Source organism: Flavobacterium helocola (assembly GCF_038289885.1).
GTDB lineage: Bacteria > Bacteroidota > Bacteroidia > Flavobacteriales > Flavobacteriaceae > Flavobacterium > Flavobacterium cheniae.
Genome location: NZ_JBBYHT010000001.1, coordinates 173,015 through 403,700 on the forward strand (window position 1 = coordinate 173,015; position 230,686 = coordinate 403,700).

A 230,686-nucleotide genomic window follows, 5' to 3' on the forward strand; every position below is an offset into this window, starting at 1 on the left:
TCGAACAATTTAAAAACAATAAAATCACAATAGTCATTGGAAGTTCTTGGCCAAAAGATGAAAGTTTATTGGTGAAATACATCAATCAGAGTTCAGATGAAGTGAAATTTATTATTGCGCCACATAATATTAAGTCAGAACAAATTCAGGAATTGAAAAATGTTATTACTAAAAAAACGATTTTGTTTTCCGAAAAAGATAATGTTGATTTATCAAATTCTAACGTTTTCATTATCGACACTATCGGAATTTTAACCAAAATTTATTCCTACGCCGATATTGCTTATGTAGGTGGTGGTTTTGGAAATCCTGGCGTTCATAATATTTTAGAACCTGCGACTTTTGGAGTTCCAGTTGTGATTGGCCCAAATTACTCGCATTTTGCTGAAGCTACCGCATTAGTAAATATGGAAGGATGTATTTCGATTCAGAATCAAACCCAATTAAATGAAGCTTTTGATTTATTACTTCACAACGAAGACGAACGATTAGAAAAAGGGCACATTTGCAGCACATTTGTTCAAATGAATAAAGGAGCGACTAAAACGATTATGAATCATATTTCAGACTAATGACAACCTTCAAACCATTAGAAATAACAGACATTTCAACCATCACTCAAATGATGCAGGATTTTTATGCAATTGATAATTATCCAATGAATGTTGAAGTAACTAAAAATTTGTTTCGGGAATTTATTTCGAATGAACATCTTGGAAAATCTTGGCTGATTTATTCCGAAAATGAAATTGTAGGTTACATCATTCTAACATTTATTTTCAGTTTCGAATATGGTGGAAAAATTGCTTTTGTAGACGAATTATTCATCAAAGAAACCGCTCGTGGAAAAGGAATTGGGAAAGAAGCTATTCAGTTTGTTCAGAAAGAAGTTCCTAAATTATCGTTAAAATTACTGTATTTAGAAGTCGAACCACATAACGAAAACGCACAAAAATTGTATCTTGCACACGATTTTGAACTTCACAATCGAAAATTAATGAAGTATAAAGTCACTAAATAAAATTATACCTATGAAATTTTTAAAATTACTACTTGTTTTAGTTGTTTTCCAAGTTCAAGCGCAACAAGGAGGCATGTGGATTCCTTCTCTATTGAAAGGAACCAACGAAAAAGAAATGAAAGCTTTGGGAATGAAAATTAGTGCCGATGATATTTATTCGGTAAATAATTCCAGCTTAAAAGATGCCGTTCCTCATTTTGATGGCGGTTGTACAGCGGAAATGATTTCGCCAAAAGGACTTTTATTAACCAATCACCATTGTGGTTATGACAACATTCAAAGTCATTCTACTGTAGAAAACGATTATTTAACGAATGGTTTTTGGGCTTACAAAATGGATGAAGAATTACCAAACAAAGATTTAACGGTAACCTTCATTATTAAAATTGAAGATGTAACTACTAAAATTTTTGAAGGTGTTTTAAATCTTCCTTCGGAAAGTGATAAACAAAAGAAAATCCAACAAAATATTGCGGCTTTAAATAAAAGCTATGCCAGAGAAGCTTGGCAAGAAACAATGATTCGTGCTTTTTACGATGGAAATCAATACTTATTATTTGTAACCGAAACCTTTAAAGATGTTCGTTTAGTAGGAGCACCACCAAGTTCAATTGGGAAATTTGGTTCGGATACTGATAACTGGGTTTGGCCTCGTCACACAGGAGATTTCTCATTATTCAGAATTTATGCTGATAAAAACAATCGTCCTGCTGACTATTCAAAAGACAATGTTCCGTATAAACCAAAACACTTTTTCCCAGTTTCTGCAAAAGGAATTCAGGAAAACGATTTCACCATGGTAATGGGTTATCCGGGAAGAACACAAGAATATTTGCCATCATTCGCAGTGGAACAAATTGTAAATGATTTAAATCCAGCAAAAATTGAAATTCGTGATGCCGCTTTAAAAGTACAAGATGGTTTCATGAGAAAAGACAATGCAATTAAAATTCAGTACGCTTCAAAATACGCAGGTGTTGCGAACTATTGGAAAAAATGGATTGGTGAAACTAAAGGTTTAAAAAAATCAAATGCGGTTGCTGTTAAAAAAGATTTTGAAAAGAAATTCCAAGAAAGAGTTAACAAGGCTGGAAAACAAGCTGAATACGGAACTATTTTAGCTGATTTCGAGAAGAACTATAAAGACATTAGAGAATACGCTATTGCAAGAGATTACTTTACTGAAGTTGTTTTGCGTAATTCAGAAATTTTATCTTTTGGATACCGTTTGTATCAATTGGAGCAAGTTTATAACACAAAAGGTGAGCAAGCTTTCAATGATAGAAAAAACAATTTAATTTCGGGATTTGAAGGTTTATATAAAGATTACAGCGCTCAAGTTGATGAGAAAGTTTTTGAACAATTGATCAATTTGTATGCTACAAAATCACCAAAACAGTTTTTACCTGAAAGTTTAAACAATATTAATGCTTCAGCTTTAACTGCTAGTGTTTTTGGTTCTTCAAAATTAACTAACTTGAATAGTTTGAAAGAATTACTAAATGGTGATGCTAAATCGGTTTTAGAAAGATTAAATCAAGATAAAGGCTATCAATTGGTAAAATCGATTGCAGATAGTTACCAAAAAAATGTAGCTCCTAAGTTTGATGAAATTAACTTGAAAAACATTGCATTACAAAGAACCTACATGAAAGGTATTATGGAATTCTTCCCTAACGATAGAATTTTTCCTGATGCGAACAGTACATTACGTGTAACTTATGGAAAAGTAAAAGGCTACAAACCTAGCGACGCTGTAATTTACGAACCTGTAAGTTATTTAGATGGAGTTATCGAAAAATATATTCCTGGCGATTACGAATTTGACGTTCCAAAAAAATTAATCGATTTGTATAATGCGAAAGATTACGGAAGATATGCCGATAAAAACGGGAAAATGCCTTTAGCTTTTATAGCAACAAATCATACTACAGGAGGAAACTCAGGAAGTCCAGCTTTAGATGCAAAAGGAAACCTTATCGGATTGAACTTTGATAGAGTTTGGGAAGGCACAATGAGTGACATTTATTATAGTCCTGAAATATGCAGAAACATTATGGTTGATGCTCGTTATATTCTATTTGTGATTGATAAATTTGCAGGTGCGAAAAACCTTATAGAGGAGATGACGATAGTATATCCTAAGTCTCAAAAAGCCAAATAATTACAAATATTTTTAAAAATAAAAAGTTTGGCACGCCATTTGAAATAAAGCATTTCGGAATCCAGAGAAAAAAAATGAAAAAAAATGTCTAAAAATATTTTGACATGTTAAAAAATTTATATCTTTGCTCCGAATTAATAATTAACCTTTATAATTTAGTAAGATGAAAAAAGTTGTTTTAAGTTTAGCAATTGTTGCTGCTATGTTCGTATCATGTAAAGAAAATGCTGCTGAAGAAACTCCAGCTGTTGACTCAACTGTAGTTGAAACTCCTGCTGTTGAAGAAGCTCCTGTAGCTGATTCTACTGCTGTAGTTGCTGATTCTGCTGCTACTGCTGCACCTGCTGCTGAAGCTGCACCTGCTAAGTAATTTATTGCTGACAGAAAAAATCAAGCTCCACAATGTGGGGCTTTTTTTTAAATATAAAAAAATACAGGATAGTGAAATTCTATTCAAAAAAATTTTAACCTTTTATAATTAAAACAAAATGAAAAAAGTTGTATTAAGTTTAGCAGTTGTTGCTGCTATGTTCGTTTCTTGTAAAGAAGCTGCTGCTGAAGCAGAAACTATGGTTGATTCTACTGCTACTGAAGTAACTGAAACTATTGAAACTGTTGCTGACTCTACTGCTGTAGTTGCTGATTCTGCTGCTGCTAAAGTTGAAGGAGCTGCTGACGCTGCTGTTGAAGCTGTAAAAGAAGAAGTAAAAAAATAATTTTTAATTATTTTTACAATAAAAAGTCCCGAATTTCGGGACTTTTTTTATTCTGATTGCCCAAATATATCTTCAGCAGAAGAAAAGTCTAAAAACTCCGCTTTATCTGCATACTTAATGATTTCATCAATCCCTTTTTGAAGCAACAATTGTGTAGTATATCTTCTACTTACTGCCACCTCATGCTCATCCAATATCAATCGGAAGAAAAACTTCCCGCTAGACGATTTAAAACGCATAAAAACACAACGCTCTAAAGAACATTTAAGTTTTTCTATCTCTTCTTCACATTCAAAACGCAATTCAAAATCGTTGCTTGTAAAAATAGTTTTCCCTTTTCTGGAAACAAACTCATATTTATAAACTCCACTTAATCGTTGTGCGATTACAAATGTACCCATAGCTGTGATTGATAATTTTATAAAGAATTCTTTAAAGATAACAGAAAATTCTAAATGGAGAATTTTATAAACAAAAAAAGCTCCGAACAATGTTCGGAGCTTTTGTACTCAAGGCGGGACTTGAACCCGCACGGGCATTACTACCCACTGGATTTTAAGTCCAGCGTGTCTACCAATTCCACCACTCAAGCAAATATTTTGGTATAGAGCGAAAAACGGGGTTCGAACCCGCGACCTCGACCTTGGCAAGGTCGCGCTCTACCAACTGAGCTATTTTCGCGTTTCGTATTGTAATCTCTTAAAGAACGTCGCCATACTTGTTCCGTATTGCGAGTGCAAATATAGTACATATTTTTATTCTTGCAAGTACTTTTTAAATAAAAATTGAAACTTTTTCATAACCTTTTGATAACGAATATTTTATTTTGAAATTATTTTTTAACCAACATTCGTTTTATTTCGTTTAGCTTCATTAAAGCTTCGACTGGCGTTAAAGTATTAATGTCGATATTCATGATTTCTTCTTTAATATCTTCCAAAAGTGGATCATCTAAATTGAAAAAACTCAATTGCAATTCATCATTAGCCGATTTAATTCCGGATAATTCTTCGCTGGAATGTCTTTTTTCTAATTGCTTCAATAGTTTTTGTGCTTTTTGAATCACAATCTGAGGCATTCCCGCCATTTTTGCTACGTGAATACCAAAACTATGTGCGCTTCCGCCTTTCACTAATTTACGAATGAATAAAACGGTATCTTTTAATTCCTTTACCGAAACATTGAAATTCTGAATTCTGTCAAACGTAACTTCCATTTCATTTAACTCGTGATAATGTGTAGCGAAAAGTGTTTTCGGCTTATTTGGATGTTCGTGCAAATATTCTGAAATCGCCCAAGCAATTGAAATTCCGTCATAGGTTGACGTTCCTCTTCCAATTTCATCTAACAAAACCAAACTTCTTTCAGAAATATTATTCAAAATGGAAGCGGTCTCGTTCATTTCCACCATAAAAGTTGATTCACCCATCGAAATATTATCGCTTGCTCCTACTCTGGTGAAAATTTTATCCACAACACCCATTCTCACGCTTTCTGCTGGAACAAAACTTCCCATTTGTGCCATTAACACAATTAAAGCCGTTTGACGCAAAATAGCTGACTTCCCCGACATATTCGGACCGGTAATCATGATGATTTGCTGGGTTTCTCTATCCAAATAAACGTCATTAGAAATATACGGCACACCAACAGGCAACTGCTTTTCAATAACAGGATGACGTCCTTCTTTAATTTCTAAATCGAAACTTTCATCTAAATCAGGACAAACATATTTATTATCAATCGCTAATTGAGTGAAAGAAGTCAAACAATCCAATTGTGCAATTAAATTCGCATTCAACTGAACGTGTTTCATATAAGTCGCAATCCAATTCACCAACTGCTCAAACAACTGTGATTCTAATTGATGGATTTTTTCCTCAGCGCCTAAAATTTTAGATTCGTATTCTTTTAATTCTTCCGTAATGTATCGCTCTGCATTCACTAAGGTTTGCTTACGAATCCATTCCGCTGGAACTTTATCTTTATGTGTATTTCTAACTTCTATATAATAACCAAAAACATTGTTGAACGATATTTTCAACGAAGGAATACCCGAAGCAGCGCTTTCGCGTTGTTCTAATTCTTCCAAATAACCTTTTCCAGTTGAAGAAATCGCTCTTAATTCATCTAATTCGGAATGAACTCCAACAGCAATTGCGTTTCCTTTATTAACACTTACTGGTGCATCTTCTTGAATGGTCGTTTTGATTTTTTCGCGTAACAACTCGCAAGCGTGTAAACTATCACCAATAACTCTTAAAGCTTCATTTGAACTTTCTAAAGCCAATGTTTTAATCGGAATAATCGCATCTAACGAATCTTTTAAGAAATTAACTTCTCTTGGCGAAATTTTTCCAGTAGCAACTTTTGAAATCAAACGTTCTAAATCGGAAATTTGTTTGATTTGATATTGAATTTGCTGTAAAACTTCTGGATTGGTTTTCAAATACGAAATCACTTCATGACGACTTCTTATTTTTGAAATATCTTTCAACGGAAGCGCCAACCAACGTTTTAAAAGTCTTGCTCCCATTGGCGAAAGCGTTTTATCAATCACATCTAAAAGCGTTACTGCATTTGGATTATAACTGTGATATAATTCTAAATTTCGAATGGTAAATTTATCCATCCACACGTAAGCATCTTCGGCAATACGTTGGATATTGGTAATATGTTGAATCTTGTTATGTTGTGTTTCCGACAAATAATACAAAATCGCACCTGAAGCAATCAAACCTTCAGTTAATTCTTCAACACCAAAGCCTTTTAGCGAATTGGTTTGAAAATGTTTGGTCAAACTTTCTAACGCATAATCTTCTTTGTACACCCAATCTTCCAAAAAGAACGTATGAAAATCATCACCAAAAACCGAATTAAACTGATTTTTAAATTGTTTCGGGATTAAAATTTCACTCGGACGAAAGTTTTGCAATAATTTGTCGATGTATTCTTCATTGCCTTGCGAAACCAAGAATTCACCTGTAGAAACATCTAAAAATGCTACACCAAGTGTTTTCTTCCCAAAATGAACCGCAGCTAAAAAGTTGTTTGACTTGGATTGCAATACCTCATCATTCATCGAAACTCCAGGCGTAACCAATTCCGTAACACCACGTTTCACGATCGTTTTAGTCATTTTTGGATCTTCTAATTGGTCGCAAATAGCAACTCGAAGTCCGGCTTTGACTAATTTGGGTAAATAGGTATTTATGGAATGATGCGGAAATCCCGCCAACGCCGTTTCGGTTTCAGAACCTGCACCACGCTTGGTTAAGGTAATGCCTAAAATTCCAGCTGCACGCACTGCATCTTCTCCAAAAGTTTCATAAAAATCGCCCACACGAAACAACAAACAGGCATCGGGATATTTGTTTTTTATCTCGTTGTATTGCTTCATTAAAGGCGTTTCCTTGGGTGCTTTATCGGGAGTTGCTGCAGATTTTTTAGCCACAATTTCAAATTTTAAGTATGATTGCGAAGGTAATAATTTCAAAGACAATGACAATATCAATTTCAAAAATCAAGTTTTAAAGTTTTATAATTAATCTTTACTTTTGCAGCATGAGAAAATTAGCCAACGCAGAATTAGAACGCAAAAACATCGACGAGTTTAAAGAAGCTCAAAAAACACCCATTATTGTAATCTTAGACGATATTAGAAGTTTACACAACATTGGTTCGGTTTTTAGAACTTCGGATGCTTTTTTGATTGAAAAGATTTATTTGTGCGGCATCACGGCTACTCCACCCAACAAAGAAATTCACAAAACAGCTCTAGGCGCTACTGAAACCGTGACTTGGGAACATGCAAAAGACGTTTTATCTGTAGTGAATCAATTGAAACAAGAAAATGTAAAAGTGTATTCGGTGGAACAAACCGAAAATGCGATTATGTTGGACAATTTTAATCCTGAAACGAATACAAAATATGCTTTAATTTTTGGAAACGAAGTAAAAGGTGTTTCACAAGAAGCTATTAATTTAAGTGACGGCGTGATTGAAATTCCGCAATTAGGAAGTAAACATTCGTTGAATATTTCGGTGAGTGCTGGAATTGTAATTTGGGATTTGTTTCAAAAGCTTCGCTAGAAAAAAGAACAAAGAATAAAGAGAAAAGACTCATAATTTGTCATGCTGAACTCGTTTCAGCATCTCGACTTTTAGAAGCTGAAATAAATTCAGCTTGACAAGACTAGATTTTAATACTTTCTAATCTTAGTATTTATCTCATTCAGCAAAAAAACATAATCCTCCTGTTTTTTCACAAAATCTAAATCCGAAACATCAATAATCAACACATTCAAATCCGTTTGTGTTTTAATGTAATCTAAGTAGCCTTGATTGATTTTTTCTAAATAATCTGCTGGAATTTCTTGTTCGTAACTTCTGCCACGCTTTTTGATGTTTTCCAAAAGACGGTCGGTGTTTTGATACAAATACACATACAAATCAGGTTTTGGCATTTCTTTGTGGATGATGTCAAACATGGTTTTGTACAAACGAAATTCGTCTTCTTGAAGTGTGACTTTGGCAAAAATCAATGATTTAAAGATATGATAATCGGCCACTACAAAATCTTTGAACAAATCAAATTGCGCTAAATCATCGGATAATTGTTGATATCTATCGGCTAAAAACGACATTTCTAAAGGAAACGCGTAGCGACTTTGATCTTTATAAAACTTTGGTAAAAACGGATTGTCTGCAAAGCGTTCTAAAACTAATTTAGCATTACAATCTTCTGCTAACTTGGTTGATAAAGTGGTTTTTCCGGCGCCAATATTTCCTTCAATAGCAATATAATTGAATTGTTGTAATTGGAGTTTTTCAATTGGAGAAATTATAGAATGAACAGCTTTTATTTCGCTTTTGTCTTCTGTTTGAAGTAATAGTTGCGCGATAGATTTCTTTAAAGTTGGATGTTCCCAATTCAATCCCAAGTCCATCATCGGTTGTAACACAAATTTTCTGTTTTGCATTAATGGATGCGGAATTTGTAAGGTTTCGGTAGATATAATTTCTTCATCAAAAGCGATGATATCAATATCTATATTTCGAGCTTGATAACCTGAATCTTTGGAACGAACTCTTCCTAACTTCTTCTCTACTTTTAAAACCTGCTTCAAAATTTTTTGAGCTGATTTTGATGTGTGAATTAGAATCGCAGCGTTATAAAAAGGTTCGCTTTCAAAACCCCAAGCTGGTGTTTCATAAATTTTAGAAACCTTTATAACTGTTGCTACTTCATTATGAATCAAATCAATACAAGACTGAATCGTTTCTAATCGATTGCCTTGGTTACTTCCTAATGATAAAATGACTTGATGCTGACTCATATTGGCAAAATAACAAACAATTTTAGACTTATAATTTACCTTTCTTGTTTTTTTATGAACATGTAACAATTTTATGATTTTAACTACTAATTAGGTAATTAATAAATAAATTGAAATGAGATTTTTAGGAAATGTATTAGCTACAATTGTAGGTATATTTATTTTTTGCATGATTTTTTTCTTCGGAATTATAATCATTGGTGCCATTGCGGGAAGTGGCGAAGATACTGTTAGTGTAAAAAAGAATTCGGTTATTGAATTGGATTTATCAAAAGTATCTTTAGACTACGCAGGAAAAACAAATTACAAAGACTTCAATTACTTTGAAGCGCATCATGATGGTGTTACCGATATTTTAAATGCTATTGAAGCAGCTAAAACCGATGACAAAATAAAAGGAATTTCTATTTTAAATAATCAATCACAGTTAGGATTAGCGCAAAGCAAAGCCGTTCGTGATAAATTAGAAGAGTTTAAAAAATCGGGCAAATTCGTTTATGCTTATGCAAATTATTATACGCAAGGCGAATATTACTTGAATTCGGTAGCCGACCAAGTGTATTTGAATCCAATGGGAGAAGTTGATTTCAAAGGACTGTCTTCTGAAATTATATACATGAAAGATTTACAAGAGAAATCGGGTGTAAAAATGGAAGTTATTCGTCATGGAAAATACAAAAGTGCAGTAGAACCATTCTTAGCACAAGAAATGAGTCCGGAAAATCGCGAACAAATGACGGTTTTATTGAACTCTGTTTGGAATACAATTGTTGCCGATATTTCTAAAAGTAGAAAATTATCAGTTGCTCAATTGAATGCTATAGCCAATACTCTAGGGGCAAGAACTCCAGAATTAGCTCTAGCTAATAAATTAGTCGACAAAGTAGCTTATGAAGATGAGTATCATGATATGATTAGAGCGAAATTGAAAGTAGACAAAAAAGAAAAATACGATATTGTTAGCATTACTGATTATGCTAAAAAAGCATCTTCTACAGTTGAAGATTACTCTAAAAATGACATTATTGCTGTAATTTATGCTCAAGGTGAAATTGCAGGTGGTGAAGGCGATGTAAATGTAATTGGCGAAGGTTCAATCAAACGTTCTTTACAAGAAGCTCGTGGTGATAAAGATGTAAAAGCGATTGTTTTACGTGTAAATAGTCCCGGAGGAAGCGCTTTAACTTCTGAATTGATTTGGAGAGAAATCGAAATCACTAAAAAAGTAAAACCCGTTGTAGTTTCTATGGGAAATTATGCGGCTTCAGGCGGTTATTATATTGCAGCTAATGCGGATAGAATTTTCGCTGAACCAAATACGATTACAGGTTCAATTGGAGTTTTTGGTATGTTACCCAACATGAACCAATTAGGTAAAAACATCGGAATCAATGCCGAACAAGTAAAAACACATGAAAACGCAAGCGGATACAGTGTTTTTGAGCCAATAGACGAAAATTTCAAAGGATTTGTTTTAGAAAGCATTGAAAAAACATACGCTACTTTCTTAAAACGTGTAGCAGATGGCAGAAAAATGACAACAGAACAAGTTGACGCTATTGCACAAGGAAGAGTTTGGACTGGTGTTGATGCTCACAAACTTGGTTTAGTTGATGAAATCGGAGGTTTAGATGCAGCAATCAAATACGCAGCTAAACTTGGAAAAACGTCTTCTTACAGAACAGAAAACTATCCAGAATACGAAAAGAGTTTTGAAGATATGTTAGCTAATTTTACCGGAATGGCGATGTTTAAAACCAAAGAACAATTACTAAAAGAACAATTAGGCGAAGAAGGTTTCCAAATGCTAGAACAAATCAAACGTGTTAAAAGCAGAAAAGGTATTCAAGCCATAATGCCTTATGAAATTGTAATAAACTAATTAAAATTGAAACTTATAAAAATCCCAAAAGCAATTTGTTTTTGGGATTTTTTTTATAAGTTTCACACAAAATTAATAGATTTTAAGGCAATTGGTATTAATTTTGTAAGGCTTAAATCAAATTCACTTCAAAAAATACAATTATGTTAAAGAAAGTTTTAAAAGGACTTGGGATATTTCTTTTGGTAACCATCATCGCATTGGCAGCTGCGCCTTTTTTATTCAAAGATAAAATCAAGGAAATGATTGCTAAAACTTTGAACGAAAATGTAAATGCCAACATCGCGTTTGAAGATGTAGATTTAAGTTTATTCAAAAGTTTCCCGCAAGCCAATGTTACGATTGAAAAATTGAGCATTATTACAAAAGCACCTTTTGAAAAAGACACCCTTTTATATGCTGGTGAAACCAACGTAACCATGAGTGTAAAAGAACTTTTTAAAGGTGATGGCGAAGCAATGAATTTAGAAAGTTTTAGTGTAGTTGACGGAATTGTAAACATCATTTTTAATAAAGATGGTTTAGGAAATTTTGACATTGCATTAAAAGAAGATGAAGAAAAAAAACCTTCTGATAGCAAACCTTTTGCTTTAGATATTCAGAATTATGAAGTAGAAAATTTAAAATTCACTTACATCGATGAAGGTTCTAAAATGAAAATGGTTTTAGACAGCATCAATCATGAAGGAAAAGGAAATTTTGCTGCTCAAAAATTAGATTTAGAAACTAAAACCACAGCAAAACTATCTTTTGATATGGACAAAATGAACTACATGAACAATGTTGCCATTTCATTAGATGCCATTTTAGGAATCGATTTAGAAAAAAGTAAATACGAATTCAAAGACAACAAAGCCTTAATCAATCAATTGCCATTAGAATTCAACGGATTTATTCAAATGGTGGAAGCGGGTCAAACGTATGACTTGACATTTAAAACCCCAACATCTGATTTCAAAAACTTCTTGGGATTAATTCCAGCAGCTTATTCAGGCGATATCAACAAAGTAAAAACAACCGGACAATTTTCGGTAGACGGAAAAGTAAAAGGTAATTTAACCGAAACCACGATTCCTGCTTTTGATGTAAAAATTGCTTCCAATAATGCGTCTTTCCAATATCCAGATTTACCAAAATCGGTTAAAAACATCGTAATTGATACTCATATTATCAACGAAACTGGTTTAATGAACGACACGTATGTGAATTTGAACAAACTTTCGTTTTCAATAGACCAAGATGTGTTTAATGCAAAAGCGAATATTAGAAACATCGCAACAAATGCTTTAGTTGATGCCGAATTAAAAGGGACTATCAATTTAGCGAATGTTACCAAAGCCTATCCAGTAAAATTAGACAAACCGTTAACCGGAATTTTAAAAGCCGATGTAAAAACGAAGTTTGATATGAAATCAGTTGAAACTTCTCAATATCAAAACATTCAAAACTCTGGAATTGTAAGTTTAACAGGATTCAATTACGAAGGTCCAGAAATGGCGAAACCTTTCAAAATCAATCAAGCTGCCGTTGCATTTAATCCGAGTCAAATCCGTTTGAATCAATTTGATGCCAAAACAGGAACATCCGATTTACAAGTAACAGGAACGTTAGATAACTTTTATGGATTTGTATTCAAAAACCAAATCTTGAAAGGAAATTTCAATATGAATTCGACAAAATTAGTAGTTTCTGACTTCATGGCACCAACTACGACCACTACAGAAGAAGGTAAAAAAACTACTGAAGCTGTTAAAATTCCTTCATTCTTAGATTGTAGCATTACAGCTAAAGCAAAAACTGTAGTTTATGATAATTTAAATCTAAAAGATGTTTCGGGAAACATGGTAATTCGTGATGAAGCGGTAACCTTAAATAATTTAAAAATGAGCATTTTTGGTGGAAATATCGGTTTAACTGGAACGGTTTCAACTAAAGGAAAAACACCAACATTTAACATGAATTTAGGTTTAGACAAATTAAATATTGCTGAATCTTTCACACAACTAGACATGCTAAAATCGATTGCTCCTATTGCTGGTGTGATTAACGGAAAATTGAATTCGACCATTAAATTATCGGGTGATTTACAACAAGACATGACACCAAATTTAAAAACTATTTCGGGTGATTTATTTGGGCAGTTACTTTCAACTACGGTTAATGATAAAAACTCAGCAATGTTGACTGCATTGAGTTCAAACATGAAATTCATTGATATGAGTAAAGTAAACTTAAACGATGTAAAAGCAGCTTTATCTTTTAAAGATGGAAAAGTGAATGTTAAACCATTTGATATCAAATACCAAGATATAACAGTAAATGTTGGCGGAACGCATGGATTTGATCAAAGCATGAATTACAATTTAAAATTTGATGTTCCTGTGAAATATTTAGGAAAAGACGTAACTAATTTAATTGCAAAATTAACGCCTGCCGACCAAAAACAAATCACAAGTATTCCAGTAAATGGATTAATGACAGGTAACTTTTCGCAACCTAAATTCAATACTGATTTAAAACAATCAACTACGAATTTGACTACACAATTGGTTAAAATGCAGAAAGATAAATTGGTAAATCAAGGAACAAGTGCGTTAGGTAATTTAATTGGCGGAACTAAGAATAATGCATCTGGAACTACAACAGCAACAGATACTACAAAACCAAAAACTACTCCAAAAGAAGAAATCAAAAACACGGTTAAGGATAAAGCAACTGGCGCTATAAAAGATTTATTTGGCGGAAAAAAGAAAAAAGAATAAATACAAAGTTGTAAATTATAAAAAGAAACCCTTTCAAATTTGAAAGGGTTTTGTTTTACAAACTCATTTTCACTACATATCCTTCATACGTCCTTACATTAAAAACGGTTCCGTCTTCAAAAAGTAGATATTGTCCTTTAATTCCAGCTAATTTTCCTGAGAAATTTGGGGTTTTATCTAAATTCAAACTTGTTACTTTTTTAGGATATTGTAAAACTGGAAAATCGAGTTGAATGATTTTTTCTTCTTTTGGGAAATAGTCTTTCACTTCATTGGGTAGCCAATCCAATACTTTATTTCGTTCTGAAATCAAGTCCATGTTAGGTACTTCGTTTTTTAGCATTTTTTGCCAATTGGTTTTATCTGCAAAATGGTTTTTCAATGCTACTTCTGTAATTCCAGCTAAATATCTATTTGGCACTTCTACAATTGGAATAGCTTGCACAGCACCTTGGTCAATCCATCGCGTTGGCACTTGGGTTTTTCTTGTAACTCCTACTTTTACTTCACTCGATAAAGCTAAATACACTACATGCGGTTGTAATTGCACACGCTTTTCGTATGCTAAATCTCTATCTTCAATATCTAAATGAGCGGTGCTTAATTCGGGTTTCATAATCCAATCGCCTACTGCTGGGCTGCTCATAAAACAATCGTAACAAAATCCTTGACGAAAAATCTTTTTGGCTTTTCCGCAATTTAAACATTGATAGCCTTGAAACTCAATTTCGATGTCTTTTCCTAAAAGTTGGTTGATGTTTAAAAAACTATTTTCAAAAACCAAATAATACTGAATTGGGTTACCAAATTCGGTTTGCATTTTTGAAAGTGTGCCTTGATATATCATTTCGTGTAAAGATTTTCTTTTTTGTACAATTATTTGAAAAAAATACTATTTTTGGTAAAGTTATTATTCCAATTTAATAATTCAAAATTAGCAATAGGTAAATGCCATTACAAATAATAAATTCTTTTGCCACTTGGATTTTAAAAAAGCGAATTCATCAAATGGAATTGTTTTTAAAATATCCGCATGAAGTGCAAGAAGAGTTACTTTTCAGCCTTATAAAATCATCCGAAAATACACAAATAGGAAAAAAACACGACTTTTCTTCTATGAAGAGTTATACTACTTTTTCAGAAAGAATTCCTGTTTCTAGCTATGAAGAATTAGAACCTCTTATTGAAAAAACCAGACAAGGCGAACAAAATGTTTTTTGGCATTCCAATATTAAATGGTTTGCAAAATCGAGCGGAACAACTAATGCAAAAAGCAAGTTTATTCCCGTAAGTTCAGAAGCATTAGAAAATTGCCATTACAAAGCCAGTAAAGACTTATTATGTTTGTACTTGAACAACAACGAAGAGTCGCAAATGTTTACTGGAAAGAGTTTGCGTTTGGGCGGAAGCAAACAATTATACGAAAACAACAATACTTTTTTTGGTGATTTATCAGCAATTTTGATTGATAACATGCCCATCTGGGCCGAATTTAGCTCTACACCAAGCAGTAAAATATCGTTAATGGGCGATTGGGAAACCAAACTTCCAGCAATTATCAATGAAACCATAAACGAAAACGTTACGAGTTTGGCAGGCGTTCCAAGTTGGATGTTGGTTTTACTTCAAAAAGCATTAGAAACCACTGGAAAATCTAACTTATTAGAGCTTTGGCCAAATGCAGAAGTGTATTTTCATGGTGGTGTAAATTTTGACCCGTATAGAGAACAATACAAGAAATTATTTCCAAAAGAGAGTTTCAAGTATTACGAAATTTATAATGCTTCGGAAGGATTTTTTGCCATTCAAGACCAAAATGATTCTAACGAATTATTATTGATGTTAGATTACGGAATTTTCTACGAATTTATTCCGATGGATACTTTTGGTACATTAAACCAACGCGTTATTCGATTAAATCAAGTAGAATTGAACAAGAATTATGCTTTAGTAATCACTACAAATTCAGGTTTATGGCGCTATTTAATTGGCGATACGATTCGATTTACTTCATTAAGTCCGTACCGAATTAAAGTTACCGGAAGAACCAAACATCACATCAATGTTTTTGGAGAAGAGTTAATGGTTGAAAATACCGATGCTGCTATTACTAAAACTTGTAAAGAATTTAATTGCGAAATCACTGATTATACCGTTGCTCCTATTTTCATGACTGAGAAAAAGAAAGGAGCTCACGAGTGGATCATTGAATTTAAGACCAAGCCAGAAAACATAGAAAATTTCAGAAAAGTTTTAGATGAAAACCTTCAGCAAGTAAATTCAGATTACGAGGCAAAACGCTACAACAATATGACACTAAATCCGTTAGTATTAAATGTTGCGAGAGAACAATTGTTTTATGATTGGTTAAAACAGCAAGATAAATTAGGTGGTCAACACAAAATCCCTAGACTTTCAAATGAAAGATTGTATTTAGAAAGTCTATTAGCTTTACAATAAAATTGTATGAAAAATAAAACCTTACTTTTATCCTTATTGATTTTACTTGTTACGACTCTTTCGTGCGGGCCAAGACGCTATAAATGTGGACCATACAGAAAATGTGAGAATTCTAAAGAAAAAATCAAAAACAACTCAATTCATAAAGAATTTGATAAAACACACTGCTGTTAAACGGATATAATTACAGAATTCATAACAAAATCGATTTACACATAATGCAGTAAATCGATTTTTTTTGCATTTTATCGAAAAAAAGGAAGGGAATATAACAAAAAAGTATTTTTTTGTGTTTGCTTAATAAAAATAACACTAATTTTGCACGCGTTTTAACGAATCATTAACTAATTATTATTTAAGCAATTAAATTTATGAGACTACCCCAAATCCTTACAATAATTTTACTTTTAGGAAGCTTTTTATCTTTTGGACAAGAACCAAAACGTTCAGAAGGAGCTGAAGCAATTGTAAATGCTATTAACAAAAACACAAAAGGAATTAGTTTCATTATTAGTGATACAGGTATCAATTCAGAGTTAAACGAAATAGGTACTACTTTCTTTAAAAACAAATATATCATTTTGTCTAACAAAAAAAGAAGACATGCTGATGTAACAGTTAATCCAATAACTAATACCCCAAACAATAATTTATATTGTGTAGATGTAAAAGAAGACGGAAACTTATCATTCCCGTTACTTTTCTCTCAAGCATTAGATTCTGAAAATGATGAAGGTTCAATTGGATTTTCTTCTGATCAAAGAACAATTTTCTATACTCAAGAAAACCCAAACAACAAACAATTATTTACCTTACATAAAGCAACTCTTAACGAAAAAGATGCTAAAAAATGGACAAACATTACTAATTTAAATGTAGTTCCAGAGCAATATTCAGCTGAAACTCCAAGTGTTTCTCCTGACGGTAAGAAAATTTATATTGCATCAAATATTCCTGGTGGATTTGGAGGATTTGACATTTACGAAGCTACAATAGCTGAAGACGGAACAGTTGGTAAATTAGTAAATTTAGGTCCAAATGTAAACACAGCTGATGATGAAAAATACCCATATATGTCTTCTGACAACAAGTATTTATATTTTTCTTCAAAAGGTCACTTAAATTTAGGTGGTTATGATGTATTTAGATCGGCTTACGTTGATAATTCATTCTTAACCGCAATGAATTTAGGAACTGATTTAAATTCTAGAAGAGACGATGTTGCTTTTGTAATGACGTCGCCTTCTAAAGGTTATATTTCTACTGATAAAAAACAATCTGGTAATTTTGATATTTTAAAATTCGAAATTAAAAAACAAGAAAACTTACATTTCAACTACACAATTGTTGAAGAAGTTACTAAAACAGCTTTACCAAACGCTATTGTAGTAGTTACAGATGAATTTGGAACTAAATTAACAGAGACACAATCTGATAACAATGGTAAAATCAAATTAACTTTAGAACCATTAACTTTTTATAACGTTGAAGTTATGAAAGATGGTTACGAAACTAAGAAAACAAACATTGCGACTGGTGATACAGATAAAAATATTGCTTTAACTCAGAAGAAAGCTGTAGTTACTGATGATGCGATTGTAATTGAAAACATCTATTTTGATTTTAATAAATCTAGTGTTAAAAAAGAATCAGAATTGTCTTTGAACAAAATTGTTGAAGTTTTAAAAAACAATCCTAATATGAGTATTACAATCAATGCTCACACGGATAGTAAAGGCTCTGAAACTTATAACCAAACATTATCTGAAAGCAGAGCAAAGTCAGCTTACCAATATTTGATTAAAAAAGGAATTCCTGCATCTCAGTTAACCTACAAAGGTTTTGGAGAAAGCGAATTATTAGAAAAATGCGAGAAATGTTCAGCTAAACAAGACCAAACGAATAGAAGGGTTGAATTCAAAATCGTTAAATAAAAAAGTACACTCACAATTAAAAACAAATAAAAAAATGAAAAAAATCTCTTTAGTATTAGCCTTATCAACAGTAGTATTATTAACATCATGTTCAAGCGGATGGAGTTGTCAAAAAAGATATTGCAACGCCAAACAAACAAAAACAATAGAGCAAAAGAAAAATGCTTAATCACAAAAAAAGGTCGCCAATTGGCGACCTTTTTGTTTCTATTACTTTCATTAAGAAACTGCTTTCAAACGTTGTAATAAGTTTTTACTCAAACTGTTTTCTGCATATTCTTTTGTGACTTGTAAATGTTTATCTTCAGAACTTGGTAATTCGTACATAGCATCGGTTAAAATGGCTTCACATAACGAACGCAAACCTCTGGCTCCTAATTTATATTCTAAAGCTTTTGCTACAATGTAATTCAAAGCTTCTTCCTCAATTTCCAAGGTAACTTCATCCATTTCAAACAACTTCTTGTATTGTTTTACTAAAGCGTTTTTAGGCTCAGTTAAAATAGCTCTTAATGTTTCAGCATCCAAAGGATCCATATGAGTTAGAACTGGTAAACGACCAATAATTTCTGGAATTAATCCAAAATCCTTCACGTCTTTCGGAATCAAATACTGTAGCAAATTATCTTTATCGATTTGGTCTGTTCCAATAGAAGAACTATAACCAACTGCTTGTCTGTTTAAACGTTTTGAAATAATTCTTTCAATTCCGTCGAAAGCACCACCTGCAATGAATAAGATATTTTGTGTATTAACTTCGACAAATTTTTGGTCGGGATGTTTTCTTCCTCCTTTTGGTGGTACGTTTACAACCGTACCTTCTAACAATTTCAACAACGCTTGTTGTACTCCTTCACCGGAAACATCACGCGTAATTGATGGATTATCACTTTTACGAGCAATTTTATCAATTTCGTCAATAAATACAATTCCTCTTTCGGCTTTAGCCACATCGTAATCTGCTGCTTGTAACAAACGAGTTAAGATACTTTCAACATCTTCACCTACATAACCCGCTTCGGTTAAAACGGTTGCATCCACAATAGCCAATGGAACATTCAACATTTTAGCAATGGTTTTTGCTACCAATGTTTTTCCAGTTCCAGTTTGACCCACCATTAAGATGTTACTTTTTTCAATCTCAACTTCGTCTTCTAATTGAATTTGCATCAAACGTTTGTAGTGATTGTAAACAGCCACACTCATTACTTTTTTAGTTTGATCTTGTCCAATAACGTAATCATCTAAAAACGCACGAATTTCTTTTGGTTTCAACAGAATCAAATCGGCAACCAAATTGGAATTACCCGATTGTTTTAATTCTTCCAATACAATTCCGTGGGCTTGTTCGATACATTTGTCGCAAATATGCGCATTAATCCCTGCAATTAATAAATTGGTTTCAGGCTTTTTCCTTCCGCAGAATGAACACTCTAATACTTCTTTAGCCATTTTTTGTTTCTGGTTTCAAGTTTCAAGTTTCAAGTTATAAAACCTGAAACTTGAAACTTGAAACTTTAAATTAATTATCTTGTTAAAACCTCATCAATCATTCCGTATTCTTTTGCTTCAGCAGCAATCATCCAATAATCGCGCTCAGAATCTTTGTGCACTTTTTCGAACGATTGTCCAGAATGTTTAGAAATGATTTCATACAATTCATCTTTTAATTTCAACATTTCTTTCAAGTTGATTTCCATATCTGTTGCTACACCTTGTGCACCTCCAGATGGTTGGTGAATCATGACTCTTGAATGCGGTAAAGCCGAACGTTTTCCTTCTGCTCCAGCACATAATAAAACAGCACCCATTGAAGCCGCCATTCCTGTACAAATTGTAGCTACATCAGGTTTTACGAATTGCATTGTATCATAAATTCCTAATCCAGCATACACACTTCCTCCTGGAGAATTGATATAAATACTGATATCTTTGGAAGCATCAACACTTTCTAAAAACAATAATTGTGCTTGAATAATATTTGCCACATAATCATCAACTCCAGTTCCTAAGAAAATGATTCTATCCATCATTAAACGAGAGAAAACGTCCATTGAAGCTACGTTTAATTGGCGTTCTTCAATAATATACGGAGTCATACTTCCAACAATTTTATCGTAATATAAACTGTTTACTCCGTGATGCTTAGTAGCATATTTTTTAAATTCTTTTCCGTAGTTCATAATTTTTTGTTTAAATGTTTAAGCGTTTAAAAGTTTAAATGGGTTGAACTAAAAAACATTATAATTTTAAAAGGTTATCTTTTATTTTATGAAAGAAATGTCTTCAATAAAAAAGCGCCAAAACTAGTCTGACGCTCAAAGATAATTATTTTTTGTGAGATATTATTCTCCGTACATTTCTTTAATGAATTGCTCGTAATTAACTTCTTTAGTTTTCGTTTTTACTTTTTCTTTGTAAAGACCTAACATTTTTTCGCTCATTACTTGCTCTGATAAACGTTTTACCTCATCTTGGTTAGACATTACACGAGCAACTATTCCATCAATTTCCTCTTCTGAAGGATTTAACTGACCAAATTGCGCCATTTGTTTCTTGATTAATTCAGCAGTATGTGCCTTTAAATCTTCGAAAGTAATTTGTAAATTATTATCGGCCATTACTTTTCCTTCGATTAATTGGAAACGTAATCCTTTTTCAGCTTTTGCATATTCTTCTTCCGCTTGTTCAGCAGTTAAAGGAGTTTCACCTACATTTTGAATCCATCTTTTTAAGAAAGCTTCTGGCAAATCAAATTTTGTAGTTTCAATTAAGAAATCAGTAACATCATTTAAGAATTTTTGATCCGCTTGTTGAGCAAATTGTGCCTCAGCGTCTTCTTTGATTTTAGCTTTAATTTCTTCTACAGACGAAACAACTCCAGGTCCGAATAATTTATCGAATAATTCTTGGTTTAATTCAGCTTTTTCAATTTCATTAATTTCTTCAATTGTAAAATCAACATTGATATCTAAACCATGAACATCATCATGACCTACTTTTAAGTAATCCATTAATTTGTGATCGTCATCGAATAAACCTTTAGTTCCGATAGTTACAACATCACCAACTTTTTTACCAATGAATGCTTTTGCAGCTTTTTTATCAGCAAAAATATCTAAACCAAAGTTTGCTGGAGCATTGATTCCTTTTTCTTCGTTTGTAAAAGTTCCTCTAACTTCAAAGTCAGCTTTTACTTCTGCTTGAGAAATTAATTTTCCGTATTGTTTTTGGATTCTTTCTACTTGATCATTCAACATTTTATCATCTGCAATAACGTTGAATTTTGTAACGTTGTTTTTAGCTGTTAAATCAACTGAAAACTGAGGTGCTAAACCTAACTCAAAATCAAAAGAAAAATTTTCCGCATCCCAATCGATACTATCTGTTACTTTTGGAAGTGGATTTCCAAGAATATCTAATTTTTCAGTAGTTAAATAGTTATTAAGAGAAGTTTGTAATACTTTGTTTACTTCTTCTAACAAAACAGCTTTACCATATTGTTTTTGGATTAAACTCATTGGAACAGCTCCTTTTCTGAAACCAGAAATAGCAGCATTTTTTCTATAGTCAGCTAATACTTTTTCTACTTTATCCGAATAATCTTCTTTAGTGATTGCTACTGTTACAATAGCATTTAATGCATCAACTTGCGTTTTTGTAATGTTCATTATCTGTTTATTTAAGTACCATAAAATTTGGGTTGCAAAATTATAGAATTTTTACAACCCAAACAAGTTTTTAATTTATTGAAATTCAATTCGCTATAAATTTATTTTTCGTCGATAAAGATTTTATTCAAAATTGATTGAGTAATTGACAATAAAATACTAAATAACAAGGCATCTAAAAAACCATCAACACTAAATTCGACTATAAAATAATCGCAAATTATAATGATAATTGCGTTAATTACTAATAAAAAAAGGCCTAATGTAAAAAAGGTAACTGGGATAGTAAGTAGCACGAGTATTGGTTTTAGAAAAGTATTTAATAAACCTAACACGACAGCTACCATTAAAGCCCCTGTTAAACTAGTGACATGCACACCTGGTAAAAAATATGAAAGTACAAAAACTACAACTGTACTAATAAAAAGTTTAATTATTAAATTCATTTTTATCTTTTTTAGAAATTTAAAGTTACAAAAAAAGGCATCAATAATGATGCCTTTTTTAAATATTTATATCAAACTTAGTTTGAAGGCACAATATTAATACCTGGAAAACTAGCTGCAGAATATATTGGTAAATTTGCATTATAATGACTGTTAATCACTTTAATAATTTCATTTGTTATAACTGCATATCCACGTGGATTCGGATGAACACCATCTAAAGAGAATAAAACAGTACTAGCAGTAGCTGAAGAGAAATAATTTGCAGTATAGATAGTTCCATCTTCAACTCTTAAACCACTAATCAACTGATTCATAATCGCATTCATATCAGCTACTGCTAAATCATTAGCATTAGCAATTGAAACAATAGCAGCATTATATGCAGCAGTAGCATTTGCAACTTTTGTTTTTTCATTAGATGTTAAAACCCATTTATTAGCTAACGGCACACTAACACCATTAATCATTGCAGGATTCCCTCCTACAACGGTACCAATTACAGATCTTGCAGGTAGCACTATCAAATCTTGTGCAGTAGTCATTCTGTATGATGGTAATCCAAGCCCAGACAAATTAGTTAAATCACTATCAACAATCACAACAGGGTTTTGTCCAGCAACAAAATTAATTTTTCTTTGCAATCTCTCTACATTAGTGATTAAACCATTTGAGAAAGCTAAATCTAAACCACCATTATAACTTGCATATCCACCAGCACCATTTAACTGAGAAGCTGTAGCATTATCTAAAGGAACTGGGTTATAAGGAATTGTTGTAAAATACGGAATAGATGTTACACTTGGAACTGTCGCTACAACTCCTTTAGCTCCACCTGAAATTAAAGTGTTAATTATAGTAGAATAAACACTTGCAAAAGCACTTGAATTCGTAATATCATTTCCACCATAAGTAGCAGGATCCATATTACCTGTCGTGTTGTGATCTAAAGCTGGAGTCACTCCATCTGACTGCGCGCCACCATTAGTTGCATACGCTAGAACATCATTTGCTCCAATCCAATTCGTAAAGAATGTTGGGTTTTTAGACATAGCATCGCCTAAAACTGTTGCTGTTGGTAAAGTTGCATGTCTTACAAAATAAGGATTTGCTGTTCCAGGTACAACACCAGCAACATCTCCATAAGTGTTAGATAATAAATGGAATGATTTTGCTCCAGGCACTCCCATATTATTATATGCAGTTCTTTGAAAGTTAGTAACTTGAATTGTTGGGGTACCCACTATATTTTCTGGTCTTTGTTGCCCTGCATCAATAACCAATCTTGTACTTCCAATTTGAACTCCTGATAACATTAACCCTCCTAAATTTTCTGTATCCTCAGCATAAGAAGGTTGTGTAAATTCTCCCCCACCCACTAATGCAAATTGTTGTGCTAATAGATTAGGAAATGAATAAGTTTGTCCTACACGAGAAACTGTTCCATCCATGTAACCTGCTGTTAAAGAATTTCCAACAGCCACATAAGTTGTGAAATCCGCGTCACCTGCAGTATAATTTGCACCTACTTCGTTTTCAAATTCTGGCTCACATGAAGCGAAACCAACAGCTAAAATAGCTAAGTATATAAATTTATTTTTCATCTTTCAAATATTAAAAATTAAAACCCGTAAGTGATACCAATTCCTGGTGAAAATACAACTGATTTATATGTACCACCAAAACTACTTCCGTCGCTAACATAATCATAAGAATTGTCAACCTCATCAAAATGTAAATAAAGGAATGAAAAATCAACACCTAATTTGCTATTTACTTGATACGTTAAACCTCCAGTATATCCCATAGAATCGTTTCTAGGAGTTTCTGGTGCAAAATAACCATCTTGTACTGGACTTTCGTCAAAATACCAACCTGCTCTGAAAGTAAATTTATCATTTGCAGCATACTGCATACCTACTCTGTAAGTACTTGCATCTTTGTAATTTCTAGCATTAAAAGAAGTAGGAGTATTGTTAGCAAAATCAACAACCAATGCATCATATGCACTCCACATTGCTCTGTTATAATCAAAAGCTACTAAAAATTTATCAGTAAATTCATAAGATAAACCTACTGTTAACTCTGCAGGTAATGGTAAATCTGCATCAAATTGTGTGTCTGAATAAGGAAATCCAACTGGCTCATGAGTAAAAGTAGCATCTCCATCTCTAGCTTCCATAATAATTTCAGAACGATAATTCATTCCTAAACGTAATTTTTCAGTTGGATTAAACATAAAACCTGCAGTATACCCCCAAGCTGTAATTCCTTTTGATTCAATAGTCAAATCTGTTCTTTCTCCATCCAAATTTGTAGTTGATCTATCCACATTTCTATTAAAATTAACCGAACCTGTAGCGAAAATTGGACCACCTCCTACGCTAAAATGTTCTCCAACTCTAATAGAAACAGAAGGCTGAACAAAGATAGCCTGTAAATCGATGTTGTTTACTAAATGAGAACCCTGCCAATCTTGATCCCATTCTACAGCACTACCATAAGGAGTATAAACCGCTAAACCAGCCGTAAACCAATCATTTAATCTATAAGTTGCATAAACACTAAATGGAGTTCCAACGTTTTTAGTTTCTGCTTCCCAATTGTATTGAGAGTTTTGAAATTTTGTGTTTGCAAATAATCCGTTTCCACCTACTGATAAGTTGAATTTTTTATCTAAGTAAGCCATCCCTGCCGGATTGAAAAAAGCAACCTCTGCACTATTCACCACAGCAACACCCGTGTGCCCCATAGCCAATTGCTTTTGTCCTTGAATGCTTACTCTATATCCACCTGCAAAAGCAGTAGAGCCAGCCAAAGCCAATAATGTTAAAGAAAGTAATTTTTTCATAATGTAAAAATGTGTTAGTTTTTTTCTTTGTTTGTTATAATCAATACTTCAAAATTATAACAAAATATGAATTTTACAATTTTTTTAACTAAAAAATTATGCATGCATAATTTTTTAGGTGTTTTATTTAATAAAATCTAGTACGAATGAATAAAAATCTTTTGGATTTTCAGCATGCAGCCAATGTCCTGCATTTTTAACTGTTTCAATCCTCGCCATTGGAAAATGATGGTAAATAGTTTCAAAATCACTATCTAAAATATAATCTGATTTATCGCCTCTTAAAAACAATGTTGCTTTTGAAAAAACATTTTCAAATGGTAAAGCCGTTCCAATAGTTTCTATTTTTTCATTGAAAACTTTTAAATTAAATCGGAATGCCAATTGCTCTGGAGTTTCCCAGTATAAGTTCTTAAGTAAAAACTGTCTTGTTCCAAAGTCTTTAATATAACCTGAAACTAGTTCTTCCACTTCAGCTCTACTTGGTTTTTTTGAAAAATCGACTGCATTTAATGCTGTTAAAATCGTTTGGTGATGTGGCGCATAATATTTTGGACCAATATCAGCCACAATTAATTTGGAAACCAATTCGGGATAAGTTGTAGCTAAAAGCATCGCAACCTTTCCGCCCATAGAATGCCCAATTATTGTGATATCTTTTAATTGATGAAATTCGCAATATTGTTTGACATCTTCAACCATGATTTCATATGAAAAATCTTCAGAATGGAAACTTTTTCCATGATTCCTTAAATCTAAAGCATGTACTTGAAAACCTTCATTAGCAAATTGCGTTCCTAATGTTTTCCAGTTATCAGACATTCCTAAAAAACCGTGAATAATTACTAGTGGCTTGCCTTCGCCTTCTATTCTTGAGTACAACAACATCTTATTTTAATTTTTGAAGATACATATTCACTACATTTTCTAAACCTAAATATAACGACTCAGCAATTAAAGCATGCCCAATTGAAACCTCAAGCAATTCTGGAATATTATCTTTAAAAAATTTAATATTATCCAAACTTAAATCATGACCAGCATTGATTCCTAATCCTAATTCATTCGCTTTGATAGCTGCTTTTACATAAGGTTCAATTCCGCTTTTGTTTCCCAAACCATATTCATGAGCGAATGATTCGGTATATAATTCGATACGTTCAGTGCCAGTTGCTTTTGCTCCTTCAATCATTTTTTCATCAGCGTCTACAAAAATGGAAGTTCTAATTCCGTTTCTTTGAAATTCTTGAATTACTTCTAATAAATACGATTGATGTTTAACTGTATCCCAACCTGCATTTGAAGTCAAAGCACCAATAGCATCAGGCACCAAAGTAACTTGAGTTGGCTTACATTCTAAAACCAAATCAATAAAATTGTGTTGCGGATTTCCTTCAATATTATATTCGGTATACACAACCGATTTTAAATCGCGTGCATCTTGATAACGAATGTGTCTTTCATCTGGTCTTGGATGAATGGTAATTCCATCTGCTCCAAATTGCTGAATGTCTTTTGCAACTTTCAATAAATCAGGCACATTACCTCCTCTTGAATTACGAAGTGTAGCTATTTTATTAATATTTACTGATAACTTTGTCATAATAATTTTTAATTTATACAAAAATACAAAGTATAAGTTAGCTAGCATGTGGTATTTTTTGATTATTTTGCGATATATTTTCATCACATCCACAATGAATAATCTTACAAGCTACATAAATAACGAAATAAAACCTCTAAAGCACACCGATTCTATCGCTGAAGCTCAGGATTTGTTTTTGGAATTTCCATACACACATTTCCCAGTTACAGAAGACGGTGTATATATAGGATGCGTGAGTAAAGAGAACGTTGAACTTTTAAATAGCGATGCCATTGTAAACGAAACTCGCTTTCATTTTGAACGCTTTTTTGTTCGCACTTCCACGATTTGGCTTGATGTGTTGGAAATTTTTGCTAAAAATGAAAGTAATTTGATTCCGGTTTTAGACGACAAAAACACCTATTTAGGTTATTATGAATTAGAAGATGTTATTCGATTTTTCCATGAAACTCCTTTCTTAAAAGAAGAAGGTGGCATTATCGTCGTAGAAAAAGAAACAGATAAATTTTCTATGAGTCAAGTGGCTCAAATTATCGAGAGTAATAATGCGAAGATCTTAGGTTTATTTATTTCGAATGTAGTAGGAAATAAAGTAGAAATTACTGTAAAAATTAGCCAAAGCGGTTTAAACGATATTATCCAAACTTTCAGACGTTATGAATATGAAATTATTTCGGAACATCAAGATGATTCTTACTTAAACAGTTTAAAAGAACGCTCTGATTATTTAGATAAATACTTGAACATTTAAAAGAGACAACAATGAAAATAGCGTTATTTGGCCAATATTACCAAAACAGTACCGCTGAAATCGTACAAAAAGTAGTTACTTTTTTAGAATCAAATGCTATTACAATTGCTTTTGAAGCGAGTTTTTTAGCTAGTCTTAAAGAAAAAAATATCATTTTAAAAGAGTACGAAACCTATTCCAATTACAATAATTTAGATGCCGATTTCAAAGCGTTAATTAGTATTGGCGGAGATGGAACTATTCTAAAAGCAGCAACTTTTGTTAGAGATAAAAACATTCCGATTATTGGAATAAATGCTGGAAGATTAGGGTTTTTAGCAACTATTCAATTTGAAAATATTGAAACGCTTTTGCAAAAATTACTTAATGATGATTATGCAATTTCAAAAAGAACACTATTAAGCATTGAAACTACACCAGAATATGATAATTTTAGCGAATTAGATTTTGCCTTAAACGAAGTTACTGTCGCTAGAAAAGATACTACTTCGATGATAACGATTGTCACCTATTTAAATGGAGAATATCTTACTTCATATTGGGCAGATGGTTTGATTGTTTCAACTCCAACAGGCTCAACAGGATATTCACTTAGTTGCGGCGGACCAGTTCTTACGCCAAACGTAGAAAGCTTAGTTATAACTCCAATGGCACCACACAACTTAAACGCAAGGCCTTTAGTTATAACAGATGACATGGAAATTGAACTTCGAATTTCTGGAAGAGAAGAACAATTTTTAATTTCATTAGATTCGAGAATTTCTGCGGTTTCAAAAGATACGATTGTTCGAATTAAAAAATCACCTTTTACCATTTCGATAATTGAATTTAAGGAAGAATCTTTCCTAAATACTATCAGAAAAAAATTACTTTGGGGAGAAGACAAAAGAAATTAATAGTACAAATTATATTATTTTTCATTTTTTAGCGTTTTCAAGTACAATTAAACAACAAAAAAAATCCTTAAAATAGGGATAAGTAGTCAATATTGTTATATTTGCAAACTATTTCAAAAAATGAAGCACTTTTTATTCTATATTGTATTGATTTTCTGCGGAATTAATTCACAAGCTCAGATTAATGAACTTGGTGTTTTTGTTGGCGGAACCAATTACATAGGTGATATTGGTCCTACTGATTATATTGCTCCGAATGAGCCTTCAATTGGAATAGTATATAAGTGGAACAGAAGTCCAAGACACGCATATAGATTTTCTTACACTCAAGGAAAACTATCTGCAAAAGACATTGATAGCGATGTCCCAAGCAGATATCTAAGAGGAAATTCATTTGAAAATAGTGTAAAAGAGTTTTCTGCCGGTTTAGAATTCAGTTTTATGGATTTTGACTTACATGATGGAGATCCAAAATTTTCTCCTTATGTTTATTCAGGATTGAGTTACTTCATATATGATGAAATTTTCATTTTAGACAATAATAGCAGAGAAGACTATCAAAGCAGTACATTTGCAATTCCAATGGTTTTAGGATTAAAAGCTAGATTATTTCAAAATTTTATTATAGGTGCTGAAGTAGGATTTAGATATACTTTTACAGATAATTTAGATGGAAGTAATCCAGAGAACGATAACTTTGAAAGCTTACGCTTTGGAAATAAAAACAGTAACGATTGGTATGTATTTACTGGTTTAACATTAACTTATACATTTGGGCAAAACCCATGTTTTTGCGCAGAATAAAATGGAATTATTACAAAATATAAATACTGATTATTTACCTAGCCATTTAGCAATTATAATGGATGGCAACGGAAGATGGGCAAAACAAAAAGGATTGCTTAGAGCGCTTGGACACGAAAGCGGCACAAAATCAGTAAGAAAAACAGTTGAAGCATGTGCTAAATTAGGAATTAAAAACTTGACTTTGTATGCTTTTTCAACTGAAAACTGGAATCGACCAAAACTTGAAGTTGATACCTTAATGAAGCTTTTAGTATCTTCTTTGAAGAAAGAAATTAAGACTTTACAGACCAATAATATAAAATTAAACGCCATTGGAAATTTAACAAATTTACCTGATGGTGTACAAAAAGAATTACAAGAAGTAATTGACAAAACAGCCGAAAACACTAGAATGACACTCACATTGGCACTTAGTTATGGCGCTCGTGAAGAACTTATTCAAGCTGTTAAAAAAATCTCGAACAAAGTTAAAAATAATATAATTTCTGAAGAGGCTATTGACGAATCAATTATTAATCAGCATCTTTACACACACAATTTACCTGATGTAGATTTAGTGATTAGAACCAGTGGCGAACATAGGATAAGTAATTTCCTGTTGTGGCAAATAGCATATGCCGAGTTTTATTTCACAGATGTACTTTGGCCAGATTTTTCAGAAGACCATTTATATGAAGCAATTATTAGTTATCAAAAAAGAGAACGCCGATTTGGAAAAACAAGCGAACAAATTATACCTTAAAAAGATGTTTAAAAAAGGATTACAATTATTTACACTATTTACAATACTATATAGCTCTTCACTTTTTGCTCAAGACACAAAACTAGAAAGTGGTAAAGAATATATCTTAGCCAAAATTGATGTTACAGGAAAAATAAGTTATAACGAACAAACCGTAACCACGTTTACTGGATTAGAAAAAGGACAACAAATAATTGTCCCTGGACAAGACATTAGTACTGCCATCAAAAAACTATGGAAATTAGGTTTATTTTCAGATGTAAATTTTTATGTAAATAAAATCGAAGGAGACAGTATCTTTTTAGAACTTAATATTAATGAGTTACCTAAACTATCTGATATAAAAATACAAGGTGTAAAAAAAGGTAAAATTGAAGAATTAACTAAAGAAGCCGATTTAAAAAAAGGAAAAATAGTTAACGAAAATTTAATTACTACTACAAAAAACTACTTTGAGAATAAATACAAAAAGGAAGGATATTATCAAGCCAAAGTAAGCATAAACACAATTCCTGACAGTTTGGCTACCGAAGTTAAAATGGTTATAAACATTGACAAAGGTGACAAAGTTAAAGTAAAAAACATTGATTTTGAAGGAAATAGTCAAATTAGTGATGCTAAACTAAAAAAAGCTTTCAAGAACACAAAACAACGTAATCCAATCCGATTTTACAAAAAATCAAAGTATATCAAAGAAAAATACAAGGAAGATTTAACCGCTGTAATTGATAAATATAAAGAAAAAGGGAATCGAGATGCGAGAATCATATCTGATTCTGTTACCTACGATAAAAATTCAAATACTGTTTCTATCAAAGTAAAATTAGAAGAAGGAAGAAAATATTATTTTGGTGATATTAGATACCTTGGAAACACCGTTTATACAGAACGTCAGCTTAATTCAATTTTAGGGATTAAAAAAGGAGACGTTTACAATGGTACTATTCTTCAAAAAAGAATAGCAGACCAAACTAAACCTGACGGGGAAGACTTAACAAACTTATACCAAAATAATGGTTATTTATTTTCTAGCATTAACCCTGTTGAAGTTAGAACAGCAAACGACACTATCGATTTTGAGATAAGAATTACTGAAGGTCCAATTGCCTACTTTAATAAAATTACAGTGGTTGGAAATGATAAAACAAACGACCATGTAATTTACAGAGAGCTTAGAACAAAACCGGGACAAAAATACAGCAAAGAAGATTTAATTCGTTCTATTCGTGAAATTGGCCAATTAGGATTTTTCGACGCTGAAGCAATTAAACCCGATTTTAAAAATGTCGACCCACAAGCTGGAACAGTTGATATTGAATATAACGTAGTTGAAAAAGGTTCTAGTCAAATTGAATTGCAAGGAGGTTATGGAGGTGGAGGATTTATTGGAACGTTAGGTTTATCGTTCAATAATTTCTCAGCTAGAAAAATGTTCAAAAAAGACGCCTACAAGCCACTTCCTATGGGAGATGGTCAAAAAATGTCATTACGTTTACAAGGAAGTTCGTTTTTTCAAACTTATAGTTTATCATTCTCTGAACCTTGGTTTGGTGGAAAAAAACCAGTTAGCTTCTCAACATCATTATCCCATAGTAAACAATACCTATTCAACGGAAGATCGAGAGATGTAAATAGAGATCAAAGTTTCAATATTACTTCGTTATCGGTTGGTTTAGCTAAAAGACTTACTGTTCCGGATGATTATTTTGTTTTATCTCAATCAGTATCATTTCAATACTATGATTTGAATAATTATAACACGGGATTATTTACATTCGGAGATGGAGCTTCAAGAAACTTAGCTTATACAATTGGTTTATCAAGAAACAGTAAAGGTGTAAATCCAATTTTCCCTACAACAGGTTCTGAATTTAGTATTTCGGGTAAATTTACTTTACCATATTCTTTATTCAATGGTATTGATTATGGAAATTTAAAAAATTTAAATGAATATAAATTACGTTACGTTGAAGGAGTATACACAACACAGGAAGTTGATGGACGATTACCAATTCCAGGCGATTATATTGGCGCAAACTACAATCCTAATGGCAGTATTGCTAGTGTTTTTGTAGTAGATGATCCAGCCGATGCAGCAGTAGACCAAGGAAAAGTAGATCAAAAGAGATTTAATTGGTTGGAATACTATAAAATTAAATTCAAAGCAGATTTATATACTAGAGTCTATGAAAAATTAGTATTAAGAACTAATGCTGAATTTGGCTTCATGGGAGCATACAATTCAGATAGAGGTTTAGTTCCATTTGAAAGATTCTTCTTAGGTGGAGATGGTCTAGCAAACTTTGCTTTAGATGGAAGAGAAGTAATTCAATTAAGAGGATATCCAAATAATTCACTATCATCATTAGATGGTGGTACCATTTATAATAAATTTTCACTGGAGTTAAGATATCCTATTACAATGAATCAGTCAGCTTCTATTTACGCGTTAAGTTTCTTAGAAGCAGGTTCTGCATTTGATACGTTTAAACAATACAACCCGTTTAAACTTCAACGTTCGGCGGGAGTTGGCTTACGAGTATTTATGCCGGCATTTGGATTGTTAGGAATTGATTTTGCTCATGGTTTTGATGCCATTCCAGGAGAAACTATTAAAAGTGGTTGGCAAACACACTTTATTATTGGACAACAATTTTAAGGTTTGTTAGTACTTTTTTGTTAAATTCGTAAAAATATTTTACTATTTATTACGTTTGACATTTATAAAAGTTGAATCCAAACAGATTCAACCACTAAACAAAATTAAATTGAAAATGAAAAAACTGTTATTTATACTTGCCTTAATCTCTTTTTCTTCTAACGCTCAAACCGCTAGAGGAGTTAAAATTGGTTATATAGATATGGAATATATCTTAGAAAAGGTACCAGATTATGCAGAAGCAAATAATCAATTAGAGCAAAAAGCTCAAAAGTGGAAGCAAGAAATAGAAGTTAAAAAAACAGAAATAACGAAGTTAAAAGACGCTTTAAAAACAGAAAGAGTTTTATTAACAAAAGAATTAATTGAAGAACGAGAAGAAGAAATTGCTCATTTAGACAAAGAACTTCTTGACTATCAAGAAAAACGTTTTGGACCAAAAGGAGATTTAATCATTCAAAAATCGGTATTGGTTAAACCTATTCAAGATCAGATTTTTACTATCGTACAAGATGTTGCTGAACAAAGAAAATACGATTTTATTTTTGATAAATCTTCAGATTTAACCATGTTATTTGCTGCTCAAAAATATGATATTAGTGATTTTGTTGTAAAAAAACTAACTGCTTCTCAAAAAAGAGAAGAAATGTCTAAAAAGCAACTTAAAGCTTTAGAAGCAAAAGAGGCTTTAGAAGAAGGTATTGAAGAAAATCCAGCATTTACAGAAAGACAACGAATCTTAGAAGAAAAAAAATTAGCAAGAGAAAAACTTATTGAAGAACGCAAATTAGCTAACGAACAAAAGAAAGCTGATGCAGCAGAAAAAAGAAAAAAATTACTTGAAGAACGCGATGCTAAAAAAAATGGCACAGTAATTGAAAATAAAACTTCTGAAGACAAAAAAGAGTCAGATAAAAAAGAAGACGTAAAAGATAGTGATGAAGAAAAAGTTACTACTGAAGAAAAAAAACCTACGCCTGCAGAAATAAGACAAAAAGCAATTGACGAAAGAAACAAAAAATTAGAAGAGCGTAAAAAAGCATTAGAAGAGAAAAAGAAAAAAATAGCTGAAGATAAAGAAGCAGCTAAAAAAGCAAAAGAAACCAAAACAGAAACAGAGAATAAAGATTAAATAACTTAAATTTTAAAATTAAAAATGAAACAATTAAAAACATTAGCAATCGCAATCGTACTTTTCATTGGAACGCAAGTTTCAGCTCAATCAAAAGTTGCTCATATAGATGTTCAAGCATTAATGACAACTATGCCAGAAATGAAAACAGCGCAAGATCAAATGAAGAAAATTCAAGAAACTTACGACAAAGATTACAAAAACATGGTAACTGAATACCAAACAAAATTACAAAAATACGAACAAGAAGCTCCTACTGCAGGCGATGCTTTAAACGATACTCGTTCTAAAGAAATGCAGGATATGGGAAGCCGTATTCAACAATTTGAACAAACAGCTAAAAAAGAATTAGGTCAAAAAGAATTAGACTTAATCAAACCAATCATGGAAAAAGCTCAAAAAGCAATTCAAAAAGTAGCAAAAGCTAAAGGTGTAAACTATGTGTTAGATGCTACAACTGGATCAGGAGTTTTATTTGCTGAAGGAGGAATCGATTTACTAGCTGATGTTAAAAAAGAACTTGGTTTCTAATTAATTCAACTTAATAATTTAAAAACTGCTCAATCAAAATTTAGATTGAGCAGTTTTTTTTTATTTTTGTTCTTATGAAAAATGAAAATCCTATAGGTTTATTTGATTCTGGTATTGGCGGCACGTCTATTTGGAAAGAAGTGCATGCGTTAATGCCTTATGAAAACACTATCTATCTTGCAGATAGTAAGAATGCCCCTTACGGATTAAAATCTAAAGATGAAATCGTAGCACTAAGTTGTAAAAACACAGAATTTCTATTAGAAAACAATTGCAAAATTATTGTTGTAGCATGCAATACTGCCACAACAAACGCTATAAAAGAATTAAGAGCAAAATACGATGTCCCTTTTATTGGAATTGAACCAGCTATAAAACCAGCTGCTCTCCATTCAAAAACACAAACAATTGGAATTCTTGCCACAAAAGGAACCCTTAATAGTGAGTTATTCCATAAAAGTGTAGAAAACCATCCAGATGTCAAAATCATTGAGCAAATAGGTCACGGATTAGTTCAGTTAATTGAGAATGGCGATATCAATTCCCCTGAAATGGAAGAATTATTAAAAAGCTATCTAAATCCGATGGTGGAAAAAAACATTGATTATTTGGTTTTAGGATGCAGCCACTACCCGTATCTAATTCCTCAGATTCAAAAAATCATTCCATCCCATATTAAAATTATCGATTCTGGTGAAGCTGTTGCTAAACAAACTCAAAAGATAATAGAACAAAATCATTTACTTAATTCGTCAAAAGAAAAAAGCTCGCAAATATTCTATACGAACAGCGAGCCTGAAGTTTTAGAAACCATCTTAAATCATAATGAAAAAGTGATTTATAAGAATTTTTAATTATTCTTCTTTAAACCAACCCGAATACATTACGTAATTATTTGAAATACGTTCAATTTCACCAGCAAAATCGCTTTGATCAATATCTTTTACTTTCTTAGCTGGAACACCTGCATAAATACAACCTGATTCTACAACCGTGTTTTGTGTAATTACTGAACCAGCCGCTACGATTGAATTACTTTCGATTACGCAATTATCCATTACAATAGCTCCCATTCCAATTAGAACATTATCTTTAATGGTACAACCATGTACAATGGCATTATGCCCTATTGAAACATTATTTCCAATAACAGTAGGATGTTTTTGATAAGTACAATGAACCACTGCTCCATCTTGAATGTTTACTTTGTTTCCGATTGCAATAGAATTAACATCACCTCTAATTACTGCATTAAACCAAACACTACAATTTGATCCGAAAGAAACATCACCAACAATAGTTGCATTTTCAGCAACATAACAATCATCTGGAATTTGAGGAAATTTTCCGTTTACTTCTCTAATTAACATATTTATTCTTTTAAAAAAAATGTCCCGATAAAATCGGGACAAATATAATTGAAATTTTTATTTTTAATTAACAGCTGGACAGTTACAATCCCAAGCTTTGTCTTTACAGAAGATATTCATACCTATAGTAATTTGATGAAAACCTCCATTATCAAACTTCACATCACCCATAATATGAGAATAAGTGTATGAGAACATGAATTTATCATAATTTAAACCTACAATAGGAGTAATCCACTGTAGTTTTTGTTCTTCTAAAGAGCCATCAGAAGCATATTGTGCTCCATCAAAACTTCTACGGTAAGACAAACCTCCCCATAATCTTCCGAATTCTAATTGTTTATAAACCTTTAAGTTTAAATCAATTGCTTTTTCTTTTGTTTCTGAAGTATATTGAAACATAAAAGATGGTTCAAATAATAAATCATTCTCATTTCCAAAAACAGCACCAGCACTCCAAAGGTATTTACTTAAATTATCAGACTCTACATCTGTGTATAACTCTCTTTTGTTTGCTAAAAAGTTTTTGATTGTAAAATGAGTAAAGAAATCCATATAATGGTAAGAAACTCCTAAATCAACATTAAAATAAGCATCTTTAGTTATTACTCCTTGAACTATATTAGGATCAAATCCAGTAAACTCAGTTCCATCTAACGTACTTTGCACAAATGCAGCACTTAAACCAAAAGATAACTGATTTAAATCTAATGTTCCTCTTGAAAATCTTAAGTGATGTGCATAGGTTAATTTAGCTCCTTTTTGAGAATGATATCCGTTTTTATCATTAAACAAAATCATACCAACACCAGAAACTCCATCTTCGTCTAGTGCAGTATTAAAACTAATTGTTTGTAAAGATGGTGCGTCTTCCTGGCCAAACCATTGTTGACGACCTGTTAATCTGATTTTTCCACAATTAGCAGCTCCTGCCATTGAAGGGTGAATCAAATAATAATTATCCGACAAATAATCCGAATAAACAGCTACTCCTTCTTGGGCAAATGAAAATTGTGCCAATAAAAACGCTAAAATAAAATAACTCTTTTTAAAATTCATTGTAGTTATTGTTTAATGAAAACATACATCTTACTATTCTAATCAATCTTCTAGATTTTAAAATTAGAACATTGCTGGTAAAAAACAATTAAAAATATGGTTTTTTACTACGAACTTGCCAAAGATATAAATTTTTAAGTTTCTTTTACAATTCACTTAAAATATTCTTAAGTTAAATTTACATTTTTTTAATGATTAGAATACAAAAAACGTTTCTAACTTTCTAATTCATCAAAATCTAATAAAAAGTTAAATAAAAAAGTCTATATCCAAAACAAACCGCAAGTCTTTTGAACTTTGTATCTTTGCAAAAAAATAAATTATTATGCAAGTAATCGCAACTAAAATAACTCAAAATCCAGCTATTGTAAAATTTGAATTGGATGAAATAATAGTTAGAACAGAAAACTTTGAATTTAAAAACATTGACGAAACTCAAAATTCACCTTTAGCAAAACAATTATTCTTTTTACCTTTTGTAAAAACAGTTTATATCTCTGGAAATTTTATTGCTATTGAAAAATTTTCAATTGTAGAATGGGAAGATGTTCAAGAAGATGTCGCAAATCAAATTAATGAGTTTATTTCAAATGGTGGTGTTATCATACAAATTGATGAAAACAAAGCTAAAAAACAACCTATAACCGTTTATGCTGAAACCACTCCTAACCCATCAGTTTTAAAATTTGTTTGCAATAAACTTTTAACAAAAACAGCTTTAGAATGTAAAAACATTGATGAAACAAGTGCTTCTCCTTTAGCAAAAGAATTATTTAAGTTTCCTTTTGTAAAAGAAATTTTTATTGACGAAAATTATATATCAGTTACCAAATTTGCAGTAACAGAATGGGATGAAATTACTTTAGAGTTAAGAACTTTCATTAAAGAATACATTGAAAACGGAAACACTGTAATTGACGAAACAGCAATCGTAAAAACAGAAATCCACCAAAAACAACAAGAAGCTTATTTTGATACGCTTGACGTAACTTCACAGCAAATCATCAACATTATTGAAGAATACGTAAAACCTGCTGTTCAGAGCGATGGAGGAAATATTATGTTTGAATCTTTTGACCCAATAGAAAAGAGAGTTAAGGTAGTTTTACAAGGTGCTTGTAGTGGTTGTCCATCGTCTACCTTTACTTTGAAAAACGGAATTGAAAACATGTTGAAAGATATGTTAAAAGACGAAGCTATTAAAGTAGAAGCTATTAACGGATAATTTCTAAAGTATATTAAACAAAAAAGAGCCTTTCGGCTCTTTTTTTATTTCTTATTGTTTTGCTGATTAAACTCTTTAAACAACTCTAACAAATTCATGATTGATTTTATCAAATCGTTTGTTTCAAGAAGTAAAGAGAAATACAACTTACTGTTTTTTGGACTCGTTTCAGTTGTTCTAATTCTAGTAATCTGTTTTGTGATTAATTCCGATACTGTATCTAAGAACACTTTTTTATCTCTTAAAATTTCATCTAATTTAGAGAAATCTTCTGTTTTAAAACTTTCCTCTAAACGGCTAAACAATTCTTGCAATTGCGTATCAACTATTTTAAGATCGCGAATTTGATTGAATTTTAATTTCTTATGATTATTATTTACATGCGAATGACTGCTTGATGTAATGTAATCAATCGACTGCACCATGTCTTGTAAATAACCTAAAATTAAGATATAAAATTTACTTGCTTCAACTGAATTCTCATCTAAGTTTCTAATAAAATAGAAAACATTACTTTTTAACTCATCGATTTCTTTTTCAAGTTTTTTAAGCGATTTCTTATTTTCTTTAAGCTTAGCTAAATCTTGTAAGCCTAAATTATCAACCACATTAGAATACAATGTACTTGTTTTTCTTAAAACTTTAGAAATTTGAGAAGAACTTTCTGTAATCATTTCTTTTAACGTTACAATATCTTCTTTTCTTAAGCTTTTAATTTCTTCTTCTTCTTTAACTTTCTTTTTGTGAATTTGGTTACTTCTGTAAAAGAAAATTGCTACAATAATCATAAATGCAAAGAATGCAAATACTTCCCCAACAAATAAGATGTAGGCAATGATAGCAGAAGATAAGAAAGCTGCTAAAGCTGTTACAAACCAACCTCCAATTACATTAAATACACCAGCCACACGATATACAGCACTTTCTCTATCCCAAGCTCTGTCAGCAAAAGACGAACCCATTGCCACCATAAAAGTTACATAAGTTGTAGATAATGGTAATTTCATTGAAGTTCCAATAGAAATCAGAATCGAAGCTACAATTAAGTTTACAGAAGCACGTACCATGTCAAACATAGGTTGCTCATCTCTTTTTCCGGTGTATTCTGGCTGAACAAACTGCGCATCTAATTTTGCTTGTAATGATTTTGGTAAAATAAAGCTAATAATATTACCAAGATACATAAATCCTCTTACTATGTTTCTTGAAAGTGTATTGGCATTATATTTTTCGTTTCCTTCACCTTGTCTTGATAAGTTCTGCTCTGTTTCAATTACAGATTTAGCTTTTTTAGATGTCCATAATGTATAAACCATTACTAATCCAGCTAATGCTAAAAAGATGAAAGGTGCTGGTAAATTTTCCTTTTCTAAACCAGACATCATAAATTCAGTTGCTCCAACAGTTTGTCCAGGTGCAGCCCAAATTTCAAAAGCTTGATAAGCAGCAATTGGAACACCAATAAAGTTTACCAAATCATTTCCTGCAAAAGCAAGTGCTAATCCAAAAGTACCAACTATAATAATAAATTTAAAAACACTGTATTTAAAAACACTTATTAATAATTGACAAACGATTGTCCATAAAATCAATGAATATGCAATAATTGTAAACGGACTTTCTTTAATGAAATCTTTTATTTCTGACGGCACAAATGTTATTGATTTTAATCCTTTTACCAAAATGAAAAAAGTAATAGCTGTCATGGCAACTCCACCAAAAAGTGCCGCAACATATTTATATCTTTTTTCGATATGGAACGTAAAAATTAACCTTGATACATATTGTACTAACGAACCTAATGCAAAAGATAATGCCACAGAAAGTAAAATACTATAAACAATTTCTGAAGCTTTCTCAGTGTTGATATATTTCCCTAACGTACTAAAACTATCATTACTTACATATACTTTATAAACAGCTAATGCTACAGAAGCTCCTAATAAAGAGAAAATCACAGAAACAGTTGTTGAAGTAGGTAATCCTAAAGTATTAAAAACATCGAGTAATAATACATCGGTAATCATTACCGCTAAAAATATGATAATCACATCATTAAAGCTAAACATACTAGGCGTAAAAATACCATTTCTGGCAATTTCCATCATCCCGTTTGAATAAAGTGCTCCAACTGCAACACCTAAACTCGCAACAATCATAATCGTTTTAAACGAAACCGCTTTAGAACCAATTGCCGAATTTAAAAAATTAACCGCATCATTACTTACTCCTACCATTAAATCGGTAACCGCAAGGATTGCTAATGCAATTAACATAATAATATAAATCTGCTCCATTTTTTTATGAATTAATTTGGTGCAAAAGTCCTCCAAGATTTTTAATCTAACGTTAATTTAATGTTATCAATTTTAACAAAAAAGTGTTCTTAGAAAAAAATCCTTAACTTTAATTTAAAATTAAATCTATTCTTATGGCAGTATTAAAAGTAATTGAAGTTCTGTCTAGCTCAACTGTAAGTTGGGAAGACGCAACAAGAAAAGCAGTAGCTCAAGCAGCAAAATCATTAAAGAACATTCGTTCTGTTTATGTACAAGATCAAAGTGCTTCGGTAAAAGATAACGAAGTAACCGAATTTAGAGTAAATCTAAAACTAACTTTTGAAATTGAATAATCATAAAAAAATTAAGTAAGCGTTCAAAATAGAACGCTTTTTTTATGACTTTTTTTAGCTCCCAGTAAAATCTCTGAATATCTTTGCAAAAAAATAAAGAATGACAGCTCTAGAAGTTCAAAGTTACATCGAAACCCTGAAAAAATTGGTTTTAGAATATTCGCCAAAATTTGTAGTGGCAATCTTAATTCTTGTAGTTGGTTTATGGGCTACTAGCTTTATAACCAAAACTGCCAAAAAAATCATGATAAAACGAAATGTAGAATTAACACTTTCTAATTTTATAGGAAACTTAATTTTTTGGACATTACGTGTTTTACTTTTTGTAACCGTAATCTCAAAATTAGGCATTGAAACATCTGCATTTGTAACCATTTTGGGTGCAGCTGGTTTAGCGATTGGTTTATCATTACAAGGTTCGCTTTCTAATTTTGCTGGTGGAATTTTAATTATTTTATTCAAGCCATTTAGATTAGGAGACACTATTGAAGCACATGGAGAAACAGGAAAAGTGGATGAAATTTTAATTTTTTCCACAAGATTAATCACCGCAACTAATCAAGTAATTTATATTCCAAACGGAATTTTATCCAACGGAAAAATCAAAAATTATTCGCAATTAGGAATTAGAAGAGCCGATTTAGTTTTAAAAACAAACTATGATTCTAATTTTTCTAAAATTAAAACTAGCATTATAAATTTTGCTTCTTCTCACTACTTAGTTTTACAAGATCCAAAACCAGAAATTTTAGTCACTGATTTGTCTGAAACTACAATTGTATTTACAGTAAAAGTTTGGACAAACAATAACGATTACCTAAAGGCAACTTCTGATATTTTAGAATTTAGTAAAAGTGAAATATCGCTTTAACTATTTACTCAAAACGAAATCTTTCAAATAATAAGGTTCAAAATAAGCGACATCAACAAAGTCTCTTATTTGATATTTATCAAACGATAACTGACTCATTTCGTTAGCCGAAGGAAAAACCACATCCGAATGAAAAACAAATTTAGTGTAAATTAAAGTGTTTTTGAATTTTTCTGTTCCATCGCCTACTAAATGAATTGTTTCTGTAATTTCTTGATAAGAAGTTTCATCAATAATTTCCGCCTGAGTATTTCTAATTTGATTGTGATTTTTATCGTAAAATGCTGAGAAAACTTCCATTCTGCGAGCGTCAATCATTGGAATAATAATTCCGTCTTCAATTTGAATTTGTTTTGCTAAAAGTTGCAATGTATCAATAGCAATCATTGGAATATTCAATGCATAGCATAATCCTTTTGCTGAAGAAACACCAATTCGTAAACCTGTATAAGAACCAGGTCCTTGACTTACAGCAATAGCATTCAAGTCAGAAAACTGCAAATTATTTTCAGCAAGTAATTCTTCTATAAAAACGTGTAATTTTTCGGCATGAGAAAAATTTTGCTCAGCAATTTCTTTGCATGCTATCGTTTTTCCTTCATTTGCTAAAGCTACAGAACAATTTTTTGTTGCCGTTTCTATGTTTAGAATAATTGACATAATCAGATTTTTGAAATGCAAAGTTAAGAAGATAAACCCGTAAAAAAAATAAGGCGCAGTTACCTACGCCTTATCTACCCAAATTAACTAATAAGAAATCTATTTCTTACTTTCTTTTTTATCTTTTTCGGTTTCCACTCTAATTTTATCATTAGAAACTAAATCTTTGGAAACAGTTGTATAAGGTCCGATAATGATTTCTTCACCCGATTTTAATCCTGAAATAATTTCAATATTAGTATCATCTTGAATTCCAGTTTTAACAACTCTCAATTTTGCTTTATCACCCACTTTCACAAAAACACACTCGTATTTTTTATCACTTTTAGGAGCCGTTCCTTTTTGCTCTTGCTCCTTTTTCTCTAACTCAGCAACAATATCTTTTTTAACTGAAGTGGTATCATCTTTAATCACAACTGCGCTAATTGGCACAGCTACAATATTTTCTTTACGTTTCGTAATAATATCAACTGTAGCAGTCATTCCTGGTCTGAATGGCGAGAAATTAGCTGGTTTTCCTTCTAATAAATCTTGGTATGATTCTTTTAAAATTCTAACCTTTACTTTGAAATTCGTAACCTGATCAGCTGTTAAAGTTGAACTTGCTGAATTAGAAATACTCGTAACAATTCCCTTAAACTCTCTTTTTAAATACGCATCTACTTCAATATTAGCTGAATCTCCAATGCTAACTTTTACAATATCATTTTCATTTACATCAACTTCTACTTCCATATTGTTTAGGTTAGCAATTCTAAGAATTTCTGTTCCCGTCATTTGTTGCGTTCCTAAAACTCTTTCTCCTAACTCAATATTTAATTGCGAAATAGTTCCATCTGCTGGAGCGTAAATTGTGGTTCTACCTAAGTTATCTTTTGCCTCAGTAACTGTTGCAGAAGCACTTTGTACTTGATAATAAGCCGATTGTTTGCTTGCAACTGCAACTTCATAAGCCGATACAATTCTGTCCCATTCTGATTTTGAAATAATTCCTTTATCGAACAATTTTTTATTTCGGTCGTAATTGGCTTTTGCTTCTTTAACCTGAGCATCAGCTTGACTTAATCCTGCTTTTGTAGTTGACATAGAAGCCACAGAACGATTTACTCCAGACTCATATAAATCAGGATTGATTCGCACTAATAAATCGCCTTTTTTTACTTGCTGCCCTTCTTTAATTGGTAAAGCGATAACTTCTCCTGAAACTTCAGATGAAATTTTCACTTCAATTTCGGGTTGGATTTTTCCAGTTGCCGAAACCGTTTCTACAATGGTAGTTTGAGCAACTTTTGATAATTCAACAATTTTTGAATCATCATTATTTCCGATAACGCCACCTTTTTTAAGTCCAACTAATAACAAGATTAATCCGATTGCACTTCCTAATAAAATGAATATGGTTTTCTTTGACATGACTAGGTATTTATGTTTTATTATTGTTTTTTAATTAATGGAATTCCGAAATAGAATTCTAATATTTTGGTTCTAAAAATATAATCGTATTTGGTTCTTAACACGTCTGATTGCGCGTTTACATACAATGTTTGCGCTTGATTAAAATCAAAAACATTGATTAATCCAACTTCGTATCTTGCTTTTGCATATTCAAATGATAATTTTCGTGCTTCTAAAGTTGTTTCTGCTGCTTCATAACTTTCTTTAGCTGAATTTGCATCTGTATAAGCCGTGAAAACAGTTCTTTCGATATCTAACTCTTGCTGTCCAAAATTTAATTTAGCTCTTTCTAATGCTACTTTACTTCTTTGAACATTGTTTCTTGTTGCAAATCCATTAAAAATAGGAATCGATATTTGCAAACCAAAATTTTGCCCTTTATTATTACTAAACTGATCAAAAACTGGTTCTGGTTTTCCTAAAATTGGCGAAAAATTTGGTTGAAGTACAGACTGTCCAGTTCCATCAACATAACCAATTACAGATGTTGGATTATCAGCATCTGGTTGAATCCCTACAACTCTATCACTATAAGCTGCTCTGGTACTAAAACTATAAAAACCTGAAATTGTTGGTTGATAAGCTCCTCTTGCAATTGCAACATCTTTTTCTGCTAACTCTACATTTGATTGTGCTATTTTCAACTCAGTTCTTGTTTCTTTTGCTTTTTGCATAATATCTTGAGACGATTGCAATAAGATTTCCGAATTTAAAGCTGGAATCTGATTTTCATCAATATCAAAATTTTCAAAATCTTCTAATCGTAGCAATTGTGCTAAACTTAATTTAGAAATTAATAAAGCATTTTGAGCGGCAATTACTCTTTGTGTATCCGATGCAACCGTTGCTTTAATGTCTAATAAATCTCCGTTTGGAACAACTCCTGCTTCAACTAACTCTTTAGTTCTTTCCAACTGTTGTAAATTATATTGTTTCTGTTGTAATTGAACTTTTAAATTTTCCTTGTTAAACAAAATTTGCAAATAAGCATTCGCTACATTCAAAGCAATGTCCTCTTGCATTTTTGTTAGTTGATATTGAGAAGCAATAATTTGTAAGTTTGATTTTCGAAGTTGTAATTGATTTCTTAAACCATTATAGATGTCAACACCAACATTTAATCCCGCAGAAGTAAACTGAGTGGTTTGATTTTCTAATAAACCCGTAGTTATATTTTGATTCAAACCAATATTCCATGAGTGGGAAGCATTACCATTGATGTTTGGCAAAAATGCACCAACAGCATCTTTTTTATTAATACTTGCGTTTTTTAAATCTAACTCTGACTGCTGAACAGAAATATTATTTTTAATAGCATAATCTACGCACTCTTCTAAAGTCCATTTCTTATCCTGTGCCGATAGTTGAAAACCAATCAACAATAGAAAAAGAACTATTTTTTTTGTTATCATTTTATGTGCTTTAATTCTCATTTCTTATAAGACCTCTTTTTTATTATTTTGTTACAGCATATCGATTAAAATTTTACTTTTACATCGAAAAAAACCGAACTTATATTTTGCTGTAATGAAAACAATTATTGCTTTTACTCTTATTTTTAGCTTGTTTTTTGTAGTGATTTCTTGTGGAACCACTAGTAAAATTGAGGCATTAAAACCTTTGCCGTCAAACAATTCACCAGTAGTTTATAAAAACAAAACTTCGTTTGTGGCCATGCCTGTTGAAGTTACATTAAAAGAAATTGAAAGCCAGTTGAACAAAAATTTAACTGGACTAATTTATAACGATTCGATTTTGAGCGACGATAAAACCGAAATGAAAATTTGGAAAACAGCTCCTATCAAATTAACTGAAAAAGACGGAAATATTGTTTCGGTTATCCCAATGAAAATTTGGGCAAAATTCAAATACGGAACCGATTTTATGGGTTTGAATGACACTAGAGAGGTAAATTTAAACGGAACCATCACGCTAAACAGCAAAACACATTTAACCAATTGGAAACTTACTACGGTTTCTAAATTAGAAGATTTTGAATGGAGCGAAAGTCCAAGTATTTTAGTTGCAGGAAAAAATGTTCCGATTACTTACATTATCAATCCAACACTGAGTATTTTTAAATCGAAAATTGCAAAAAAAATTGATAAAGCTATTGACGAAACTTGCGATTTTAAACCTCAAGTATTATCGGTTTTAGAAAAATTAAGCACGCCTTTTTTAACCAGCGAGCAATATGAAACGTGGTTTAAAATGGTTCCAATGGAATTGTATGTTACCGAAGCCAAGCTATCAAAATCAAAAATCACCTTGAACATGGGTTTAAAATGCAACATGCAAACCATGGTGGGACAAGAACCTAAAAATAGTTTTGATGCTGCAAAAATTGTATTAAAACCTGTAACTTCAATTCCAGAAAATACGACGGCTTCTGTGGTGGCAGTTTCTACCTATGAAAGTGCGAGTAAAATTGTAACTAAAAATTTTCAAGGTCAAGAATTTGCATCAGGAAGTAGAAAGATTGTTGTTCAAAAAGTAGATTTATGGCATAAAGATGGCAAAATGATTATTGCTTTAGATATTTTAGGAAGTATTAACGGCACCATTTACTTGTCGGGAATTCCAAATTACAATCCAATCACAAAAGAGATTTACTTTGACCAAATGGATTATGTGTTAAATACAAAAGGAATTTTGACTAAATCGGCAAATTGGCTTTTACAAGGAACCATTTTAAGAAAAATTCAAGAAAACTGCCGCTACTCGATAAAAGGAAATTTAGAAGAAGGTAAGAAAAGCATGAATCCATATTTATCAAATTATTCACCTATGAAAGGTGTTTTTGTAAATGGAACTTTAAACGATTTCGAATTTGAAAAAGTAGAATTAACGGATAAGGCAATAATTGCGTTCATAACCACTTCTGGAAAAATGAGCATTAGTATTGACGGAATGGAATAAAAAAAGGCGTTTCAGTTGAAACGCCTTTTTTATTTAAAGTTCTTTCTTCTTTCCGTATTTCAATCGGTAAATGGCGTAACCTAAAATACCAACTAATATGTATGGAATTGCCATTAAATATACAATTCCGTCGTTAACGGCTTCTGCTTTTACTCCGCCCTCTTCGCTTTCAAGAGCCGCACGACACATGGCGCATTGGGCACTTGAGATATTAGAAAAAAGAGAAAAGGCTATAGTAAAAACTACTATTTTTAAACTTTTGAATTTAGTTTGCATAATACGGCGAAATCATTAAATACACAATTACACCAGTAACAGCAACATATAACCAAATTGGGAATGTAATTTTTGCAATCTTTTTGTGTTTATCAAATCGTTGTGACCAAGCTTTTACATACGTAGTTAAAACCAATGGAATAATAATAATTGACAATAAAATATGAGTAATCAATATAAAATAGTAGACATATTTAATCGCTCCTTCTCCACCAAATTTTGTAGAATCAGAAGTCATGTGATATGCCACATACATAACTAAAAAAGCAACCGAACATGCGATGGCAACCTTCATTAAATTTTCGTGTAATTTTCTGTTCCCATTTTTGATGGCGATAACTGCAGCCACCAAAACAACAGCTGTTAATCCATTGATAGTTGCATAAATTGGTGGTAAAAATGATAGTGGTTGCACATCATAACCTAATTTTCTTAGATTAACTCCAAAAAGCAAAGCTACAACAGCCGGAATAGCAACTGACAATACTACAATTAGTTTGTTATATTTTGTTTCTTTATTCGTTTCCATATTATTCATCTAATAATTTTTTGATATCTTCTTTTATAGCTTCAACTCCAGAAGCCTCTAACCCATCATAATACAAAATTGGATTTCCTTGAGCATCTTTTCTGCATCTGATTTTTCCATTCTTATCTACTAAAGCAAATAAACCTGAGTGCTCAAATCCACCAGCTACTTTGTTGTTTTCACCGGCATATAAGTTAAAACCTTTGTTTGCCAAGCTATAGATATACTCTTTATCACCAGTTAAAAAATGCCAATTATAATGTTTTACCCCTAATAGATTAGCATGTTCTTTCAAAACTTGAGGCGTATCTTTTGCCGGATCAATCGTAATGGAAGCTATTCCGAAATTAGGATTCCCATAAAATTCTTCTTGCAATTGCAACATGCTTTGATTCATTTTTGGACAAATCGTAGGACAAGTTGAAAAGAAAAATTCCACCACATATACTTTTCCTAAATAATCTTTGTCGGAAATAGATTTATTATCTTGATTCGTTAATTTGAATGCTGGAACAGGACCAATTTCTACTAAATCTGATTTTTGAAATTTTGCAATAATTTTAGGCACAGCCCAAATCCCGAAAATCAAAACGATGAATGAAATTCCGATATATGATTTATTCTTCATTACTATTTATTTTGTTTTTCAATGTTTTCTTTGATATTATCTCTAAAAGCATCTTTTCTTTCGTTTTTATTCTTTTTTAAAGCCAAACGGTATTCGCGTAAGATAATCTTTATATCATCTGTCATTTCGTTATGTAAATCGGCAGCTGAAATGGTGTTATAACTTTCTTTATACTCGTTCTCACCATTTCGATTTTTTCCGTTTCTACCGCGATGATTCAATTCTTTATCAACAATAATAACCGCTGGAGTTCCTTTGTTATCATCTAACTGACCGTTCAATTTGTAACTATCATAGAATTCCTGAATTTTTTCTGGAGTTGAAAAAACAAACTTCCAACCACTCATATCTCCTGTAATGGGAGCTAATTCATCAATGATTTGTTGACATTCTGTTTCCTTTCCAGAAGGAACCACCATAATCATTTGGAAATCTTTAAACCCTTTGTATTTATTATAAATCTTCTGATTCAGATTGAAAAAGTTACCGCGATTTGTAATTACTTCTGTACCTACAAAGCCTAAAACAGTAATTTTTCCTTTCATTGCCTGTTTTGTTCCGTCTAAACTTGACCAATCGGAAGGAATTTCTTGATTGTTCTTAGAAATCGTTGGTAAAAAAAGAGAATTATGAGATGCCGTAGAAAACACCAAATAAATGGCAATAGGCAATATAAAAAGAGATATGAGGACTAATTTATTTTTCATTAGATGAAACTAATTTTGTTCATACAAAAGTAAAAAAAATCCCGATGTAAATCGGGATTATATATTAGAAACAAGTGTTAAAATATCCACTTTAAGTGACCTGTTTTGAAAACTTCGTAAACGTAATCTCCTTCAACTAACAAAATAAAGCATAAGTAAAGGATTAAGAACGTAACTGTCCAAACAATTGATCTTCTAAACCATTTTTTTTCACCTTCCATGTGCATGAATGCCCAAGTAATGTAATATGCTTTTACAATAGTTAAGATGATGAACAACCAGTTCAATAAGTTCATTCCTAAAAAATTAGTAAAAAATAATGATTTAGGTTTATAGATTCCGAATAAAACCTCTACGATAGTAATTACAGATAGAATTCCAAAAACTATCCAAATTCTCTTTGTATTTGATTCGTGTGCGTGTGCCATGATATACTTTTATTATATAATTATACTAAATAGAAGAAAGTAAATACGAATACCCACACTAAATCGACAAAGTGCCAGTATAATCCAACTTTTTCAACCATTTCGTAGCTTTTTCTCTTTTCGTAAGTACCTAATAACACATTAAAGAAAATGATGATATTAATTAATACTCCTGTAAATACGTGGAAACCGTGGAAACCTGTAATAAAGAAGAAGAAATTAGCAAATAATTTATGACCGTATTCGTTTCTAACTAAGTTAGCACCTTCAACTACATATTTAGCGTCTGCTAATCTTTTTAAAGACTCTTCTCTTGATAAAACTGTTTTATGTTTTTCAGCATTCAAAAATTCAGAACGAATTAAAATCGACTCATCAGCTTTGAAACCTTCTACTACTTCGTTAACAGAATAGGTTGGCAAAGTAGCTTCGTCCATGAACCAAACTCCATTATTTCTTTCGTGTTGTGTTCTTTCTTCATGTAATGTAACAGAAAAATCAGCAAGAGCTACTCTTTTAAAAGTACCATCTTCTTGTTTTTTAACAAACTGTAAGATTGAACCTCCTTTAGTTTCTACTGCACCATATTCTCCTTTGATGAAGTTTTTCCATTCCCAAGCTTGAGAACCTAAGAAGATAAAACCTCCGATAATAGTTAAAAACATGTAGAACGCTACTTTTGATTTTTTCATGTGATGACCAGCATCAACAGCTAAAACCATAGTAACTGAAGAGAAAATTAAGATAAAAGTCATTAACGCTACATAATACATTGGCGCATTTACACCATGTAAAAATGGAAAGTGGTTAAAAACTTCATCGGCGATAGGCCAAGTTTCAATAAATTTAAATCTTGAAAAACCATACGCGGCTAAGAAACCAGAAAAAGTTAATGCATCTGACAAGATGAAAAACCACATCATCATTTTACCATAGGTTGCTCCTAATGGTCCTGGACCTCCGTCTAAAGCGTGTTCGTCTGAAATAACTGTCGCTCCCATAAATTTTTTAATTGTTAAAAAGTTCCCAAATTTATTATTTTTTTTCTATTTGAAAAAATAGAAAAATAAAAACAAATAAACCCAAATAAAATCCATAAAGTGCCAATACATCGCACTTAGCTCTATACCAAGGGTTTGAGCCGAATTGTATTTTTGTTTATAATGATTATAAATTACTACTAAAAGCGAAATAATACCTCCCAAAAGGTGAGCAATGTGAACCAAAACAGCAATATACAAGAATGAAGTCGTTACATTACTTTCACTTCCTGTAAAGAAATAACCATTTTCGATTACTTGTCCAAATCCTTTAAATTGTAATACTATAAACGCAATTCCAAGCGCTAAAGTAAGCAATAAAAAGGTTGTAGCCATATTTCTGTTATCTTTTTTTGTTGCTTGTAATGCTAAATAAAAAGTAAAACTACTTACTAACATAGCTACTGTACTGATTACAAAAGCAGAAGGCAATACAAAATCTTTTAACCAATCTGGTCTTGACTTACTTACTACGTAAGCACTAGTTAATCCTGCGAAAATCATACAAATGCTAATCATTCCAAACCACAACAACAATTTGTAGGTTTTGCCTTTGCGAGCTTGTTCTTCTTCCAATGTCATTCTATTTTCCATAACTATCGTAAAAATTTATCTATCACATATATTATTTGCAACAAAGAGATATAAGATACACTTACTATCATTAATTTTCTTGCTGCTTTTTCATCCATTTGTTTATGTAACTGCACCGCATAAAACAACATCCATAATCCTAATAAAAATACGATTACCGCTGTAGTTTTAGACAAAATTAAATTCCCTGTAAATCCAAAAGCTGGAATTATGGAGGCTAAAATCATCCAAATGGTGTATAGTATCGTTTGAAGAGCGGTTTTTTTGTCTTTTTTACCTGTTGGTAACATGAAAAAACCTGCTTTTTTGTAATCGTCGTATAAAAACCAACCAATTGCCCAAAAGTGTGGAAATTGCCAAAAGAATTGAATGATAAACAATGTTCCTGCTTCAATACCAAAATGACCTGTAGCCGCTACCCAACCTAACATGAAAGGAATAGCTCCAGGAAAAGCACCTACAAAAACAGAAAGCGGTGTTAATGTCTTAAGTGGCGTATATAAACTCACGTACATGAAAATCGAAATTGCACCAAACATTGCAGTTTTAGGATTTACGTTGTATAGAATAGCTAATCCTAAAACGGTTAAAACGCAACCTAAAATAAAAGCATTTTGTTTTGTAATTCGACCAGAAGGTAATGGACGATTTTTAGTTCGGTCCATCTTGGCGTCTAATTCAATCTCTATGATTTGATTAAAAACATTGGAAGCACCAACCATGCAATAACCTCCAACGATTAATAGCACTAAAACTAGCCATTGAAAAGGTTGTTCCTCATTAAATCCTAACAAATAACCTGCAATGGTTGAAACCACTACACTAATAGATAAGCGCGCCTTTGTAATTTCTACAAAGTCTTTGTAAAGAGATTTTTTAATTTGAGGTTGTGTATTCGTGTCCACTTTAGTGTTTTTCGCTGTGAAATTGCGTGCAAAGATACAAATAAGATTATTGATTTCCTTTTAACAAATTACAGAAAATAGTTAAATCTACTAATAATCAAAATACCAGTTAAATAAATCGCTTCTTAACCCAATGGAAAACCAAGTAGTATTCGATTGAACTGTTGCCACAGTTTCCGCTGTTGGGTCAAAATTTCTTAACATTACATTTCCAAAAACTTTCAGGTTGTAGGCTGGATTTACTAGGTATCCAACTTGCAAATCAGCAATCATAACAGTAGTTTTATTTCCTTGAGCAATAGAAACTCCTGTGTCATACGGACGATTTTCGTCGTAATCTAAATAGATATTTCCTCCGTAGTTGAAATTATCGGTTCCGTTGTTGAAATCAAATCCGCGTTGGCCGTAAATTAATTTGGCATCAGCAAAATATCTTCCTCTGTAATAACGAGCAATTGCGACAAACTCTCTAAAATTTGCTCCCCATAAATGCCCCATACTTTGATTGTTATGACCGTAATTTGTAATTGGGTTACTATGCGAATAGACATAAGGACGCACTTGATTGTATTCAACCTGAAGTAATAAATTCTTTATTTTGAATGCATCGTAATATTTAGCCCCAACTTGGTAAGCAAATTTATTTCTCCAACTTTGATTACTTTCTTTTACATCTCCAATAGCAAATTCATCAATTAAGAACTGACCGTAAAAGTTAATACTGTTATTCCATTTGTACTTTGAAGAAACTCCTAATAAAGCATTTCCTGTTTTAGATGACGAACCAAACTCAACCGTTCTGTAAAAAATTAGTGGATTTACAAAGTTGAAATCGAAACCTCTTTCGTTAGTGTCAGTCCAAACCACATTTTCAAAGAAACCTAAATTCCATTTTTTGGTCACATTCCAACTCAAATAATGACTTGCCATGTATTTTGTAGCGTAAGTACCTTCAACTGTTGCTAAATCACGTACATCTTTTAACCACATGTAGGTATTCGTATATTTAATTTTCCAAAAAGTGGTATTGATTTTAAAATACGGATACGGACTAGCACCATCACTTTGCAATAAAGAACGATAACCATCACCTAAGAAATTTCTACCATAACCTAACTGAAGATTTACAAACTTACTAGGCTGGTATTTGATGTTTGCTTCCGCCAATGGAAAATCATAAGCGTCTTCTTTGAATCGTTTTGCTATTCCAATTCCCGGAATAATTGCCGGATTTCCTCCTGAAGGGCGAATACTTTCGGCATAAGCATTGTAATAATCTGCAAACCTTCCTTGACTTTCATAAATGGAAGTTGTAAAAGTTAATTGCGAACCCAAACCTCCATTTACGATTAAACCTCTTGTGTTTACAAATGTATTCGAAGATTCACTTTCGGTATCTTTTCCTACTCTAAAATCGAAAATTGGATTTAAAGTAAACCAATACTCCTCCCCTTGAATAGCTACTAGGTTTTCATTCCATAATTTTCTTCCCCACCAAGATTCTTTTTGCTTTAAAAAGGCTTTATTTACGGTTTCAAAATCATAATATTTTGCTACTTCATCATACGAATAAGGTTTTGAAGCAGTATGATTATTAGCTCCAACTTGATTCATTAATGCATCAAAAACACCATAATTTTGATGTGAAAATGGCACAACTCCAGAACTTTTAAATTGTGGATTTTCGAATGGTTTATAAACTATATCATCATATTCAGATAATTCTTTTTTGTTATCAATTAAAACTGTATTTGTTTTAGCATATTTTGTAGCCAAATCTTCTTGTGCATTTGGCGCTATTAACGGAATATTGATTTTAATCGAAAACTTTGAATAAGTAGGCTTTCCTGAATAAGTAGCAGGTTTTATTTTGGGTAACGATTCAAAAACGCGGTTAGCCTCTTTTTTTAATGATTCGTGTGCAGCATCTGTATAGATAACTTTGAAATTCCCAATAGTATCTACTTCAAAAACTGCAATTACAGTTCCTTTAAAATTTTGCTCTTGAAGTTCTTGTGAAACTTTAAAATTATTGTAAAAATAATTCTGAATCGTATTGTAAAAACACGTCTCTTGTTGTTTTCCGACAGCATTTTCGCATTCTGAAAATACTGGAAATTGTTCGTTATTTGAACTTTGAGCAAAAGTTGTAAATCCTAAAACTAACAACAGAAAACTATATATTTTTCTCATAAGATATTTTTAATAATCGCTATTTGAAATTTCGCCAGTTGCAATTGCTTTTGCTGCCGATGTACCAATTCTTTTGACACCTAATTGCACCATTTCAACCGCTTCTTCATACGTTCTAACTCCGCCAGCTGCTTTTACAGGTAATGGAAATGAATTTTCTAGCATTAATTTTATCGTTGCAACAGTTGCTCCGTTTGGAACACCTTCTGGCGTTTTATAAAAACCTGTTGATGATTTAACAAATACTTTATCATATTCTTTTTCGGCAAAATTAGCAATTACCACATTCTTTATTAATGTAGAAAGCTGCACAATTTGATGATTATCTAAAGCTGCAACTTCAATAATCCATTTTACAATTTTATTATGTGCTAAACCTAATTTTGTTCCTTGTAAAACTTGCTCTTTCACTGCATCAACTTCACCTCTTTTGAATGCTTCATAATCTAACACGAAGTCTAAATCATCAGCACCATTTTCGATAGCTTGTTTGGCTTCAACTAATTTATCTTCTAAAGTTCCGTTTCCTAAAGGGAAATCGATAACTGTTCCAATGGTAACTTTAGATTTTGCATCTTGAATCATTTTTTTTGCCAAAGCTACTTTGTCTGGACGAATCATGATTAATTTAAAATCATTATCGATGGCTTCTTGAATACAATTCACCACAACTTGAGTGTTCTCTTTTTCAGAAAGATTCGCCTGAGCTGCTGTTTTAAGATAAGTAGAATCTAAATAGTGCTTAATGTTCATTTTACATTGGATTATGAAAGTGTAAAAATAAAAAAATCCCATCGAAATGGGACTTTTTATAGTAATAATATTTTATTATCTTATTTTGAAGACTACAGGGATTGAATATTTGATTTTTACTGCTTTATCTCCTTGCTTTGCAGGAATTAATTTAGGTATTCTTTTTACCGCTTTTTCCGCTGCTTTTTGCATTTCAATTGTAGCTCTTTTATTGTCTAAAGCTTTTACACTTGTTATAGTTCCTTTTTCATCAATAACAAATTCAACTTGCGCCACCCCTTGTTTACCATCTTCTAAATCGCTTTCAGGATAAGTTAAATGTTTTACTATAGCTTTTGATAATTGCTCATCAAAGCAAGCTTTTTGTTCACTTCTACTTAAGCCTTTACAAGCTTCAAACATTGGCAACTGTTCAACTGTAAAAACATTTGGAGCTTCAGGAGTTTCTCCTCCATTACCACTATCTTTTGGATTATCTACTGGAGTTATGTCTGTTTTAGGGTTATCCGTTGGATTATCTTGCGTTGCAATTGGCGCTTTATCTTCGTCTTTTTTTGGTTCGTCTTTAGTCGCTTTAAAAACATGAGCTACTTTAGGAACTTTAACCACTACAGGTTTTGTAGCTGACTGAGGTTTAGTTACTGGCGCAGGGTTATAAACAAATGTTGGCTCGGAACTAATTTCAATAGGAGGCACATAACCAATAGATTTTGATGTGTCTTTAAAATTAAATTCAAGAATAAAAAGCACCACTAACATAGTAGCAATTAAACCAACTTGGAAATAGATAAAACTATTTTTTACTCTTTTCGGGAAATCAACATTTGCTTTCATAATATATAGATTAATAGTTAACGCTTTGTTAATTAATCTATACAATTTATATGCCAAAAAAAATCCCAACTAAAAAGTTGGGATTAAATATTATTGTAACTTGAATGTAATTGGCTGACTGTATTTAACTTTTACAGGTTTACCTCTTTGCATTCCAGGTTTAAACTTTGGTAATTTTTCGATAACTCTTTTTGCTTCTTTTTCTAAAAGTTCTCCACCTTTAGGTCCTCTAACTTGTACATTTGAGATACCACCGTCTTTATCAATTACGAATAAAACAGAAACTCTACCTTGAATACCATCTTCCATAGCTTTTTCAGGATATTGTTGGTTTTTCTTAATATGTTTAGCCATTTGCTCCATAAAACAATCTAAACGTTTGTTTTTTGCAACACCTTCACATCCAGGAAAAACAGGAACATCCTCGATAACTGCAAAAGGTACCTCTTCATCAATATCTTCAGCAGTTCCACCTTCTTCACCATAAGAAGATGCTGTATTAACAACAACTGCTTTATTTTCATCTACTTCAGTAGTTTCAATTTTTTTATCTTCAATAACCTGTTTGTTATCTACAATTTGAATTACTTCAGGAGCTGGTGGTGGTGGTGGTGGTAATTTTTGTACAGGAGGCATAGTTAAAATAACTTCTTCATCCTCTCCCATCATATTATCAGCAATTTCAAGTTTTTCAACTTCAACTCTTGGATCTTCCGATTTTAGCTCTATGCTGACGTAAGTTAACATTAAAACAGCTGTAAGACCTACAAGAAAATATAGAGAACTATTTCTTTTAGGGTCTACACTAGGATTTTTCTTTACTTCCATAATTTTAATTTTGAGGTGCTAATATAGTTAATATTAGAAATGTTTTAAAAAAATTTATTAAAAATTTTATTTTTTACACAAAACAAAGCCAAACATCCTACAATTGCCCCTAACGAATTAGCGACTACATCATAAAAATCAGCCTGTCTGGTTTTGGTCAATACGCCTTGTGAAATCTCAATAATTATGCCAAATACTATTGCTATAGCAACAATTAACAAACTATAATTTATTTTAAAATAAGATTGTTTTTTTGCTAAGCTCCAGAATATAACAAATACTAAGTAAAATAAAAAGTGTACTACCTTATCGCTTCCGACTACTTTTACTTTTGGAACCGAATTAAAACTTACCAAACTTGCAACAACAACAAAAACCGTCCAAGTTATAGCAAGAAATAAAAACTTACGCTCCGATAAGTGCTTTATAATCTTCACTTGATAAAAGTGATGCTACTTCTGATGCATCAGAAAATTTTACTTTTACCATCCAACCATCTCCGTAAGGATCAGTGTTTACTTTTTCTGGATCTGACTCTAAAGAATCGTTAAATTCGATAATTTCTCCTGATAATGGTAAAAATAAATCTGAAACTGTTTTAACTGCTTCAACCGTTCCAAACACTTCGTCTTTATCTAAAGTTTGATCTAAAGTTTCAACTTCAACATACACGATGTCACCCAATTCTTTTTGAGCAAAATCTGTAATCCCTACTGTTGCAACATCTCCTTCAATTGAAACCCACTCGTGGTCTTTAGTGTATTTTAAATTAGTTGGTATATTCATTTGGTTATAATTTTTTGACGTACAAATGTAATTGTATTTATTGAATTGAAAAAAAGGTTTTTGTTATTTTTTTGTATAAAAAAAACAACCGTACAATAATTGATTTTGGACGGTTGTTTTTACTTTCTTTTTGTATTTATTAGTTTCCGAAATTGTATCTTAAAGTAAATCCACCTCTAATATTTGTAATAGGGAAAGAAGTTGAAATAACTGCTTGCGAGAACTGATGATCGTAGAAGAAAATAGCAGTTAAATTTTTACTAAACGAATAATCGGCAGTTAATCTAATGGACCATAAATCTTGCCCTCCACCCAATTGATTGTTATCATAATCTAAATAACGTACAATTGTATTGTTTTTTCTTAGAGAAAAATCGGCTTTAATATTAATATCACTCTTTATAACTCCTGATACATTATCTGCTAATGCTGAATTTATAGTTACATCTTTAATTCGATACCCTAAACCAATTATATATTCATTACCACTAACTTCTGTAAGCAAGTTGTTATCAAAACTCATATTTAATGTTCTGTCTTTTTTAATTTCGGCAAGCACTTTAATTGAATTTTTCATTTCAAATTCAACTTTAACTAATGGATTAAACTGCTCAGCAAGATTAACATTTGAAATAATCTTAGAAGCAAAGAAATTTCCATTTGCATCTACAGGCGCTGTATTCAAATTAGAACGGAATGCATTTACGTTGTAACTTGCTCTGTAACCGTGTTGTAATGAAAAACGTTTGAAATTATCTTTGAACCATTTATAACGCATAAGTCCAGTATACTTTAATGTCCAGTTTGGCAATGGTACATTTCTAAATACACCTGTTGAAACTTTTTCAGCATCTTGACCTGAATAGGCTGCTAAGAAAGAAGGCAACAATACTTGCTGACTGTTTTTACCGAAACCTACCGGATAACCTTCAGCATCTCTAAGAAATGGCCCTCCATTATAATAACCCTCTGCTAACCTATTAGCAACAAGTAGTCTATTGTCTCTAAAATCTTGAAATGTTTGAGAAAAATTAACATCACTTTGAGCAAATGCTGTTGATATTAAAATGGTTGAAATATTGAAATTACCAAAATCATAAGGCGCTCTCGAATTATATTGCCCTCCCGAAACATCAAATTGCTCAGAGAAATTATAGGCATATGTTCTGTCAGCAGTTAAATCAATTGTTAAATCCGGAAACACTTCAAGTTTAGCAGTTAAATTTAATTTCTTGTTTTCAACTTGAGTGAAATTTTGATTAAACTCTGGAAATGATGTTAACCAACCATTTCTTGCAGCTTCATATCGAACGTCTGACTGACTTCCGAAAACAAACCCTAATGTTGGCTTAGAAGAACCAAAGAACCCTAATCCAGGTAAATATCCAGGTAAAACAGTTCCGTTATTTTCTGAATAATTTATCTGAATATTTTTAACACTCGTAATTACTCCTATTAAGCCACTTGCAAAAATACTTCGTTCTGAAGTTATATTATTTTTTGGCGCTGTTATTTGCTGTCCTGGTTTTGGAGCAACACTTTTATCTTTATTTGCAACTGGTTTTTTCTTATTATTTTTTGTTTTGGTTAATCCAATATATTTATAAAACATATCCATATTTAAAGTTGTATTCAACTTATGTGAATTTGCGTTTTGAATTGTATTACCCAAAGCATAAATATTTCCATCTTCTCCTGTAATTGTTGAAAATGCATCTGAAGCACGTTGCCAATTATAATCTCCTGTGTAAGTATAAGTAGATTTTACAAAACTTAGTATCGGAATTTTATTAATTGGCAAATCGTAATTAACAACTAATTGTTGGTTGTGTTGATTTGATTCTCCAACATTCCAATAATCATCCCAAATATCTAAACCATCAATTGGCAAATCATTTTCATCTAAATAATTACGCACAATATTATTAGACGAAGCCGTATAATTTAAACGAAGTGATTTTGTTAAATTGTAATTAAAGCCATACGTATAGTTAAAGAAATAATTTCTTCTATACAAATCACCTAAGCCAATTCCTTGCACTTCAACCAATCTAAAACGTTGACGATTGAACTGTCTAATAATATTAGAACTAAAGGAAACATTCGTTGGTAAAAAGTTGAAATTAAAATCGCTCAACATTTTATAATAACCACTTTTCTTAAATAATTTGGTGTTTTTAAAAGGCTCAACCGATTTTGGCTTAAATGTATAAGCGTAATCAACCGTTGTTCTGTTTTGTTTATCAATTAAATTTTCGATTTCATAATCGTGATGTTCTGTTTCATTTAATGAATAAGACAACGTTAAATTCTCTACATCATAAAAATGAGCCTTCTTTTCTGGATTTTTTTCTTTTTTAACTCCAATTAAATTAAAACTCGTTCTTTTCGTGTAATCGATAGCTCTTTGCTCAATATTTGCTCTTTCTGTAGCGTCAGTTGTAATATCTAATAACTGATCTAACTCGATATCTTGATAAAAAGGATCAAATCTTGGCGTGATAGTTTCTTCACCTACTGCATAGTTAAATGGTAAATTTATACCCCATTTTTTTGGCAATAACTTTCCTAAATTAAGATTAGTTACAATGTCATATTGAAAAACATCTTCTCTACTTCTTTCATTTGGACCTTGTTCTAACGCACCAAAACCAATAGTACTTACTCTTGTTGTCGCAGAAACATTTGCAAAGTCAGCAAAGTTGGTATCTAAATTAGCAACCGCTGCATAACCTCCTTTATTGTCCATGTCTGACATACGAAGTTCGTTAAACCAAACTTCTCCTCGTTGAATATCGCCAGATTTATTTTTAATACCAATCATTAAGGTACGAACCAATCCAAAGTTTGGATTACCTTTAATTCCAAGAGTTAATCTGTTGTCTGAAGAACCAATTGCTTCCTCTTCTACATATCCAATTCCATTTGGCTCAACTGTAATGATAGGGTCGTTTTGAAGATTTAAAATTTTTAACTTCGTTAACAAATCTAACGGAAGTTCAATTTCATTTTCTAAAGGCCATACTTCCTCTGGAGTTGAAGCACCAAAAGGTGTAACTTTCAAAGGCATTTCAACTTGGTAAAAGTTATCTGTAAAGTCGTTTCCGAAACGAATGAAAGCAATTAATTCATCGTCTTGTAAATCATTATCTTGAACAGCTTCTGCGTGTAAAAACATACGAAGTTTTTTAAACTGACGCATATCAACATTCACATTTTTGAAAACTGCTCTCGCGTCATCTGACTCTAAACCATTAACTGTTCCTCCTAATTTATCATAAACACGCAAAGAAAGCGATTGTTCATTTTGGTTGATTACGGTGTTGTTATTATACAATTGTTCTCTAACAACTCCAGGAGGTGTTACATATCTGATAGGACTTCTTTGTCCATTTTCTTGAATATTTAAAGCTACAACATCAAAACCTGTATTTTCATCATCAGGATCAGTATCTAATTCATCGAAATTACCTGTATAACGTCTCCATTCTCCTCTAACTAAATCTAGTGCTCCAAAACGTAAAGTTACTTCATCTTTAAATCCACTCATGTACATTCTCATGAAACGTATAGAACGAAAATCAGAAATTGGACCTACTTTATTTGCATCGGTAAACTCTAAAATTGGAATTTTATATAATATCCATCTAACTTTTCCAATATCTCCATTAGGTAAATCAACATTATTTACTTCTCTAACATCCGCTATATAATTTTGTCCCACAGGAACTCCGCCATCAGGATAAGGCTGAAATGGTACTTCAAATTTAAAATACGCATTGATGGTGTTCATCGTATTGTCACGATTTACATCTTCTACATCTGGAAAAGTCGTATTTCCTCTGTTATCGTTTGTAACCGTAACAGGTGAATTTCCTTCAAATCCATTATAATTTTTATATCGTGTAACTATATCACCTGAAGTCTCTAAATAGAATCGGTAATTATCAGCAGCAGGGTCAGGATACGATGCAAAATCGGTGAATTTAGCAATTTCTTCCGCATCAGTTAATCCATCAAAACCAGCATCTTGAACTGCTCTGTTTCCTTCGTTTGTATCAAATGCATAAATTAATGATTGTGACGCTGGAACTTCACCCCAAGCAGTACTGATTGTAGGTTGTACCGAACCAACTTCTGGCAACCCATTTTCATATAATTTTCTACCATCTGGCAATATATCTTCCGATATTTCACCTAAATTGAAAACTAATTTTCCTGTATTGGTAGGATCTGTAACATCACCTGTATTTCCAAAATAGGGATCCATTACCCAAAACTGAATATATTCTACATTTGATTGTTCAAAATTGGTTGAATTAATGGAACGCATGATTCCTCCCCAAGTTTCGGGAGCTTCTAAATCGGAAAACTGATTGGTTGCACTTAGACTTGGATTAAAATTATAAGGACCTCTATCCTTAGGAAAATAACTTAAATCAAGTGTAGAAATTACAGATGTTTCTCCTTGAGCAATATCAGTAACAGGATACAATTCGCGACTAAAAACACGTCTAGTTTTATTGAATGATAAATCATCATCATCAATTCCAGATGGTGTTTGTGTATAAAAAACAGGGTCAATTGTATACCAAGAAAGTTTACTTCTTTTATTTCCTACATTTAAATCATTCACTGGAGGTTCAACTGCACCAGTTGTTCCATCATAATTATCCTCTAATGGCACACTTGATAATGTCCAAGCTAGCGGCGAACGCATATCAATAGTTGTTTGAGAACCTTCAAAATCATCTATATAAGTTGTAGCCTCTCCATTAAATTGATCTGCTTTAGAACTACCAGGTTTTAAATAGGCAATTTCTCCTCTAAATGATAAATTTGAAGGCACATCAGTATCAATATTTGGTAACTTGTTTACTAATCTTGTAAAGAATGGTACTTCTGTTGAGTAGTTTGTATTAAACCCAAAAATCGTATTATTCACTGATTCCTGACCATAATTTGATTTAGTAGTAAATGGTCTTTCAGACATGTTTAAAATAGTGGCTCCCATTAAAAACTTGTCATTAAATTTATGTTCTACATTTAAACCCCAAAATCTTCTTGTTTGCTGACCAAAAACTGAATTATTTTCAACAGAAACCTCGATTGGAGTATTAGATGCTTGTAATGAAGGATCTAAAATATTCACCTTCCCCATTTGGTAATTTACCGTATAATCAACTCCTTCTACTAAAACTCTTCCTCCAGCCGTTACCACAACAGAACCTTGTGGTACATTAAAAGCACCAATAGAAATTCCATCGCCACCCATAGATTTAAAACGTCCTTTTAACTGGAACTTATTTTTAGCACTTTCCTGTAAAGCAGCCGCTTGTGTATTTTTATATAAGTTTCTAAAAACGTATTTTACTTGATTCGTGTTGTACGTTAATGGATCATCATAATTTTCAACTAGAGCTGGCACATCTAATTTTTCAAATAAATGCTTACCAAATGGCTCAACTTTTGGAAAAATAATTTTTCCACGTTGCGTATCCACTGTTAAACCTGGATAGAAATCGAAGAAACCATCACCACCTTCTTGTGGGTCATTTGTATAATTTAACTGATCTAAATTAAATACTTTTAACAAAGGTGTCTGCTCAACATCAGCTGGTAGTGGATCGATGCCTGATTGTGAAATATAGTTTAAAGGAGAAGGATCTGTGTAAAGAATATTTAATTTAAAATCTTCTTGTTGCAATTGATACCCTCCAGGAATTTGATAAATATTTTTCATCATCAAGTTCCAAGTTGGCATAGTATAATCAACTCCTGCTAATTCATATTCATTAATAGTTAAATTACTTTTCAATAATTTTAATATTAGTGCTTGTGAATTTGGAATACCTGTTCCTCCAACATTTGTTGCATCAACTCCATCAGTACCAAATTCACCCACTTGATACACATCACTTCCAATGGTATATTGATAAGAAACCGCTAAAACTTCATCGTTTGCTAATCTTTGGTTTAACGAAATATATCCTAATTGTGGATGATACGTATATTCTGAAGGTGTTAGTTTTCTTGCATTTTCAAGTTTTGCAAAATCAATTCCTTCAGAAGCACCAATAGTAGGACTAAAACCATTCGACGCTAAAGAAACATCTCTAATTGAACTATTTAAAAAATTACTTCCAATACCATTTGGATCATATTTATTGTTGGCATTATTAGAAGGCGTATTGGCCGGAACATTATAAAAGTTAGGATGAGACGTTAAATTTATATGAACCGTTTCTTGTGGTAAAACACCCGTTAATGGTGCTTCTCCTAAATCTTGAAGTGCCACGATGTTTCTAAGATTATTTTCTGTAGAATTTACGCGGTTTTGTTTATTGGTTATCCAAACTTCAATTCTATTAATTTGTACTCGAGAGTTAATGTAAGGGAATGTTTCTAAAGCTTTATCATAGTTGTTTCTAAAATATTGCGACAAGAAATAGTGACGATCAGCATCGTAATCCAAGGCAAAAATTTCGAAATCTTGAAGTGTTCCTCCACCTTGAGCTGTTACTGATTTTGTTTGTGATTTTTGCTCCGAAAAAACTCCTGTAAATGTTGTTTTTCCAAACTGTAATTGTGCCTTAACTCCAAATAAACTTTGCGCACCTCTAACTAAAGAATTAGACAACGGAAAACTCACATTACCAACTTCAATTTTTTGAATTATATCATCTTCTGTTGGTGTATATTCTAATTTTATTAAGTTTTGAAACGCAAAAGTAGATTGTGTGTCATAATTTACGTTTACATTCAAACGCGTTCCTACTTTTCCTTGTAAACCAACGCTAATTCGCTGATCAAAATCAAAACTGGTGGTTTGTCTGTTTCTTGGAGAAAAAGAAGGATTATCTTGTTTTGTGAAACGAACTCCTAAATCAATTTCTACCGAACCTGTTGGCTTTACATCTATAGTGTTACCTCCAAAAACAGTTTCAAAAAACTTAGAATTCACATAATATCTTGGTAATAAATCTTTCTTCGCTTCTTCTGAACCTGCTTTTTTACCATCCATAGCCGCAGATTTCTCTTGATAATACTTTCGCATTTGCTCACGCAAAACAAGTTCTTGGTACTGTTTTGGCGTAAGCATCAATGGATAATTTATATTAAATCCGTCTACAGAACTTGTATAAATATAACGATCAGAAGCAGCATCGTAGGTATATTTGTCTAAAATACTCACAGGATTAGGCATTGTTAACTTACCTAAATCAACACCCGTTTTTACAGTATCTTGTGCTTCTTCATCTACTTGTGCTTGTAGCGAAAAAGAAAAGAGCATACATAATAATGCAAGACTATATTGTAATTTATTAATTGCTTTTATGTTGATATTTTTCAAGTTTTATAAATTTTTTAAAGCTTGTTTTATTAAGTTTTCTACAGAGGCATTTGGGGTTTCTCTAATAATTTTATCGATGACTTTTTCGGCAGCTTTTCTAGCAAAACCTAAAACTTCTAAAGCAGATAACGCTTCATCTTTATTTGTATTGCTTTCAATGACCGAAACTTCATCTAAATTGTACACTTTTAACACTTTTTCTTTTAAATCTAAGATAATTCGTTGGGCTGTTTTAGCTCCAATTCCTTTCATAGATTGCATCATTCCTACATCATTTGAAGCAATTGCCTGAATAATTTGACTAGGCGCTAACGAAGACAACATAGTTCTAGCAGTACTAGCTCCAACTCCAGAAACCGAAAGTAATAATTTGAATAATTCGCGTTCTTGTTTTTCTACAAATCCATACAAAGTATGTGCATCTTCTTTGATTTGTAAAAAAGTGAATAATTTCAGACTTTCAGAATCGGGTAATAATGAATAAGTGTGTAATGAAATATTGATATGATAGCCCACACCATTACAGTCAATAATGACTTCGGTAGGTGTTTTTTCAACTAATCTTCCTTGAATGTGCGCTATCATATTTGTATTATTTGTTAAGCTTTCTTCCTTTTTCTTGAGCGTCTACAACAGCTACTGCTGCCATATTTACCATTTCTTCCACGCTTGCTCCTAATTGAAATACGTGAACTGGTTTGTCTAATCCTAAAATAATTGGACCGATTGATTCAGCCTTATTCAGCTCTTTCAATAATTTGTAAGTAATATTTGCTGAATCTAAGTTAGGAAAAATAAGTGTATTCACTTTTTTATTTACCAATTTTGAAAACGGAAACTTACTTTTTAGCATGTCTGGATTCAAAGCAAAGTCCGTTTGAATTTCTCCGTCTACCACTAAATCTGGGAAATTTTCATGTAAATAGGCTACTGCTTGACTTACTTTACTTGGTCCTTCATTGTGTGATGAACCAAAATTTGAGTAAGACACCATTGCAATTACAGGCTCCATTCCAAACATTCTTACGGTTTTAGCTGTCATTAAAGCAATTCTAGCTAAATCATCAGCTGAAGGATTTGGATTAATCGCTGTATCCGATAAGAAAATTGGACCTCTCGCGGTCATCATCATATTGGTTGTAGCAATTTTAGAAACACCTGGCGCTTTATCAATTAATTGAATAACGGGCTTAATTGTTGAAGGATAACTTCTTGAATATCCAGTTACCAAAGCATCTGCTTCTCCTGTGTTTACCATCATTAAACCAAAATAGTTACGCTCACGCATCCATTTTTCAGCATCTAATAAGGTAATTCCTTTGCGTTTTCTAGTTTCCCAAAAATGCTTCGCATATTCTAATCTTTTAGCTTCAGATTCTTTAGTTTTTGGGTCAAAAACCGGCACTTCAGTATCAAAACCAATTTCTTCTTTTAATTCTTTGATAATTTCTTGGTTTCCTAATAAAATTGGGAATCCAATACCTTCTTCATGTACAATTTGCGCTGCTTTCAACACATCAATTTGATCTGCTTCTGCGAAAATGATACGTTTTGGATTCGTTCTTGCTCTGTTGGTTAACAAACGAATCATTTTGTTATCAGAACCCATACGTTCTAATAATTCGTCTTTATATTTTTCCCAATCGGTAATTGGAGCTGTCGCTACACCTGAATCCATTGCTGCTTTTGCAACTGCTGGTGGTACTTCGGCAATTAATCTTGGGTCAAAAGGTTTCGGAATAATATAATCGCGACCAAACGTTAATTTGGTTTCGCCATATGCAATATTTACTTGTTCTGGAACTGATGCTTTTGCCAAATTAGCTAAGGCAACTACAGCAGCTTTCTTCATTTCCTCATTAATTTTAGTCGCTCTAACATCTAAAGCGCCTCTAAAAATAAATGGGAAACCAAGTACATTATTTACCTGATTAGGATGATCAGAACGGCCTGTTGCCATAATGATATCTTTTCTGGTAGCAATTGCTAAATTGTAATTGATTTCAGGAGTTGGATTTGCCATCGCAAAAACGATAGGATTATCCGCCATTCCTAACAACATTTCAGGCGTAACAATATCTCCTGAAGACAATCCGATAAATACGTCAGCATCTTTCATCGCGTGAGCTAAATCATCGAAATGTTTATCTGTTGCATAAGGGCGTTGCATGTCGGTAACTCTCGGGTCGTCTTTACGTAATGCTCCTTTACTGTTGAACATTACAACGTTTTCAGGTTTAACACCAAAAGAAACATATAAATTAGCACAAGCAATGGCAGCAGAACCTGCTCCAGAAATGACCATTTTCACATCTTCCATTTTCTTTCCAGCTAACTCAACTGCGTTCAATAAAGCCGCTGATGAAATGATAGCGGTTCCGTGTTGGTCATCGTGCATTACTGGAATATTCAATTCCTCTACCAAACGTCTTTCAATTTCGAAAGATTCTGGTGCTTTGATGTCTTCTAGGTTAATTCCTCCGAAAGTTGGAGAAATATTTTTTACCGTTGCAATGAATTCTTCAATGTCTTTTGTTCCAACTTCGATATCAAAAACATCAATATCAGCGAAGATTTTGAACAACAAACCTTTACCTTCCATTACAGGTTTTGAAGCTTCTGGACCAATATCTCCTAAACCTAAAACTGCGGTTCCGTTTGATATTACAGCTACTAAATTTCCTTTTGCGGTATATTTATAAACGTTATTAACGTCTTTTTCAATTTCTAAACAAGGCTCTGCAACTCCTGGAGAATAAGCCAAAGCTAAATCTCTTTGTGTTGCATATTTTTTTGTGGGAACTACCTGAATTTTACCAGGTGTAGGTTTTGCGTGATATAATAAGGCTTCTCTACGTTTACTATCTTTATGCATGGTTTTTTATTTTACTAACTTACAAATATAAGGGTATACGTATAAAATGAGAAATTATTTTGGCATTCTTTTGAAAAAATAAATGGATTATCTGGTATAGTTATTTGAATTCAGGCTCGAATGGATATTTTACATAGCACAAAAAATTAATTTGAATCCAAAATTTTTACAGGTATTTTTTTATCAAATTTTATTACTCCATCAAAGATTTTACAATTGTTAGTTTTAATATTTTCTTTTACATCCCAAGGTAATATTTCTATTGCTCTAGAGGTTTTTGCATCTATGAAAAATTGTGCATAATATTTTTTGTTTTTTTTGATATCAGCACTAACACTATTAATATGTTGGATTCCAATATTTTGGTCAGTTATTTTTACATATCCAATAAAATATTTTTTCTCTTTGGGATGCAGTATAAAACCAGCGCTTACGTCAGGTGATTTCTTTATATAATCGTATTCAATTCTTTGATTCGCTGAATTTCTACTGTCATCACAATCAAAGGAATTTACAAAATCAGTAATTGTTAATCCACAGTTTACAATCTTATTGTCATTTGTGATATTTAACTCTAATAATTTATCATTTAATATTAAACTTTTACTATGATCAAATATTGTAGCAAAATTATTATTAATATATATAGCTTTATCTGAATTATTTTCAAGAGAATACTTAATTATATTAGCAGTGTCTTTTGTTGAATTTAATGAATAAGTTACTAAAGTATCATTTAAGACATTTAAAATAATACTCTCTTTTTTGTTACTGTTACATGAAAGAAGAAAAAAAATTGAAATGGCACATATAAATTTCATAAAGACGATGTTTAAATTATTGAATTATTACTTTTTAACCAAACCCTTCACCTTTTTAAACCCCGTCATCAACAAAACAGCTACCAACCCAAATGCGATTCCAACGCCAAATTCAGCTACCGTTGATGGAATACTAGGTGGTACTAAATGATGAATATATTCGATATTATGAAGAAAAATACCTCCTGAAACTAAGATAAGCGCGATAGTTCCTACGACAGCAAGGAATTTAATAACAAGTGGCAATGCTTTAATCAAAATACCACCTAAAGAAGACAAAAATCCTTTATCATTGCCTTTTTTCATTAAATAAAATCCTGCATCGTCCATACGTACAATTAAAGCTACGATTCCGTAAACTCCAACGGTAGCAATAATAGCTACAAAAGTTACACTTAAAATTTGGGTAATCAATGGATGTTCTTTTTCCATTGCTGTTCCTAAGGCGATGATGACAATTTCAAGCGAAAGAATAAAATCGGTTTTAATAGCGGAACTCACTTTTGCTTTTTCTGAATTTTCGTCTTCTTCCTCAAGCTTACTTTCTTTGATAACTTCTTCACCTTTTTTAGCACGATGAAAAAGATATTCGATAATTTTCTCCACACCTTCGTAGGCTAAGTAAACTCCTCCAATGATTAAAGCGGCTTTAATGGCTGGCGGATACAACCAATTCAAAACAAAAACTACCGGCAGAATAATTAATTTATTGATAAACGAGCCTTTTGTAATCGCCCACAACACCGGAATTTCTCTTGAAGCTAAAAATCCAGTTGCTTTTTCGGCATTAACTGCTAAGTCATCTCCTAAAATTCCTGCTGTTTTTTTGGTTGCTAATTTACTAGTCATTGCTACATCGTCCATCAATGCAGCGATATCGTCTAAGATTGCGAAAAATCCTGATGCCATAATTTTAAATTTTCTATTTAATAACCCTCAAAGCTACGTCAAAGTTTTCTTTTGGAAAATATTTTTTGTGTGAAAAAGTTATACAATTTTATTTCTTCAAAAAATTGATATTACGAAGTAAGCCATCGTATTTGGTTCGTTTCACAGCAGAATTTTTAAATACTTTCTGAAATGTATCCACCGTAATTTCTTCCCAATCCGATTTTGAGAAATTTAAAATATCTGAATTCGCTTGAAAAAGCGGTTCATTATGAGGTTTTGAGAAACGATTCCACGGACAAACATCTTGGCAAATATCACAACCGAACATCCAATCGTCAAATTTACCTTTCATTTCTTGTGGTAAATTATCTTTCAATTCAATGGTGAAATAAGAAATACATTTGCTTCCATCCACAACATACGGAGCCACAATAGCTTCCGTGGGACAAGCATCTAAGCAAGCCGTACAACTTCCGCAATGATCTGTTGTAGGTGTGTCGTATTCCAATTTCAAATCAATAATTAATTCGGCAATAAAATAAAATGAACCGACTTTTTGGGTAATTAAATTGCTGTTTTTTCCAACCCAACCCAAGCCACTTTTTGCCGCCCAAGCTTTGTCTAAAACCGGTGCCGAATCTACAAAAGCCCTGCCTGAAACTTCTCCAATTTCAGTTTGAATGAAATGTAATAATTCCTTTAACTTCTCTTTTATGACATGATGATAATCTTGTCCGTAAGCGTATTTGGAAATCTTATACGAATCATGATTTTGAAGTTCGGAAGGATAATAATTCAATAATAACGAAATCACGCTTTTAGCATCATCTACCAATAAAGTTGGATTTAAACGTTTGTCAAAATGGTTTTCCATGTAACTCATTTGACCGTTCATTTGATTGTTTAACCAGTTTTCTAAACGAGGCGCTTCCTCTTCAAGAAAACCTGCTTTGGAAATACCACAAGACAAAAAGCCGAGTCTTTTGGATTCGGCTTTTATCAACTGTGTGTATTTTTCTTTATTGTTTATCAAACTAAAATAAACCTCCTTGAATATTATTTTTAATTTTCCCTAAATGCTTATAAGCTTTTTCGGTTACTTCTCTTCCTCTTGGTGTTCTCATAATAAAACCTTCTTGAATTAAGAAGGGTTCGTACACTTCTTCAATAGTTTCACCACTTTCGGAAACAGCGGTAGCCAAGGTTGATAATCCAACTGGTCCGCCTTTGAATTTTTCTATTATAGTTAACAGAATTTTATTATCCATTTCGTCTAATCCGTGCGCATCTACATTTAAAGCTTTCAAAGCAAATTTTGCGATTTCAATATCAATTTTACCGTTTCCTTTGATTTGGGCGAAATCTCTAACACGACGTAATAAAGCATTAGCGATACGAGGTGTTCCTCTACTTCTGCCAGCGATTTCTATTGCAGCTTCCATTGTAATTGGCATCTTTAAAATGGATGAACTACGTTGGACAATTGTGGTTAATAATTCGGTGTTGTAATATTGTAAACGACTTTGAATTCCGAAACGAGCACGCATTGGAGCCGTCAATAATCCAGAACGAGTGGTTGCTCCAACTAAAGTAAACGGATTCAAATTGATTTGAACCGTTCTTGCATTTGGACCCGATTCAATCATGATATCAATCTTGAAATCTTCCATTGCAGAATATAAATATTCTTCAACAATTGGGCTTAAACGGTGAATTTCGTCAATAAACAAAACATCACGCTCTTCAAGATTTGTTAATAATCCAGCTAAATCTCCTGGTTTATCTAAAACAGGTCCTGAAGTAATTTTGATTCCTACTCCCAATTCATTTGCTAAGATATTTGCCAACGTTGTTTTACCTAAACCTGGAGGTCCATGAAACAACGTATGATCTAAGGCTTCTTTTCGCAAATTAGCCGCTTGTACAAAAACAATTAGATTTTCTAATACTTGTTCTTGTCCAGAAAAATCATCGAAACTAAGTGGGCGCAACGCTTTTTCGATATCAATATCTTGCGGAGAATAGGATTCTTTATTGGGATTCAAATTATCGTTCATAAAAGCAAAGATAAGTAAAGTTATAAAACAAAAACCTCTCCGATTGGAGAGGTTTGTATATTGTGGAAAAAATCTTAGTGATGTAAAACTTCTTCTCCTTCTTTCATTGGTGTGATTTGCGTAACGAAGTCTTCATCATGACCTGGTTTACTGTAATCATAAGGCCATCTGTGTACTTCTGGAATTTCACCAGGCCAGTTACCGTGAATATGTTCAACTGGTGTAGTCCATTCTAAAGTATTTGATCTCCATGGGTTTTGAGTTGCTTTCTTACCATAGAAAATACTATAGAAGAAGTTCCAGAAGAAAACGATTTGGAATGCAGCTCCAACGATAGCAAAAATCGTAATTAAAACATTCACATCAGCTAATTCATCAAATAATGGGAAAGCTGAGTTAGTGTAGTAACGTCTTGGTAAACCGGCCATTCCAATAAAGTGCATTGGGAAGAAAACTCCGTAAGCACAAACAGCAGTTACCCAGAAGTGAACGTAACCTAAGTTTTTGTTCATCATTCTACCGAACATTTTAGGGAACCAGTGGTAAACACCAGCAAAGAATCCGTAAAGTGCAGAGATACCCATTACTAAGTGGAAGTGAGCTACTACGAAATACGTATCGTGAACGTTAATATCTAAAGTTGAATCTCCAAGAATAATACCAGTTAAACCTCCAGTGATGAAAGTAGATACTAATCCAATTGAGAATAACATTGCAGGATTTAATTGTAAGTTACCTTTCCAAAGTGTTGTAATGTAGTTGAACGCTTTTACAGCAGATGGAATTGCAATTAATAATGTAGTAAAGGTAAATACTGAACCTAAGAAAGGATTCATACCTGAAATAAACATGTGGTGACCCCAAACAATAGTTGATAAGAATGCAATTGCTAAGATAGAAGCAATCATTGCACGGTAACCAAAAATTGGTTTTCTAGAGTTTGTAGCAATAATTTCAGAAGTAATACCTAAAGCTGGTAATAATACAATGTATACTTCAGGGTGACCTAAGAACCAGAATAAGTGCTCGAATAATACTGGAGAACCACCTTGGTAATGTAAAACTTCACCTTGAATGAAAATATCTGATAAGAAGAATGATGTTCCAAAACTTCTATCGAAAATTAATAATAAAGCAGCAGAGAATAATACTGGGAAAGATACAATACCGATAATAGCTGTTACGAAGAAAGCCCATACTGTTAAAGGCATTCTTGTCATTGTCATACCTTTAGTTCTTAAGTTGATAACTGTAACTACGTAGTTCAATGATCCCATTAATGAAGATGCAATGAAAATAGCCATAGAAGCCAACCATAAAGTCATACCTAAACCTGAACCAGGAATTGCTTGAGGTAATGCACTTAAAGGAGGATAAATTGTCCAACCTGCAGATGCTGGTCCTGATTCTACGAATAAAGAGCAAATCATGATAACACAAGAAACGAAGAACAACCAAAAAGATAGCATGTTCATAAATCCTGAAGCCATATCACGTGCTCCAATTTGTAATGGAATTAACAAGTTACTAAATGTACCACTCAAACCAGCGGTAAGTACAAAGAATACCATAATTGTTCCGTGAATAGTTACCAAAGCAAGGTAAATATCATTACGCATTACTCCATCTGGCGCGAAATTATCGCCTAAGAATACTTTGAAAATTTCGAAAGATTCTTCTGGCCATGCAATTTGCATACGGAAGAATAAAGATAAAACAACTCCAACAATACCCATCAATAAACCTGAAATAAGGTATTGCTTCGCTATCATTTTGTGATCAAGACTAAAGATGTATTTAGTAATGAAAGTTTCTTTATGATGACCGTGATCGTGTGACATACTAATTCTATTATATTTAATATAAAATAACTTATTTAATAACTTGAGCTACAACTTTAGTTGAATCAACAGCTACTGTAGTAGCTTCAGCAGGCACTGCTGCTGGTGCAGGAGCATTAGCTTCTTTCCATTGTTGCGCTAATGTAGGTTTTTCAGCTAACCATGCTTTAAAATCAGCAGGCGTATCAACTACTATTTTCATTTGCATATTGTAGTGAGATGCACCACAAATTTTATTACATAATAATAAATAATCAAATGTATAAGGGTCTAAAGCTACACCACCTTCAGCAACAATTTTCTTACTGTTTTTTGTTCTGATTTTGTTGATTTTATCAACTTTAGCAATAATTGCTTCATCATTTCTCATATCAGCAGTTGTAACTGTTGGGATAAAAGAAAATTGTGTAATCATACCAGGAACACAGTTCATTTGTGCTCTAAAGTGAGGCATATAAGCAGAGTGTAAAACGTCTTGAGAACGCATTTTGAAAATTACTCTTTTTCCTTTAGGGATATGTAATTCAGTAACCACTTTATCATCTTGAGCAGCTGGGTCAGCTAAATCAACACCTAAAGTATTAATACCTTCAATTAATCTTACGTTTGCTTTTCCTAACGTTTTATCATCACCAGCATAACGTGCTTCCCAACCAAATTGTTTAGCATATAATTCGATAACAATAGCATCTTGTTCGTCTTCTTTATCAACAAACATAATGTCGTTCCAAGTATATAAACCATACATAATTAAACCTGCTAAAACGATAACTGGAATAATTGTCCAAATAGCTTCTAACTTATTATTGTCTGCAAAGTATAATGCTTTTTGACCTTCTTTACCTCTATATTTAAAAGCAAAGTAGTGTAATAAGAACTGAGTAATAGTTTGAACGAAGAAAATCAAAGCCATAGAAATAGCCATTAAATTATCTACGTCTTTACCATGTTCAGAAGCAGGAGTACCTAATACTAAATCACCCCAAGCATATAATGAATAAATAGTGAATACATAAATGAAACCAACAAAGGCAAACATTAAGTAACCATTAACACTATTATCTTTGTCATTAGCAATTTCGTCATTGTCTGAAGAACCGCCAATTTGGGTTAAATCAAAAATTTTAGTTAATTGCCAAACTGCAATACCGACTAGAACTAAAATTATAAATACCAAGAAACTTGTCATTTTTATTTCTTTTTAACTATTAATAATGAAAATGTTTACTTTCCTCAATGAAAGGATTTCCTTTTGGAACTAATGGAGCCTTAGTTAAAGCTGTAAATACAACGAAGATAAATAAACCTAAGAAGAACATTAAAGCTCCAATTTCAGGAATACCAATAAACCATTGATCACCAACTGTTGCAGGCATAATCATATTGAAGAAATCAATATAATGTCCAAATAATATTACGATACCTGCCATAACTACAATCCAAGTTAAACGTTTGAAATCTGTGTTGATTAAGATTAACAATGGGAAAATGAAGTTTAAAGCTAACATTCCGAAGAAAGGTAATTTGTAGTGTTCGATACGAGTTACGAAGTAAGTAACCTCTTCTGGGATATTTGAATACCAAATCAACATAAATTGAGAGAACCATAAGTATGTCCAGAAAATACTGATACCAAACATAAATTTAGCTAAATCGTGAATGTGACTTGTATTAACATGCTCTAAATATCCTTTAGATTTTAAGTATAAAGTAATCATTGCAATTACAGTAATTCCACTTACGAAGAAACTAGCAAATACATACCATCCAAATAAAGTACTGTACCAGTGTGGGTCAACAGACATAATCCAGTCCCAAGACATAATTGACTCAGAAACGATAAAGAATACTAGGAAAAATGCTGCTAACTTGAAGTTTTTCTTGTAAGGTGCATTATCTTCAGCGCTATCTTGTGCTAATGAATTTTGTCTGAATTTGAAACGAACAAAATTCCATACAACTAAAATAATTGCCGCAGTTGCTAAAAATCTTCCAACACTTAACCAACCTTTTTTAAGGAAAATAAGTTTGTCAAATTTAACTGATTCTGGGTTAACAACTTCAGGATCCATCCATACAAACAAATGATTGAAATGCATACCTGCCGCAACTAACAATACAAAGAAAATAATAGAACCTGGTAATAAATACGCAGTAATACCTTCCATAACTCTAAATAAGATTGGAGACCAACCAGCTTGAGCAGCATATTGAATAGCATAAAAAGCTAAAACTCCAACTGAGATTAACATAAAGAAGATACAAGCTACATACAAAGCAGCCCAAGGCTTGTTTTGTAATTGGTGTAATACATGTTCTAAATGTGCTTTATGATCATCATGTGAATGAGCATCTGCTTTAGCATGAGCATCTTTTTCATCAACTATTTTTTTAGCAGTTGTATAATCAACTCCCACAACTTTTGCAGAATCCGAAACAATCGAATCAGAAGCATGGCTAACTACAACAGTTGCAGAATCAACTACAACAGCAGAATCTGCTACAGCATGAGTTTCAGCAGCATGTGGAGCAACTTTCTCTACATGAGCAGCTTCATGACCATGATGACTATCTGCTAATAATTTTTCTACATCCTCAATTGTTTTAGGAGCGGCCATGAAACCAATTCCAATACCAATTGCACCTAAAATCATTAGGACGAATGAAAAAGTTTTTAATTTACTTGAAAACGTGTACATATCTATTATTTTCAAAAAGTTTTACTATTATAATCCAGCTTTTAATTTTAAAACGTAGTCTGCAACTACCCAACGCTCTTCTTGAGACAATTGATTAGCATGAGAACCCATAGAGTTTAATCCATAAGTAACTACGTGAAAAATACTTCCGTCTGTAATTTCTCTATCTTTATAACTTGGTACTCCAAGGAATTTTTCTTTAACCACTAAATTTCCTTTTCCATCACCTTTATCACCGTGGCAAATTGCACAATAAACAGTGTATAATTCTTTAGCTTTATCTTGGTTGATTGCTGTAGAATCTAATGGAGATTTTAAAGTTGCTTTAGCTAAAGCATATCCTTCTGGTGTATTTGGAATTTCGTAAGGAACAAATCCTCTTTTAATTGATCCCTTTGCAGGCACTTGAGCTTCCACTCCACCTTTAAATACATTATGTTCAGAGTACGTTTCATAAGAAACTGCTTCGTACATATTAGGGAAAAACTGATAGTTTGGTTTTGCTTTATCGAAACATGAAGTTGCCATGAAAGACAAACCTACTACTGCTACTATTTTATATAAACTTTTCATAACTATCTATTAATGCTTTTCTACAACTTTAACTTCAACTGCTCCAGTGCTTGTAAAGAAAGAAACTAATTCTTCTTCGTTACCGTGAATACCAACTTCCATTAAGAAATGGTCATCTGTAGTTCTTACATCTGGATTTTCAGCTTGTTTAAAAGGCCATAATTTACTTCTCATATAAAAGGTAATAACCATTAAGTGAGCTGCAAAGAAAACCGTTAATTCGAACATAATAGGAACGAAAGCTGGCATGTTATCAATATAACTAAAACTTGGTTTACCTCCAATATCTTGCGGCCAATCTTGAATCATAATAAAATTCATCAATGCAGTTGCAACAGATAAACCAATAATTCCATAAATAAAAGCACAAATAGCAATTCTTGTTGGAGCTAATCCCATTGCTTTGTCCAATCCGTGAACTGGAAAAGGCGTATAAACTTCTTCGATATGATGATGAGCTGCTCTAGTTTGTTTTACAGCATCCATTAAAACATCATCATCATTATATATAGCGTGTATTACTTTATTACTCATGATATTAATGATTATCTGAATGATTATGACCGTGTTGTTCTCTTTCTTTCTTGTAATTATCTCCAGAAGCTTTTAAGATTGTTTTAACCTCTGCCTGAGCAATTACAGGGAAACTTCTAGAATATAATAAGAATAATACAAAGAAGAATCCGATAGTTCCAATATAAATACCAGCATCAACAAAAGTTGGTTGGAACATTGTCCATGAAGATGGTAAATAATCTCTGTGTAATGAAGTTACGATAATTACGAAACGCTCAAACCACATACCTACGTTTACTACGATAGAGATAATGAATGACGCCATAATATTGGTTCTAATTTTCTTAGACCACATAACTTGCGGAGAAATTACGTTACAAGTCATCATTAACCAGTATGACCACCAGTAAGGACCAGTTGCTCTGTTTAAGAATGCATATTGTTCGTACTCTACTCCAGAATACCAAGCTACGAATAACTCCGTAATATAAGCACAACCTACGATAGAACCTGTAATCATGATTACGATGTTCATTAATTCGATATGTTGTACTGTGATATAATCTTCTAAATTAGATACTTTTCTCATAATAATAAGAAGAGTATTTACCATTGCGAATCCTGAGAAAATAGCTCCAGCAACGAAGTATGGAGGTAAAATTGTTGTATGCCATCCTGGAATTACAGAAGTAGCAAAGTCAAAGGATACAATAGTGTGTACAGAAAGTACAAGAGGAGTTGCTAAACCAGCTAATACAAGAGAAACCTCTTCAAAACGTTGCCAGTCTTTAGCTCTTCCAGACCATCCAAAAGAAAGGATAGAATATACTCTTTTTGTAAAAGGAGTTACAGCTCTATCACGTAGCATAGCAAAGTCAGGTAATAAACCAGTCCACCAGAAAACTAATGATACTGATAAATACGTAGAAATTGCGAATACGTCCCATAATAATGGAGAGTTAAAGTTAACCCATAATGATCCGAATTGATTTGGAATTGGTAATACCCAGTAACCTAACCATGGGCGACCCATGTGGATAATTGGGAATAAACCTGCTTGCATTACCGAGAAAATCGTCATTGCTTCTGCAGAACGGTTAATTGCCATTCTCCATTTTTGACGGAATAATAATAATACTGCAGAGATAAGAGTTCCGGCGTGACCGATACCTACCCACCAAACGAAATTGGTGATATCCCAAGCCCAACCTACTGTTTTATTTAATCCCCATGTTCCAATACCAGTGGTTACTGTATAAATCATACAACCTAATCCCCATAGGAAAGCGGCTAATGCGATTGAAAATACTGTCCACCATTGTTTGTTTGCTCTACCTTCTACAGGTCTAGCCACATCTACCGTTACATCGTGGTAAGATTTACTTCCTACTACTAAAGGTTTTCTAATGGGTGCTTCGTAATGAGACGACATAATCCTTTATATTGTTTCTATTAATTAATACTTATTTATCGTTTCTAACTTTCACGTGGTACATCACGTTTGGTTTTGTTCCGATGTGCTCTAATAAATGATACATTCTGTCTGATTCTACTAATTTAGCAACATCAGATGCTGAATCATTAATATCACCAAATTTCATAGCCCCACTTGAACAAGCAGCAGAACAAGCAGTTTGGAATTCATCCTTACCTACAGCTCTACCTTCACGTTTTGCTTTCAATTTAACAGCTTGAGTCATTTGGATACACATTGAACATTTTTCCATAACTCCACGAGAACGTACATTTACATCTGGATTGATAACCATACGACCTAAATCATCATTCATGTGGTAATCAAACTCGCTATTTTTGTTATATAAGAACCAGTTGAAACGTCTTACTTTATATGGACAGTTGTTAGCACAGTAACGAGTACCAACACATCTGTTGTATGCCATGTGGTTTTGACCTTCTCTACCATGAGATGTAGCAGCTACAGGACAAACCGTCTCACAAGGAGCGTGATTACAGTGCTGACACATTACCGGTTGGAAAGCAATTTGAGGATTTTCTGAAGGATCTTCCATACTTGCGAAAGTATCAATAGAACTCATTAATCCACTTGCAGACTCTTTTAATTCAATATCACCAGCAAATGTTTCTTTAGAAGAATAATATCTATCGATACGTAACCAATGCATATCTCTACTTCTTCTAATTTCATCTTTACCTACAACTGGTACGTTGTTTTCTGCGTGACATGCGATAACACACGCTCCACAACCTGTACAAGCATTTAAGTCGATAGATAAATTAAAGTGGTGACCAACACTTCTATCAAAAGAATCCCATAAATCAACTTCTGTAGCAGCTGTTGGCTTGTGATCTAATGATACCATTGGAATTGGATTCCAAACTTTAGCGTCTTTAGTATTGAAAACTTCTAATGTAGTTTCTTTGATAATATCACCTCTACCCATTAATGTTTTTTGTAACTGAACACAAGCAAATTCATGCTCACCTTCTAAAACAGTAATAGTAGCCGATTGATTTGAGTTTAAGTTAGCGTATAAAGCATAAGCATTAACACCTACTTGCATCTCTTCTTTTAATCCTAATTTTTTACCATATCCAAAAGCTAAACCTAAAGTTCCTTTTGCTTGACCTGGTTGGATAATTGCTGGAACATTCTCTAAAGTAGCATTTCCTACTTTAATTGTAACATAACTTCCGTTTAAACCTCCGTTAGCCACATTCCAGTTTTTAACACCTGCTGCTTCAGCATCTGCTTTTGAAATAGTCACATAGTTATCCCAAGATACTCTTGTAATAGGGTCTGGGAATTCTTGTAACCAAGGATTGTTTGCTTGTTGCCCATCTCCCATTCCAACTTTAGAATATAAAACTAAATCGAAATTAGAAGATTTTGCTTGCGCTAAAGCTGAAGCAGCCGAAGCATAATCAGCAGAAGCTGCACTTAATGGACTTGCTACAGAAGCAACAAAACCATCATGTACTGCTTGATTCCATGATTTTCCTGCCAACGATGCAACAGAGAAAGATTTTAAGAAATCGTAATAAGCAACTGTATTGTCTGTCCAAGTTAATAAAGCTTCTTGGAACTGTTTTGTATTGAATAAAGGACGAATAGTTGGTTGCATAATGCTGTAATTACCTCTAGTAATTGCAACATCTCCCCAAGACTCTAAATAATGTGGAGCCGCAGCAGCAATTGTAGTTAAAGTTGAAGTTTCATCTTCTTTCATAGAGAAAGAAACTGAAAGTTTAACTGATTTTAAAGCTGCAACGAAATCTTTTGAATTTGCTAAAGTATACGCTGGATTAACACCATTCATAATTAAAGTATGAACTTTACCAGATTTCATATCTGCTACTAATTGAGCAACTGCTTTTGCATCACCTTTTCTTGTAAGGATAGCATCAGAAGTATTGAATGCCTCAGACTGTAATGCATTGTTAATAGCTAAAACTACTAATTGCGCATTAACATCATCTAAACCAGTTACAACAACACCTTTGTTTTTAGCATCTTTAAGTTGCTTAGCTGCTTTTGCAATTTGAGCATTTTTAGGTTGAGCACCTCTTACAACAGCGTAATATAAATCAGCTAATGCTTGTTTTTGTTGCGCAACTGTCATTGGAATTCTAACATCTGCATTAGCACCTGCTAAAGACATGTTAGATTCAATTTGAATATGTTTAGACATCATTCCGTTTTTAGGAATACGACCTTGAGCATATCCTGCATCAAAACCTCCTCCTTGCCAATCTCCTAAGAAATCTGCACCAACAGAAACAATAACATCTGCTTTTGAAAAATCGTAATTTGCTAAAGCTCTTACACCGTAAACAGCTTGAAAAGCATCTAAAGCGTTTGATTCAGAAACTGCATCATAAACAACATGTTTAGTTGTTGGATATTTAGCAACCAAAGAAGCAATTAAAGCATCAGTTGAAGGACTTGCCATAGTGTTTGTTAACACTACAACATTTCCACCTTTGGCTTTTGCATCTTCTAAACTAGCTTTAACTTTAGTATTTACGTCAGCCCAAGTTGCATCTTTTCCAGCAATTTTAGGTTGTTTTAAACGTAAACTATCATATAATGAAAGAACAGAAGCGTGAACTCTTGCATTTGCTCCAGTTTTTGCTCCTTCTAAATTATTGTTCTCTACTTTAATAGGACGACCCTCACGAGTTTTGATTAAAATATTAGCAAAATCAAAACCATCAGCCATCGTTGTTGCATAATAATCAGCAACACCAGGAATAATTTCTTCTGGTTGAACTACGTAAGGAATTGACTTTACAACAGGACCTTCACAAGCTGCTAATGAAGCTGCAGCCGTGCTAAATCCAACATATTTTAAAAAGTCACGACGAGTAGTTGACGAAGCAGACAAAGATTCTTTATCTCCTAAAAACTGGTCAACCGGAATTGGTTCCACAAACTCGTTGTTTCTTAGCGTCTCAACAATAGAACTATTTTCGTTTAGTTCTTCAACACTTTTCCAGTATTTTTTGTTTGATGCCATTGTATAGTATATTAGCTTCTTAAATTATTTTATTAATAGTGACATTTACCACATTCTAAACCTCCCATTTGAGCAGCAGTTAACTGAGATACTCCGTATTTTTTAGAAAGTTCTTCATGGATTTTTTTGTAGTAAGCATTATCTTCAACTTTCACATTTGTTTCTCTGTGACAGTTGATACACCATCCCATTGTTAATGGAGCATGTTGTTTCATGATTTCCATTTCTTCAACTGGACCGTGACAAGTTTGACACTCAACTCCTGCAACAGTTACGTGTTGAGAGTGATTGAAATAAACGTGATCTGGTAAATTATGAATTCTAACCCATTTAACTGGTTTAGTTTTTCCTGTATATTTTTGTAACGATTTGTCCCATCCAACCGCATCATATAATTTAGCAATTTCACCATCGTAAAATGCTTTAGAATACTCTTCAGTTGCAGTAGTTTCGGCTACCTCACTAATGTTTTTGTGACAGTTCATACACACATTTAACGAAGGAATATTAGAATGCTTACCAACTCTTGCAGCAGAGTGACAGTATTTACAGTCAATTCCGTTTTCACCAGCATGAATTCTGTGCGAATAGTGAATTGGCTGCACTGGCTCATATCCTTGGTCAACACCAATTTGCATCATCCATCCGTATGCAAAATAAGCAGAAACCAACAATAACAAGATTGCAGAAACTAATACTAAGAATTGATTTTTAGCATAAGCTTTAAAGATATTCATTATTGAACGATCTTTTTGAGCCACTTCTAACCCTTTAGCACCAGCGATTTTAGTCAACATATTGTTCACTAAGAACAACATAACAACTAACATCATCATTACTAACGAAAGCACTCCTAATATTACATTATTAGAAACACCAGAATCAGCAGTTGCCTCACCCGCTACAGGAGCACCAGGCACAACTGCAGGAGCAGCAGGAGCTGGCTCAGAAGTATAAGCTAAAATATTGTCAATATCTTCATTTGACAATTGTGGAAATGCAGTCATTGGAACTTTGTTGTTCTCTTCAAAAACTTTTACAGCTTGCGCATCTCCTGACTTGATTAATTCTCCACTATTCTTAATCCATTTGTACAACCATTCTTTGTCGTATTTAGCAGCAACGTCACGAAGCGCAGGCCCCGTAGCTTTACCATCTAATTTATGACATGCGGCACAATTGGCATTAAATAATTCTTTACCCTTTGCTGCATCCTGAGAGAACGCAGATAAAGAAGTCACTAGCACGAATGCTAAACTGAAGAAAATCTTTGAAAACGATTTATGGTTACCCACCTTTTTCATATTTAAAATGATTATCGACTTAATTTGGTACACTTTTAGATATACCTTATCTATAAAAACACGTTATTATTTCAAAACTCCGACAAAAATACAATATTCGAACTATTATTAAAACCTTAATTTTGTCTTAAAATGTAATTTATATTTGTTCTAAATAATTTTCAACCTTCCAGATATCATCTTAAATTGTATTTTTGTATTAAAATCATTTGTATATGAAAAACTTATCAAAACATAACTTATTGTACTTCTTTATTCTATCTTCATTATTCTGTTTATCATCAAGGGCTCAGGACGGAAAAACAAATGTTTCTGTAGACCCAAAAATTGACCAATTGTTAAAAGAAAAAAGAAAACTAAATACCGGTTTATTTTTAAATGAAGCCTATAAAATTCAAATTTTTTATGGCAACAGCGAAGAATCGAAAAAGAAATTACAAGAGTTTAAAAGAGAATTTAAAGACTTAGATGGTACAATAATTTTTAACAGTCCTAACTATAAAGTATGGATCGGAAACTTCAAAACAAGAATAGAAGTAGAACGCGCAATGGTAGATATTAAGAAAAAATACCCTACTGCATTAATCATCAAACCAACAAATTAAAAATAGATAAAAACAAAAAAGCCATTCAAATGAATGGCTTTTTTTATTGCTTATAATTGAATTATTTCAATTTTTTCTTCACTTCAACTTCGTGGAATCCTTCAATTAAATCGTACTCACGAATATCGTTGTAATTTTTAATCTGCATACCACAATCATATCCTTTAGAAACTTCTTTAACATCGTCTTTAAAACGTTTTAAAGTAGCTAACTCACCAGTGTAAATTACAACTCCTTCTCTAATTAAACGTATTTTAGAGTTTCTGAATACTTTACCATCGGTAACCATACATCCAGCAATTGTTCCAACTTTAGAAACTTTGAAAATTTCTCTAATTTCTGCTGTACCAGTAATTTCTTCTTTCATCTCTGGAGACAACATGCCTTCCATTGCATCTTTTAAGTCATCAATTGCATCGTAAATAATTGAATAGTTACGGATATCGATTTCTTCTTTTTCTGCTAATTGTTTTGCGTTTCCTTGAGGACGAACGTTAAATCCGATAATAATAGCATCAGAAGCAGAAGCTAACAATACGTCAGATTCAGTAATTGCTCCAACTCCTTTATGAATAATGTTGATTTGAATTTCTTCGGTAGATAATTTAGAGAATGAATCCGATAATGCTTCAACAGAACCATCAACGTCTCCTTTAAGGATAATATTCAATTCTTTAAATTGTCCTAATGCAATACGACGACCGATTTCGGCAAGCGTAATGTGTTTTTGCGTACGAACCGATTGCTCACGTTGTAATTGTGTACGTTTAGATGCAATCTGTTTTGCTTCTCTTTCGTCTTCGTAAACATTAAATTTATCACCCGCTGTTGGCGCACCATCTAAACCTAATACTGATACTGGAGTTGATGGACCTGCTTCTTTGATTTGATGTCCTCTTTCGTCAAACATGGCTCTAATTTTACCATGATTTTTTCCAGCTAACACATAATCTCCAATGCGAAGTGTTCCTGCTTGTACTAAAATAGTAGAAACATATCCTTTTCCTTTATCTAACTGAGCTTCAACAACTGTTCCAAGCGCAGGTTTTTTTGGATTTGCAGTAAGTTCTAAAACTTCTGCTTCCAATAATACTTTTTCTAATAATTCTGAAACTCCTGTACCTTGTTTAGCAGAAATATCGTGTGATTGGTATTTACCACCCCAATCTTCAACTAATAAATTCATTCCCGCTAATTGCTCTTTAATTTTTTCTGGATTAGCCGCTGGCTTATCTACCTTATTAATAGCAAAAATCATTGGAACACCAGCCGCTTGTGCGTGACTGATTGCTTCTTTTGTTTGTGGCATGATATCATCATCCGCAGCAATTACGATAATAGCGATATCTGTAACTTGAGCTCCACGCGCACGCATCGCGGTAAACGCCTCGTGACCTGGTGTATCTAAGAATGTGATTTTTTCGCCATTTTCTAAAATTACTCCGTAAGCTCCGATATGTTGTGTAATTCCTCCTGATTCACCCGCAATAACGTTTGCTTTACGAATGTAATCTAATAATGAGGTTTTACCGTGGTCAACGTGACCCATTACAGTAACAATTGGTGCTCTGTGTACTAAATCTTCTGGATTATCTTGAATAACTTCTGCAGCTTCTTCAATATCAGTTGTAATGAATTCAACTTCAAAACCGAACTCATCTGCAACGATAGACAATGTTTCAGCATCTAAACGTTGGTTCATCGTAACCATGATTCCAAGCGACATACATGTTCCGATTACTTTTGTAATAGGCACATCCATTAAAGATGCAATTTCACCTACAGTAACAAATTCTGTTACTTTTAATGTTTTGCTTCCTTCTTCTTGTGCTTGTAATTCATCATCAACACGTTGACGGTGAGAATCTCTTTTATCTCTACGGTATTTTGCTGATTTCGATTTATTACCTTTCCCTTGTAATCTTTCAAGAGTTTCTTTAATTTGGTTTTTAACGTCTTCTTCAGAAGGCTCTACCTTTTGAATAATTGGTTTTTTACCTTTATTAAATCCACCTCCAGCTGCTCCACCTTTAACAAACTCTTTCTTAGGTCCGCCCGCGTTATTGTTTGCTCCAGGAGCTCCAGGTCCGCCAGGTTTAATAATACGTTTACGTTTGTTTTTATTGTTATTATTAGCAGCATTTGCCCCACCAGCATTTGGTGCTTGAGGAGTTCCTGGCTTTTTAATATCTTTTTTAGGATCTTCTTTTTTCTTTTTAGGTTTTTCAAATTGAGATAAATCAATTTTTTGACCTGTAAAAGTAGCTCCTGATAATTTTTGGTATTGTGTTTCGAATTTTACTTCTCCTGTTTCGTCAGTAGTTGGTTCGGTTTTTTCCTCTGCTTCTTTAGCTGGTTTAACCATTTCTACTTTTTTAGTCACAGGCGCTTCTTCCTTAGCTTCAGGCGTAACCAATTCTGGAGTTTTCTCCACAACAGGTTTTTCTTCAGCAACAACAGGCTTTTGCTCTGTTTTAACAACAGGTTTTTCTTCAGAAACTGGCTTTTCAGACTTAACTTCTTGTTTTTTAGGATCTAAATCGATTTTACCAACTGCTTTTGGAGCAGTTAAGACTGCTTTAGCTTTGATAATCTCTTGTCTTTGACGCTCTTCTTCCTGCAAACGCTTTGCTTCTTGTTCTTTTTCCAGTTCGCGTTTTAGCGCCTCCTTCTCTTTTCTTTTTTCTTCACTCACTTCAAGAGAGGCAACCTTATTCCCTTTGTCAGCAGAAAATTGACCGCATAAGACTTTGTATTCCTCTTGTGATATTTTAGCATTTGGACTTGACTCAATTTCATGACCCTTTTCTTTAAGAAAATCCACAGCTCTATCAAGAGAAATATTTAACTCCCTTAAAATTTTGTTTATTCTTATTACTCTTTCTTCAGACATATAACCTTTTTAAAATTCTTTGTATTGTTGTGTTGTTTGGTTAAAGAATTATCCTTCTAATTCTTCTTTTAATATATTCATTACATCTAAAATAGTTTCCTCTTCAAGATCAGTTCTTCTCACCAAGTCAGCAACATCTTGATTTAATACGCTTCTAGCTGTATCTAAACCGATTTTTTCAAATTCTTCAATCACCCACGCTTCGATTTCATCAGAGAACTCTCTTAATTCTACGTCATCTTCTTCTTGAGCAATGCCTTCTCTTATAACATCAATTTCGTAACCTGTTAGTAAACTAGCCAATTTAATGTTATTTCCACCTCTACCAATAGCTTTAGAAACTTCTTCAATTTTTAAGAATACTTCAGCCGTTTTAGCTTCTTCGTTAATTTTAACAGTTGAAACTTTCGCAGGACTCAAGGCTCTTGTAATATATAACTGAGCGTTAGCTGTATAATTAATTACGTCGATATTTTCGTTACCTAATTCACGAACAATTCCATGAATACGAGAACCTTTCATACCTACACAAGCTCCAACAGGATCAATTCTATCATCATAAGAATCTACCGCTACTTTTGCTTTTTCACCTGGAATACGAACTACTTTTTTGATTGTAATTAAACCATCAAATACTTCAGGAATTTCTTGTTCGAATAATTTCTCAAGGAATTCTGGAGCAGTTCTTGACATGATGATTTGTGGTTTATTACCTTTCAATTCAACATTCTCAATCACACCTCTTACATTATCTCCTTTTTTGAAATAATCATTTGGAATTTGTTTTTCTTTTGGTAAAACAATTTCGTTTCCTTCATCATCCATCAAAATTACAGCTTTTGGACGAACATGATGCACTTCCGCTGTATAAATATCACCAATTAAATCTTTAAACTGTTTGTAAAGATTTGTATTATCGTGTTCATGAATCTTAGAAATCAAGTTTTGACGTAATGCCAAAATAGCTCTTCTTCCTAATTGAATTAATTTTACTTCTTCAGAAACGTCTTCACCTACTTCAAAATCAGGCTCAATTCTTCTTGCTTCTGACAAAGAAATCTCAGAATTTTCATCTTCTACTTCACCATCTTCAACTACTACACGATTTCTCCAAATCTCCATATCTCCTTTATCAGGATTAATGATAATGTCGAAATTATCATCTGAACCATATTTCTTTTTCAATGCATTTCTAAACACATCTTCTAAAATTGCCATTAGTGTAACTCTATCGATGAGTTTGTCGTCTTTAAATTCTGAAAACGATTCGATTAATGCAATATTCTCCATGTCAACTCTTTATTTTAAAATGATATTATAACAATTGCTTCTTTTATATTCTCGTAAGGAATTTCTAGTTTTTTATCTACTGTTTCTTTCCCTTTACCAATCTTTTTAGGCTCGCGTGCCTGCCACTCTAAGGTTATTTTTTCATCATCAGCCATTGTTAATTTAGCTTCAATTTCTTCAGATGAAGTAGTTTTAACTTTTAGAGTTCTGCCAATATTTTTCTTGTATTGTCTTACTAATTTTAACGGACTTGAAACACCTGCCGAAGCCACTTCTAATGAAAAATCTTGCTCCTCCCTGTCTAAATTGTTCTCAACTGCTCTACTTATGTCGATACAATCTTGCAAATTTACACCTGAATCACCATCTAAAATTACACTAATTTTATTAGCTTCATTGATAGATAAATCAATCAAAAAAAGATGCTCGCGCTCCACCAATGCTGCATCCAATACCTCTTGAACTTTACTTTTAAATGTCATATTTTTATAAAAAGAGGCACGCTGTGCGTGCCTCATAATCCTTTGTCCTTTAATAACGTTGCAAATATACAAATTTTTTTGAATTAAAAAAACATTGTCTGTTTGGATATTTTTTGTACTTTTATAGTGTAATTCATTTTACACCATTAAAATAACCTAAAACAAACTTATGAAACGAATTTTAGTACCAACCGATTTTTCAAAACACGCCGAATACGCATTAAAAGTAGCCGCTCAAATCGCCAAAAAGAATGACGGTGAGATTTTTTTACTACACATGTTAGAATTACCAACAACTGGAAATGACGCTGTTTCAAGAGCTCACGACATACCAGAACTAATGTTTTTCAAAAACGCAGCTGTAGCTAAATTAGACGAATTAATGGACGCCGATTATTTAGACGGAGTTAAAATTTCAAGAATTATTCAATTTGAAATGGCTTTCGAAGGCATCATTAAAAACGGAGAAGCTCACAATGCTGATTTAATAGTTATGGGATCTCATGGCGCTAATGGCTTCCAAGAAATGTTTATTGGTTCTAACACAGAAAAAGTAGTAAGAAACTCAAACGTCCCTGTATTAGTTATTAAACGCGAAGAAGACACCTTCAATGCTTCTAAATTTGTATTTGCTTCTGATTTTTCAGACGAAATCAAAAAACCATTTGAAAAAGTAGTTGAATTTGTTAACAAATTTGGTTCTCACCTTTATTTAGCAAACATCAATACTCCAAACAACTTTAAGTCTACTAAAGTAGCTCAAAAACAAATGGACGAGTTTATTGCAAACTTTAAAATTGACAACTATTCTACTCACATTTACAATGATGTAAACGTAGAAAAAGGAATCTTACATTTTGCAAAAAGCATCGATGCAGATATTATCGGAATGAGCACACACGGAAGAAAAGGTTTATCTCACTTCTTCAATGGAAGCATTAGTGAAGATTTAGTAAACCATGCCAAAAGACCAGTTATTACATTTAAAATCTAATTTTTGAGATTTTTACCAATAAAAAAAGACCACAATTGTGGTCTTTTTTTATGTTAACTTATGATGAATTAGCGACTTACAAAAATAAAAAAACTCCACTTATTTCTAAGTGGAGTTCTGTTGGCCCACAAGGACTCGAACCTTGAATGACGGTACCAAAAACCGGAGTGTTACCATTACACCATGGGCCAATACCTAACAACCTTTTCGATTGCGAGTGCAAATGTAATGCATATTTTTTATTCTGCAAATTTTTCTAAAAAAAATATTAAAAAAATTATTAAACCGAAATCGTAAACAAAAAAATAGTTTCTTTGTAGGAGAATATAGAAAAATCAAAATACAAATGAATTCATTCAACTTTAAAAAGTGGAACACTATTTTAGGATGGTCTACTTTTATGGTAGCATTAATTACTTATTCATTAACCGTAGAGCCTACCATGAGTTTTTGGGATTGTGGTGAGTATATCGCAACATCAGCAAACTTAGAAGTAGGTCATCCACCAGGAGCACCATTGTTTCAAATGCTAGGCGCTTTCTTCGCTATGTTTGCCATTAGTCCAGACAAAATAGCTTTGATGGTAAACTACCTTTCTGTTTTTTCGAGTGCTTTTACAGTTCTTTTCATGTTTTGGTCTTTGACAATATTGTTAAAAAAATTAATTATTGGTGAAAAAGAACTTTCTACAAACAACGCTATCATGATTTTAGGTAGTGCTGCAGTTGCAAGTTTATCATTCACTTTTACCGATAGTTTTTGGTATAATGCAGTAGAAGCCGAAGTTTATGCAATGGCAACTTTTCTAATTGCATTATTATTTTGGTTAGGATTACGTTGGGAACAAGAACTTAACAGACCAAGAGGTAACAAATGGTTACTTATTATTTCATTAGTTATTGGACTTTCATTTGGTGTTCACTTTATGGCTTTATTAGCTTTTCCAGCAATTGGATTTCTATATTTCTTTAAAAAGTACCACAATGTAACTGTAAAAAGTTTCTTAATCGCTAATGTGGTTATTATCGCTATTTTACTTTTCATTTTTAAACTTTTACTTCCTTACACATTAGCTTTCTTTGGTAAAACGGAAATTTTCATGGTAAATAGCCTCGGAATGCCTTTTAACTCGGGAACTATTTTTGCTTTTATTTTAATTGTGGCTGCTTTTTATTTTGGATTAAATTATACCAAGAAAAAAGGACATGTTTTTTATAATACATTAATCTTGTCTACTCTTTTCATCTTGATTGGGTTTTCAACTTGGATGATGTTACCAATTAGAGCTAATGCCAACACTCCAATTAACGAAAACAAACCTTCAGATGCGGCAGAGGTTTTAGCGTACTACAATCGTGAGCAATATGGAGAACAAAAATTATTTTACGGACCTCAATTTTCCGACACGTATTCAGGTTTAGATCCTGTTACGCCTTATTTAGACGATAAACCTAACTATGAGCGAGATTACAAAACAAAAAAATATGTAATTACTAATGATTATATCAACGCTAAACAAAATACAGATGATGCTCATAAGGCATTGTTACCAAGAATGTGGAGCAATGAACACAGAGAAAATTACATGATTTTTACTGAACCATTAGAGTTTAGAATTAATCCTGAATATGCTCACGAAGACGAATTGGTTCAAATTGTAACGCAATTTAGAAAAGCACACGCTGCTGGAGAAATTGACGAAGCCGATTATGATAAATTCTTAAAAGGATATGGTGAATATTTAATTGTAGACAAACCTACTTTCTTCAACAACATGAAGTTTATGATTCAATATCAATTTGGATATATGTATGTTCGTTATCTACTTTGGAATTTTGTAGGAAGACAAAGTGATGTTCAAGGTAAATATGACAACACTAATGGAAATTGGCTTAGTGGAATTAGTTTTATTGACGAAATCTTCATTGGAACTCAAAAAAATCTTCCGTCAGACATGCAAAATAACAAAGGAAGAAACACCTATTTCTTTATCCCTTTTATTTTAGCAATACTTGGAATGGTTTTTCATGCAAAAAGAGACATTAAGAGTTTCTATGTTTTACTTGTTTTATTCTTATTTACTGGATTAGCATTAAAAATATACCTAAACGAAAGACCTTTTGAACCAAGAGAAAGAGATTACGCGTTAGTAGGTTCGTTCTATGTATTTGCCATGTGGATTGGGTATGGAATTTATGCTATTTTCGATACTTTGAAAAAATACATTCAACCAAAAGTAGCAATTCCGGTAGTTTTAGCAACTTCATTATTAGCTTCTCCAGTAGTTTTAGCAGCTCAAAACTGGGATGATCACGATCGTTCTAATAAAGACACTGCTTATACTATGGCCAAAGCATACTTAGATTCATGTGAACCAAATGCTATTTTATTTACCATTGGCGATAACGACACGTTCCCATTGTGGTACATGCAAGAAATTGAAGGTTATAGAACCGATATTCGAATCGTAAATACAAGTTTGTTCATGACCGATTGGTACATTGACCAAATGAAAATGAAAACGCATAATTCTGAACCAATTCCAAGTTCTTTCAACAGAGAGCAATACAAAGGAAGTAATAGAGATTATAGTTTATTCGTGGAAAGAACGAAAGAACCTTTATTATTAGACGAAATGCTTAAATTCATTGCATTAGACGATGAAAGAGCCAAAATTGAATTGAATAATGGTCGTAAAATTAATTACTTCCCATCTAAAAAAGTAATTTATCCTATTGATAAAGCAGCGGTTATAAAAAACAAAGCTGTTTCAGAAAAATTCTATGATTCAATTGTTCCAGCTATCGAATTTGAAATTAAAGATGAAGCGCTTTACAAAAACCGTTTAATGATGCTTGACATCATAAATCAAAACAACTGGAAACGCCCTGTTTATTTCACAGGTGGAAGTTTTGGTGAAGACGATTACATTTGGATGAAAGATTATCTGCAATTAGACGGAATGTGCTTTAAATTAGTTCCAATTAAAACGCCTGCAGAATCTCCAAGTCCAATGAAAATGGGACAAATTGATGCTGATAAAATGTACAATATTGTGATGAAATGGGATTGGGGAAATAGTGGTAAATCAATTATCTATCACGATCCTGAAACACGTAAAAACAGTATTAGCTACAGAACTAATTTAGCTCGATTAATGGAAGCTTTAATCATGGAAGGTAAAATGAATAAAGCAGAAAAAGTTATTGATTTGGCAATGGAAAAAATGCCTGTTCAATATTTTGAGTATTATTCAATGCTTGAGCCTTTTGCGATTGGTTATTACGAAGTAGGTAAAAAAGAAAAAGCTAGAGCTATTATTTCTGAAGTCATTAAAAAATACCAAGAAAATTTAACGTTCTATAACAGCTGGAAACCTAGTGAACAAAACTTTGGCGCTATGGATATTGTAAGTGACATTGAATATTACAGAAGCTTACTTCAAGTTGCAGAATCTGCTGGGGATATAGAATTCTATAACAAAGAAAAAGTGAAGTTCAATAATTTCAACAAAATGTTTGAACGTTTTGGAAGAAAAATGGAATAACTAATTTTCAAAATATAAAATGTTCCAAGTGAAAGAAATTTCGTTTGGAACATTTTTTTTATACTAATTTTACAAGATGAACTTCAATTGGGTAAAAACAAATAAATGGATTAAAAAGGTTTTCAATAATCTGGTTTGGGATATTCCAAATTCGGATAAAAAAATCTATTTAACTTTTGATGATGGCCCAATTCCAGAAGTAACCGAATGGGTTTTAGATCTTTTAAAATCGAAAGAAATTAAAGCGACTTTCTTTTGTATCGGTGATAACATCCAAAAACATCCAGAAGTTTATAAAAGAATTCTGTCTGAAGGTCATCAAACAGGAAACCACACTTTTAATCATTTAAACGGTTGGAAAACCGAAACTAATCATTATATCGATAATTTCAAGTTGTGCGAAACTGAAATCTTGAAACTGAACGCTGAACACTCGTTTTTATTTCGTCCTCCTTACGGAAAAATTAAACCAAGTCAATCAAAAGCAATTCGACAATTTGGTTACAAAATAATTATGTGGGATGTTTTGAGTTATGATTTTGACTCAACCATTTCAGCAGAAAAATGTTTAGAAAACGCAATTTCAAATACAGAACAAGGAAGCATTATCGTATTTCACGATAGCCTGAAAGCAGAAAAAAACATGAAATATGCATTACCAAAAGCAATACAAATTTTAAAAGATAAGGGGTTTGTTTTTGATGTAATTTCTTAGGCTTGTTCTTGCACTAAAGAAATTAAAGTGTTTGCATCAAGTTCGCCGCTTTGTCTCCATACCATTTGACCTTCTTTATAAATCATTAAAGTAGGCAAACCTTTAATACGAAGCGCTTCAGCTAATTCCTGATTTTTATCCACATCAATTTTAATTACACGTGCTTTATCTCCTAAAGCAGCCGCAACATGACGAATTACTTCATTCATAGCTACTGAAGGTTCATTCCACTCTGTAAAAAAATCGATAAGTACAGGTACTTGAGCATCGATAAGTTCTCCAAATTTTGACATAAATTGAATTTATTAGTATCAAAAAAATAATTTTCACACGAAAATAATATACAAATGTAGCATTTTTACTGAATTACGCTACATTTTCTCCTTTTTTTAGTTCAATAACCGTTATTTCGGGCATAATTCCTACTCTACCAGGATAAGCATGGAAGCCAAAACCCCGATTTACATAAATATATCTTCCCGCATTTTCATACAATCCAGCCCACTGTTTGTAAACATATTGCACTGGACTCCATTTTACCCAACCCGGGATTTCTATCCCAAATTGGAACCCATGTGTATGACCCGAAAGTGTCAAGTGATAATGATTGTCATCGTGCTGAATTTTCTCATCCCAATGACTTGGATCGTGACTCAGTACAATTTTAAAATCTTCTTTCGTTAATCCTTGAGAAGCTAAATTCAAATCACCACGTTCACCAAATTTTCTTCCCCAGTTTTCAACACCTACAATAGCTAATTCTTGATTGTCTTTTTTGATTTTCACATGTTCATTCAACAACAATTTGAAATCAATTTTATCATGAATCGCTTTTATTCCTTCAAAATTAGCTTGTTTTTCAGCTTGAGATTTCCAATCTAAATATTCGCCATAATCATGATTTCCTAAAATAGAAAACTTTCCAAATTTAGGATTATGAATTCCTTTGAAAGTATCAATCCAAGGATCCATTTCGGTAGCATGTGTGTTTACAATATCACCTGTAAACAAAACCATATCCGAATTTTGCTCATTAATTAAATCAATTGCATATTGAATTTTCTCTGCATCATCAAAACTTCCACTGTGAACATCCGAAATATGAGTAATCGTAGTTCCATCAAAAGCATCTGGTAAATCAGGAAAAAACAAGGTTTGTTTGATTACTTTATAATTGTATTTTCCAATGGTAATTCCATATAAAAATGAAGCAAACGGAATAGCAGCTATTCCTAACGCGATTTGACTCACAAAACGTCTTCTTTCAGGTAAAAATCCTTCAGAACCACTTTTTGTTATCACACCAAATAATCCAGCAAAAAAGCGAATAATGTCTTCTCCAAATAATATGATGGTCAATAATAATTTCGGCACATAAAGTAGTAACAACAACCCAAAAGTCAACATGGTTTTTGGAGTTTGCCCTACACTTCTATCAAAATGATACAATTGGTAAACAATATAAAATAAAGCGATTGCAGATGTTACATAGTAGAAAACAAAAAACCACTTCGATTTTATCAAAGTCTTAAATGCCTGAAAAGCATAGATTTCCAGAATGACAACAAATACTAAAAAAACAATCCAACGAATCATTAGCTCTTTTTTTTGCAAAGTAACTACAACTTTGTCAATTCAATACGCATTTATTAAAATTTTAACGAATGATACTAAAATGTAGAAAAGTTAAGAATAGAAATAAAAAACAATTATAAAACTTTATTTTATAGTAGTATAATTCATTGCTATTAAGCTATTTCTTTATAAATAAAAAGCAATATTTTGTGGAGTAAAACAGTTGTTTCGTGTAAAAATTCATTTTACAAAAACTCAATTATAGAATTTCGCACTATAATTTTAATAGTTAAACAAAATGAAAAAACTTTTACTTACTATCGCAGTTGCTTTTATCGCAACAAAAGGATTAGCACAAGCTCCAACAAATGGATTGGTGGCTTATTATGGTTTTGAAGGAAATGCAAATAGCCATAACGGATTATCGAACATGACCAATATGACAGGTACAGCAGTAACCTACCTTTCTGGCGGAAATGGAACTGGTCAAACTGCTAATTTTAACAATTCTGCTTTGCAAACTACAGCTATTGCTCCTCAAATTACAAACACATTTACAATTTGTTTTTGGCAAAAAAATGCTGCACCACAAGCTCAGGCTTACGCAACACGATTTCAAATGTTTGACTCTGTATTTTACAGAAATCCTAATTCAACAGGTCAATGGTCTCGTGGTCAAATTTCAATCTCTAATGGTTCATGGGTTGGACCTGTTATGGACACTCAATTAGCTAACAACACTTGGCAACATATTGCAATAACTTATGCGAGTAATGGCTCTTTTACCAGATGGGTTAATGGTGTATACGATTCAACTCTTGACTCAAATGTAGGCTTTGCTAATTTAATTAAATATAACCAAATACTTTCAATTGGTGGTGGAGCAGATGGTTCAGGAAATTTTATGGCAAGTAAGGCTTTTAATGGTTATATAGATGAATTTTATGTTTATGATAGAGCATTAAATTCTGCTGAAATAAATCAAGTTAAAAATGATACAGACGGGATTCCATCTGTATCAGGTGTAGTAAGTTCTGATGCTTTATTTCAAAATACAAATGCCCAAATAACTAATGTTTTAAATGCGAATAATGTATCGACGACAGTTAGTTTAAATTGGGGAGATAGTCCAACTTTACTAAACACTGTTGCGTTAGGAACAATAACAGGAAATGCAAATCAAACTTTTGTAACAGATTTAAATAGTTTAACTCCAACAACCACCTATTATTATCAATTAGCATTTACAAGTGGTAGTACAACAACATATTCACCTGTTTACTCCTTTACACAGTCGGTTATTGATGCGTTTCGTTTTAACAATTCATTTTTAAGTCAAAACGGTACTTTATATCTTGGTCCTGGGCCATCCGGAACTTATCCTGGATTTGTAGCCGATCGTTCTGGAAACACAAATAGTGCTGTGTTTTTAAAAAATTATGAAGCGTTAGTTTCTGGCAATATCCCAACATTACCAACTGGAAATAGCAAAAGAAGTGTTTCTTTTTGGTTCAAAAGAGCAAGAACTACTCCTGTAGAATACCATAGTATTTTTGAATGGGGAACACAAACAACTGCCAATGCATACGGTGTTACTATATATGAAAATAATACGGTCACAAATTATGGTTGGCAAGCTGACGTAACTTCTCAAACAGCTACTGCTTTAACAACAAATTGGGATCATTATGTTGTTACTTACTCAGATAATAAAACAGTTTGTATTTATAAAAATGGTGCTTTAATAAGAACTGGATCTCAACCAAACTGGAATACAATTGGAAATACATTAACAATTGGTAGTAAAGCAGGAGGTATTCCAACAAATATTTATGGACATCTTGATGATTTTGAAATATATAACACTACTTTAAGTGCTGCACAAGTAAGTAATTTGTATGCAAATGGAGCTGCATTACTTTCTAACCAAAACTTTAATTCTAATAACCTAAAAGCCTCTATTTATCCAAACCCAGCAATCGATTATTTCACTATTGAAATGGAAAACGAAGTAAAATCAGTTGAAGTTTACTCTATTCAAGGTCAAACAGTAATGATTTCAAATTCTAAAAATATTGATGTTTCTAACTTATCAAAAGGAATGTATTTAGTTAGAATTGAAGATGAAAACAATGCAGTGTCAACTCAAAAATTAATTATAAAATAAATAAATATGAAAAAAATAATCTTAGGTACTCTTTTAGGAGTTTTACTAACAACAAGTTCACATACCAATGCTCAAAGTTTATTGGAAAGATTAGCCAATAAAAAAGATAAAAAATCGTCTAATAACAAAAAAAGTAAGGAAGTTTTGATAGAAGACGAACCCGGAACCATTTTTGGAAATTATTATTTTAAATTTCTTCCACCTACTGATGCAAATGAAGCAATTGTAGAAAGTGCGAAAGGTCAACTGCCAGCAGATGGAGAAACCATACAAATAAAAAGATGGGAGTCAGGGAAAAGTGATAAAGTCATTTTTGCATGGAATGGAGAATCTAAAGCAGCTTACACATGGGAAAATAATATTTGTGGTGGTTGTGAAAAGACAAATAATGCAGGAATGGTGAGGTATGGATCATATTCATACTTTACAGAGCCAGGAAAAGCAGAAGCAAAAGTTCGAGGTTATTTAAAATGGATGCTGGTTGATTTTTCTGATGGGGTATTGAACTGTGGGTATTTAGTGCTTTCAAAAGATAAGGAAAAACTTAAGGATTACACCCCCGAATCATTAAAGACCAAAACTGTTTTAGAGAACCAGAAATACAATGAATTTGTAAAAAGCATTGACAAAGGTTCAAAATTACCAGATAGAGTTACGTATGTAAAAAACGCAACTTATAATAAAGCAAGATTAGCGGCTCCAGCAGCATTGAAAAAGCATTTTGCAGAAAAAGGCATTACTCACTTGGAACCATTATATGCATACGAAAACACTAAAGATCAGCTATACACATCAATAAAAGACCCTTTAACTCAAAAAGAAATTGCTAGGCAAATTTTATTTGTAGTTGTATGTAAGAATAATTCAATCGCCGATTCAAATATTCCAGCTTTAAATAAATACAAAACAAAGTATGTGGCATTTCAGTTTACAGCAGTAAGAGAAGATGGTAGCGGACAAAATTTTATGGGTAATTTCTATGTCAAATCTACATCGCCAGGAATTCCAATTGCCGACACAGAAAACATCATGCAATACAAATAATAATTAAATAAAATAATCCTCCTGTTCTTCTTATTCATTAGATTAATATATTTAAAAAAGCCTTTGGTGAGTTTAGCAACATTAGGGTTTTCTAAAATTCGATATCAAAATAAAAAATGATACTGATAACTAAGTAAGAGTTATCAATGCATAAAATGACGGAAATTATAGTTTGACTAAAAACGCAACTACCACAATAAAGATGGAAGAAGGTGATAAATTGCACTATTACGAAAAAGGTAAAAAAGGAAATTTAATTCTCACAGCAACAAAAGAAATGCACGGAAAAGTGCAATTATTGAGTAAGTTATAAAAAAGTAAGTAAGTAGTTTTTTTGAAAAACCGTTTCAGATTAATTTCTGGAGCGGTTTTTTTTAGAATCTAAACGAATCAAATTTTTCTAATAAAGTCGTTTTTCTATCTGCTGAAATCGATAATTCATCACCATTATCCATTATAACAGTTCCTCCGTCTTGCTTTAAAATTTTCTGAATGCGCTCTAAATTTATAATGTGACTTCTGTGAATTCGCATAAAATTGCTCACTTGTTCCAAACGTTCAAACTCGGCAATTTTTTTACTCACTGTAATTTTATTTTTATTTGAAATAAAGAAATGTGTATACGATCCATCAGCTTTTAAATATAAAATATCTTGAAGTTCAATAAAAGTAATTCCGTCACCAGTATTCAATGCAATTTTTTTATGTTGCGGAATATCCAAATTACTTTGTAAAACTTTCAACGATTCTAATGATTTACTATCGTTTACTTTTGACAAAGCTCGTTGTAAAGCATCAATTCTTACAGGTTTTAAAATATAATCAACTGCCGACAATTCAAAAGCATTGATAGCATATTCTGCGTAAGCGGTTACAAAAATAATTTTGAAATTAATATTCTTTTCATCAAAAAATTTAAGCAATTCTAACCCAGAATATCCTGGCATAGCAATATCTAAAAACACTAATTCAGGGTGAAAAGAATGAATAGATTTTACGGCACTTGGCACATCTGCATTTTCAGCAACAATTTCTATTTCAGGAAAATTTTCTTCTAATATTCCTTTCAATGCTAATCTTGCATTTAATTCGTCATCTACAATAATTGCTCGCATATTTATATGATTTTTACAGGAATTAAAATACTAATTTTTGTTCCTAAAGATTCATTTGAATTTGATAATTTATCTTCTATTTGAATTTCAATTTTAGAAGTTGCTATTTTGTTTATCAATGCAATTCTCGTATCAATTGCTTTAGTAGCAAACGAATTGTGACTTTTAAAATTTTTATTTATTTGCTCCGATTTTGTTCTACCAACTCCATTATCTTCAACAGTAAAATGCCAATAATCAGTCACAATTTCAGCAATAATATGTAATTCCTTTGCACCTTTTTTGTGCATCAATCCATGCTTGATGGCGTTTTCAACGAAAGGTTGAATAATCATAGATGGAATTTTATATTGGGATAAATCTAAACCAATTGGCAATGAAAAGGTATATTCAAAATCGTTATCAAACCTAGATTTTTCTAATGAAACATACATTTCTAACATTTCAAATTCTTTTTCAACCGTGATTTCTTTCTTGTCAGATGCTTCTAGTATTTTTCGCATCAGGTCGGAGAATTTCCCTAAGTATTCACTAGCCTTACTTTTTTGATTGGAATAAATTAATCCTTGAACCGAATTCAAAACATTAAACATAAAATGCGGATTCATTTGCGATCGCAATGCTGTGATTTGTGATAAAGCCAATTGTTCTTTAACTTCTTGTTTCTTTTTTGTTCTTAAAACTGCATTTTTATTTACGAAGTAAATTATAAATCCTAAAGTTATAACTTCAAATAAAATGAACCACCATTGTAACCAAAACGGTTTTTTTACTTCAAAACTTAATTCTTTTATTTTAGTTGTTCTGTTGTCATATTTAACTCTAATTTGAAATATATAATTACCTGATTTCAACGATTCAAATTTAACATTTGGAGTTTGTGAACTTATTGCATTCCAGGTATTTGAACTGTTTTTAATACGGTATTCATATTTATAATCGCCTAAACTTTTATAATGAATAGTTCTAAAATCAATTTGAATTGTATTTTCATCATAATCTAAAACTATATGATTTTTAAAAGGTATTTTATTGTTGTTCACCCATAAATTTGTAAACTCAAATTGAGGAACAAAATCAGTATCTACTATATTTTTATTGGTATAAAAAACACCCTCATTAGTAATAAATGCAACAGTATTGTTACTAACTACAAAATCGTTTATGGTAATTCCTTTCATACATAAATTAGCACTTGCATTCTTTATTTCTTTTGTTTTAAAATTGTATATTTCTATTCCTTTGTCGTTAAGAATCCATAATTTTTCAGAATCAATTTCAATTCTTCTACAGTTATTGCTTGTTAGTTTATTTTTAGCAGTTAAATGTTGAACAACTTTTTGGTTTTTAATTTGCATAATTCCTTTTTGTGTAGTAGCAATCCACAAACTTCCATCATTGTTTTGTATAATTTCTGATGCAATAATTGGTTCGTTATTAGGAAGTTTTATAATGTTTGCTTTTCCATAATTGTCGTAATAATACAAATCATCATTATAAGCAACGTAGTAAATATTAGAAATTTTATCAAAAAAAACCGTTCTTGCTCTACGCTCTCTAAAACACAAAAAACTGGTATTTATTCCAAAGTTTCTAAAATTATATGACTTGTAATTTTTAGGAATTATTAAGTGCTTTTTAAAATCGCTTGCTAATAAGCCTGCATAAGATGAAGAAGCAATAAATAAATTACCATAACTGTCTATTACAACTTCTTTACCGAAATACAATTTTTTTTCAGAAATAGGTTTTGGATTTCCAACTTTAAATATAGCTGCCGATGTTAATATTAAGTCGTTATGTAGTGTTATAAATTCAATCTCAAAATTATTTTCAGATTGATACTTTAAGATTTGATTTCCATTTTTGTCAAATTCATACACACAACCTGTTGATGTAGCTACAAAAAAGTGACCATTTTTAGCAATTTTTACTCTTGAAAAATTTGGTTTTTTTTGTTCATCTATTTGCTGAATACTTAAGTTTTTTAAACTCTTGTTTGGCATAAAAAACAGCCCATTATCCAAAGTGCTAATCCAATGATTTCCTTCATTATCTCTAACAATATCAGAAACTCGTTTTCCTTTTAGAAATTCATTTTCAGCCTTTTTTTTATCTAAATTTATTTCAAAAACTCCATCGTTAGAACATATCCATAAATCAGATTCACAACTTGTAATTTTGTTAATAACAGTTTGCTTTAAATTACTAAGATTAATAAAACTATCACCAACCTTAACTTTATTTTCAATTGATTTTGCACTATAACAAAGCGTTCCTTGATGAAATTCTAAAATGTTTCCACCATTTTTAACTTTAATCTTATTTTGTAATTTCTTGTTTTTAAAACTTAAAATATTATCAAGACTTGAAATATAAAATTCGTTTGAAACTGTATTATATGATAAATGATAAAAATCATTTTCTACTAAATTCGATTGATAAATTACAAAGTGTTTATTGCTTGCAATCCCAAAAAATTGATTCGAAGTTAAAAGTACTTTTTGTTTTCCTAAAACACTAAAATCTACAATTGATAATTTCTTTTTAGAAATCAAATCATTGAAAGCTTTATCTAAATTTAAACGCTCGTTAGACAAAAAATAAATTTGATTGGAAAAATTCTTGCAATAAATAACTCCGTTTTCATCTTCCTGAATAGAGTTAACCGAATTACTTAAGTTTTCATCAAATGGATACAAAGTAAAATGAACACCATCATACGAAACCAATCCTTTATCTGTTCCCAAATAAAGCAATCCTTTTTTACTAACATACATATCATAAATCACATCCGATGGTAAACCCTCAAGAAAGGAAATTTTTCGTATAAAAGGTTCCTGAGCTTTCACAGAAAGCACAAAAAAAAGAACAAAAAATAAAATACTTTTTGTAAGAAATTTTTTTTGATATAAAATTGTCACTTATTTGTTTTCATTAAGAATATAAAAATAGATAAAATAGTTTATAGTCTTTTTTATTTCACTTAAAAACCCATTTTAATTTCATGAAAACATTCTTTTTTATAAAAAATTCATTCTAATAATCTGATTGATTACTTTTACACTATAAATATTTTTAGTCATGTCACAAAAACGTCTTTTCCTTCTTGATGCTTACGCGCTTATCTTCCGTGGGTATTATGCTTTTATAAAAAATCCTCGTATCAATTCTAAAGGGATGGATACTTCCGCTATTATGGGATTCATGAATTCTTTAATGGATGTCATAAAACGCGAAAAACCTGATCATTTAGCCGTGGCTTTTGATAAAGGCGGAAGCGATTATCGTTTTGAAATGTATCAAGAATACAAAGCGCACCGTGACGAAACGCCAGAAGCGATTAAAATTGCTGTTCCATACATTCAAGAATTATTGAAAGCGATGCATATTCCAATTATCGAAAAAGCAGGTTTTGAAGCCGATGATTTGATTGGAACATTAGCAAAACAAGCCGAAAAAGAAGGTTTTCAGGTCTTCATGGTAACGCCAGATAAGGATTTTGCCCAATTGGTTTCAGAAAATATTTTTATGTACAAACCAGCCCGAATGGGGAATGATATTGAAATTTGGGGAATTCCCGAAGTCTTAGCAAAATTTGAAATCGAACGTCCTGATCAAGTAATTGATTTTTTAGGAATGATGGGCGATTCTGCTGATAATATTCCTGGATTGCCTGGCGTGGGTGAAAAAACAGCTAAAAAATTCTTAGCCGAATATGGCACTTTAGAAAACTTATTAGCCAATACGCATCAGCTAAAAGGTGCAATGAAAGAAAAAATCGAAGCCAATAAAGAATTGGGACTTTTATCTAAAAAATTAGCTACTATCCTACTCGATTGTCCAGTAAAATTTGATGCTGACGATTACGAATTATCAAAACCTGATGTAGAAAAAACCGATGCTTTGTTTCAAGAATTGGAATTTCGTCAAATGAAAGCGCAGTTTGATAAATTATTTGGTTCTGGGAAAGAATACGACGAAATTGATGCTAACGGAAATACTTCTGAAATTCCACAACCCATTAAAAAAGCTCCAGCAAAAAAATCAAATGAAGACCAATTCGATTTGTTCGGTTTTAGTGATGAATCGGATGAACCAACAGCGAATCATTCGTATTATGCAACGTTAGAAAACACGACGCATTTTTACCAAATTATTCAAGGTGATTTGCCTGTAAAATTATTGTTGCAAAATTTATTAAATCAAACTTCGGTTTGTTTTGATACTGAAACTACTGGAATTGACGCTTTGAATGCCGAGTTAGTAGGAATGTCGTTCTCTTTCGAAAAAGGAAAAGGATTTTATGTTCCGTTTCCAGAAAATCAGGAAGAAGCACAAACATTAATTGAAAAATTCCGACCATTCTTCGAAAATGAAAACATCGAAAAAATCGGTCAAAACATGAAATACGACTTGAAAATTCTTTCGAATTACAATATTCAAGTCAAAGGAAAATTATTCGACACCATGATTGCGCATTATCTAATTAATCCTGATATGCGACATAATATGGATGTGTTGTCGGAAACCTATTTGAAATATTCGCCAAAATCGATAGAAACGTTAATTGGTAAAAAAGGTAAAAATCAATTGTCGATGCGCGATGTTGCTTTGGAAGATATTAAAGAATATGCAACTGAAGATGCTGATATTACTTTTCAATTAAAGGAACATTTCCAACCAATTTTAGAAAAAGTAGGTACGAAAAAATTGTTTGACGAAATCGAAATTCCGCTAGTTCCTGTTTTAGCCGATATGGAAAAAGAAGGAATTCGTTTGGATGTGGAGTTTTTAAAAAGTATGTCGGTTGACATGCAAAAAGAAATTGATGCTTTTGAACAACAAATCTATGAAACCGCGGGAGAGAAATTCAATTTGGCTTCTCCAAAACAATTGGGCGATATTTTATTCGACAAGCTAAAAATTGGTGGCGCAAAACAGAAGAAAACCAAAACCGGTCAATATGCGACTGGTGAAGAAGTGTTGAGTTATTTGGCAAACGAACATCAAATTGTGCGCGATATTTTAGAATGGCGTCAAATGGTGAAATTGCAAAGTACGTATATTGATGCTTTACCAAATCAAGTCGATAAAAAAACAGGTCGTGTGCATACCGATTATATGCAAACGGTGGCTGCTACAGGACGCTTGAGTTCAACAAATCCAAACCTACAAAACATTCCTATTCGAACCGAAAAAGGACGATTAATAAGAAAAGCCTTCATTGCTCGCGATGAAAATTACACCTTACTTTCTGCCGATTATTCTCAAATTGAATTGCGTATTATTGCGGCTTTGTGTGGTGAAGAAAATATGATTAAAGCGTTTCAAAATCACGAAGACATTCACAAAAGTACGGCTGCAAAAGTATTCAATGTCCCTTTAGATGAAGTAACAAAAGAACAAAGAAGCCATGCTAAAACCGTAAACTTCGGAATTATTTATGGGGTTTCGGCATTTGGATTGAGCAACCAAACGAATTTATCTCGAAAAGAAAGTGCAGAATTAATTGAAGCCTACTATCAAACGTATCCAAAATTAAAATCGTTTATGACTTCGCAAGTTGATTTTGCTAGAGAACACGGCTATGTAGAAACGATTTCAGGAAGAAGACGTTATTTGAAAGACATCAACTCAGCCAACGCGATTGTTCGTGGTGGTGCGGAACGAAATGCTGTGAATGCGCCAATTCAAGGTTCGGCTGCGGATATCATCAAAATTGCGATGATTAACATTCGCAAAAAACTGACTGCTGAAAATTGGAAATCAAAAATGCTATTACAAGTTCATGACGAATTAGTATTTGACGTACACAACTCCGAATTAGAAAAAATTCAACCGATGATCAAACACGAAATGGAAAACGCTTTCAAAATGGCAGTTCCGTTAGATGTGGAAATTGGATTGGGTAAAAATTGGTTGGAAGCGCATTAGAAACTGGTCAGTGGACATCCCGAAACTTCGGGAGCAGTTGGCAGTTGGAGTTGGTAGTTGGATTTTTTTGTTAAAAAACTTGCACAAGTCGTTTTTTTTTTTTTTTTGTTTAGCATGTAATAATTTTAAAATCTTTACACAATGAAAAAACGCTATTAATGCTTGCATTCTTTGCAACAACTCTGACTTTCGCGACTAATGTCGAAAAAAACGATTTTCAAGAAAACAACTTTGTAGTTGAAGGAAAAACCTCAAAAAATGATGTTTCTGAAGACGAAACTGTTGGTTGCGCATGGACAACAGTAACTTTTTTTTATCGCACTTATACTAGAAAAGTGCTTTCAATGGACACTACTCAAGATGCATATGAAACAGTTACTGTAATTAGTAGTATCTGTACAACTTGTTATCAAATGGGTAATTCAGGAGTTACTTCAACAACAAATTGTAGATAAAACAATTACCGCCTAATAATTTTTAGGCGGTAATTCAAAAAAAACACACTAATGAAATATATTTTCTTATTTTTAATTATAAACATTACTTGTTTAGCTCAAACTGTAGAAGTTAAGTATTTTGAAAACTCAAAAGCTCCAAGTCAAGAACAATTTAATTTAATGCCAAAAAATGTACAAATTGCTTACAAGGCAAATGTTTTTTCATATAAATTGAATACTGATGGGAAATCATCTCTATATAAAAATGAAAAAATTATTATAGATAGCGCGGATCAAATTTCTACAAGTACTGAAGTAAATGAAGCTGGTGATACTATAAAAAAAACGATAATATCAGAGGTATTCAATGCAAAATTCAAAGAGAAATCATTATACAAAGATTTTTTAAAGAATAAGTCATACAATACACAATATTACGATGAAACCATAAATATTGTTGACAGCATTTCACAATGGAAATGGCAACTAATTGATGAAACAGAAACCGTAATAGGATACGCATGCAAAAAAGCAGTTACAAAGCACTACGGAAATGAAATAATTGCTTGGTTTACAGACGAAATACCCATATCCGACGGACCCTTCGTTTATTGTGGACTACCTGGATTAATTTTAAAAGTGGAAACCAAATCAAACGAAATCATTGCCTATAATGTTTTATTTAAAAATGATCCTTTAACAATAAGCCCACCATTTCTATCTGGAAAAATTTTCAACTACAAAACATTAAAAGAATATATAGAAAACAAAAACAAAGAAAGAAGTCGATTTAGATGATAATAATCAATTATTTTCCTTTATTAAATAGTTTTTTAAAATTTTATTAATGCCAAAATACTTCTGTTTTTTTATTTGTTTTTATCTTCATTCACTTACAATTTCAAGTCAAGAAATAAAAGGTATAATTAAAGATCATTTTAACTATACCATACATCTTGCAAATGTTCAACTTATTAATAAAGATACAAACAAGACTATTTCATTTACTCAAACAAATGAGAATGGAGAATTTGTGTTTAAAACAGATATTAAAAGTTTACCTTTAAAATTAAAAATAACACATATTTCTTATGAAATGCAAGAAATTTTAATTGAGAAATTTAATGATCTAAATATAGTTTTACAACCAAGAATTACAGAGCTTAAAGAAGTAATAGTAGAACACAAAACACCTGATATAGTAGAAAAAAAAGATACTCTACTTTATAATTTAAACAATCTATTAGTTGGTTCTGAATTAAAATTAAGCGATGTAATAAAAAAACTTCCTGGGTTAAGTATTGACAGCAACAAAAAAATTCGATTTAATGGAAATATTCTTGATCACATACTAATTGATGGAGATGAATTTTTTAGAGACAATCATCAGCTTGCAACAGAAAACATTACGGCAGAAATGATTGATAAAATTGAGCTTTTAAAAAACTATCAAGATTTATCTAGCCTAAAAGGATTTGAAAATTCAGGAGAAAACGCTTTAAACATCAAAATAAAAAAAAACTTTAAAGATAATTTTAAAGGCAATATTGATATAGAAGGAGGCGTAAAGGAACGTTATAAAACCCAAGGAAATGTTTTTAATTTTGGAGGGAAAAGTAAATTTCATTTAATTGCTAACAGTAATAATTTGAATGAAAATATTTTTTCTCCATTAGATTATTTAGAATTACGGAAAATTACTGGTAAAAATTTATTGAGAGATAAACTAATCTTAGGACAAGAAGTTACAATCGAAAAAGACATACCTTCATTTGTTTTTGCACAAGATAATATTAACAAAATAGATTCGAGAAACGTAACTTTAAATTTTACAAAAAAACCAAACGAGAAAAAACGAATTGAACTAGTTACAATTTTCAACAAGTCAAGAATTTTAGAAAAAAATCAAAATCTTTTAACATATTTAGACAACAACAGTTCAAATATGATTGACGACTACTCATCAACTGGAAATTCTATATACAATTCTAGTGTGTTTAAATTTCAAAATAAACTAAATGAAAACTCTTTCTTTCAAACTAATTTTTATCTTTTTTTAAGTTTAGATAAGCAAAATCAAGATTTAAACAATTTATTAATCGATAATCAAGAGCAAACATTGTTTAAAAATAAAATTAATTTAAACAGCACAAAAACAGGTTTCAATGTAGAATACAAAACAAAACTCTCAGAAAAACTTTTATTTGAAAGTGTTTTATTTAATGATTACAATTTTTCAAAAACTGAAAAAGTATATCAATCTAATAAAACTTTTGATGGATTTAATCATAATGACAACTATATTGAACAATTCTCTAATTTTAAAAGTTTGAGTTTTGGATTAAAGTCAAAAGCAACTTATAAGTTTAATAAAAGTACTTTAGATTTCAAGTTTATTTCTACGTTAGACAATGAAAGCTTATCGAACATCAATAATATTAATTCTTTCTATAATTTTGATGATGATTTTTTATTATCAAGTAATAGCATAAGCACTTTTTTCTCATCAGACATTACTAAAAAATTAAAATATAATATCAACTTAGATTTTACTAATAATAACCACGAATCAAAAAACAATTTTAAAAGAACAATAAATGTTTTATTACCAAAATTTAATATGAGTTACAAAGTAACTTCAAAAACAAGTTGTTCTATAGGTTATAATTTAAAGATAAACAATCCAAATATTTATAATTTTATTTCTGGAAATTTAGTAGAAAACCAAAGAACTACATGGTTGAGAAGTAATCTAATAAGTGAAAAAATGTTAGCCGACAATATTAATACTAGTATAAATTATATTGATATTACAAAAAGTATATTTTTTAATTTTTCCATTTCATATTCAAACAACAGAAAACAACTTGCTACTAACTTTAATAATGATAATTTGGCAACAATTCAAGAATACCAATATATTGATTTTGGTAATTCAACAAATTTTAGTCTAACCTTTGATAAAAAATTCAAACAAATCCCTTTAGGCTTGGGTTTTTCATCAAATAATTCCATATCATATAATAAAACAATTTCAAACAACATCAAAAACAATAACAGATTTAATCAAAATAATATCGATTTCAATTTAAAATCATATTTTAAAAACAAACCAAATTTTGATATTGGAATTATCTACTTAAGTAATTTTAATCAATTTGAGACAGAAATAGCAACAAATAAAAGTGAATTACAAACTTATATTCCATACATAAAATTAGAAGGCACTTTGTTTAATAAAAAAATAAATTGGAAAATAAATTCAACATATAACATTTTTGATTCAAGTAGCTTTGAAACTCAAAATATTTTTGATCTTAGTACTAGAGTTCAATACACAACAAAAAAAAAAATAAGTATTTACTTTAATGCAAATAATTTACTGAATATAAGAGATAATAATTTAAAAAATAATTTCCTTCAAACCGATATATTATTACAAGAAACAAGCATGAATACATTATCTGGTTTCGCTAATTTTGGTATAAATTATTCATTCTAAAATTTAAATTAAAATTTTGTCATTTCAAATAATATTTAGATATTTGTCTAAATATATAAATTAATATGAACGCAATTTTCAAAGCCTTAAACGACGAAACCAGAAGAGATATTCTGGAATTGCTGCGCAAACAGGAAATGACGGCTGGCGATATTGCGGATCAATTTCATATTTCAAAACCTAGTATTTCGCATCATTTGGATATTTTAAAACGTGCCGATTTAGTCACGAGCGAAAAAAAAGGGCAATTTGTAGTCTATTCGCTAAACACTACAATTGTTGATGATATTTTACAATGGATTATTACCCTAAAAAAATAAAGTATGGAGAAGTTTAAAAAAGAAATTCCGTTTTTAGCAATTGCTTTAATTCCTTTTGTTTATCTAATTTACATTTGGAATCGTTTACCAGAAAAAGTACCTATGCATTGGAATGGCGCTGGAGAAATTGATCGTTATGGCGATAAAAAAGAATTGGTTGCCATGCTATTTATGTTGGTAGGAATTACTTACATCATCTTTTTAGTGATTCCGTTAATAGACCCAAAACAAAAATTACAAAACATGGGCAACAAACTGAATAATTTACGAATGATTCTTACTTTATTCATGTCGGGTTTAGCGGTTTTTATTTTGTACAGTGTGCAACAAAAAAGCAGTAATCCTGGATTTGTATTTGCAATTATTGGCTTGCTTTTTGCTTTCTTAGGTAATTATTTCAAAACGATAAAACCGAATTATTTCATTGGCATCAAAACACCTTGGACATTAGAAAACGAAGAAGTTTGGAAAAAAACTCATATAATGGGCGGTAAACTTTGGTTCGTTGGCGGACTTCTAATGGCATTGACATTTTTGTTACCAAACGAAATGCAATTGTATACTTTTTTAGGAATTACTGCCGTTATTACAATTGTTCCGATTGTATATTCGTATTTGGAATTCAAAAAAATCAAAAATCAGTAACGAAATCATACATTAGCTACTAATTAGTAAAAACAAAAAATCATGAAGAAATTACTATTACTTTTTGTATTTGCATTCACTACTTTCACTTTTGCTCAAGATAAATTCACACGAATTGATAGCTTGCTGAACTATTTGAATGAAAACAACAAATTCATGGGTTCGTTAACCATTCGCGAAGGTGAAAATGTGGTTTTCAATAAAGCCTATGGTTTTGCTGATGTAGAAAAGAACATCAAGGCTGATCGTTTTACACGTTACAAAATAGGTTCTATTTCTAAAACCTTCACCGCTGTTATGGTCATGCAATTGATTGAAGAGAAAAAATTGACACTTCAAACCAAATTGAATCGTTTTTATCCAAAAATGCCAAACGCTGAAAAGATTTCGATTTACGATTTATTACATCACAGAACCGGAATTGTGGATTTTGTCAACCAAGATTCCACATTTCATAAAGTAATTGACAAAAAACATTCAAAAGAAGATATTTTAAAAGTAATTACAACTTATACATCGAATTTTGAACCAGGAAGCAAATACGAATACAGTAATTCGAATTTCTATATTCTAGGTTGTATTATTGAAAAATTAACCAAAAAATCATACGAGGAAAATTTACTAAATCGCATCGTAAAAAAAGCGGAACTAGGAACTTTTGAAGATAAAACGGAAATGACAGCTAAAGGCGCGGTTACCAATAAAGTTTTCGTTCCAACAACTTATTTCAGAGAAGAGTCTACAAATACGGCAAACAAAGAAAGTTATTCCTATTATTTTGATGGAACCAATTGGGTGAAATCGTATGAAAACCACAATTCCATAGCGTTTGCTTCTGGCGGAATTACTTCAACTCCAGCCGATTTAACGAAGTTTATTTATGCGCTTTTTAATGGAAAATTAGTTAGTCCAACTTCTTTAGACCAAATGAAAGAAATTAAAGAAGGTTACGGAAAAGCATTAATTCAGTTTCCTTTTGGCGAAAGACGATTTTATGGTCATGGCGGAAGAATTGAAAATTTCAGTTCAATGCTAGGTTATTATCCAACGGAAAAAATGAGTTTTTCAATAATTTCAAATGGCGATAATTTTGTACAAAACGATATCATTATAGGAATCCTAAGTATTTATTACAAAATGCCATTCCCGTTCCCACAATTCATGAAAATGGACAAAGCAGAATTAGCAAAATTTACTGGAATTTATGCTTCAAAAGAAATTCCTTTGAAAATTACCGTTTCTGAAAAGAATGGCGAGTTATTTGCTCAAGCTACAGGACAAGGCGCTTTTCCATTGACATTTAAAGAAAAAACAACTTTCGTTTTTGCAGCTGCCGGAATTGAAATGGTATTTGGAGACAACTCTTTTATATTAAATCAAGGCGGAGCGAAATTCAACTTTACAAAAGAATAGATATGCAGAACACTATCGCTACCATCAAAAGTATTACCAATAGTAAATATCTCGATATCATTGGAGTGGTTTTGGTGGTGAGCGTTTCAGTGTATTTACAATATTATAAAACTACATACGATTTTAGTTTTGACGGAAAGAATTACTCGTTTTACTTAGGCTACTTTTCCATTCTAAACACTTGCCTATCGATGATGGCAACGCGATTGGTGACCAAGAAAAACAACATTGGGAACTTAATCAGTACTTGTAACACATTATTAAGTGGAAGTATTGATTATCTTTTAGGAAATATCGGTGCGATTTTAACCTATCCCGTTTCGTTTTTCGGAAATTATTTTGCCTTTAAAATTTGGAAGAAAAAACAATATTTGAATGCGATTGATAGTATCTTTTTCCGAAATATGGCAATAGGTTTACTGCTTTCGTTCCTATTGAATTACATTGCTTTCACTTCATTTTCAGACAAAGCGATTGATTGGAAATTATTTTTTGCCATCGCTATTCCAGCCGGAATTAGTTTTGGTGGTACCTTTAATATAGGTAGAATGTATCCCGACAATTGGATTAACTGGCAAGTGTATAATTTATTCAAAATTGTACAAAATGTAATGCTAATGAACATTGCCAACACCGCAAAATATGTGTTTTATATGTTCAATGCGATTTTGGGTTACATTACTTGGAAGGATGATAAAGCAAAACAATTATAACTTCCTAGTAGATTCTCTCTGACGCAATTCTGTTTTAATCACTACGGTTTGCGGTTGATAAAACTCGTCTTTAGAATTAAGTTTGTGAATTAACAATTCGGCTGCTTTAGCTCCGATTTCTGGCGCGTGTTGGCTCACGGTTGATAAACTCGGCGTTAATCGTCTTGACCAAACGCCATCGGCAAAACCAATAATATTTAATTCTTCTGGAATTTTGATTCCTTGTTTTAGCGCCATTCGCATTGTCATGGTGGAACTATGTTCGTCTAAAGCAAAAACAGCATCCATCTTTTTTGAGGAAATCAACTCTTGCAATTTTACATCAAAGTCTTCAATAGAAGTTTCTTGAATAATCAGGTTTTCATCAATTGGGACATTTGCATCAGTTAAGGCTTTTTTATATCCATCTAATCGTAATTTCCCAACACTTAAATTTTGAATCGTAGAAAGCAAGGCGATTTTTTGACTTCCTAATTTTATCAAATGCGAAGTAGCATCATAAGCCGAATCAAAATCATCTACCACTACTTTATCGCAGTTAATACCATCGGCTACTCTATCAAACATAACGATAGGCGTTCCGCTATTCATAATGTCTTTAAAATGTTTGTATTCTTTTAAGGATTGTGTTTCTTCGGCAATAGCCACAATAAAACCATCAATAGTTCCATTGTTGAGCATGTCCATAACTTGTTGCTCTTTATTGAAAGATTCGTTCGAAATTCCTGTAATCACATTATAGCCTTTTGCCAAAGCTTGTTTCTCAATACCACTGAAAACTTTTGCGAAAAATGGATTTAGAATATTAGGAATAATTACTCCTATAGTATTAGTACGCTGATTTTTTAAATTCTTGGCAATACTATTAGGTTTGTAATTCTGCAAAGCGGCATACTCTTGAATTTTTATTTTGGTAGCTTCACTGATTTCTGGACTATCACTTAATGCTTTAGAAACAGTAGATATTGATACGCCAAATTCAAGAGCTATTTTTTTTAGAGTTGCTTTTGCTTTCATATATAAAAGTTAAGAGGTAAAAATAGTGTATTTCTGTAATTTAAAAAAACAACTTCAATTGAAATTTATTTAATGACATGATGTTTAACAAATTAGAAAAAATAATATTTTCCATAAGTGGTTTGCAATTCTAATAAATAATTGTACTTTTGCACTCCCTTTATTGGGAATGGAATGTTTAATTTAAATTAATTATTGTGAACACATTAAGCTACAAAACAGTATCAGCCAACAAAGCAACTGCAGACAAGCAGTGGATTGTTGTGGACGCTGAAGGGCATAACTTAGGTCGTTTATCTACAAAAGTAGCAATGCTTTTAAGAGGTAAATACAAGCCAAGTTATACACCGCACGTTGATTGTGGGGATAACGTAATTGTTATCAACGCAGAAAAAATCAACCTTACTGGTAACAAGTTAGATGACAAAACGTACATCAGACACACAGGTTACCCAGGAGGTCAAAGAACTTTAACTGCTAAAGTAATGCAACAGAAAAATCCTGCATTATTAGTAGAAAAAGCTATCAAAGGAATGTTACCTAAAAACAAATTAGGTGCTGAATTATTCCGTAATTTAAATGTATATGTAGGTTCTGAGCACAAACATGCTGCTCAAACACCTAAAACCGTTAACCTAAACGATCTTAAGTAATGGGAGTTATTCACAAAATCGGTAGAAGAAAATGCGCTGTTGCACGTGTTTATGTTTCAGAAGGAACAGGAAAAATCACTGTAAACAAAAGAGAATTCACTAACTACTTCCCAACTGCAACTTTACAGTACAAAGTTATGCAACCAATGTCTATGACAGAAAATGCATCAAACTTTGACGTTAAAGTAAACGTATATGGTGGTGGTTCAACAGGACAAGCAGAAGCTGTGAGAATGGCTATTGCAAGAGCAATGTGTGAAGTTGAGGCTGAAAACAGAGCTATCCTTAAACCAGAAGGATTATTAACAAGAGATCCTAGAATGGTTGAACGTAAAAAATTCGGTCAGAAAAAAGCGCGTAAGAGATTCCAATTCTCGAAACGTTAATATTCGATATTTATCAGAATATTTTTTCAGATACATTTTTACAATTAAAATTGAATTAAAAACAAAGTTGTCGATATTCCTTGTAAAAAGGGAATTAGTTTAGCATCTAAATTTTCAAGACCAACGCAAGTGACTACTTGAAAATTGCTAATCACGGAACGTAAACTATTACACAATGGCAAACAAAATTGACGTTAAAGAGTTATTAGAAGCAGGTGTACATTTCGGACACATGACTCGTAAATGGGATCCAAACATGGCTCCTTACATTTATATGGAGCGTAATGGTATTCATATCATTAACTTATATAAAACTGCAGCTAAAATTGAAGAAGCTAACGAAGCTTTGAAAAAAATTGCTGCATCTGGTAGAAAAGTATTATTCGTTGCTACCAAAAAACAAGCGAAAGATATCGTTGCTGAAAAAGCAGCAGCTTGTAACATGCCTTACATCACTGAAAGATGGCCTGGTGGTATGTTAACTAACTTCGTAACTATCCGTAAAGCTGTTAAGAAAATGGCTTCTATTGATAGAATGAAGAAAGACGGTACTTTCATGACTTTATCTAAAAAAGAAAGATTGCAAGTAGATCGTTTACGTGCAAAATTAGAGAAAAACTTAGGTTCTATTGCTGATATGTCTAGACTTCCAGCAGCTCTTTTTGTAGTAGACGTTAAAGCTGAGCATATCGCGATTAAAGAAGCTCAAAAATTAAACATTCCAGTTTTCGCAATGGTTGATACGAATTCGGATCCACGTCCAATTGATTTCGTTATCCCTGCAAATGACGATGCTTCTAAATCAATCGATAAAATTTTATCTTTAGTATCTGCTGCATTAGTAGAAGGTCTTTCTGATAGAAAAGTTGAAAAAGATGAATTACCAGCTAAAGAAGTAGAAGCTACTGAAGCTCCTGCTACTGAAACTGAAGCATAAATCAATTAATTCCAAGAATTAAATTCCAAATTCCAAACTTGTTGTAACTTTTAGTTAGCAATTTAGTAAAATTGGAATTTGGGATTTAGTAATTGGAATTTTTACTTTTATAAACAACAAATAAAAAACATACAAAATGGCAAATATTACTGCTGCAGACGTAAATAAATTAAGAACTATCACTGGTGCTGGAATGATGGATTGTAAAAAAGCATTAGTGGAAGCAGAAGGAGATTTCGATTTAGCTATCGAAAACTTAAGAAAAAAAGGTCAAAAAGTAGCTGCTAACCGTTCTGATAGAGAATCTACTGAAGGTGCTGCTATTGCTGTTATCAATGCTGACAAAACAGCTGGTGTAGCAATTACATTAAACTGTGAAACTGACTTCGTAGGTAAAAACGAATCTTTCGTAAAATTAGCTACAGATTTAGCTAACCAAGCATTAAACTATGCTACTAAAGAAGAATTATTAGCTTCTGATTTCGGTGGAATCACTGTTGCTGAGAAATTAATTGAGCAAACTGGAGTTATTGGAGAAAAAATTGAAGTAGGTTCTTTCGAAAGATTAGAAGGTGCTTTTGTTGGATCTTACATCCACGCTGGTAAAATTGCTACTTTAGTTGCTTTATCTGCAAATGTTGAAGGAGCTGACGAAGCTGCTAAAAACGTTGCAATGCAAGCTGCTGCAATGAACCCAATTGCTTTAAACGAAGCTGGTGTTGATGCTGCAATTATTGAAAAAGAAATCGAAATCGCTAAAGAGCAATTAAGAGCTGAAGGTAAACCAGAAGCAATGTTAGAAAACATTTCTAAAGGAAAAATCCAACGTTTTTACAAAGACAATACTTTAGTAAACCAAGATTATATCAAAGACGGTTCTATGAGTGTTGCTGCTTACATTAAATCTGTAGAAGCTAACTTAACTGTTTCTGGATTCAAAAGAGTTGCTTTAGGATAATTTTCCTAATTCAAAAAATATAAAAACTTCAATCTTAGGGTTGAAGTTTTTTTTTATGTTATAATTCTCCTACTTTTGATAAAACAATTGCAATGTTTCAAAGAAAAAAAGACATCATATACGTAGTATTAGCAGGTATTTTTATCACAAACGCTTTAGTAGCAGAATTAATTGGTGGAAAATTAATTCATGTTGGAAATACCGTAATGAGTTTAGGGATTTTACCTTGGCCCATTGTATTCATCACAACCGACTTAATCAACGAGTATTTTGGCGAAAAAGGAGTAAAAAAATTATCTTTCATCACAGCAGGATTAATTGCTTATACTTTTTTTCTATTACTGATAGGACTTCAAATTCCGGCCGTAAAAGGAGATGGCTTAATTTCTGACGAACAATTTAATGCGGTTTTTGGTCAGAGCATGTGGATTATTGTAGGAAGCATCACAGCGTTCTTAGTTTCCCAATTAATTGATGTTACTATTTTTCATTTTGTAAAAAACAGAACGGGTAAAAAAATGATTTGGCTGAGAAGTACAGGTTCTACCGTGATTTCACAATTATTTGATAGTTTTATAGTTTTGGGAATTGCCTTTTGGTTGCCTGGAAAAATAAATGGCGAAACATTTGTAGCATCTGCATTTACAGGATATTCAGTTAAATTAGGAATTGCTATTTGTTTAACGCCATTAATTTATCTCGGACATTATTTAATTGACAACTATTTAGGAGCAGAAAAACATGGAAACTAAACAAAGATGCGCTTGGTGCGAAAAAGACGATTTATATCGAAATTATCATGATAACGAATGGGGAAAACCAGTTTATGATGATGAAACTATTTTCGAATTTTTGATTTTAGAAACATTTCAAGCAGGATTAAGTTGGTATACTGTTTTAGCCAAAAGAGAAAACTTCAGAAAAGCATTTGATAATTTTGATTTGATAAAAATTGCCAATTATTCAGAAGATAAAATGGCGGAATTAGCTGAAGATGCAGGAATTATCCGAAACAAATTAAAAATCAAAGCAACGGTTACCAATGCACAAGCTTTTATAAAAGTGCAGGAAGAATTTGGAAGTTTCTCTAAATATATTTGGGGATTTGTTGATGGAAAACCGATTGACAACCAACCAAAAACATTAGGCGAAGTAAAAGCAACCACGCCAATTTCAGACGCATTAAGCAAAGATTTAAAAAAACGCGGATTCAAATTTGTAGGTTCAACGGTAATGTATGCCCACATGCAAGCTACTGGAATGGTGAATGACCATGTTGTAGATTGCCACACAAGAAAATAAAAATATGAGTAACGACCCACTTCACGGAAAACCTTTAAAGGAAATTGTAGAACAATTAGTAAATTTCTATGGCTTTGATACGTTAGGCGAATTAATAAACATCAAATGTTTTAAGGAAAATCCATCAGTAAAATCAAGCTTAACGTTTTTGAGAAAAACAGATTGGGCAAGAAAAAAAGTAGAAGAATTGTATGTGAGAACTTTGCCTAAACTTTAGCCTTCAACACCATCAAAAAATCTTCTCTATCAATTTCAACACAACCTAAACTATTTAAATGGTGGTTATAGACTTGACAATCTAATAAATGATAGTTTGCCATTTCTAATTGTTTTGCTAACGCAATAAAAGCTAATTTACTAGCATTTGACACTTTTGAAAACATACTTTCACCACAAAAAACGTGACCTAAATCAACGCCATACAAACCGCCTACTAACTCGTCATTTTGCCAAACCTCAACACTTTTTGCGATTCCTAATTCGTGTAATTTACAATAGGCTTCTACCATATTATCAGTAATCCAAGTCCCGGGTTGGTCTTTTCTGGAAATCTTTTTGCAGTTTAGAATTACGTCTCTAAATGCAGTATTAAAAGTAACTTTAAATTTTCTTTGATTGATTATATTTCGCATGCTTTTCGAAATCTTCAAATCTTCAAAAAACAAGACCATACGCTCTGGCGGACTCCACCACAAAATCGGCTCATCATCTTCAAACCATGGAAATATTCCCGATTTATAAGCTAATACAAGTCGTTCTGGTGACAAATCTCCTCCAACCGCAACAATCCCTTCGGGTGAAGCCATTTCTACAGGTGGAAAATATAATTCTTTAGTTAAAAAATACATAGATTCAAATACAAATTCAATTGCAAATTTCAAGTTCAATTTAGAAGCTTCATAACAAAATTCAAATTTAGGAACACTGATTTAAGAAATTGCAATAATTTTAAAAATCTTAAATGAACTTTATCTATAAAGAATATTCAACATTAAAACTTAAATGACTTATATGTTTAAAAATTTCAAGTTCAATAAAAAAGTCAGAAATTCAAGTATCACTTAAACTTCTGACTTCCACTCTACGACTTCTAACTTACTAGAATGGTAAATCGTCGTGTTCTTCTTCTTTAAAGTTAGTTGCTGGTTCAAATGCTTCTGATGCAGGCATTGGAGGCATTTGTGGTGCACTTGGAGCTTCTGCTTGAACTTTTTCAATTCTCCAACCTTGGATAGAGTTAAAAAATTTAGTTTCTCCTTGTGGATTTACCCATTCTCTCCCTCTTAAATTGATAGACACTTTTACTTGCTCTCCAATATTATAATTGTTTAACAAATCTGTTTTATCTTGTGCAAACTCAATCAAAATGTGTTGAGGATATTGCTCTTCTGTAGTCACTACAAGTTCTCTTTTTTTGAAAGAAGCACTTACTTGTTGTACAGGATTAATTAATTTTACTCTTCCTAAAACTTCCATAATACTTAAATTTATTTTTTTGCTAATAACAATTTCCAAGCATCAATAGCTCTTCCATTATCTACATACTCTTTTGCTTTTTGAAACTTTGTATCCATATCATCGGAACTTAAAACCGCTTTGACTTCAAAATTTTCTTTTACAAATATAGCAATTTCTTCTTCGGTTGGAATATTTTCTATATTACCTAATTTTCCTAAATCATTACCCGTAAAATAGCCACTTTCTTTAATGAAATCAGGAATCATATCAACACCAATTCCTAAAGTCGTCAATGGCTTTTCAACCTCAAACATCCCTACATTAGAACGACTGTACCAATTACCTCCCATTCGTGCAACCAAATCAATTTTGTGTTGGTCAATCATTCCTGTTGCATCTAAAACGGCTTCATTGATGTGAATTTTCACCACTTCACAAATCACTAAATTTCCTGCTCCACCTTGGTCACCTAAAGCAATCACATCGTTAATTTTACATTCAAATTGCACTGGGCTTTCTGCTACACGAAATGGTTTTACTTTGTCTGATTTTAGCATCGTAAATCCTGCTTTTTCAAACTCATTTACACCATCTGGATATTCGGTACTTGATAATGACATTTGTTGTACGATATCATAATTCACAACATTAATTACGACTTCCTTAGTGTTTTGAGCGTTGATTAATGTATGCTTAGTAGTATTATCACGCACGCGTCTTGCTGGCGAAAAAATCAAAATCGGCGGATTAGAACTAAACACATTAAAGAAACTAAAGGGCGATAAATTTGGATTTCCATTACTATCCATAGTACTTGCAAAAGCTATAGGTCTTGGCGCTACTGCACTTTGTAAATATCCTTGTAATTTTGCTGGCGCTATTTCTTTTGGATCGATGCTTAACATACTGAAACTATTTTTTACAAAGATAACAAACAATTACAAGTTCAATTACAAGAATAAACATCAAATTAAAAAGGATTTTAGTATTTTTACTTCAAATACGAATACATGCAGTTTTCAGAAAGGCGAAACATAACGCGCTGGTTTATTATATTAGCTTCCTTTTTCATAGTAATTTTAATACTTTGGAATACCTATAACTTTTTCCAAATTTTCAAAAACGAAGAACGAGCAAAAATGGAGTTTTGGGCAAGCGCTCTAACCACGATTGCTAATGCAAACGAAAATACCGACATAGAACTTCCTTTGCAAATTATTACAAAAAACACGACCATTCCTATTTTTATTACCGACAGTAAAGAAAACATTATTGATTTTAATAATATTGATGAAGAAATTTCAAAAGATAGTATTGCACTAAAAAAGTATTTTAATTCTGTAAAAAATGACAACCAACCCATTAAAATGGAGCGCTCAAACAGTAAATATCAATTGGTTTATTATGGAGATTCGCCTTTGTTGAATAAATTAAAATATTATCCTATTGCTTTATTATTGATTATTATTTTGTTTGGTGCTGTAGTTTACAATTTTTATCGCGCTACTAAGATGTCAACTCAAAATAAACTTTGGGCCGGAATGGCAAAAGAAACCGCACATCAAATTGGAACACCTTTGTCATCTTTAATTGGTTGGTTAGAAATTTTAAAATTAGACAATGTAGAAGAAAGTACCATTGTTGAAATTGAAAAAGATATTACGCGTTTACAAACTATTACCGATAGATTTTCAAAAATAGGAAGCGAACCTGTGTTAGAAAAACGCGATATTATCGAAGACACGAAAAACACTGTTGATTATCTACAAACTCGAGTTTCTCAGCAAGTTGTTTTTACTTTTAAAGCTCCCGAACACCCTATTTATGTTGATATTAATCCCGCTTTGCATAGTTGGACGATTGAAAATTTAGTTAAAAATGCTATTGATGCGATGAAAGGAAAAGGCAGTTTGAATATTGTAATTTCGGAATTAGAAGATATTGTAAAAATCAGCATTACTGATACTGGAAAAGGAATTCCTAAAAATCAATTCAACAAAGTATTTGAACCAGGATTTACAACAAAAAAACGTGGCTGGGGATTAGGATTGTCTTTAACCAAAAGAATTGTTCAGGAATATCACAAAGGAAAAATTAAAGTAACGCATTCTGAAATTGGCAAAGGAACCACTATGCAGATTAGCTACAAAACGACATAAAAAAATCCCGATTGAATCGGGATTTTTTTTTTATAAGTTTGAAGCGATTTGCTTGGCTAATTCTTGAAATTCTTCTGGTGATAAACTTGTTTTTCTTTGAAAACGCATATCATCCATATCTTTAAGCGGGATTAAATGTACGTGAACGTGCGGCACTTCTAATCCTACCACAGCAACACCAATTCGTTTACATTCAACTGATTTTTCAACAGCTTTTGCTACTTTTCTAGAAAACTTCATTAATCCTAAATAATGCTCTTCTTCCATATCAAAGATTTTATTAATCTCTTGTTTTGGAATACACAACGTATGCCCTTTTGCATTAGGATTCACATCTAAAAAAGCCAAATAGTTATCGTCTTCGGCAATTTTATAACAAGGAATTTCTCCGTTTACTATTTTGGTGAAAATACTAGCCATTTTAATGTATTATTAGTCTCTTGTAATTTCTAAAACATCAAATTTCAACACACCGTTTGGCACGATGATTTCCGCTACTTCGCCAACAGATTTTCCTAGTAATCCTTTTCCAATAGGAGAAGTTACCGAAATTTTCCCTGTTTTTAAATCGGCTTCACTTTCTGCCACTAATGTATATTTCATTTCCATACCATTAGCTTGATTTTTAATCTTCACAGTAGACAATACTAATGCTTTTGATAAATCCAATTGCGATTCATCAATTAAACGAGCGTTAGCTACTACTTCTTCCATTTTAGAAATTCTCATTTCTAATAATCCTTGCGCTTCTTTAGCGGCATCATATTCTGCATTCTCAGACAAATCACCTTTATCTCTTGCTTCTGCAATAGCTTGTGATGCTTTAGGGCGTTCTATACTTTTAAGTTGGTCTAACTCGTCTCTTAATTTTTTTAATCCTTCTGCGGTGTAATAAGATACTGTACTCATAACTTCATTGTTTATAAAATAGAAAGAATCCCACCTACATGGGATTCCTTTTCACAAAGATAGTAATTTATTTTTAATATTAATTTATGATACTAAGTAATGTTTTGTCAAAAGGAATTAATTAAATTTGTTTGATCATTCTTAGAAAAAAACATGAAAAAATATCTCTTACTTCTTTTATTACCATTAATTTTTAGTTGTGAAAAAGAAAGCTTTACAAACAATAATCCTCATTTACCAAATTATGGTTTTAATGTAAACATCAACATGAACTTACCACAATATAGCTCACTACAGTTTCCAAGTAATGCTGTTTATATTAGTGGTGCTGGAGTTGGGGTAAGAGGAATTTTTGTCTTTAATACTGGTGGAAATTACGTTGCTTTTGATGCGGCTTGTCCTAATCAAGCTTTGAGTTCATGTTCTACTATGACTTTAAGTGGCATTGATGCAATTTGCCCTTGTGATGATGTTCGATATAGTTTATTTTCGGGTCAAGCCCAAGGCATGCAATATCCAATGAAACAATATAGAGTGGAACAATTAGATGCGGTTTCACTTCGTGTTTACAACTAATAAAAAAGCCTGAAAAATAAAACTTTCAGGCTTTTTTCAACTTAACTTAATCTAACTAAAATTTTAAACTCATTCCAAGAAGGAAATTAATTCCCGCTTGTGGGTAAAATCCTGCTCCTCCATAAGTAATTATATCTCCTGAAGAGTCATCATCATAGGTGTAGAAATAACCGTTAGATTCGTATTCTACATCGAAAACATTATTTACTAACGCCGAAAAAACTATCGATTTTATTCTTTTATTAATTTGCCAATCGTATGAAGCATTAAAATCATTAATGAAATAACTATCCAATTTCGAAACATCTGAATCGATATTTCCCATATATTGATCTCCAACAAATTTTGATAATACTGACAATTGCAATCCTTTAATCGGTAAATAAGAAAATCTATTTCCAAAAATAAAATTAGGCGAATATGCGATATTAGTATTTCCTAAATTCTGAACTACTCCATTAATTTCATAATAAAAATCCTCATTCTTATTCTGACTTAATGTGAAATTCGGATTTAAAATTAACTTATCTGTTAAAGCAATTGTTGATTCTACTTCTAAACCTAATCGATAACTTTTTCCGCTATTTGTAAAAATTGGAGCACCAACATCATTTAAATCGCCTGTCAAAACCAATTGATCGTTATAGCGCATATAAAATGCATTTGCGTATAATTTTACTTTTTGTGTATTGTATTTCCAACCTAATTCATAATCAAATAAACGTTCTGGCTTTATAGCACCACTTTCGTAATCATCGCGTCTTGGTTCTTTGTTTGCAATTCCAAAATAACCATAGAATGAATTTTTAGTATTTAATTGGTAATTCAGACCTGCTTTTGGATTAAAGAATCTAAATGTGTCGTTTACATCATCAAATCTCACACTAGTTGCATCGTAAAACACCATTCTGTATTGTAAATCGGTAAATAAATTCAGCTTGTTTGTAACGTTGTATGATGCTTTTGTATAGAAATTCACATCATCTTTATTTCCGTAATTATCATAATATCTATTTGGATTTGGAATATAATTCTGCGTCCAAACTACTTCTCCGTAATGCAATCCTAAATAGCGATTGGCCGCACCACCAAATAATAAATCGGTTTTCTCGTTTCTGTAATTTAAGGAAAAGGTTGCTCCGAAGAAATCATTATCTAACCATCTTTTTCTAACTAAATCAGAAATTGAATTTCCATTAAAATCAGGCAAATTATAATCGGTTAAATCTTCGTCTTCTTTGTATTGTTCAAAGTAGCCTTTTCCAATAGTGTAATGCAATGCAGCATTTGAAATCCAGTTTTCAGACCACTTTTCTGTCCAGTGCAATTGAAAATGATTTTGCCAATAATTATCGGTTTCATTGTCGTAGAATTGCATATTTCCGAATTCATCGAAATACATTCCAGCAGGATTGAAGGTTCTACTTCCATCTAAATCTTCTGTTCCGTACCACGCTTGATAGGTTTTTTCTTTTCCTCCAAATGCCATTAATTTTACTAAAGTTGTCTCTTTAACATAATTAATATTAAAAAAATACCCAAACATATTTGATGTTGCTCTATCGATAAATCCATCCGAAGCAATATTGGAAATTCTTCCATTCATTTCAAAATTATTATGCAAACCTGTACCAAAAGATAAGGTATGTTTTCTTGTATTAAAACTTCCGAAAGAATTTGAAATTTCGGCATATGCTTTTTCTTGATAGGATTTGGTTGCCATATTTAAACTTGCACCAAAAGCTCCAGCCCCGTTAGTTGATGTTCCTACTCCGCGTTGTAACTGAACACTTTCCAATGACGAAGCAAAATCAGGTAAATTCACAAAGAAAGTTCCTTGACTTTCACTATCGTTAAAAGGGATTCCGTTTAGAGTAACGTTAATTCGAGAACCATCAGATCCACGAACACGCATAGAAGTGTAACCTACTCCATTTCCCGCGTCTGTTGTACTTACCACAGAAGGTAAATATTGCAACAAAACGGGCACATCTTGACCTAAATTTCGTGGAGCAATCTCTTCTTTGGAAACATTAGTGTAGGTAATTGGATTTTTGTCTTTTGCTCGAACAGATGAAACCGTAACTTCTTTAAGTTCGGTAACTTTCGTGGTGTCTTTCTTTGTTTCTTGTGAATAAGAAAAAAGAGCAAAGAAAATTGAAAATAGACTTAAAAAAGTCTTTGTACTTGATTTGAATAAAGTTTTCATTCGTAAAATAAATACGAATAAAAGGGGCAATTACTCTTGGTTAAAAATTAAATTTGATACTCTTAGACGCGAATAAACGTGCACATTTATTTTTGTCAATTTCCCTAAACAGCATTATCTGTTCTAGGTTCTATGGGTATGATCTCAGCTCGTTATTTAGAGCACCCCTTTGAGACAAGGCAAAGATAAAGCAATATCAATGACAATTGCAATATCAAAATTCAATTTAGCACATTTTTATTGAACTTGAATTTTGAACTTGCAATTGAAATTTAGTAGTTTGGTTTTTTTCTGTTTTGCTTTAAAGTACTCATTACTTTTTTGGCGTTAAGTCGCTTTTCTTTTACAGCTCTTGGGATTTTAGTTTCTTTTCGCTCTTTTGGAACAACCAAAGCATTTTCAAGCAACTTAAAACATTTCTTAATAACTTTTTCTTTGTTTTTTAGTTGACTTCTGTCTTCCTCGCTAGTTAAAATTAGAATTCCGTCTTGCGTAAGTTTAGTTGCGATTTTAGTCTGCAACAACATTTTTTCTTCTTCAGACAATCCTTTTGAATTAATTAAATCGAAAGTCAATACAACTTTAGAAGATACTTTGTTTACATTTTGTCCTCCAGCGCCACTGCTTCTAACTGCTTTAAACGAAAATTCTGATGCTATAATTGATTTATCCATTATCGGGCTGGTGTGACGATTTTAATAAATCATTTACGGTTTTCACTGGATTAAAAGTTTCCAACGGAACCTCAACAAAAATAGTAGTCCATTTTGCCATAGCGCCATTCCATAATCCAGGAAGTTCAAAGGCTTTAATTGGTTTTCCATTTTTAGTTTTTTCAGTAATAAAAGCAGCATTTTGATCAATAAATTGAGTTAAATCAAACTTCTCACCTTTAAAATTTTTCACACCACAAACAATATCAACTGGATTAAAATGAGTAGCTCCTTTAGCAATACTTTTTTGTGATTTATTGTTTAAATCTATTTGAGACGATTCTACAATTTGAAGCGTTAATCTTCCTTTATCATCTTGCACCCAAAATGGTCCGCCACCTGGTTCGCCTTCATTTTTAACCATTCCGCAAACACGAATTGGACGATTTAAAACTTTAATTAAATACTCAATTTTATAAGCCGTTTGAAAAAAATTAAATTCTTCTGGCAAAGGGAAAGCGGTTTTATTTTCGGCAAAATCTCTTATTTCGGCAATTTCGGCTTCCGTTACGTTTCCTTCGGAAAGCTTTTTTAAATAATTGAATATTTGATATTGTATGCGGATTAAAACACCACCTAAAACTTTTTTGTAAGTCGCAATAACCGATGTATGATTTTGCGAAACATTATCGATATTTTTAATGTAAATCAAATCCGATTGAAGCGCATTCAAATTCTCAATTAAAGCGCCATGTCCGCCAGGTCTGAAAAACAATTTATCATCTTCAACACGAAAAGGCGTATTATCTTCATTAACCGCTAAAGTATCAGAAGATTGGTCTTGATAAGAAAAATTGATCTCATAATCTGAAAACTGATTGGTTATTTTCTCAAAATCGGCTTGAAATTCTTTTGTAATAGTGAAATGAATCTTAGTCTTATCATTCTCTTTTTTAAAGAAATCGGCCTCAAAAATATTCTCTTCAATTGGTGTGACAATCTTGTTGCCCTTTACATGAAATGGTAAAATTCCTTTTGGTTTATGGGAAAAATGCAATCCTTCTTCACTCAATAAAGTTTTAATTAAAACATAGTATCGCTTATCATTCGATAAAGAATAATAATTAGGAAACAAGTCGATTGTTTTTTCTTTTAACTCTCTGTAAAAAGGGAAATTTTTCAATCCAAAAATAAAAATAGAAACATCTTTTGCGTTCTTTTTGTTGATGTAACTATTTATGGTATCATTATCAGCATCAAATTCATTCAAAAATTCATTCAAAAACTTAAACATACGAGTTGCAGCTCCTGAAGCAGGAACGAATTTTTCAATCGTATATTGATTTTTGTGTTTATCGAAATAAGATACCAACGGAAGAATTTCTTCTTCAGAAAAACGCCAAATTCCATCGCCAATAGTTGCCGACTTCACTAGATTTATCTTTGGAATTCCTTTGATGAAAAAATCCAGCTGTTGTTGTACTTTTTCTAGAGAATTTCCTCTTTCGTTAATATATTTTATATCTGCTTCTGTAAAAGTCTTTTCCATTCTAAATAGCCTAAAATAGCAATAATTGTAAATAATAAAAACTGCATACTGGAGAATGTCAATCCTTTATAAAAATACAAAGGCACCGAAATAATATCGGCTACAATCCAAAAAATCCAGTTCTCAATCTTTCGTTTGGCCATGAGCCACATTCCTACAAAAAACAAAGCCGTTGTAAGCGTGTCTACATAAGCTGTCCAATCTGTAAATTTATCAAAAAATTGGTAAACCAACGCAATAAATAGTAAGGTTCCTGTAAAAATTAAGGTAGAAATTAAATAATCTTTTCGATTCATAACGGATATTGGAAATTCGTCCGCTCCATTTTTCTTTCTTGACCATAAATACCAACCTAAAACACTCATTATGGAATAGTAAATATTGATGATAAAATCGCCAAATAGTTTCCATTCCAACAAAATATATACAAAAATTAAAGTGCTCACTAAACCAGTTGGATACACTAAAATATTATTCTTTCTAGCAAATAAAACGCTAATGATTCCAAATATAACAGCAGTTAATTCAAGAAAAATAAAAAGATTAGTGTAGTCTTTATATTGAGAAAACAGTAACTCTATCATAATGAAAAGAAATTACTATCGTTTTCAAAAGCAGTTCCAATCACAACCAAATCAGCTCCAGCATTGTACACTTCTTGAATCGTTTTCATGGAACGAATGCCTCCACCAACAATCAATGGAATCTCGATATTTTGAGCGACATAGCGAATCATTTCTAACGACACGTATTGGTTTGCGCCGCTTCCAGCTTCTAAATAAATCAATTTCTTTCCTAAAAATTCGCCTGCTTTTGCCGTTTTATAAGCCAATTCAATATTCTCTTGTTCAATCGGTTGTGTTTGACTTACACGTTGCACAGCCGTTTCTTTTCCTCCATCGATTAGTAAATAACCTGTTGGGATAATTTCCAAATTGGATTTTGCCAATATATCTACCGAATTGATATGATGTTCAATTAAATATTCTGGATTTCGACCCGAAAGTAAACTCAAAAATAAAATACCATCTGCTTCATTGGAAATCTGAGAAGGATGTCCTGGAAAAATTAATACTGGTAATTGAGCAGTTGTTTTAATAACGGAAATCAGTTCGTCTAAATGCGTTCCATTGAAAGTACTTCCACCCACAAAAATATGTGTGGCTGGCGATTTTTTAATTTTATCTGACAAAACAATTGCTTGCTCAATAGAAACCTTTTCAGGATCAATTAAAATAGCTAACAGTTTTTGACGGTTCTTTTTAGCTTGAAGTATATTTTGATACAGGTTTTGCATTTTATTTTTTTGGGAAAGCACACACAAAGATATACGCTTCTACGTTATAAAACTGAATTTGGAAGTTTTCTATTTGGTTATTAAAATGTAATTCGGCCTCACATTTACCATTTTTTAAATCAAATTCGGCTTCAAAAATATGCTCTGGAAAGCTAATTCCTTTTTCATTCTTAATTTTAAAAATGGATTCTTTTACTCCCCAAATTACGGTCGATTTTTCTATTTGTTCCAAAGTAGAAAGATTTTCTAAATGCTTTACTTCCATAAATCTTGGCGCAATCTTCAAAGTTTTTTCTTTGAGTTTTTCCAAATCAATTCCCATTAATTCATCGCTTATACAAATACAAGAAAATTCGTGCGAATGTGAAATAGAAATATGCTTACCATCACTTAAATGAGGTTTTCCAGCTTCATCATAAGTTAAATCATAATCGGTATAACCCAAATGTTGTAGTAACATTCGAACGGCTAAAAATCCTCTTTGGTGCTCTTCCGATTTCATTCCTTCTAAACGAAAAAGGGAAGTATCACGTAACGAAACCGCTCTAAATAACGAAGTTACGTCTTCTGTAATGTGCCAGAAGTACGCAGTAGTATTTTCGTTGATATGTATAATTTTATGTAGCGGCATTTATATTTTGTTGTTTTTCAAATCGTTAGAAAATTAAACAATTCACAAATTAATAGAAATCTTTGAAAAAATAAAAAGTTATTTTGTAATTTTGCACTCTAATTTTAGAATATACAAATATACATAATAGATGAGTACACAAACATTACCTTATGTAGCTTATAAAGTGAAAGATATTTCGCTTGCAGCTTGGGGAAGAAAAGAGATTGAATTAGCTGAAGCTGAAATGCCAGGTTTAATGGCTTTAAGAGCAGAATACGGAGCAACTCAACCTTTAAAAGGAGCTAGAATTGCTGGATGTCTTCACATGACAATTCAAACTGCTGTTTTAATTGAAACTTTAATTGCTTTAGGCGCAGAAGTTACTTGGTCTTCTTGTAACATTTTCTCAACTCAAGATCAGGCTGCTGCTGCTATTGCTGCTGCTGGAATTCAGGTTTATGCTTGGAAAGGTTTGAACGAAGAAGATTTCGATTGGTGTATTGAGCAAACTTTATTCTTTGGTGAAGATAGACAACCATTGAACATGATTTTAGATGATGGTGGTGATTTAACTAACATGGTTTTTGACCGTTACCCAGAATTAATTCCTGGAATCAAAGGTTTATCTGAAGAAACTACAACTGGAGTTCACCGTTTATACGAAAGAGTAAAAGCTGGAACTTTACCAATGCCTGCAATTAACGTAAATGATTCGGTTACTAAATCTAAATTTGACAACAAATACGGTTGTAAAGAATCAGCTGTTGATGCAGTAAGAAGAGCTACAGATATTATGTTAGCTGGAAAAAGAGTAGTTGTTTGTGGTTACGGTGATGTTGGAAAAGGAACTGCGGCTTCTTTCCGTGGTGCTGGTTCTATTGTAACAGTTACTGAAATTGATCCAATTTGTGCGTTACAAGCAGCTATGGACGGTTTTGAAGTTAAAAAATTAGATACAGTTATCAAAACTGCTGATATTATTATTACTACAACTGGAAATAAAGACATCGTTTTAGGTTCTCACTTTGAGCAAATGAAAGATAAAACTATCGTTTGTAACATTGGACACTTCGATAACGAAATTGATATGGCTTGGTTAAACAAAAACCATGGTGCATCTAAAATCGAAATTAAACCACAAGTTGATAAATATACAATCAATGGAAATGACATTATCATTTTAGCTGAAGGTCGTTTAGTAAACTTAGGTTGTGCTACTGGTCACCCAAGTTTTGTGATGAGTAACTCATTTACGAACCAAACGTTAGCTCAAATCGAATTATGGAATAACAGCGCAGCTTATAAAAATGACGTTTATATGTTACCAAAACATTTAGATGAAAAAGTAGCGATGTTACACTTAGCTAAATTAGGAGTTGAATTAGAAACGTTACGCCCAGACCAAGCAGAATATATTGGTGTAGAAGTACAAGGTCCATTCAAACCAGAATATTACAGATACTAATATTTAGTAAATAGTAAAAAGTGATTAGTAAATAATCACTTAAAACATATTAAAACCCTTGCAGCAATGTGAGGGTTTTTCTTTTACCAACTATTTTTCAACAAATTAGCAACAACTTGAAACTTTTGGCGTTAAATTTGTACTAATCATCATCAATCAAAATCAATCATCATGTTAAAACGTTTTTTTATGTTATGTTCGGGCGTAGATTCCGACATAATTAATGGTTGTTCTAATGGCGAGCAAAACAAATATGCCGGAATTGGAGCTACTGTTTTCTTCACCGCCGTAATGGCTTTTATTGCTAGTGCTTATGCGCTTTTTACTGTTTTCGACAATGCATTTATAGCTATAGCTTTCGGATTAGTTTGGGGTTTGCTAATTTTTAATTTGGATAGATTTATTGTTTCTACCATTAAAAAAAGAGATAGCTTTTTAGATGAATTTATTCAGGCAACACCACGAATTGCTTTAGCGATTATTATTGCTATAGTAATTTCAAAACCTTTAGAAATTAAAATCTTTGAGAAAGAGATCAATACGGTTTTATTGAAAGAAAAAAATGAAATGATGTTGGCCAACAAAAAACAAGTAGCCAATTATTTTCAATCTGATTTAGATAAAAACAAAGCGCAAATTGATAGTTTGAAATCGGATATTCTTAAAAAAGAAAAAGAAGTAAATGATTTGTATTCAGTTTACATTACCGAAGCCGAAGGAACTGCTGGAACTAAGAAGTTAGGCAAAGGTCCGGTTTATAAAGAAAAACGTGAAAAACACGATGCTTCTTTGCAAGACTTAGCCGATTTAAAAACTGCAAACCAAGCAAAAATTACCGATTTAGAAGCCAAATCCAAAACCTTACAAGCCGATTTAGATAAAAAAGTAACCGAAACCCAACCTATTATCGAAGGTTTCGACGGTTTAATGGCGCGAATAAATGCTTTGAATAAATTACCATTCTTACCTTCGTTTTTCATTATGTTATTGTTTTTAGCGATTGAAACTTCTCCAATTATTGCCAAATTATTATCACCAAAAAGCGAATACGATTTCAAACAGGAAGACAACGAAATGGGCATCAAAAACATGCTAGCTCAAAATCGTTACCAAAGCGAATTACAAAAGAAAACAGATGCCGAAATTTACGATAAAGTGTATGCCGACATCAAAGAAGATAAAGAACTGTACAATTACAAAAAGAAAAGCGCATTGGAATTATTAAAACTCCAAGCTGACGGATTTGTGGAAAAGCAGAAGAAGTCAATGTAAAATAGCCATTAGGCAAAAGTAAAAAGGCAATAGTTTTAAATTACTATTGCCTTTTTTGATTTATAATTTCAGATAAACCTACAAAAACTTCAAAATTTCCGACTTCAATCTATCATATTCCCCTTGAAGGATTAATCCGTTGTCTAATAATTTTTTATAATTCTGAAGTTTGGCAAACAATTCGTCTTGTGTTAAATGCGCCAACCCTTTTTCCTCCGAAATAGGAGCTTCTACTTCCGTATCACGAATAACATCGTTTGGTGTAGGCATTAACTCTGCAAAATGAGTTACTTCTTCCGCTTGAATTTCCTCTACAACTTCTTCTTGAACTGGCGATTCAATTGGAGCTTCTTGTTTAACTTCTTCTACAATTGGAGTTGCTGCTTTTGGATTTTTCAATAAATCCAACTGCTCTTTCGCGTAAGTATATAATTTTCGCGCTTGATTTTTTGGTAAATAATCAACGGTGTGCGTTAAATCGGAATTAGTTGTAAAGGTGAAATCGGCTCCTAAAATACCTTCTTTTACAAACGAACCTGCGATATCATCCCAATCGTAATCAATGAATTCCATTGACAATCCTAAGTTTTTAGGCTTACATAAAATGATACGTTTGTTGGTTACCACAATGCTATCTGGAAAAATAGTTACCGCTGGTTTTTTCTGAACGGCAATGTAGCCTACTTCTTCATTTGACATTAAAAGATTCTCCAATTTAGCTGTGATTTTCTCAATAGCTTTTGGATCTTGATCTTCGTTTAATATTTTTTTTAAGTTGTCTATCATGATAGTTACTTTGAATTTTCTTTTAATAGCACAAAAGTAATGCCTAATTTTCTATTCTTGAATTTCTTGTTGGACTTTTTTCGTTAAACTTTTGAAAACAAGTTCGTAGGAATGATTAATCAATTCGCACATCATTTTATCAGAAACATCACTATGAAAACGAACCGTATTCCAATGTATTTTACTCATGTGATATCCTGGTTCAATAGCTTCATATTCGGCTCGAAGTTCCAAAGCACGTTCTGGATCACATTTTAAATTTAATGACGGTGTTCCTTTTTCCCATTCAGATAACGAAGTAAGACAAAACATTTTTCCTCCTACTTTAAACACCAAAGTATCTTCATCAAATGGAAAATGTTCAGTGACACCTTTTTTATACTGACAGAATTCGTATAGTTGTTGAATGTTCATTTTCGTAATTACTTTTCAATTTTATACAAAAGAGGTTTTGATGGTGAAGCATCATTTTCAAACGACGCGAACTGTAAATTCAATAAATAACTTCCGTCTTGAATTTCTTCATTAACGTAAATCATTTCCGTAATTGTAGAATTAAAACGAGCATCATCATTTACTTGATTCACGTCTTTTACATTCCAAAACGCTTTGTGAGCTAACAATTTACCTTCATCGTGTTCTTTGTCGACACTTGGTAAATCGATTAATAAATGTTGAATGCCTTTTTCTCTAATAAAAATCGCAGCCGCATCTTCTAAGTAAGGCGGATTCGTATTGGAATAATTCAAATGCTTTTTGCTTTCTGGATTTGGTAATGTTCTGATGATGATAGCTTCCGGTGAATTTTCTCCCAATGCCGATTCAATCTGTTCTTTTGTAATAACTAAATCTTCCCCAACCTTTTTTGGCTCAACAGAAATCAATTCCGCAGTAAAGAAAAACTGTTTCAAACATTGATTTATGGAATAAAAATCACGTGTAATATGCCCTAAACATTCTGTATGCGTACCATGCGCATGCGGATTGAAGAAAATATTATTAAAATTCGTAGACGATTTTCCTTCCGAAACTTTTCCTATCCAATCGCCCATAGTTACAGGATCAATTTCAGGTGCATTTTGATACCACGCAATTGGATTTTGTTCGTTGTTGGTTAATGGAATGGAAATATCAATTGGTTTTGATAAGTCTATTTGGTATGTAGAATTATTATATAGGATTGTTGTTTTCAAAACAATAAATGATTAAATTTACGAGACTGTTCAGATTTTAAAGATAATCAAAATGAAGAAATATTTTATTATTCTATTCCTAATATTCCATTTTAGTTTGTTTTCACAAATTCAAAAGGATACTATTCAACTGACAACTCCTTTAGCTGCAATTAAAGTTGATTTAAACAATAACAGGCAACGTTTTATATTTAATCAATTAGATTTTTATACCAATAACGATTTTTCCGTGTTCAATCGAGCTACTATGTTGAATGACAATTTTTCAGTTTATAAAGGTCAATTCGAATACAAGAATTCTGTCCTAATTCCAGAAAACATGGTGTTTAATAATAAAATTGATTCATTCAACCCTAATGGCGTTTGTGATTTCAAAAGTGCCGTTTTAACAGGAATAATCAATTTAACAATAAGTTTATTTCAAACAGATTAAATTTTATAAATTCAGTAAAAACAGATCACTAGCAATTCCGTCGGAAAGAAATTTACCTTTTTTTGTAGTTCTTAGGATATTATCATCCACAAACAACAAATGGTCTTCTATGAATTTTGCTGCTTGTTGGTTCAAATAATCCAAATAGGTTTTCCCAAATTCTTGTTCGATTCTTTCTAATGAAACACCCCAAATCGTGCGTAAACCTGTCATAATATATTCATTGTAACGGTCAGTTTTGGTTAAGGTTTCAATTTCTATTGGTAATTCATTTTCTTGAATAGATTTGATATAAAGTGAATTATTTGACACATTCCAACCACGATTTTTCCCATCATAACTATGTGCCGACGGACCAATTCCGATGTATTTTTTGCCTAACCAATAACTCGAATTGTTTTTGGAAAAATAGTTTTCTTTTCCAAAATTCGATAATTCATAATGAATGAAACCGTTTTCTGAAAGTTTATCGACTAAAATATGAAAATGCTCTTGTGCCACTTCATCATCAGGTTGCGGAATGATTCCTTTTTGGATGAACGTATGCAAAGCGGTTTTAGGTTCCACCGTTAACGCATAACTCGAAATATGTGGCACATTAAAAGACAAAGCCGTTTCAATGTTTTGCAACCATTTTTCATTAGACATTTCTGGAACTCCGTAAATCAAATCGATGGAAATATTATCGAAATAGTGTGTGGCGATTTCTAAACATTTCTTAGCTTCTTCCACATTGTGTGCGCGATTCATCAGCTGTAAATCGTCTTCAAAAAACGATTGAATTCCGATAGATAAACGGTTGACTTTATTTTTTGATAATTCTATTATTCGCGTTTCAGTTAAATCATCTGGATTGGCTTCTACGGTGATTTCTGGATTTTCGACAACTTTATAATTTTTATAAACCGAATCAATCAAAAATCTTAAATCTGCAATCTGCAATATCGAAGGCGTTCCACCACCAAAATAAATCGTCTCGACAATCTCATCTTGAAACTCGCTTTTACGCATTTCAATTTCTTTAGCTAACGCCAAAACCATTTCATCTTTCTTCTTCAAATTAGTAGAAAAATGAAAATCGCAATAATGACAAGCTTGCTTACAAAAAGGTATGTGGATATAAATTCCTGACATTTATTTCTTTACTCTATCTTCATTATTCTTCACAAAAGCATCCCACCCCGAATAACTTTTTTCACCAATCACTTTTCCAGAGTTGAAAAAATGACAAACCGCAGCTGCCAAACCATCAGTTGAATCGAGGTTTTTTGGTAATTCTTTCAACCCTAATAATTGTTGGAGCATTTTGGCTACTTGTTCTTTACTGGCGTTTCCGTTACCGGTGATGGCCATTTTAATCTTTTTGGGTTCGTATTCAGTAATGGGAATATCTCTAGAAAGTCCAGCTGCCATGGCAACGCCTTGCGCTCTTCCTAATTTCAGCATCGATTGTACGTTTTTTCCAAAGAAAGGCGCTTCAATAGCAATTTCATCTGGATTATGTGTGTCGATTAACTCAATCGTTCGTTCAAAAATGACTTTTAATTTCTGATAATGGTTATCGTATTTGGACAAAATGAGTTCGTTCAACTGCAGAAATTCCATTTTCTTGTTGACTACTTTGATTAATCCAAAACCCATTATCGTCGTTCCTGGGTCAATTCCTAATATGATGCGTTCGTTTGACAATTTTAGTGTAAAGTTTCGTTTCTTTGTACCAATGATTACAATTCCTCACAAAGCTAAGCAATTCCTTGTTTTTACCATCAAACTTTTGATTGTAATTGGTGCGTTTTATTTTATTTATGACCAAATTGCCGGAAATTCAAAATTAGAATGGAGTAAATTCCAGACTTTAGTTTTAGAAAAAACTTCAGTTTTGACAATCATTTTCATCTTACTGTTTAGTGTTGCAAATCGCTATTTTGAGATTTTAAAATGGCAGAATTTGGTGAGTTTTATCAAACCGATTTCGATTGGTGAAGCAAGTAAACAAGTTTTGGGCGCTTTAACTGCAGGGATTTTTACACCAAATGGTTTAGGCGAATATGCAGGAAAAGCGATGTTTTTCAAAAAAGAGCAAACTAAGAAAGTCGTATTTTTAAACTTGATATGCAACGGAATCCAAATGATTTTAACCATTATTTTTGGAACTATTGGATTGATTTTAATTGGATATTGGAAATGGGCTTTAGCGATAATTGGAATTGCAGTTGCATTATTTTTTGCTTCTATTCTCTCAAAAAACATCACCATAAAAGGGTATTCGATTCAAAAATTATTGCATAAAATAAACGAAATTCCGAAGAAGATTCACCGTAAAAATATTTTGCTTGGTGTTTTTCGTTACTTAGTTTTTTCGCATCAATATTATGTTTTGTTTTTGGTATTTGATGTAGATTTACCTTATCTGACATTGATTAGTTCGATTGCTGCGGTTTACTTTTTAGCTTCATCGTTACCGAGTTTTCAATTTTTAGATTTTGCAGTAAAAGGAAGTGTAGCTATGTTTTTCTTTGGAAAATACGGAGTTAACGAATGGATTGTGATATTCATTAGTACCTTGATGTGGTTTTTAAACGTAGTTTTACCTGTGGTGATTGGAAGTTATTACGTGATGCGATTTAAGTTGAATACTTCAAAATAGTTTATTCGTATGTTAGAATTAATTCTCGGAACCGTTTTTCTCATTTACATCCTATTCATCGGGCAACTGATTTATGGCTTTAACAGAATGAAACGTTTTTCTAAAAAGGAATTCACTCCAAAAACCTCTTTTACCATTGTAGTTCCATTTCGAAATGAAAAAGAGAATCTTCCGAATTTATTGCATTCGATTTCGCTATTGAATTATCCGAAAGAATTAGTGGAAGTGATTTTAGTGGATGATGATTCTGATGACAAATTTAGAATTCAGAATTTAGAATTTAGAATTCAAATGATAAAGAATGTTCGTAAATCAAATTCACCTAAAAAAGATGCGATTGAAACCGCGATTCAAATAGCTAAACACGATTGGATTATTACTACTGATGCAGATTGTTTGGTTCAGAAAGATTGGTTGACGATTTATGACCAATATATTCAGAAAAATGAAGTTGAAATGGTAGCTTCTGGCGTTTGTTATCTTCCTAAAAATGGATTTTTATCCGCTTTTCAGAATTTAGATTTCTTGAGTTTACAAGGCGCTACTATTGGAAGTTTTGGAATCAACCAACCTTTTATGTGTAATGGCGCTAATTTTGCCTATTCAAAATCATTCTTCAAGGAATTAAACGGTTTTCAAGGAAATGAAACCATTGCCAGTGGTGACGATGTTTTTCTACTTCAAAAAGCCGTTTCAGTTGCTCCGAAGAAAGTTGGGTTTTTATTGGCTAAAGAAAGTATTGTTGCCACAAAACCAGTTGCAACTTGGTCTGATTTATTTCAGCAACGGGTGCGCTGGGCTTCGAAAAGCACGGGTTACTCTTCTGTGTATGGAAAGTTGTTAGCGCTTGTGGTTTTTGGCGGGAATTTGGCTTGGATAGTGAGTTTTCTACTTTGGTTGGTAGGTTTATTGGATCAAAACATTTTCATGCTTTTTGTTGCATTGAAATTTCTAATTGATTTTATCTTGATTTACAAAACCGCTAATTTCTTCGAATCGAAATTACAATATGTGTTGGCGAGTAGTTTGTTGTATCCGTTTTTTAGTGTTTCGGTGGCGGTGTATTCTTTGTTTGGAAAATACTCTTGGAAAGGAAGAAATTTTAGAAAGTAAAAGCTCGCAAAGACGCAATGTCGCAAAGTTTTTGGAACACAGATTTAATAAATTCGAGAAATTAAAAAATCTCGACTACGCTCGATTTGACAAAATAATAAAAATTAGCACGAACTATTTTAACATATAAGTCATGTAAGTTTTTTGAAATGGATATTTTTTGCGAATTAAGTTCATTTAAGATTTTAAAAATTAATGTAATTCCTTAAATCTGTGTTCCCAACTTGAAATTGAACTTGTACTTGATTTTGTCCTTGCTTATTTCTCCATTTTTATAATTACCGGAAGCACAAATTGCGTTTTTACTTTCACGCCTCTTTTAATCGCCGGTTCTACTTTTGGAAAATCGGATAATCTTGAAGTTAGAATACTATCGATTTTTGTTTTGTCTGCTAAAGCAATGCTATCGTTTGGATATTGGGTTTCGAATTGTAAACTCGAATCGGGATTTACGGTAATTTTTACGTTGATGGTGTCGATTTCTGGATATTCAAAACGAAGTGTGTCGATTCCTATTCGTTCTTGTATGGTTTGCGCCATATAATCGAAGAAACATTGCCTTTTTATTTCCGCATCTTTTATTGTATCGCATTGCAAAACCGATGGAAATTCATCCACTTCATCCCAATTGATTTTTTTCAATTCTTGTTCTAACAATTCTTGCTCATCAGGAACTTGTTTTTCGAAGTACTGGCAAGATTGAATAGCTAAAAGCAAAAAAAGTAGTTGAATTATTTTTTTCATATTATTCTTCCATCTGAAACATTACAGGGATAGCATAAGAAATAGTAACTGGTTTTCCATCACAATTAGCAGGAATGGCTTTTGGCAAAGATTTAATAATGCGAACTGCCTCTTCTTCTAAAATTAGACCATTTTTTGGACCTATGACATCTTTAATTTGTGGGTTCCCTTCTTTATCAATTAGAAAATAAACCATCACTCTTCCTTGCAATTCGTGATCCATTGCAAATTCAGGATATATAAATTTATTAGAAATATGCTTTCGTATGTAATTATTAAATGACACTTGTTCTTCAAGTCCTGTAGTCAGATTTTTTACTTTATAGTATGGTAATTCTTGAGAAGTACATTTTGTAAAACCTAAATCATCTTTAACAACTGTAGTTGTAACTTTAGATTTCTCAATAGAATCGGCTTGTTTTTTTTGTTGTTTGGCAATTTTACTTTCCTCAACACGAACCAAATAAGCATCCCATTCTTTCTTTTTTTGTTCGTCAGACTCTTTTTTAATTCTTGCCAATTCTTTTAAACGATCTTGGGTTGACATGTTTTTGTCTTGAGCAACCGCTAGATTAACAAACAGAAAAGAAATAAAAAGTAAAAAAACAAATCTCATAGAATCAAATAATTAAAAAAGTATGAAACAAAGTTATAAATTTGTTAGACAATAACTAAAATCTTATGGAATACTTTTTACTGATTCTGGGTTTACTTTTAATGATAGTTGGAATTATTGGCAGTTTACTTCCTGCTTTACCGGGACCACCTATTAGTTGGGTTGGGATTTTATTGCTTTATTTTTGTCCTGGAATGGAAACCAATTATTGGTTGCTGGGTATTACTTTAGTAATTGCGGTTGTAATTGGCATTTTAGATTATGTGATTCCTGCAAAAGGAACAAAGTATTTCGGCGGAAGTAAATATGGGATTTGGGGAACGAATATTGGATTAGTTGTTGGCTTATTCTTTCCTCCGTTTGGATTTTTGATTGGACCGTTCTTAGGTGCCTTGATAGGCGAACTCATTTACAACTCAAACGAAGGAAAGCGTGCTTTTAAAGCAGCTACAGGTTCGTTCTTAGGATTCTTAGCAGGTACGTTTATTAAGTTTTTAGTGAGTTTACTTTTCTTAGGAGTGTTTTTTGTTGTGGTTTGGCAGAATAGAGCGGTTTGGTTTTGATGGTCTGGACGGGACTCGAACCCGCGTAATTTTTTGTAATAACAACAAGAGATTTCAAAGTTTAATTTTAAATAGCTACCTTTTTGAGTTACGTTTTCGAAATGAATGATTGTTTTAACGAATATAATTTTAATGTAAATTGGACTAAAATTACTTGTACAAACTTGTAATGATACTTTTATAATAGAAAAAATAATATCTTTGTAATTGATTATGAGTCCTGTAAAGGCAAATTTTGCTTAAATTGTTGTTTTTCAAGGAATAAAATAATAATAAATGATTAAAATTTAGAAATTATGTCAGAGCACACTTTTATTATACACACAGAAACTCCAGAGCAAGAAAGTGCTTTAAAAGCATTTGTAAAAGCTTTAAAAATGAAGTTTGAGATTTCTAAAGAAAAAACATTTGTTTTATCCAGTGAACAACAAAAAGTATTAGATAGTCAAATAGGTTTAGATAAAAAACACTACAAAGATGCTGACATTGTTTTTGCCGATTTAAAAAACAAATATGGCTTATAAGATTATTGTTTCGCCAATAGCAATCAAGAACATTGATAATGCTGTGAATTATTACATTGAAGAAGTTAGTAAAAAAGTGGCGCTTGATTTTTTAAATGATTACAAGAAAACCTTTAAAGATTTACAAAAAAATCCTTTTTATCCTTTTCATGATAACAATTACAGGTATTTGCCTTTTAAAAAATTTCCGTTTATCGCTTTCTTTTTAGTAGATGAACCTACAAAAACCGTTTTCTTAAATGCTGTTTTTAACACTCATCAAAATCCTAAAAAAATAGAGAAATTGTAATTTATAAATACAACAAAACCTTTTCAAATAAAAAGAATCCTAACTTTAAACGGTTAGGATTTCTTGTTTTTACTATTAAAAAACGGCATTTCTGAATCATATAGCAATGCCGTTTATTTTTTTGCGAACTAGTTAACTAAACCTATTTTAATTTAGGATTTTTGATTAGTTGTGATGCTTAATCTGATTCATTACTACTATACAGCTCATCTTTTTTACAATTATTTTTAATTTTCGTTGATTATCAAACTATTAAATATCAAAAAAGTGCTCATCACTAAATCTGAAACATTACCTTATCACCCTACTTTTTGTTTTGTGTTTCAATTAAGGATTCATAAAAAGGTGTTATTTCTAAGATAATTTTATCTCCATTTCTAAAAACTTGTATAGTTGAATCCCCTTTTATTTTACTAATAGAATCTCCAATCTGCATTTTTCCCCAAAAATAACCATTAAGCCCCTCTAATTTGTTCCCATTAGAAAAAACTAAAACTGTATTATTATGATTATCATGGTCAACTTCTTTTGTTTTAATTATTCCTGTAAAACTATTCTCTATCAAGCCTGAGTATCCTTTTTCTAAATAATATTTAGTATCTTTTTTAAATACTTGAAAATATAATAATAAAGCTATCCCAATAAAAGCGATAACCAGAAACCACAAACTGCCTTTTTCTTTCTTTTCCATATGTATAATTTAAAAACCCAAGTTCTAGAAGAAGTAATCATTCCGCCTGCGCTTACACCTTTGTATTGTAATTTAGGATGAATATCTTTAAGAGTAGCTCCATGATAATGGGCTGTCTGAGAACCCGCATTATAGCGATAAGCCCTTTCATTTGAATAAGGATTACCAAAGTCTTCAAACCCATCTCCACGAGTTCCGCCTCTTTCATAAGAAAGAGAAAATAGACTAACATTCCAAGAATTACCCATACCAGCATAATCGGTAATTGCAAACGTTTATCCAGCAGTAGGAGATATCACACCAGAGGTAATTCCAGCCCCACCTCCAAGACCTGCATTTCCAGCAAACGTAAAAAAAAACCCTCTATTACCATAATTATCATTCACAAATCCAAAACTTAAACTTAATCCTCCTCCAGCGGCACCACCAAATGAAAAACCTGAGAATGTACCTCCAGTGTTATTGGGATTCATTATAGTTGAACCTCTTGGTGTCACAAAGTTATTAGTCAAATCAACTTTATTTCCATTAATATCAGTCACTTGTATCCGATTAAGATTATACTTATAATCCCCATCCGCTTTTCCATTTGTCGTGCTAAACAAACTAAAATTCTCTCCCATATATTTCTTTCCAGAATCTGGAAAGTATTTATTCACATCGTCCTGACTATTTATTGTTTTGTCATAGGTATAAGTTTTACGACCGTCAGAACCAGTAGTTTCAATCCAACCATTAGCAGCTCGTACATCTGGGTAAATCATATTTACTGGATTATTCATACAGTAATTGTAAGGTGACATATTCGGAAATTTCTCCGCAAGCGGGTCAATGTTCATCCATCTACCAATTGCTGGGTCATAATTTCTTGCTCCGTAATCGTACATGTTAAGCCCCAACTCGTTTTGGTATTCTTTACCGTTGTACTTATACCTATACGCCTTTGTGAAACTTGACTAAACCACACAAAGCACCTTAACTTTATTATCAAATAAGAACGTTCCAACTTCATTTTCTGAACAACGAAAATAAGATTAATCTTATTGTTTTCCTAAATTTTGAGCATAAAAAAAGCCCTCAATTTTGAGAGCTTAAACAGATTGTTCTAAAATTGGGAAGTATATAAATCAAAAAAGCTCTGCATAAATGCAAAGCTTTCCATTGGTCTAACTACTAAACCTTTTGTTCGCCGTGGCGAACTAAACAACACAACTATTTTAAATATTTTAAGAGGGCAAAAAAGCCTTTCTTTTACGAAAGGCTTCCTCTTTACTGGCGGTCTGGACGGGACTCGAACCCGCGACCCCATGCGTGACAGGCATGTATTCTAACCAACTGAACTACCAAACCAGTGCTTGATTGCGAGTGCAAATATACTACCCTTTTTCATTCCTGCAAATATTTTTGCAAAAAAAATTAAACTTTTTTCAGTGTTTTCAGCCAAACTTTTGTTTTTCAACCAAATACGTTAGTAAAATTTTTTCAAAATTTTCACCCACAGAAACAGGTACATAACGAATTTGATACTGCATACACGTTGCTTCTATAGTTTTGAAATAATCTTGTACCACTTTTTGATACGATTCTTGCGTATTTTCAGCAAATAAATTAATCTCTTCTCCTGTTTCAACATCGATAAATTTTCTTGGTGTGTTGTCAAAACTGAAATTTAATTCGGTTTTTTTATCATAGACATGAAAAACTACCACTTTATGTTTGTTGTGTTTTAGATGTTGAAGTGCTTTGAAGATTTTGTCGTTATCTTCGTTTTGAAACATATCAGTAAACAAAATCACCATAGAACGACGGTGAATATTTTCGGCGATTTGATGTAAAAAAGTAACTGTATCTGTTTTTTTGGTTTGATTATTATTTTCCAAAATACCTTCCAGCTTGTTTAAAATCATACGATGATGACGATCACTTCCTTTTTCTGGCGAATAATATTCGTAAGTATCCGAATAAATACTTAATCCAACAGCATCGCGCTGCTTTTTAAGCAAATTCATCAAAACCGCAGAAGCTAGAACCGAAAATCTGATTTTATTCTCATAAAAAGGCTGATTATCCTTCAATTTAGGATAATGCATCGAAGACGAATTATCGATAATCAAATGGCAACGCAAATTGGTTTCTTCTTCGTAACGCTTGGTATATAATCTATCGGTTTTTGCGTATAATTTCCAATCGATATGTTTGGTGCTTTCTCCTGGATTATAGATTTTATGTTCAGCAAACTCTGCAGAAAATCCATGAAACGGCGATTTGTGCATCCCCGAAATAAAGCCTTCCACAATTTGGTTAGCCAAAAGTTCTAAATGCTCAAAACTGGAGATTTTTTCTATTTGCTGTTCTAAATTCATATTCCCAAAGATAGGAAAAGATTTTAAATTTCAGGCGAAAGGTTATGGGATAAGGGTGAAAGGTTATGGTTAAAAAAAAGGCTCAACTTTCGTTGAACCTTTTCCTTTTTCTTTTTCAAATATTATAGTAATGCGTCAATTGCATCAGTATAGGTTTTCTTAGGAGCTACACCCACTTGTCTTCCTACTACTTCTCCGTTTTGGAAAATTAATACTGTTGGGATGTTTCTAACACCGTATTTTGCAGCAAATTCTTGGTTTGCATCTACGTCCACTTTTCCTACTACTGCTTTTCCTTCGTACTCGCTGTGAATTTCGTCGATAACTGGCCCAACCATTCTACATGGTCCACACCAAGCTGCCCAAAAATCTACTACTACTGGTTTGTCTGATTTTAATACTACTTCGTCAAAAGTAGCATCTGTTATTGCTAATGCCATATTTATCTTTTTAGTTTTATACTTATTTGAATTGCAAATTTAGGAATTAATTACGAATGAAAGTGTGTTTTAAAATTACTTTTGATTATACTCTCATTTGAAGAATTTATACTTAATTCAATTTGAAATTTACTTGCATGCGTTCCAATTCTTGAAGCAACTCAGACGAAATCTTTACTTTCAATTTTCGGCTTGGCATAGAAAGTTTTGTTTTTACGATAATTTCTTCTTTTTCTGCTGGAACCTCTATTTCCATTTCCGTTATTTCACCCGACTCATCCACAATTTCCTCTTCCACATCTACTGGAGCAGCAACCGGAATATCTTCTACTACTTTTTTAATTCGTTCCAATTCCATTACTTCAAAAGTCACTGAATTATCACCTGTATTTGCAGCAAAAAGTTCGTTCAATTCAGTAACAAAATTGGAATGTAAATCTTTAATATCTAAATGAATAAATAGTTTTTTGGCAAACGTTGGCAACACATCCGCTAACATTTTTGCGTCTAAAAACTGAATTCGAGGATCTGATTTTTTACCGGTTTCACGATTTACCCAACCTTCTTTTACATTGATTTTAAAATACACAAACTGATTTTGCAACAAGAAATGACGGTACTTTAAATATTCTTCATCAAAAATTCGGAACTCGTAACTTTCATCATACCCTTCTAATACAAAGGTTGCCCAGCCTTTACCGTTTTTGGCGGTTCGATGTTGGACATTAGTTACAATTCCTCCAAAAGAAAGATTTTTACCCAAATGCTGCTCCAAATTTTTAAGCGATTCCAATTTAGCCGAGCAGAAATATTTCATTTCAAACTTATAATCATCTAACGGATGTCCAGAAATATAAATTCCAACGACTTCTTTTTCCTTGGCTAATTTTTCCATTGTGCTCCAATCTTCACAAGGAGGTACAATCGGTTCCGCAATTTGCACTTCTGAAGCATCGCCAAACAAACTTACTTGCGATGAATTTTCGTTTTCTTGGAATTTCGAACCATAACGAATCGCTTTTTCTAAAAATGTAATTCCGTCGCCGTCATGATGAAAATATTGAGCACGATGTGTTTCTGTAAAACCATCAAAACCACCTGCTAATGCTAAATTTTCGAATGCTTTTTTATTCGCAGCACGTAAATCAATTCGTTTGGCTAAATCGAAAATAGATTTATAATTTCCATCTTTTCTGTTCTCAACAATGGTTTGAACTGCTCCTGCTCCAACGCCTTTAACAGCACCAATTCCAAAACGAACTGCATAATTTTCGTTTACTGTAAATTTATAGAACGATTCATTCACATCTGGACCCAAAACGGCCAATCCCATACGTTTACATTCTTCCATAAAGAACGAAACTTGCTTGATATCGTTCATGTTATTAGAAAGTACCGCAGCCATGTATTCAGCAGGATAATGCGCTTTTAAATAAGCGGTTTGATAAGCAATCCAAGCATAACAAGTAGAGTGCGATTTATTAAACGCATAACTTGCAAACGCTTCCCAGTCTTTCCAAATTTTCTCTAAAATAACTGGATCGTGACCTTTTTCTGCCGCTTGATTGATAAATTGAGGTTTCATTTTGTTCAAAACGTCAATTTGTTTTTTACCCATTGCTTTACGCAAAACGTCGGCATCACCTTTTGAGAATCCCGCTAATTTTTGCGACAGAAGCATTACTTGCTCTTGGTAAACGGTAATTCCGTAAGTTTCAGCTAAGTATTCTTCACAGGCTTCTAAATCGTATTTGATTTCTTCTTCGCCGTTTTTTCTACGAACGAAAGAAGGAATATATTCCAATGGTCCCGGACGATATAATGCGTTCATGGCAATTAAATCGGCAAAAACAGTTGGCTTTAAGTCCTTCATATATTTTTGCATTCCAGGCGATTCGTATTGGAAAACCCCAACCGTTTCACCTCTTTGGAATAACTCATATGTTTTTTGGTCGTCAATTGGAAAATTATCAGGATCTAAATCGATTCCTAAACGATATTTTACCAATTTAACCGTGTCTTTGATTAAGGTTAGGGTTTTTAATCCCAAGAAGTCCATCTTTAACAAACCAGCACTTTCCGCTACCGAGTTGTCAAATTGCGTTACATATAAATCAGAATCTTTAGCCGTAGTAACGGGAACGAAATTCGTAATATCACTTGGTGTGATGATAACTCCACAAGCGTGAATTCCAGTGTTTCGCATGGAACCTTCTAACACTTTTGCTTGCTGAATGGTTTCTCCTGCTAAATCTTCTGAGTTGGCAATTGCGATTAATTCTTTGACTTTATCAAATTCTTCCGAACGCAATGCTTTTTTAACTTCGCTTTCGTCTTCGGCTAGAAATCGAGCTAAATTCCATTTGGAAGGCATCATACCTGGAATTAATTTAGCAATTCTATCCGCTTCAAAAAGTGGCAAATCTAATACACGAGCGGTATCTCGAATCGCAGACTTTGTAGCCATCTTACCATAGGTAATAATTTGCGCCACCTGATTAGAACCATATTTATTGATTACATAATCCATGACACGACCACGACCTTCATCATCGAAGTCGATATCAATATCGGGCATGGAAACACGGTCGGGATTTAAGAAACGCTCAAAAAGCAAATCGTACTTAATTGGGTCGATATTTGTAATTCCTAAACAATATGCTACAGCAGAACCCGCCGCAGAACCACGACCAGGACCAACGGAAACATCCATTTTTCGGGCTTCTGCAATGAAATCTTGTACAATTAAGAAATAACCTGGATAACCTGAATTGGAAATCGTGAGCAATTCGAAATCCAAACGTTCTTTGATGTCATCGGTTAATTCTGGATAGCGTTTTTCGGCTCCTTTGTAAGTTAAATGTCTTAAATAATTATTTTCGCCACGCACGCCACCGTCTTCGGCATCTTCAGGAACTTCAAATTCATCAGGAATTTTAAATTTTGGAAGTAATACATCTCTGTATAGAGAATAAGCTTCCACTTTATCTATAATTTCCTGAATATTAATAATTGCTTCGGGTAAATCCGCAAAAAGTTGCTTCATTTCGTCACCCGATTTGAAATAATATTCTTGATTTGGCATCCCATAACGATAACCACGTCCGCGACCAATTGGTGTTGCTTGTTTTTCACCATCTTTTACACACAATAAAATATCGTGCGCATTAGCATCTTCTTTATTAACGTAATAGGTATTATTGGTCGCAACCAACTTCACATTGTGCTTTTTCGCGAAAGTAATTAATGTTTGATTAACGCGATTTTCGTCTTCTTGTTTGTGACGCATTAATTCCAGATAGAAATCAGCACCAAATTGCTCTTTCCACCAAATTAAAGCTTCTTCCGCTTGACTTTCGCCTACATTTAGAATTTTACTCGGAATTTCTCCGTATAAATTTCCCGATAAAACAATGATGTCTTCTTTGTATTGTTCGACAACTTTTCTGTCGATACGAGGTACGTAATAGAAACCATCTGTATATGCAATAGAAGACATTTTGGCTAAATTGTGATAGCCTTTTTTATTTTTTGCCAATAAGACTACTTGATATCCGTTGTCTTTTTTGGTCTTATCTTTATGATCATCACAGATATTGAATTCGCAACCTACGATAGGTTTGATTTCGGATTCTGTTGGTTCTTCTCCTGCTTCAATTGCGGCTTCAATTTTTGCTTTTGCTGCTTTGTTGTGATTCATTACAGCACTTACAAAATGGAAAGCTCCCATCATGTTTCCAGTATCGGTCATAGCAACCGCTGGCATTTTAAATTTTGCCGAAGCTTTTACCAAATCATTAATAGCAATAGTAGATTGTAAAACTGAAAACTGCGTATGATTGTGTAAATGTGCAAAAGCAGCATCTTTTAAATCTGATTTTACTTCGTCTGAAATTGTGGTTTGAACTTCCTCTTGTTCGATTTTTTTCAAACGCGCTCTAATTTCGTCAGAGGCTTGTTTCAGATTGATATGCTTTAATCCGATTAATTGGATTTCACCCAGATTTTTCTCTCGGAAACTTCTAAAATATTCAGGTGTTACATCTAATTCTTCTTTAGTAAAAACTTCTCTTTTGATTAATTCTAAAAAACAACGAGTTGTTGCTTCCACATCGGCAGTAGCATTATGCGCTTCTGCGAAAGGTTGATTGAAAAGATATTGATGTAATTCGGTTAATGTTGGTAATTTGAACCTTCCGCCACGACCACCTGGTAATTTTAATAAGTTGGCAGTGATTTCGGTACACGTATCTAAAACAGGCATTTTAGACATATCGGAACCAATATTCATACGATGGAATTCACACCCCATGATATTGACATCGAACCCAACATTTTGCCCTACAATGAATTTAGTTTTAGAAAGTGCAATATTGAATTTCTCCAAAACTTCAGATAGAAGAATTCCTTGCTCCATTGCTAATTCAGTAGAGATTCCGTGAATTCTTTCAGCATCATATGGAATATTAAAACCTTCGGGCTTTACCAAATAGTCTTGGTGCTCGATAAGATTTCCCATTTCATCATGTAACTGCCATGCAATTTGTATACAACGAGGCCAGTTATCGGTATCGGTAATGGGAGCCGACCAACTGCGAGGTAACCCTGTGGTTTCTGTATCGAAAATTAAGTACATCTATCTGATAATTAAGCTAAAGACAAAATGCAAAAGCTGATTTTGAATAAAAACAAAAATACATTTTAAGTTACTGAATGCCAATTTAAGTTATCAACAAAAAAAAAACCACCTGAATTGCTCCAGATGGTTTTAATATTTTTAAATTATTTTTTAGAATGTTGAAAGTGGAATCTTGTAAAATACACCTTCAGAAAAAGTAATCACTTGACCTTCTTCATTAACTGCATTAAACTTGTATTTTCCTGTAAACAATCCGTTTTCAACTTCTTCAATTTCGATTTCTCCATTACTTTGTTGAATATTGATAACTCTAAAAGTTGCGTTATTATTTCCTCCAACAATAGTAACAATGTCGCCAGGTCTATATCCAACCCCTCTAGCTACTACAGTAATTTCAGTAACAGTACCATTTGTAGTTTTAGTAGCTACTCTTAATCCAGAGCCAGAACCTCCAGTTGTTAGAGCACCAGCTGAATTAGCTTGATAAGCCGTTCCTCTATTAATCATTGCAGAAACTTTAAATGCTGGTCCAGAATACAAACCAGTATCATAATAATCTGAAAATCCATCAACATCATTAGAGTAAGTTGCGAAATTTTCTTGATTAGTTGTACCTAAAACATAAATTCCAGGATCAGTACTTGCAGTTTCTAATGTAACTGTTTCAAATTGACTGTAAGCTGTAATTACCATTTTACCATCCTCATCAATACTAACTCTTGCATCATTTGCTCTCCAGTAAACATCATTTTGTTTGGCTTGAAAAGCTGGATTATTAGTTTGAAGATCCTCTTGACACGAAGAAAATGCAACAACAAGCGCAAGTAAAGAAACTATTTTTTTCATCTTAAATTAAGTTCGTTATAATATGTAGGTAACAAAAATAACTTTTTTATTGAAATAAACACATTTTCAACGAAAAAATATTTTACACTAACTTACACATTTGTATTGCAAAGTTTTATATATTTGCACCCTTAAATAACCGAGGTCGAGAACCTCAAATTAATCACAAGATTATGTCAGTAAAAATTAGATTACAAAGACACGGAAAAAAAGGGAAACCTTTTTATTGGGTTGTTGCAGCAGATGCAAGATCAAAAAGAGATGGTAAATTCTTAGAAAAAATCGGAACTTACAATCCAAACACTAACCCAGCTACTATCGATTTAAACATCGAAAAAGCAGCTACATGGTTATTCAATGGTGCTCAGCCAACTGACACTGCAAGAGCAATTTTATCTTACACAGGTGCTTTATTAAAACACCACTTAGATGGAGGAGTTCGTAAAGGTGCTTTAACTCAAGAACAAGCTGATGCTAAATTAGCTGCTTGGTTAGACGAGAAAGCTGGTAAAGTTGATGCAAAAAAATCTGGTTTATCTAAAGCAGAGGCTGATGCAAAAGCAAAAGCATTTAAAGCTGAACAAGAAGCAAACGCAAAACGTATTGCTGCTCAAGCTGAAGCTGCGAAAGTAGAAGAAGTAGCTGAAGAAGCTGCAGCAGAAGTAACTGAAGAAGTAGTAGAAGCTGCTGCTGAAGAAACTCCAGCTGTTGAAGAAAACAACGAAGAAACTCAAGCATAATTTTATAGCGATTCCATGCGTAAAGAAGATTGTTTCTATTTAGGTAAAATCGCAAAAAAATTTAGTTTCAAAGGGGAAGTATTGGCGTATTTAGACACCGACGAACCCGAATTGTATCAAAATTTGGAATCAGTTTTTGTTGAAATCAACAAAAGTCTGGTTCCATTTTTTATTGAAAGTAGTTCGCTTCATAAAGAAAAATTTCTGCGTGTTCGTTTTGAAGACATTCAAACCGAAGAAGAAGCAGACGAAATTATGGAAAGCGAAATTTATCTTCCACTTTCTATGTTACCAAAATTAGAAGGCACTCAATTTTATTACCACGAAGTAATTGGATTTGATGTTATTGACCTAATGAGAGGAAATATTGGTAAAATTGTTGCTATTAATGATAGTGGTGCTCAACCACTTTTTGAAATTGATAAAAACGGAACTGAAATTTTAATTCCGCTTATTGATGATTTCATCATTGCACTTGACAGAGCAAACAAAACCATTACTTTAGAAACTCCTGAAGGTTTGGTTGACCTTTATCTTGGATAATTCCAATGACTTTTAAATTCAAACAATTTTCGGTTAATCAAGATCGTTGTGCTATGAAAATTGGCACGGATGGTGTTTTACTTGGTGCTTGGACTCCACTTATCAATAATCCTTACAATGTGTTAGATATTGGCGCTGGAACTGGAATTTTATCTTTAATGCTAGCCCAAAGAAGCAACGCCGAACAAATTGACGCGATTGAAATTGACGAAGACGCTTACGAACAATGTGTTGAAAATTTTGAGGCTTCGCCTTGGGGTGACAAATTATTTTGTTTTCATGCGGGTTTGGATGAGTTTGTGGACGAACCTGAAGATGAATACGATTTAATTATTTCTAATCCACCTTTTTACACCGATGATTATAAATCAGATAACACTTCGAGAGATTTAGCGCGTTTTGAAGATGCTTTGCCTTTTGAAGAATTAATTGAAGCAGCTGCCTTATTACTTTCGGATAATGGTATTTTTTCTGTGATTATTCCTTATAAAGAAGAAGAGCGATTTGTTGCTATGTGTGAAGAATTGGATTTATTTCCACTAAAAATTACTCGTGTGAAAGGCACACCAACATCGGAAATTAAAAGAAGTTTATTGGCTTTTTGTCGAATGGAACAAAATCCTCAAATTGATGAGTTAGTTATTGAAATTTCCAGACATAATTATACTCCTGAATACATCGAATTAACGAAAGAGTTCTATTTGAAGATGTAGCCCTAGCCCAGATGGTAGTGGCATCCTTTTTGTTTTTCAAGCATTTCTTTTATAATGAAATAACGATTTGTTTTTAGAATTCGATAAAACAAAAAGATAGAGCGGACAGCTGGAAAAAGCTTCTTGTAAAATTATAACACTTGTTCATTGATTTGTTAAAAATCTTTACTTACTTTTGTGACTTTCAAATCAAAAACTATGAGACCAGACTTATTTCAATCTCCAGATTATTATTTATTAGACGAATTATTATCTGACGAACATAAAATGGTGCGTGATGCTGCACGTGCTTGGGTAAAAAAAGAAGTATCTCCAATTATTGAAGAATACGCGCAAAGAGCAGAATTTCCACATCAAATCGTAAAAGGTTTAGGAGAAATTGGTGGATTTGGTCCGTATATTCCAGTGGAATATGGTGGTGCTGGATTAGACCAAATTTCTTATGGGTTAATCATGCAGGAAATTGAAAGAGGAGATTCGGGTGTACGTTCGACTTCATCTGTTCAGTCTTCATTGGTAATGTATCCAATTTGGAAATACGGAAACGAAGAACAAAGAATGAAATATTTACCAAAATTAGCCACTGGTGAAATGATTGGTTGTTTTGGTTTAACAGAGCCTGATTACGGTTCAAATCCAGGTGGAATGGTAACTAATTTTAAAGATATGGGCGATCATTATCTTTTAAATGGTGCTAAAATGTGGATTTCGAATGCACCTTTTGCTGACATTGCAGTAGTTTGGGCTAAAAACGAAGAAGGAAGAATTCACGGATTAATCGTGGAAAGAGGAATGGAAGGTTTCTCAACTCCTGAAACACACAATAAATGGTCATTAAGAGCTTCAGCTACTGGAGAGCTTATTTTTGACAACGTAAAAGTTCCAAAAGAAAACTTATTACCAAACAAATCTGGATTAGGAGCACCACTAGGATGTTTAGATTCAGCACGTTATGGTATTGCTTGGGGAGCGATTGGAGCAGCAATGGATTGTTATGATACGGCTTTACGTTATTCAAAAGAACGTATTCAGTTTGACAAACCAATTGGAGCTACGCAATTACAACAAAAGAAATTAGCTGAAATGATTACTGAAATCACGAAAGCGCAATTATTAACTTGGAGATTGGGTGTTTTAAGAAACGAAGGAAAAGCTACTACAGCTCAAATTTCGATGGCAAAAAGAAACAATGTTGACATGGCTTTAACAATTGCTCGCGATGCACGTCAAATGTTAGGCGGGATGGGAATTACAGGTGAATATTCTATCATGAGACACATGATGAATTTAGAATCTGTAGTGACTTATGAAGGAACGCATGACATTCACTTGTTAATTACAGGTATGGATGTTACAGGTTTCCCAGCATTCAAGTAATTAAACAATAGATAAAATTGATACAAAATGCTTCTCTTTTTAGGGAAGCATTTTTACATTTGTAGCGTACGGATTCAAAACCAAAAGAAGTTAGAATTTCGTATATAGAAATAAAAAATGCCCTATGAATATTCAAACCATAAACCAATCGATTCAAAATCAAAAAGAACAATTATTAAATCATTCGTTATACAATAAAGTAAAAACGATTGACGATTTACATTGTTTCTTAGAAAACCACATTTATGCGGTGTGGGATTTTATGTCGTTATTAAAAGCATTGCAAAACAAATTGACTTGCACTACTACTCCTTGGTTACCAATTGGAAATCCAGAAATTCGTTATTTAATTAACGAGATAGTTGTAGCAGAAGAAACCGATTTAACATTGGACGGAACTCGTCAAAGTCATTTTGAAATGTATTTAGATGCGATGACACAATGTGGTGCTTCAACTACTCAAATTAATGCGTTTTTGAAGAATGTGGAAGAAACAAAAAACATTTTTGTATCGATAAAACAAAGTGATTTACATCCGAATGTGAAGGCATTTTTAGATTTCACTTTTAGAGTAATTGAACAAGGAAAACCACACGAAATTGCGGCTGCTTTTACTTTTGGAAGAGAAGATTTGATTCCGAATATGTTTACCGAAATATTGAAAAACTTTCAGCAAAACTTTCCTGAAACGGATTTATCAAAACTAATTTATTATTTCGAAAGACATATTGAATTAGACGCTGACGAACACGGTCCAATGGCAATGCAAATGATTGCTGAACTTTGTGGCGATTCAGAACTAAAATGGAAAGAAGTAGAAGAAGTTTCGGTTTTAGCTTTGGAAAAAAGAATCGGACTTTGGAATGCTATTGAGGAGCAAGTGGAACATAAGCATGAATTAGTATAATTTTATTTATTGTTCTTCCAAATAAAACCGTCTAATAGATAGTGTGTAAATTGTGGAACTGTAAGCAATGGAACCAAAATAAATTGCCATTTGAAAGTATTAATTCCAATGTTAAAATTTTCGTTCCAAACAAAAATTTCCCACAAATATTCTTCGGTGAAAGCTATTCCAATTAGGATTAAAACAAAGAAAATGACTCCTTTGCTGTTTTTAAAATGAAATAATTCGCCTATTTCTTCTTTGGGTTTTGAATCGATTTCTTTTAAATATATTAATGCCATGTAAGGGATTCCGTGAGAAACCACATTTAAAAGTGTAAAAACCAAATCGTTATTAAAATATACTATTCCAAAAAACCATGATGATAATGTTCCAATAATTATCAGGTTTTTTGGAATGTTAAAATAGCTGGTTTTCAAATAAATATAAAGTGTTCGACATAAGTAATATGCCACAACAAGAACATAAATTACAGTTGAAACTTGAATTAAAAACTGGCTTTCGTATCTTAAAAACTCTTTTTCTACAAACCAATTAAATGCTCTTGGCGAAGAAAAAAACCAATACAACATTGGATAAATGGTTACTGTGTAGATTATTAATGCATCTGAATATCGATTAATTTTTGATTTTTCTTCCTTTCTTGCATATAACCTAACAAACCCATATTGCTGTCTAATAAAATGGAAAACAGCCACATAAGCTAAAACAGACCAGAAAACAGAACTCCCAAAACCAAATAAAAACAAACCTATTAGAAAACAAATTATTGGCAATCCAATGTACAGTTTTTTTCTCCTTTGAAATTCCGATCTTACAAAGTAAGTTTTGAAAAGAGTCGCATAAACGTGCGCCACATCAATAAAAACAATCAAAAATAACCAAGTGTAAAAGGAGTAATCTTCTTGAATTTGCGATAACCAATTCTGAAAAACAAATACAATTCCCAAAACAAAAAATGCTGGAAAAAGTATCAACCAAAAATCGGTTTTTGATTTATGAATCCAAGGTTGTTCCATCTACAATTTTATTAACTACATTAATTCCTTGATGAAAAGCTTCTTCAAAAATAGAGATTCCAGCTAAATCGCTGTGTGCGAAAAAGATTTTATTTTCTATATTTTTTGAAGCTTCTTTGAGCGATTTACTTTTTAGAAAATTAGGAACAGGACTTATCATTCCGTGACCAATTCTGTGAATTTCAATCGCACTTATATATTGATCAATATCTGGATGTGCTATTTTTAAATCAGACAATACTAACTCTTTCCAATGTTCAATTGGTTTTTTTAGCAACTCTTTTCTGTCTTTCTTTATATCATTTGAACTAAAGCTGTAATAATACGTAATGACTTTTTTATCTATAATTTGCTCCAAGTTTTGATGTTGATTATAAACGTATCCAAGACCATTTGCTTTGTAAATTACATTATCCCAAGACAGAGGAAAACTACCGTTATCTGGAATGTCGGTTAATGTGATGGAAGCCGTAAACCAAGGAGCATAATGAAAATTATTTGCCGTATTTTTTCTTTCCGAAACCAAATACTTTGTGATATATTGTGGTGTGGCAAGAATTACTTTTTCGGCTAAAATAGTTATTGATTCATTAGATTTAGCATTAAAAACCAACACTTTAACGCCATCTGAATTAAGTTGGATATCATATACTAAATGATTCGTCAGCACTTTATTTTCAACAGCTGATTTTAAATGTTTTACCAATCTACCATTTCCTTCTGGCCAGGTAAAAACCGTATCGTCATATTTGTTGTTCTCGTGTTTCCTTGCAGCAAAATAATGAATCCCAGCCCAAGCCGAAACAAATTCAATTCCTAATCCAAAATCATCTTTACAGCAATAATCTACATATTCTAAAATTTCTTCAGCAGTGAAATTATTGTCTAACAACCATTCCTTCATGGTTATTTCATCCAATGAATTTAAAGATTCATCTGATGAACAGAATGATTTTGGAATATCAAAAAAGTACTTTCCATCTTTACCTTTATTCTCTCGAAATTCAGTCATTTTTTGAAGAAATAAGTCCATTTGATTGTCAGCTTCTTTAGAATTTCCATATCTCGGAATTAAATCCGTCTGCCAAGAATTACGAATAAACAAACGTTCGTTTGGATCAAAACACAATTGCGTTTCATCAAAAACAGGTAAATTATCTTTGTAATCTACTATGATTTTTGATTCTTCTAAAAAGTTTAAAAGTTCTTTATCTCTTACATTAGGTAAAGGCAAATAATGTGCTGCTAAAGGAAATTTAGAATACTGATTTTCACCATTTGCAGAATTTCCGCCTAATTTATTTTCTAATTCTAAAACTAAAAAATCTTCAATTCCTTTTCTTTTGAATTGTCGCGCTGCAGAAAGTCCGGAAATTCCACCACCGACAATTAAATATGGTATTTTAATTTCATTAGTTGGTTTTGGAAAGTTCTTTAACCACAAACGATGTCCTAAAATATGATTAGTTCCAGTAAGTTTTAATGCAATTTCAATTAGTTTGTCTTTACAAGAAACCAACAAACTGGGTACGGCAGCTATAATAGATAAAGCGGCTATTTTTTTTATGAAAGTTCTTCGTGAATTATAGTTTTCCCCACTCTTCATCAAAATAGCGTACTAAAATTTGGTTGTCTAATCGATTTACTTCAACATTACTTGCCTTCATATCACTAGTAAATTGATTAAGCGAATTGTATTTATAATTGTAAAATCGAAGATTTTCAACTTTTCTATTTACTATATTAAAATCATAACTCGGATTGTTTGAAGTTATGGTAAAACCCCATTCACCAAAAGATGGTACATAAACATGATAAGCATCAGTATTAGAAAAAGAAGTTTTTACGGTTTTATTGATACACCAAAATGATTTAGGCGCAAAATAAGGCGAAGTTGTTTGAATAACCACAACTGCATTTGGCGCTAAAATTTTAGAAAGCGATTGATAAAAATTAACCGAATATAATTTCCCTAAACTATAATTGGAAGGATCAGGAAAATCTATGATGACCACATTATATTTTTTTTGAGCTTCTTTTACCCAAAGAAATGCATCTTGGTTAAAAACACTTAGTTTCTTATTTTCGAAGGAGTTATTATTCAAACTTTTCAGTACTGGATTTGTTGTAAATAACTTCGTCATTCCTCCATCTAAATCTACTAATGTAATTTTTTTTACGGCATCGTACTTTAAAATTTCTCTAACTGCTAAACCATCACCTCCACCAAGAACTAAAACTTCATCCACTGAATTTGCGCTTGACATAGCTGGATGTACCAGTGCTTCATGATAACGATATTCATCGGCTGAGCTGAATTGTAAATTGTTATTCAAATACAATTTATAATCATTTTTTAAATGCGTCAACACGATTCGTTGATAAGAAGTAGTTTTTGTAAAAACGATATTTTCACCATATAATTTCTCTTCCGAAAAAGAGAGAATTTTTTCGGAAAAAATAAAAAAACCAACTAAAATTAGAAAAGAGATTATCGCTTTAGCTTTCAAAAAATACACTTTCTTGATTTCTTTTTCTAATATAAAACAAAGTGCAATAGCAACACTTAGATTAATCATTCCAAAAAACAAGGAAGTTCTAATAATTCCTAATTGCGGAATAAAAACCAAAGGAAATAACACTGAAGCAAGCAAAGCACCAATGTAATCAAAGGTAAAAACATTTGAAACTAGGTCACTAAACTTAACCTTGTCTTTTAGAATATTCATTAAAAGCGGAATTTCTAATCCGACTAAACAACCTGTAATGAAGACTAAAAAATAAAGGATGAACTGAAAATAGGCTACATTTTCAAAAAGCAAGAATAATATAACCGAACTTAATCCGCCAATAATTCCAACTACAATTTCAATTTCTATAAACGTATTGAGTTGATTTCTTTTGATAAATTTTGCAAAATAAGACCCTATTCCCATAGAAAATAAGTATACTCCTATGATGAATGAAAATTGCTTTACAGAATCTCCCAAAAGATAACTCGCTAACGTTCCCGCGACTAATTCATAGATTAAGCCACAAGTTGCGATAACAAAAACTGCAAATAATAATAGGTATTCAAACCTAAAAAATTTACCCATGAATTGCTGCGCTAATAATAAGAGAAATTCCGATAATTAATGCTGCAAAAACAATAGCTAATGCTGTGTTTTTATTTTGAACAATTTCTTTCCAAGTATTTTCAGGCGTTATTTTTTCAATTATATAATAACTTATAATTAAAACTACAACCCCAATCACTGAAAAAATTAACGCATTTACTATGCCTTTTAATGCAATATATTCCATATTAAATTATTTATGATAAAATCTATTTACTGTGCTGTACCCTCTAGAACCGCCTGAATTTGACTTTTCAGTAGATTCGCAATCGCAAATTCTACTTCCGGTAAAGGAATAACCTAAAAACAATGTGTAGACTAAAAGTCCAAATACAATTGCCCATTTATTATTAATGATAAACTGCTTCATATTACTACTCGGTGTAAGGTGTAAAATCACTATTCTCCCATCTTCTTTGTTCGAAGTTTTTCTTTAAAAAGAAAATTATTGCAAAAATCCCACCCAGAAAAACTAAACTTAACATGAAATTCCAAACCGATGATTCATTCCAAACTGCTTTTATATTCATGGTTTGATTAGAAGTGTCTGTATCTTGTTTTGAAGGTATTATTACCAAGTGATATTTTCCTTGTGACACACCACAAAAATTAAAGGTTGTACTTGTACTTCCTTCTGTCCAACTTTCTCCATCGGTATAACCACTGTAATACTCAATATCTTTTTGAGCATATTCTTCTTCATTTGTAGCTTCATTAACTAATGAAACTTGTGCATTTGCCCAAGAATTCATTACATCAGAACTAGCTGAAACAACCAAAGGAGCAGGACTTCCTTTCAAATCAAATGAAGACGAAATGAATTCCTTATTTTTATATTCATCAAAATTTAATGACGTATACAATACGTTTTTCTCTGTTCTACCCATATTAAAAAAGATATAGGTAGCTAAAATTAATATCGCAAATGATATAAAAACAAGAAGCGTATTGTAAATATTAAATAAAAAAGGTTGCACAAGTCCTACTCCAGATTTAGAAGGAAGTTGACTAACATTAAATATTTTTTTTACTTCACTTGAAGAAATATGCTTTCCTAAATAAGTTGTATCATCATTATCAAATTCTTCGATAGAAATTATAAATGGAGGATTAATATACTCGACCATTTTAACAGGTCTATTACTTATTTCAAACTCATAAAAACCATAGATTCTTGCAATGAAAGTATCTGTATATTCATAAAGATTATATGATATTTCTTTGTGTGTGAGTTTCTTGTATTTACGTGATACATCATACGATTCTGGAACTTCTTCTAATAAAATCCAATGTCCGTCAGTTTCAGAAAGATATTTTACTTTGCCCGATTTTGACATTAAAGTATATTCACGCCAATAATATATGGCATGAGCTTTTTTAATGATTAATCCAACTATTTCATAGGTTTCTCCATCAATTATTCCTTTTGTCCCGATTTTTAGAATGGTATCTTTTGGAGAATAATCGTATGCTTTTTCGAATTTTAACTTCGAATTATTATAGGTAAAAAAACTATTACAATGAGAACAACCAAAGCTTTTTACTTCAAAACTTGATTCAATAGCAGTATTTTGATTGCATTTAGGACAAGTTAACTCCATATTTATCTTTCAACTTCTATTTGTTTAACAATATTTGCTTCAAAATAAGCTATAAAATCTTTTGCAATACTTCTAACTTTATTAGAATTATCTTGAGAATAATTACAAAGATAAACATCCATAGTTAACGTATTAATTTCTGGCCAGGTATGGATACAAATATGAGATTCTTTTAAACAATAAGCAATCGTAAAACTTCCGTTTTCAAATACAAATGAAGTATTTCCTACTTTTTCTAATTGATTTTCAACCAGAAGATTGTCGGTAAAAGACACAAAACCTAATAAATCTATTAATTTATTACTATTTGAAACTTCGAGCGTTAATAATTGATGTAATCCTAAAAGATTGCTTTGTTTTTCCATTATTTAAAAGTAAACATATTCTTTATACGTTTCATTTCTACAAATGTTACAATAAAAAATAAAAAAAGCGAGAAAAATCTCGCTTTATTGTTCTGGTGCTATTTCAATTTCTAAACCTTCTAAATCTTCCGTGATTGGAATTTGACAACCTAGCCTGGAATTATCCTTTACGTGATAGGCTTCCCAAAGCATTGCTTCTTCATCTGGATTGCGCTCTAATGAGATTACATCGTTTAAAACATAACACTGACAAGAAGCGCACATGGCCATTCCGCCGCAAACTCCAACAGTTCCTTCTTCGGCTAATTCATAAGAACGAATTAACTCCATGATGTTCATGTTCATGTCGGTTGGGGCTAACACTTCGTGTTTAACTCCGTTTCTGTCGGTTATGAAAATGGTTACGTCTTGTGGCATTATTTATTTATTTTTTTTCTTTAATTGTTCAATATCAAGTAAGTCTTTCAATCTCCCTGTTGCGATTTTATTTTTCATCAAATCTTCAAAATCGATATAAGGTACTTTAAAATTTTCTAGATTTAAAAACAAACGATTTTTGAAAGCTTCATTAAAATTTAAACCAGTCACTTTGGTTAATATTTCAATTTTTCTTGGTTCAACTCCAATGCTCCAAACATCAAATTTTTCACTTTCAAAATCTTCTATTGAAAAAATTGGCGCTCCAAAATCTTGATAAACCAACTGTAATTTGTTGTAATTTTGAACCGTTTGATTAATCCACAAATCCATATCACCAGTACTTCTCCCATAACCATGTAAGATTACAGCATATCCTCCAACCAATAAATAATCAACCTCATGTTTATCTAAAAGTTGTAAAAATTCTAAAAAATCAATATTGAATAAGTTCGGCATGTTTTCTTGAAGAAAAAACGGTTCTATCTACTTTCTTATCAGGATTTGTATCAAAAATAGAATTTATAATATCACAAGCATAATTTAAACGTTCAAGAGGTGTTTTGTCTTCATAAAAAGCCACATGATCATCTGCTTCTTCAAAAGATGATTTACTAACTACACTTCTATCCATTCTTATACTTTCCATATTACAAATATAAAAATTTAATCAATCGATTTTACAACGGCTTTTTCTGCTTCTTTTCTTGTTCCATCAAAACCATCAACTCCAGAAACAGTGGTATATTTCAACACATAACGTTTTCCTGGATTGATTCTGTTGTAGACACTTTGGCACATTAAAGTAGCTTCGTGGAAACCACATAAAATCAATTTCAATTTTCCTGGATAAATGTTTACGTCACCGATTGCATAAATTCCGTCGATGTTGGTTTGATAATCCAATGCGTTATTTACTTTGATGGCATTCTTTTCGATTTCTAATCCCCAGTTAGCAATTGGCCCTAACTTTGGTGTTAATCCGAAAAGCGGAATGAAATAATCACATTCTACTTTCATTCTAGCTCCGTTAACTTCAATATCAACTGCAGTTATTCGCTCACTACCATTAAACCCAACAACTTCAGCAGGAGTTACTAATTTTATTTTGCCAGCGTTTTTTAATTCTTGTACTTTTTCAACTGAATCTAAAGCGCCTCTAAATTCGTTTCTTCTATGAACTAAAGTCACTGAATTCGCGACATTCGATAAGAAAATACTCCAATCTAAAGCGGAGTCACCTCCACCTGCGATTACGATATTTTTTCCACGGTATTTTTCTGGATCTTTTACGAAATAATCTACTCCACGGTCTTCTTTTTCGTAAAATTCGATATCTTTAAGAATCGGTTTTCTTGGTTCAAATGTCCCTAAACCACCTGCAATTGCAATCGCTTTTGCTTGGTGTTTTGTGCCTTCATTAGTGGTTACGATGAAAGTTCCGTCTTCTAATTTTTGAATGGTTTCAGCAGTTTCCCCTAACGTAAATCCAGGTTGAAACTGTTTGATTTGTTCCATCAAATTGGTTACCAAATCTCCAGCTAGTACTGATGGATAACCTGGAATATCGAAGATTGGTTTTTTTGGATACAACTCCGCTAACTGTCCGCCTGGCTGAGGCAAGGCATCAATAATATGACATTTTAACTGTAATAATCCGGCTTCGAAAACGGCAAAAAGTCCCGTAGGACCTGCGCCAATAATTAATATATCCGTTTGAATCATGTTTTAAAATCTTTTAGTGTTGTAAAGTTACAAATACTAAAATTTGCTATACGTTACAATAGTTACAAAGAGGCAAAATTGAAAAATTGAATTATAACATAATATGATAATAATCAGTTATGCAATATTTTCAACTGTTTCAATTTGTGGAACATACTTTTTGATGGTAGTTTCTACACCTGCTTTCATAGTACTGATGCTTAAACTACAATTCGTACAAGCACCTTCTAAACGGACTTTTACGTGTTTATCATCAATAATTTCTACTAGTGAAATATTGCCACCATCAGAATTCAAAAACGGACGAATTTCCTCTAATGCTTTTTCAACATTATCTTTTATTTCTATTGTAGTCATATTATTTTCCTTTAACAGCAGAACAACCTGCCATTGTTGTTATTTTGATAGCTTCTGTAGGAGGCAAAGTTTCATTACGATTTACTGTTTCTTGTACTACGTTTCTTGTAATCGCTTCAAAAACACCTTCTAAAACTGAAGCCGTTTGCAATGCTGCTGGGCGACCGTAATCTCCTGCTTCACGAATGCTTTGTACTAATGGCACTTCTCCTAAAAGAGGCACTTGCAAATCTTCTGCTAAGTTTTTAGCACCTTCTTTTCCAAAGATATAATATTTATTTTCAGGAAGTTCTTCTGGTGTGAAATACGCCATATTTTCGATAATTCCTAAAACAGGTACATTGATAGATTCCGACATAAACATCGAAACTCCTTTTTTAGCATCGGCTAAAGCTACGGCTTGCGGTGTACTTACTACAACTGCTCCAGTAATTGGTAACGATTGCATAATTGATAAGTGAATATCACCTGTTCCTGGTGGTAAATCGATTAGCATGAAATCTAATTCGCCCCAGTTGGCATCAAAAATCATTTGGTTTAGAGCTTTGGCTGCCATTGGACCTCTCCAAATAACCGCTTGGTCTGGTTTTGTGAAAAATCCGATAGACAGAATTTCTACTCCGTAACTTGAAACAGGTTGCATTTTTGATTTTCCATCTACCTCAACTGAAATTGGTTTCGAATTTTCAACATCAAACATAATTGGCATTGAAGGTCCGTAAATATCGGCATCTAAAACTCCAACTTTGAATCCCATTTTAGCTAATGTTACCGCAAGATTGGCTGTAATAGTAGATTTTCCTACACCACCTTTTCCTGAAGCAACCGCAATGATATTTGAAATCCCAGGAATTTGTTTTCCTTTAATTAAGTTAGGATTTTCTGGTTTTTCTGGCGCTTCCACCTTAATATTTACTTTTACTTTAGCTTTTTCGTATACTTTTTCGTGGATTACTTTGATGATATCCACTTCTGCACGTTTCTTAATATGTAGTGCTGGAGTTGATAAAAGCACATCAACTACTACCTCATCTCCAAAAGTGATTACATTTTGAATGGCGCCACTTTCGACCATATTTTTCCCTTCACCAGCTACCGAAATGGTCTCTAATGCAGTTAAAATTTCTTTTCTATCTAATTTCATCTGTTTGAGTTTTTTCGTAATCAGTCTGATTGAAATAAAATTGCATTTTTATTCAGACTGATTTTAGATTGCAAAGATAATAAGAAGTTTAGGAGTTTAAAAGTAACAAGGTTTAAAGTTTTTATAATTTGATAGTTATAATCTATTGTAAATAACAAAAAAGCAACCTTTTACAAGATTGCTTTCTAAACTAACTGAAAAATAATTCAGTAATACTGTAAAAACAAATTGAAATTTATCTCAACATTGTCATTAACTACCACCATGCCTAATAATTTTTTAGGAGATTTTAATTTAAAATCTTTGATATTCAACTTCAATTGTCCTTTTACATTATTTGTTGTTTGATTATATGTTACAGGAACTAAATATTCTTTTTCAATTCCGGCAATTTTTACATTTAATTTGGCTGTAATATTTTCTTTAACTGCATTTAATTCTTTCACATTTATTACAATATGAGGATATTCTTCTGCTTTAAGTATGGATTTAAAATCTTTTGTGATCATTTTATGTGCACAATCGAAACCAGTACTTTTAATGGAAAGCTTTGCACCTTCTAACAGTATTTTGTTGTTATTTCTAGCTATTGAAACTTGCAAATCATTCTCAATAAAATCAGAATTGTATTTACATTCGAAACTATTAACATTTGATTTTCCTTTAATTGTTACTTCACTTTTGTTCGTGATTTTAACTTTAGTTTGATTTTTAGCAAAACCAAAACTCAAAAGAATTAAAACTGTTATAATACCTATTGCTTTCATAACCTTAAAATAAAGTGAAAAGCAATTGTGCTTTTCACTTTATTAAATTTAATTTATTAGAAACTAATTACTGCCTCTGCAACAAATCCACTAAATTTACCACCATCTAAAATACTTCCAGGTGTATAACCATCATATGTTTGGTTTACATATTCAACTTTAGCTAAGATGTTTTTTGTCATGAACCAACCTGCTCCTAAAGAAACTCTTTGTACATCAATATCTTGTGTTGCGTCTAATTCTCCAGAAACTGAATTATAACGACCTGCTACGTATAAATTTTCATCTTTACCAAAACGGTATAATAAATCTGCACCTAATTGAGTAAAGTTTCTTCTATCTGTTTCAGCAAATTTTCTTCCAGAAACGGTTTCAAATAATCCAAAGAACTCAAAACCTTTGTATTTTACAAATGGATTAATCATAATTGCAGTCAACTTGTTTGTTAAACCAGGGTTAACTAATCCAGAAGAATAATTAGCAGATGAAGTAGCAGTTGTAGGCTCCATTACGAAGTAATATCTTGAACCTGCTCTATCTCCACCATATAAATATGTTCTAGCTGAATAAGCAGAATTGTAAATAGAACCCGTAATTCTGAATCTTAAATCTGTATTAAATTGTTTGTCATAACCTAATTTAGCCATAACTGATGGACTTGTTGCACTAGGATTATTAGCTCCTTGATTTAATTTACCATTAGTAGCTCCAATCATCGAAATGAAACCATTTTTTCTAAAATAAACTTCTGCTCCTACTTCAGTTGTGAACGCGTCCATAATGTAGTTTCCTACGAATGGGTTATAAATAGCTTGTGCATTATCTGAACGTCTAAAGTGTGCATCACCATAGTTGTTTTCCATATGTCCAATGTTGATAGTAACATATTTCATTGTTTCAGCTAGTAAACCTTCTTTGATAAAATCTAAGTTATCAATTTGGAAATAACCTCCTTTTACATAAGGTTCTGGGTGGTGACGAGAAGACAAATATGTTCTTAAGTGCATTCTAACCCCTTTTGCTAATGCTACGTCTAAATCTAAGTTGGCTGTAGCCAAGTTGAAATTATTTCCAATTGGAATTAAAGCTGTTGCACCTGTTGCATTTTCATGGTCAAAAGCTTGATATTGCAATGTTGAAGCACCACCAACTCTCACTTTTACTCCATCAAAAGTGGAAGCTGTATCTTTTGGACTTTCAAAAACATTAACACCTCTTTTATCAGGTTGTCTGTAATTATCCAAATCTCTATTCTGAGCCTGTATACCTGTACTTAAGCCTAAGGCTGCAATTACTAACGAAAATTTAATAAATGTTCTCATGATTTTTAAAATTTAATATGTGTGTTTTAGTTATAAGTTCGTGTTTATTTAATTGTATGTTACTTTAAAATCAACTGTTACATCTTTACCTGTTTTAATAGTTCCCATTAATGCTTTTGGAGGTTCAACACCATAAACAGTCATGTCTATTTTTTGTTTACCTGTAAAAACCATTTTTTTACCAATAAGTTTAGTTGTAAAAGATTGATTGATTCTTTTAGTAACTCCTGCAATAGTTAAATCACCTTGTGTTTCTATAGTGTAATTATTATCTGAGATTGTTGTGATTTTAATCACTTTCACCAATTTGAAGGTGATATTTTTATGTGAAGTGCTTTTTAAAGCTTTAAAAGTGTTTTTGTCCATTCCGCTTTTTCCACTTTTTAATTGCTCAACCTCAACCGAAAAATCTAAACTTTTTATTGCTTTTAAATCGCCTGCATCTAAAGTTACCGAAGCTTTTCCGCTCATTGCTTTTGCCTCTATTGTCCAATCGTGTACGTTTGAAGTTCCGTCTACTACTAATTTGCTTTCGGCTAAAACCACTTTCGAATCTTGTCCAAAAACAGTATATATTGGCGCAATAACCATTAGAAGTAAAAACCAATTTTTGAAGTGTATTTTTAAAGTGTCCATTTGTATTATGTTTTAAATTATAGTACAAATCTCCACCTAAAAAAAAGCTATTTATATGATATATGTCACGTTTGTTACTAAAAGAAAGAAGTATCTTAAAAGAAATGAAAACGAAAATGTTATTATGAAAACAACGTTTTCAAGAAGAAGAATAAAGAAAATAGAAATGTAACATTTGTTACAAACCACTTATGGTTGGTTCCCAAAAATGCTTTTCGAAATCGATAATTTGATTATCTACAACTTTAATTCCTTCGTTTTCTAGAAGTTGTTGCATTAAATTGGTTCCTTCAAAATGATGCTTACCAGAAAGCAGTCCTTTTTTGTTAACAACTCTATGAGCAGGAACATCTTCTAAGTTATGAGATGCATTCATTGCCCAACCTACCATTCTAGCAGAACGTGCGGTTCCTAATGCTTTTGCAATAGCGCCATAAGAAGTGACTTTCCCTTCGGGAATTTGGCGAACAATGATATAAACACGTTCAAAAAAATTATCATTATTTGAATCGGTGCTTTTCAAGATTAAACCGTTAGAATTTTATAGATTGAAGAAAGTGCTACCAATCCTGTAATAGCAGCTATTAGAAAATTAATGTTGTTCGAGATGAATCCTACTTTATGCTCTACTTTTTTGAATAAGATAGCATACAAATAAAATATGGAATACGTTCCTAATGCCGCAGCAATAGAAAAAACTACAATAGATACTAATTCGAAATCAAAAACATCTTTTGAAGCTAAAGTTAAACTAATGAATGCATAATAAGGAATTGCAAACATGTTTAAAGAAGAAAGGGTTGCTCCGTAAACAAATCGGTTTTTTTTGTTTTTAATCTTTACTTCTAATTTGGGTTTTTTAGCTCTTATTCCATTATAAATAAAAAAGAAAGTTAGCAGAACAAAAATAACAGTTCCAAATTTCTTTAAATTTTCACTTATACTTGGATTAGCATCAATAAACTTTGCAAAATAAACACCTACAAAACACTGAATTAAAACAATAACAACTGCTCCAAAAGCAAACAAAAGGGCTTCTTTTTTATTTTCGCTTACACTAATTTTAGCTATGGTCATGTTCAACATACCTGGCGCAACAATTCCAACAGCTGCAATGAAAAAACCTAATAAAAAAGAAACTACTAATGTCATAAAATTTGTTTTATTTTCAAAAATAGACGATTTATATTCATCTATTGGTAACAAAGATTACTTAATTCTGAACTGAATGTAAGTAATTGGTTTGTTTACTTCTAAATATTGGCTTTCATAAAACGTTTGAATTCCAGTTACTTCTGCCGGAGCTCCTTCGTTTTTGTAGATGTTATGGTTGGCATAGATTACTTCATGACCTTCACCATGTAATAATCCTAACGTATAACCGTGCATAAACTCAGAATCAGTTTTTAAATGCATCAATCCATTTGGTTTCAGAATTTTTTTATAGTTATTCAAAAACTCAGAATTGGTCATTCTGTGCTTAGTTCTTTTGTATTTAATTTGTGGATCTGGAAAAGTAATCCAAATTTCAGAAACTTCGTTTTCGGTAAAAATGTGATTAATTAATTCAATTTGAGTTCTCACAAATGCTACATTATTCATACCTGATTCAACCGCAGTTTTAGCACCACGCCAAAATCTTGCTCCTTTGATATCAATTCCAATGAAGTTTTTATTTGGAAATCTTTCTGCTAAACCAACAGAGTATTCGCCTTTTCCACAACCTAATTCTAATACGATTGGATTATCATTTTTAAAGAATTCACTATTCCATTTACCTCTTAACGGAAATTCATTTCCTACAACTTCTTCTCTTGTTGGCTGAAAAACATTAGAAAACGTTTCGTTCTCACTGAATCTTTTTAATTTATTTTTACTTCCCACTTCTAATTTATTTTGGGCAAAATTAAGCAAATAATTAGCACCACAAATAAACTTTTAATAATGTTTCAATAACCTTAACATTAGATATGTTTTCGTTTTTTGCATAAAATCTTTATTTTGAAAAAAAGAAAAGTTGAAGTTGTAGTTATTTCCGATGTTCATCTTGGAACATATGGTTGTCATGCAAAAGAATTATTGGATTATTTATCTTCAATAAAACCTAAAATTTTAGTTCTAAATGGCGATATTATTGATATTTGGCAATTTAGAAAATCGTATTTCCCTTCCAAACACTTAGAAGTAATTAAGAAAATTATTTCTATGAGTACCAAAGGTACCAAAGTGTACTACATTACTGGAAATCACGATGAATTTCTTAGAAAATTTACCGATTTACACATGGGAAATATCAGTTTAATCGACAAACTCGTATTAGAATTAGACCACAAAAGAGCTTGGATTTTTCATGGTGATGTTTTTGATGCTTCGATTACACAAGCCAAATGGTTAGCAAAATTAGGCGGTTGGGGTTACGATATCCTAATTTTAATTAACCGATTTATTAATTGGGTTTTAGCCCAATTTAACAAAGAACCGTATTCGCTTTCCAAAAAAATTAAAAACAATGTAAAATCTGCTGTTAAATTTATCACTAACTTTGAAAATGTTTGTGTAGAATTAGCCATTGAAAAAGGGTACGACTATGTCATTTGCGGTCATATTCACGAACCAAAAATTGAGTTTATGGAAAATGAAAATGGTGAGACTTTTTATTTGAATTCAGGCGATTGGGTAGAAAATTTAACCGCTTTAGAATACAACAACAAAAAGTGGAAATTATATAAACATGATCGAAATTTGAGTTCCGATGAGAACGAGTATAATTTTGAACATGAAAACAAACTAGCCGAGCAATTTATTGCTGTTTTAAAAAAGTAATGAAGAAAAAAATACTCATAGCACCATTAAACTGGGGTTTAGGACATGCCACAAGATGTATTCCTATTATTAAAGCATTAGAAGAAAATGGTTTTGAACCTATAATTGCTTCCGATGGTGTTGCACTAGCTTTATTGAAAAAGGAATTTCCAAAACTTATTAGTATTGAATTACCGGCTTATAACATTCAATATGCCGAAAATGGCAAAAACTTTAAATGGAAATTAGTTGCTCAATTACCCAAAATGGTAATTGCTATTAAAAAAGAGAAAGCAAAAATTAGAAAAATTGTAGAAAATTATGAAATAGAAGGCATCATAAGCGATAATCGTTTGGGCGTTTACTCATCTAGAGTACCTTCGGTTTTTATAACACATCAATTAAATGTGCTTTCGGGTAAAACATCATGGTTAACAACAAAACTTCATTTGCGTTACCTTTTAAAATTTAATTCTTGTTGGGTTCCTGATGTTTCGGGTGCAGAGAATTTATCTGGTAAATTAGGTCATCCTGAAAAAATAGTAGAGAAAATCAATTACATAGGTCCGTTAAGCCGAATTGAAAAGAAATCACTTCCTATTAAATACGACATCATGGTGTTATTATCGGGACCTGAACCGCAACGTACTTTGTTGGAAAAAAAACTTACTAAAGAATTAAAAAACAGTTCGAAGGAAATTCTTTTCGTAAAAGGAATTGTGGAATCGCAACAACAAATTGAGCAAGTTAATTCGATTACGTATTACAATTTTATGAACTCAGAGGAGTTAAGTACCGCTTTTAACGAAAGTGAATTTGTAGTATGTCGTTCGGGTTATACTACAGTTATGGATTTGGCAAAATTGGAGAAAAAAGCGTTTTTTATTCCGACTCCAGGGCAATACGAACAAGAATATTTAGCTAAAAAGTTTAAATCGGAAATTGTGGCTCCAAGTTGCAAGCAAGAGAAATTCAAAGCTTCCAAGTTGGAAAAAATTCACTTTTACAAAGGATTTAAAGATTTTTCGGTTGACCCGAATTGGAACGAATTATTTAGCCTTTTCCAAGGTAAATGAAAATTCTGAGCCTACACCTATTTGACTTTCCACATAGATTTTTTCATCATGTCCTTCAATAATGTGTTTTACGATTGCTAATCCTAAACCAGAACCACCTTCACTTCTTGCACCACTTTTATCTACACGGTAAAAACGCTCAAATAAACGTGAAATATTTTGCTTTTCGATACCTTCACCGTTATCAGTAATTCTTACGATGACTTTATTTTTGGTTAAATCTTCGATTCCTACTTCAGTTGTGCCGCCTTTTTTACCGTATTTGATAGAGTTTACAACCAAATTCGTAACTACTTGTTGTATTTTCTCTTGATCGGCCATAACCCAAATTGGCTTGGCGTATTTTGTATCAAAAGTTAAGGTAATGTTTTTATTTGCCGCTTTCATCTCAAACAAATCAAACACATTTTGAACAACCTCAACAATATCAAATTTAGTAACATCTAAATTAATTTCACCAACTTCTAATTTGGTAATCATATCCAAATCTTTCACAATGTAAATCAAGCGTTCAACCCCTTTTTCAGCACGTTCCAAATATTTTTTTCGGATGTTTTTATCCTCCATTGCACCATCTAAAAGCGTCAATAAATAGCCTTGAATAGTGAAAAGTGGTGTTTTTAATTCGTGTGAAACGTTTCCTAAAAATTCTTTTCGGTATTCTTCTCTAATTTTTAAGGTTTCAATTTCTAATTTTTTATCTCGGGCAAACTTTTTTACTTCTTTAGTAAGAGTTGCCATATCAGTTGTTACGGGTTGATTTACATAAGAAGTTGTTTCCAAAAGCGAAACATCGTCATAGATTTTCTTAACGCGTTTATATATAAAATGCTCTACCCTAAATTGAATTAAAAAGAATGTTGCCGCATAAAAAACAACCGAAAAGGCCAAAACAACAAGTAAATTTAATGACTGAACAAAATAATGATATAAAAAAATAGTCGCTAAAAAGAACAACGTTACGTATACCGATGACTTTAAAGCGAACTTATAAGATTTTTTAAATTTTAATTGCATTAAAATTCGATTTTATATCCCACTCCTTTTATGGTTTTAAAGAAGTTATCTCCAATTTTTTCTCTTAATTTTCTAATATGAACATCGATTGTTCTTCCTCCAACTACTACTTCATTACCCCAAACCTTATCTAAGATTTCTTCGCGTGTAAACACTTTTCCAGGTTTTGTTGCTAAAAGATAAAACAATTCAAATTCTTTTCTTGGTAAAACAATCTCTTTTCCTTCGTTAACGATTTTGTATTCTTCTCTATTAATTTCAATATTGCCAACGTTTAATGTTGTACTTGAAGAAACACCTTCAATACCTTTTAATCTTCTTAATAAAGCTTGCACTTTACTAACTAAGACTTTTGGTTTAATAGGTTTTGCAATATAATCATCAGCACCAGCATCAAAACCAGCAACTTGTGAATAATCTTCGGAACGAGCGGTTAAAAAAGTGATAATAGTATCTTGAAGTTCTGGAATTTTTCTAATGTTTTCGCAAGCTTCCATTCCGTCCATTTCGGGCATCATAACATCCATAATAATTAATTGAGGATGTTCTTTTTTTGCTTTCGCAATGGCTTCTTTTCCATTTGAAGCTGTTACAATTTGATAGCCTTCTTGAGAAAGATTATAACCTACAATTTCTAGGATATCTTGCTCATCATCAACCAATAAGATCTTAATGTCTTTTTTCTTCATTACAAAAATTGTTATGTTTTGGTTTGTAAAGGTAAAGATAAAATAAAATGTTCAAAGGAGTTTACAATTATTTAATCTATTAACAATTCGATAACACATTGGCAACTAATTCATAACAGGCAAATAACTTTACTATAACACTTCAGCAGTTCCTTTGCACCAAAATTTAACAACACAACATGAAACTACGTTTTTTATTATTGTCATTATTCTTTGCAGCTACAATGTTTGCACAAAATGGAACTGTAACAGGAACTATTTTAGACAAAGAATTTAACAACGAACCTTTACCTTTTGCTAATATAGTAATTAAAGGTACAAAACAAGGAACTTCTACAGATGAAAATGGTAAATATTCCATTTCTTTAAAACCTGGAAATTACACTTTAGTAATTGGATACTTAGGATATGAAACTAAAGAAATTCCATTTACAATTAAAGCAAATGAGAAAAAAGTAATTAACCACACTTTAGAAGCTAGTGGAGTTCAATTAGCAGATATTGAAATTATCCAAGTGGTTTCAAAAGAAAAAGAAAGCGCTTTATTACAAGAACAACAAAAAGCTGTAGAAATCAAACAAAGTATTGGAGCTGAAGAAATTTCAAAAAAAGGAATTGGTGATGTTGCTGCAGCAGTTGCCAAAACTTCGGGTATTTCTAAACAAGAAGGTTCAAGTGATATTTTTGTTAGAGGTTTAGGTGATCGATATAATTCTACTACAATGAATGGATTACCATTACCTTCAAACAACCCTTCAACAAAAAACATGTCTTTAGATGTTTTCTCTACTGATATTGTAGAATACATTGGAATTGACAAAACATTCAACTACAAAAACTACGGAGATTTTGCTGGAGCCAATGTTGATATTGTTTCTAAAACATACAAAGGAAGTGGAATGATTGAAGTAGGAAGTGGAATGAATGTAAATTCAAATGCTATTTCTCAAAATAAGTTCTACTTACAAGATGGTCCAAATTTTCACGGATTTAGCAACCAACCGATTCCAAACAATCCTTTAAATGGATATAATTTCACAACAAGCTGGGACAAACAAGGAGCAACACCTGTAGGTAGCGCATTCTACTTAAGAGGTGGTGACTCTTACTCTGTAGGCTCAAACGGAAAACTTAGTTTCTTTTTAAATGCGTCGTTCGACAATAATTACAATTATAAAGAAGGAGCTAGAAGAGGTGGTGTTAGCACACAAGCAATTGCTGCAAGAGACTTTTTTAGACAATCGTACGAGTACAATACTAGCTCAAATGCAATGGCTAATATTAACTACAAAATTAACAGCAATCATAACATCAAATGGAATTCAATGTACATTAATTCTACTTCACAAAAACACGAGGAATTTAGAGGTATAATTGATGTGTTTGATGCACCTGGAAATGGTTATTTATCGCGTTCAACTTTCGAAAGAACCTCTCTACTTATCAATCAATTATTAGGTAATCATACACTTAGCAATCGTATAAATTTTGATTGGGGAATTTCATATAATATGATGACAAATGTAATTCCAGACAGAATGCAAAACACGTTTGTTCCGCTAGACAATAACAATCCTAACTCTCCATTAATTGTTTCTGATTTAAATCAATCAGACAATCATAGGTTTTTTCAAGAAATGACAGATGATGAAATTGCTGGAAACTTTACTTTATCATACAAATTTGGAAAAACAGCAGATGATACATATAAAGGTAAATTTATTGCTGGTTATAGCGCTCGTTACAAAGAAATTAATTTTGATGCAACCCAATTTAATTTTGATATTTTAGAGCCTAATGTTAATTTACCAATTATTGATTTAAATAATATAGATGGTTTCTTTAATCAAAACGGAATTGATTTAGGATATTACCGCATTTCAACATTTAGAGGTAATTTAAGTAATCCAAATGCATTAAATCCACAAAATTATAATGGTCAACAAATTATTTCTGCTGGTTTTGGAGCAATTGAATATCAGTTTACCCCAAAATTATTTGTAATTGCAGGTTTCCGTTCTGAGTTTATTATTCAAGATATCTTCTATAGTACTTCATTAAAAACAGGTAAAAAACTAACTGACACTATGGAGTATTTACCTTCATTAACAGCAAAATATGAAGTAAGCGAAAAACAAAACATTAAGATTGCAGCTAGTAAAACTTATACTTTACCACAATTTAAAGAAAGAGCACCTTTCTTATTTGAAGAGGTAGGACAAAGTTATTTTGGAAATGAAAACTTATATAACTCAACCGATTACAACTTTGATTTAAAATGGGAAATGTTCCCTAAAAATGGTGAAGTAATATCATTCACTGGATTTGGAAAATACATACAAAACCCAATTAATCAAGTTACTGTAGCTTCTGCAACAAATGATATTTCTTGGGTAAATTCTGGAGAAAGAGCTATCGGATTAGGAATAGAGGGAGAATGGAGAAAAAGCATTATTTCTAGAGAAAACAACACTACGGGTGAGAAAACCAACTTAGGATTTGGAATAAATGTATCATACTTACATACTACTCAAGATTTAGATACTGAAAAAGTAATTAACGAAAATCCTGGAATAAGTGTTGCGTTTACAAATCAAGATTCAAGATTATCAGGTGCTTCAGATTTATTAGTAAATTCAGACATTAGTTTTAATAAAGAGTTTAAAAATGATAAATCGTTAACAGCAACTTTAACAGGTGGCTATTTTTCTGACAGAATTTATGCGCTTGGAGTTACAGGAAAAGGTGATTTAGTAGACAGCGAAGTAATTACTTTAGATTTTATTCTAAAATATAATATTAGTAAAAATATCGGATTTGGGTTTAGTGCAAGAAACTTAACTGATCCAACAATCGAAAGAACACAAGATATTCAAAATGTGGTTGTTGACTCTTATAAAAAAGGAAGAAACTTTAGTTTTTCTATGAAATATTCATTCTAAACATTGAATTAACAATTAATAAACAAAAGGTGAATTTTACATAAAATTCACCTTTGTTTATTTAATAAACTCATAACATTTAGATAAACACCCGAAAACAATTCAATTATAGCTTTGTAACAACAAATTAAATAACACAAAAAATGAAAAATTTATTATTATCAGCTTTAGCCATAGCTGTTTTAACTTTCACTTCTTGCTCAAGAGATGAAGATTCAAATGACAACAACAACAATACAGTAACTATTAATCCTGCTGATTTTAAAGGTGAATTACTAAGTGGACAATCTGCTACTTTAGACGCAACACAAGTTTACAACTTGACTGGATCTTTTATTGTAAGAGGTGGAGCAACTCTAACTATTCCTGCTGGAACAAGAATTGAAGCTACTGGTGGAACTGCATCATACATTGCAATTGCACAAGACGGATTACTTTATGTAAATGGAACTTCTACAAACCCGGTTGTTATGACAAGTGGTAATGCAGTTAAAGCTACTGGAGATTGGGGTGGTTTGGTAATTTGTGGTAGAGCAAATACAAACAAAGGTGGATCTACCGGACAAACTGCAACTTCAGAAGTTGGAGATTTAACTTATGGTGGTACTGAAAACACTGATAGTTCTGGCGTTATTCGTTATTTAAGAGTTGAATATACTGGAGCGGCTTTTAATGCTACTAAAGAATTTAATGGAGTATCATTATTTGGAGTTGGAAGTGGAACTGTTTTTGAATATGTTCAAGCTTACAAAAGTGGTGATGATGGAATTGAATTTTTCGGTGGAAATGTAAACGCTAAATACTTAATTGCTTTACACAGTGAAGATGATGCAATAGATTTTGCTGACGGATATTCTGGAACTCTTGAAAATGTTTTCATTAAAGACGTAGCTAAAGCTGGTGTTGAAGGTTCAAACAACGGAGATAATGGTGCTGCAACTCCAACTACAGATGCAACATTAAAAAACTTTACAATTATTAAAGGTAGTTTAGCTGGATCAGAACACGGAATGTTCATGAAAGAAGGTTCAGGAAAATGGGATTGTCAAAATATTTATATTGATGGTTTTACAAAAGGTTTAAAAATTAACTCTTCTACTGTAGACCCAAGTTCTAATACAAATGTAGATAACGGATTTATTACTTTCAATCCTATCTATTTTGGAGCAACAATTACAACAAATTCTGAATATGCTGGAACAAATACAACATATTTAACAGTAGGTTCAAATACAGGTGCAGGTAATAGCGGAAACACTCCAAGCTGGACAACTGGTTGGACAACAGGATTCTAATATAGAACTATAAAAAACATATTAAATCCCTCTTCATGAGGGATTTTTTGTTTGGCATTGTATTTGTAATTAAAAAATAGTTATCTTTACACTCAATATTAGTTTCGCATGAAAAAAAAATACTTTTATACTATTTTTCTTCTAATGGTTTTGTTTTCTTTCAGCCTACAGGCACAAGAGAACAAATCTACTATTGCAACTAAAACTCAAGAACCTACAATTGAGGGCTTAGCCATTTACCCAAATCCCGTAAACTCTGGAAAAATTTACATTACTACCAAATCGTCATTAGACAAAAAGGTAGAAATTTTTAATGTACTTGGAAAAAAAGTACTGGAGACGGTTATTACTTCAAAAGAAGTAAATGTAAGTAATCTTTCGGCTGGCGTTTATATCATCAAGATAAAAGAAGGTGATGCTACTGCCACAAGAAAACTAATTATCAACTAGTTATTTAATTTATTATTCTAAAAATTAATTTAAAGTTAACATCTGATTTTTCCAGAAAACTTTATTTGTTTTTATCTTTGTACTCAATTTTTAATTCATATAACATGAAAAAACTTTACACTTTACTATTTATTACTTTAGCCAGCGCTTCCTTTGCACAAGGACCATTTACAGGGACTTATACTTTTGCATCTGTAACAAATTCAACTGGCTTAACAGACCCTACTCCTGTTCCAACAACAGCAGGTATGACTTTTGGTTCTTTTATAGGCGTTAATCCAGCTGCACTAAATTCTACCGCTGGCGGTAGATTTTCTTTAGACAATCAACCAAATGGAGGTCTATTCGGAGACAATACATATGCTGCTTACACAGGAACTTTAAGCACATCGCATTATTTCGAAGTTACCGTTTCTCCAAATGTCGGTACGACTTATGATTTAACAGGAATCACATTTAGACAACAAAGATCTGGAACCGGCGTAAGGACATATTCTGTTCGCTCTAGTGTAGATGGTTTTGCAGCTAATTTACCAGCTTCAATAAATCCTGCAAACACAGAATTATCCGTTGAAAGTGGAAACGTTTTTTTCAGAGTATTAGACACAAATACTGGCCATAACGGTAGTACAATCACATTAAGCGGACCTAGCTTTACTGGATTAACAACTCCAGTAACTTTTAGATTTTATGGATGGAATGCAGAAGGAACAGGCACTGGAGGAACATTTAGTATTGATGATGTTGCAATTTCTGGAAACGTAATTACTTTATCATCTTCATCATTCAACGCAATCGATGGTTTAACTATGTATCCAAATCCATTAAATGGAAATACATTATATTTAACTTCAACAGCAAATGCTGATATGTCAGTTCAGATTTTTGACATCGTTGGAAAAGAAGTTGTAAAATCAAACGTAATGAATAACACTGTAAATGTTTCTGGTTTAAACGCTGGAGTTTACATTGTAAAAATTACGGAAGAAGGTAAAACTGCTACAAGAAAATTAGTTATTCAATAATTTGGATGCTGAACTAAATTCAGTATGACAAAATACCAGAAAAGCATCAACGAAAGTTGGTGCTTTTTTATTTAAGAGAAAATTGTTTCCTATTTTTGCACCATGATTTCACAAGAAGATATTTTCCAAATTGGCTCTAAAAAAGAATTTGAAAAAATTACTTTAAAAGTTTTTCGTCATCAGTACGATAACAATTTGGTGTACCAACAATTTTGTAACTTCTTGAAGAAAAACAAAAACAATGTGAAATCATTAACCGAAATTCCTTTTTTACCCATTCAGTTTTTTAAAAGTCATAACGTTTTAAGTTCTACTGAACAGATTCAGCAAACGTTTACAAGTAGCGGAACAACCGGAATACAAACCAGCAAACATTTGGTTACCGATATAAGTTGGTACGAAATGAGTTATCGTTTAGGCTTTTCAGAATTCTATGGAAATATTGAAGATTATTGTGTTTTAGCCTTGCTCCCATCCTATTTAGAGCGCGAGGGTTCATCATTGATTTACATGGTGGAAGATTTAATTCAAAGTAGTAATCATGAAGATTCTGGGTTTTATTTAAATAATTACGATGAATTGATTTCGAAACTAATTGAATTAGATAATTCAGGTCAGAATGTGATTTTGATTGGCGTTACGTATGCTTTGTTAGATTTAATTGAGAAGCAAAAATTCCAATTAAAGAACACTATCATCATGGAAACCGGCGGCATGAAAGGCAAACGAAAAGAAATGATTCGCGAAGAACTCCATACTATTTTATGCAACGGATTTGGCGTTTCAAAAATTCATTCCGAATATGGCATGACCGAATTACTTTCACAAGCCTATTCACTGGGCGACGGCATTTTTGAATGTCCTCCTTGGATGCAAATTTTAGTTCGCGATACAGAAGATGCTTTAACTTATGTTTCCGAAGGAAAAACAGGCGGCATTAATGTGATTGACTTAGCCAACATCAATTCGTGTTCGTTTATTGCTACGCAAGATTTGGGCAAAAAATATCCCAACCATTCTTTCGAAGTGTTGGGACGTTTTGACAATTCTGATATTCGTGGTTGTAACCTGATGGTTATTTAACCTTAATCACGTAATAATTTTTCTTTCCTTTTTGCAATAACAAGAATTGATTGTTGATTAAATCTTCTTTCGTAATGATTTTATCTTCTCCTACTTTCTCTTTATTCAAAGAAATCGAGTTTTGTTTTAATTCTCTACGAGCATCACTATTAGAAGCTAAAAAGTTTGTTTTTGCTGCTAATGCTGCAATCATATCCAAACCTGCATTCAAATCTTCCATCAAAATTTCGGCTTGAGGAACACCATCAAACACTTCTAAAAACGTTTTCTCATCTAACTTTTTCAACTCATCCATTGACGGACTAAAAAACGCGTTTGAAGCCGCAATAGCATTTTCTAAATCTGCTGCAGAATGTACCATAATAGTAATTTCTTCAGCTAAACGTTTTTGTAACGCTCTTAAATGAGGCGCTTCGTTATGTTCTGCAATTAATTTTTCAATCGTTTCTTTGTCTAAAAAGGTAAAAATCTTAATGTATTTTTTCGCATCAACATCCGAAGTATTTAACCAGTATTGGTAAAATTTGTAAGGCGAAGTTCTTTCCGCATCTAACCAAATATTGCCACCTTCCGATTTTCCGAATTTTGTTCCATCAGCTTTTGTAATCAACGGACAAGTTAATGCATACGCTTTACCTGCTTCAATTCTACGAACTAATTCTGTTCCTGTCGTAATATTTCCCCATTGGTCACTTCCACCCATTTGTAGCGTACATTTTTTTGCACGGTATAAATGTAAAAAGTCATAACCTTGAACTAATTGGTAAGTAAACTCCGTAAACGACATTCCTTCTGAAGTTTCTCCAGTCAAACGTTTTTTAACTGAATCTTTCGCCATCATGTAGTTCACTGTAATGTGTTTTCCCACATCGCGAATGAAATCTAAGAAAGAGAATTCTTTCATCCAATCGTAGTTGTTTACTAACTCCGCAGCGTTTGGTTCCGCAGAAGTAAAATCTAAAAAGCGAGCTAATTGTGCTTTAATCGCTTCTTGATTGTGACGTAAAGTAGCTTCGTCTAACAAATTTCTTTCGTTAGATTTTCCTGATGGATCACCAATCATTCCAGTTGCTCCACCTACAAGCGCTAACGGTTTATGACCACTCAATTGAAAATGTCTCAACAACATAACTCCAACTAAATGCCCTATATGCAATGAATCGGCGGTTGGATCAATACCCACATACGCCACACGCATCTGCTCCATCAAATGTTCTTCTGTGCCTGGCATTACGTCGTGGAGCATTCCTCTCCAAGTCACTTCTTCAATAAAATTTTTCATGTTCTTAAATAATTTGAGCAAAGATAGTTTTTAGTTTAAAAGTTTAAAAGTTTGAAGGTTTAAAAGTTAGTCCGTTTTTAAAAGATTTGCTATTTTTACATCATGATTTTAGTCACAGGAGCAACAGGTTTAGTAGGTTCGCATTTGTTAGTACAACTTCTTCAAGAAAATGAGGAAGTTAAAGCGTTATTTCGTTCTGAAAAACAAATTGAAAAAGTAAAGAATGTTTTTGCTTTTCATAATCAAACCTCGCTTTTTGATAAAATCAATTGGGTAAAAGGTGATATTAATGATATTCCATCGTTAGAAATTGCGTTTGAAAAAGTCACCCATGTGTATCATTGTGCTGCTTTGATTTCATTTGATCCTAGTGACGAAGACGAACTTCGAAAAATCAATATCGAAGGAACTGCAAACGTGGTGAATTGTTGCATTGATTTTGATGTAAAAAAACTTTGCCATGTAAGTTCGATTGCTGCTTTAGGAAATCCAAAAGAACATGAAACTTCTATCACAGAAGAAACCGAATGGAATCCTGAAGAATTACATAGTGATTATGCCATTACGAAATATGGCGCCGAAATGGAAGTTCTACGCGGCCATCAAGAAGGTTTGGAAGTTGTAATTGTGAATCCGGGTGTGATTTTTGGATACGGTTTCCCAAAAAAAGGTAGTGATGTGATTATTCAATCGGTAAAAAAAGGATTGTCGTTCTATACCAAAGGTACTATTGGTATTGTTTCGGTAGCTGATGTTACTAATTGCATGATTCAACTCATGAAAAGTTCAATAAACGGAGAACGTTATACTTTAGTGGGTGAAAATATTTCTACAAAAGCATTACTCGACTTTATCGCAGAAGAATTGAAATTGAAAAAACCTTCAATAGAAGCAACCAAACTAATGACTTCTATTGCTTGGCGAATTGATTGGTTGATTTCAAAAACATTGAATCGCAAAAGAAAGTTAGCTAGAAGCACTGCGACTTCATCACATTCTGTAACTACTTTTGATACTTCAAAAATAGAAAAAGAACTTAATTTTACTTTTCAGAAAAAAGAAACATATTTAAAAACTATTCTACAGAATTATTATACCCGCCAACACTAGTTTCATTATTTATATTCTGAGTGTTTACTGGATTTTCTTTCTCAAATCTTTCTATTACTTTTTTATAGATTTTTTTATATTTTCTTGCGTCAGCAGCATAATAACGTTGGTTTTCACGATAAGTAATACTGTCAATTTTATATTTTTCGAAAATATATTGATCCATTTTAATATTGTGATCTGTCAACTTATATGACATAGAACCATCTGTTGCTTGTAGAATTGAAATATCGTAAATGATATTCACCATTACTTCCTCGTCCAATAAGTTATCAGGTTTAGGAACCGGATTCTTAGAACAAGAAAGCACAAATAAGCTTACAAATAAAAATAATACCTGCTTCATTACACTTCTCTTTCAAATAACAAACGCTGTCCTGCTTTTGCTTCTTTTACTTTACCATTATGATAAACTAATTTTCCGTTAACAAAAGTATGTGTTACACGTGATTTAAAGTTATAGCCTTCAAACGGAGACCAACCACATTTTGCAATAATATTTTCTTTTTTAACATTCCAAGGTAAATAAGCATTTACAATTGCAATGTCTGCATAATATCCTTCCTTAATAAATCCTCTTTTCTCGATTTTGAAAATTTTAGCCGGATTGTGACACATTTTTTCTACAATCTTTTCTACTGAAATTTTTCCTTGGTGATGTGCTTCAAACATAGCCACAACAGCATGCTGAACCAAAGGCCCACCAGAAGGACATGTCAAATAAGGATTACATTTTTCTTCTAAAGTATGAGGAGCATGATCGGTTGCAATAACATCAATTCTGTCATCTAGTAACGCTTTCCACAAAGCATCTTTATCTGCTTGTGTTTTTACAGCAGGATTCCATTTAATTAAAGAACCTTTGGCATCATAATCAGCATCAGTAAACCATAAATGATGGATACATACTTCTGCCGTAATTTGCTTTTGTTCTAATGGAATTTTATTGGTAAACAAATCCATTTCTTTTGCAGTTGACAAATGAAATACGTGTAAACGCGCACCAGTTTTCTTTGCTAATTCAATTGCCTTTGAAGACGACAAATAACATGCTTCTGTACTTCGAATTAAGTGATGGTATTTCATCGGAATATCATCTCCGTATTCTTCCTTATATTTTTGTGTATTAGCTTTAATAGTAGCTTCATCTTCACAATGCACAGCAATCAGCATCTTAGTTGATGAAAAAATCTTTTCTAAAACTTCAGGGTTATCCACCAACATATTTCCAGTAGAAGAACCTAAAAACAATTTAATTCCGGCAACGTTCCTTGGATTGGTTTTTAAAACTTCTTCCAAATTATCATTAGTACCTCCCATCATAAACGAATAATTCGCATAAGATGTTTTAGCAGCAATTTGATATTTATCTTCTAAAAGTTCTTGAGTAACGGCATTTGGAACCGTATTTGGTTGTTCAATAAATGAAGTAATTCCACCAGCAACGGCTGCTTTACTTTCCGTCTCAATAGTTCCTTTGTGAGTAAGTCCTGGCTCTCTAAAATGTACTTGGTCATCGATAGCTCCTGGCATTACATAACTCCCTTCTGCATCAATAATAACACAGTCGGACGATTTTGGACTAATTTGAGTAGCGATTTCTTTTATGAATTCATTTTCAATCAATATATCACCTTCAAAAACAATTCCTTCGTTTACAATCTTGGCATTTCTAATTAAAAAACAACTCATTATAATCTATTAAATATTTTACGTAATCTCAACATTATCACTCCTACTACAGCTTCTCGAATAATTCCACCGCTCATTTTAGATTGCCCTTTTGTTCGGTCTGTAAAAATTATCGGAACTTCTACAATTTTAAACTTATTGACAAAAGCACGATATTTCATTTCTATTTGAAACGCATAACCTACAAATTTTATTCTGTCAAGGTTAATTTTTTCTAAAACTATTCTTCTGTAACATTTGAATCCTGCTGTGGCATCAGCAATTTTCATTCCAGTAATCATTCTAACATAAACGGAAGCAAAATAAGATAGTAAAACTCGACTTAAAGGCCAATTCACTACATTTACTCCGTTTGAATATCTTGAACCAATAGCAACATCTGCACCATTTTCGCAAGCAGCTAACAACTTTTCTAAATCATTAGGGTTGTGAGAAAAATCGGCATCCATTTCAAAAATATAATCATATCCATGAGAAAGTGCCCATTTAAAACCTGCCACATAAGCTGTACCCAAACCCGATTTTTTCGTTCGCACTTTCAAATGCAATTGTGAAGGGAATTCTTGTTGCATTTCTTTTACTTTTACAGCTGTACCATCAGGAGAATTGTCATCTACTATTAAAACATCAAATGGAGTTTGCAAAGCAAAAACAGCCTTTATGATTGCTTCAATATTTTCAATTTCGTTAAAAGTTGGAATTACAACAACACCCTGAGCCATAAAAAATCGTGTATTTTAAGTGCAAAAATAAGCTATTTCTAGTAGACAATTCTTAATAATTTTATAATAATGAATATGACAGTATTTTTTGTAATTTTGCGCCAATATGTTAGCAATTCAATTACACGACAGAATTATTGAAAGCAAAGACTGGGCAACCATCTTGTTTGTTATTTGCGTGGCCATAATTGCGATTAACAAAACCATCTCTTCGGTTCGTTTTAATGAGTTTGTTCGATTGGCTTATTCAGATAAATACACCAAAATTTACCGCGACAGTAGTAACTTAATGAGTGGTTTTACCATTTCAATGTTTGTACTACAACTGATTTCGTTTTCATTCTTTACTTTATTAGTATTAAATCAATTTGATAGAGCTGAAAAAACCGACTTAATTGTTTACATCCAAGTTTTTACTTTTTTAACTGTTTTTATTCTTTCGAAATTTTTAATTGAGAAGATTATTGCAACTGCTTTTAAAATTGAAGAATTTAACGAACAATTTAACTTACTGAAAGTGAATTACAGAGCTTATTTTGGATTCATTTTATTACCCGTTAATATCATTTTATTCTACAATTCATTAAATGCCGATTGGTTCTTTTGGACTTTATTGATTATCCTAATCACTATAAACATCACTACTTACTTGGTTGCACTGAAATTATATCAAAATTTACTATTACGTAAAATATTTTATTTTATTTTATATCTTTGCACCCTTGAAATAGCACCTTACTATTTTATTTATAATTGGTTTACAAAAAATTAGAGAGAAATATGTCAAATTTGAAAGTGAAAACAATATTAGTTTCACAACCAGAGCCTAAAGTAGAAAATTCTCCTTATTTTGAGCTTCAAAATAAACTGAAAGTTAAGATTGATTTCAGACCATTCATTCACGTAGAAGGTGTTCCTGCTAAAGAAGTTCGCGCTCAAAAAATCGATTTAAACAACTATACTGCCATCATATTAACGAGTAGAAACTCTGTAGATCATTTTTTCAGAGTAGCTGAAGAAATGCGTTACAAAGTGCCAGAAGATTTAAAATATTTCTGTCAATCTGAAGCCGTTGCATTTTATTTACAACGTTATGTGGTTTACAGAAAAAGAAAAATATACGTGGGACAAAAAGACTTTGTTGATATGTCTTCACTTATTAAGAAATATAAAGATGAGAAGTTCTTATTACCTTCTTCTGACCAATTAAATGCTGATGTTCCTCAAACACTTGACGGATTAAAAGTAGATTGGACGCAAGGAACGTTTTACAGAACCGTGATGAGTGATTTAACGGATTTAAAAGATGTGTATTACGATATTTTAGCCTTTTTTAGTCCTACCGGAATTAAATCCTTGTTTAAAAACTTTCCAAATTTCCAACAAAACAATACACGTATTGCTGTTTTTGGAAGTACTACTCAAAAAGAAGCTTTAGAACACGGTTTACGAGTTGATATTATGGCACCAAGCCCTGGAACTCCTTCAATGACAGGAGCTTTAGAAAAATATATTGCTGAAGCAAACAAAGGAAAATAATTATTTTTTCAATATATAGAAAACCAAATTCGAAAGAGTTTGGTTTTTTTGTTTGATTTATGTCAAAAAAAAAGTCCCGAAAATTTCGGGACTTTTTTCTATATAAATTTCTTAGATTACAATTGAGGACCAGCTGCTACTAATGATTTTCCTTCTTCGTTGTCTGTATATTGAACAAAGTTTTTGATGAATCTTGAAGCTAAATCTTCTGCTTTCGTTTGCCATTCAGCAGCATCAGCATACGTATTTCTTGGATCTAAAATATTAGTATCTACATTTGGTAAAGCAGTAGGTACTACAAAATTAAATACTGGAACTGTTTTAGTTTCTGCATTCTCGATAGAACCATCTAGGATAGCATCGATAATTGCTCTTGTATCTTTAATTGAAATACGTTTTCCTGTTCCGTTCCAACCTGTATTTACCATGTAAGCTGTAGCATTGTGTTGCTCCATTTTCTTAACTAATTCTTCACCGTATTTTGTTGGGTGTAAAGATAAGAATGCTTTTCCGAAACAAGCTGAGAATGTTGGTTCTGGTTGTGTTACTCCTCTTTCAGTTCCAGCTAATTTAGCTGTAAATCCTGACAAGAAGTAATATTTTGTTTGCTCTGGAGTTAATTTAGAAACCGGAGGCATTACTCCGAATGCATCTGCCGTTAAGAAAATAACTTTAGTAGCGTGACCTGCTTTAGAAACTGGTCTTACAATATTTTCAATATGGTTAATTGGATAAGAAACACGTGTATTTTGTGTAACTGAACCATCTTTGAAATCAATTTTTCCGTTGGCATCAACAGTTACGTTTTCTAATAACGCATCTTTTTTAATAGCTCCGAAGATATCTGGTTCGTTCTCTTTACTTAAATCGATTGTTTTTGCATAACATCCACCTTCAAAGTTGAAAACACCATCATTATCCCATCCGTGTTCGTCGTCTCCGATTAATTCACGTTTTGGATCTGTTGATAAAGTAGTTTTTCCTGTTCCAGATAATCCGAAGAAAACAGCAACATCGCCATCTTTTCCTTTGTTAGCCGAACAGTGCATAGAAGCAATTCCTTGTAGTGGTAAGTAATAGTTCATCATAGAGAACAACCCTTTTTTCATTTCACCACCGTACCAAGTTCCTCCAATTAATTGGATTTTCTCAGTTAAGTTGAACGCTACATATACTTCAGAGTTTAATCCGTGAGCTGCGTAATCTTTGAAACTTGTTTTTGAACCATTCATAACAATGAAATCTGGCTCACCAAAGTTTTCTAATTCCGCTTCCGTTGGACGGATGAACATATTTTTTACAAAATGTGCTTGCCATGCTACTTCCATAATGAAACGAACTTTTAATCTCGTGTCTTCGTTAGCACCACAAAATGCATCTACAACAAACAATCTTTTTCCAGAAAGCTGCTTTACCGTAGTTTCTTTCAAAGCATTCCATGTTGTTTGAGAAATTGGTTTGTTATCGTTAGCCGCTTTATCAGAATTCCACCAAACTGTGTTTTCTGTAACGCTGTCTTTTACAATGTATTTATCTTTAGGAGAACGCCCAGTGAATTCACCTGTCATTACGTTAACCGCACCAAGTTCAGATAACTGTCCTCTTTCAAATCCTTCTAAAGCTGGATTTAATTCTTCATTATATAAATAGTCGTATGAAGGATTGTATATTATTTCTGATACATTAACGATTCCGTACTTTTCTAACGAAATCGATTTCGTAATATGCGCATTCGTATCCATAAATAGTTTGTTATGTTGTGTATTTAATAAAGTGCAAAATTATAAATTATATTTTAGATAACGTTTTTTAATCACTGTTTTTTAGATAAAACAGCATAAAATAAGTATCCCCAAGCCGAAACCAAGAACAAACCACCAATTGGCGTTATAGGTCCTAGAAATTTAGTCTTCAAATTTGTAATAGTATTTGTCGCTAACAGATAAATAGACCCTGAAAAAAACAAAACACCTACTATCGTTAAATAAAAAATAATCGAACGTTCTTTCTCTCCTAAAAAAGCAAAAGTACCTACAAAGAGAAGAAACAACGCGTGATACATTTGATAACGCACACCTACCTCAAATGTTGCCAATTGCTCTACCGAAAGTAATTTTTTTAATGCGTGAGCTCCAAATGCCCCTAAAATTATTGCTGTTACTCCTAAAAATGCAGCAACCAACAGTATTCTTTTATCCATTTTTTTAAATTTGAGACCAAAGATAACAAAAGTTTTTATGTTAAATTATGACATAAATAAAGAATTTGTTTTTATAAATATAACATTTTACTATCTTCGTGTGATATTTTTAGAATTCCAAAAAATGAGACATATTTTAGTCATTGGAGCGGGTCGTTCTGCTTCATCCCTTATAAAATATTTATTAGACCATTCCGAAGAACAAAACCTTCAAGTTACCATAGGTGATTTGTCGGAAGAATTGGCCAAACAAAAAACCAACAATCACAAAAATGCCAGAGCCATTGCTTTTGACATTTTTAATGAGGCGCAACGAAAAGAAGAAATTCAAAAAGCGGATGTTGTGGTTTCGATGTTGCCTGCACATTTACATTTAGAAGTAGCTAAAGATTGTATTACCTACAAAAAACATATGGTTACAGCTTCTTATATCAGCCCAGCGATGCAAGAATTAGATACTGCTGCTAAAGAAAATGGCTTGGTTTTCATGAACGAAATTGGGCTTGACCCAGGAATTGACCACATGAGTGCCATGAAAGTATTGGATGAAATTCGTGAAAAAGGTGGAAACATTATTTTATTTGAATCTTTCTGTGGTGGATTAGTTGCTCCAGAAAGCGACACCAACTTATGGAATTACAAATTTACTTGGAATCCTAGAAATGTAGTTTTGGCTGGACAAGGCGGAGCTGCAAAATTCATTCAAGAAGGAAAATACAAATACATTCCGTATTCAAAATTATTTAGAAGAACTGAATTTTTAGAAGTAGAAGGTTACGGAAGATTTGAAGCATATGCTAACAGAGATTCTTTAAAATACAGAAGCGTTTACGGTTTAGATGATGCTTTAACTTGTTATCGTGGCACCATCAGAAGAGTTGGCTATTCAAGAGCTTGGGACATTTTAGTACAATTAGGTATGACTGATGATTCATACACTATTGATAACTCGGAAGACATGTCGTACAGAGAATTTACGAATTCATTCTTGCCATATCATCCAACCGATACTGTTGAAATCAAATTGCGTCATGCACAAAAAATTGATCAAGATGACATCATTTGGGACAAATTAGTGGAAATCGATTTATTCAATCCAAACAAAAAAGTGGGATTAGTAAAAGCAACTCCAGCTCAAATTTTAGAAAAGATATTAGCCGAAAAATGGGCGTTAGAACCAAATGACAAAGACATGATTGTCATGTATCATAAATTTGGTTACGAATTAAACGGCGAGAAAAAACAAATTGACGCCACTATGGTTTGCATTGGTGATGATCAAACCTATACTTCAATGGCAAAAACAGTGGGACTTCCAGTTGCTATTGCTACATTGAAAATCCTAAACAAAGAAATTACTACTCCGGGTGTACAATTACCAATTACAAAAGAAGTATACAATCCTATATTAAAAGAATTAGAAGATTATGGCGTAATTTTCAAAGAAATGGAAGTGCCTTATTTAGGTTATAATCCATTGAATGTGACAAATTAATCATTAATTCAAGATTTGAGAAATCCGAAATCGTAATTGGTTTCGGATTTTTTTATTTCAATTGAAATCGATTTCGTATTTTTACTTTCAAATCAATTGAAAATGAAGATAAATCACTTACAAATTGAAATCGACGGAATCGATAAAGAAATCCTTCGTGATTTAATGGACGACGCTCGCAAACCTATTTTACAGATTGCCAATAAAATTGGAATTTCGGGTGCTGCGATTCATCAACGACTAAGAAAACTAGAACAAGCTGGAGTGATTTCGGGTTCAAAATTTATTGTGGACACGAAAGTTTTGGGTTACAGCACAATGGCTTTCATTGGAATTTATTTGGAAAAAGCTTCAAGTAATCCAGAAGTAGTAAAAGAATTGAAGAAGATTCCAGAAGTATTAGAATGTCATTATACCACTGGAAATTGGAGTATTTTAATCAAACTGATTTGTAGAGATAACGAACATTTGATGCAATTACTTAACAAAAAAATCCAACCTATTGATGGTGTTTCACGAACGGAAACCTATATTTCTTTGGAACAGCAAATAGAAAGACAAATTCAATTATAAGTACAAAATAAAAAATCCGTCAAACTTACGTCTGACGGATTTTGATTTTATAAAATATTCGTTTAGTCTCTTGAACCTAAAATTTGGAAAGCCCAATATAATAAAGACGCTAAAGCTCCTAAAGCAGCTACCACATAAGTTCTTGCAGCCCATTTTAATGAATCTTCGGCACCAGCATATTCTTGCTGACTCACCATGTTTTTATTTTTTAACCAAGCCAAAGCTCTGTTACTAGCATCGTATTCTACTGGAAGTGTTACAAAACTAAAAGTAGTTGCAATTGCCATTAAAATCAAACCCGCAACTGCTACGTAAAAACCTATACTTGATTTTGAAGCAAAACCTAAAATCAAACCTCCCATAATTAACCATTGTGACATACTTGAAGAAATGTTCACTACAGGCACCATTTTAGAACGCATCGTTAACCATTGATACGCATGCGCATGTTGCACCGCGTGACCAACCTCGTGAGCTGCAACTGCTGCTGCTGCTGCATTTCTTTGATTGTAAACTGCTTCTGACAAGTTAACTGTTTTGTTTGCTGGGTTGTAATGATCGGTTAATTGACCAGGTGTTGAAATTACTTTTACATCAGTAATTCCGTGGTCTTGCAGCATTTTTTCTGCAATTTCGGCACCACTCATTCCGTTACGTAAAGTAACTTTTGAATAATACGCAAACTTGCTCTTCAAACGAGAACTCACTAACCAACTTACTAGAGCTATTGCTCCAATTAATATCATATAAGTTAAATCAAACATAATTTTTAATTTTAATTTCTAAATTTACTAAAATCAATAACAAATTACAAGCCAAAGTTACAAAATGACAATTTGACATTAGTTAAATAATTCTAAAAACAATTACTCTTGCATTTGTTTTACTGGCGATTTTTTCGAAACATCCATCACTGGAACCATTCCGTTAGTTGGCACGTAGATGATTTGTGGTAAATCGCCTTTATCGGCTAATTTCTCTAAGGTTCTAATGAATAAATATTGGTTGTAGGTTTCGCTTAACGTTCCATTTTCTAATTTCATGGCTTCAGCCATACCTTTTGCGCGTTCAATTTCGGCTTGGGCGTTTAATTTTTCGGCTTCTAATTTGGCTTTAGCTTCTTCTACTAAAATTCTACGATTTTGTTCCGCTTTTGCCATTTCTGCTTTTCCTGCCATTTCTTGTTGCCATACGTTATATCTTGGCAATCCAAACATTAAAGCGGCAATAAACACAAACCCAACAACCACAACTCCAGCAATTAGTTTCCCAATGTTTCTTTTTTCCATTTTTATAGTTTTATTTTATCTATTATACGCAAAAAATGAAAAATGTTACAAAAACGAGAAGAAAAAACCGCAGATTCGCTGATTATAAAAAACTCTTTAAAGCATTTTGACACCCCACACTTATGACACCCCTCTAAAAGAGGGAAAATAATAAACCGCAGACTCATAGATTAAAATCTGCGAATCTGCGGTTATTCAATTATAGATTCTGAAACAAGTTCAGAATGACAAAAAAGTCCTTATCCTACCAAATTAATAATCTTACCTGGAACGATAATAACTTTGTTTGGTGTTCTACCTTGTAATTGCGCTTGTGTTCTTTCATCAGCCATTACGATTTCTTCGATTTGAGCTGCAGTTAAATCTAAAGGCAACTTAATAGTGAAACGCATTTTTCCATTGAATGAAACTGGATATTCCTTTTCAGATTCAACTAAATATTTGGCTTCAAATTTTGGAAAAGCAACGGTTGCAATTGAACCTTCGTGACCTAAAGCGCTCCATAATTCTTCTGCAATATGTGGTGCATAAGGTGAAACTAAAATAGCTAATGGTTCTAAAATCGCACGGTGATTGCATTTTAATTGTTGTAATTCATTTACGCAAATCATGAATTGAGAAACCGAGGTATTGAAGGAGAAATTCTCAATATCTTCTGTAACTTTTTTGATGGTTTTGTGTAACGATTTGTACATTTCTGCTGTTGGTTCGTCGTTTACAATTACAGAACCGTTGTCATCAAAATACAAACGCCATAATTTTTTCAAGAAACCAGAAACTCCAGTAATACCAGCCGTGTTCCAAGGTTTAGATTGCTCTAATGGTCCTAAAAACATTTCGTACAAACGTAACGTATCTGCTCCGTATTCTTCACAAATATCATCTGGCGAAACTACATTGTATTTCGATTTCGACATTTTTTCTACTTCACGACCAACAATGTATTTTCCATCTTCTAAAATGAATTCTGCATTCGCATAGTCAGAATATAAAGGATGGTTTTTGAACGCCTCGATGTTTAATTCGTTCGTAATATCATTAATTACAGCCAAATCAACGTGAATTGGATGAACGTTTTTATCTTTAATTAATCCTTTAGAATATAAAGTTTTAGAATCTTCACTTCTGTAAACAAAAGCACTCATTCCCAAAATCATTCCTTGATTGATCAGTTTTTTGAATGGTTCTTCGGTTGGTGCATAACCTCTGTCTTTTAAGAATTTATTCCAAAAACGAGAGTATAATAAATGTCCGGTTGCGTGCTCGCTTCCGCCAATATATAAATCTACACTTTCCCAATATTTTAAGGCTTCTTCATTTGCAAACTCTTCGGTGTTGTGTGCATCCATATAACGCATCCAATACCAAGAAGAACCCGCCCAACCTGGCATGGTGTTCAATTCCAAAGGAAACACTTTTGAGTTGTCAATTAAATCATTGTTAACCACTTCATTATTTTCAGAATCCCAAGCCCAAACTGGTGCGTTACCTAAAGGTGGTTGTCCGTCTTCGGTTGGTAAATATTTTTCAACTTCTGGCAACACAATTGGCAAGTGTTTTTTGTCAATCATTTGTGGTAAACCATTCACGTAATAAACCGGAAAAGGTTCACCCCAATATCTTTGGCGAGAGAAAACGGCATCACGTAAACGGTAATTTACTTTGGCATTTCCTGCGTCTATTTTTTCTAATTCTTCGATGATTTTTTTCGTTCCCGATTTGTAATCTAATCCGTTTAAGAAATCAGAATTTACTAATTCGAAACCACTTTTTTCTCCAAAAGCTGCTTCTGAAATATCTTGATTGAAAATGTTTTTAATTGCTGGCATTCCATTAGTTCCTTTGAAGAAATTCGCGAAAGCATAATCACGCTCATCCCCACATGGAACCGCCATAACAGCACCCGTTCCGTAACCTGCTAACACGTAATCACCAATCCAAACTGGAATTGGTTCTTTTGTAAATGGATGTTCAGCATAAGCACCTGTAAAAACTCCTGAAATGGTTTTTACATCTGCCATTCTTTCACGTTCTGAACGTTTTGCAGTTGCTTCTACATACGCTTCCACTGCAGCTTTTTGTTCTGGAGTGGTAATTTGGGAAACCAAATCGTGCTCAGGCGCTAATGTCATAAAAGTAACTCCGAAAATCGTATCAGGTCGAGTCGTAAACACGTCAATTTTCGCATCGTGATTATTCACGTTGAAAGAAACCATTGCTCCAACTGATTTTCCAATCCAATTTCTTTGTGATTCTTTGATGGATTCACTCCAATCGATTTCATTTAAACCTTGCAATAAACGTTCCGCATAAGCAGAAATTCGCATTGACCATTGTGTCATTTTCTTACGAACAACTGGATGTCCACCACGTTCTGAAACGCCGTTTACAATTTCGTCATTCGCTAAAACGGTTCCTAAAGCTGCGCACCAGTTTACTTCGGTTTCGGCTAAATAGGTTAATCTATATTGTAAAAGTATTTTTTGTTGTGCTGACGATGAAAATGATTTCCAATCTTCAGCTGAAAATGGCGCAATATTATCATCACAAACAGCATTTACATTGGCATTCCCGTTTTTATCAAATTCCTGCATTAACGTACAAATGCTTTCCGCTTTATCCGAATTTTTATTGTACCAAGATTCGAATAATTGAATGAAAATCCACTGTGTATGTTTGTAATAATCTGGATTAGAAGTTCGCACTTCACGACTCCAATCGAAAGAAAAACCAATTCTATCCAACTGATTTCTATACCCTTGAATGGTATTTCCTGATTTATCCACACCACCTTCAATATTCATACGCGTTGTATCTGCTGGATGTTGACCCGTTTGAATCGCATATTGTTCGGCCGGTAAACCAAATGAATCGTACCCTTGCGGATGCAACACATTAAAACCTTGATGTCTTTTATATCTTGCAACAATATCAGAAGCAATGTAACCTAGTGGATGCCCAACGTGCAAACCCGCTCCCGAAGGATAAGGAAACATGTCTAATACATAGTATTTTGGTTTTTCGCTATTATTTGATGCAGCAAAAGTTTGGTTTTCTGCCCAATATTGTTGCCATTTGGCTTCGATTTTTTCGTGGTGGTATTTCATTTCAGTTTTCTGTTATCGGTTTTATCCGAAAAATAAAGGTGCAAAAATACGTTTTATAAAACTTTTATAAAACTAATCTTTAAAATATAGTGTTCCGTTTGGATTAGCGTAGCCTTTGAAGTTTCCATTTTCGTCTTCTAAAGCGATATATTCTATTGCTTCCAACAAGGAAATTCCTTTTTTGCCACTACTAATGGTGTATTTAATTTCTCTAACAGGATACGGATAATACACAGGAAGTAATGTCAATACATAATCTGAATTACTGTAATAACTTATGTAAGCCGAATGTTGATTCCCTTTTTTTACTCTCAAGAAACTTTGATTTTCCGGATTGAATGTAATGCCATCAAACTCGAGAGGTAATTTGAACTCTTTGTTTTCGGAAACTAATCCAAACAAGTTATTTTTCTTGACTAAAAACACTTGCTCTTTAAATGATGATGTTATGGAGTATCCCATTTTGATATCGTCATATTCAGCAGGCAAGATAAAAGTATGATTGACATCGATAATACCATATTTCATGATTTTGGTTTTTTTATCCAATATCCCAACTTTGAAATAATTTTTACCGCTTGGATCATATTTTCTTTCAGATTTCATAGGCTCCAGGAAATCATATTCAACACTTTTTTGAAATGGAAATTGGTAGACTAAACCAAATTTATTTTTCTTTTGGTAAATGACGTAATTGAAATACGTTTGTATAGTATCAGCATTCGATTTATCATCTGTAAGAACACCTTTCGTTTTGAAAACTTCAATTTTATCAGCTTTAATTGGGAATTTAACTGTCTTTTTGTTTTTGGTAACATTGTTTGAAACCTCAACTTCAATTTTATTTTCTATTAAAGCATATTTGTAGTAAGAAGTTCCTTTTGGCTGTTTTCTGGTAGTATTTCCTCTTCCTGGCCCGTCTCCACTTCCTGAACCAGTTCCTGAATAACCTCTTGGCTCTTCTACTTCCGCTACCATTTCACTATCCATGTTGGGAACCGCTACGTTATTATCATACCCATTGTAGCTGTCTTTTTTTCTTTTAACTCCTGTATTTTCTTGAATATACTGACTGTCTTTTTTAGCATCTAAAAGAATGATTTGACTTCCTTCTACTCTAAAATATTTAGTTTCAACAGCACTTGTTGCTGTTTGTTTTACGTAGGCAATTGCTAATTCTTCTTTTGATTTTTTATTATCTAATTCTATCGAAAAAACATCTTTTATGACATAACTTAACTTGTTTTCATTGTAATAATCTAGATTTACTAATGACTCTTTTCCTTCTAAATCCTTTATATAAAAACCAATTATAAAACTACTATCATAACGCTTGTCATTCCCTTTGATTCCTTTTAAAGAAGAAAGCGGTTGATTAACTAGTAATTCTCCTTTTGTGTTGTATAAATAGTTAATTTCTTTTTTATCAGCTCCTTTTTTTACGGCAATTATTAAATTATTTGAGACATAACGTAAATCTTGAAATTCTACTGGAATTACATTTTTTGAACCTATGTAAACTCCCGAATTATTTCCTAAAGAAGCTTGAAAAAAAGTAGCGCCTTTACCTCTTTCTTTTTTTATGGCATCGTATTTTGGAGCTATCAAAACCGTTGCTTTTTCATCACATAAACCCCATAAATTACCTTCTCGATAAGGAAAAATATTTTCTTGTGCCGTTAAGCTTAGTGCAAAAAAGAATAATAGTGCCGAAAACTTAAATTTTAATGTCATTTTTATGAATTTAAAGCTTCAAATTTACAGATAATAAATACTAAAGTTAAAACTTTGTTGTTATATTCTATGTAAACAAAATTTCTTTACTATTTTTACGGCTTAAATAGAATTTTATGGCATCATCTTTTGAAAATTACAACAAGCGACGTTTAATATCGTCTTACTTTTCGGTAGTTTTAAGTATCTTTTTAGTGTTATTCCTTTTAGGAGCTTTAGGACTTTTTGTAATCAATTCAAAAAAGATAACAAATGATTTTAAAGAAAACATTCCAATGACCGTTTTCTTTAATAACGATGCTAATGACACTATGATTAGTGCATTTGACACCGAATTGAAAAACGCAAAATTCATTAAAGACTATGCGTTTGTACACAAAGACAGCGCTGCTAAAAACAACGTAGATATTGTAGGTGAAGATTTTATGGAATTCTTAGGTTTCAATCCTTTACAAAATTCATTTGACATCCATTTAAAAGGAGATTATGTAATTGCAGATAGCATCCAAAAAATTGAACGTAATATTCGTAAAAACGAAATGGTTACTGAAATTATTTACGATAAAGAATTAGTAGATATGGTAAACAAAAACGTAACTAAAATCAGTTTTTGGATTTTAATCATCAGTGCCATCTTAACTGTTGTGGCAATGTTGTTAATCAATAGTTCGTTACGCCTTTCTGTTTATTCACATCGCTTTACAATTAAAACGATGCAAATGGTAGGAGCTACAAAATCGTTCATCAGAAAACCATTTATTTGGAGAAGTATTAAATTAGGATTAATTGGTTCTGGATTAGCAATTATTGCTTTACTATTTTTAGTGTTTTATGTTGACAGCTTATTCCCAAGTTTAGGCATTGCAAAAGATTACGTTTCTATTGCAATAGTAATTTTCGGAGTGTTAGTTGTTGGAATTATCATTACTTCAATTAGTACATTTTTTGCTACACAACGTTTCTTGAATTTAAAAACAGATGATCTTTATTAGTAATTAGTGTTTAGTATGCACTGATTTAAAAAATTTATAGTATGGAAAATAACAATAAACCTGAATTTCTTTTTGATAAAGTAAATTATAAAATTCTTTTAATTGGATTAGCCGTAATTGGACTTGGATTCATTTTAATGAGCGGTGGCGGAAGCGAAGATCCTAACGTTTTCAATGGTGAAGAATTATTCAGTTTCAGAAGAATTCGTTTAGCTCCAACCGTAGTTTTAATTGGATTCGGAATTACGATTTATTCGATTTTAAAAAATCCGAAGAAGTAATACTTTATGGATGTTTTACAAGCCATTATTCTTGCCATTATTGAAGGAATAACAGAATTTTTACCTGTTTCTTCAACGGGTCATATGATTATTGCTTCGTCTTTTTTTGGCATTGCACATGACGATTTTACTAAACTTTTTACAATTGTAATTCAGTTGGGAACCATACTTTCCGTAATTGTTTTATATTTCAAACGTTTTTTTCAATCGCTTGATTTTTACTTTAAATTATTTGTTGCTTTTATTCCAGCCGTAATTTTTGGGTTGTTATTGGGTGATTTTATCGATGGTTTATTAGAAAACCCTATCACAGTAGCTATTTCGTTAATTATTGGGGGATTTTTATTATTGAAAGTCGACGAATGGTTTGGCAATTCTGAAGGAACTGAAATTTCCTATTTAACCGCTTTTAAAATTGGATTGTTCCAATGTTTAGCTATGATTCCTGGTGTTTCTAGAAGTGGCGCTAGCATCGTTGGCGGAATGACACAAAAATTATCGCGAACAACAGCAGCTGAATTTTCGTTTTTCTTAGCGATTCCAACCATGTTAGGAGCAACTTTGAAAAAATCATACGATTATTATAAAGATGGCTTTGTGCTTTCTGACGACCAAATTAATTTATTAATCATTGGAAATGTAGTCGGATTTATTGTAGCCCTAATTGCTATCAAATCATTTATCGGATTTTTAACCAAACACGGATTTAAAATATTTGGTTATTACCGAATTGTTGCCGGAGTTGCAATTTTATTAATTCATTTCTTCGTACAAAAATTAACTATTATCTAATGAATGCCGAAGAAATTTTAGCAGGAAAAGTCCTTTTAATCGACAAACCCTTGAAATGGTCATCGTTTCAAGCGGTTAATAAATTGAAATACATTTTAAAACGCAAATACGATTTACCAAAGAAATTTAAAATCGGTCATGCTGGAACTTTAGATCCGTTAGCGACTGGCTTATTAATTATTTGCACTGGTAAATTCACCAAAAGCATTACCGAAATTCAGGCACAAGCCAAAGAATATACTGGAACGATTATAGTTGGAGCAACTACTCCATCTTACGATTTAGAAACCGAAATTGACGCTACTTTTCCAACAGAACATATTACCGAAGAATTGATTTTGGAAACTACAAAACAATTTATTGGTGAAATCGACCAGAAACCACCTGTTTTTTCTGCTATTAAAAAAGATGGAAAACGTTTGTATGAGCACGCTCGCGCAGGCGAGGAAGTGGAAATTCAATCTAGAAAAACTACGATTTACGAATTTGAAATCACGAAAATTCAGTTACCAGAAGTAGAATTTAGAGTTAAATGTAGCAAAGGAACTTATATTCGTTCGTTAGCTTATGATTTTGGATTAGCGTTGCAATCTGGCGGACATTTAACAGCGCTTCGTCGTACAAAAATCGGTGATTATTCAGTTGAAAATGCAATTACACCTGATGATTTTGCACAATTGCATGAAGATGAAAAATAAAACATTCCTTCTATTATTTCTTTTATTCCAATTTAGTTTTTCGCAAAATGTAAAACTAAAAACAGGCGATATTTTATTTCAATCTATGAATTGCGGGCCACTTTGCGAAGCCATTAACGAAGTTACCGAAGGTTATCAAGGAAAAGATTTTAGTCATTTAGGAATGGTTTACATCAAAAACGATTCTATTTTCGTAATTGAAGCAGCTGGAAAAGCAGTGAAAGTAACTCCATACGAAACCTTTAAAACCTACACAAACGAAGAAATGTTTGTAGGAAGACTGAAAAACAAATACCGCAAATACATTCCAGAAGCCATTACTTTTTCATTGCAACAAGTTGGCATTCCTTATGATGATGAATATTTGTACGACAATGGAAAATACTATTGTTCAGAATTAATTTATGATGCGTTTTTGCATTCGTATAAAAAACCATTATTTGATTTGTATCCAATGACTTTCAAATCGCCAAAATCAAATGAATATTTCGAAGTTTGGGCAGATTATTACCAAAAACTAAAAATGGAAATCCCGGAAGGGCAACTCGGTTGTAACCCTGGCGGAATTTCCACTTCTGATAAATTAAAAATTATAGGAACTTTACGCTAAGATATTTTCGTGCATTTCCACAATTTCATTCTGAATCGAAATTCCTTTATCGTGTAAATACCATTTTTGCAATTCAATTTTTGCTGGTTCATCTACTACTCCGTGAGCCGCTTTGTAATCTAAGATTAATTGTTTTGCACCATGAGGTCTTGGGCCCCAATCTAAAACTACTTCTAAAGTTTCAGCATCTAAAACGATTAATTTAGGAATTGCTTTTCCTCCATTCGTTAAAAAATGTTGCATTAAAGCATCGTTATCATCGCGCAAAGCAATTTTTAACTCTACCTTATCTGTAACATCCGCCATTTTATGAATCACAGGAACAATTTGAGCCGCATCACCGCACCAACCTTCGCTTAGCACTAACCAAATGTACTTTTTATCTAAGTTTTGTAGTTTAACTTTTGTTTCAGGTGTAACTTCTATAGTTTTTTCTAAACGATTCATTCTGGTTTCGTTTAGTTCGGAATATTTTAATAAATCTTCTGATTGCGTGTGACCTGTAGATTTCCCTTCAGCAATTAAACTGGTTACTTTTTTTCTGTAATCGGCAAAAGAAAAACTGTTTTCTAATGCTTGTTTTATAGTATTTATCATCTTCTTAACTTTATTTGGCAAATTTAAGTCTAATTTTGAAAATAAAATGTAAGAAATGTTACAAATGGATTTTAAATCAAAATCAATTGGAATTGTGTTATCAGGTGGTGGTTCTAAAGGAATTGCACAAGCCGGAGCGCTTCAGTTTTTAACCGAACAAGGCATACATGCTTCTTGTATAGCAGGAACAAGTGCTGGTGCTATAGTAGGTGGTTTATATGCTTTTGGGAAAAGTCCGGAAGAAATTTTAGAGTTTTTCAAGTCGATTTACTTTTTTCATTGGAAAAATTTTACGTTTAAAAAAGCGGGTATTATTGATTCGGAATCGTTCAAGAAAGACTTTGAATCGATTTTACATGATACAAAAATTGGTGATTTAAAAATTCCGGTTCACATTACGGCAACTGATTTGGTTAGAGGCAAACTGAAAGTTTTTGGCAATGAAACCAAACTTTCGGATGCTATTTTGGCTTCATCCTCATTTCCTGGAATGTTGTCGCCTTATCAAATTAATGGAAAATTATACAGCGATGGTGGTATTTTGAATCATTTTCCAACCGATTTAGTTCAAGGAAGATGTGATGCCATCATTGGAATTTATGTAAGTCCCATTCAAAACATCGAAGCACATGATTTAAAATCAATTAAATCGGTTACAAGTAGGGCTTTTGATTTGTTATATGCCAATTACAATTACCAAAAATTTAGCTTATGTGATTGGGTAATTGAACCAAAAGAACTCGCTGATTATAGCACCTTTGAAACCAATAAATCCAAAATGGATCAGTTATTTGAGATTGGTTACAACGAAGCCAAAAAATCATATGAAAATTTAGCAACATAAATGTTAAAACATTTTTTTTAGAAAAAAGCTATTTAACTATATTTGCACCACAAATAATACAACACGATGACTTGAGCTTGCGAAAGCATGACTCCATTAAAAAAATAAACGGGAATGAAATACAAAAGAATTCTTCTAAAATTAAGCGGTGAAGCTTTAATGGGTGATAGACAATATGGAATTGACCCACAACGCTTGGCTGAGTACGCTGAAGAGATAAAACAAATTCACGATAAAGGTGTAGAAATCGCTATCGTTATTGGTGGTGGAAACATTTTTAGAGGTGTAGCTGGTGCAAGTAACGGAATGGACAGAGTGCAAGGGGATTATATGGGAATGTTAGCAACAGTTATAAATGGAATGGCTTTACAAGGTGCTTTAGAGGAAGCTGGAATGCAAACACGTTTACAAACCGCTTTAAAAATTGAAGCTATTGCTGAACCTTATATCAAAAGAAGAGCAACGCGTCATTTAGAAAAAGGAAGAATTGTGATTTTTGGTGCAGGAACAGGAAATCCTTATTTTACAACAGACACTGCTGCAGTTTTGAGAGGAATTGAAGTAGGTGCTGACGTAATTTTAAAAGGAACTCGTGTAGATGGAGTTTACACTTCTGACCCAGAAAAAAATGCTGATGCAGAAAAATTTGACTTTATTTCGTTTGAAGATGTATTAGCAAAAGGATTAAATGTAATGGACACAACTGCTTTTACATTGAGTCAAGAAAATAAATTACCTATTATTGTATTTGATATGAATAAAGATGGTAACTTATTAAAAGTATGTGAAGGAGAAACTATCGGAACAACGGTAACAATATAAATACGAAGTACAAAACTAGAAGTACAAAGTAAAAATTTAGAGAGATGACAGAAGAAATTAACTTTATTTTAGACAGTGCAAAAGAAGCTATGGTAGGTTCTGTTGCGCATTTAGAAAAAGAATTTTTAAACATTAGAGCTGGAAAAGCTTCACCTCAAATGTTAGGTGGTGTTTTTGTAGATTATTATGGTTCTCAAACACCATTGTCGCAAGTTGCTAACATTAATGCTCCTGATGCTCGTACCCTAACGGTAACGCCTTGGGAAAAAAACATGTTACATCCTATTGAAAAAGCAATTATGATTGCTAATTTAGGGTTAAACCCAATGAACAATGGTGATAACATTATTATCAATATTCCAGCATTAACTGAAGAAAGAAGACGCGACTTGGTAAAACAAGCAAAAGCTGAAGCTGAAGATGCAAAAATTGGGATTAGAAACCACAGAAAAGATGCAAATTCTGATATCAAAAAAGAAGAAAAAGACGGAACCGCAGAAGACATTTGCAAAAAAGCTGAAGAAGATGTTCAGAAATTAACCGATTCTTTCATCAAGAAAATAGATGAACTTTTAGCTATTAAAGAAGCTGAAATCATGAAAGTATAAATTTAAGTCCCGATTAACACTCGGGATTTTTTATTTTGAATATATTTGTAGAAATACTTGAAATTACTTACATGAAATATTTTTGGCTTTTTTTGTGCATTATTATCACCAACAGTTTAGTAGCGCAAACCAAAATAAAAGGACAAATTATCGACTTTGATTCAAAAGTGCCTATTGCTTTTGCTACTATTACTTACAACAATACCAAATTTAATGCCGACTGGGAAGGAAAATTCTCTGTTAATGTGAATGATTTTAAAGTGCCAATAAAAGTCAATTTTAAAGGCTATTATGAAAAAATCACCTATCCAGAACCAAAGGTTGTCAATATTACAATTAAGTTGGTAAACGATTTAAACGAAAAAAAAGCTGAAATCTACACAGAAAACGACGTTAACAATATCATCAAAAAAGTAATTGAAAACCGAAAATCAAATGATCCTGAAAAAGGATTATCGAGTTTTCAATACAAAAACTACGAATACCTTCAAGTAACAGCAAACCCGGATAGTATTTCTTCAAAAATTGATACTATTTACAAAAAGAGGTTTTTAAGAAAACCTTTAATGAAATTAGATTCAACGAATTATAAATTCAAGAAGTTTTCTGAAAAACAACACTTGTATCAAACAGAGAAAGTCAATTTAATTCAGCACAATCAATTTCAAAACAAGGAAACGGTTTTGGCCACTCGAATGGCTGGTTTTGAACAACCAGTTTATGAATATTTAGGTTTAAAACTTATCTCCTATTCGGTTTATGAAAATCCGTTTGAAATTTTGGAAATTCCAGTACAAAATCCCATTTCAAATTTTGGACGAAAACTGTACAACTACAAATTAATAGATACTGTAAAAATTGACGGAAGAAGTGCTTACAGAATCTATTTTGAACCAAAGAAGATCAATACAAATCGATTGAGAGGATTACTCTACATTGACACTCAAAATTATGCTATTGCAAAAGCGTATTTTCGTATTTATGGAGTAGTAAATATCAATGCGACTTACACCTTTGATTACAGAAAAGATACCGACATTTGGTTTCCTAAAAATAGAAAATTTAAAGTTTCAAAAGGAAACAACCAAGACGATATTAAAATTTTAGGAGGTACTATAAAATTTAGTTCCGATTTAGATTTAACCGAAAGCAAAAATGCAACCGACCAAGCCTATATTTCAATAGAATCGACACCTTTTGACATTGAAATCAATAAACCAATTTCTATTTCAAAACCAAGAGTAAAAATTGAAGTGCCACAATCAAGCTTAAAACAAGAAAATGAGTATTGGAATGCGTTTAAAAAAGACACACTCGATAAGAGAAAACTCCGAACTTATACTTCAATCGATAGTTTATCACTTTCAGAACGAATTGAGCACAAAGTGTTTTTAGGAAGAAAAATTATTAATGGCTATTTTCCTGTTTCAATTTTTGACATAGACTTACGAAGTATTATAAAATATAACAATTTTGAAGGATTTAGATTAGGTGTTGGTGCGGTTACCAATTCAAAATTATCAGAAAAATACAAAGTTGCTTTTTATGGCGCCTACGGATTTAAAGATGACGAATTCAAGTATGGAATCACACCTTCCTATTTAGCGCATTCAAACTCTGAAACATGGGTAAGTGCATCTTATTCAGATGATATTAGTGAGATTGCACAAACCAATTTTATCACCGATTCTCGTAGATTTAAAATTTACGATCCTCGACCAATCAATATTTCCACTTTTTACAACAATAGAATGAGTTCGGTATTTGTTGAAAGTAAGTTTTTACCAAAAACATCTAGCTATTTTGGGGTTTCACACAATCAAATTCAACCCCTTTTTGATTATACTTTTGTAAATGATGGAAAATCATATACTGATTATACAATTAGTACAGTGCAGTTAGCATTCCAATGGAATCCATTCAGCAATTACATGCAAACACCAATGGGAAAAATTGAATACGAAAAACGTCATCCAAAATTTTCGCTTCAACTTACCCAAACATTACCAGGTGTGTTAGAAAATGATTTTGCTTTTTCAAAAATAGATTTCAAAACGTTTTATGAATTGCCATATTTATCTGGACAAAAAAGTTCGATTTTGCTACAAACAGGAATAGCGTTTGGCGATGTTCCAATAACACATTTGTACAGTATTGTTCCAAATAATTTAAATCGTGACGCTATTTTACAACGTGTTACCTTTGCAGGGAAAAACAGTTTTGAAACTATGTATTTTAACGAGTTTTTCTCTAATCAATATGCTTCTTTGCAATTGAAACATACTTTTAATAAAATTCGTTTAGGTTATAAAATTAATCCCGAATTTACAGTTGTTACACGAATGGCATTTGGTTCAAACAAAGACGACAATCAACATCTTGGTATCAGCTACAACACGATGGAAGATGGCTTTTTTGAAAGTGGTATAGAATGTAATAAAATCTACAAAGGAATTGGTTTAGTGGCATTTTACAGATATGGTCCATATCAATTAGCTAACTTCGATGACAACATTGCCATTAAAGTTTCTTACTATTTGGATTTAGGACTTTAAATTTAACTTAATTGTCACCTTCAAAACCAATAAATTAAGTAAGATTTACTACCTTTGCACCCTAATTTTTGAGAGATGTTAAAGTGGTTAAGCACCAGTTTTTGGGATTATATTGCCAGTAAAATTTTAAGAAACCGCGTTTTTCTTTTAATCCTTATTTTACTATTTACTATTTTTATGAGTTTTCAGTGGAAAAACATGCGTTTTACCTTCACTGAAGCTAACTTACTACCTGATGATCATGAGGTAAATATTCAGTACAATTCATTTTTAGAAAAATTCGGCGAAGAAGGAAACTTAGTAGTTCTAGGATTTAAAGACAAAAATTTCTTTACCGAAAAAAATTACAAAGCCTGGGAAAAATTTGTTTCAGAAATAAAAAAAGACAAAGCAACCGAGCTTACACTTTCTATTGAAGATTTACGTGTATTAGAAAAAGATACGATTGCTCAAAAATTCAAATTAGTCCCTTTTATAAACAACGATAGTATTTCAGATAGTTATTTAAAAACTAAAGAAAAAGAGTTCTATAACGACTTACCTTTTTACGAAGGAATGCTTTTTAATAAAGAAAGTGGCGCTGTTCGTTTTGCAATTTACATGGATAAAAAAATTGTAAACACACCCGCAAGAAAAGCTTTCATCGAAAAACATCTTAGCCAAGAGAAGATAAACGCCTTTGAAAAAGAAACTGGATTAGACCTCCGTGTTTCGGGAATGCCATACATTCGAACATTAAACGCTAACAGTATTATTAGCGAAATTGGATTGTTTGTGGGTGCAGCACTTGGAATTACATCTTTGTTGTTCTTCTTCTTCTTTAGAAGTTTCAGAGCGACTATGATTTCCATGTTTGTGGTGATTATTGGCGTAATGTGGTCGTTTGGAACACTAGGGCTTTTAAACTACGAAATCACGGTTTTAACGGCGATTATTCCCCCATTAATTATTGTAATTGGTATTCCTAACTGTATTTTTCTAATTAATAAATACCAACAAGAAATCAAGAATCATGGTAATAAAGCCAAGTCTTTACAACGTGTAATTTCAAAAGTAGGAAATGCTACTTTGATGACGAATTTAACTACTGCAGCTGGTTTTGGTACCTTTATTTTTACGGATAGTAAACTGTTAAGTGAGTTCGGTATTGTTGCTTCATTAAACATTGTTTTCTTGTTTATTTTATGCTTAATCATCATCCCAATTGTTTATAGCTATATGCCAATGCCAAAGGAAAAACACTTGGCGCATTTAGGCAAAAACTATATGGCAGCTTTTATAAATTGGATAGAAAACACCATTAGACATCATCGTGTTGCGGTTTTTTCAACTGCAATTGGAATATTGGTTTTAGGGATTATTGGAATTTATCAAATCACAGTTTCAGGAAGTATTATTGAAGACATGCCGAAAAAAGCACCATTCTTTAAAGATATTGTTTTCTACGAAAAAGAATTTGACGGCGTTATGCCTCTTGAAATTGTAATTAACACAAAAAGACCTAAAGGCGCCTTAAAATCAGTCACTTTAAAACGAATTGAAGAACTTCAGCAAACCATAGAAGAAATTCCAGAATTATCAAAACCAGTTTCGGTCGTGAATTTGGTTAAATATTCCAAACAAGCTTACTATAATGGAAATCCGGAATTTTACGAATTACCAACAAAACAAGAAGAAGCTTTTATTCTATCCTACATAAAAAATTCTACTCAAAAAGGAAATGAAAACATGCTGAAAAGCTATGTTGATAGTACAGGTCAATATGCTCGTATTACGACTTTCATGAGAGATATTGGTACCGATAAAATGCAAAAAATAGAAGAACGTTTACAAGATAAAATCAATCATATTTTTCCAAAAGAACGTTATGAAGTTTCACTAACTGGAAAAGCATATGTATTTGAAAAAGGAACCCATTATTTGATTGACAATTTAGTAGAATCGCTACTTTTTGCAATTGTTTTGATTTCATTGTTGATGGCTTATATGTTCCGTTCATTCAAAATGATTGTGGTTTCGTTATTACCCAACATTTTACCATTGGTAATGACAGCAGGATTAATGGGATATTTTGGAATTCCAATTAAACCATCCACCATTTTAGTATTTAGTATTGCTTTCGGAATTTCGGTTGACGATACCATTCACTTTTTGGCAAAATACCGTCAAGAATTAAAAGCCAATGATTGGAAAATAAAACGCTCTGTATATGCTACTTTAAAAGAAGCAGGAATTAGTATGTTTTACACTTCAGTAGTATTATTTTTTGGATTCTCGGTATTTACATTATCAAGTTTTGGAGGAACAGTTGCCTTAGGAGGATTGGTGGCAACAACTTTGCTTTTTGCAATGCTTTCAAACTTAATTTTATTACCAGCCTTGTTGCTTTCGTTAGATAAAACCATTGCCAACCAACAAGAATTCTTAGAACCAACATTAGATATTTTAGCTGAAGATATTGAAGAAGAAAATTCAAACGAGAAATAGTATATTTGCATTATAAATAATAAATCGAAATGAAACACTCAAAAGTTATAGACCTTTTAAACAGCACGAAAACATTACATGAAGTAACAGCTAAAGGTTGGGTTAGAACATTTAGAAACAATCAATTTATTGCGTTGAACGATGGTTCAACCATTCATAATATTCAGTGTGTGGTAGATTTTGAAAACACACCTGATGAAACTTTAAAAAGAATTACAACTGGAGCAGCTATTTCTGTTACAGGAGAATTGGTAGAAAGTAAAGGCGCTGGTCAAAAATTTGAAATTCAAGTTTCTAAATTAGAGATTTTAGGAGATAGCGATGCGGAGAAATTCCCAATGCAACCTAAAAAACACTCATTAGAATTCTTACGTGAAAATGCGCATTTACGTGTAAGAACAAATGCTTTTGGAGCAATTATGCGTGTACGTTCAACTTTAGCGTTTGCAGTACATCAATATTTTCAAGAAAAAGGATTTTTCTATGTAAATACTCCTATTATTACGGGTTCTGATGCTGAAGGTGCTGGAGAAATGTTCCAAGTAACTGCTTTACCAATTGATGGTTCTGCTCCAAGAAGCGAAGACGGAAGCATCAACTACAAAGAAGATTTCTTCGGAAAACAAACGAATTTAACCGTTTCTGGACAATTAGAAGGTGAAACTTTCGCAATGGCTTTAGGTCAAATTTATACTTTTGGACCAACATTCCGTGCAGAGAATTCAAACACGTCGCGTCATTTAGCAGAGTTTTGGATGATTGAACCAGAAGTTGCTTTCAATGATTTGGCTGACAACATGGATTTGGCTGAAGATTTCATCAAATACGTTATCAAATATACGGTTGACAAATGTGGTGATGATTTGAAATTCTTAGAAAGCAGATTATTAGAAGAAGAAAAGTCAAAACCGCAAGCGGACAGAAGCGAGATGTCACTTTTAGAAAAATTAAGTTTCGTATTAGACAACAACTTCAAACGTGTTTCTTATACAGAAGCTATTGACATTTTAAAAGATTCTACACCAAATAAAAAGAAAAAATTCCAATATATCATTAACGAATGGGGTGCTGATTTACAAAGTGAGCACGAACGTTTCTTAGTAGAAAAACACTTTAAATGTCCGGTAATTTTATTTGATTATCCAGCAAAAATTAAAGCGTTTTACATGCGTTTGAATGACAATACTGAGCCAGGAAAAGAAACCGTTAGAGCAATGGATATCTTATTCCCTGGAATTGGAGAAATCGTTGGAGGTTCGCAAAGAGAAGAGCGTTACGATGTATTAGTTGAAAAAATGAAAGCCTTAGGAATTGACGAAGAAGAACTTTGGTGGTATTTAGATACGAGAAGATTCGGTTCGGCTGTTCACTCAGGTTTCGGATTAGGTTTTGAAAGATTAGTGCTTTTTGTAACAGGAATGGGTAACATTAGAGACGTAATTCCTTTCCCAAGAACACCACAAAACGCAGAATTTTAGAATCTTGTTAAATTGTTTAACTGTTGATGTGTTAAATCGTAAATTTGATAAACAATTCAACAGTTAAACGATTAATCAGTTAAACAAATAAACATTAATGTTAAAACACAGTTTACAATTCAAATTATCTCAAAAATTATCGCCTCAACAAATACAGTTGATGAAGTTAATTCAATTGCCTACGCAAGCATTTGAACAACGTCTTCAGGAAGAATTGGTTGAGAATCCTGCTTTAGAAGAAACTAGCAAGGAAGATGATTACGAGATGGATGATTATGAAGTAAACACAAACGATGATGATTATGACGATTATGACAACGACCATATCGACGCACAAGACATCAACATTGATGAGTATTTAAGTAACGACGAAACGCCAGATTATAAATATCAAACGAATAATTACAGCGATGACGATGATGACAAATCACTTCCATTTGCTGCACCTGTTAGTTTTCATCAAGATTTAATCAATCAGTTAAATACGTTTATTTTAAGTGATGACGAACGCGATATTGCCGAATTTTTAGTCGGAAGTATTGACGATATGGGTTATATACGAAGAACTACACAAGATATTGTTGACGACATGGCTTTTACTCAAGGTATTTATACCGATGAAGCTACTGTAGAACGTATTTTGCATTTGGTTCAAGATTTAGAACCTGCTGGTGTAGGTGCGCGCGATTTGCAAGAATGCTTATTATTGCAATTAAAACATAAAACACCATCGGATTCTATCAATTTAGCCATTCAAGTTATTGAACAGCAATTTGATGCTTTTAGTAAGAAACATTACGATAAATTATTGCAAAAATTTGACGTTTCGCAACAACAATTAAGAAAAGCGATTGATGAAATCGAAAAACTAAATCCGAAACCAGGAGGAAGTTTTGACGGCAATCAGAAAATGGTAGAACACATTGTTCCCGATTTTACGATTCGAATTGTTGACGGCGAATTAGAACTTTTGTTAAACGGAAGAAATGCTCCAGAATTGCACGTTTCTAAAGATTATCAAGAAATGTTGCAGAGTTATAAAGATACTTCTGAAAAATCGAGTTCTCAAAAAGACGCGGTTCAGTTTATCAAACAAAAATTAGATTCGGCAAAATGGTTTATTGATGCGATTAAACAACGCCAGGAAACCTTATATGTTACGATGAATGCGATTATGTTTTATCAGCAAGAATACTTTTTAGAAGGAGAAGAAACAAAACTTCGTCCGATGATTCTAAAAGATATTGCTGATATGGTTGGTTTAGATATTTCAACTGTTTCGCGTGTAGCGAATAGTAAATATGTTGACACACCATACGGAACGAAATTAATCAAAGAATTCTTTAGTGAATCGATGACTAATGACCAAGGAGAAGAAGTTTCTACTATCGAAATTAAAAATATCTTACAACAAGTTATTTCGGAAGAAGACAAAAAGAAACCTTTACCAGATGATCAATTAGCCGAAATTTTAAAAGAAAGAGGTTATCCAATTGCCAGAAGAACCATCGCAAAATATCGCGAACAATTAGATATTCCAGTAGCGCGTTTGAGAAAAAAAATCTAACAGAGTAATTATGGATTTAAAAAAAATATTACCTGTTTTTTCGTATATTTTTCACCCCATATTTGTTTCCATTTATGGTACTTTATTTTTCTTTTTAATTACCAACTCTTTCTATTACAATTCGCAAATAATAGTCACTTTAGTACAGGTAACAATATTGACTTTGTTATTGCCATTATCGATGTATTTTTTATTTCGATCGTTAGGAGTTGTAAGTTCGTTTACCGAAGCCAGCATTAGCGAGAGAAAAATGCCTATTGCGGTTCAAGCTATTTTGCTGTTTGTTTTAATAAAATTCAGCGTTTCACAAGATTCGGTTGCCGAATTGTATTTCTTTTTCCTTGGCGGATTTTTAAGCAGTGTAATCGTTTTAACCAGCGTAATTTTAAAATTCAAGGCAAGTTTACACATGATAGGAATTAGTGCTTTAACGTGCTTTATTTTTGGCTTAAGCATGTATTACCAACTGCCTTTTGTTAACCTTATTGCTTTTTGTATTGTTTGTATGGGTTTGGTTGCTTCTTCGCGTTTATACATGAAAGCTCACACCTACACAGAACTTATTGCCGGAATTATTATTGGTGCTGGACCACAGCTGTTTTTGTATCAGTATTGGTTGTAAAATCAACACTTAACAAAAACAAACTTCTTATCATCTAAAGTAATATAAATAGTAAAACTTTCTATATTGAAGAAAGAATATACCTCTTCATCTGAATAATGATTGATTAAACTAAAATATGGAGAAAGTGCTTTTAATTCATATTCATTATTTTTAACATTTGTTATTTCAAACACCTTAGTTTTAAAGGATTTATTTTCATCAATAACAACTTCAACAAGTCCATACTTTTCTTTATTATCTTCAAAAACAATATCATTGCTTGAAATTTTAAAGGTAATCAAGTCAGGTCCAGGGTTTTCATTCTCTCTTTGAAATTTCATATCCAAAATACAATTTTCAACAGATTTACTATTGTTTAAGTAAGCTATTGTAAAACCACTTGTTATGATAAATAAAAAACTAATTATGTAATTATAGATACTATTTCTTTTTATGAAATTTGAGAATGATTCCTTACGACCAAAATATAACCATCTAAAAAAAGCTCCTGGAAATTCAAAGAGAACTTCAATTAAAAAGCCAAAAATTAATTCGATTATAATCATTATAACTACAAAATATAAAACATCAAACCAATTTTCAAAGTTGTCATGTTATTTTCAGCAGCTGTTTTATCCTTATCAAAATAAGGATTTAAACCATAATGAATATAAGCATTCCAAGTGTTGAATCCGAAAGTTAAATACGTTGCGTACTGAAATTTATTTAAAATATCGTTTATGTTTTCGCTTCCTGTTAAACCACCTTCATATTTAAATTTACCATTAATTAAATAACTTGCCATAAAACCAGCATGAATTCTCCAAAATTTGTGGCTATCAGGAGTTGCATTTCGCCAACGAATTTCTAAGGGTAAATCAACATAATGCAAAATAATTCTACTTTTCACCAATTCAAAATCAGAATTTTCTGTAACAGCAGATAAATCGATATTTTGTTTTAAATCGTTATACGAATAACCAACACCCGGAGCAATAGACCAATGTCTGTTTTCAGAAATTGGAAAATCTCTTAAAAACCCTGCAGACAAACCAGTAGAAAAAGAATACTGATTGAAATTATCGGGTGCTTTTTGAACAAAATTATACGCTATGGAAACATAGAACTGATCTTCTCTAAAAAGAGAATCTACAACAGGTTTTGTTTCAGATTGTGAAAAACCAATTGTTATGTGAAACAGAAAAAAAAGGGATACAAATAATCGCATTATATTTTTTTATAAAAATAATAAAAAAAGGCACGCAATTGCGTACCTTTTAATTTATAACATAAAAATACTATTCAACAGGATTTCCTTGTGCTGTTGTATAATTTACTTTTAATTGTTCTATTTTACGTAATTCTAGTTTAATAGCACCTACTAATCCCATTTTGACATTTTTGTCAATTTTCAATGAGGCAGTAAGGTATTTTTCGTCTTCAGAGTTACGTTGTGCTCTTTCCGTAATAATGAAATTTCTGATTTCTGATGGCGAAGCCATTTTATCAGCTAATTGAATACGATCTGAACCTCCAAGAGTAGTGCGATATCTTTCACTTGGTTTACCAGCGTAAATATACATTACATATTCTTTCTTATGCAATTTAGCAGTTTGATTTGCTTTAGGTAATGTATTTTCAATTTTTAAATCAGTGTCTTTCATGGTAGTAGCAGTCATGAAGAAGAACAAAAGCATAAATACAATATCTGGTAAAGATGCTGTTGAAATTGCAGGAGTACCCTCCGTATTTTTCTTTTTAAATTTAGACATACTTTCTTAATATTATATAATTATTTTTTTGGCTCTGCTTCAGAAAGTCTCATCGGAAATAATTCCTGAATCTTTTTTACTTTCGGCTCTAAATCCTCTACTAAACCTTCGGTTGCTTTAGAAGCTGGATCATTATAAATGTATTCCATTTCTGTAAAAGTCATACCGTAACGCTTCTTACATTCTCTATCTCTTAAAAAGTTATATGCTGCTACTAGTTCATTTTGAACCGCAATATAAGTTTCATAAGTAGTTTGCCCATCATTATTTAATGAAATTACCGCATCATCAGGACCGTCTGATGAATTTGGATCTTTTTTTCCATTACAATATGTACAAGTACCTTTTCCATTATTTTCAAGAAAATCAATAGCAGTTTGTCTTAAATCTTTAAGATCAACTAGTTTCTCTTCAACAAGTAACTGATTGTCTTTATTAACTAAAACTGTTAAAATATTTCTTTCATTAATAGGCGGAACAGGTGGGTTCTCTTCATAACGAGGTAAGAGTCTATTAATTCCCTGATCTACTCCAATTGTTGTAGTAACTAAGAAGAAAATTAAAAGTAAGAATGCAATATCTGCCATAGAACCAGCATTCACTTCTGGCGGTGCACCTCTTTTTTTACCCATGATCTATTATCTTTTAATTTTTGAAAATCCAGTCCAACCTAATACACCTACTGAAATAATAGCAAGAATGTAAAAAGTGTTCAAACTAGTACTGATTAACTTAGAAGAAAATGAAGAAATAACTCCACCATCTTTCAATTTAACTTCAGTGCTATCTGCAAGAATAAAGGCTACTAAAACAATAGCAGCAAACAATCCTAGAGAAATAAGCGCTCTTTTTAACTGATCTTTATGCGTAATTAAATTTTTAAATACGAAGTAAATAACAGAAAAGAAAGCAATCGCCATTGCTAAATAGGATACATATATAAAGTAATCTACAATGTAAGAATTATTATCCATTGAAATCTCCATACCTAAAGTAGATACGAATAAAATAGAGGCAATAATACCAATTATAATTACTACAATTTTTGAAATTTTGTATACGTTCATAACAATAATTTGTTAATGTATTATTTGTTTAATTTCTCTTTGAAGTAATCTGACAACATATCAACTAAGCTGATAGAAGCATCTTCCATATCATTAACGATAGAGTCAATTTTAGCTGTAATATAGTTGTAGAAAACTTGAAGAATCATCGCAACGATAAGTCCAAATACCGTTGTTAATAACGCTACTTTAATACCTCCAGCTACTAATGATGGCTCCATAGATCCTGCAGACTCAATTTGGTCAAACGCAACAATCATACCAATTACCGTTCCTAAGAACCCTAACATCGGTGCAAGAGCAATAAATAAAGAAACCCAAGAAACGTTTTTCTCTAATTGTCCCATTTGAACACCACCGTAAGCAACGATAGATTTTTCAGCAGACTCTAATCCGTGAGATGAACGCTCTAAACCTTGATAGAAAATAGATGCAACTGGACCAGCTGTGTTTTTAGCTACTTCTTTAGCTGCTTCGATACCACCTGAATTTAATGCAGATTCTACGTCAGAAACGAATTTTTTAGTGTTAATAGTAGAAAGATTTAAGTAAATAATTCTTTCAATAGCAATTGCTAAACCTAAAATTAAACACAATAATACTGGAGACATCCAAATTGGATCTCCTTCAATGAAACGCTTTTTCATTGATTGAGTAAAAGTAGCTTCTTCAGCTACAGCCTCTTCAGTTGTTGCTGCTGCTTCATCAGTTGTTGCTGCTGCTGCAGTTGTGTCAGCTACTTGTTCTGTAGCAGGAGCTGCTGCTTGAGTTGAATCTTGAGCTTGAACATTTCCAAAAGTCATAAGCCCCGTGATTGCTAAAATAGAAAATAATCTTTTCATCGCTTTTGTTCTTAAATTTAATTAGTTAATTGGGTTTAAAGATATAAAAATATTTATAAAATTTTAAAAATTAATATCATTCTGCAGAGAGGAAGGGATTCGAACCCTCGATACCCTTGTGGAGTATACACACTTTCCAGGCGTGCGCCTTCGACCACTCGGCCACCTCTCTATTGAAACGACACCAAATTTTAAGGGTGCTAAATAACGCAAAAAATCTCATGTATAAAAATTTTAAACGTTATTTTTATAACATTTCTCCTCGTATTCCTGTTTCAAATATAGTCTTGAAAACATTATTTGACACTTTTTGACCTAAGAGGTACATCAATTTAGTGATTGCAGCCTCAGTAGTAATGTCTTTGCCTGAAATTACTCCTATATTTTTTAATTGTGTACTGGTTTCGTAATTCCCCATAGAAACACTACCTCCACTACATTGTGTAACGTTAATTACATGTATATTATTATGAATAGCGCGCGCTAATGTTTGCACAAACCATTCTTCTGTTGGCGCATTTCCTGAACCATACGTTTCTAAAACTATACCTTTTAAATTAGGAATGGCAAAAAAAGCATTTAAGACATTTTGATTGATGCCTGGAAAAATCTTTAAAATTGCCACATTATCATCAAAATCAGTATGTACTTTTAGCTTTTTAGTTGCTTTTTGTTTTAGAATGATATCCTTATTTACTTTTAAATGCACACCAGATTCTGCTAATTCAGGAAAATTTGGCGAAGTAAAAGCATTAAAATGTTCGGCACTGATTTTAGTGGTACGATTTCCCCGGTATAATTTATATTCAAAATACAAACACACTTCTTGAATAGCTGGCTTTTTATTTTCTTGAAGCGAAGCTACTTGAATTGCTGTGATTAAATTCTCTTTAGCATCGGTTCTTAAATCACCTATTGGCAATTGCGAACCTGTAAAAATTACTGGCTTGGATAAATCCTCCAACATAAAACTCAATGCTGAAGCACTATACGACATTGTATCCGAACCATGTAAGACTACAAACCCATCAAATTTTGAATAATTTTCCTCAATAATTTTGGCCATTTTTTGCCAATTGGAAATATTCATATTCGATGAATCGATAGGCACATCAAACGAAATGGTTTCAATTTGACAATCTAACAAATGTAATTCGGGAATTCGGCTTAACAACTCATTAAAATCAAAAGCCTTCAAAGCTCCTGTTTCAAAATCTTTTACCATTCCGATGGTACCACCGGTGTAAATTAAAAGTATTTTCGGTTTATGAGATGTCATCAGTATATTTCAGTTTATTCACAACCGGATTTGCATACATCGCCAAGAAACCTTCTCTCATGGTTTCATTATCGGCATCAATTCGCATTTCCAATCTTCGTTCAAACAATTGACGTTCTTTTTCGTTGTACAAATGCTCAAATCGAGTTGTTTTATATAAAATATCGTAAGCGATAAAATTTGTTGGCCATAATTTATATGATTGAAGAATAGAATCATCTATCACTTGAGCCAAGGCTTGAATTTGTTTGTTATTATTATCGTTTTCAGCAATAATTTTTTCGTACTCATTTTCTAAAACATCAGCCACATGAATATGAATGCGTTTCTTTTGACCAATAATTCCACTTAAAAGCGTGATAAAATCTTCGTTTTTCTCTTTAATATATACTTCGTCTTTTGAAAGCGCTATTAATTGCGGCATTTTCAAAGCGTCTGTTGGGTCGTATTCATACGAAATAGAAACAGGAACAATTTTTAACTTCTTAAAATAGTCCATTACTCTTACTTCATCATTTGCCGTAGCCACCATTTTCAAAACCCCTTGATGAGTTGCATCATTACCGTCTTTGGTTCTTCCTTCTCGTTGAGCAATCCAAACAGAACGATTTTCTTTAGACAATAAATGATACATATATTCCGCCATCAACTTAGAACTTTGTAATAATTCTCTTGGCGACAAACCTCTTTGAACTAAGAAGTTTCTATTAAGTTTTGATAATTTTAAAAGGAAATCTTTCTGTACCAAATTATCTCCTATAGCCGAAGCCGTCATCACCAATCCATGATCTATTAAAGAAACATTCAACAATGAAGTGTCTAAAATAATATCGCGATGGTTGGAAATAAATAAATACGAAGTATTAGGTTCTAATTTCTCAAAACCCGAAGTGGTAAGTCCTTCCGAACTTCTCTCCAAAACTCTTTGAATTGATTGGTACACAAAATTAACCTGGAAATCGCGAATAGAATGTGTTCTACTCAATTGTGATTTCCATTCCTCGTCCTCCATTTCTGGAAAAGTAAAATCCATCATAGCCTTCATCATAGGATGATGTAACAAAGATTTTAAAGCTTCGTTAACTTCTGAATCATAATACGGGCGAATAGAATCGAATTTTGACATAATTTTTTTGAAATCAATTCACAAAAGAACAAAAATTTTATGAATTGAGGTTTGATTTTAGGTTAAATTCCGAAAATTTGTTTTGAATTTTCAGTAGTAATTTTTGCAATTTCTTCCACTGATAGCTGATAAATTTCAGCTAACTTTTGTGCAACCAATAAAGTATAACTGCTTTCGTTTCGTTTTCCACGATATGGAACTGGCGCTAAATAAGGCGAATCGGTTTCTAAAACAATGTGTTTCAAATCGATTTCATTCAAAAATTGGTCTATTTTTCCGTTTTTGAAAGTGGCTACTCCTCCAATTCCTAATTTCATTCCTAACGAAATCGCTCTTTGGGCTTGACCCAAATCACCCGTAAAACAATGAAAAATTCCAAATAAATCATCCGATTTTTCGCTTTCCAAAACCTCAAAAACTTCATCAAATGCATCACGACAATGAATATTGATTCCCAATTTGTACTTTTTTGCCAATTGAATTTGGTGTTTGAAAGCATGTTGTTGTTCTTTCAAAAAAGTTTTGTCCCAAAATAAATCAATTCCGATTTCACCTATTGCATAAAATTTTCTAGAAGCCAACTCTCTTTCAACATGCGCCAATTCTTCTAGGTAATCATCCTTCACATATGTTGGATGCAAACCCATCATTAAAAACACGTTTTCAGGATATTGCTTTTCTAATTCGTACATTTTAGCTGTATTATTAGAATCGATTGAAGGAACAAAAAAACGAGAAACGCCTGCATTGATGGCTCTTTGCATCATTTCGTTGCGGTCTTGATCGAATTCTTCTGAATATAAATGCGAATGGGTATCGGTAAGTATCATTTGTTGATTGGGTTACAAAGTGCAAAGTTACAAAGTTTGATTCAGAAATTTGATTTACTTTTGAAGTATGGAAGATTTACAAGACTTTTTAAAAGGAAAAAAATATAAAAAGATAAAGTTTACGGTGCTAAAAACCCAACATTTATTAATCAAAGGAAAAATAAATGGCATTAAAGGCAACTTTATTTTAGACACTGGAGCGAGTAATAGTTGTGTAGGATTTGAAAGTATTGAACAGTTCAAATTAGATGCCCAATTTTCAGAAACCAAAGCTGCGGGTGCTGGTGCCACAGGAATTGAAACGCAATTAGCAAGGAATAATGAAATTCAATTGGGAAGATGGAAAAATAATAAATTTCACCTAATTGTTTTTGATATGAGTCATGTGAATGATGCACTTCGTCATTACAAAACCAAACCAGTTGATGGTATTATTGGTGCCGATATTTTACTAAAAGGAAAAGCAATTATTGATTATAGCAATCATTGTTTGTATTTGAAATAACTAGCTCGAATGGTTTTTTTTCAGTGTTCGGTAAGCTAAAATCGTACTAATCAACATTAAAATTCCTCCTAAAACAAAGGGTGCTCCTGGGAATAAAAAAGGCGCTTCATTGTGAGTAAAATAATAAAAAACAGATGCCATCATAGGTGGACCTACGATTGAAGAAGCACTCATTAAACTTGTTAACGTTCCTTGAATTTCACCTTGTTCTGATGGAGGTACTTGTTCAGAAACCACTGCTTGCAATGCTGGACCGGCAATTCCTCCTAAACAATAAGGAATTAAGAAAACAAACATCATCCAACTTTCTGTTGCAAATGCAAACAAAAACATCCCGATAGTATATAACGCTAAACCGAAATAAATACTTTTTACATTTCCGATTTTTGGGTTTATCCAACGAATTAAGCCTCCTTGAACGATTCCAACTAACAATCCGATGATTCCAAGAGAAATACCAACCATTTTTTCATCCCAATTAAATTGGTACATGGTAAAATAATTCCAGTTGCTTTGCACGGCATGCGAACCTACATAGAGAATGAAAATCGCTAATACTAATCCAATTAAATTAGGGTATTTTTTCAAATGTAAAAGAGCTCCAATTGGGTTAGCTCTTTTCAATTCAAATGGTCTTCTTTTATCTTTATCTAAAGATTCTGGCAAAATAAAATAACCGTATAAAAAATTAAGCATGCACAAAATAGCTGCGGCAATAAAAGGAACTCTTGTTCCAAATTGCCCTAACAATCCACCTATAACCGGACCAATAATAAATCCTAATCCAAAAGCTGCACCCATTAAACCAAAGTTTTTAGCTCGATTTTCATTTGTACTAACATCGGCTATATAAGCAGATGCGGTGGTAAAACTTGCTCCTGTAATCCCAGATAGAATTCTACCAATGAACAACCAAATAATAGTTGGTGCATAAGCCAATAATAAAAAATCTAACGAAAAACCGAATAAAGAAATTAACAAAACTGGTCTTCTGCCATATTTATCACTTAAATTTCCAATGACTGGAGCAAAAATAAACTGAGTAATAGCATATGCAAAAGTTAGCCAACCTCCATATTTTGCTGCTTCACTAATATCTCCATTGATAAGCTCTTTAATTAGATTTGGAATTACAGGAATAATAATTCCCCAACCAATAACATCTAATAAAACGGTAATAAAGATAAAACCAACTGCTGCTTGCTTCTTGGATTTTTTCATAGCTAAATTTTGAATTACAAAGAAAAGAAAAATCCCAAACTCTATTTGAATTTGGGATTTTATTATTGGGATTTATATTTCTATAATTCTAATGCTTTTTTCACATTTCCACCCATTAATAATTCTGCTGGGTTTTCTAATGCTTCTTTAACAGCTACTAAGAATCCAACCGACTCACGTCCGTCGATGATTCTGTGGTCGTATGATAAAGCAACGTACATAACTGGAGCAATTACGATTTGACCGTTTTTAACGATAGCTCTTTCTACCACATTGTGCATTCCTAAAATACCTGATTGTGGAGGATTGATGATTGGCGTAGATAACATACTTCCAAAAACACCACCATTAGAAATTGTAAATGTTCCACCTGTCATTTCATCAACTGTGATTTGTCCGTCACGAGCTCTGATAGCTAATCTTTTGATTTCAGCTTCAACACCTCTGAACGATAATGTTTCTGCATTTCTCATAACTGGAACCATTAATCCTTTTGGACCAGAAACCGCTACAGAAATATCACAGAAGTCATAAGAAATTTTCTCTTGACCATCAATCATTGAATTTACATCTGGATACAATTGTAAAGCACGAGTTACTGCTTTTGTAAAGAATGACATGAAGCCTAATCCTAAACCATGCTTAGCTTTGAACTCTTCTTTATATTGATCACGTAAAGCGTAAATAGCCGTCATATCTACTTCATTAAAAGTAGTTAACATTGCTGTTTCGTTTTTAGCTGATACTAAACGTTCAGCTACTTTTCTACGTAACATAGAAAGTTTTGTTCTTTCTGAACCACGGTTTCCACCTGTTGGTGTTCCCATTGATGGTACTGCATTTACAGCATCATCTTTAGTAATTCTTCCACCTTTACCTGTTCCAACGATGTCAGAAGGCTCGATGTTTTTCTCGTCTAATATTTTTCTAGCTGCTGGAGATGGCGCTTGAGTTGCATATGTTTTTTCTGCTACTGGAGCCGCTTTTGGAGCCTCAGCTTTTGGAGCTTCAACCGTTTTTGCTTCTTCTTTAGCTGGAGCCGCACCACCTTCTGGTTTTGCTGCACCTGTATCGATTAAACAAACTACAGCACCAACTGCTACTGCATCACCTTCTTCTGCTTTTAATGTAATGATTCCACTTGCTTCAGCTGGCAATTCTAATGTTGCTTTGTCTGAATCAACCTCAGCAATCGCTTGGTCTTTTTCTACATAATCACCATCTTTTACTAACCATGTAGCAATTTCTACTTCTTTAATTGATTCCCCTGGAGAAGGGACTTTCATTTCTAAAATCATATCTTTTTATTTAAAAAGTTTACCCTTCGACAAGCTCAGGGTGATAATTGAGTTGTTTTTTATTGAAATAATGTTTTATCAAATACCATTGCGATAGCATTTTTCTGACGTTTTTTAGAACGTTCATAACTACCTGCTGCTGGTGCACTATATGCTTTTGGCGAAGCTAATCTTAATTTTACTAAATCGAAATTCATTAACATATACGAATAAGCTCCCATGTTTTTAGGTTCTTCTTGTGCCCAAACATAATCGTCAACATTTGGATAACTGTCGATAATCGCTTTGATTTGGTCAACTGCTAATGGGAACAATTGTTCTAAACGAACAACCGCCACATCGTTTCTACCTAATTCTTCTCTTTGTGCAATGATGTCAAAATATACTTTTCCTGTACAGAAAACCAATGTTTTAATCGCTTTCTTATCAGCAACATTTGGATCATCTAATACTTCTTGGAATTGTCCGTTTGCTAATTCATCCATTGAAGATACTACATCTGGGTGACGTAATAAACTTTTTGGAGAAAACACTACTAATGGCTTACGGAATTCTGTTTTTAACTGTCTTCTCATTAAATGGAAGAAGTTAGCTGGCGAAGTTACATCGGCAATATACATGTTGTGTTTTGCACACATTTGTAAATAACGTTCCATACGTGCTGATGAATGTTCTGCTCCTTGGTTTTCATAACCGTGAGGCAATAACATTACCAATCCGTTTTGATTGTTCCATTTATCTTCACCTGCAGAAATGTATTGGTCAATCATAATTTGAGCTCCGTTAGAGAAATCTCCAAACTGTGCTTCCCAAATTACTAAAGATTTTGGCGATGCTAACGCATATCCATATTCAAAACCTAAAACACCATATTCAGAAAGGTGCGAATTGTAGATATAAAAGTTTCCTTTTTTATCTTTTATTTTGTCTAAAAGAATTACTTCTTCTTCTGAATCTTCTACTTTAACTACAGCATGACGGTGTGAGAATGTTCCTCTTTCAACGTCTTGCCCAGAAATACGCACGTCAAAACCTTCTGACATTAGAGAACCATAAGCTAATAATTCACCCATTGCCCAATCTAATTTATTGGTCTCCACCATATTCTTTCTATCGCCAATTAACTTCGTAATCTTACTGATGAATTTTTTATCAGCAGGAAGTTCGGTAATGGTTTTAGCAATTTCAGCTAATTGTTTTTTATCAAACTTAGTGTCAAATTTTTGAAGCATTACATCATCAGATACTTGTTTGTAACCTTCCCACTCATTTTCCATGAACGGTGTAATTACAGTTAAGTCTTTTTTACGAGAGGCTTCTAAATTCTCATCTAATTTTGCTTTGTACGCTTCTTCTAATTCTTTTACAAAACCAGCCGAAATAACACTTTCTTGCATTAATTTTTCGGCATAAAGATCTCTAGGATTTTTATGCTTTGAAATGGCTTTATATAAAATTGGTTGTGTAAAACGAGGTTCATCACCTTCGTTATGACCATATTTTCTGTATCCTAATAAATCGATGAAAACGTCAGTTCCAAATTCCATACGGTAATCTAAAGCAAATAACATCGCATGAACAACCGCTTCTGCATCATCTGCATTTACGTGTAAAACTGGCGATAATGTTACTTTAGCAATATCCGTACAATACGTTGACGAACGTGCATCTAAATAATTCGTTGTAAATCCAACTTGGTTATTGATTACTAAGTGAATCGTTCCACCAGTTTTATAACCATCTAATTTAGCCATTTGAATGATTTCATAAACAATACCTTGACCTGCAACCGCGGCATCACCGTGAACTGCAATAGGTAATACTTTTGAAAAATCATTTGGATAATTTCTATCTTGTTTTGCTCTTGTAATTCCTTCAATAACGGCACCTACAGTTTCTAAGTGCGAAGGATTTGGAGCTAAATTTAAGTTAATTTTTTTACCTGAATCAGTTACTCTATCAGAAGTTAAACCTAAGTGATATTTAACGTCACCATCAAAGTTAGCGTCTTCATCGTAGTCTTTTCCGTCGAATTCAGAGAAGATATTTTGAGTGTTTTTTCCAAAAATGTTTGCCAACACATTCAAACGACCTCTATGTGCCATTCCCATTACGAATTGCTCTACGCCTTTATCAGCAGCAGCTTCCACTAAAGCGTCTAAAGCAGGAATAACCGCTTCACAACCTTCTAATGAGAAACGCTTTTGACCTACATATTTGGTATGTAAGAAGTTTTCGAAAGAAACTGCTTCGTTTAATTTTTTAAGAATGTGTTTTTTCTTGTCAGCAGAAAAGTTTGGTAAATTATCGTTGATGTCTAAACGATTTTTTATCCATTCTAATTTGTGTGGTTCACGAATGTACATGTACTCCACTCCGATAGATTGGCAATACACATTTTCTAAATGTTTAACGATATCCGCCAAAGTACAAGGCTTCATGTTAACCATTTTAGCAGCATCAAAAACCGTATTCAAATCGGCTTGAGATAAACCAAAATTTTCAAGTGCCAATGAAGGTCCGTGAAGTCTTCTATCTCTTACAGGATTTGTTTTTGTGAATAAGTGTCCACGTGTTCTATATCCTTCAATTAATTTCAGAACATTGAACTCTTTTTGCATTTTTTCAGAAATTTCACCTGAATCACCAGAAGCTACTTGAACTACTTGTGCGGCAAATTCTTCAGAACCATAACCTGCTTGCGCAAAGTCAAATCCTTGAAAAAAACTTCTCCAGCTTGGCTCTACGCTATCTGGATTTTGTAAATATTGTTCGTATAAATCTGCAAAAAATGCAGTATGTGCAGCGTTTAAAAAGGAAAACCTATCCATAGTGTGTTGTCGGTAAGACCTATTAATTAAAAATTTTACGCAAAAGTAAAACATTTTATGATAATCTTTCAAGGATTTTTATACTTTTATAACATTAATTTTTTCAAAATTGATTTATGAAAAAGAATTCCGTAATGAAATTAACACTTTTACTAAGTATTGTGTTTTTATTTGGATTTAATTCTGAAATTTCTGCACAAGAAAACACCGAAATGAAAACAAAAAGTGATTTTTGGAACCATGTACAATTTGGTGGAGGATTAGGCTTAGGAGTTGGTAATGGTTATGCTGATATTATGGTAGCACCAAGTGCCATTTACAACTTTAATCAATACGTTTCAGCGGGTTTAGGCGTGCAATACAACTATGTAAAACAACGCGATTTATACAAAGCGAATATGTATGGAGGAAGCGTAGTTGCTTTATTTAATCCAATCGAAGAATTACAAATTTCAACCGAATTAGAACAACTGAGAGTAAACAGAACTTTTAATGATTCTTTTGGAAGCGATTCTCAAGATTTTTGGAATACCGCTTTGTTTGTTGGAGCAGGATATCGAAATGATAATATTACTATTGGAATTCGATACAATGTTTTGCATAAAGACAGAGACAATATTTATGCAGAAGCGTTTATGCCTTTTGTAAGGATATTTTTTTAATACTTATTACGAAACCAAACCTTTTGCCATTCACGCTTTAACACTAAAAAAGCAACTTGTTCAGATAATTCTACTAAATCAGAACCATCTAATTTTTTGATTTGCTCTTCTGGAACATCAATTATGTAGAGTAAATTCAGATATTCAGCAAATTTGTATTGAATGAGTTTGTAAATTTTTTCTTGAACCAAATTCTTAAACTCAAACGGAAAAATACTTGATGGTACATCTAAAGATTCATTAGCTAAGGCAAAATCTTTGTTTACTTGCTCAATCAATTTAAAGTACAAATGTTCTTCTTCGGCTTGCGAAATTAAGGCATCAATATTTGCTGGTGGATTATACATATTCAAGTTCAAAAGTCAAGTTCAAAAGTCAAGTTCAAAAGTCAAGTTCAAAAGTCAAGTTCAATTACAAAAATCAATATCAATTACAAGTTTTAAAATTGAATTTTGAACTTGATATTGTCATTGCTCTTGATTACACGTTTCTTCCCATTAAATTCTCACCAAAAGCTTTTAAAACGGCTTTCTTTTCAGCTTCGATATCCATTTTTTCTAGGGTTTCAAATGCTTTGAAAGTATAGTCTTGAATCGCTTTTTTAGTAGCTTCGCTTGCTCCTGAAGCATTAAAAATAGCTTTTACTGATTCTATTTTATCTGTGTTTTCTGAAGGTTGAATGGAAAACAAATGCAATAATTGTTGTTTTTCTTCTGCTTTTGAAAACTCAATAGCTTTTAGGTATAAATAGGTTTTTTTATTTTCAATAATGTCTCCACCAACTTGTTTTCCAAAAGTTTCTGGATTTCCAAAAGCATCTAAATAATCATCTTGTAATTGAAATGCGATACCTAAATTCAGTCCGAAATCATAAATCAAATCGGCGTTTTCATCAGAAGTTTCGGCTACAATTGCTCCCATTTTCATGGCAGCACCAACTAAAACAGCGGTTTTATATTCAATCATTTTTAGATATTCGGGAATTGTAACATTATCACGAGTTTCGAAATCTACATCATATTGTTGTCCTTCGCAAACTTCTAAAGCAGTTTTACTAAATAATTTGGCTAATTTTTGGAAAGTTGTTGGCTCATAATTTTCAAAAAATTGATACGCTAAAATCAACATCGCATCACCCGATAAAATTCCTGTATTCAAATCCCATTTTTCATGAACTGTTTGATTGCCTCTTCTTAATGGCGCATCATCCATAATATCATCGTGAATTAATGAAAAGTTATGAAACACCTCAACCGCAGTAGCTGCCGGAATCGCTTTTTCACAATCCACATTAAAAACTTCGCTTGCCATTAAAGTCAAAACGGGACGCATTCTTTTTCCGCCAAGCGATAAAATATACTCGATAGGTTCGTATAAGTTTTTAGGCTCTTTGTTGGCAACAATTTGCGAAAAATGATGGGTCATTTTTTCTTGATAGTACGATATAGAATGCATTATTTGAATTTTTTGCTAAAATACTCCAATATTCTGAAACGACACGAATATATCAAATGTTAAATTTATGTAAAAACAATGGAAACTATTTTGGTGTTAAAAGTTTCCGTTATACATTTGTACCCGAAAATAAAATCCAAAAAAGCGATTTTAGAGAAATGATGAAAGATAAAATTATAAATAAGGCTAAAGAAATGTTTTTGAGACTGGGTTTCAAAAGTATTACTATGGATGATATTGCTTGCGAAATGTGTATTTCAAAAAAAACGATTTACAAATATTTTAGCAATAAAGATGCGCTGATTGAAGAAAGCGTTGAATTGGTTCACAAAGAAGTTCATGAAACGATTGAGAAAATTGTATCTAAAAACTTTAATGCAATTGAAGAAAATTTTGAAATCAAAAGAATGTTTAGAGAAATGTTTAAAGCGGCAGAATCTTCTCCAATTTATCAATTAAAAAAACACTACCCAGAAATTTATGACAAAGTATTAACCCAACAAGTAAGCATTTGTGAAGATTGTTTTAGACAAAACATCATAAAAGGAATTAATGAAGGTTTATACCGAGAAAATTTAGACGTTGATAATTATGTAAAATTCTATTACACATTAATTTTTAACATAAACGAAAATACGATGTTAGAAAAAGATGCTCATGAATTAGAAGTAAAAGCTTTGGAATATCACATTAGAGCCATGGCAACATTAGCTGGAATTATTGAATTAGAAAAACACCTTAAAAATCCAATTATATAAAAAATGAAGAAATCGATCCTCATAACCTTATTAACTTTTACACTGTCAGTAAGTGCGCAAGAAGTAGCACCACTAACATTAAAAGATGCTATAACTTTTGCGCTTGAAAACAAAGCAGAAGCTAAGAAAGCAAAATTAGACGTAGAAAATAGCGAATATAAAATTCAAGAAGTTCGTTCGAGAGCTTTACCGCAAATTTCTGCCAATGGAAGCATGACATACAATCCTATTCTTCAATTAAATGCTTTACCTGGCGATTTTTTTGGAGCACCAGGAACTACAATTTTAGCTCCACTTGGACAAGAATGGAACTCAATTGCTGGCGTTTCTTTAAATCAAGCTTTGTTTGACCAATCGGTTTTTACAGGTTTAAAAGCAGCTAAATCTACAAGAGAATTTTACCAAATAAACGCGCAATTAACCGAAGAACAAGTAATCGAACGTGTTGCAAATGCGTATTATCAAGTATATGTTCAGCAACAAAAACTAATTGTGGTTGATAATAACTTGAAAAACACAAACAAAGTAAAAGACATCATCAAAGGACAATTTGATAATGGTTTAGCTAAAAAAATTGATTACGACAGAATTACCGTTCGTGTGAACAATATCAATTCATTACGCCAACAAATTTTAAATGCGATTTCACTACAAGAAAATGCCTTAAAATTTTATATGGGAATGCCAATGGAAAACAAAATCATCATTCCTAATACTGCTTTTGAAGTTACACCACAAGATTTATCCGCAACAGCTGACGTTACTGGAAGAACTGAATATTTGTTACTAAAAAAGCAAGAACAATTATTAACGTACCAAAAGAAGGCAGCTCAAGCAGCCTATTACCCAACACTTTCATTAAGCGGAAGTTATAACTATATCGGTCAAGGTCCGGAAATGCCATTATTTGCAAAACCTGCCGATGGTGTTTATTGGTCAGACTTTGCTTCTATAGGATTAAGTTTGAGAGTTCCATTATTTACAGGATTTGGAACAAGAGCAAAAGTAAGACAAGCAAACAACGCATTAAGTTCTTTAAAAGTGGATCTTGACGACACAAAATTAGCTTTGGATTTAGCATTTGATAATGCAAAAAAACAACTCGAAAACAGTTTGATAACCATCAAAAATCAAAAAGAAAACGCACAACTTGCTCAAGAAGTTTTTAATAATACCAATAACAATTACACGCAAGGCTTAGCTGCATTAACCGATTTATTAGATGCTGAAAACGCAATGGTTGAAGCGCAAAACAATTATACTAATGCTATTTTAGAATACAAATTAGCTGAAATTCAATTTATAAAATCAAAAGGCGAACTTAAAACACTAACCAATAAATAATTAAAATGAAAAAGACAATTATAACCATAGTAATCATTTTAGCCTCATTAGGTGTAATCGGATTTATATTAACTAAAAACAAAGCAGAAAACGAAGCTAAAACAGCAATCGTAGCCGAAAAAAACGCATCAGTTTCCGTAAAAGTGGATACTGTAAAAACTGAAGAAGTTTCATTAGATTTCGTATCAAACGGAAACTTTGAACCAATTCAAGAATTAAAATTTTCTGCAGAAAAATCTGGAAAAGTAACTCAAGTTTTAGTAAAAGAAGGTGATTATGTAAAAGCAGGACAAACACTTGCTATTGTAAGAAGCGATGTTATTAACGTAAATGCACAAAACGCTAATGCGGTATATCAAAACGCTGTTGCAGATTACACAAGATTTGAAAATGCTTTTAAAACAGGTGGTGTAACGAAACAACAATTAGACCAAGCAAGATTAGCAATGGTAAATGCAAAAGCAAACTTAACCCAAGCTAACATCAACGTAGGTGATACCAGAATTAAAGCGCCAATTAATGGTTTTATCAATAAAAAATTCATTGAACCAGGATCTATTTTATCTGGAATGCCACCAACAGAATTATTCGAAATTGTAAACGTATCTAAATTAAAATTAAAAGTTACGGTTAACGAAAGTCAAGTGGCGAGCTTAAAAGTAGGAAGCGTAATTAAAGTAGGTTCAAACGTGTATCCTGACAAAGAATTTACTGGAAAAATTACTTTCATCGCTCCAAAAGCAGATGCAAGTTTAAACTTTCCTGTTGAAATTGAAATCACAAACAATACTTCAAACGACTTAAAAGCAGGTATGTATGGAACAGCAAAATTTGCTTCGAACCAACAAAATCAAACGTTGAAAATTGTACCAAGAAATGCATTTGTTGGAAGTGTTAGCAGTAACGAAATTTTTGTAATTGAAAACGGAACTGCAAAACTTAAAAAAGTAACAGCAGGTAGAATTTTAGGAGATAAAGTAGAAATCTTAGACGGATTATCTAACGGAGAAATTGTTATTGTAACAGGACAAATCAACTTACAAGACGGAAACGCTGTTGAAGTTATTAAATAATAAAACATATGAAATTAGCAGAAATATCGATAAAACGTCCGTCGTTAGTAATTGTTTTGTTTACAATTCTAACACTTGGTGGACTTTTCAGTTATAGCAATTTAGGCTACGAATTGATTCCTAAATTCGAAACTAACGTAATTACAATTGCTACAATTTATCCAGGTGCATCACCAAGTGAAATTGAAAACACGGTAACTAAAAAAATTGAAGATGCTGTTGCTTCTTTAGAAAACATCAAAAAGATTGATGCCAAATCGTACGAAAGTTTATCAACCGTATCCATCACATTAACTTCAAATGCTGATGTTAATATTTCGATGAACGATGCACAACGTAAAATTAACGCCATCATTAGTGATTTACCAGATGATGCTGAAACACCTTCGTTAACCAAATTTTCATTGAGTGATTTACCAATTATGACTATTGGTGCCAACGGAAAAATGGACGAAGTTGCTTTTTACGACTTAATTGATAAAAAATTAGCTCCGATTTTATCTCGTGTTCAAGGTGTTGCGCAAGTAAACATTATTGGTGGACAAGAGAGAGAAATTCAAGTAAATCTTGATGCGGTAAAAATGCAAGGTTACGGACTTTCAATTCCGCAAGTACAACAAAATATTTTATCATCAAATTTGGATTTCCCTACAGGAAACATCCAAACGCGTGAGCAAAAAATATTAATTCGTTTAGCTGGAAAATATAAAAATGTTGAAGAACTAAGAAACTTAATTGTTTCATCAAGAAACGGAATTCAAGTTCGTTTAGGTGATATTGCTGATGTTCAAGACACACAAAAAATTGCTGAAAAAGTTGCTCGTGTAGATCAAAAAAGTGCTATTCTTTTACAAATTGTAAAACAATCCGATGCAAATGCTGTAGCGGTAAGTGAAGAATTGGTAAAAACCATCAACAAATTAGAAAACGATTATAAATCAAAAGGATTACAATTAGAAATCGCAAAAGACAGTACAATTTTCACACTAGAAGCAGCAGATGCGGTGGTTCACGATTTACTTATTGCCGTTATATTAGTGGCATTAGTAATGTTGTTTTTCTTACACAGTGTTAGAAACTCGTTAATTGTAATGGTTTCGATTCCTGCTTCGTTAATTGCAACTTTCATTGGGATTTACTTAATGGGATATACCTTAAACTTAATGAGTTTATTAGGATTATCATTAGTAGTTGGTATCTTGGTGGATGATGCGATTGTAGTATTGGAAAACATTTACCGCCACATGGAAATGGGTAAAAACAAAGTTCGTGCTGCTTATGACGGAACTGCCGAAATTGGAGGAACGGTTGTATCGATTACATTAGTAATCGTGGTAGTATTTTTACCAATTGCAATGAGTACAGGATTAGTTTCTAACATTATTACGCAATTCTGTGTAACTGTTATTATCTCTACTTTATTGTCGTTAGTGGCTTCGTTTACTATTATTCCTTGGTTATCTTCTAGATATGGAAAATTAGAACACATTACTGGTAAAACCTTTTTCGGAAGAATTATCCTTGGATTTGAAAGTTATTTAACTCGTTTTACGGACTGGGTTTCAGTATTATTAACATGGTGTTTAGACCATTATATTAAAACATTTATTGTTGTTTTTACTTTATTTATTGCTTCAACAGTAGGATTAATGGGTGGTGGATTTATTGGAGGTGAATTCTTCGCAGCATCTGACAGTGGTGAGTTTTTAGTTCAAATTGAAATGCCAAAAGACGCTTCATTAGAACAAACCAATTTCATGACGCAAAAAGCAGAAGCTTTCTTAAAAAAAGAAGAATATGTTCACAGTCAAATTACGACTATTGGCCAAACCAGTGAAGGTTTAGGAGCATCTCAAGCAACCGCTTATAAATCGGAGATTAACGTAAAAATGGTTGGTTTAGACAAACGTGATGAACCAGCAAACGTTTATGCTGCCAAAACAAAACGTAAATTAGAAAAAATCTTAGTTGGAGCAAAAGTTAAAACGGTTCCAGTAGGTATTTTAGGAACTGCTGAAGATGCTACTTTAGGTTTAATTGTTACGGGTCCGAATGTTGAAACAGCTATGGCATTTGCAAAAGCTGCTGAAAAAGAATTACGCACGATTCCGGGAGCAACAGAAATTGAATTATCTGTAGAAGACGGAAATCCAGAAGTAAACGTTCAAGTGGACAGAGATAAAATGGCAGCTTTAGGTTTAAGTTTACAAACGGTAGGTATGACCATGCAAACCGCATTTAGTGGGAATACCGACGGAAAATTTAGAGCTGGTGAATATGAATACGACATCAACATTAAATATAATGCGTTCGACAGAAAAAGTATTGCTGATGTAAGTAACTTAATTTTCATTAACGATAGAGGCGAACAAATTAAATTAATTCAATTTGCAACCGTTTCTGAAAGTTCTGGTCCAAGTGAATTAGAAAGAAGAGACAAATCAGCATCGGTAACTGTAAAAGGTCAAAATGTGGGTGTGGCTTCGGGAACTATTGTTTCGCAATGGCAAGAAAAAATTGATAAATTAGAAAAACCAACCGGTGTAAATTACATTTGGGGTGGTGATATGGAAAATCAATCTGAAGGTTTTGGAACACTTGGAATTGCTTTATTAGCGGCTATTATCT

The 230,686-nt window shown here is 32.4% G+C and carries 217 protein-coding genes, 5 tRNA genes and 1 pseudogene (2 of these 223 cut by a window edge); 92 read left to right on the forward strand and 131 right to left on the reverse strand.

Annotation, left to right across the window (positions count from 1 at the left end; genetic code table 11):
• The 5 genes from AAEO58_RS00795 to AAEO58_RS00815 all read left to right on the forward strand — a co-directional run.
• Positions 1-572: the 3' end of a 3-deoxy-D-manno-octulosonic acid transferase gene (locus tag AAEO58_RS00795; RefSeq protein WP_341681135.1), read on the forward strand. It extends 661 nt beyond the left edge of the window; 572 of the gene's 1,233 nt are visible here — the last part of the coding sequence; its start codon lies beyond the left edge, outside the window; the stop codon is at positions 570-572.
• Positions 572-1,021 (forward strand): GNAT family N-acetyltransferase, encoded by a 450-nt coding sequence (locus AAEO58_RS00800; RefSeq protein WP_341681136.1) that lies wholly within the window; start codon positions 572-574, stop codon positions 1,019-1,021. Before AAEO58_RS00795 ends, AAEO58_RS00800 begins: the two co-directional genes overlap by 1 nt.
• A gap of 10 nt (positions 1,022-1,031) precedes the next feature.
• A complete protein-coding gene (locus tag AAEO58_RS00805; RefSeq protein ID WP_341681137.1) occupies positions 1,032-3,185 on the forward strand; it encodes a S46 family peptidase in 2,154 nt (717 codons plus the stop codon).
• A 163-nt stretch (positions 3,186-3,348) separates the two neighbouring features.
• Positions 3,349-3,555, forward strand: a complete 207-nt coding sequence (locus AAEO58_RS00810) for a hypothetical protein (RefSeq protein WP_026724294.1) — start codon at positions 3,349-3,351, stop codon at positions 3,553-3,555.
• A gap of 118 nt (positions 3,556-3,673) precedes the next feature.
• Complete coding sequence (locus AAEO58_RS00815) at positions 3,674-3,901, forward strand: hypothetical protein (RefSeq protein ID WP_133608316.1); 228 nt, start codon at positions 3,674-3,676, stop codon at positions 3,899-3,901.
• Positions 3,902-3,948: 47 nt separating this feature from the next.
• Here the strand turns inward: AAEO58_RS00815 and AAEO58_RS00820 are convergent, their stop codons facing one another.
• The 4 genes from AAEO58_RS00820 to mutS all read right to left on the reverse strand — a co-directional run bounded on the left by AAEO58_RS00820 (position 3,949) and on the right by mutS (position 7,301).
• Positions 3,949-4,302, reverse strand: a complete 354-nt coding sequence (locus tag AAEO58_RS00820) for a YegP family protein (protein WP_341681140.1) — start codon at positions 4,300-4,302, stop codon at positions 3,949-3,951.
• Positions 4,303-4,407: 105 nt separating this feature from the next.
• Positions 4,408-4,493, reverse strand: a tRNA-Leu gene (locus AAEO58_RS00825).
• Positions 4,494-4,509: 16 nt separating this feature from the next.
• Positions 4,510-4,582, reverse strand: a tRNA-Gly gene (locus tag AAEO58_RS00830).
• A gap of 151 nt (positions 4,583-4,733) precedes the next feature.
• Positions 4,734-7,301, reverse strand: coding sequence for a DNA mismatch repair protein MutS (mutS, locus tag AAEO58_RS00835; protein ID WP_341682336.1), 2,568 nt, complete (start codon positions 7,299-7,301; stop codon positions 4,734-4,736).
• A gap of 164 nt (positions 7,302-7,465) precedes the next feature.
• Between mutS and AAEO58_RS00840 the strand changes: the two genes are divergently transcribed.
• Positions 7,466-7,993: an RNA methyltransferase gene (locus AAEO58_RS00840; protein WP_341681141.1), complete on the forward strand. Its 528-nt coding sequence runs from the start codon at positions 7,466-7,468 to the stop codon at positions 7,991-7,993.
• 110 nt (positions 7,994-8,103) lie between these two features.
• Here the strand turns inward: AAEO58_RS00840 and folK are convergent, their stop codons facing one another.
• On the reverse strand, positions 8,104-9,240 hold the full coding sequence (folK, locus tag AAEO58_RS00845) for a 2-amino-4-hydroxy-6-hydroxymethyldihydropteridine diphosphokinase (RefSeq protein ID WP_341681143.1): 1,137 nt from the start codon (positions 9,238-9,240) through the stop codon (positions 8,104-8,106).
• A gap of 115 nt (positions 9,241-9,355) precedes the next feature.
• Between folK and sppA the strand changes: the two genes are divergently transcribed.
• Positions 9,356-11,122, forward strand: coding sequence for a signal peptide peptidase SppA (sppA, locus tag AAEO58_RS00850; RefSeq protein ID WP_341681145.1), 1,767 nt, complete (start codon positions 9,356-9,358; stop codon positions 11,120-11,122).
• A gap of 143 nt (positions 11,123-11,265) precedes the next feature.
• On the forward strand, positions 11,266-13,884 hold the full coding sequence (locus AAEO58_RS00855) for an AsmA-like C-terminal region-containing protein (protein ID WP_341681147.1): 2,619 nt from the start codon (positions 11,266-11,268) through the stop codon (positions 13,882-13,884).
• Positions 13,885-13,939: 55 nt separating this feature from the next.
• Here the strand turns inward: AAEO58_RS00855 and AAEO58_RS00860 are convergent, their stop codons facing one another.
• A complete protein-coding gene (locus tag AAEO58_RS00860; RefSeq protein WP_341681148.1) occupies positions 13,940-14,731 on the reverse strand; it encodes a DUF2797 domain-containing protein in 792 nt (263 codons plus the stop codon).
• A gap of 101 nt (positions 14,732-14,832) precedes the next feature.
• Between AAEO58_RS00860 and AAEO58_RS00865 the strand changes: the two genes are divergently transcribed.
• From AAEO58_RS00865 to AAEO58_RS00880, 4 genes are all read left to right on the forward strand, one after another.
• Positions 14,833-16,344, forward strand: coding sequence for a GH3 auxin-responsive promoter family protein (locus tag AAEO58_RS00865; RefSeq protein WP_341681149.1), 1,512 nt, complete (start codon positions 14,833-14,835; stop codon positions 16,342-16,344).
• A 6-nt stretch (positions 16,345-16,350) separates the two neighbouring features.
• Positions 16,351-16,518: a hypothetical protein gene (locus AAEO58_RS00870; protein ID WP_341681151.1), complete on the forward strand. Its 168-nt coding sequence runs from the start codon at positions 16,351-16,353 to the stop codon at positions 16,516-16,518.
• Between the two features lie 197 nt (positions 16,519-16,715).
• On the forward strand, positions 16,716-18,278 hold the full coding sequence (locus AAEO58_RS00875) for an OmpA family protein (protein WP_341681153.1): 1,563 nt from the start codon (positions 16,716-16,718) through the stop codon (positions 18,276-18,278).
• 34 nt (positions 18,279-18,312) lie between these two features.
• A complete protein-coding gene (locus AAEO58_RS00880; protein WP_262510482.1) occupies positions 18,313-18,447 on the forward strand; it encodes a hypothetical protein in 135 nt (44 codons plus the stop codon).
• 50 nt (positions 18,448-18,497) lie between these two features.
• On the opposite strand, the gene clpX is transcribed toward AAEO58_RS00880, so the two are convergent.
• From clpX to AAEO58_RS00920, 8 genes are all read right to left on the reverse strand, one after another.
• Positions 18,498-19,730: an ATP-dependent Clp protease ATP-binding subunit ClpX gene (clpX, locus tag AAEO58_RS00885; protein WP_341681157.1), complete on the reverse strand. Its 1,233-nt coding sequence runs from the start codon at positions 19,728-19,730 to the stop codon at positions 18,498-18,500.
• Between the two features lie 74 nt (positions 19,731-19,804).
• On the reverse strand, positions 19,805-20,461 hold the full coding sequence (gene clpP, locus AAEO58_RS00890; protein WP_111566130.1) for an ATP-dependent Clp endopeptidase proteolytic subunit ClpP: 657 nt from the start codon (positions 20,459-20,461) through the stop codon (positions 19,805-19,807).
• Between the two features lie 162 nt (positions 20,462-20,623).
• Positions 20,624-21,949, reverse strand: coding sequence for a trigger factor (tig, locus tag AAEO58_RS00895; RefSeq protein WP_341681161.1), 1,326 nt, complete (start codon positions 21,947-21,949; stop codon positions 20,624-20,626).
• 101 nt (positions 21,950-22,050) lie between these two features.
• Complete coding sequence (locus AAEO58_RS00900; protein ID WP_341681162.1) at positions 22,051-22,395, reverse strand: phage holin family protein; 345 nt, start codon at positions 22,393-22,395, stop codon at positions 22,051-22,053.
• Positions 22,396-22,472: 77 nt separating this feature from the next.
• Complete coding sequence (locus AAEO58_RS00905) at positions 22,473-23,999, reverse strand: G-D-S-L family lipolytic protein (RefSeq protein WP_341681164.1); 1,527 nt, start codon at positions 23,997-23,999, stop codon at positions 22,473-22,475.
• Positions 24,000-24,016: 17 nt separating this feature from the next.
• Complete coding sequence (locus AAEO58_RS00910; RefSeq protein WP_341681166.1) at positions 24,017-25,246, reverse strand: OmpP1/FadL family transporter; 1,230 nt, start codon at positions 25,244-25,246, stop codon at positions 24,017-24,019.
• 123 nt (positions 25,247-25,369) lie between these two features.
• Positions 25,370-26,131, reverse strand: coding sequence for an alpha/beta fold hydrolase (locus tag AAEO58_RS00915; RefSeq protein WP_341682337.1), 762 nt, complete (start codon positions 26,129-26,131; stop codon positions 25,370-25,372).
• A gap of 4 nt (positions 26,132-26,135) precedes the next feature.
• Positions 26,136-26,849: a pyridoxine 5'-phosphate synthase gene (locus AAEO58_RS00920; protein WP_341681168.1), complete on the reverse strand. Its 714-nt coding sequence runs from the start codon at positions 26,847-26,849 to the stop codon at positions 26,136-26,138.
• A 94-nt stretch (positions 26,850-26,943) separates the two neighbouring features.
• Between AAEO58_RS00920 and AAEO58_RS00925 the strand changes: the two genes are divergently transcribed.
• From AAEO58_RS00925 to murI, 8 genes are all read left to right on the forward strand, one after another.
• Positions 26,944-27,603, forward strand: a complete 660-nt coding sequence (locus AAEO58_RS00925) for a CBS domain-containing protein (protein ID WP_341681169.1) — start codon at positions 26,944-26,946, stop codon at positions 27,601-27,603.
• A gap of 11 nt (positions 27,604-27,614) precedes the next feature.
• Entirely contained in the window at positions 27,615-28,499 is an 885-nt protein-coding gene (locus AAEO58_RS00930; protein ID WP_133608351.1) for an NAD kinase, read from the forward strand.
• 120 nt (positions 28,500-28,619) lie between these two features.
• Positions 28,620-29,303 carry a type IX secretion system protein PorG gene (gene porG, locus AAEO58_RS00935; RefSeq protein WP_341681171.1) on the forward strand — a complete coding sequence of 228 codons (684 nt, stop codon included), beginning with the start codon at positions 28,620-28,622 and terminating at the stop codon, positions 29,301-29,303.
• 1 nt (position 29,304) lies between these two features.
• The gene (locus AAEO58_RS00940) at positions 29,305-30,048 is read left to right on the forward strand and encodes an isoprenyl transferase (RefSeq protein ID WP_133608355.1); all 744 of its coding nucleotides are present in this window, start codon (positions 29,305-29,307) and stop codon (positions 30,046-30,048) included.
• Positions 29,978-32,707: an outer membrane protein assembly factor BamA gene (bamA, locus tag AAEO58_RS00945; RefSeq protein WP_341681174.1), complete on the forward strand. Its 2,730-nt coding sequence runs from the start codon at positions 29,978-29,980 to the stop codon at positions 32,705-32,707. Before AAEO58_RS00940 ends, bamA begins: the two co-directional genes overlap by 71 nt.
• Positions 32,708-32,822: 115 nt before the next feature.
• Entirely contained in the window at positions 32,823-33,839 is a 1,017-nt protein-coding gene (locus tag AAEO58_RS00950) for an OmpH/Skp family outer membrane protein (RefSeq protein WP_341681175.1), read from the forward strand.
• Between the two features lie 24 nt (positions 33,840-33,863).
• The gene (locus AAEO58_RS00955; RefSeq protein ID WP_341681177.1) at positions 33,864-34,370 is read left to right on the forward strand and encodes an OmpH/Skp family outer membrane protein; all 507 of its coding nucleotides are present in this window, start codon (positions 33,864-33,866) and stop codon (positions 34,368-34,370) included.
• Between the two features lie 74 nt (positions 34,371-34,444).
• Complete coding sequence (murI, locus tag AAEO58_RS00960; protein ID WP_133608363.1) at positions 34,445-35,224, forward strand: glutamate racemase; 780 nt, start codon at positions 34,445-34,447, stop codon at positions 35,222-35,224.
• On the opposite strand, the gene AAEO58_RS00965 is transcribed toward murI, so the two are convergent.
• On the reverse strand, positions 35,225-35,740 hold the full coding sequence (locus AAEO58_RS00965; protein WP_341681179.1) for a gamma carbonic anhydrase family protein: 516 nt from the start codon (positions 35,738-35,740) through the stop codon (positions 35,225-35,227).
• 63 nt (positions 35,741-35,803) lie between these two features.
• A complete protein-coding gene (locus tag AAEO58_RS00970; RefSeq protein WP_133608367.1) occupies positions 35,804-36,799 on the reverse strand; it encodes a PorP/SprF family type IX secretion system membrane protein in 996 nt (331 codons plus the stop codon).
• A 325-nt stretch (positions 36,800-37,124) separates the two neighbouring features.
• Here AAEO58_RS00970 and AAEO58_RS00975 point away from each other — a divergent pair, with 325 nt between their 5' ends.
• Positions 37,125-38,024, forward strand: coding sequence for a NifU family protein (locus AAEO58_RS00975; protein ID WP_341681182.1), 900 nt, complete (start codon positions 37,125-37,127; stop codon positions 38,022-38,024).
• Between the two features lie 44 nt (positions 38,025-38,068).
• On the opposite strand, the gene AAEO58_RS00980 is transcribed toward AAEO58_RS00975, so the two are convergent.
• Positions 38,069-40,321: an inorganic phosphate transporter gene (locus tag AAEO58_RS00980; RefSeq protein WP_341681183.1), complete on the reverse strand. Its 2,253-nt coding sequence runs from the start codon at positions 40,319-40,321 to the stop codon at positions 38,069-38,071.
• Between the two features lie 134 nt (positions 40,322-40,455).
• Between AAEO58_RS00980 and AAEO58_RS00985 the strand changes: the two genes are divergently transcribed.
• Both AAEO58_RS00985 and AAEO58_RS00990 read left to right on the forward strand, forming a co-directional pair.
• The gene (locus tag AAEO58_RS00985) at positions 40,456-40,656 is read left to right on the forward strand and encodes a dodecin family protein (protein WP_262316947.1); all 201 of its coding nucleotides are present in this window, start codon (positions 40,456-40,458) and stop codon (positions 40,654-40,656) included.
• A 100-nt stretch (positions 40,657-40,756) separates the two neighbouring features.
• Positions 40,757-41,527, forward strand: coding sequence for a mechanosensitive ion channel family protein (locus AAEO58_RS00990; RefSeq protein ID WP_341681185.1), 771 nt, complete (start codon positions 40,757-40,759; stop codon positions 41,525-41,527).
• On the opposite strand, the gene tsaB is transcribed toward AAEO58_RS00990, so the two are convergent.
• The 3 genes from tsaB to AAEO58_RS01005 form a co-directional block, all read right to left on the reverse strand.
• Positions 41,528-42,187 carry a tRNA (adenosine(37)-N6)-threonylcarbamoyltransferase complex dimerization subunit type 1 TsaB gene (gene tsaB, locus AAEO58_RS00995; protein ID WP_341681187.1) on the reverse strand — a complete coding sequence of 220 codons (660 nt, stop codon included), beginning with the start codon at positions 42,185-42,187 and terminating at the stop codon, positions 41,528-41,530.
• 99 nt (positions 42,188-42,286) lie between these two features.
• A complete protein-coding gene (locus AAEO58_RS01000) occupies positions 42,287-43,600 on the reverse strand; it encodes an efflux RND transporter periplasmic adaptor subunit (RefSeq protein WP_341681188.1) in 1,314 nt (437 codons plus the stop codon).
• Positions 43,601-43,620: 20 nt separating this feature from the next.
• Positions 43,621-45,054 carry a TolC family protein gene (locus AAEO58_RS01005; RefSeq protein WP_341681189.1) on the reverse strand — a complete coding sequence of 478 codons (1,434 nt, stop codon included), beginning with the start codon at positions 45,052-45,054 and terminating at the stop codon, positions 43,621-43,623.
• Positions 45,055-45,169: 115 nt separating this feature from the next.
• Between AAEO58_RS01005 and AAEO58_RS01010 the strand changes: the two genes are divergently transcribed.
• Entirely contained in the window at positions 45,170-46,561 is a 1,392-nt protein-coding gene (locus tag AAEO58_RS01010; protein ID WP_341681191.1) for a DUF4403 family protein, read from the forward strand.
• A gap of 33 nt (positions 46,562-46,594) precedes the next feature.
• Here AAEO58_RS01010 and AAEO58_RS01015 read toward each other — a convergent pair whose 3' ends face one another.
• From AAEO58_RS01015 to AAEO58_RS01155, 29 genes are all read right to left on the reverse strand, one after another.
• The gene (locus AAEO58_RS01015; protein ID WP_341681193.1) at positions 46,595-46,837 is read right to left on the reverse strand and encodes a hypothetical protein; all 243 of its coding nucleotides are present in this window, start codon (positions 46,835-46,837) and stop codon (positions 46,595-46,597) included.
• Positions 46,827-47,366: a DUF420 domain-containing protein gene (locus AAEO58_RS01020; RefSeq protein WP_341682339.1), complete on the reverse strand. Its 540-nt coding sequence runs from the start codon at positions 47,364-47,366 to the stop codon at positions 46,827-46,829. Before AAEO58_RS01020 ends, AAEO58_RS01015 begins: the two co-directional genes overlap by 11 nt.
• A 1-nt stretch (position 47,367) precedes the next feature.
• The gene (locus AAEO58_RS01025) at positions 47,368-47,994 is read right to left on the reverse strand and encodes an SCO family protein (RefSeq protein WP_341681194.1); all 627 of its coding nucleotides are present in this window, start codon (positions 47,992-47,994) and stop codon (positions 47,368-47,370) included.
• Positions 47,995-47,996: 2 nt separating this feature from the next.
• Entirely contained in the window at positions 47,997-48,701 is a 705-nt protein-coding gene (locus AAEO58_RS01030; protein WP_341681195.1) for a hypothetical protein, read from the reverse strand.
• A gap of 77 nt (positions 48,702-48,778) precedes the next feature.
• Complete coding sequence (locus tag AAEO58_RS01035; RefSeq protein WP_133608393.1) at positions 48,779-49,129, reverse strand: cytochrome C oxidase subunit IV family protein; 351 nt, start codon at positions 49,127-49,129, stop codon at positions 48,779-48,781.
• Positions 49,130-49,149: 20 nt separating this feature from the next.
• On the reverse strand, positions 49,150-50,130 hold the full coding sequence (locus tag AAEO58_RS01040; protein ID WP_341681197.1) for a cytochrome c oxidase subunit 3: 981 nt from the start codon (positions 50,128-50,130) through the stop codon (positions 49,150-49,152).
• 45 nt (positions 50,131-50,175) lie between these two features.
• Positions 50,176-50,763, reverse strand: a complete 588-nt coding sequence (locus AAEO58_RS01045) for a cytochrome c oxidase subunit 3 (RefSeq protein ID WP_341681198.1) — start codon at positions 50,761-50,763, stop codon at positions 50,176-50,178.
• Between the two features lie 2 nt (positions 50,764-50,765).
• Positions 50,766-51,668, reverse strand: coding sequence for a heme o synthase (gene cyoE / locus AAEO58_RS01050; RefSeq protein ID WP_341681200.1), 903 nt, complete (start codon positions 51,666-51,668; stop codon positions 50,766-50,768).
• Between the two features lie 90 nt (positions 51,669-51,758).
• The gene (locus AAEO58_RS01055) at positions 51,759-53,861 is read right to left on the reverse strand and encodes a gliding motility protein RemB (RefSeq protein WP_341681202.1); all 2,103 of its coding nucleotides are present in this window, start codon (positions 53,859-53,861) and stop codon (positions 51,759-51,761) included.
• A gap of 9 nt (positions 53,862-53,870) precedes the next feature.
• The gene (gene deoC, locus AAEO58_RS01060; RefSeq protein WP_341681204.1) at positions 53,871-54,614 is read right to left on the reverse strand and encodes a deoxyribose-phosphate aldolase; all 744 of its coding nucleotides are present in this window, start codon (positions 54,612-54,614) and stop codon (positions 53,871-53,873) included.
• A 75-nt stretch (positions 54,615-54,689) separates the two neighbouring features.
• Positions 54,690-55,448, reverse strand: a complete 759-nt coding sequence (locus AAEO58_RS01065; RefSeq protein ID WP_341681206.1) for an energy transducer TonB — start codon at positions 55,446-55,448, stop codon at positions 54,690-54,692.
• 90 nt (positions 55,449-55,538) lie between these two features.
• Positions 55,539-56,276, reverse strand: coding sequence for an energy transducer TonB (locus AAEO58_RS01070; protein ID WP_341681208.1), 738 nt, complete (start codon positions 56,274-56,276; stop codon positions 55,539-55,541).
• 44 nt (positions 56,277-56,320) lie between these two features.
• Entirely contained in the window at positions 56,321-56,713 is a 393-nt protein-coding gene (locus AAEO58_RS01075; protein ID WP_341681210.1) for a VanZ family protein, read from the reverse strand.
• Positions 56,682-57,062 carry a glycine cleavage system protein GcvH gene (gene gcvH, locus AAEO58_RS01080; RefSeq protein WP_341681212.1) on the reverse strand — a complete coding sequence of 127 codons (381 nt, stop codon included), beginning with the start codon at positions 57,060-57,062 and terminating at the stop codon, positions 56,682-56,684. Before gcvH ends, AAEO58_RS01075 begins: the two co-directional genes overlap by 32 nt.
• 139 nt (positions 57,063-57,201) lie before the next feature.
• Entirely contained in the window at positions 57,202-64,356 is a 7,155-nt protein-coding gene (gene sov / locus AAEO58_RS01085) for a T9SS outer membrane translocon Sov/SprA (protein ID WP_341682341.1), read from the reverse strand.
• A 63-nt stretch (positions 64,357-64,419) separates the two neighbouring features.
• Complete coding sequence (ruvA, locus tag AAEO58_RS01090) at positions 64,420-65,001, reverse strand: Holliday junction branch migration protein RuvA (protein WP_341681214.1); 582 nt, start codon at positions 64,999-65,001, stop codon at positions 64,420-64,422.
• A 7-nt stretch (positions 65,002-65,008) separates the two neighbouring features.
• Complete coding sequence (locus AAEO58_RS01095) at positions 65,009-67,291, reverse strand: NADP-dependent malic enzyme (RefSeq protein ID WP_341681216.1); 2,283 nt, start codon at positions 67,289-67,291, stop codon at positions 65,009-65,011.
• Positions 67,292-67,437: 146 nt separating this feature from the next.
• Positions 67,438-68,112 carry a hypothetical protein gene (locus AAEO58_RS01100; protein WP_341681218.1) on the reverse strand — a complete coding sequence of 225 codons (675 nt, stop codon included), beginning with the start codon at positions 68,110-68,112 and terminating at the stop codon, positions 67,438-67,440.
• A 27-nt stretch (positions 68,113-68,139) separates the two neighbouring features.
• Positions 68,140-69,021 carry a DUF808 domain-containing protein gene (locus AAEO58_RS01105; RefSeq protein ID WP_341681220.1) on the reverse strand — a complete coding sequence of 294 codons (882 nt, stop codon included), beginning with the start codon at positions 69,019-69,021 and terminating at the stop codon, positions 68,140-68,142.
• An 88-nt stretch (positions 69,022-69,109) separates the two neighbouring features.
• Complete coding sequence (gene queG, locus AAEO58_RS01110; protein WP_341681222.1) at positions 69,110-70,036, reverse strand: tRNA epoxyqueuosine(34) reductase QueG; 927 nt, start codon at positions 70,034-70,036, stop codon at positions 69,110-69,112.
• A 1-nt stretch (position 70,037) separates the two neighbouring features.
• Positions 70,038-71,060 carry a Holliday junction branch migration DNA helicase RuvB gene (ruvB, locus tag AAEO58_RS01115; RefSeq protein WP_111566171.1) on the reverse strand — a complete coding sequence of 341 codons (1,023 nt, stop codon included), beginning with the start codon at positions 71,058-71,060 and terminating at the stop codon, positions 70,038-70,040.
• 74 nt (positions 71,061-71,134) lie between these two features.
• Entirely contained in the window at positions 71,135-72,901 is a 1,767-nt protein-coding gene (locus AAEO58_RS01120; RefSeq protein WP_341681224.1) for a cytochrome c oxidase subunit I, read from the reverse strand.
• Positions 72,902-72,932: 31 nt separating this feature from the next.
• A complete protein-coding gene (locus tag AAEO58_RS01125; protein ID WP_341681225.1) occupies positions 72,933-74,090 on the reverse strand; it encodes a cytochrome c oxidase subunit II in 1,158 nt (385 codons plus the stop codon).
• Between the two features lie 19 nt (positions 74,091-74,109).
• A complete protein-coding gene (locus AAEO58_RS01130) occupies positions 74,110-75,600 on the reverse strand; it encodes a quinol:cytochrome C oxidoreductase (protein WP_341681227.1) in 1,491 nt (496 codons plus the stop codon).
• Between the two features lie 27 nt (positions 75,601-75,627).
• The gene (locus AAEO58_RS01135; RefSeq protein ID WP_341681229.1) at positions 75,628-76,173 is read right to left on the reverse strand and encodes a c-type cytochrome; all 546 of its coding nucleotides are present in this window, start codon (positions 76,171-76,173) and stop codon (positions 75,628-75,630) included.
• Between the two features lie 9 nt (positions 76,174-76,182).
• The gene (locus AAEO58_RS01140; RefSeq protein ID WP_341681231.1) at positions 76,183-76,707 is read right to left on the reverse strand and encodes a DUF3341 domain-containing protein; all 525 of its coding nucleotides are present in this window, start codon (positions 76,705-76,707) and stop codon (positions 76,183-76,185) included.
• Between the two features lie 4 nt (positions 76,708-76,711).
• Positions 76,712-78,121, reverse strand: coding sequence for an NrfD/PsrC family molybdoenzyme membrane anchor subunit (gene nrfD / locus AAEO58_RS01145; RefSeq protein ID WP_324066877.1), 1,410 nt, complete (start codon positions 78,119-78,121; stop codon positions 76,712-76,714).
• Positions 78,122-78,152: 31 nt separating this feature from the next.
• The gene (locus tag AAEO58_RS01150) at positions 78,153-81,188 is read right to left on the reverse strand and encodes a TAT-variant-translocated molybdopterin oxidoreductase (protein WP_341681237.1); all 3,036 of its coding nucleotides are present in this window, start codon (positions 81,186-81,188) and stop codon (positions 78,153-78,155) included.
• Between the two features lie 32 nt (positions 81,189-81,220).
• Complete coding sequence (locus AAEO58_RS01155) at positions 81,221-82,492, reverse strand: c-type cytochrome (RefSeq protein ID WP_341681239.1); 1,272 nt, start codon at positions 82,490-82,492, stop codon at positions 81,221-81,223.
• 215 nt (positions 82,493-82,707) lie between these two features.
• On the opposite strand from AAEO58_RS01155, the gene AAEO58_RS01160 reads away from it, so the two are divergent.
• Positions 82,708-83,097 carry an SPOR domain-containing protein gene (locus tag AAEO58_RS01160; protein ID WP_341681241.1) on the forward strand — a complete coding sequence of 130 codons (390 nt, stop codon included), beginning with the start codon at positions 82,708-82,710 and terminating at the stop codon, positions 83,095-83,097.
• A 61-nt stretch (positions 83,098-83,158) separates the two neighbouring features.
• Here the strand turns inward: AAEO58_RS01160 and infB are convergent, their stop codons facing one another.
• The 3 genes from infB to rimP are packed head-to-tail and all read right to left on the reverse strand — an operon-like array spanning position 83,159 to position 87,762.
• The gene (infB, locus tag AAEO58_RS01165; RefSeq protein ID WP_341681244.1) at positions 83,159-85,990 is read right to left on the reverse strand and encodes a translation initiation factor IF-2; all 2,832 of its coding nucleotides are present in this window, start codon (positions 85,988-85,990) and stop codon (positions 83,159-83,161) included.
• A 48-nt stretch (positions 85,991-86,038) separates the two neighbouring features.
• Positions 86,039-87,280 (reverse strand): transcription termination factor NusA, encoded by a 1,242-nt coding sequence (nusA, locus tag AAEO58_RS01170; RefSeq protein ID WP_133608444.1) that lies wholly within the window; start codon positions 87,278-87,280, stop codon positions 86,039-86,041.
• 14 nt (positions 87,281-87,294) lie between these two features.
• On the reverse strand, positions 87,295-87,762 hold the full coding sequence (gene rimP, locus AAEO58_RS01175) for a ribosome assembly cofactor RimP (protein ID WP_341681246.1): 468 nt from the start codon (positions 87,760-87,762) through the stop codon (positions 87,295-87,297).
• A gap of 169 nt (positions 87,763-87,931) precedes the next feature.
• Between rimP and AAEO58_RS01180 the strand changes: the two genes are divergently transcribed.
• Entirely contained in the window at positions 87,932-88,756 is an 825-nt protein-coding gene (locus AAEO58_RS01180) for a universal stress protein (RefSeq protein ID WP_133608446.1), read from the forward strand.
• Positions 88,757-88,876: 120 nt separating this feature from the next.
• Here the strand turns inward: AAEO58_RS01180 and AAEO58_RS01185 are convergent.
• Positions 88,877-88,947: transfer RNA gene (locus AAEO58_RS01185), tRNA-Gln, on the reverse strand.
• A gap of 155 nt (positions 88,948-89,102) precedes the next feature.
• On the opposite strand from AAEO58_RS01185, the gene AAEO58_RS01190 reads away from it, so the two are divergent.
• Positions 89,103-92,303, forward strand: a complete 3,201-nt coding sequence (locus tag AAEO58_RS01190) for a glycosyltransferase family 117 protein (protein ID WP_341681249.1) — start codon at positions 89,103-89,105, stop codon at positions 92,301-92,303.
• Between the two features lie 76 nt (positions 92,304-92,379).
• Entirely contained in the window at positions 92,380-93,018 is a 639-nt protein-coding gene (locus AAEO58_RS01195; RefSeq protein ID WP_341681251.1) for a polysaccharide deacetylase family protein, read from the forward strand.
• Here the strand turns inward: AAEO58_RS01195 and AAEO58_RS01200 are convergent.
• Together AAEO58_RS01200 and AAEO58_RS01205 are read right to left on the reverse strand one after the other, a co-directional pair.
• Positions 93,015-93,311, reverse strand: a complete 297-nt coding sequence (locus tag AAEO58_RS01200) for a thioredoxin family protein (RefSeq protein ID WP_026724375.1) — start codon at positions 93,309-93,311, stop codon at positions 93,015-93,017. The genes AAEO58_RS01195 and AAEO58_RS01200 overlap by 4 nt on opposite strands.
• Positions 93,312-93,384: 73 nt before the next feature.
• On the reverse strand, positions 93,385-94,614 hold the full coding sequence (locus AAEO58_RS01205) for a metallophosphoesterase (protein ID WP_341681256.1): 1,230 nt from the start codon (positions 94,612-94,614) through the stop codon (positions 93,385-93,387).
• A 277-nt stretch (positions 94,615-94,891) separates the two neighbouring features.
• Between AAEO58_RS01205 and AAEO58_RS01210 the strand changes: the two genes are divergently transcribed.
• From AAEO58_RS01210 to AAEO58_RS01220, 3 genes are all read left to right on the forward strand, one after another.
• Positions 94,892-96,760: a LamG-like jellyroll fold domain-containing protein gene (locus tag AAEO58_RS01210; protein WP_341681259.1), complete on the forward strand. Its 1,869-nt coding sequence runs from the start codon at positions 94,892-94,894 to the stop codon at positions 96,758-96,760.
• A 6-nt stretch (positions 96,761-96,766) separates the two neighbouring features.
• Positions 96,767-97,804, forward strand: coding sequence for a hypothetical protein (locus AAEO58_RS01215; protein WP_341681261.1), 1,038 nt, complete (start codon positions 96,767-96,769; stop codon positions 97,802-97,804).
• Positions 97,805-97,976: 172 nt separating this feature from the next.
• Positions 97,977-98,117, forward strand: a complete 141-nt coding sequence (locus AAEO58_RS01220; RefSeq protein ID WP_341681263.1) for a hypothetical protein — start codon at positions 97,977-97,979, stop codon at positions 98,115-98,117.
• Between the two features lie 61 nt (positions 98,118-98,178).
• Here the strand turns inward: AAEO58_RS01220 and AAEO58_RS01225 are convergent, their stop codons facing one another.
• A complete protein-coding gene (locus AAEO58_RS01225; RefSeq protein ID WP_341681265.1) occupies positions 98,179-98,919 on the reverse strand; it encodes a LytR/AlgR family response regulator transcription factor in 741 nt (246 codons plus the stop codon).
• A 2-nt stretch (positions 98,920-98,921) separates the two neighbouring features.
• Positions 98,922-101,669, reverse strand: coding sequence for a sensor histidine kinase (locus AAEO58_RS01230; RefSeq protein ID WP_341681267.1), 2,748 nt, complete (start codon positions 101,667-101,669; stop codon positions 98,922-98,924).
• Positions 101,670-102,003: 334 nt separating this feature from the next.
• Here AAEO58_RS01230 and polA point away from each other — a divergent pair, with 334 nt between their 5' ends.
• The 8 genes from polA (at position 102,004) to AAEO58_RS01270 (ending at position 111,886) form a co-directional block, all read left to right on the forward strand.
• On the forward strand, positions 102,004-104,856 hold the full coding sequence (polA, locus tag AAEO58_RS01235; RefSeq protein WP_341681268.1) for a DNA polymerase I: 2,853 nt from the start codon (positions 102,004-102,006) through the stop codon (positions 104,854-104,856).
• A 158-nt stretch (positions 104,857-105,014) separates the two neighbouring features.
• Positions 105,015-105,311, forward strand: coding sequence for a hypothetical protein (locus AAEO58_RS01240; protein WP_341681270.1), 297 nt, complete (start codon positions 105,015-105,017; stop codon positions 105,309-105,311).
• Between the two features lie 51 nt (positions 105,312-105,362).
• A complete protein-coding gene (locus AAEO58_RS01245) occupies positions 105,363-106,091 on the forward strand; it encodes a GLPGLI family protein (protein ID WP_341681273.1) in 729 nt (242 codons plus the stop codon).
• Positions 106,092-106,140: 49 nt separating this feature from the next.
• A complete protein-coding gene (locus tag AAEO58_RS01250; RefSeq protein WP_341681274.1) occupies positions 106,141-108,795 on the forward strand; it encodes a TonB-dependent receptor in 2,655 nt (884 codons plus the stop codon).
• Between the two features lie 65 nt (positions 108,796-108,860).
• Complete coding sequence (locus AAEO58_RS01255; protein ID WP_008256034.1) at positions 108,861-109,115, forward strand: autorepressor SdpR family transcription factor; 255 nt, start codon at positions 108,861-108,863, stop codon at positions 109,113-109,115.
• A gap of 3 nt (positions 109,116-109,118) precedes the next feature.
• On the forward strand, positions 109,119-109,760 hold the full coding sequence (locus AAEO58_RS01260; protein WP_341681278.1) for an SdpI family protein: 642 nt from the start codon (positions 109,119-109,121) through the stop codon (positions 109,758-109,760).
• 42 nt (positions 109,761-109,802) lie between these two features.
• A complete protein-coding gene (locus AAEO58_RS01265; RefSeq protein ID WP_341681280.1) occupies positions 109,803-111,173 on the forward strand; it encodes a serine hydrolase domain-containing protein in 1,371 nt (456 codons plus the stop codon).
• Between the two features lie 2 nt (positions 111,174-111,175).
• Positions 111,176-111,886, forward strand: coding sequence for a nicotinamide mononucleotide transporter family protein (locus AAEO58_RS01270; RefSeq protein ID WP_341681281.1), 711 nt, complete (start codon positions 111,176-111,178; stop codon positions 111,884-111,886).
• On the opposite strand, the gene AAEO58_RS01275 is transcribed toward AAEO58_RS01270, so the two are convergent.
• Complete coding sequence (locus AAEO58_RS01275; protein WP_341681282.1) at positions 111,881-112,903, reverse strand: LacI family DNA-binding transcriptional regulator; 1,023 nt, start codon at positions 112,901-112,903, stop codon at positions 111,881-111,883. The two genes, AAEO58_RS01270 and AAEO58_RS01275, sit on opposite strands and share 6 nt — an antisense overlap.
• 197 nt (positions 112,904-113,100) lie before the next feature.
• Here AAEO58_RS01275 and rplM point away from each other — a divergent pair, with 197 nt between their 5' ends.
• The 7 genes from rplM to AAEO58_RS01310 all read left to right on the forward strand — a co-directional run bounded on the left by rplM (position 113,101) and on the right by AAEO58_RS01310 (position 117,356).
• Complete coding sequence (rplM, locus tag AAEO58_RS01280; protein ID WP_133608466.1) at positions 113,101-113,556, forward strand: 50S ribosomal protein L13; 456 nt, start codon at positions 113,101-113,103, stop codon at positions 113,554-113,556.
• A complete protein-coding gene (rpsI, locus tag AAEO58_RS01285; protein WP_008256015.1) occupies positions 113,556-113,942 on the forward strand; it encodes a 30S ribosomal protein S9 in 387 nt (128 codons plus the stop codon). Before rplM ends, rpsI begins: the two co-directional genes overlap by 1 nt.
• 175 nt (positions 113,943-114,117) lie before the next feature.
• A complete protein-coding gene (rpsB, locus tag AAEO58_RS01290) occupies positions 114,118-114,879 on the forward strand; it encodes a 30S ribosomal protein S2 (RefSeq protein ID WP_041124303.1) in 762 nt (253 codons plus the stop codon).
• 136 nt (positions 114,880-115,015) lie between these two features.
• The gene (gene tsf, locus AAEO58_RS01295) at positions 115,016-115,837 is read left to right on the forward strand and encodes a translation elongation factor Ts (RefSeq protein ID WP_133608468.1); all 822 of its coding nucleotides are present in this window, start codon (positions 115,016-115,018) and stop codon (positions 115,835-115,837) included.
• Positions 115,838-115,929: 92 nt separating this feature from the next.
• Positions 115,930-116,589, forward strand: coding sequence for a queuosine precursor transporter (locus AAEO58_RS01300; protein WP_133608470.1), 660 nt, complete (start codon positions 115,930-115,932; stop codon positions 116,587-116,589).
• The gene (locus AAEO58_RS01305; RefSeq protein ID WP_341681290.1) at positions 116,579-117,139 is read left to right on the forward strand and encodes a DNA-3-methyladenine glycosylase I; all 561 of its coding nucleotides are present in this window, start codon (positions 116,579-116,581) and stop codon (positions 117,137-117,139) included. Before AAEO58_RS01300 ends, AAEO58_RS01305 begins: the two co-directional genes overlap by 11 nt.
• A 4-nt stretch (positions 117,140-117,143) precedes the next feature.
• Positions 117,144-117,356, forward strand: a complete 213-nt coding sequence (locus tag AAEO58_RS01310) for a VF530 family protein (protein ID WP_341681291.1) — start codon at positions 117,144-117,146, stop codon at positions 117,354-117,356.
• On the opposite strand, the gene aat is transcribed toward AAEO58_RS01310, so the two are convergent.
• The 3 genes from aat to AAEO58_RS01325 all read right to left on the reverse strand — a co-directional run bounded on the left by aat (position 117,346) and on the right by AAEO58_RS01325 (position 119,502).
• Entirely contained in the window at positions 117,346-117,987 is a 642-nt protein-coding gene (gene aat / locus AAEO58_RS01315; protein WP_341682343.1) for a leucyl/phenylalanyl-tRNA--protein transferase, read from the reverse strand. The two genes, AAEO58_RS01310 and aat, sit on opposite strands and share 11 nt — an antisense overlap.
• 250 nt (positions 117,988-118,237) lie before the next feature.
• The gene (locus AAEO58_RS01320) at positions 118,238-118,615 is read right to left on the reverse strand and encodes a DUF3127 domain-containing protein (protein ID WP_341681293.1); all 378 of its coding nucleotides are present in this window, start codon (positions 118,613-118,615) and stop codon (positions 118,238-118,240) included.
• Positions 118,616-118,626: 11 nt separating this feature from the next.
• Positions 118,627-119,502, reverse strand: a complete 876-nt coding sequence (locus AAEO58_RS01325) for a flavin reductase family protein (protein ID WP_341681295.1) — start codon at positions 119,500-119,502, stop codon at positions 118,627-118,629.
• A 105-nt stretch (positions 119,503-119,607) separates the two neighbouring features.
• On the opposite strand from AAEO58_RS01325, the gene AAEO58_RS01330 reads away from it, so the two are divergent.
• The gene (locus tag AAEO58_RS01330) at positions 119,608-120,756 is read left to right on the forward strand and encodes a sensor histidine kinase (protein WP_341681297.1); all 1,149 of its coding nucleotides are present in this window, start codon (positions 119,608-119,610) and stop codon (positions 120,754-120,756) included.
• Positions 120,757-120,786: 30 nt separating this feature from the next.
• On the opposite strand, the gene AAEO58_RS01335 is transcribed toward AAEO58_RS01330, so the two are convergent.
• Positions 120,787-121,176: an HIT family protein gene (locus AAEO58_RS01335; protein ID WP_341681298.1), complete on the reverse strand. Its 390-nt coding sequence runs from the start codon at positions 121,174-121,176 to the stop codon at positions 120,787-120,789.
• Positions 121,177-121,188: 12 nt separating this feature from the next.
• On the reverse strand, positions 121,189-121,665 hold the full coding sequence (greA, locus tag AAEO58_RS01340) for a transcription elongation factor GreA (protein WP_008255985.1): 477 nt from the start codon (positions 121,663-121,665) through the stop codon (positions 121,189-121,191).
• A gap of 153 nt (positions 121,666-121,818) precedes the next feature.
• On the opposite strand from greA, the gene AAEO58_RS01345 reads away from it, so the two are divergent.
• A complete protein-coding gene (locus tag AAEO58_RS01345) occupies positions 121,819-122,241 on the forward strand; it encodes a Rieske (2Fe-2S) protein (RefSeq protein WP_341681301.1) in 423 nt (140 codons plus the stop codon).
• Positions 122,242-122,296: 55 nt separating this feature from the next.
• Here AAEO58_RS01345 and AAEO58_RS01350 read toward each other — a convergent pair whose 3' ends face one another.
• The 6 genes from AAEO58_RS01350 to AAEO58_RS01375 form a co-directional block, all read right to left on the reverse strand.
• Complete coding sequence (locus tag AAEO58_RS01350) at positions 122,297-124,450, reverse strand: TonB-dependent receptor (RefSeq protein ID WP_341681302.1); 2,154 nt, start codon at positions 124,448-124,450, stop codon at positions 122,297-122,299.
• Between the two features lie 272 nt (positions 124,451-124,722).
• Positions 124,723-125,124: an alternative ribosome rescue aminoacyl-tRNA hydrolase ArfB gene (arfB, locus tag AAEO58_RS01355; protein WP_341681303.1), complete on the reverse strand. Its 402-nt coding sequence runs from the start codon at positions 125,122-125,124 to the stop codon at positions 124,723-124,725.
• The gene (locus AAEO58_RS01360) at positions 125,117-126,652 is read right to left on the reverse strand and encodes a DUF4301 family protein (RefSeq protein ID WP_341681304.1); all 1,536 of its coding nucleotides are present in this window, start codon (positions 126,650-126,652) and stop codon (positions 125,117-125,119) included. Before AAEO58_RS01360 ends, arfB begins: the two co-directional genes overlap by 8 nt.
• Positions 126,622-127,236: a nicotinamide riboside transporter PnuC gene (pnuC, locus tag AAEO58_RS01365; protein ID WP_341681305.1), complete on the reverse strand. Its 615-nt coding sequence runs from the start codon at positions 127,234-127,236 to the stop codon at positions 126,622-126,624. Before pnuC ends, AAEO58_RS01360 begins: the two co-directional genes overlap by 31 nt.
• Positions 127,233-127,949 carry a phosphoglycerol geranylgeranyltransferase gene (locus AAEO58_RS01370; protein ID WP_341681306.1) on the reverse strand — a complete coding sequence of 239 codons (717 nt, stop codon included), beginning with the start codon at positions 127,947-127,949 and terminating at the stop codon, positions 127,233-127,235. The genes pnuC and AAEO58_RS01370 overlap by 4 nt, the downstream gene beginning before the upstream one ends.
• Before the next feature lies 1 nt (position 127,950).
• On the reverse strand, positions 127,951-128,580 hold the full coding sequence (locus AAEO58_RS01375) for a 4'-phosphopantetheinyl transferase family protein (protein ID WP_341681307.1): 630 nt from the start codon (positions 128,578-128,580) through the stop codon (positions 127,951-127,953).
• Between the two features lie 130 nt (positions 128,581-128,710).
• Between AAEO58_RS01375 and ahcY the strand changes: the two genes are divergently transcribed.
• The gene (gene ahcY / locus AAEO58_RS01380) at positions 128,711-130,027 is read left to right on the forward strand and encodes an adenosylhomocysteinase (protein WP_341681308.1); all 1,317 of its coding nucleotides are present in this window, start codon (positions 128,711-128,713) and stop codon (positions 130,025-130,027) included.
• Positions 130,028-130,198: 171 nt separating this feature from the next.
• Positions 130,199-131,299 (forward strand): DUF4407 domain-containing protein, encoded by a 1,101-nt coding sequence (locus AAEO58_RS01385; RefSeq protein WP_341681309.1) that lies wholly within the window; start codon positions 130,199-130,201, stop codon positions 131,297-131,299.
• A 78-nt stretch (positions 131,300-131,377) separates the two neighbouring features.
• Here AAEO58_RS01385 and AAEO58_RS01390 read toward each other — a convergent pair whose 3' ends face one another.
• Genes AAEO58_RS01390 through AAEO58_RS01400 form a run of 3 tightly spaced genes read right to left on the reverse strand, consistent with a single transcriptional unit; the run spans position 131,378 to position 133,278 of the window.
• Positions 131,378-132,085, reverse strand: coding sequence for a PH domain-containing protein (locus AAEO58_RS01390; RefSeq protein ID WP_341681311.1), 708 nt, complete (start codon positions 132,083-132,085; stop codon positions 131,378-131,380).
• 51 nt (positions 132,086-132,136) lie between these two features.
• Positions 132,137-132,499, reverse strand: coding sequence for an MmcQ/YjbR family DNA-binding protein (locus tag AAEO58_RS01395; RefSeq protein WP_341681314.1), 363 nt, complete (start codon positions 132,497-132,499; stop codon positions 132,137-132,139).
• Positions 132,500-132,507: 8 nt separating this feature from the next.
• Complete coding sequence (locus tag AAEO58_RS01400) at positions 132,508-133,278, reverse strand: cyclase family protein (RefSeq protein WP_341681315.1); 771 nt, start codon at positions 133,276-133,278, stop codon at positions 132,508-132,510.
• A 52-nt stretch (positions 133,279-133,330) separates the two neighbouring features.
• Here AAEO58_RS01400 and AAEO58_RS01405 point away from each other — a divergent pair, with 52 nt between their 5' ends.
• Entirely contained in the window at positions 133,331-133,711 is a 381-nt protein-coding gene (locus tag AAEO58_RS01405) for a hypothetical protein (RefSeq protein ID WP_341681316.1), read from the forward strand.
• A 3-nt stretch (positions 133,712-133,714) separates the two neighbouring features.
• Here the strand turns inward: AAEO58_RS01405 and hemW are convergent, their stop codons facing one another.
• Entirely contained in the window at positions 133,715-134,845 is a 1,131-nt protein-coding gene (hemW, locus tag AAEO58_RS01410) for a radical SAM family heme chaperone HemW (RefSeq protein ID WP_341681317.1), read from the reverse strand.
• Positions 134,846-135,400, reverse strand: a complete 555-nt coding sequence (ruvC, locus tag AAEO58_RS01415; RefSeq protein ID WP_341681318.1) for a crossover junction endodeoxyribonuclease RuvC — start codon at positions 135,398-135,400, stop codon at positions 134,846-134,848.
• 31 nt (positions 135,401-135,431) lie between these two features.
• On the opposite strand from ruvC, the gene AAEO58_RS01420 reads away from it, so the two are divergent.
• Both AAEO58_RS01420 and AAEO58_RS01425 read left to right on the forward strand, forming a co-directional pair.
• Complete coding sequence (locus AAEO58_RS01420; RefSeq protein WP_341681319.1) at positions 135,432-136,358, forward strand: hypothetical protein; 927 nt, start codon at positions 135,432-135,434, stop codon at positions 136,356-136,358.
• A gap of 9 nt (positions 136,359-136,367) precedes the next feature.
• Complete coding sequence (locus AAEO58_RS01425; protein WP_341681321.1) at positions 136,368-137,471, forward strand: glycosyltransferase family 2 protein; 1,104 nt, start codon at positions 136,368-136,370, stop codon at positions 137,469-137,471.
• 258 nt (positions 137,472-137,729) lie between these two features.
• Here the strand turns inward: AAEO58_RS01425 and AAEO58_RS01430 are convergent, their stop codons facing one another.
• Together AAEO58_RS01430 and AAEO58_RS01435 are read right to left on the reverse strand one after the other, a co-directional pair.
• On the reverse strand, positions 137,730-138,215 hold the full coding sequence (locus AAEO58_RS01430) for a hypothetical protein (protein ID WP_162845042.1): 486 nt from the start codon (positions 138,213-138,215) through the stop codon (positions 137,730-137,732).
• 1 nt (position 138,216) lies between these two features.
• Positions 138,217-138,762 carry an energy transducer TonB gene (locus AAEO58_RS01435; RefSeq protein WP_341681322.1) on the reverse strand — a complete coding sequence of 182 codons (546 nt, stop codon included), beginning with the start codon at positions 138,760-138,762 and terminating at the stop codon, positions 138,217-138,219.
• Between the two features lie 134 nt (positions 138,763-138,896).
• Here AAEO58_RS01435 and AAEO58_RS01440 point away from each other — a divergent pair, with 134 nt between their 5' ends.
• The 3 genes from AAEO58_RS01440 to AAEO58_RS01450 all read left to right on the forward strand — a co-directional run bounded on the left by AAEO58_RS01440 (position 138,897) and on the right by AAEO58_RS01450 (position 140,207).
• On the forward strand, positions 138,897-139,394 hold the full coding sequence (locus AAEO58_RS01440; protein ID WP_341681323.1) for a DUF456 domain-containing protein: 498 nt from the start codon (positions 138,897-138,899) through the stop codon (positions 139,392-139,394).
• A 296-nt stretch (positions 139,395-139,690) separates the two neighbouring features.
• Entirely contained in the window at positions 139,691-139,918 is a 228-nt protein-coding gene (locus AAEO58_RS01445; RefSeq protein WP_341681325.1) for a DUF2683 family protein, read from the forward strand.
• Positions 139,908-140,207 carry a type II toxin-antitoxin system RelE/ParE family toxin gene (locus AAEO58_RS01450; RefSeq protein ID WP_341681327.1) on the forward strand — a complete coding sequence of 100 codons (300 nt, stop codon included), beginning with the start codon at positions 139,908-139,910 and terminating at the stop codon, positions 140,205-140,207. Before AAEO58_RS01445 ends, AAEO58_RS01450 begins: the two co-directional genes overlap by 11 nt.
• A 304-nt stretch (positions 140,208-140,511) precedes the next feature.
• Here the strand turns inward: AAEO58_RS01450 and AAEO58_RS01455 are convergent, their stop codons facing one another.
• The 8 genes and pseudogenes from AAEO58_RS01455 to AAEO58_RS01490 form a co-directional block, all read right to left on the reverse strand.
• Positions 140,512-140,898, reverse strand: a complete 387-nt coding sequence (locus tag AAEO58_RS01455; RefSeq protein ID WP_341681329.1) for a hypothetical protein — start codon at positions 140,896-140,898, stop codon at positions 140,512-140,514.
• Complete coding sequence (locus AAEO58_RS01460; protein WP_341681330.1) at positions 140,841-141,146, reverse strand: hypothetical protein; 306 nt, start codon at positions 141,144-141,146, stop codon at positions 140,841-140,843. The genes AAEO58_RS01455 and AAEO58_RS01460 overlap by 58 nt, the downstream gene beginning before the upstream one ends.
• Before the next feature lie 27 nt (positions 141,147-141,173).
• A pseudogene (locus tag AAEO58_RS13430) lies at positions 141,174-141,824 on the reverse strand (RHS repeat-associated core domain-containing protein); the annotation flags it as partial.
• 347 nt (positions 141,825-142,171) lie between these two features.
• Positions 142,172-142,248: transfer RNA gene (locus AAEO58_RS01470), tRNA-Asp, on the reverse strand.
• Positions 142,249-142,334: 86 nt separating this feature from the next.
• Positions 142,335-143,261: a DUF58 domain-containing protein gene (locus tag AAEO58_RS01475; RefSeq protein WP_341681331.1), complete on the reverse strand. Its 927-nt coding sequence runs from the start codon at positions 143,259-143,261 to the stop codon at positions 142,335-142,337.
• Positions 143,262-143,383: 122 nt separating this feature from the next.
• Positions 143,384-143,740, reverse strand: coding sequence for a thioredoxin (gene trxA, locus AAEO58_RS01480; protein WP_262709737.1), 357 nt, complete (start codon positions 143,738-143,740; stop codon positions 143,384-143,386).
• A gap of 73 nt (positions 143,741-143,813) precedes the next feature.
• Positions 143,814-148,337, reverse strand: coding sequence for a DNA polymerase III subunit alpha (gene dnaE, locus AAEO58_RS01485; protein WP_341681332.1), 4,524 nt, complete (start codon positions 148,335-148,337; stop codon positions 143,814-143,816).
• A gap of 153 nt (positions 148,338-148,490) precedes the next feature.
• Positions 148,491-149,186 (reverse strand): DUF6252 domain-containing protein, encoded by a 696-nt coding sequence (locus AAEO58_RS01490; protein WP_341681333.1) that lies wholly within the window; start codon positions 149,184-149,186, stop codon positions 148,491-148,493.
• Between the two features lie 173 nt (positions 149,187-149,359).
• On the opposite strand from AAEO58_RS01490, the gene AAEO58_RS01495 reads away from it, so the two are divergent.
• The 5 genes from AAEO58_RS01495 (at position 149,360) to AAEO58_RS01515 (ending at position 153,466) form a co-directional block, all read left to right on the forward strand.
• The gene (locus tag AAEO58_RS01495; RefSeq protein ID WP_341681335.1) at positions 149,360-149,926 is read left to right on the forward strand and encodes a 30S ribosomal protein S16; all 567 of its coding nucleotides are present in this window, start codon (positions 149,360-149,362) and stop codon (positions 149,924-149,926) included.
• Positions 149,927-149,941: 15 nt separating this feature from the next.
• Positions 149,942-150,469 carry a ribosome maturation factor RimM gene (rimM, locus tag AAEO58_RS01500; RefSeq protein WP_341681337.1) on the forward strand — a complete coding sequence of 176 codons (528 nt, stop codon included), beginning with the start codon at positions 149,942-149,944 and terminating at the stop codon, positions 150,467-150,469.
• Positions 150,470-150,474: 5 nt separating this feature from the next.
• Positions 150,475-151,182, forward strand: coding sequence for a tRNA1(Val) (adenine(37)-N6)-methyltransferase (locus tag AAEO58_RS01505; protein WP_341681339.1), 708 nt, complete (start codon positions 150,475-150,477; stop codon positions 151,180-151,182).
• 198 nt (positions 151,183-151,380) lie between these two features.
• Positions 151,381-152,559: an acyl-CoA dehydrogenase family protein gene (locus tag AAEO58_RS01510; RefSeq protein ID WP_341681341.1), complete on the forward strand. Its 1,179-nt coding sequence runs from the start codon at positions 151,381-151,383 to the stop codon at positions 152,557-152,559.
• A 124-nt stretch (positions 152,560-152,683) separates the two neighbouring features.
• Entirely contained in the window at positions 152,684-153,466 is a 783-nt protein-coding gene (locus tag AAEO58_RS01515; protein WP_341681343.1) for a DUF3050 domain-containing protein, read from the forward strand.
• Positions 153,467-153,468: 2 nt separating this feature from the next.
• Here the strand turns inward: AAEO58_RS01515 and AAEO58_RS01520 are convergent, their stop codons facing one another.
• The 19 genes from AAEO58_RS01520 to trmB all read right to left on the reverse strand — a co-directional run bounded on the left by AAEO58_RS01520 (position 153,469) and on the right by trmB (position 167,822).
• The gene (locus tag AAEO58_RS01520; RefSeq protein ID WP_341681345.1) at positions 153,469-154,485 is read right to left on the reverse strand and encodes a hypothetical protein; all 1,017 of its coding nucleotides are present in this window, start codon (positions 154,483-154,485) and stop codon (positions 153,469-153,471) included.
• Positions 154,463-156,091, reverse strand: a complete 1,629-nt coding sequence (locus AAEO58_RS01525) for an FAD-dependent oxidoreductase (RefSeq protein ID WP_341681348.1) — start codon at positions 156,089-156,091, stop codon at positions 154,463-154,465. The genes AAEO58_RS01520 and AAEO58_RS01525 overlap by 23 nt, the downstream gene beginning before the upstream one ends.
• On the reverse strand, positions 156,069-157,583 hold the full coding sequence (locus AAEO58_RS01530) for a polyamine aminopropyltransferase (protein ID WP_341681350.1): 1,515 nt from the start codon (positions 157,581-157,583) through the stop codon (positions 156,069-156,071). Before AAEO58_RS01530 ends, AAEO58_RS01525 begins: the two co-directional genes overlap by 23 nt.
• Positions 157,576-157,791 (reverse strand): DUF350 domain-containing protein, encoded by a 216-nt coding sequence (locus AAEO58_RS01535; RefSeq protein ID WP_133608561.1) that lies wholly within the window; start codon positions 157,789-157,791, stop codon positions 157,576-157,578. The genes AAEO58_RS01530 and AAEO58_RS01535 overlap by 8 nt, the downstream gene beginning before the upstream one ends.
• A 6-nt stretch (positions 157,792-157,797) precedes the next feature.
• Entirely contained in the window at positions 157,798-157,974 is a 177-nt protein-coding gene (locus AAEO58_RS01540) for a hypothetical protein (protein ID WP_162845044.1), read from the reverse strand.
• Positions 157,975-157,978: 4 nt separating this feature from the next.
• Entirely contained in the window at positions 157,979-159,205 is a 1,227-nt protein-coding gene (locus AAEO58_RS01545) for a DUF4178 domain-containing protein (protein WP_341681352.1), read from the reverse strand.
• Between the two features lie 2 nt (positions 159,206-159,207).
• Positions 159,208-159,570 carry an S-adenosylmethionine decarboxylase family protein gene (locus tag AAEO58_RS01550; RefSeq protein ID WP_264367612.1) on the reverse strand — a complete coding sequence of 121 codons (363 nt, stop codon included), beginning with the start codon at positions 159,568-159,570 and terminating at the stop codon, positions 159,208-159,210.
• Between the two features lie 84 nt (positions 159,571-159,654).
• Positions 159,655-159,987: a 2Fe-2S iron-sulfur cluster-binding family protein gene (locus AAEO58_RS01555; RefSeq protein WP_153207363.1), complete on the reverse strand. Its 333-nt coding sequence runs from the start codon at positions 159,985-159,987 to the stop codon at positions 159,655-159,657.
• A 3-nt stretch (positions 159,988-159,990) separates the two neighbouring features.
• Positions 159,991-160,446, reverse strand: a complete 456-nt coding sequence (locus tag AAEO58_RS01560) for a DUF6036 family nucleotidyltransferase (protein WP_341681359.1) — start codon at positions 160,444-160,446, stop codon at positions 159,991-159,993.
• Positions 160,424-160,636, reverse strand: a complete 213-nt coding sequence (locus AAEO58_RS01565; RefSeq protein WP_341681361.1) for a hypothetical protein — start codon at positions 160,634-160,636, stop codon at positions 160,424-160,426. Before AAEO58_RS01565 ends, AAEO58_RS01560 begins: the two co-directional genes overlap by 23 nt.
• Before the next feature lie 17 nt (positions 160,637-160,653).
• Positions 160,654-161,712 carry an NAD(P)/FAD-dependent oxidoreductase gene (locus AAEO58_RS01570; protein ID WP_133608569.1) on the reverse strand — a complete coding sequence of 353 codons (1,059 nt, stop codon included), beginning with the start codon at positions 161,710-161,712 and terminating at the stop codon, positions 160,654-160,656.
• A 117-nt stretch (positions 161,713-161,829) separates the two neighbouring features.
• Positions 161,830-162,069 (reverse strand): NifU family protein, encoded by a 240-nt coding sequence (locus AAEO58_RS01575; protein WP_133608571.1) that lies wholly within the window; start codon positions 162,067-162,069, stop codon positions 161,830-161,832.
• Position 162,070: 1 nt separating this feature from the next.
• Positions 162,071-163,213, reverse strand: a complete 1,143-nt coding sequence (locus AAEO58_RS01580) for an Mrp/NBP35 family ATP-binding protein (protein ID WP_341681364.1) — start codon at positions 163,211-163,213, stop codon at positions 162,071-162,073.
• 206 nt (positions 163,214-163,419) lie between these two features.
• A complete protein-coding gene (locus tag AAEO58_RS01585; RefSeq protein WP_341681366.1) occupies positions 163,420-163,980 on the reverse strand; it encodes a YceI family protein in 561 nt (186 codons plus the stop codon).
• Between the two features lie 56 nt (positions 163,981-164,036).
• Positions 164,037-165,302 carry a hypothetical protein gene (locus AAEO58_RS01590; RefSeq protein ID WP_341681368.1) on the reverse strand — a complete coding sequence of 422 codons (1,266 nt, stop codon included), beginning with the start codon at positions 165,300-165,302 and terminating at the stop codon, positions 164,037-164,039.
• A gap of 48 nt (positions 165,303-165,350) precedes the next feature.
• Positions 165,351-165,938 carry a YceI family protein gene (locus AAEO58_RS01595; protein WP_341681371.1) on the reverse strand — a complete coding sequence of 196 codons (588 nt, stop codon included), beginning with the start codon at positions 165,936-165,938 and terminating at the stop codon, positions 165,351-165,353.
• 178 nt (positions 165,939-166,116) lie between these two features.
• The gene (locus AAEO58_RS01600; protein WP_341681373.1) at positions 166,117-166,461 is read right to left on the reverse strand and encodes an MGMT family protein; all 345 of its coding nucleotides are present in this window, start codon (positions 166,459-166,461) and stop codon (positions 166,117-166,119) included.
• 2 nt (positions 166,462-166,463) lie between these two features.
• Positions 166,464-167,090, reverse strand: a complete 627-nt coding sequence (locus tag AAEO58_RS01605; protein ID WP_133608583.1) for a LysE family transporter — start codon at positions 167,088-167,090, stop codon at positions 166,464-166,466.
• A gap of 57 nt (positions 167,091-167,147) precedes the next feature.
• Positions 167,148-167,822, reverse strand: a complete 675-nt coding sequence (gene trmB, locus AAEO58_RS01610; protein WP_133608585.1) for a tRNA (guanosine(46)-N7)-methyltransferase TrmB — start codon at positions 167,820-167,822, stop codon at positions 167,148-167,150.
• 117 nt (positions 167,823-167,939) lie between these two features.
• Between trmB and AAEO58_RS01615 the strand changes: the two genes are divergently transcribed.
• Both AAEO58_RS01615 and AAEO58_RS01620 read left to right on the forward strand, forming a co-directional pair.
• Complete coding sequence (locus AAEO58_RS01615) at positions 167,940-168,761, forward strand: UDP-2,3-diacylglucosamine diphosphatase (protein ID WP_133608587.1); 822 nt, start codon at positions 167,940-167,942, stop codon at positions 168,759-168,761.
• Entirely contained in the window at positions 168,761-169,816 is a 1,056-nt protein-coding gene (locus AAEO58_RS01620; protein ID WP_133608589.1) for a glycosyltransferase, read from the forward strand. Before AAEO58_RS01615 ends, AAEO58_RS01620 begins: the two co-directional genes overlap by 1 nt.
• Here AAEO58_RS01620 and AAEO58_RS01625 read toward each other — a convergent pair.
• Positions 169,790-170,833, reverse strand: coding sequence for a sensor histidine kinase (locus tag AAEO58_RS01625; RefSeq protein WP_341681377.1), 1,044 nt, complete (start codon positions 170,831-170,833; stop codon positions 169,790-169,792). The two genes, AAEO58_RS01620 and AAEO58_RS01625, sit on opposite strands and share 27 nt — an antisense overlap.
• A complete protein-coding gene (locus tag AAEO58_RS01630) occupies positions 170,833-171,522 on the reverse strand; it encodes a response regulator transcription factor (RefSeq protein WP_133608593.1) in 690 nt (229 codons plus the stop codon). The genes AAEO58_RS01625 and AAEO58_RS01630 overlap by 1 nt, the downstream gene beginning before the upstream one ends.
• A gap of 179 nt (positions 171,523-171,701) precedes the next feature.
• Between AAEO58_RS01630 and AAEO58_RS01635 the strand changes: the two genes are divergently transcribed.
• From AAEO58_RS01635 to AAEO58_RS01655, 5 genes are all read left to right on the forward strand, one after another.
• A complete protein-coding gene (locus tag AAEO58_RS01635) occupies positions 171,702-174,464 on the forward strand; it encodes a TonB-dependent receptor (protein ID WP_341681380.1) in 2,763 nt (920 codons plus the stop codon).
• A 143-nt stretch (positions 174,465-174,607) separates the two neighbouring features.
• Positions 174,608-175,759, forward strand: a complete 1,152-nt coding sequence (locus AAEO58_RS01640; RefSeq protein WP_341681382.1) for a hypothetical protein — start codon at positions 174,608-174,610, stop codon at positions 175,757-175,759.
• A gap of 108 nt (positions 175,760-175,867) precedes the next feature.
• Positions 175,868-176,209: a T9SS type A sorting domain-containing protein gene (locus AAEO58_RS01645; RefSeq protein ID WP_341681384.1), complete on the forward strand. Its 342-nt coding sequence runs from the start codon at positions 175,868-175,870 to the stop codon at positions 176,207-176,209.
• Between the two features lie 104 nt (positions 176,210-176,313).
• Positions 176,314-177,234, forward strand: coding sequence for a T9SS type A sorting domain-containing protein (locus tag AAEO58_RS01650; RefSeq protein ID WP_341681385.1), 921 nt, complete (start codon positions 176,314-176,316; stop codon positions 177,232-177,234).
• 102 nt (positions 177,235-177,336) lie between these two features.
• Positions 177,337-178,317: a LuxE/PaaK family acyltransferase gene (locus AAEO58_RS01655; protein WP_341681387.1), complete on the forward strand. Its 981-nt coding sequence runs from the start codon at positions 177,337-177,339 to the stop codon at positions 178,315-178,317.
• Here AAEO58_RS01655 and tyrS read toward each other — a convergent pair.
• The gene (gene tyrS, locus AAEO58_RS01660) at positions 178,310-179,599 is read right to left on the reverse strand and encodes a tyrosine--tRNA ligase (protein WP_341681389.1); all 1,290 of its coding nucleotides are present in this window, start codon (positions 179,597-179,599) and stop codon (positions 178,310-178,312) included. The two genes, AAEO58_RS01655 and tyrS, sit on opposite strands and share 8 nt — an antisense overlap.
• A 102-nt stretch (positions 179,600-179,701) precedes the next feature.
• On the opposite strand from tyrS, the gene AAEO58_RS01665 reads away from it, so the two are divergent.
• Positions 179,702-180,709 (forward strand): NAD-dependent epimerase/dehydratase family protein, encoded by a 1,008-nt coding sequence (locus tag AAEO58_RS01665; RefSeq protein WP_341681391.1) that lies wholly within the window; start codon positions 179,702-179,704, stop codon positions 180,707-180,709.
• On the opposite strand, the gene AAEO58_RS01670 is transcribed toward AAEO58_RS01665, so the two are convergent.
• Genes AAEO58_RS01670 through AAEO58_RS01680 form a run of 3 tightly spaced genes read right to left on the reverse strand, consistent with a single transcriptional unit; the run spans position 180,675 to position 183,123 of the window.
• Positions 180,675-181,055: a DUF4296 domain-containing protein gene (locus AAEO58_RS01670; protein WP_341681392.1), complete on the reverse strand. Its 381-nt coding sequence runs from the start codon at positions 181,053-181,055 to the stop codon at positions 180,675-180,677. The two genes, AAEO58_RS01665 and AAEO58_RS01670, sit on opposite strands and share 35 nt — an antisense overlap.
• Positions 181,055-182,401 (reverse strand): dihydroorotase, encoded by a 1,347-nt coding sequence (locus AAEO58_RS01675; protein WP_341681393.1) that lies wholly within the window; start codon positions 182,399-182,401, stop codon positions 181,055-181,057. Before AAEO58_RS01675 ends, AAEO58_RS01670 begins: the two co-directional genes overlap by 1 nt.
• Positions 182,401-183,123 (reverse strand): polyprenol monophosphomannose synthase, encoded by a 723-nt coding sequence (locus tag AAEO58_RS01680; RefSeq protein WP_341681395.1) that lies wholly within the window; start codon positions 183,121-183,123, stop codon positions 182,401-182,403. Before AAEO58_RS01680 ends, AAEO58_RS01675 begins: the two co-directional genes overlap by 1 nt.
• A gap of 106 nt (positions 183,124-183,229) precedes the next feature.
• On the opposite strand from AAEO58_RS01680, the gene AAEO58_RS01685 reads away from it, so the two are divergent.
• Complete coding sequence (locus tag AAEO58_RS01685) at positions 183,230-183,895, forward strand: DUF4271 domain-containing protein (RefSeq protein WP_291138979.1); 666 nt, start codon at positions 183,230-183,232, stop codon at positions 183,893-183,895.
• Positions 183,896-183,912: 17 nt separating this feature from the next.
• Positions 183,913-184,662, forward strand: coding sequence for a uroporphyrinogen-III synthase (locus AAEO58_RS01690; RefSeq protein WP_341682347.1), 750 nt, complete (start codon positions 183,913-183,915; stop codon positions 184,660-184,662).
• 116 nt (positions 184,663-184,778) lie between these two features.
• Here the strand turns inward: AAEO58_RS01690 and pckA are convergent, their stop codons facing one another.
• Both pckA and AAEO58_RS01700 read right to left on the reverse strand, forming a co-directional pair.
• Positions 184,779-186,404: a phosphoenolpyruvate carboxykinase (ATP) gene (pckA, locus tag AAEO58_RS01695; RefSeq protein ID WP_341681397.1), complete on the reverse strand. Its 1,626-nt coding sequence runs from the start codon at positions 186,402-186,404 to the stop codon at positions 184,779-184,781.
• A 71-nt stretch (positions 186,405-186,475) separates the two neighbouring features.
• Entirely contained in the window at positions 186,476-186,862 is a 387-nt protein-coding gene (locus tag AAEO58_RS01700) for a DUF423 domain-containing protein (RefSeq protein WP_133608622.1), read from the reverse strand.
• Positions 186,863-186,986: 124 nt separating this feature from the next.
• Between AAEO58_RS01700 and AAEO58_RS01705 the strand changes: the two genes are divergently transcribed.
• Together AAEO58_RS01705 and AAEO58_RS01710 are read left to right on the forward strand one after the other, a co-directional pair.
• A complete protein-coding gene (locus AAEO58_RS01705) occupies positions 186,987-188,357 on the forward strand; it encodes a saccharopine dehydrogenase family protein (RefSeq protein WP_341681398.1) in 1,371 nt (456 codons plus the stop codon).
• 102 nt (positions 188,358-188,459) lie between these two features.
• The gene (locus tag AAEO58_RS01710; protein ID WP_153201224.1) at positions 188,460-188,930 is read left to right on the forward strand and encodes an Lrp/AsnC family transcriptional regulator; all 471 of its coding nucleotides are present in this window, start codon (positions 188,460-188,462) and stop codon (positions 188,928-188,930) included.
• A 62-nt stretch (positions 188,931-188,992) separates the two neighbouring features.
• On the opposite strand, the gene AAEO58_RS01715 is transcribed toward AAEO58_RS01710, so the two are convergent.
• From AAEO58_RS01715 to AAEO58_RS01730, 4 genes are all read right to left on the reverse strand, one after another.
• Positions 188,993-189,694: a zinc metallopeptidase gene (locus tag AAEO58_RS01715; RefSeq protein ID WP_341681404.1), complete on the reverse strand. Its 702-nt coding sequence runs from the start codon at positions 189,692-189,694 to the stop codon at positions 188,993-188,995.
• A 102-nt stretch (positions 189,695-189,796) separates the two neighbouring features.
• Entirely contained in the window at positions 189,797-190,219 is a 423-nt protein-coding gene (locus AAEO58_RS01720; protein ID WP_341681406.1) for an SPFH domain-containing protein, read from the reverse strand.
• Between the two features lie 239 nt (positions 190,220-190,458).
• Positions 190,459-193,326, reverse strand: a complete 2,868-nt coding sequence (leuS, locus tag AAEO58_RS01725) for a leucine--tRNA ligase (RefSeq protein WP_341681408.1) — start codon at positions 193,324-193,326, stop codon at positions 190,459-190,461.
• Positions 193,327-193,398: 72 nt separating this feature from the next.
• Positions 193,399-195,060: a WG repeat-containing protein gene (locus tag AAEO58_RS01730; protein ID WP_341681409.1), complete on the reverse strand. Its 1,662-nt coding sequence runs from the start codon at positions 195,058-195,060 to the stop codon at positions 193,399-193,401.
• A gap of 116 nt (positions 195,061-195,176) precedes the next feature.
• Here AAEO58_RS01730 and AAEO58_RS01735 point away from each other — a divergent pair, with 116 nt between their 5' ends.
• From AAEO58_RS01735 to AAEO58_RS01755, 5 genes are read left to right on the forward strand one after another with little or no spacing between them, the layout of a single operon-like run.
• The gene (locus tag AAEO58_RS01735; protein WP_133608636.1) at positions 195,177-196,052 is read left to right on the forward strand and encodes a cell division protein FtsX; all 876 of its coding nucleotides are present in this window, start codon (positions 195,177-195,179) and stop codon (positions 196,050-196,052) included.
• Positions 196,053-196,093: 41 nt separating this feature from the next.
• Entirely contained in the window at positions 196,094-196,333 is a 240-nt protein-coding gene (locus AAEO58_RS01740; RefSeq protein WP_133608638.1) for a DUF3098 domain-containing protein, read from the forward strand.
• Between the two features lie 6 nt (positions 196,334-196,339).
• The gene (locus tag AAEO58_RS01745) at positions 196,340-197,125 is read left to right on the forward strand and encodes an undecaprenyl-diphosphate phosphatase (protein ID WP_341681411.1); all 786 of its coding nucleotides are present in this window, start codon (positions 196,340-196,342) and stop codon (positions 197,123-197,125) included.
• Entirely contained in the window at positions 197,125-197,823 is a 699-nt protein-coding gene (gene truB, locus AAEO58_RS01750; protein ID WP_341681413.1) for a tRNA pseudouridine(55) synthase TruB, read from the forward strand. Before AAEO58_RS01745 ends, truB begins: the two co-directional genes overlap by 1 nt.
• Complete coding sequence (locus tag AAEO58_RS01755) at positions 197,813-198,433, forward strand: YiiX/YebB-like N1pC/P60 family cysteine hydrolase (RefSeq protein WP_341681415.1); 621 nt, start codon at positions 197,813-197,815, stop codon at positions 198,431-198,433. Before truB ends, AAEO58_RS01755 begins: the two co-directional genes overlap by 11 nt.
• Here AAEO58_RS01755 and AAEO58_RS01760 read toward each other — a convergent pair.
• Complete coding sequence (locus tag AAEO58_RS01760) at positions 198,425-199,030, reverse strand: thioredoxin family protein (protein WP_341681417.1); 606 nt, start codon at positions 199,028-199,030, stop codon at positions 198,425-198,427. The two genes, AAEO58_RS01755 and AAEO58_RS01760, sit on opposite strands and share 9 nt — an antisense overlap.
• Before the next feature lie 64 nt (positions 199,031-199,094).
• On the opposite strand from AAEO58_RS01760, the gene AAEO58_RS01765 reads away from it, so the two are divergent.
• From AAEO58_RS01765 to AAEO58_RS01800, 8 genes are all read left to right on the forward strand, one after another.
• Positions 199,095-199,874, forward strand: coding sequence for a patatin-like phospholipase family protein (locus tag AAEO58_RS01765; protein WP_341682349.1), 780 nt, complete (start codon positions 199,095-199,097; stop codon positions 199,872-199,874).
• Between the two features lie 114 nt (positions 199,875-199,988).
• Positions 199,989-200,696 (forward strand): UMP kinase, encoded by a 708-nt coding sequence (pyrH, locus tag AAEO58_RS01770; RefSeq protein WP_341681419.1) that lies wholly within the window; start codon positions 199,989-199,991, stop codon positions 200,694-200,696.
• Positions 200,697-200,740: 44 nt separating this feature from the next.
• On the forward strand, positions 200,741-201,304 hold the full coding sequence (gene frr, locus AAEO58_RS01775) for a ribosome recycling factor (RefSeq protein ID WP_341681420.1): 564 nt from the start codon (positions 200,741-200,743) through the stop codon (positions 201,302-201,304).
• Positions 201,305-201,375: 71 nt separating this feature from the next.
• Positions 201,376-203,859 carry a DUF5686 family protein gene (locus AAEO58_RS01780; RefSeq protein WP_341681421.1) on the forward strand — a complete coding sequence of 828 codons (2,484 nt, stop codon included), beginning with the start codon at positions 201,376-201,378 and terminating at the stop codon, positions 203,857-203,859.
• A gap of 75 nt (positions 203,860-203,934) precedes the next feature.
• Positions 203,935-206,346, forward strand: a complete 2,412-nt coding sequence (locus tag AAEO58_RS01785; protein ID WP_341681423.1) for an efflux RND transporter permease subunit — start codon at positions 203,935-203,937, stop codon at positions 206,344-206,346.
• 29 nt (positions 206,347-206,375) lie between these two features.
• Positions 206,376-207,824, forward strand: coding sequence for an asparagine--tRNA ligase (gene asnS / locus AAEO58_RS01790; protein WP_341681425.1), 1,449 nt, complete (start codon positions 206,376-206,378; stop codon positions 207,822-207,824).
• 97 nt (positions 207,825-207,921) lie between these two features.
• Positions 207,922-209,391 (forward strand): RNA polymerase factor sigma-54, encoded by a 1,470-nt coding sequence (rpoN, locus tag AAEO58_RS01795; protein ID WP_341681427.1) that lies wholly within the window; start codon positions 207,922-207,924, stop codon positions 209,389-209,391.
• A 181-nt stretch (positions 209,392-209,572) separates the two neighbouring features.
• Complete coding sequence (locus AAEO58_RS01800) at positions 209,573-210,013, forward strand: hypothetical protein (RefSeq protein ID WP_341681429.1); 441 nt, start codon at positions 209,573-209,575, stop codon at positions 210,011-210,013.
• 2 nt (positions 210,014-210,015) lie between these two features.
• Here AAEO58_RS01800 and AAEO58_RS01805 read toward each other — a convergent pair whose 3' ends face one another.
• From AAEO58_RS01805 to AAEO58_RS01850, 10 genes are all read right to left on the reverse strand, one after another.
• On the reverse strand, positions 210,016-210,561 hold the full coding sequence (locus tag AAEO58_RS01805; protein ID WP_341681430.1) for a hypothetical protein: 546 nt from the start codon (positions 210,559-210,561) through the stop codon (positions 210,016-210,018).
• A 5-nt stretch (positions 210,562-210,566) separates the two neighbouring features.
• Entirely contained in the window at positions 210,567-211,223 is a 657-nt protein-coding gene (locus AAEO58_RS01810; protein ID WP_341681431.1) for a porin family protein, read from the reverse strand.
• Positions 211,224-211,293: 70 nt separating this feature from the next.
• On the reverse strand, positions 211,294-211,767 hold the full coding sequence (locus tag AAEO58_RS01815; protein ID WP_133608667.1) for an ExbD/TolR family protein: 474 nt from the start codon (positions 211,765-211,767) through the stop codon (positions 211,294-211,296).
• 20 nt (positions 211,768-211,787) lie between these two features.
• Entirely contained in the window at positions 211,788-212,399 is a 612-nt protein-coding gene (locus AAEO58_RS01820; RefSeq protein WP_341681434.1) for an ExbD/TolR family protein, read from the reverse strand.
• 6 nt (positions 212,400-212,405) lie between these two features.
• Positions 212,406-212,834 (reverse strand): hypothetical protein, encoded by a 429-nt coding sequence (locus tag AAEO58_RS01825; RefSeq protein WP_341681436.1) that lies wholly within the window; start codon positions 212,832-212,834, stop codon positions 212,406-212,408.
• A 20-nt stretch (positions 212,835-212,854) separates the two neighbouring features.
• Entirely contained in the window at positions 212,855-213,676 is an 822-nt protein-coding gene (locus AAEO58_RS01830; protein ID WP_341681437.1) for a MotA/TolQ/ExbB proton channel family protein, read from the reverse strand.
• Between the two features lie 84 nt (positions 213,677-213,760).
• Positions 213,761-213,848, reverse strand: a tRNA-Ser gene (locus AAEO58_RS01835).
• 75 nt (positions 213,849-213,923) lie between these two features.
• Positions 213,924-214,955, reverse strand: coding sequence for an asparaginase (locus tag AAEO58_RS01840; protein ID WP_341681438.1), 1,032 nt, complete (start codon positions 214,953-214,955; stop codon positions 213,924-213,926).
• Complete coding sequence (locus AAEO58_RS01845) at positions 214,942-216,081, reverse strand: 1-acyl-sn-glycerol-3-phosphate acyltransferase (RefSeq protein ID WP_341681439.1); 1,140 nt, start codon at positions 216,079-216,081, stop codon at positions 214,942-214,944. The genes AAEO58_RS01840 and AAEO58_RS01845 overlap by 14 nt, the downstream gene beginning before the upstream one ends.
• Positions 216,082-216,143: 62 nt before the next feature.
• Complete coding sequence (locus AAEO58_RS01850) at positions 216,144-216,911, reverse strand: TatD family hydrolase (protein ID WP_341681441.1); 768 nt, start codon at positions 216,909-216,911, stop codon at positions 216,144-216,146.
• Between the two features lie 67 nt (positions 216,912-216,978).
• Here AAEO58_RS01850 and AAEO58_RS01855 point away from each other — a divergent pair, with 67 nt between their 5' ends.
• Positions 216,979-217,416 carry a retropepsin-like aspartic protease gene (locus AAEO58_RS01855; protein ID WP_341681443.1) on the forward strand — a complete coding sequence of 146 codons (438 nt, stop codon included), beginning with the start codon at positions 216,979-216,981 and terminating at the stop codon, positions 217,414-217,416.
• Here AAEO58_RS01855 and AAEO58_RS01860 read toward each other — a convergent pair whose 3' ends face one another.
• The 3 genes from AAEO58_RS01860 to AAEO58_RS01870 form a co-directional block, all read right to left on the reverse strand.
• Positions 217,417-218,637, reverse strand: a complete 1,221-nt coding sequence (locus tag AAEO58_RS01860) for a TCR/Tet family MFS transporter (RefSeq protein WP_341681445.1) — start codon at positions 218,635-218,637, stop codon at positions 217,417-217,419.
• An 80-nt stretch (positions 218,638-218,717) separates the two neighbouring features.
• The gene (gene odhB, locus AAEO58_RS01865) at positions 218,718-219,935 is read right to left on the reverse strand and encodes a 2-oxoglutarate dehydrogenase complex dihydrolipoyllysine-residue succinyltransferase (RefSeq protein WP_133608685.1); all 1,218 of its coding nucleotides are present in this window, start codon (positions 219,933-219,935) and stop codon (positions 218,718-218,720) included.
• 59 nt (positions 219,936-219,994) lie between these two features.
• A complete protein-coding gene (locus tag AAEO58_RS01870) occupies positions 219,995-222,766 on the reverse strand; it encodes a 2-oxoglutarate dehydrogenase E1 component (RefSeq protein WP_341681448.1) in 2,772 nt (923 codons plus the stop codon).
• 116 nt (positions 222,767-222,882) lie between these two features.
• Between AAEO58_RS01870 and AAEO58_RS01875 the strand changes: the two genes are divergently transcribed.
• Complete coding sequence (locus AAEO58_RS01875; protein WP_341681450.1) at positions 222,883-223,428, forward strand: hypothetical protein; 546 nt, start codon at positions 222,883-222,885, stop codon at positions 223,426-223,428.
• Here AAEO58_RS01875 and AAEO58_RS01880 read toward each other — a convergent pair.
• Together AAEO58_RS01880 and AAEO58_RS01885 are read right to left on the reverse strand one after the other, a co-directional pair.
• On the reverse strand, positions 223,425-223,775 hold the full coding sequence (locus AAEO58_RS01880) for a hypothetical protein (RefSeq protein ID WP_026724495.1): 351 nt from the start codon (positions 223,773-223,775) through the stop codon (positions 223,425-223,427). The two genes, AAEO58_RS01875 and AAEO58_RS01880, sit on opposite strands and share 4 nt — an antisense overlap.
• Before the next feature lie 133 nt (positions 223,776-223,908).
• Entirely contained in the window at positions 223,909-224,883 is a 975-nt protein-coding gene (locus AAEO58_RS01885; protein ID WP_341681451.1) for a polyprenyl synthetase family protein, read from the reverse strand.
• Between the two features lie 161 nt (positions 224,884-225,044).
• Here AAEO58_RS01885 and AAEO58_RS01890 point away from each other — a divergent pair, with 161 nt between their 5' ends.
• The 4 genes in view from AAEO58_RS01890 to AAEO58_RS01905 are tightly spaced (at most 8 nt apart) and all read left to right on the forward strand, a layout consistent with a single transcriptional unit that may run on beyond the window.
• On the forward strand, positions 225,045-225,641 hold the full coding sequence (locus AAEO58_RS01890; protein WP_341682351.1) for a TetR/AcrR family transcriptional regulator: 597 nt from the start codon (positions 225,045-225,047) through the stop codon (positions 225,639-225,641).
• Positions 225,642-225,644: 3 nt separating this feature from the next.
• Positions 225,645-226,985: a TolC family protein gene (locus AAEO58_RS01895; protein ID WP_341681453.1), complete on the forward strand. Its 1,341-nt coding sequence runs from the start codon at positions 225,645-225,647 to the stop codon at positions 226,983-226,985.
• Positions 226,986-226,990: 5 nt separating this feature from the next.
• Positions 226,991-228,058 (forward strand): efflux RND transporter periplasmic adaptor subunit, encoded by a 1,068-nt coding sequence (locus AAEO58_RS01900; protein WP_341681455.1) that lies wholly within the window; start codon positions 226,991-226,993, stop codon positions 228,056-228,058.
• Positions 228,059-228,066: 8 nt separating this feature from the next.
• Positions 228,067-230,686, forward strand: partial view of an efflux RND transporter permease subunit gene (locus tag AAEO58_RS01905; RefSeq protein ID WP_341681457.1) — the 5' portion only. The gene runs 557 nt beyond the window's last position; 2,620 of the gene's 3,177 nt are visible here — the first part of the coding sequence; it begins with the start codon at positions 228,067-228,069; its stop codon lies off the right edge, out of view.

Bases quoted from the DNA above. Each gene is read 5' to 3' on its own strand.
- AAEO58_RS00925 (WP_341681169.1), top strand. From the start codon at position 26,944: ATGAATAATCTTACAAGCTACATAAATAACGAAATAAAACCTCTAAAG.
- AAEO58_RS00940 (WP_133608355.1), top strand. From the start codon at position 29,305: ATGGAATTATTACAAAATATAAATACTGATTATTTACCTAGCCATTTA.
- clpX (WP_341681157.1), bottom strand. From the start codon at position 19,730: ATGGCTAAAGAAGTATTAGAGTGTTCATTCTGCGGAAGGAAAAAGCCT.
- AAEO58_RS01205 (WP_341681256.1), bottom strand. From the start codon at position 94,614: ATGATTCGTTGGATTGTTTTTTTAGTATTTGTTGTCATTCTGGAAATC.
- AAEO58_RS00855 (WP_341681147.1), top strand. From the start codon at position 11,266: ATGTTAAAGAAAGTTTTAAAAGGACTTGGGATATTTCTTTTGGTAACC.
- AAEO58_RS01555 (WP_153207363.1), bottom strand. From the start codon at position 159,987: ATGCCACAAGACGTAACCATTTTCATAACCGACAGAAACGGAGTTAAA.
- AAEO58_RS01565 (WP_341681361.1), bottom strand. From the start codon at position 160,636: ATGGAAAGTATAAGAATGGATAGAAGTGTAGTTAGTAAATCATCTTTT.
- AAEO58_RS01160 (WP_341681241.1), top strand. From the start codon at position 82,708: ATGAAAAACTTATCAAAACATAACTTATTGTACTTCTTTATTCTATCT.
- AAEO58_RS01595 (WP_341681371.1), bottom strand. From the start codon at position 165,938: ATGGACACTTTAAAAATACACTTCAAAAATTGGTTTTTACTTCTAATG.
- polA (WP_341681268.1), top strand. From the start codon at position 102,004: ATGTCACAAAAACGTCTTTTCCTTCTTGATGCTTACGCGCTTATCTTC.
- AAEO58_RS01325 (WP_341681295.1), bottom strand. From the start codon at position 119,502: ATGTTAAGCATCGATCCAAAAGAAATAGCGCCAGCAAAATTACAAGGA.
- AAEO58_RS01140 (WP_341681231.1), bottom strand. From the start codon at position 76,707: ATGAGTAATAAAGTAATACACGCTATATATAATGATGATGATGTTTTA.
- AAEO58_RS01510 (WP_341681341.1), top strand. From the start codon at position 151,381: ATGAGACCAGACTTATTTCAATCTCCAGATTATTATTTATTAGACGAA.
- AAEO58_RS01805 (WP_341681430.1), bottom strand. From the start codon at position 210,561: ATGATTATAATCGAATTAATTTTTGGCTTTTTAATTGAAGTTCTCTTT.
- AAEO58_RS01670 (WP_341681392.1), bottom strand. From the start codon at position 181,055: ATGAAGCAGGTATTATTTTTATTTGTAAGCTTATTTGTGCTTTCTTGT.
- AAEO58_RS01870 (WP_341681448.1), bottom strand. From the start codon at position 222,766: ATGGATAGGTTTTCCTTTTTAAACGCTGCACATACTGCATTTTTTGCA.
- AAEO58_RS01730 (WP_341681409.1), bottom strand. From the start codon at position 195,060: ATGACATTAAAATTTAAGTTTTCGGCACTATTATTCTTTTTTGCACTA.
- AAEO58_RS01100 (WP_341681218.1), bottom strand. From the start codon at position 68,112: ATGAAATTTATATGTGCCATTTCAATTTTTTTTCTTCTTTCATGTAAC.
- AAEO58_RS01275 (WP_341681282.1), bottom strand. From the start codon at position 112,903: ATGAAAGCAAAAGCAACTCTAAAAAAAATAGCTCTTGAATTTGGCGTA.
- AAEO58_RS01885 (WP_341681451.1), bottom strand. From the start codon at position 224,883: ATGCATTCTATATCGTACTATCAAGAAAAAATGACCCATCATTTTTCG.
- AAEO58_RS01680 (WP_341681395.1), bottom strand. From the start codon at position 183,123: ATGGCTCAGGGTGTTGTTGTAATTCCAACTTTTAACGAAATTGAAAAT.
- tyrS (WP_341681389.1), bottom strand. From the start codon at position 179,599: ATGAAAAATTTTATTGAAGAAGTGACTTGGAGAGGAATGCTCCACGAC.
- AAEO58_RS01335 (WP_341681298.1), bottom strand. From the start codon at position 121,176: ATGGCTAGTATTTTCACCAAAATAGTAAACGGAGAAATTCCTTGTTAT.
- pckA (WP_341681397.1), bottom strand. From the start codon at position 186,404: ATGGATACGAATGCGCATATTACGAAATCGATTTCGTTAGAAAAGTAC.
- rimP (WP_341681246.1), bottom strand. From the start codon at position 87,762: ATGACATTTAAAAGTAAAGTTCAAGAGGTATTGGATGCAGCATTGGTG.
- clpP (WP_111566130.1), bottom strand. From the start codon at position 20,461: ATGAACTACGGAAAAGAATTTAAAAAATATGCTACTAAGCATCACGGA.
- AAEO58_RS01370 (WP_341681306.1), bottom strand. From the start codon at position 127,949: ATGCAAAACCTGTATCAAAATATACTTCAAGCTAAAAAGAACCGTCAA.
- AAEO58_RS00965 (WP_341681179.1), bottom strand. From the start codon at position 35,740: ATGTTAATTAGAGAAGTAAACGGAAAATTTCCTCAAATTCCAGATGAT.
- mutS (WP_341682336.1), bottom strand. From the start codon at position 7,301: ATGAAGCAATACAACGAGATAAAAAACAAATATCCCGATGCCTGTTTG.
- AAEO58_RS00990 (WP_341681185.1), top strand. From the start codon at position 40,757: ATGACAGCTCTAGAAGTTCAAAGTTACATCGAAACCCTGAAAAAATTG.
- AAEO58_RS01385 (WP_341681309.1), top strand. From the start codon at position 130,199: ATGTTAAAACGTTTTTTTATGTTATGTTCGGGCGTAGATTCCGACATA.
- AAEO58_RS01095 (WP_341681216.1), bottom strand. From the start codon at position 67,291: ATGCATAAAGATAGTAAACGTAGAGAAGCCTTATTATATCACGCAAAA.
- AAEO58_RS01575 (WP_133608571.1), bottom strand. From the start codon at position 162,069: ATGACTACAATAGAAATAAAAGATAATGTTGAAAAAGCATTAGAGGAA.
- AAEO58_RS01420 (WP_341681319.1), top strand. From the start codon at position 135,432: ATGATTACAATTCCTCACAAAGCTAAGCAATTCCTTGTTTTTACCATC.
- AAEO58_RS01200 (WP_026724375.1), bottom strand. From the start codon at position 93,311: ATGTCAAAATTTGGAGAACTTATCGATGCTCAAGTACCTGTACTTATC.
- AAEO58_RS01590 (WP_341681368.1), bottom strand. From the start codon at position 165,302: ATGAGAACATTTATTAAATTTTCGTTAGTAATTGCAGCCTTAGGCTTA.
- AAEO58_RS01810 (WP_341681431.1), bottom strand. From the start codon at position 211,223: ATGCGATTATTTGTATCCCTTTTTTTTCTGTTTCACATAACAATTGGT.
- AAEO58_RS01550 (WP_264367612.1), bottom strand. From the start codon at position 159,570: ATGGAAAAACAAAGCAATCTTTTAGGATTACATCAATTATTAACGCTC.
- sov (WP_341682341.1), bottom strand. From the start codon at position 64,356: ATGCTCTTTTCTTTTTCGCTACAAGCACAAGTAGATGAAGAAGCACAA.
- nrfD (WP_324066877.1), bottom strand. From the start codon at position 78,121: ATGTCGTCTCATTACGAAGCACCCATTAGAAAACCTTTAGTAGTAGGA.
- AAEO58_RS01330 (WP_341681297.1), top strand. From the start codon at position 119,608: ATGCAGTTTTCAGAAAGGCGAAACATAACGCGCTGGTTTATTATATTA.
- AAEO58_RS00865 (WP_341681149.1), top strand. From the start codon at position 14,833: ATGCCATTACAAATAATAAATTCTTTTGCCACTTGGATTTTAAAAAAG.
- AAEO58_RS01820 (WP_341681434.1), bottom strand. From the start codon at position 212,399: ATGGGTAAAAAAAGAGGTGCACCGCCAGAAGTGAATGCTGGTTCTATG.
- AAEO58_RS01640 (WP_341681382.1), top strand. From the start codon at position 174,608: ATGAAAAATTTATTATTATCAGCTTTAGCCATAGCTGTTTTAACTTTC.
- AAEO58_RS01150 (WP_341681237.1), bottom strand. From the start codon at position 81,188: ATGGCATCAAACAAAAAATACTGGAAAAGTGTTGAAGAACTAAACGAA.
- AAEO58_RS01525 (WP_341681348.1), bottom strand. From the start codon at position 156,091: ATGAAGAGTGGGGAAAACTATAATTCACGAAGAACTTTCATAAAAAAA.
- AAEO58_RS01875 (WP_341681450.1), top strand. From the start codon at position 222,883: ATGAAAAAGAATTCCGTAATGAAATTAACACTTTTACTAAGTATTGTG.
- AAEO58_RS01195 (WP_341681251.1), top strand. From the start codon at position 92,380: ATGAACTTCAATTGGGTAAAAACAAATAAATGGATTAAAAAGGTTTTC.
- AAEO58_RS01120 (WP_341681224.1), bottom strand. From the start codon at position 72,901: ATGTCACACGATCACGGTCATCATAAAGAAACTTTCATTACTAAATAC.
- AAEO58_RS01740 (WP_133608638.1), top strand. From the start codon at position 196,094: ATGGAAAATAACAATAAACCTGAATTTCTTTTTGATAAAGTAAATTAT.
- AAEO58_RS01620 (WP_133608589.1), top strand. From the start codon at position 168,761: ATGAAGAAAAAAATACTCATAGCACCATTAAACTGGGGTTTAGGACAT.
- AAEO58_RS01710 (WP_153201224.1), top strand. From the start codon at position 188,460: ATGAAGATAAATCACTTACAAATTGAAATCGACGGAATCGATAAAGAA.
- AAEO58_RS01755 (WP_341681415.1), top strand. From the start codon at position 197,813: ATGAAAAATAAAACATTCCTTCTATTATTTCTTTTATTCCAATTTAGT.
- AAEO58_RS01585 (WP_341681366.1), bottom strand. From the start codon at position 163,980: ATGAAAGCAATAGGTATTATAACAGTTTTAATTCTTTTGAGTTTTGGT.
- AAEO58_RS01495 (WP_341681335.1), top strand. From the start codon at position 149,360: ATGTCAGTAAAAATTAGATTACAAAGACACGGAAAAAAAGGGAAACCT.
- rimM (WP_341681337.1), top strand. From the start codon at position 149,942: ATGCGTAAAGAAGATTGTTTCTATTTAGGTAAAATCGCAAAAAAATTT.
- AAEO58_RS00930 (WP_133608351.1), top strand. From the start codon at position 27,615: ATGAAAATAGCGTTATTTGGCCAATATTACCAAAACAGTACCGCTGAA.
- AAEO58_RS00985 (WP_262316947.1), top strand. From the start codon at position 40,456: ATGGCAGTATTAAAAGTAATTGAAGTTCTGTCTAGCTCAACTGTAAGT.
- AAEO58_RS00910 (WP_341681166.1), bottom strand. From the start codon at position 25,246: ATGAAAAAATTACTTTCTTTAACATTATTGGCTTTGGCTGGCTCTACT.
- porG (WP_341681171.1), top strand. From the start codon at position 28,620: ATGAAGCACTTTTTATTCTATATTGTATTGATTTTCTGCGGAATTAAT.
- AAEO58_RS01125 (WP_341681225.1), bottom strand. From the start codon at position 74,090: ATGACAAGTTTCTTGGTATTTATAATTTTAGTTCTAGTCGGTATTGCA.
- AAEO58_RS00920 (WP_341681168.1), bottom strand. From the start codon at position 26,849: ATGACAAAGTTATCAGTAAATATTAATAAAATAGCTACACTTCGTAAT.
- AAEO58_RS01310 (WP_341681291.1), top strand. From the start codon at position 117,144: ATGAGTAACGACCCACTTCACGGAAAACCTTTAAAGGAAATTGTAGAA.
- folK (WP_341681143.1), bottom strand. From the start codon at position 9,240: ATGAGTCAGCATCAAGTCATTTTATCATTAGGAAGTAACCAAGGCAAT.
- aat (WP_341682343.1), bottom strand. From the start codon at position 117,987: ATGTATTTTTTAACTAAAGAATTATATTTTCCACCTGTAGAAATGGCT.
- AAEO58_RS00970 (WP_133608367.1), bottom strand. From the start codon at position 36,799: ATGAATTTTAAAAAGAGTTATTTTATTTTAGCGTTTTTATTGGCACAA.
- AAEO58_RS01475 (WP_341681331.1), bottom strand. From the start codon at position 143,261: ATGAATTTAGAACAGCAAATAGAAAAAATCTCCAGTTTTGAGCATTTA.
- AAEO58_RS01305 (WP_341681290.1), top strand. From the start codon at position 116,579: ATGGAAACTAAACAAAGATGCGCTTGGTGCGAAAAAGACGATTTATAT.
- AAEO58_RS01625 (WP_341681377.1), bottom strand. From the start codon at position 170,833: ATGCAATTAAAATTTAAAAAATCTTATAAGTTCGCTTTAAAGTCATCG.
- AAEO58_RS01260 (WP_341681278.1), top strand. From the start codon at position 109,119: ATGGAGAAGTTTAAAAAAGAAATTCCGTTTTTAGCAATTGCTTTAATT.
- greA (WP_008255985.1), bottom strand. From the start codon at position 121,665: ATGAGTACAGTATCTTATTACACCGCAGAAGGATTAAAAAAATTAAGA.
- hemW (WP_341681317.1), bottom strand. From the start codon at position 134,845: ATGTCAGGAATTTATATCCACATACCTTTTTGTAAGCAAGCTTGTCAT.
- AAEO58_RS01240 (WP_341681270.1), top strand. From the start codon at position 105,015: ATGCTTGCATTCTTTGCAACAACTCTGACTTTCGCGACTAATGTCGAA.
- AAEO58_RS01045 (WP_341681198.1), bottom strand. From the start codon at position 50,763: ATGGAAAATAGAATGACATTGGAAGAAGAACAAGCTCGCAAAGGCAAA.
- AAEO58_RS01035 (WP_133608393.1), bottom strand. From the start codon at position 49,129: ATGGCACACGCACACGAATCAAATACAAAGAGAATTTGGATAGTTTTT.
- leuS (WP_341681408.1), bottom strand. From the start codon at position 193,326: ATGAAATACCACCACGAAAAAATCGAAGCCAAATGGCAACAATATTGG.
- AAEO58_RS01855 (WP_341681443.1), top strand. From the start codon at position 216,979: ATGGAAGATTTACAAGACTTTTTAAAAGGAAAAAAATATAAAAAGATA.
- AAEO58_RS01215 (WP_341681261.1), top strand. From the start codon at position 96,767: ATGAAAAAAATAATCTTAGGTACTCTTTTAGGAGTTTTACTAACAACA.
- tsaB (WP_341681187.1), bottom strand. From the start codon at position 42,187: ATGTCAATTATTCTAAACATAGAAACGGCAACAAAAAATTGTTCTGTA.
- ruvA (WP_341681214.1), bottom strand. From the start codon at position 65,001: ATGATAGCGCACATTCAAGGAAGATTAGTTGAAAAAACACCTACCGAA.
- AAEO58_RS00905 (WP_341681164.1), bottom strand. From the start codon at position 23,999: ATGAAAAATAAATTTATATACTTAGCTATTTTAGCTGTTGGTTTCGCT.
- AAEO58_RS00900 (WP_341681162.1), bottom strand. From the start codon at position 22,395: ATGAATTTAATAATTAAACTTTTTATTAGTACAGTTGTAGTTTTTGTA.
- AAEO58_RS01350 (WP_341681302.1), bottom strand. From the start codon at position 124,450: ATGAAAACTTTATTCAAATCAAGTACAAAGACTTTTTTAAGTCTATTT.
- AAEO58_RS01650 (WP_341681385.1), top strand. From the start codon at position 176,314: ATGAAAAAACTTTACACTTTACTATTTATTACTTTAGCCAGCGCTTCC.
- AAEO58_RS01105 (WP_341681220.1), bottom strand. From the start codon at position 69,021: ATGGCATCAGGATTTTTCGCAATCTTAGACGATATCGCTGCATTGATG.
- AAEO58_RS01065 (WP_341681206.1), bottom strand. From the start codon at position 55,448: ATGAAAGCAAATGTTGATTTCCCGAAAAGAGTAAAAAATAGTTTTATC.
- AAEO58_RS00815 (WP_133608316.1), top strand. From the start codon at position 3,674: ATGAAAAAAGTTGTATTAAGTTTAGCAGTTGTTGCTGCTATGTTCGTT.
- rpoN (WP_341681427.1), top strand. From the start codon at position 207,922: ATGTTAAAACACAGTTTACAATTCAAATTATCTCAAAAATTATCGCCT.
- tsf (WP_133608468.1), top strand. From the start codon at position 115,016: ATGGCAAATATTACTGCTGCAGACGTAAATAAATTAAGAACTATCACT.
- AAEO58_RS01135 (WP_341681229.1), bottom strand. From the start codon at position 76,173: ATGAAAAGTTTATATAAAATAGTAGCAGTAGTAGGTTTGTCTTTCATG.
- pyrH (WP_341681419.1), top strand. From the start codon at position 199,989: ATGAAATACAAAAGAATTCTTCTAAAATTAAGCGGTGAAGCTTTAATG.
- AAEO58_RS01570 (WP_133608569.1), bottom strand. From the start codon at position 161,712: ATGATTCAAACGGATATATTAATTATTGGCGCAGGTCCTACGGGACTT.
- AAEO58_RS01490 (WP_341681333.1), bottom strand. From the start codon at position 149,186: ATGAAAAAAATAGTTTCTTTACTTGCGCTTGTTGTTGCATTTTCTTCG.
- AAEO58_RS01890 (WP_341682351.1), top strand. From the start codon at position 225,045: ATGAAAGATAAAATTATAAATAAGGCTAAAGAAATGTTTTTGAGACTG.
- truB (WP_341681413.1), top strand. From the start codon at position 197,125: ATGAATGCCGAAGAAATTTTAGCAGGAAAAGTCCTTTTAATCGACAAA.
- AAEO58_RS00980 (WP_341681183.1), bottom strand. From the start codon at position 40,321: ATGGAGCAGATTTATATTATTATGTTAATTGCATTAGCAATCCTTGCG.
- AAEO58_RS01430 (WP_162845042.1), bottom strand. From the start codon at position 138,215: ATGAAAAAAATAATTCAACTACTTTTTTTGCTTTTAGCTATTCAATCT.
- AAEO58_RS00820 (WP_341681140.1), bottom strand. From the start codon at position 4,302: ATGGGTACATTTGTAATCGCACAACGATTAAGTGGAGTTTATAAATAT.
- bamA (WP_341681174.1), top strand. From the start codon at position 29,978: ATGAAGCAATTATTAGTTATCAAAAAAGAGAACGCCGATTTGGAAAAA.
- AAEO58_RS01245 (WP_341681273.1), top strand. From the start codon at position 105,363: ATGAAATATATTTTCTTATTTTTAATTATAAACATTACTTGTTTAGCT.
- AAEO58_RS01530 (WP_341681350.1), bottom strand. From the start codon at position 157,583: ATGGGTAAATTTTTTAGGTTTGAATACCTATTATTATTTGCAGTTTTT.
- AAEO58_RS01395 (WP_341681314.1), bottom strand. From the start codon at position 132,499: ATGAACATTCAACAACTATACGAATTCTGTCAGTATAAAAAAGGTGTC.
- AAEO58_RS01715 (WP_341681404.1), bottom strand. From the start codon at position 189,694: ATGTTTGATTTAACTTATATGATATTAATTGGAGCAATAGCTCTAGTA.
- AAEO58_RS01155 (WP_341681239.1), bottom strand. From the start codon at position 82,492: ATGAAAAAGGTGGGTAACCATAAATCGTTTTCAAAGATTTTCTTCAGT.
- AAEO58_RS01705 (WP_341681398.1), top strand. From the start codon at position 186,987: ATGAGACATATTTTAGTCATTGGAGCGGGTCGTTCTGCTTCATCCCTT.
- AAEO58_RS01780 (WP_341681421.1), top strand. From the start codon at position 201,376: ATGAAATATTTTTGGCTTTTTTTGTGCATTATTATCACCAACAGTTTA.
- AAEO58_RS01405 (WP_341681316.1), top strand. From the start codon at position 133,331: ATGAAGAAATATTTTATTATTCTATTCCTAATATTCCATTTTAGTTTG.
- AAEO58_RS01390 (WP_341681311.1), bottom strand. From the start codon at position 132,085: ATGATAGACAACTTAAAAAAAATATTAAACGAAGATCAAGATCCAAAA.
- murI (WP_133608363.1), top strand. From the start codon at position 34,445: ATGAAAAATGAAAATCCTATAGGTTTATTTGATTCTGGTATTGGCGGC.
- AAEO58_RS01515 (WP_341681343.1), top strand. From the start codon at position 152,684: ATGAATATTCAAACCATAAACCAATCGATTCAAAATCAAAAAGAACAA.
- AAEO58_RS01545 (WP_341681352.1), bottom strand. From the start codon at position 159,205: ATGGAGTTAACTTGTCCTAAATGCAATCAAAATACTGCTATTGAATCA.
- nusA (WP_133608444.1), bottom strand. From the start codon at position 87,280: ATGGAGAATATTGCATTAATCGAATCGTTTTCAGAATTTAAAGACGAC.
- AAEO58_RS01845 (WP_341681439.1), bottom strand. From the start codon at position 216,081: ATGTCAAAATTCGATTCTATTCGCCCGTATTATGATTCAGAAGTTAAC.
- AAEO58_RS01860 (WP_341681445.1), bottom strand. From the start codon at position 218,637: ATGAAAAAATCCAAGAAGCAAGCAGCAGTTGGTTTTATCTTTATTACC.
- AAEO58_RS01010 (WP_341681191.1), top strand. From the start codon at position 45,170: ATGAAAACAATTATTGCTTTTACTCTTATTTTTAGCTTGTTTTTTGTA.
- AAEO58_RS01070 (WP_341681208.1), bottom strand. From the start codon at position 56,276: ATGGAAGTAAAGAAAAATCCTAGTGTAGACCCTAAAAGAAATAGTTCT.
- AAEO58_RS01735 (WP_133608636.1), top strand. From the start codon at position 195,177: ATGGCATCATCTTTTGAAAATTACAACAAGCGACGTTTAATATCGTCT.
- AAEO58_RS01745 (WP_341681411.1), top strand. From the start codon at position 196,340: ATGGATGTTTTACAAGCCATTATTCTTGCCATTATTGAAGGAATAACA.
- ahcY (WP_341681308.1), top strand. From the start codon at position 128,711: ATGAGTACACAAACATTACCTTATGTAGCTTATAAAGTGAAAGATATT.
- tig (WP_341681161.1), bottom strand. From the start codon at position 21,949: ATGAACATTACAAAAACGCAAGTTGATGCATTAAATGCTATTGTAACA.
- AAEO58_RS00880 (WP_262510482.1), top strand. From the start codon at position 18,313: ATGAAAAAAATCTCTTTAGTATTAGCCTTATCAACAGTAGTATTATTA.
- dnaE (WP_341681332.1), bottom strand. From the start codon at position 148,337: ATGTACTTAATTTTCGATACAGAAACCACAGGGTTACCTCGCAGTTGG.
- AAEO58_RS01560 (WP_341681359.1), bottom strand. From the start codon at position 160,446: ATGCCGAACTTATTCAATATTGATTTTTTAGAATTTTTACAACTTTTA.
- AAEO58_RS00950 (WP_341681175.1), top strand. From the start codon at position 32,823: ATGAAAAAACTGTTATTTATACTTGCCTTAATCTCTTTTTCTTCTAAC.
- AAEO58_RS00805 (WP_341681137.1), top strand. From the start codon at position 1,032: ATGAAATTTTTAAAATTACTACTTGTTTTAGTTGTTTTCCAAGTTCAA.
- AAEO58_RS01270 (WP_341681281.1), top strand. From the start codon at position 111,176: ATGCAGAACACTATCGCTACCATCAAAAGTATTACCAATAGTAAATAT.
- AAEO58_RS01840 (WP_341681438.1), bottom strand. From the start codon at position 214,955: ATGACATCTCATAAACCGAAAATACTTTTAATTTACACCGGTGGTACC.
- AAEO58_RS01895 (WP_341681453.1), top strand. From the start codon at position 225,645: ATGAAGAAATCGATCCTCATAACCTTATTAACTTTTACACTGTCAGTA.
- deoC (WP_341681204.1), bottom strand. From the start codon at position 54,614: ATGAACATTAAGCACTATTTAGATTCTACTTATCTTAAAACAGCAGCT.
- AAEO58_RS01630 (WP_133608593.1), bottom strand. From the start codon at position 171,522: ATGAAGAAAAAAGACATTAAGATCTTATTGGTTGATGATGAGCAAGAT.
- infB (WP_341681244.1), bottom strand. From the start codon at position 85,990: ATGTCTGAAGAAAGAGTAATAAGAATAAACAAAATTTTAAGGGAGTTA.
- AAEO58_RS01605 (WP_133608583.1), bottom strand. From the start codon at position 167,090: ATGACATTAGTAGTTTCTTTTTTATTAGGTTTTTTCATTGCAGCTGTT.
- AAEO58_RS01225 (WP_341681265.1), bottom strand. From the start codon at position 98,919: ATGCGAGCAATTATTGTAGATGACGAATTAAATGCAAGATTAGCATTG.
- AAEO58_RS01435 (WP_341681322.1), bottom strand. From the start codon at position 138,762: ATGTCAACCCAAGATCGTTTAAAAGAATTGGCAAGAATTAAAAAAGAG.
- AAEO58_RS01785 (WP_341681423.1), top strand. From the start codon at position 203,935: ATGTTAAAGTGGTTAAGCACCAGTTTTTGGGATTATATTGCCAGTAAA.
- AAEO58_RS01130 (WP_341681227.1), bottom strand. From the start codon at position 75,600: ATGTACACGTTTTCAAGTAAATTAAAAACTTTTTCATTCGTCCTAATG.
- AAEO58_RS01190 (WP_341681249.1), top strand. From the start codon at position 89,103: ATGAATTCATTCAACTTTAAAAAGTGGAACACTATTTTAGGATGGTCT.
- AAEO58_RS01020 (WP_341682339.1), bottom strand. From the start codon at position 47,366: ATGGAAACGAATAAAGAAACAAAATATAACAAACTAATTGTAGTATTG.
- AAEO58_RS00870 (WP_341681151.1), top strand. From the start codon at position 16,351: ATGAAAAATAAAACCTTACTTTTATCCTTATTGATTTTACTTGTTACG.
- AAEO58_RS01265 (WP_341681280.1), top strand. From the start codon at position 109,803: ATGAAGAAATTACTATTACTTTTTGTATTTGCATTCACTACTTTCACT.
- AAEO58_RS01425 (WP_341681321.1), top strand. From the start codon at position 136,368: ATGTTAGAATTAATTCTCGGAACCGTTTTTCTCATTTACATCCTATTC.
- AAEO58_RS01445 (WP_341681325.1), top strand. From the start codon at position 139,691: ATGTCAGAGCACACTTTTATTATACACACAGAAACTCCAGAGCAAGAA.
- AAEO58_RS01825 (WP_341681436.1), bottom strand. From the start codon at position 212,834: ATGAACGTATACAAAATTTCAAAAATTGTAGTAATTATAATTGGTATT.
- AAEO58_RS01210 (WP_341681259.1), top strand. From the start codon at position 94,892: ATGAAAAAACTTTTACTTACTATCGCAGTTGCTTTTATCGCAACAAAA.
- AAEO58_RS01655 (WP_341681387.1), top strand. From the start codon at position 177,337: ATGATTTCACAAGAAGATATTTTCCAAATTGGCTCTAAAAAAGAATTT.
- AAEO58_RS00810 (WP_026724294.1), top strand. From the start codon at position 3,349: ATGAAAAAAGTTGTTTTAAGTTTAGCAATTGTTGCTGCTATGTTCGTA.
- AAEO58_RS01850 (WP_341681441.1), bottom strand. From the start codon at position 216,911: ATGATACTTACCGATACCCATTCGCATTTATATTCAGAAGAATTCGAT.
- AAEO58_RS00955 (WP_341681177.1), top strand. From the start codon at position 33,864: ATGAAACAATTAAAAACATTAGCAATCGCAATCGTACTTTTCATTGGA.
- AAEO58_RS00840 (WP_341681141.1), top strand. From the start codon at position 7,466: ATGAGAAAATTAGCCAACGCAGAATTAGAACGCAAAAACATCGACGAG.
- AAEO58_RS01880 (WP_026724495.1), bottom strand. From the start codon at position 223,775: ATGTATAATCCACCAGCAAATATTGATGCCTTAATTTCGCAAGCCGAA.
- AAEO58_RS01675 (WP_341681393.1), bottom strand. From the start codon at position 182,401: ATGAGTTGTTTTTTAATTAGAAATGCCAAGATTGTAAACGAAGGAATT.
- pnuC (WP_341681305.1), bottom strand. From the start codon at position 127,236: ATGATAGAGTTACTGTTTTCTCAATATAAAGACTACACTAATCTTTTT.
- arfB (WP_341681303.1), bottom strand. From the start codon at position 125,124: ATGGATAAATCAATTATAGCATCAGAATTTTCGTTTAAAGCAGTTAGA.
- AAEO58_RS01800 (WP_341681429.1), top strand. From the start codon at position 209,573: ATGTATTTTTTATTTCGATCGTTAGGAGTTGTAAGTTCGTTTACCGAA.
- AAEO58_RS01025 (WP_341681194.1), bottom strand. From the start codon at position 47,994: ATGAAGAATAAATCATATATCGGAATTTCATTCATCGTTTTGATTTTC.
- AAEO58_RS01700 (WP_133608622.1), bottom strand. From the start codon at position 186,862: ATGGATAAAAGAATACTGTTGGTTGCTGCATTTTTAGGAGTAACAGCA.
- AAEO58_RS01830 (WP_341681437.1), bottom strand. From the start codon at position 213,676: ATGAAAAGATTATTTTCTATTTTAGCAATCACGGGGCTTATGACTTTT.
- AAEO58_RS01300 (WP_133608470.1), top strand. From the start codon at position 115,930: ATGTTTCAAAGAAAAAAAGACATCATATACGTAGTATTAGCAGGTATT.
- AAEO58_RS01250 (WP_341681274.1), top strand. From the start codon at position 106,141: ATGCCAAAATACTTCTGTTTTTTTATTTGTTTTTATCTTCATTCACTT.
- AAEO58_RS01760 (WP_341681417.1), bottom strand. From the start codon at position 199,030: ATGATAAATACTATAAAACAAGCATTAGAAAACAGTTTTTCTTTTGCC.
- AAEO58_RS01460 (WP_341681330.1), bottom strand. From the start codon at position 141,146: ATGGGTAATTCTTGGAATGTTAGTCTATTTTCTCTTTCTTATGAAAGA.
- AAEO58_RS01580 (WP_341681364.1), bottom strand. From the start codon at position 163,213: ATGAAATTAGATAGAAAAGAAATTTTAACTGCATTAGAGACCATTTCG.
- AAEO58_RS01360 (WP_341681304.1), bottom strand. From the start codon at position 126,652: ATGGAAAAGACTTTTACAGAAGCAGATATAAAATATATTAACGAAAGA.
- AAEO58_RS01540 (WP_162845044.1), bottom strand. From the start codon at position 157,974: ATGAAGCAGTTTATCATTAATAATAAATGGGCAATTGTATTTGGACTT.
- gcvH (WP_341681212.1), bottom strand. From the start codon at position 57,062: ATGAATATACCAACTAATTTAAAATACACTAAAGACCACGAGTGGGTT.
- asnS (WP_341681425.1), top strand. From the start codon at position 206,376: ATGAAACACTCAAAAGTTATAGACCTTTTAAACAGCACGAAAACATTA.
- sppA (WP_341681145.1), top strand. From the start codon at position 9,356: ATGAGATTTTTAGGAAATGTATTAGCTACAATTGTAGGTATATTTATT.
- rpsI (WP_008256015.1), top strand. From the start codon at position 113,556: ATGGGAGTTATTCACAAAATCGGTAGAAGAAAATGCGCTGTTGCACGT.
- AAEO58_RS01685 (WP_291138979.1), top strand. From the start codon at position 183,230: ATGTTAGCAATTCAATTACACGACAGAATTATTGAAAGCAAAGACTGG.
- AAEO58_RS01455 (WP_341681329.1), bottom strand. From the start codon at position 140,898: ATGGAAAAGAAAGAAAAAGGCAGTTTGTGGTTTCTGGTTATCGCTTTT.
- AAEO58_RS01055 (WP_341681202.1), bottom strand. From the start codon at position 53,861: ATGAGAAAAATATATAGTTTTCTGTTGTTAGTTTTAGGATTTACAACT.
- AAEO58_RS01180 (WP_133608446.1), top strand. From the start codon at position 87,932: ATGAAACGAATTTTAGTACCAACCGATTTTTCAAAACACGCCGAATAC.
- AAEO58_RS01765 (WP_341682349.1), top strand. From the start codon at position 199,095: ATGGATTTTAAATCAAAATCAATTGGAATTGTGTTATCAGGTGGTGGT.
- AAEO58_RS01005 (WP_341681189.1), bottom strand. From the start codon at position 45,054: ATGATAACAAAAAAAATAGTTCTTTTTCTATTGTTGATTGGTTTTCAA.
- AAEO58_RS00800 (WP_341681136.1), top strand. From the start codon at position 572: ATGACAACCTTCAAACCATTAGAAATAACAGACATTTCAACCATCACT.
- odhB (WP_133608685.1), bottom strand. From the start codon at position 219,935: ATGATTTTAGAAATGAAAGTCCCTTCTCCAGGGGAATCAATTAAAGAA.
- AAEO58_RS01040 (WP_341681197.1), bottom strand. From the start codon at position 50,130: ATGGGAGCGACAGTTATTTCAGACGAACACGCTTTAGACGGAGGTCCA.
- AAEO58_RS01535 (WP_133608561.1), bottom strand. From the start codon at position 157,791: ATGGAATATATTGCATTAAAAGGCATAGTAAATGCGTTAATTTTTTCA.
- AAEO58_RS01720 (WP_341681406.1), bottom strand. From the start codon at position 190,219: ATGGAAAAAAGAAACATTGGGAAACTAATTGCTGGAGTTGTGGTTGTT.
- ruvB (WP_111566171.1), bottom strand. From the start codon at position 71,060: ATGAACGATAATTTGAATCCCAATAAAGAATCCTATTCTCCGCAAGAT.
- AAEO58_RS01900 (WP_341681455.1), top strand. From the start codon at position 226,991: ATGAAAAAGACAATTATAACCATAGTAATCATTTTAGCCTCATTAGGT.
- AAEO58_RS01440 (WP_341681323.1), top strand. From the start codon at position 138,897: ATGGAATACTTTTTACTGATTCTGGGTTTACTTTTAATGATAGTTGGA.
- AAEO58_RS01375 (WP_341681307.1), bottom strand. From the start codon at position 128,580: ATGCCGCTACATAAAATTATACATATCAACGAAAATACTACTGCGTAC.
- AAEO58_RS01635 (WP_341681380.1), top strand. From the start codon at position 171,702: ATGAAACTACGTTTTTTATTATTGTCATTATTCTTTGCAGCTACAATG.
- AAEO58_RS01320 (WP_341681293.1), bottom strand. From the start codon at position 118,615: ATGGAAGTTTTAGGAAGAGTAAAATTAATTAATCCTGTACAACAAGTA.
- AAEO58_RS01665 (WP_341681391.1), top strand. From the start codon at position 179,702: ATGATTTTAGTCACAGGAGCAACAGGTTTAGTAGGTTCGCATTTGTTA.
- AAEO58_RS01000 (WP_341681188.1), bottom strand. From the start codon at position 43,600: ATGTCAAAGAAAACCATATTCATTTTATTAGGAAGTGCAATCGGATTA.
- AAEO58_RS01015 (WP_341681193.1), bottom strand. From the start codon at position 46,837: ATGCAAACTAAATTCAAAAGTTTAAAAATAGTAGTTTTTACTATAGCC.
- frr (WP_341681420.1), top strand. From the start codon at position 200,741: ATGACAGAAGAAATTAACTTTATTTTAGACAGTGCAAAAGAAGCTATG.
- AAEO58_RS00860 (WP_341681148.1), bottom strand. From the start codon at position 14,731: ATGATATATCAAGGCACACTTTCAAAAATGCAAACCGAATTTGGTAAC.
- AAEO58_RS00875 (WP_341681153.1), top strand. From the start codon at position 16,716: ATGAGACTACCCCAAATCCTTACAATAATTTTACTTTTAGGAAGCTTT.
- AAEO58_RS00975 (WP_341681182.1), top strand. From the start codon at position 37,125: ATGCAAGTAATCGCAACTAAAATAACTCAAAATCCAGCTATTGTAAAA.
- AAEO58_RS01255 (WP_008256034.1), top strand. From the start codon at position 108,861: ATGAACGCAATTTTCAAAGCCTTAAACGACGAAACCAGAAGAGATATT.
- rpsB (WP_041124303.1), top strand. From the start codon at position 114,118: ATGGCAAACAAAATTGACGTTAAAGAGTTATTAGAAGCAGGTGTACAT.
- AAEO58_RS01505 (WP_341681339.1), top strand. From the start codon at position 150,475: ATGACTTTTAAATTCAAACAATTTTCGGTTAATCAAGATCGTTGTGCT.
- AAEO58_RS01345 (WP_341681301.1), top strand. From the start codon at position 121,819: ATGAAAAAATATCTCTTACTTCTTTTATTACCATTAATTTTTAGTTGT.
- AAEO58_RS01520 (WP_341681345.1), bottom strand. From the start codon at position 154,485: ATGGAACAACCTTGGATTCATAAATCAAAAACCGATTTTTGGTTGATA.
- AAEO58_RS01030 (WP_341681195.1), bottom strand. From the start codon at position 48,701: ATGAAAAATAAATTAGTCCTCATATCTCTTTTTATATTGCCTATTGCC.
- AAEO58_RS01645 (WP_341681384.1), top strand. From the start codon at position 175,868: ATGAAAAAAAAATACTTTTATACTATTTTTCTTCTAATGGTTTTGTTT.
- AAEO58_RS01815 (WP_133608667.1), bottom strand. From the start codon at position 211,767: ATGTCTAAATTTAAAAAGAAAAATACGGAGGGTACTCCTGCAATTTCA.
- AAEO58_RS01450 (WP_341681327.1), top strand. From the start codon at position 139,908: ATGGCTTATAAGATTATTGTTTCGCCAATAGCAATCAAGAACATTGAT.